This window comes from Streptomyces sp. DvalAA-43, assembly GCF_900091725.1.
GTDB classification, from domain to species: domain Bacteria; phylum Actinomycetota; class Actinomycetes; order Streptomycetales; family Streptomycetaceae; genus Streptomyces; species Streptomyces pulveraceus.
Window position 1 is genome coordinate 56,759 of record NZ_FMBW01000074.1, and the last position, 166,113, is coordinate 222,871.

Annotated in this window: 138 protein-coding genes, 1 tRNA gene and 6 pseudogenes (1 of these 145 running past the window's edge); 74 read left to right on the forward strand and 71 right to left on the reverse strand. The window is 70.9% G+C overall.

Going from position 1 to position 166,113, the window contains the following annotated elements; all coding sequences use genetic code 11:
- Both GA0115234_RS31495 and GA0115234_RS31500 read right to left on the reverse strand, forming a co-directional pair.
- Positions 1 to 1,898: the 5' portion of an ATP-binding protein gene (locus GA0115234_RS31495; protein WP_176729329.1), read on the reverse strand. The gene continues 193 nt to the left of window position 1, outside the view; 1,898 of the gene's 2,091 nt are visible here — the first part of the coding sequence; it begins with the start codon at positions 1,896 to 1,898; its stop codon lies off the left edge, out of view.
- A gap of 7 nt (positions 1,899 to 1,905) precedes the next feature.
- Positions 1,906 to 3,513, reverse strand: a complete 1,608-nt coding sequence (locus GA0115234_RS31500) for a carboxyl transferase domain-containing protein (RefSeq protein ID WP_093548526.1) — start codon at positions 3,511 to 3,513, stop codon at positions 1,906 to 1,908.
- 244 nt (positions 3,514 to 3,757) lie between these two features.
- On the opposite strand from GA0115234_RS31500, the gene GA0115234_RS31505 reads away from it, so the two are divergent.
- From GA0115234_RS31505 to GA0115234_RS31525, 5 genes are all read left to right on the forward strand, one after another.
- Positions 3,758 to 4,978 carry a DUF418 domain-containing protein gene (locus tag GA0115234_RS31505; RefSeq protein ID WP_093548528.1) on the forward strand — a complete coding sequence of 407 codons (1,221 nt, stop codon included), beginning with the start codon at positions 3,758 to 3,760 and terminating at the stop codon, positions 4,976 to 4,978.
- Positions 4,979 to 5,011: 33 nt separating this feature from the next.
- On the forward strand, positions 5,012 to 5,617 hold the full coding sequence (locus GA0115234_RS31510; RefSeq protein ID WP_093548530.1) for an SACE_7040 family transcriptional regulator: 606 nt from the start codon (positions 5,012 to 5,014) through the stop codon (positions 5,615 to 5,617).
- A 228-nt stretch (positions 5,618 to 5,845) separates the two neighbouring features.
- Positions 5,846 to 7,393, forward strand: coding sequence for a glycosyltransferase (locus GA0115234_RS31515; protein WP_093548532.1), 1,548 nt, complete (start codon positions 5,846 to 5,848; stop codon positions 7,391 to 7,393).
- Positions 7,390 to 8,898 carry a DUF6056 family protein gene (locus GA0115234_RS31520; protein ID WP_093548534.1) on the forward strand — a complete coding sequence of 503 codons (1,509 nt, stop codon included), beginning with the start codon at positions 7,390 to 7,392 and terminating at the stop codon, positions 8,896 to 8,898. Before GA0115234_RS31515 ends, GA0115234_RS31520 begins: the two co-directional genes overlap by 4 nt.
- Before the next feature lie 75 nt (positions 8,899 to 8,973).
- Positions 8,974 to 9,759, forward strand: a complete 786-nt coding sequence (locus GA0115234_RS31525; RefSeq protein ID WP_093548536.1) for a phosphatase — start codon at positions 8,974 to 8,976, stop codon at positions 9,757 to 9,759.
- Positions 9,760 to 9,819: 60 nt separating this feature from the next.
- Here the strand turns inward: GA0115234_RS31525 and GA0115234_RS31530 are convergent, their stop codons facing one another.
- The 4 genes from GA0115234_RS31530 to GA0115234_RS31545 all read right to left on the reverse strand — a co-directional run bounded on the left by GA0115234_RS31530 (position 9,820) and on the right by GA0115234_RS31545 (position 13,543).
- Positions 9,820 to 10,794, reverse strand: coding sequence for a cation diffusion facilitator family transporter (locus GA0115234_RS31530; RefSeq protein ID WP_093548538.1), 975 nt, complete (start codon positions 10,792 to 10,794; stop codon positions 9,820 to 9,822).
- Between the two features lie 104 nt (positions 10,795 to 10,898).
- Positions 10,899 to 11,774, reverse strand: a complete 876-nt coding sequence (locus tag GA0115234_RS31535) for an acyl-CoA thioesterase (RefSeq protein ID WP_093548540.1) — start codon at positions 11,772 to 11,774, stop codon at positions 10,899 to 10,901.
- Between the two features lie 19 nt (positions 11,775 to 11,793).
- The gene (locus tag GA0115234_RS31540; protein WP_093548542.1) at positions 11,794 to 12,951 is read right to left on the reverse strand and encodes an acyl-CoA dehydrogenase family protein; all 1,158 of its coding nucleotides are present in this window, start codon (positions 12,949 to 12,951) and stop codon (positions 11,794 to 11,796) included.
- Positions 12,952 to 13,153: 202 nt separating this feature from the next.
- Positions 13,154 to 13,543 carry a peptidase inhibitor family I36 protein gene (locus GA0115234_RS31545; RefSeq protein ID WP_093548545.1) on the reverse strand — a complete coding sequence of 130 codons (390 nt, stop codon included), beginning with the start codon at positions 13,541 to 13,543 and terminating at the stop codon, positions 13,154 to 13,156.
- A 695-nt stretch (positions 13,544 to 14,238) separates the two neighbouring features.
- Between GA0115234_RS31545 and GA0115234_RS31550 the strand changes: the two genes are divergently transcribed.
- The 4 genes from GA0115234_RS31550 to GA0115234_RS31560 all read left to right on the forward strand — a co-directional run bounded on the left by GA0115234_RS31550 (position 14,239) and on the right by GA0115234_RS31560 (position 19,209).
- On the forward strand, positions 14,239 to 15,069 hold the full coding sequence (locus tag GA0115234_RS31550) for a thiopeptide-type bacteriocin biosynthesis protein (protein WP_093548547.1): 831 nt from the start codon (positions 14,239 to 14,241) through the stop codon (positions 15,067 to 15,069).
- 1 nt (position 15,070) lies between these two features.
- Positions 15,071 to 17,713 (forward strand): lantibiotic dehydratase, encoded by a 2,643-nt coding sequence (locus tag GA0115234_RS31555; protein WP_093548549.1) that lies wholly within the window; start codon positions 15,071 to 15,073, stop codon positions 17,711 to 17,713.
- Positions 17,714 to 17,742: 29 nt separating this feature from the next.
- Positions 17,743 to 17,907: a hypothetical protein gene (locus GA0115234_RS42585; protein WP_176729330.1), complete on the forward strand. Its 165-nt coding sequence runs from the start codon at positions 17,743 to 17,745 to the stop codon at positions 17,905 to 17,907.
- Between the two features lie 90 nt (positions 17,908 to 17,997).
- Positions 17,998 to 19,209: a lanthionine synthetase LanC family protein gene (locus GA0115234_RS31560; RefSeq protein ID WP_093548551.1), complete on the forward strand. Its 1,212-nt coding sequence runs from the start codon at positions 17,998 to 18,000 to the stop codon at positions 19,207 to 19,209.
- A 72-nt stretch (positions 19,210 to 19,281) separates the two neighbouring features.
- On the opposite strand, the gene GA0115234_RS31565 is transcribed toward GA0115234_RS31560, so the two are convergent.
- From GA0115234_RS31565 to GA0115234_RS31575, 3 genes are read right to left on the reverse strand one after another with little or no spacing between them, the layout of a single operon-like run.
- Positions 19,282 to 19,503, reverse strand: a complete 222-nt coding sequence (locus GA0115234_RS31565) for a DUF397 domain-containing protein (protein WP_093548553.1) — start codon at positions 19,501 to 19,503, stop codon at positions 19,282 to 19,284.
- On the reverse strand, positions 19,500 to 19,721 hold the full coding sequence (locus tag GA0115234_RS31570) for a DUF397 domain-containing protein (RefSeq protein WP_093548555.1): 222 nt from the start codon (positions 19,719 to 19,721) through the stop codon (positions 19,500 to 19,502). Before GA0115234_RS31570 ends, GA0115234_RS31565 begins: the two co-directional genes overlap by 4 nt.
- Positions 19,714 to 20,511: a helix-turn-helix domain-containing protein gene (locus GA0115234_RS31575; RefSeq protein WP_093548556.1), complete on the reverse strand. Its 798-nt coding sequence runs from the start codon at positions 20,509 to 20,511 to the stop codon at positions 19,714 to 19,716. The genes GA0115234_RS31570 and GA0115234_RS31575 overlap by 8 nt, the downstream gene beginning before the upstream one ends.
- Before the next feature lie 287 nt (positions 20,512 to 20,798).
- On the opposite strand from GA0115234_RS31575, the gene GA0115234_RS31580 reads away from it, so the two are divergent.
- Entirely contained in the window at positions 20,799 to 21,128 is a 330-nt protein-coding gene (locus GA0115234_RS31580) for a hypothetical protein (protein WP_093548558.1), read from the forward strand.
- A 48-nt stretch (positions 21,129 to 21,176) separates the two neighbouring features.
- Here GA0115234_RS31580 and GA0115234_RS31585 read toward each other — a convergent pair.
- Positions 21,177 to 21,347, reverse strand: a pseudogene (locus tag GA0115234_RS31585) (helix-turn-helix domain-containing protein); the annotation flags it as partial.
- Between the two features lie 1,147 nt (positions 21,348 to 22,494).
- On the opposite strand from GA0115234_RS31585, the pseudogene GA0115234_RS31595 reads away from it, so the two are divergent.
- From GA0115234_RS31595 to GA0115234_RS31610, 5 genes and pseudogenes are all read left to right on the forward strand, one after another.
- Positions 22,495 to 23,247: pseudogene (locus tag GA0115234_RS31595) on the forward strand (transposase family protein).
- Between the two features lie 27 nt (positions 23,248 to 23,274).
- Positions 23,275 to 23,943: a hypothetical protein gene (locus GA0115234_RS41955; RefSeq protein ID WP_141718508.1), complete on the forward strand. Its 669-nt coding sequence runs from the start codon at positions 23,275 to 23,277 to the stop codon at positions 23,941 to 23,943.
- Between the two features lie 497 nt (positions 23,944 to 24,440).
- On the forward strand, positions 24,441 to 24,980 hold the full coding sequence (locus tag GA0115234_RS42590; protein WP_161275701.1) for a hypothetical protein: 540 nt from the start codon (positions 24,441 to 24,443) through the stop codon (positions 24,978 to 24,980).
- 31 nt (positions 24,981 to 25,011) lie between these two features.
- Positions 25,012 to 25,560, forward strand: coding sequence for a SigE family RNA polymerase sigma factor (locus tag GA0115234_RS31605; protein WP_093548562.1), 549 nt, complete (start codon positions 25,012 to 25,014; stop codon positions 25,558 to 25,560).
- Positions 25,557 to 26,135, forward strand: a complete 579-nt coding sequence (locus tag GA0115234_RS31610) for a PASTA domain-containing protein (protein ID WP_093548563.1) — start codon at positions 25,557 to 25,559, stop codon at positions 26,133 to 26,135. The genes GA0115234_RS31605 and GA0115234_RS31610 overlap by 4 nt, the downstream gene beginning before the upstream one ends.
- 352 nt (positions 26,136 to 26,487) lie before the next feature.
- Here the strand turns inward: GA0115234_RS31610 and GA0115234_RS41960 are convergent, their stop codons facing one another.
- The 5 genes and pseudogenes from GA0115234_RS41960 to GA0115234_RS31630 all read right to left on the reverse strand — a co-directional run bounded on the left by GA0115234_RS41960 (position 26,488) and on the right by GA0115234_RS31630 (position 31,758).
- Positions 26,488 to 27,039 carry a hypothetical protein gene (locus GA0115234_RS41960; protein ID WP_141718509.1) on the reverse strand — a complete coding sequence of 184 codons (552 nt, stop codon included), beginning with the start codon at positions 27,037 to 27,039 and terminating at the stop codon, positions 26,488 to 26,490.
- Positions 27,040 to 27,589: 550 nt separating this feature from the next.
- A pseudogene (locus GA0115234_RS31615) lies at positions 27,590 to 28,669 on the reverse strand (DUF4158 domain-containing protein); the annotation flags it as partial.
- Between the two features lie 682 nt (positions 28,670 to 29,351).
- Positions 29,352 to 29,813: a sulfurtransferase TusA family protein gene (locus GA0115234_RS31620; protein ID WP_093548565.1), complete on the reverse strand. Its 462-nt coding sequence runs from the start codon at positions 29,811 to 29,813 to the stop codon at positions 29,352 to 29,354.
- Complete coding sequence (locus GA0115234_RS31625; protein ID WP_237541889.1) at positions 29,810 to 30,166, reverse strand: hypothetical protein; 357 nt, start codon at positions 30,164 to 30,166, stop codon at positions 29,810 to 29,812. The genes GA0115234_RS31620 and GA0115234_RS31625 overlap by 4 nt, the downstream gene beginning before the upstream one ends.
- A 116-nt stretch (positions 30,167 to 30,282) precedes the next feature.
- Positions 30,283 to 31,758 (reverse strand): PucR family transcriptional regulator ligand-binding domain-containing protein, encoded by a 1,476-nt coding sequence (locus tag GA0115234_RS31630; protein WP_370804624.1) that lies wholly within the window; start codon positions 31,756 to 31,758, stop codon positions 30,283 to 30,285.
- A 108-nt stretch (positions 31,759 to 31,866) separates the two neighbouring features.
- On the opposite strand from GA0115234_RS31630, the gene GA0115234_RS31635 reads away from it, so the two are divergent.
- The 5 genes from GA0115234_RS31635 (at position 31,867) to GA0115234_RS31655 (ending at position 41,148) form a co-directional block, all read left to right on the forward strand.
- On the forward strand, positions 31,867 to 33,339 hold the full coding sequence (locus tag GA0115234_RS31635; protein WP_093548569.1) for a sodium:solute symporter: 1,473 nt from the start codon (positions 31,867 to 31,869) through the stop codon (positions 33,337 to 33,339).
- A gap of 64 nt (positions 33,340 to 33,403) precedes the next feature.
- Positions 33,404 to 34,372: an agmatinase gene (speB, locus tag GA0115234_RS31640; protein WP_093548571.1), complete on the forward strand. Its 969-nt coding sequence runs from the start codon at positions 33,404 to 33,406 to the stop codon at positions 34,370 to 34,372.
- The gene (locus tag GA0115234_RS31645; protein WP_093548573.1) at positions 34,369 to 36,054 is read left to right on the forward strand and encodes a thiamine pyrophosphate-binding protein; all 1,686 of its coding nucleotides are present in this window, start codon (positions 34,369 to 34,371) and stop codon (positions 36,052 to 36,054) included. Before speB ends, GA0115234_RS31645 begins: the two co-directional genes overlap by 4 nt.
- Positions 36,055 to 36,257: 203 nt before the next feature.
- Positions 36,258 to 37,232 carry a serine hydrolase gene (locus GA0115234_RS31650; RefSeq protein WP_093548575.1) on the forward strand — a complete coding sequence of 325 codons (975 nt, stop codon included), beginning with the start codon at positions 36,258 to 36,260 and terminating at the stop codon, positions 37,230 to 37,232.
- Between the two features lie 160 nt (positions 37,233 to 37,392).
- A complete protein-coding gene (locus tag GA0115234_RS31655) occupies positions 37,393 to 41,148 on the forward strand; it encodes an ABC transporter ATP-binding protein (RefSeq protein WP_093548577.1) in 3,756 nt (1,251 codons plus the stop codon).
- A 21-nt stretch (positions 41,149 to 41,169) separates the two neighbouring features.
- Here the strand turns inward: GA0115234_RS31655 and GA0115234_RS31660 are convergent, their stop codons facing one another.
- Positions 41,170 to 41,667: a hypothetical protein gene (locus GA0115234_RS31660; protein WP_093548579.1), complete on the reverse strand. Its 498-nt coding sequence runs from the start codon at positions 41,665 to 41,667 to the stop codon at positions 41,170 to 41,172.
- Between the two features lie 327 nt (positions 41,668 to 41,994).
- Between GA0115234_RS31660 and GA0115234_RS31665 the strand changes: the two genes are divergently transcribed.
- Together GA0115234_RS31665 and GA0115234_RS31670 are read left to right on the forward strand one after the other, a co-directional pair.
- Positions 41,995 to 42,366 carry a hypothetical protein gene (locus tag GA0115234_RS31665; protein ID WP_093548581.1) on the forward strand — a complete coding sequence of 124 codons (372 nt, stop codon included), beginning with the start codon at positions 41,995 to 41,997 and terminating at the stop codon, positions 42,364 to 42,366.
- A gap of 122 nt (positions 42,367 to 42,488) precedes the next feature.
- Complete coding sequence (locus GA0115234_RS31670) at positions 42,489 to 43,964, forward strand: S28 family serine protease (RefSeq protein WP_093548583.1); 1,476 nt, start codon at positions 42,489 to 42,491, stop codon at positions 43,962 to 43,964.
- Between the two features lie 147 nt (positions 43,965 to 44,111).
- On the opposite strand, the gene GA0115234_RS31675 is transcribed toward GA0115234_RS31670, so the two are convergent.
- Both GA0115234_RS31675 and GA0115234_RS43895 read right to left on the reverse strand, forming a co-directional pair.
- The gene (locus GA0115234_RS31675; protein ID WP_093548585.1) at positions 44,112 to 45,509 is read right to left on the reverse strand and encodes a choice-of-anchor A family protein; all 1,398 of its coding nucleotides are present in this window, start codon (positions 45,507 to 45,509) and stop codon (positions 44,112 to 44,114) included.
- 131 nt (positions 45,510 to 45,640) lie between these two features.
- On the reverse strand, positions 45,641 to 46,027 hold the full coding sequence (locus GA0115234_RS43895; RefSeq protein ID WP_093548587.1) for a peptidoglycan-binding domain-containing protein: 387 nt from the start codon (positions 46,025 to 46,027) through the stop codon (positions 45,641 to 45,643).
- Here GA0115234_RS43895 and GA0115234_RS43900 point away from each other — a divergent pair.
- Positions 45,978 to 46,445, forward strand: coding sequence for a hypothetical protein (locus tag GA0115234_RS43900; RefSeq protein WP_256088877.1), 468 nt, complete (start codon positions 45,978 to 45,980; stop codon positions 46,443 to 46,445). The two genes, GA0115234_RS43895 and GA0115234_RS43900, sit on opposite strands and share 50 nt — an antisense overlap.
- 497 nt (positions 46,446 to 46,942) lie before the next feature.
- Here the strand turns inward: GA0115234_RS43900 and GA0115234_RS31690 are convergent, their stop codons facing one another.
- On the reverse strand, positions 46,943 to 48,808 hold the full coding sequence (locus tag GA0115234_RS31690; protein ID WP_093548591.1) for a glycoside hydrolase family 3 protein: 1,866 nt from the start codon (positions 48,806 to 48,808) through the stop codon (positions 46,943 to 46,945).
- A gap of 316 nt (positions 48,809 to 49,124) precedes the next feature.
- Entirely contained in the window at positions 49,125 to 50,048 is a 924-nt protein-coding gene (locus GA0115234_RS31695; protein ID WP_093548592.1) for a LysR family transcriptional regulator, read from the reverse strand.
- A gap of 161 nt (positions 50,049 to 50,209) precedes the next feature.
- Here GA0115234_RS31695 and GA0115234_RS31700 point away from each other — a divergent pair, with 161 nt between their 5' ends.
- Positions 50,210 to 51,166, forward strand: coding sequence for an EamA family transporter (locus GA0115234_RS31700; RefSeq protein WP_237541891.1), 957 nt, complete (start codon positions 50,210 to 50,212; stop codon positions 51,164 to 51,166).
- 129 nt (positions 51,167 to 51,295) lie between these two features.
- On the opposite strand, the gene GA0115234_RS31705 is transcribed toward GA0115234_RS31700, so the two are convergent.
- On the reverse strand, positions 51,296 to 52,024 hold the full coding sequence (locus GA0115234_RS31705; protein WP_370804626.1) for an MgtC/SapB family protein: 729 nt from the start codon (positions 52,022 to 52,024) through the stop codon (positions 51,296 to 51,298).
- Positions 52,025 to 52,317: 293 nt separating this feature from the next.
- On the opposite strand from GA0115234_RS31705, the gene GA0115234_RS31710 reads away from it, so the two are divergent.
- Positions 52,318 to 52,845 carry a DinB family protein gene (locus GA0115234_RS31710; RefSeq protein ID WP_093548596.1) on the forward strand — a complete coding sequence of 176 codons (528 nt, stop codon included), beginning with the start codon at positions 52,318 to 52,320 and terminating at the stop codon, positions 52,843 to 52,845.
- A gap of 160 nt (positions 52,846 to 53,005) precedes the next feature.
- Here the strand turns inward: GA0115234_RS31710 and GA0115234_RS31715 are convergent, their stop codons facing one another.
- The 7 genes from GA0115234_RS31715 to GA0115234_RS31745 all read right to left on the reverse strand — a co-directional run bounded on the left by GA0115234_RS31715 (position 53,006) and on the right by GA0115234_RS31745 (position 61,013).
- Positions 53,006 to 53,794: a sugar phosphate isomerase/epimerase family protein gene (locus GA0115234_RS31715; protein WP_093548598.1), complete on the reverse strand. Its 789-nt coding sequence runs from the start codon at positions 53,792 to 53,794 to the stop codon at positions 53,006 to 53,008.
- 46 nt (positions 53,795 to 53,840) lie between these two features.
- Positions 53,841 to 54,446 (reverse strand): GAF domain-containing protein, encoded by a 606-nt coding sequence (locus GA0115234_RS31720; protein WP_093548601.1) that lies wholly within the window; start codon positions 54,444 to 54,446, stop codon positions 53,841 to 53,843.
- A complete protein-coding gene (locus GA0115234_RS31725) occupies positions 54,430 to 55,308 on the reverse strand; it encodes a S8 family peptidase (RefSeq protein WP_093548603.1) in 879 nt (292 codons plus the stop codon). The genes GA0115234_RS31720 and GA0115234_RS31725 overlap by 17 nt, the downstream gene beginning before the upstream one ends.
- A gap of 3 nt (positions 55,309 to 55,311) precedes the next feature.
- Complete coding sequence (locus GA0115234_RS31730) at positions 55,312 to 58,647, reverse strand: adenylate/guanylate cyclase domain-containing protein (protein WP_093548605.1); 3,336 nt, start codon at positions 58,645 to 58,647, stop codon at positions 55,312 to 55,314.
- Positions 58,648 to 58,861: 214 nt separating this feature from the next.
- Positions 58,862 to 59,062, reverse strand: coding sequence for an aroma-sacti cluster domain-containing protein (locus tag GA0115234_RS31735; protein ID WP_093548607.1), 201 nt, complete (start codon positions 59,060 to 59,062; stop codon positions 58,862 to 58,864).
- The gene (locus GA0115234_RS31740; protein WP_093548609.1) at positions 59,059 to 59,910 is read right to left on the reverse strand and encodes an iron-containing redox enzyme family protein; all 852 of its coding nucleotides are present in this window, start codon (positions 59,908 to 59,910) and stop codon (positions 59,059 to 59,061) included. Before GA0115234_RS31740 ends, GA0115234_RS31735 begins: the two co-directional genes overlap by 4 nt.
- On the reverse strand, positions 59,907 to 61,013 hold the full coding sequence (locus GA0115234_RS31745) for a radical SAM protein (RefSeq protein ID WP_093548611.1): 1,107 nt from the start codon (positions 61,011 to 61,013) through the stop codon (positions 59,907 to 59,909). The genes GA0115234_RS31740 and GA0115234_RS31745 overlap by 4 nt, the downstream gene beginning before the upstream one ends.
- 388 nt (positions 61,014 to 61,401) lie before the next feature.
- Here GA0115234_RS31745 and GA0115234_RS42595 point away from each other — a divergent pair, with 388 nt between their 5' ends.
- From GA0115234_RS42595 to lanKC, 3 genes are all read left to right on the forward strand, one after another.
- Positions 61,402 to 61,557 (forward strand): hypothetical protein, encoded by a 156-nt coding sequence (locus GA0115234_RS42595; protein WP_176729324.1) that lies wholly within the window; start codon positions 61,402 to 61,404, stop codon positions 61,555 to 61,557.
- A gap of 434 nt (positions 61,558 to 61,991) precedes the next feature.
- The gene (locus GA0115234_RS31750; RefSeq protein WP_093548613.1) at positions 61,992 to 63,392 is read left to right on the forward strand and encodes an MFS transporter; all 1,401 of its coding nucleotides are present in this window, start codon (positions 61,992 to 61,994) and stop codon (positions 63,390 to 63,392) included.
- 23 nt (positions 63,393 to 63,415) lie between these two features.
- Positions 63,416 to 65,989 carry a class III lanthionine synthetase LanKC gene (gene lanKC, locus GA0115234_RS31755; protein WP_093548615.1) on the forward strand — a complete coding sequence of 858 codons (2,574 nt, stop codon included), beginning with the start codon at positions 63,416 to 63,418 and terminating at the stop codon, positions 65,987 to 65,989.
- Between the two features lie 112 nt (positions 65,990 to 66,101).
- Here lanKC and GA0115234_RS31760 read toward each other — a convergent pair whose 3' ends face one another.
- The 6 genes from GA0115234_RS31760 to GA0115234_RS31785 all read right to left on the reverse strand — a co-directional run bounded on the left by GA0115234_RS31760 (position 66,102) and on the right by GA0115234_RS31785 (position 76,773).
- Complete coding sequence (locus GA0115234_RS31760; protein WP_161275703.1) at positions 66,102 to 66,866, reverse strand: aminoglycoside adenylyltransferase domain-containing protein; 765 nt, start codon at positions 66,864 to 66,866, stop codon at positions 66,102 to 66,104.
- A gap of 101 nt (positions 66,867 to 66,967) precedes the next feature.
- Positions 66,968 to 68,848, reverse strand: a complete 1,881-nt coding sequence (locus GA0115234_RS31765) for an AfsR/SARP family transcriptional regulator (protein ID WP_093548619.1) — start codon at positions 68,846 to 68,848, stop codon at positions 66,968 to 66,970.
- Positions 68,849 to 69,081: 233 nt separating this feature from the next.
- Positions 69,082 to 72,000: an ATP-binding protein gene (locus GA0115234_RS31770; RefSeq protein ID WP_093548621.1), complete on the reverse strand. Its 2,919-nt coding sequence runs from the start codon at positions 71,998 to 72,000 to the stop codon at positions 69,082 to 69,084.
- Between the two features lie 71 nt (positions 72,001 to 72,071).
- Positions 72,072 to 72,260: a hypothetical protein gene (locus GA0115234_RS31775; protein ID WP_093548623.1), complete on the reverse strand. Its 189-nt coding sequence runs from the start codon at positions 72,258 to 72,260 to the stop codon at positions 72,072 to 72,074.
- A 181-nt stretch (positions 72,261 to 72,441) separates the two neighbouring features.
- Positions 72,442 to 75,501: a type 2 lanthipeptide synthetase LanM family protein gene (locus GA0115234_RS31780; protein ID WP_093548625.1), complete on the reverse strand. Its 3,060-nt coding sequence runs from the start codon at positions 75,499 to 75,501 to the stop codon at positions 72,442 to 72,444.
- Between the two features lie 204 nt (positions 75,502 to 75,705).
- Entirely contained in the window at positions 75,706 to 76,773 is a 1,068-nt protein-coding gene (locus GA0115234_RS31785; RefSeq protein ID WP_093548627.1) for a LacI family DNA-binding transcriptional regulator, read from the reverse strand.
- A 109-nt stretch (positions 76,774 to 76,882) separates the two neighbouring features.
- On the opposite strand from GA0115234_RS31785, the gene GA0115234_RS31790 reads away from it, so the two are divergent.
- The 8 genes from GA0115234_RS31790 to GA0115234_RS31825 all read left to right on the forward strand — a co-directional run bounded on the left by GA0115234_RS31790 (position 76,883) and on the right by GA0115234_RS31825 (position 89,190).
- Positions 76,883 to 78,034, forward strand: coding sequence for a Gfo/Idh/MocA family protein (locus tag GA0115234_RS31790; RefSeq protein WP_093548629.1), 1,152 nt, complete (start codon positions 76,883 to 76,885; stop codon positions 78,032 to 78,034).
- Positions 78,035 to 78,071: 37 nt separating this feature from the next.
- Positions 78,072 to 79,214, forward strand: a complete 1,143-nt coding sequence (locus GA0115234_RS31795; RefSeq protein WP_093548631.1) for a dihydrodipicolinate synthase family protein — start codon at positions 78,072 to 78,074, stop codon at positions 79,212 to 79,214.
- On the forward strand, positions 79,211 to 80,038 hold the full coding sequence (locus GA0115234_RS31800) for a sugar phosphate isomerase/epimerase family protein (RefSeq protein WP_093548633.1): 828 nt from the start codon (positions 79,211 to 79,213) through the stop codon (positions 80,036 to 80,038). The genes GA0115234_RS31795 and GA0115234_RS31800 overlap by 4 nt, the downstream gene beginning before the upstream one ends.
- A gap of 300 nt (positions 80,039 to 80,338) precedes the next feature.
- Positions 80,339 to 83,923 carry a DEAD/DEAH box helicase family protein gene (locus GA0115234_RS31805; protein ID WP_093548635.1) on the forward strand — a complete coding sequence of 1,195 codons (3,585 nt, stop codon included), beginning with the start codon at positions 80,339 to 80,341 and terminating at the stop codon, positions 83,921 to 83,923.
- On the forward strand, positions 83,920 to 85,410 hold the full coding sequence (locus GA0115234_RS31810; RefSeq protein ID WP_093548637.1) for a restriction endonuclease subunit S: 1,491 nt from the start codon (positions 83,920 to 83,922) through the stop codon (positions 85,408 to 85,410). The genes GA0115234_RS31805 and GA0115234_RS31810 overlap by 4 nt, the downstream gene beginning before the upstream one ends.
- Before the next feature lie 53 nt (positions 85,411 to 85,463).
- Positions 85,464 to 87,008: a type I restriction-modification system subunit M gene (locus tag GA0115234_RS31815; protein ID WP_176729333.1), complete on the forward strand. Its 1,545-nt coding sequence runs from the start codon at positions 85,464 to 85,466 to the stop codon at positions 87,006 to 87,008.
- A 32-nt stretch (positions 87,009 to 87,040) separates the two neighbouring features.
- The gene (locus tag GA0115234_RS31820) at positions 87,041 to 88,435 is read left to right on the forward strand and encodes an AAA family ATPase (RefSeq protein ID WP_093548639.1); all 1,395 of its coding nucleotides are present in this window, start codon (positions 87,041 to 87,043) and stop codon (positions 88,433 to 88,435) included.
- 173 nt (positions 88,436 to 88,608) lie between these two features.
- On the forward strand, positions 88,609 to 89,190 hold the full coding sequence (locus GA0115234_RS31825; RefSeq protein ID WP_093548776.1) for an HNH endonuclease: 582 nt from the start codon (positions 88,609 to 88,611) through the stop codon (positions 89,188 to 89,190).
- A 57-nt stretch (positions 89,191 to 89,247) separates the two neighbouring features.
- Here GA0115234_RS31825 and GA0115234_RS31830 read toward each other — a convergent pair whose 3' ends face one another.
- Both GA0115234_RS31830 and GA0115234_RS31835 read right to left on the reverse strand, forming a co-directional pair.
- Positions 89,248 to 89,472, reverse strand: coding sequence for a DUF397 domain-containing protein (locus GA0115234_RS31830; protein WP_093548641.1), 225 nt, complete (start codon positions 89,470 to 89,472; stop codon positions 89,248 to 89,250).
- Positions 89,459 to 90,283, reverse strand: coding sequence for a helix-turn-helix domain-containing protein (locus GA0115234_RS31835; protein ID WP_093548643.1), 825 nt, complete (start codon positions 90,281 to 90,283; stop codon positions 89,459 to 89,461). Before GA0115234_RS31835 ends, GA0115234_RS31830 begins: the two co-directional genes overlap by 14 nt.
- 180 nt (positions 90,284 to 90,463) lie before the next feature.
- Here GA0115234_RS31835 and GA0115234_RS31840 point away from each other — a divergent pair, with 180 nt between their 5' ends.
- From GA0115234_RS31840 to GA0115234_RS31850, 3 genes are all read left to right on the forward strand, one after another.
- The gene (locus GA0115234_RS31840) at positions 90,464 to 90,814 is read left to right on the forward strand and encodes a hypothetical protein (RefSeq protein ID WP_093548645.1); all 351 of its coding nucleotides are present in this window, start codon (positions 90,464 to 90,466) and stop codon (positions 90,812 to 90,814) included.
- Between the two features lie 35 nt (positions 90,815 to 90,849).
- Positions 90,850 to 91,173: a hypothetical protein gene (locus GA0115234_RS31845; protein ID WP_093548778.1), complete on the forward strand. Its 324-nt coding sequence runs from the start codon at positions 90,850 to 90,852 to the stop codon at positions 91,171 to 91,173.
- A 93-nt stretch (positions 91,174 to 91,266) separates the two neighbouring features.
- Complete coding sequence (locus GA0115234_RS31850; protein ID WP_093548647.1) at positions 91,267 to 91,920, forward strand: hypothetical protein; 654 nt, start codon at positions 91,267 to 91,269, stop codon at positions 91,918 to 91,920.
- 34 nt (positions 91,921 to 91,954) lie between these two features.
- Here the strand turns inward: GA0115234_RS31850 and GA0115234_RS31855 are convergent, their stop codons facing one another.
- Positions 91,955 to 92,314: a winged helix-turn-helix transcriptional regulator gene (locus tag GA0115234_RS31855; RefSeq protein ID WP_370804622.1), complete on the reverse strand. Its 360-nt coding sequence runs from the start codon at positions 92,312 to 92,314 to the stop codon at positions 91,955 to 91,957.
- Positions 92,315 to 92,414: 100 nt separating this feature from the next.
- Between GA0115234_RS31855 and GA0115234_RS31860 the strand changes: the two genes are divergently transcribed.
- The 3 genes from GA0115234_RS31860 to GA0115234_RS31870 all read left to right on the forward strand — a co-directional run bounded on the left by GA0115234_RS31860 (position 92,415) and on the right by GA0115234_RS31870 (position 96,845).
- Positions 92,415 to 93,071, forward strand: coding sequence for an NAD(P)-dependent oxidoreductase (locus GA0115234_RS31860; protein ID WP_093548649.1), 657 nt, complete (start codon positions 92,415 to 92,417; stop codon positions 93,069 to 93,071).
- A 54-nt stretch (positions 93,072 to 93,125) separates the two neighbouring features.
- On the forward strand, positions 93,126 to 95,426 hold the full coding sequence (locus GA0115234_RS31865) for an SF1B family DNA helicase RecD2 (RefSeq protein ID WP_093548782.1): 2,301 nt from the start codon (positions 93,126 to 93,128) through the stop codon (positions 95,424 to 95,426).
- 129 nt (positions 95,427 to 95,555) lie between these two features.
- Entirely contained in the window at positions 95,556 to 96,845 is a 1,290-nt protein-coding gene (locus tag GA0115234_RS31870) for a citrate synthase (protein WP_093548651.1), read from the forward strand.
- A 502-nt stretch (positions 96,846 to 97,347) separates the two neighbouring features.
- Here the strand turns inward: GA0115234_RS31870 and GA0115234_RS31875 are convergent.
- The 5 genes from GA0115234_RS31875 to GA0115234_RS31895 form a co-directional block, all read right to left on the reverse strand.
- Positions 97,348 to 99,684 carry a heavy metal translocating P-type ATPase gene (locus GA0115234_RS31875; protein WP_093548653.1) on the reverse strand — a complete coding sequence of 779 codons (2,337 nt, stop codon included), beginning with the start codon at positions 99,682 to 99,684 and terminating at the stop codon, positions 97,348 to 97,350.
- Between the two features lie 139 nt (positions 99,685 to 99,823).
- Positions 99,824 to 100,132: a heavy-metal-associated domain-containing protein gene (locus GA0115234_RS31880; protein WP_093548784.1), complete on the reverse strand. Its 309-nt coding sequence runs from the start codon at positions 100,130 to 100,132 to the stop codon at positions 99,824 to 99,826.
- 106 nt (positions 100,133 to 100,238) lie between these two features.
- On the reverse strand, positions 100,239 to 101,243 hold the full coding sequence (locus GA0115234_RS31885) for a PrsW family intramembrane metalloprotease (protein WP_093548655.1): 1,005 nt from the start codon (positions 101,241 to 101,243) through the stop codon (positions 100,239 to 100,241).
- Positions 101,244 to 101,381: 138 nt separating this feature from the next.
- The gene (locus tag GA0115234_RS31890) at positions 101,382 to 101,798 is read right to left on the reverse strand and encodes a peptidoglycan-binding domain-containing protein (RefSeq protein ID WP_093548657.1); all 417 of its coding nucleotides are present in this window, start codon (positions 101,796 to 101,798) and stop codon (positions 101,382 to 101,384) included.
- Positions 101,799 to 101,923: 125 nt separating this feature from the next.
- The gene (locus tag GA0115234_RS31895; protein WP_093548659.1) at positions 101,924 to 102,859 is read right to left on the reverse strand and encodes a sugar phosphate isomerase/epimerase family protein; all 936 of its coding nucleotides are present in this window, start codon (positions 102,857 to 102,859) and stop codon (positions 101,924 to 101,926) included.
- Positions 102,860 to 102,993: 134 nt separating this feature from the next.
- On the opposite strand from GA0115234_RS31895, the gene iolC reads away from it, so the two are divergent.
- The 5 genes from iolC to mmsA are packed head-to-tail and all read left to right on the forward strand — an operon-like array spanning position 102,994 to position 109,212.
- On the forward strand, positions 102,994 to 103,989 hold the full coding sequence (gene iolC, locus GA0115234_RS31900; protein WP_093548661.1) for a 5-dehydro-2-deoxygluconokinase: 996 nt from the start codon (positions 102,994 to 102,996) through the stop codon (positions 103,987 to 103,989).
- A complete protein-coding gene (locus GA0115234_RS31905; RefSeq protein WP_237541892.1) occupies positions 103,986 to 104,942 on the forward strand; it encodes a Cgl0159 family (beta/alpha)8-fold protein in 957 nt (318 codons plus the stop codon). The genes iolC and GA0115234_RS31905 overlap by 4 nt, the downstream gene beginning before the upstream one ends.
- Positions 104,939 to 105,823 (forward strand): 5-deoxy-glucuronate isomerase, encoded by an 885-nt coding sequence (iolB, locus tag GA0115234_RS31910; RefSeq protein ID WP_093548663.1) that lies wholly within the window; start codon positions 104,939 to 104,941, stop codon positions 105,821 to 105,823. The genes GA0115234_RS31905 and iolB overlap by 4 nt, the downstream gene beginning before the upstream one ends.
- Complete coding sequence (gene iolD / locus GA0115234_RS31915; RefSeq protein WP_093548665.1) at positions 105,820 to 107,700, forward strand: 3D-(3,5/4)-trihydroxycyclohexane-1,2-dione acylhydrolase (decyclizing); 1,881 nt, start codon at positions 105,820 to 105,822, stop codon at positions 107,698 to 107,700. Before iolB ends, iolD begins: the two co-directional genes overlap by 4 nt.
- A gap of 12 nt (positions 107,701 to 107,712) precedes the next feature.
- Positions 107,713 to 109,212, forward strand: coding sequence for a CoA-acylating methylmalonate-semialdehyde dehydrogenase (gene mmsA / locus GA0115234_RS31920; protein WP_093548667.1), 1,500 nt, complete (start codon positions 107,713 to 107,715; stop codon positions 109,210 to 109,212).
- Between the two features lie 70 nt (positions 109,213 to 109,282).
- Here mmsA and GA0115234_RS31925 read toward each other — a convergent pair whose 3' ends face one another.
- Together GA0115234_RS31925 and GA0115234_RS31930 are read right to left on the reverse strand one after the other, a co-directional pair.
- A complete protein-coding gene (locus GA0115234_RS31925; RefSeq protein WP_093548669.1) occupies positions 109,283 to 109,705 on the reverse strand; it encodes a hypothetical protein in 423 nt (140 codons plus the stop codon).
- A gap of 236 nt (positions 109,706 to 109,941) precedes the next feature.
- On the reverse strand, positions 109,942 to 110,670 hold the full coding sequence (locus GA0115234_RS31930) for a VC0807 family protein (RefSeq protein WP_093548671.1): 729 nt from the start codon (positions 110,668 to 110,670) through the stop codon (positions 109,942 to 109,944).
- Between the two features lie 248 nt (positions 110,671 to 110,918).
- Between GA0115234_RS31930 and GA0115234_RS31935 the strand changes: the two are divergent.
- A pseudogene (locus GA0115234_RS31935) lies at positions 110,919 to 111,074 on the forward strand (DUF4291 family protein); the annotation flags it as partial.
- Positions 111,075 to 111,100: 26 nt separating this feature from the next.
- On the opposite strand, the gene GA0115234_RS31940 reads toward GA0115234_RS31935, so the two are convergent.
- Together GA0115234_RS31940 and GA0115234_RS44505 are read right to left on the reverse strand one after the other, a co-directional pair.
- Positions 111,101 to 112,255: a methyltransferase domain-containing protein gene (locus GA0115234_RS31940; RefSeq protein WP_093548673.1), complete on the reverse strand. Its 1,155-nt coding sequence runs from the start codon at positions 112,253 to 112,255 to the stop codon at positions 111,101 to 111,103.
- A gap of 13 nt (positions 112,256 to 112,268) precedes the next feature.
- Positions 112,269 to 112,811, reverse strand: coding sequence for an SPASM domain-containing protein (locus GA0115234_RS44505; RefSeq protein ID WP_343335962.1), 543 nt, complete (start codon positions 112,809 to 112,811; stop codon positions 112,269 to 112,271).
- Positions 112,812 to 112,841: 30 nt separating this feature from the next.
- Between GA0115234_RS44505 and GA0115234_RS31950 the strand changes: the two genes are divergently transcribed.
- Complete coding sequence (locus tag GA0115234_RS31950; protein WP_093548675.1) at positions 112,842 to 113,219, forward strand: hypothetical protein; 378 nt, start codon at positions 112,842 to 112,844, stop codon at positions 113,217 to 113,219.
- A 65-nt stretch (positions 113,220 to 113,284) separates the two neighbouring features.
- Here GA0115234_RS31950 and GA0115234_RS31955 read toward each other — a convergent pair whose 3' ends face one another.
- Positions 113,285 to 113,794, reverse strand: a complete 510-nt coding sequence (locus tag GA0115234_RS31955; RefSeq protein WP_093548677.1) for a TRADD-N-associated membrane domain-containing protein — start codon at positions 113,792 to 113,794, stop codon at positions 113,285 to 113,287.
- A gap of 307 nt (positions 113,795 to 114,101) precedes the next feature.
- Between GA0115234_RS31955 and GA0115234_RS31960 the strand changes: the two genes are divergently transcribed.
- The 3 genes from GA0115234_RS31960 to GA0115234_RS31970 all read left to right on the forward strand — a co-directional run bounded on the left by GA0115234_RS31960 (position 114,102) and on the right by GA0115234_RS31970 (position 115,549).
- Positions 114,102 to 114,368, forward strand: a complete 267-nt coding sequence (locus GA0115234_RS31960) for a hypothetical protein (protein ID WP_093548679.1) — start codon at positions 114,102 to 114,104, stop codon at positions 114,366 to 114,368.
- A complete protein-coding gene (locus GA0115234_RS31965; protein WP_093548681.1) occupies positions 114,365 to 114,667 on the forward strand; it encodes an HNH endonuclease in 303 nt (100 codons plus the stop codon). The genes GA0115234_RS31960 and GA0115234_RS31965 overlap by 4 nt, the downstream gene beginning before the upstream one ends.
- Positions 114,668 to 115,009: 342 nt before the next feature.
- Complete coding sequence (locus tag GA0115234_RS31970; RefSeq protein WP_343335963.1) at positions 115,010 to 115,549, forward strand: bifunctional DNA primase/polymerase; 540 nt, start codon at positions 115,010 to 115,012, stop codon at positions 115,547 to 115,549.
- On the opposite strand, the gene GA0115234_RS41975 is transcribed toward GA0115234_RS31970, so the two are convergent.
- Positions 115,546 to 116,304: a hypothetical protein gene (locus tag GA0115234_RS41975; RefSeq protein ID WP_141718513.1), complete on the reverse strand. Its 759-nt coding sequence runs from the start codon at positions 116,302 to 116,304 to the stop codon at positions 115,546 to 115,548. The two genes, GA0115234_RS31970 and GA0115234_RS41975, sit on opposite strands and share 4 nt — an antisense overlap.
- A gap of 72 nt (positions 116,305 to 116,376) precedes the next feature.
- Between GA0115234_RS41975 and GA0115234_RS31975 the strand changes: the two genes are divergently transcribed.
- From GA0115234_RS31975 to GA0115234_RS31995, 5 genes and pseudogenes are all read left to right on the forward strand, one after another.
- Complete coding sequence (locus GA0115234_RS31975; RefSeq protein ID WP_256088874.1) at positions 116,377 to 116,868, forward strand: phage terminase small subunit; 492 nt, start codon at positions 116,377 to 116,379, stop codon at positions 116,866 to 116,868.
- A 74-nt stretch (positions 116,869 to 116,942) separates the two neighbouring features.
- Complete coding sequence (locus GA0115234_RS31980; protein ID WP_237541893.1) at positions 116,943 to 118,535, forward strand: terminase; 1,593 nt, start codon at positions 116,943 to 116,945, stop codon at positions 118,533 to 118,535.
- Positions 118,516 to 118,698, forward strand: a complete 183-nt coding sequence (locus tag GA0115234_RS31985) for a hypothetical protein (RefSeq protein WP_141718514.1) — start codon at positions 118,516 to 118,518, stop codon at positions 118,696 to 118,698. Before GA0115234_RS31980 ends, GA0115234_RS31985 begins: the two co-directional genes overlap by 20 nt.
- A 303-nt stretch (positions 118,699 to 119,001) precedes the next feature.
- A pseudogene (locus tag GA0115234_RS31990) lies at positions 119,002 to 119,487 on the forward strand (DUF4291 family protein); the annotation flags it as partial.
- 191 nt (positions 119,488 to 119,678) lie between these two features.
- Positions 119,679 to 120,120: pseudogene (locus GA0115234_RS31995) on the forward strand (transposase); the annotation flags it as partial.
- 88 nt (positions 120,121 to 120,208) lie between these two features.
- Here GA0115234_RS31995 and GA0115234_RS32000 read toward each other — a convergent pair.
- Together GA0115234_RS32000 and GA0115234_RS32005 are read right to left on the reverse strand one after the other, a co-directional pair.
- Positions 120,209 to 120,598: a hypothetical protein gene (locus GA0115234_RS32000; RefSeq protein WP_093548786.1), complete on the reverse strand. Its 390-nt coding sequence runs from the start codon at positions 120,596 to 120,598 to the stop codon at positions 120,209 to 120,211.
- Positions 120,599 to 120,703: 105 nt separating this feature from the next.
- Complete coding sequence (locus tag GA0115234_RS32005) at positions 120,704 to 125,164, reverse strand: RICIN domain-containing protein (RefSeq protein ID WP_093548689.1); 4,461 nt, start codon at positions 125,162 to 125,164, stop codon at positions 120,704 to 120,706.
- A gap of 774 nt (positions 125,165 to 125,938) precedes the next feature.
- Here GA0115234_RS32005 and GA0115234_RS32010 point away from each other — a divergent pair.
- The 4 genes from GA0115234_RS32010 (at position 125,939) to GA0115234_RS32025 (ending at position 131,665) form a co-directional block, all read left to right on the forward strand.
- Complete coding sequence (locus tag GA0115234_RS32010) at positions 125,939 to 128,509, forward strand: alpha/beta fold hydrolase (protein WP_370804627.1); 2,571 nt, start codon at positions 125,939 to 125,941, stop codon at positions 128,507 to 128,509.
- On the forward strand, positions 128,506 to 129,384 hold the full coding sequence (locus GA0115234_RS32015) for an ABC transporter permease (protein WP_093548693.1): 879 nt from the start codon (positions 128,506 to 128,508) through the stop codon (positions 129,382 to 129,384). The genes GA0115234_RS32010 and GA0115234_RS32015 overlap by 4 nt, the downstream gene beginning before the upstream one ends.
- Positions 129,385 to 129,516: 132 nt before the next feature.
- Positions 129,517 to 131,115, forward strand: coding sequence for a vWA domain-containing protein (locus tag GA0115234_RS32020; RefSeq protein WP_093548695.1), 1,599 nt, complete (start codon positions 129,517 to 129,519; stop codon positions 131,113 to 131,115).
- Positions 131,116 to 131,197: 82 nt separating this feature from the next.
- Positions 131,198 to 131,665, forward strand: coding sequence for an anthrone oxygenase family protein (locus GA0115234_RS32025; protein ID WP_370804628.1), 468 nt, complete (start codon positions 131,198 to 131,200; stop codon positions 131,663 to 131,665).
- Positions 131,666 to 131,739: 74 nt separating this feature from the next.
- Here GA0115234_RS32025 and rhaS read toward each other — a convergent pair whose 3' ends face one another.
- From rhaS to GA0115234_RS32050, 5 genes are all read right to left on the reverse strand, one after another.
- Positions 131,740 to 132,807 carry a rhamnose ABC transporter substrate-binding protein gene (gene rhaS / locus GA0115234_RS32030; RefSeq protein WP_093548697.1) on the reverse strand — a complete coding sequence of 356 codons (1,068 nt, stop codon included), beginning with the start codon at positions 132,805 to 132,807 and terminating at the stop codon, positions 131,740 to 131,742.
- A 44-nt stretch (positions 132,808 to 132,851) separates the two neighbouring features.
- Positions 132,852 to 133,892, reverse strand: coding sequence for an ABC transporter permease (locus GA0115234_RS32035; protein WP_093548699.1), 1,041 nt, complete (start codon positions 133,890 to 133,892; stop codon positions 132,852 to 132,854).
- Entirely contained in the window at positions 133,876 to 134,931 is a 1,056-nt protein-coding gene (locus tag GA0115234_RS32040; protein WP_093548701.1) for an ABC transporter permease, read from the reverse strand. Before GA0115234_RS32040 ends, GA0115234_RS32035 begins: the two co-directional genes overlap by 17 nt.
- On the reverse strand, positions 134,928 to 136,472 hold the full coding sequence (locus GA0115234_RS32045) for a sugar ABC transporter ATP-binding protein (RefSeq protein ID WP_093548703.1): 1,545 nt from the start codon (positions 136,470 to 136,472) through the stop codon (positions 134,928 to 134,930). Before GA0115234_RS32045 ends, GA0115234_RS32040 begins: the two co-directional genes overlap by 4 nt.
- 215 nt (positions 136,473 to 136,687) lie before the next feature.
- Positions 136,688 to 137,455: a nucleotidyltransferase domain-containing protein gene (locus GA0115234_RS32050; protein ID WP_093548790.1), complete on the reverse strand. Its 768-nt coding sequence runs from the start codon at positions 137,453 to 137,455 to the stop codon at positions 136,688 to 136,690.
- Between the two features lie 284 nt (positions 137,456 to 137,739).
- On the opposite strand from GA0115234_RS32050, the gene GA0115234_RS32055 reads away from it, so the two are divergent.
- Positions 137,740 to 139,251 carry an FG-GAP and VCBS repeat-containing protein gene (locus tag GA0115234_RS32055; protein WP_093548705.1) on the forward strand — a complete coding sequence of 504 codons (1,512 nt, stop codon included), beginning with the start codon at positions 137,740 to 137,742 and terminating at the stop codon, positions 139,249 to 139,251.
- A 194-nt stretch (positions 139,252 to 139,445) separates the two neighbouring features.
- Here the strand turns inward: GA0115234_RS32055 and GA0115234_RS32060 are convergent.
- Positions 139,446 to 139,518, reverse strand: a tRNA-Arg gene (locus GA0115234_RS32060).
- Between the two features lie 328 nt (positions 139,519 to 139,846).
- Here GA0115234_RS32060 and GA0115234_RS32065 point away from each other — a divergent pair.
- From GA0115234_RS32065 to GA0115234_RS32085, 5 genes are all read left to right on the forward strand, one after another.
- Positions 139,847 to 141,508 (forward strand): dynamin family protein, encoded by a 1,662-nt coding sequence (locus GA0115234_RS32065; protein WP_093548707.1) that lies wholly within the window; start codon positions 139,847 to 139,849, stop codon positions 141,506 to 141,508.
- On the forward strand, positions 141,505 to 143,388 hold the full coding sequence (locus GA0115234_RS32070; protein ID WP_093548709.1) for a YfjP family GTPase: 1,884 nt from the start codon (positions 141,505 to 141,507) through the stop codon (positions 143,386 to 143,388). Before GA0115234_RS32065 ends, GA0115234_RS32070 begins: the two co-directional genes overlap by 4 nt.
- A 99-nt stretch (positions 143,389 to 143,487) precedes the next feature.
- A complete protein-coding gene (locus tag GA0115234_RS32075) occupies positions 143,488 to 144,042 on the forward strand; it encodes a single-stranded DNA-binding protein (RefSeq protein WP_093548711.1) in 555 nt (184 codons plus the stop codon).
- A 272-nt stretch (positions 144,043 to 144,314) separates the two neighbouring features.
- Entirely contained in the window at positions 144,315 to 145,769 is a 1,455-nt protein-coding gene (locus tag GA0115234_RS32080) for an LAETG motif-containing sortase-dependent surface protein (protein ID WP_256088875.1), read from the forward strand.
- Between the two features lie 335 nt (positions 145,770 to 146,104).
- Entirely contained in the window at positions 146,105 to 147,295 is a 1,191-nt protein-coding gene (locus tag GA0115234_RS32085; RefSeq protein ID WP_256088876.1) for an outer membrane protein assembly factor BamB family protein, read from the forward strand.
- A gap of 208 nt (positions 147,296 to 147,503) precedes the next feature.
- On the opposite strand, the gene GA0115234_RS32090 is transcribed toward GA0115234_RS32085, so the two are convergent.
- From GA0115234_RS32090 to GA0115234_RS32145, 12 genes are all read right to left on the reverse strand, one after another.
- Positions 147,504 to 148,766, reverse strand: a complete 1,263-nt coding sequence (locus GA0115234_RS32090) for a tyrosine-type recombinase/integrase (RefSeq protein WP_093548715.1) — start codon at positions 148,764 to 148,766, stop codon at positions 147,504 to 147,506.
- The gene (locus GA0115234_RS32095; RefSeq protein WP_093548794.1) at positions 148,766 to 148,966 is read right to left on the reverse strand and encodes a helix-turn-helix domain-containing protein; all 201 of its coding nucleotides are present in this window, start codon (positions 148,964 to 148,966) and stop codon (positions 148,766 to 148,768) included. The genes GA0115234_RS32090 and GA0115234_RS32095 overlap by 1 nt, the downstream gene beginning before the upstream one ends.
- A 2-nt stretch (positions 148,967 to 148,968) precedes the next feature.
- Positions 148,969 to 150,342: a replication initiator protein RepSA gene (repSA, locus tag GA0115234_RS32100; RefSeq protein ID WP_093548717.1), complete on the reverse strand. Its 1,374-nt coding sequence runs from the start codon at positions 150,340 to 150,342 to the stop codon at positions 148,969 to 148,971.
- Positions 150,335 to 150,523, reverse strand: a complete 189-nt coding sequence (locus GA0115234_RS32105; protein ID WP_093548720.1) for a hypothetical protein — start codon at positions 150,521 to 150,523, stop codon at positions 150,335 to 150,337. The genes repSA and GA0115234_RS32105 overlap by 8 nt, the downstream gene beginning before the upstream one ends.
- 86 nt (positions 150,524 to 150,609) lie before the next feature.
- A complete protein-coding gene (locus GA0115234_RS32110; RefSeq protein WP_093548721.1) occupies positions 150,610 to 150,924 on the reverse strand; it encodes a SpdD-like protein in 315 nt (104 codons plus the stop codon).
- 23 nt (positions 150,925 to 150,947) lie between these two features.
- On the reverse strand, positions 150,948 to 151,103 hold the full coding sequence (locus GA0115234_RS32115; protein ID WP_093548723.1) for a hypothetical protein: 156 nt from the start codon (positions 151,101 to 151,103) through the stop codon (positions 150,948 to 150,950).
- Between the two features lie 11 nt (positions 151,104 to 151,114).
- A complete protein-coding gene (locus GA0115234_RS32120; protein WP_093548725.1) occupies positions 151,115 to 151,306 on the reverse strand; it encodes a mobile element transfer protein in 192 nt (63 codons plus the stop codon).
- A gap of 21 nt (positions 151,307 to 151,327) precedes the next feature.
- A complete protein-coding gene (locus GA0115234_RS32125) occupies positions 151,328 to 151,981 on the reverse strand; it encodes a DUF2637 domain-containing protein (RefSeq protein WP_093548796.1) in 654 nt (217 codons plus the stop codon).
- Positions 151,981 to 152,184: a hypothetical protein gene (locus GA0115234_RS32130; protein ID WP_093548727.1), complete on the reverse strand. Its 204-nt coding sequence runs from the start codon at positions 152,182 to 152,184 to the stop codon at positions 151,981 to 151,983. The genes GA0115234_RS32125 and GA0115234_RS32130 overlap by 1 nt, the downstream gene beginning before the upstream one ends.
- A gap of 79 nt (positions 152,185 to 152,263) precedes the next feature.
- Positions 152,264 to 153,619, reverse strand: coding sequence for an FtsK/SpoIIIE domain-containing protein (locus GA0115234_RS32135; protein WP_093548729.1), 1,356 nt, complete (start codon positions 153,617 to 153,619; stop codon positions 152,264 to 152,266).
- A 2-nt stretch (positions 153,620 to 153,621) separates the two neighbouring features.
- A complete protein-coding gene (locus GA0115234_RS32140) occupies positions 153,622 to 153,969 on the reverse strand; it encodes an SCO3933 family regulatory protein (protein WP_093548730.1) in 348 nt (115 codons plus the stop codon).
- 139 nt (positions 153,970 to 154,108) lie between these two features.
- Positions 154,109 to 154,888, reverse strand: coding sequence for a GntR family transcriptional regulator (locus GA0115234_RS32145; protein WP_093548732.1), 780 nt, complete (start codon positions 154,886 to 154,888; stop codon positions 154,109 to 154,111).
- Positions 154,889 to 154,906: 18 nt separating this feature from the next.
- On the opposite strand from GA0115234_RS32145, the gene GA0115234_RS32150 reads away from it, so the two are divergent.
- The 3 genes from GA0115234_RS32150 (at position 154,907) to GA0115234_RS41980 (ending at position 159,845) form a co-directional block, all read left to right on the forward strand.
- Positions 154,907 to 155,371, forward strand: a complete 465-nt coding sequence (locus tag GA0115234_RS32150) for an NUDIX hydrolase (RefSeq protein WP_093548734.1) — start codon at positions 154,907 to 154,909, stop codon at positions 155,369 to 155,371.
- Between the two features lie 535 nt (positions 155,372 to 155,906).
- Positions 155,907 to 156,350: a hypothetical protein gene (locus tag GA0115234_RS32160; protein WP_093548736.1), complete on the forward strand. Its 444-nt coding sequence runs from the start codon at positions 155,907 to 155,909 to the stop codon at positions 156,348 to 156,350.
- A gap of 165 nt (positions 156,351 to 156,515) precedes the next feature.
- On the forward strand, positions 156,516 to 159,845 hold the full coding sequence (locus tag GA0115234_RS41980) for a hypothetical protein (RefSeq protein ID WP_141718515.1): 3,330 nt from the start codon (positions 156,516 to 156,518) through the stop codon (positions 159,843 to 159,845).
- Positions 159,846 to 160,155: 310 nt separating this feature from the next.
- On the opposite strand, the gene GA0115234_RS32170 is transcribed toward GA0115234_RS41980, so the two are convergent.
- The 3 genes from GA0115234_RS32170 to GA0115234_RS32195 form a co-directional block, all read right to left on the reverse strand.
- Positions 160,156 to 160,503: a hypothetical protein gene (locus tag GA0115234_RS32170; protein ID WP_093548740.1), complete on the reverse strand. Its 348-nt coding sequence runs from the start codon at positions 160,501 to 160,503 to the stop codon at positions 160,156 to 160,158.
- Complete coding sequence (locus GA0115234_RS32175) at positions 160,500 to 161,231, reverse strand: GntR family transcriptional regulator (protein ID WP_093548742.1); 732 nt, start codon at positions 161,229 to 161,231, stop codon at positions 160,500 to 160,502. Before GA0115234_RS32175 ends, GA0115234_RS32170 begins: the two co-directional genes overlap by 4 nt.
- 729 nt (positions 161,232 to 161,960) lie before the next feature.
- The gene (locus GA0115234_RS32195) at positions 161,961 to 162,239 is read right to left on the reverse strand and encodes a hypothetical protein (protein WP_093548750.1); all 279 of its coding nucleotides are present in this window, start codon (positions 162,237 to 162,239) and stop codon (positions 161,961 to 161,963) included.
- A gap of 77 nt (positions 162,240 to 162,316) precedes the next feature.
- On the opposite strand from GA0115234_RS32195, the gene GA0115234_RS32200 reads away from it, so the two are divergent.
- From GA0115234_RS32200 to GA0115234_RS32215, 4 genes are all read left to right on the forward strand, one after another.
- Entirely contained in the window at positions 162,317 to 163,072 is a 756-nt protein-coding gene (locus GA0115234_RS32200) for a GntR family transcriptional regulator (protein ID WP_093548752.1), read from the forward strand.
- A gap of 244 nt (positions 163,073 to 163,316) precedes the next feature.
- Entirely contained in the window at positions 163,317 to 164,981 is a 1,665-nt protein-coding gene (gene ettA, locus GA0115234_RS32205; protein ID WP_093548753.1) for an energy-dependent translational throttle protein EttA, read from the forward strand.
- 5 nt (positions 164,982 to 164,986) lie between these two features.
- Positions 164,987 to 165,409 carry an acyl-CoA thioesterase gene (locus GA0115234_RS32210; RefSeq protein WP_329198570.1) on the forward strand — a complete coding sequence of 141 codons (423 nt, stop codon included), beginning with the start codon at positions 164,987 to 164,989 and terminating at the stop codon, positions 165,407 to 165,409.
- Complete coding sequence (locus GA0115234_RS32215; RefSeq protein ID WP_093548757.1) at positions 165,406 to 166,086, forward strand: hypothetical protein; 681 nt, start codon at positions 165,406 to 165,408, stop codon at positions 166,084 to 166,086. The genes GA0115234_RS32210 and GA0115234_RS32215 overlap by 4 nt, the downstream gene beginning before the upstream one ends.
- Positions 166,087 to 166,113: the final 27 nt, after the last annotated feature.

The following is a 166,113-nucleotide window of genomic DNA, read 5'->3' on the forward strand; positions in this document are numbered from 1 at the left end:
TTCACGACGGTGACCGTCCCGGGCATGGGCGCGGCGAGGGTGTCCGCACCGGACCGGCCCGCGCCGGCCAGCGACGCCGCCACCGGGTCGTGGTCCTGTACGTACCAGCTGTCGCCGTCCCGGCCGAGCCACACCCCGTCCGGGGTGGTGGCGTGGGTGAACGTGTGGGTGACACCGGCGAGTTCGATGGTGAGGCGGGGCCCGGAGACCTCGACCGGTCTGGCCGTCTCCCTGCCGCCCGGCAGCGGGGCCAGCGGCCCGCAGGCCCCCGTCACCGGCTGCGGCGGCTGCGCGCCCTCCCCGACGTGGCCGAAGGTCAGCTCCGTACCGGCCGGGCAGGAGCGCATCGAGACCTGCACCGGGTCGTGGCCCGGCAGCCGGAAGTCGAGGACCGTGCGGGCCGGGGTGCCGCCGAGGCGCCAGCCGCTGGTCGCCGAGAACGGGTCGGCCCAGCCGGTGGAGGCGTCGGCGGGGGAGGTGGCGGCGGACTGCCGCAGGAGTGCCGCTGCCGCGTACACCTCCTCGGGGACGCCCTCCGGGACCAGGCCGGCCGCCTCGCGCTCCACGAGTCCCGTGTCCAGGTCGCCCGCCACCACCGCCGGGTGGGCGAGCAGGCGGCGCAGGAATCCGGCGTTGGTCGGGACGCCGAGGATCACCGTGTCCGCGAGCGCCGCGCGCAGTCGGCGCAGGGCGGTGGCGCGGTCGGGGCCGTACGCGATGACCTTGGACAGCATCGGGTCGTACAGGCTGCCGACCTCGCCGCCCTCGGCGAGCCCTGAGTCCGTCCGTGCCCCGTTGCCCTGCGGCTCGCTCAGGGCGAGGACCGTGCCGCCCGAGGGCAGGAAGCCGCGCGCCGGGTCCTCGGCGCAGATCCGGGCCTCGATGGCATGGCCGGTGAGGGTGATGTCCTGCTGGCCGTACGGCAGTCGCTCGCCCGCCGCTACCCGCAGCTGCCACTCCACCAGGTCCAGGCCGGTGATCAGCTCGGTGACCGGGTGCTCGACCTGGAGGCGGGTGTTCATCTCCATGAAGAAGTACGAGGCGGGGTCGTTGCCCGGGACGATGAACTCCACCGTGCCCGCGCCGACATAGCCGCAGGAGCGGGCCGCCTGGACGGCCGCCTCGCCCATCGCGGCCCGGGTCCCCTCGTCGAGCAGGACCGAGGGCGCCTCCTCGATGATCTTCTGGTGGCGGCGCTGGAGCGAGCACTCGCGCTCGCCGAGGTGGACCACGTTGCCGTGGGCGTCGGCCAGCACCTGGATCTCGATGTGCCGGGGGCGGTCGATCCACCGCTCCACCAGCAGGGTGTCGTCGCCGAAGGAGGCCCGTGCCTCGCGCCGGGCGGCCGCGATCTCGTCCCCGAGCAGGGCCTCGTCGCGGACCAGCCGCATGCCCTTGCCGCCGCCGCCCGCCGAGGGCTTCAGCAGCACCGGCATCCCGATCCCTCGGGCCGCGTCGACCAGCTGGGCGTCAGTGAGCCCGCTCCCGGACGAGCCGGGCACCACCGGGACCCCGGCCGCCGCGACCGTCTCCTTGGCCCGGATCTTGTCGCCCATCAGCGTGATGGCGGAGGCGGGCGGGCCGATGAAGACCAGCCCCGCCTCGGCGCACGCCCGCGCGAAGCCCGCGTTCTCGGCGAGGAATCCGTAGCCCGGGTGGACGGCCTGCGCGCCGGTGCGCCGGGCCGCGTCCAGCAGCGCGGGCACGCTCAGATAGCTCTGGGCGGCGGGGGCGGGCCCGATCCGTACCGCGGTGTCGGCCTCCCGGACGTGCCGGGCGTCCGCGTCCGCGTCGCTGAAGACGGCGACCGAGCCGACGCCCAGCTCCCGCAGCGTACGGATGACACGTACCGCGATCTCGCCGCGGTTGGCGACCAGGACCGTGTCGAACATCGTCATCTGTTCCTCACATCCGGAAGACGCCGAAGCCGGGTTCACCCAGCGGGGCGTTGGCGCAGGCGGTCAGGGCCAGCCCCAGCACCTGCCGGGTCTCCATCGGGTCGATCACACCGTCGTCCCAGAGCCGGGCCGTGGCGTAGTAGGCATTGCCCTGGGTCTCGTACTGCTCGCGGATCGGGGCCTTGAAGGCCTCCTCGTCCGCCGCGCTCCAGCCGTCGCCCAGCTGGTCGCGCTTGACCGTCGCGAGGACGGACGCGGCCTGCTCGCCGCCCATGACGGAGATCTTGGCGTTGGGCCACATCCACAGGAAGCGGGGGGAGTAGGCCCGGCCGCACATGGAGTAGTTGCCCGCGCCGTACGAACCGCCGACGACCACGGTCAGCTTCGGCACGCGGGTGCAGGCGACCGCCGTCACCATCTTGGCGCCGTGCTTGGCGATGCCGCCCGCCTCGTAGTCCCGGCCCACCATGAAGCCCGAGATGTTCTGCAGGAAGACCAGCGGGATGCCGCGCTGGTCGCACAGCTCGATGAAGTGGGCGCCCTTCTGGGCGGACTCGGAGAACAGGATGCCGTTGTTGGCGACGATGCCCACCGGGTGGCCGTGGATGTGCGCGAAGCCGGTGATCAGCGTCGTGCCGTACTCGGCCTTGAACTCGGCGAACCGGGAGCCGTCGACGACCCGGGCGATCACCTCCCGTACGTCGTACGGCGTGCGCGAATCGACCGGGACGGCGCCGTACAGACCCGCGGGGTCGACCTTCGGCTCGTCGACGGGGCGCACGGACCACGGCAGCGCGCCCCGGTCCGGCAGGGTGGCCACGATGTTCCGCACGATCCGCAGCGCGTGCGCGTCGTCCTCGGCGAGATGGTCGGTCACCCCCGACGTGCGGGAGTGCACCTCGCCGCCGCCCAGCTCCTCGGCCGTCACGACCTCGCCGGTCGCGGCCTTCACCAGCGGGGGGCCGCCCAGGAAGATGGTGCCCTGATTGCGGACGATCACGGCCTCGTCGCTCATCGCGGGGACGTACGCCCCGCCCGCCGTGCACGAGCCCAGCACCGCCGCGATCTGCGGAATCCCGGCCCCGGACATCCGGGCCTGGTTGTAGAAGATCCGCCCGAAGTGCTCCCGGTCCGGGAAGACCTCGTCCTGCATCGGCAGGAACGCACCGCCCGAGTCGACGAGATAGAGGCAGGGGAGACGGTTCTCCAGCGCCACTTCCTGGGCGCGCAGATGCTTCTTCACCGTCATCGGGTAGTACGTGCCGCCCTTGACGGTCGCGTCATTGGCGACGATCACGCACTCCCGGCCGCTGACCCGGCCGATCCCGGCGATCACCCCGGCCGCCGGGGCGGCGCCCCCGTACAGCCCCTCGGCCGCCAGCGGGGCCAGCTCCAGGAACGGGGAACCCGGATCGAGCAGGGTGTCCACCCGGTCCCTGGGCAGCAGCTTGCCGCGCGCCACATGCCGGGCGCGGGCCCTCTCACCCCCGCCGAGCCTGGCCGTGGCGAGCCGCTCGCGCAGCTCGTCGGCGAGCGCGTGATGCGCCGCCTCGTTGGCCTTCCAGGCCTCGGAGGCGGGATCGGCCGCGCTCGCCAGCACCGGTGCCTGCTGCATCGTGTCGAGCCCCCTTGCCCGTACCGCAGTAGTTAGTGACCGTTAACGTCCTTCTTAGGTTAACGAGCGCTAACAGCCTTGTCCAGGGCGCTCGGCCGGTGCCCCCGGTGCGCCCGGCGGGCAATCCGGTCGGCACGGGACATGTGCCACCCGCGGGCGGCAGGCCGCGCGGACCAGCCGGAATAATGGCCCGTGCCGCTCCCTGACCCGGATCGGCACGGGCTTCGGGCGGGGGGAACAGCGGATGACGCGGCAGACGTGGACGGTGCCGGGCACGGGTGCGGCCGGAGGAACGGCCGAGGGGGTGGCGGGGAGGTCCCGCATCCTCGAAGTGGACGCCCTGCGCGGATTCGCGCTCGTCGGCATCCTGGCCGTGAATCTTCTGACGACCGCCGGGCCGCCCGGCGCCAGGGGCGGGCTCGCGGCGGTGCACGCGGCGGACGGGGCCGTGGTGTGGGCGGTCGACCTTCTCGCGCAGTCGAAGTTCTACCTGCTCTTCTCCTTCCTCTTCGGGTACAGCTTCACTCTCCAGATGGACTCGGCCGCCCGCGCCGGGGCGTCCTTCGTCCCCCGGATGTCACGGCGGCTGGCCGGGCTGCTCGTGCTCGGGTTCGCCCACGCGGTGCTGCTGTACAGCGGCGACATCCTCATGATGTACGCCCTGTTCGGACTGGTCCTGCTGGCCGCCCGGAACGCCGGGGCGGTCAGTGCCTGGCGGGCGGCGCTATGGGTGTTCGGCGCGGCCGGGGGCCTCCTGCTGCTGACGGGGCTGGCGGCATCGCTGCTCGACCCCGGCGAACTGGCCGGGTCCGCCACGGAGAAGGCCGAGCTGACCGCCGCCTACCGGGGCGGGTTCGCCGATGTCGTCGGGGCGAACCTCCGGGCGCTGCCCGATCTGCTGGCGGCCGTTCCGCTGATGGGCGGGTTCGTCGTCGCCGCCTTTCTCGTGGGCTTCACGGCCGGCCGGCGGCAGTGGCTCGGCGCGGCCGCGCTCGCCGACCGGGCGCGGCTGCGCCGGATCTTCCTGACGGGGCTCGCCGTCGGCGTCCCCGGGGCGCTCTTCTCCGCCGCGGGGCTGGCGGGACCGCTGTCGGAGCGCTGGACGCTGCTGGGCCTTGCGGTCGGCATGGTGACGGCCCCGGCGCTCTCGGCCGCGTACGCCGCCGGGCTGCTGCTGTGGTTCGGCACGCGGCGCGGTGCCGCGGCGGCCCGGGTCCTCGCGCCCGCCGGACGGATGGCGCTGACCAACTATCTGACCCAGTCCCTCGTCATGGCGCTCGTCTTCTCCGGGTACGGCCTCGGACTGTACGGCCGTACGGGCGCCGCCGCGGCGGTCGGTGGGGCGCTGGTGCTCTACGCCGGCCAGCTCGCCCTGAGCGGATGGCTGATGCGGCGGTACCGGCTGGGGCCGGTGGAGTGGCTGTTGCGCACGGTGACGCTGGGTGTGCGGCCCGGCTCCAGTTAACGTTCGCTAACCCGACTGTCTAGAATCGAAACCATGACCACGAGGACCGACGCCCCCACCCGCCGCGAGCAGATCCTCAAGGAGGCCGCCCGCCTCTTCGCCGAGCGCGGCTTCCACGGCGTCGGCGTCGACGAGATAGGCGCCGCCGTCGGCATCAGCGGCCCCGGGCTCTACCGGCACTTCCCCGGCAAGGACGCGATGCTCGCCGAGCTGCTGGTCGGCATCAGCGAGCGGCTGCTGGCGGGCGGGCGGCTGCGCGTCTCGGAGGACGCCGCGTGCGAGGGCGGCTCCCCGCAGGCCCTCCTCGACGCGCTCATCGAGGGACACATCGACTTCGCCCTCGACGACCGCCCCCTGATCACCCTCCACGACCGTGAGCTGGACCGGCTCCGGGACGCCGACCGCAAGCGGGTCCGCCAGCTCCAGCGGCAGTACGTCGAGGTGTGGGTGGAGGTGGTCCGCGAGATGTACCCGGACCTGCCCGAGCACGAGGCCCGCGCCGCCGTCCACGCCGTCTTCGGCCTGCTGAACTCGACCCCGCACCTGGGCCGCCCCGACGCCCGGCCGGACCGCGCGGACACGGCGGCGCTGCTGCACCGGCTGGCGCGCGGGGCGTTCGAGGCGGCGGCCCGCGCGTAGGGCCGCGGCCGCGGCCGCATGCGACTACGTCTGCGCCTATGTCTACGTCTGCGCTTGCGCTTGCGTGATTTCCCGCCGGGCTTCGACTATATGAATTGATACGCAAGGGGAGAAGATTCGCTCAAATTCTCCCCCATTTCCTTTGCGCGGCTCCGTCCGTCGGAGTGTCGCGGCGATCCACAGGCATATGGTTTGAGTCGTCTCGCCCACGCCTGCTGGGGAATTTAAATGAAAACATGTCAGGTCTCGGTCGTGGTCCCCTGTTTCAACGAGGACGAGGTGATCGAGGCATTCCACCGCGAGCTGGTCTCCGCTCTCGAACCGACGCGGCAGACGTTCGAGATCTGTTATGTCGACGACGGAAGCAGCGACCGGACACGAGCCCGGATCGGCTCGCTCGCCACCGCGGACCGGCGGGTCCGCTTCACCTCCTTCAGCCGCAATTTCGGCAAGGAGGCCGCCATGCTCGCCGGGCTGCGCATGTCCCGCGGCGACGCCGTCGTCCTCATGGACGCCGACCTCCAGCACCCGCCGGAACTGCTGCCCCGCATGCTGGAGCTGCGCCGCCACGGCTACGACCAGGTCGTCGCCCGACGGGACCGGACCGGCGAGGGCGCCCTGCGCACGCTGCTCAGCAGCGCCTACTACCGCGCCATGGGCCGGTGCATGGACGTGTCCGTCGTCGACGGCGAGGGCGACTTCAGGCTGTTGTCGCGCACCGCCGTGGACGCCGTGCTCGCACTGCCCGAGACCAACCGGTTCTCCAAGGGGATCTTCTCCTGGATCGGCTTCGACACCACCGCCTTCACCTACCGGAACGTCCGGCGGGCGGCGGGGAGTTCGAAATGGGGCGGCAGGCATCTGCTCAACTACGGGATCGACGGACTGATCTCCTTCAACAGCCGCCCGCTGCGCCTGGCCATCCACGCCGGTCTCGCCCTCGCGCTGGCGGCGCTGGGGTACGCCCTGTGGATCATCGCCGGTGTCGCACTGCACGGGGTCGGCGTACCCGGCTACACCACCCTGCTGACCGCCGTCGTGGCGCTCGGCGGAATCCAGCTCGCCACCCTGGGCGTCATCGGTGAATACGTGGGACGCATCTACTGCGAATCCAAACGGCGGCCGCATTATGTGGTGCGGGAGACGAGCGAATCCCCGATGGTTTCCCTGAACGTGCCCCCGAATGTGCCCTTGGATGTTCCCCCGAATGTCTCCCCGGCTGTTCCCTCGGTTCTTCCTCCGGCGGGCACCGTTCCGGCGAATCCAATTCCGGAAGAGGAGGCCGTGCCGGTGGATGTCGTTCCGGTGGGTGCTGTTCCGGCGGGCGCCCGCGCCGGGGCGACCGCGCTCGGTGCCGCCAGGTCCCGTACCGCGCGGCAGTTCCTCACGTTCGCGTCGATCGGAATCGCCAACACGGCGGTGTATCTGGCGGTGTACGCCTCGCTCAACACCCGGATCCCCTATCTCGCCGCCCATGTCCTCGGGTACGCGGTCAGTGTCGTGGGGTCCTTCCTGCTCAACTCGTACCTCACCTGCCGTACGCGGCCGACCTGGCAGGCATTCCTCCGGTATCCCCTGTCGAGCGCGGCCAACCTCGTCCTCACCGGCGTCCTGCTCTCCCTCGCGGTGAGCGGGCTGGGCCTGGACAAGAACCTCGCCGCCGTGGCCGCGGGGCTCCTCGCCACACCGTTCTCGTTCCTGCTCGCCCGCTGGGCCATCGATTCCGGTGCGTCCCTGGCCGGCAGGCGTCCCTACGAAGGGCAGCACTGCGCATGACCGTGGACACGTCGAGGACCGCCGACGTACGGGAGGAGCGGGAGGGCGGGGTGTCCCCGTCGCCGGAGGAGCGGCCGGGAGCCGTGCGGCGGTGGCAGACGAGCCTGCCGGCGGCCCTCGCCCTGTTCCCGCTCGCCCTGCTCGGCGCGGCCTTCTGGATCGGCCGGCTGGTCCGCCCGGGAGCGGACGACTGGTGCTTCCTCCCGGTGGTGCGGGACGAGGGCGCCTCCGGGATGGTCGCGAAGTTCTACCTCCACGACAACGGACGCGTGGCCAACGCCCTGCTGGTCGTCGCGTACGGGGTGTTCGGCGTCCCGGGCCAGCAGTGGTTCGCGCTGGTCAGCGGGGTGCTCATGGTCGGCATCCTCTGGGCGCTGACCGCCGCCGTGCTCGGCCGGGCCGGGCTGACCGCGCCGCGCGGGGTGGCGCTGCTGGTGGCCGCGGGGTGCGGGGCGGTCTTCTTCCTCGCGACGCCCGACACGTACAAGGCCTTCTACTGGCCCGCCAACTCCGTCTCGCACGCCGTCTCGCCGGTGCTGGCCTGCGCCGCCGTGATCCCGCTGCTGCGCGCGCGGACCCGCCGGGGGCAGATCTTCGCGGTGGCCGTCGCCCTCGTCGCCGGGGTCTTCATCGGAACGCTGTCCGAGGAGACGGCGGTCGTCGCGTGCGTGCTGCTCTGCACCACGCTGCTGCTGGGCCTGCGGGCCCTCCCCGGCCCCGGCAGGACCCTGGCGCGCCGCTGGTGCGCGGTCGCCCTCGCCGGGGTCCTGGCCGGGGCGGCCGTCCTGTACTTCTCACCCGGCGCGCACGCCCGGCGTGCACGGTTCGGCACCGACGCGGGCGCCGTGTTCGGCGCACAGGAACTGAACGCGGCGCTGCGGGCGTTCGGCGAGATCCTGGGGACGGTCCTCACGACCTGGCAGTACCTGGGGGCGCTCGCCGTCGGCGTGCTGCTCGGACTGGCGGTGCGCGGGGGCGGGCGCGCGCCGGAGGGATCCCTGCGGCGCAGGCCGGTGCTCCTGGTCCTCACCGGCCTCCTCGTCTTCCTGGTCTCCGGTTTCCTCTGCACCGTCATCACCTACCCGGCCTTCGGGACGGGCGTGGTGACCGCGGCCCGGGTCTGGGGCGACTTCCTCCTGGTGTACGTGCTGCTGCTGGCGGGCATCGGCGCCCTGCTGGGGCGGGGGCTGCGCGCCCGTCGGCGGGGGACCCGTACGGCGACGGCGGTGGCCGCCGCCGTATGCGCCCTGGCCTGCGTCGGCCTCGCCGTCCCGCTGTTCCGGCTGGGCACGCAGATGGAGGTGCGCGCCCAGCGCTGGGACCACCAGGACCGCTTCCTGAGGGAGGGGGCGGCGCGCGGCGCCCAGGTCCTCCCGTACACCCCCGTGTCGGTCAGCAGGATGCTGGAGCCGTTCGGGAACCACGGGCGACGGCCCTGGCCGGCGCAGTGCGTCGCCAGGTACTACCGCCTGGAGAAGGTCACGTACGCGCCCCGGCCTCGCTGACCGGCGAGCCCGCCCGACCGGGCGGTCGGGCCATACACCCGGCACACTGCGCACATCTGACGGCACAATGGGTTCATGCCGATACCCAGCCGTGCCGCCCTCGTCGAACACCTCGTCCGTACGCGTATAGCCGGAGACGTCGCCACACCGCGCGACAACAACCTCTCCCACTACCGCAAGCTCGCCAACGGCGACCGCCACTACTGGCTGGGGCTGGAGCTCGGGGACCGGTGGTGCGACGAGCAGGACGTACTGGCGGTGATGGCCGAGCGCTGCGGGGTCAGCGACGACCCGGAGCACCGGTTCGGGCAGGACACCATCGACCCGGAGCTGACCGTCGACGCCCTGGAGCGGATGGCGGCGCGGCTGCGGAAGGCGGTGGCGGGCGCGGAGCGGGTGCTGTTCGCGACCGGGCACCCGGGCGGGCTCCTCGATGTGCACCGGCAGACCGCGGCCGCGCTGCGGGCCGCCGGATGCGAGATCGTGGTGATTCCCTCGGGGCTGGTCGCCGACGAGGGCATGGTGTTCCAGTTCGCGGACGTCGCGGTGCAGGAGCGCGGCGCGACCCTCTGGCACACGCACTCGCCCGCCCCGATGGCCGCGATCCTGGACGGCCTGGAGCGCGAGGGCCGCCCGCTGCCGGACCTGGTCGTCGCCGACCACGGCTGGGCGGGGTGCGCGGCGCAGCGCGGTCTTGACGCGGTGGGGTACGCGGACTGCAACGACCCGGCGCTCTTCCTCGGCGAGGCGGAGGGGACGCTCCAGGTGGCCGTCCCGCTGGACGACCACGTACTGGACCCGCGGTTCTACGACCCGATGACGGAGTACCTGCTGGACGCGGCGGGGCTGACCCAGGGCTGATCCGGGCCGTGCGGTGCGGTCCGGTCCGGTCCGGTGCGGTCCGGTCCGGTCCGGCCCGGATCAGGCCGGGCCGCGCCGCCGCTGCCGCAGGCCCGGGGTCGGGTCCAGGTACACCCGGCGGACCGACGGATAGCGCTCCCGCAGCTGCTCCTCCGCCTCCTCGCACGCCCACTCGATCTGGTCGGCGGTCGAGGCGTCCCGGAAGTCGATCTTCGCGGCGATCAGGATCTCGGACGGGCCCTGGATGAGCGTGGTGAGTTCCAGTACGTCGATGATGTGCGGGACCGAGAGCAGTTCCTCGCGGATGCCGGCCCGCATCGGCTCCGGCACCGGACGGCCGATCAGCAGCTGGGCGTTGGACCGGCCCAGCACCCAGGCGACGTACACCAGCAGCAGACCGATCAGGATCGACGCGATGCCGTCCCAGACCCCCGAGCCGGTCAGCTGGCCGCCGAGCAGTCCGCCCGCGGCGAGCAGCAGACCCGCCAGCGCCGCCGAGTCCTCCATCACCACGGCCTTGACCGCGGTGTCGGGGGTGTGGCGGAAGTAGTGCCCGACGGGCGCCCGCAGCCGCGCGGCCTCGCCGCGGACCTGCCGGAGCCCGGTCCGCAGCGAGTAGCCCTCCAGCAGGAAGGCGACCGCGAGCACGAGGTAGGAGACGAGCGGATCGCCGAGCTCCTCGCCCGCCGCGAGGGTGTGGACGCCGTCGTAGACGGAGAAGACCGCGCCGCCGACGAACGTGGCCACGGAGGCGAGCATCGCCCAGATGTAGCGCTCGGGGCCGTAGCCCAGCGGGTGTTCCTCGTCCGCGGGCTTCCCGCTGCGTCTCAGCGCGGTGAGCAGCAGCAGTTCGGTGACCGTGTCGGCGACCGAGTGCGCCGCCTCGGAGAGCATCGCGCTCGATCCGCTGATCAGCCCGGCGACGGCCTTCGCCACGGCGATGCCGAGATTGGCGGCCGCCGCGACGATCACCGTGAACGTGGACTCCCCACCACCGGTCGCACCGGTCGCGTCGCTCGTCGTCTCGTCGCTCATGGTGGGGAGTATGTCCGAACCGGCGCCGAGCGGCCCGTCGGCGCGGGGCGCGTCGGTCCCGGGTACGGGGCGCGTCGGTCCCGGGTACGGGCCGCGACGCGCGGTCAGTCCCGGGGGACGCGGACCACGCCCTCCTGGATGACGGTGATCGCCAGCCGGCCGTCCTGGGTGTGGATCCGGGCCTGGCCGAGCCCGCGCCCACCGGAGGCGGACGGCGACTCCTGGTCGTACAGCAGCCATTCGTCGGCCCGGAACGGCCGGTGGAACCACATCGCGTGGTCCAGGCTCGCGCCGACCACGTCGCCGACCGCCCAGCCCCCGCGCCCGTGGGCGAGGAGCACCGAGTCCAGCAGCGTCATGTCGGAGACGTACGTCGCCATGCAGACATGGAGCAGCGGATCGTCCGCGAGCTTGCCGTTGGTGCGGAACCACACCTGGGAGCGGGGCTCGCGCGGTTCGCCGACGCTGGCGAAGGGCGGGGCGTCCACGTACCGCAGGTCGACCGCGGCCCGCGCCTCGATCAGCCGGTCCACGACCCCCGGCTCGCTGAAGCGGTCCGCGTACCGGGGCAGCAGCTGCGCCGCCGTGGGCAGCGTCTCCGGGTCCGGGGCGGGCGGCATGGCCGCCTGGTGCTCCAGGCCCTCCTCGTACGTCTGGAACGAGGCCGAGAGGTGGAAGATCGGCTGGCCGTGCTGGACGGCGACGACCCGGCGGGTGGTGAAGGAGCGGCCGTCGCGGATGCGGTCGACGCTGTAGACGATCGGCGCGCCCGGATCGCCCATCCGCAGGAAGTACGAATGCAGCGAGTGTGCGGTCCGGTCGGCGGGGACGGTGCGGCCCGCGGCGACCAGGGCCTGGGCCGCGACCTGGCCGCCGAAGACGCGGGGCACGAGGGCCGAACGGCTGGTGCCCCGGAAGATGTCCCGCTCGATCTGCTCCAGGTCGAGCAGATCGAGCAGGGAGTCGAGTGCTGCGCTCATGGGACGAACGTAGCCGCTCTCACAGGCCCATGGACTTGGCGATGATCGACTTCATGACCTCGCTGGTGCCGCCGTAGATGCGGTTGACCCGGTTGTCCGCGTACAGGCGGGCGATCGGGTACTCGTTCATGTAGCCGTAGCCGCCGTGCAGCTGGAGGCAGCGGTCGATGACGCGGTGCGCGACCTCGGTGCAGAACAGCTTCGCGGAGGCGGCCTCGGCGGCGGTCAGCTCACCGGCGTCATGGGCCTCGATGGCGCGGTCGCAGACGGCCTCGGCGGCGTCCACCTCGGCCTGGCAGGCGGCCAGCTCGAACTTGGTGTTCTGGAAGGACGCGACGGTCTTGCCGAAGACGGTGCGCTCGCTCACGTACTGCTGGGCGAACCGGACGGCCGCCTTGGCCTGGGCGTACGCGCCGACGGCGATGCCGAGGCGCTCCTGCGGGAGGTTCTGGCCGAGGTAGGAGAAGCCCTTGTTCTCCTCGCCGAGGAGGTCCTCGACCGGCACCTTGACGTCGACGAAGGCCAGCTCGGCGGTGTCGGAGGTGCGCAGGCCCAGCTTGTCGAGCTTGCGGCCGACCGAGTAGCCCTCGGCCTTGGTGTCGACGACGAGCAGCGAGATGCCGTGCCGGCGGTCGTCCGCCCTGGGCGCGTCGGTGCGGGCGCAGACGATGACCCGGTCGGCGTGGACGCCACCGGTGATGAAGGTCTTGGCGCCGTTGAGGACGTAGTGCGTGCCGTCCTCGGAGAGCTTGGCGGTGGTCTTCATGCCGGCCAGGTCGGAACCGGTGCCCGGCTCGGTCATGGCGATGGCGTACATCGACTTGCCGGTGACGAAGTCCGGCAGCCAGCGCTTCTTCTGCTCCTCGGTGGCATACGCCTTGATGTACGGCAGGCAGAGCAGCACATGGACGCCGGAGCCGCCGAAGTTGACGGCCGCGCGGGCGCACTCCTCGGAGATGATCGCCTCGAACTTGAAGGACTCGACCCCGGCGCCGCCGTACTCCTCCGGCACCTCGATGCCGAATATGCCCAGCTCGGCGAGCTTGTAGTAGAAGTCGCGGGGGACCTGGCCGGCCGCGAACCACTCGTCGTAGACGGGGGCGACCTCGGCCTCGATGAAGGCGCGGATGGTCTCCCGGAACGCCTCGTGGTCCTCGTTGAATACCGTACGGCGCACGGGATGCCTCCTTGGTCGGCTTCGGGCGAGTTCTCGGCCGGACTGGCTAAGCGCTTGCTCAGATGTGTTCCGAAGTTACCCGGGGGTCACCGGCGCTGTCCAGGGTGATGCGCAGCACGCCCGCGCGGCCTACGGGAGCGGACGCGCGAAAGTCCTCCCCGGCCACCGGCCGGGGAGGACTCTCGGGTGTGCGGCCCGCCGCCTACTGCGGCTTGAAGGAGCGGATCTGGTAGTCGCCCTGGAGGTTGCCGCCGTTTCCGGCGGCGGTGGATCCGACCCGGGAGTTGTAGTTGGTCTTGGTGTAGTACTGCACGCGGTGCCCGGTCGCGTTCCACACGGAGCGGACGTTCTGGCCGCGCTGGATGAACGAGCAGTCGTCGGCGGTATTCGCCCGCTGCTTGTCCGACCACTGGCAGCGGGTGCCACCTCCGTTCCAGTCGCTGTAGATACAGAAATATCCGGGGCTGCAGCTGTAGGAAGCCCTGGCGCTCCCGACGGCGGCGTTCTCGGCGGACGCGGCGGCGACGGGCCCGGCTCCGAGCCCCAGGGCCAAGGCGATCGAGGTGACGGTGAGCGCGCTGATGCGGTGCATGGCGAAAACCTCTTCTCCTGACGGTGACCAGGGCCCCGCGCCCTGGTCATCAGCAGCGTGGCACGGCCGCGACCTGCGCAGACAGGCGGAATCAGGGGCGCTCGAAGCCTGCTTCCGAGGTCGCGGCACTCCTGTGCGCACCGGCGCGAACGCCCGTACCGCGTGATCGGTGCCGGAAGCCCCGCGCCGGGTGCCGAGGTGCGTCGACAGGAGCGCATCGCCAGGGCCGGGTCACCCGTGGCGCCTCGCCCGGAGCCTTCCGCACGCGGCGCCCCGCACGCTGTTCGCGCAGGTCACGCGGCGGTCGCACGGGGGAGCGGTGACGACCCGTGAACTGTGCGACGGCGCGGCCGACCGCGCGTGTGCCACAGGGATCACGCCAAGCGCACACCCATCCATCATATGACTAATGGTCATTTTTCTTTCAGCTGGTGTTGCTGCGGGAAATGAGCTGGATGAAGGGCCTGAGCAGGCCGACACAGGCGAGAAGGACGGTTCCGCATCCGTCCGGCGCATCCGGTCCGACCGCGAGTTCCGCGAGCACCGCGCGCCACATCACATGAATCTGCGGACCACACCGAACGAACCAGGGCCACTCCCGACACCCGGGCCGGTCCGCGGCACCGACTCCGCGGACCCATCGGTCGATCCGTGAGCTGCCCCACCGTGCCGGAACCACGACACACGGAGGTCCCATGCTGGGGGTGACGCACCCGGAGGCGAGCTGGGTTCAGATGAACCTGGCCCCGCAACCGCTTGCCTGGCCGCGCCTGTACGAATGGCTCGCGGCCACCGCGCACGACCTCCTCGACGCACGCACCGCGCGTGCCTTCTTCTTCATGCACAAGCCCCCCGGCCTGCGGATGCGCTTCCAGGCGTACGGAGCCGACGGCACGGTCCCGCTCCGGGCCGAACTCCTGGAACGCCTGCGGGAGTTCGACGGCCTGGCCGGACCGCCGGTGTGCGCGGTCTACGAGCCGGAGTCCTATCTCTTCGGCGGCCCCGGCTCCATGCCCTGGGTGCACGAGCTGTTCACCGCGGACTCCCTGGCCTGGCTCGACCACCACACCCGGCGCCCCGCGGACGGGGACGCCGCGGCCGACTGGCGGCTCTCCCTGTTCCTGCTCCGCGAGATGCTCGACGGCCTGCACATCGTCGGCTGGGAACACCGGGGCGTCTGGGACGCGGTGCGCACCGACACCGGCCGCCGCCTCCCCGAAGGCACGCAGGACGCCGCGCTCCGCCGGGCGGCCCAGGGCATCCGCGCCTACTGGGAACTGCCCCGCGCCCAGCAGCTCGCCGGGCTGCCCGAGGCGTGGCGCGCGGACCAGGAGCGCCACGGCGAGGCGGTGCACCGGGCCGCGGACCACTGGCACGCCGGCTACTTCGAGTCCGGTGACGCGGTGCGCGGCCCGCGCCGCGCCGCCGCCTATGCCGTGGTCTTCCACTGGAACCGGGGCCGGTTCTCGTACGCCCGGCAGAGCCTGGTCACCGAGGCCCTGGCCGACGACGGGGCGGTGGACTGACATGACCGGACTTCCCACCGCCTCCCCGGCACCCGCCCCTCCCGGCACCGCCGGAAGCCGGTACCTGGGCGCCACCGCGCTGGTGCGCGCCTCCGGGATTCCAAGCTCGATGTGGACGGCCGCAGGCGATTCCGGGCTGTTCGGCCGGGTCGCCGAGCACGCCGACACCGTCGAGCGGCAGTCCGCGCGCGCCCGTGACCTGGCCGAGGACCTGAGCCGCGTCGTCCCCGATCCCCGTCTGACGGACACCGAGCGCCGCGCCGTGCTCGCGCTGCGGCGGCGCCTGCACGCGGGCTCCGCGCCGACCCCGGCCGACTGCGGATTCCTGGAGGCGCTGGCCGCCGTGCCCGAACGGCTCGTACGGGAGGCCGGGGCGCTGCGCGACGCCACCGGTCCGGCGCTCCGGACCCGGGCGGAGCTGGAGCGGGCGATCGTCGACGAGCGCGAACGGGTGGGCGCGCTGGCCTGGTCGCTGGTGTCGGCCGGCCCGGTCCTGCGGGAGTTCCTGGAGACCGCGAGCCCCGGCCTGGCCGACGAGATGGCCGCCCGTCTCGCCGACGGCGCCTCATGGGGCGGCAAACGGCTGCGCAAGCGCTCCGCCTATCTGTGGCGGGTCGTGGGCCGGGCGGCGATGAAGACCACACCACGCGGCTGGGTGGGCCAGGTCGCCCCGGTCCCGGTCGGCGGCACGGCGGACGGGGCGGCCCTCCGGCTCCTCACCCCCGGCGCCGAACTGGCCGCCCTGGCCGCCACCGCCGTGGAGAACGTGCACGCCGTCCGCACCCGGGCCAGTACGCGGGACCTGCGCACCGCCGACCCCACGGCCGCGCTCGCGCCCGCCCCGCTGTACCTCACCGAAGGCGGCGGCGCCGAAGACCGTACGGGCGGAACGCTGCGCTGCTACGCGATCGACCCGGACGATCCGAGGCGGCTGCGGCAGACCGCGGTCCGGCGCACCGCGCTGCTGGACCTGCTGCTCGGGCTGTTCGCCGAAGGCCCACGCACCCTCGCGGAACTGGAACGCGCGCTGCCGGTCGCCGCCCCCGCCGTACTGCGCGGCTTCCTCACCCACCTCATGGGGCTGGGCGTGCTCCAGCTCTGCGCGGCCCCGCGCCAACGCCGCGCCGCCTGGTCCCCGGCCGCCAGGGTCGCCGGATCCGGCGAACTGCCCCGGCCGGGCACCCGCCCCGGGGACCCGGGGCCGGGCGGCTGGTTCCTCGACTCCTACCGGGGCCTGGACGCCCGCGTGCCCGACCGGGCCGCCGCCCGCGTCCAGCGCGCGGTGCGCACCGCCCACCGCCTGGCCGCGCTGCGCCGGGCCGACCGGGAGACGGGCGCCGACGCGCCACCGCCCGTACCGGGCACCGAGCGGCTGGACGAGCACCCGCGTCCGCTCGGCGAGATCCTGGTCGACCTGCTCGCCTCCGACGAACGGCCGTCCCCCGGACCGGACCGCGGCCGCCCTCAGGGGTGGCACCCGGCACACGACCCGGAATCCGGCTACGCCCGGCTCCTCGCCCACCTCGCCGCCCACCGCGACGCGGCACAGGTGGACATCGACGACGACCTCCTGGACGCCTTCGGGGCACCGCCCGCCGAGGACGTGGTGCCGCCCTGGCCGCTGGACTGCCTGCTGCGCCCCCTCTCCGGCCCGGGGCCGCTCGCGGTGCTGGAGACGGCCTCGCCCGCCGGAATCATCGACGCCCGGTTCGTCGAGGCGCTCCAGGACCTGAACGGCGGCTACGACAACGTCGAGGCCTACCGCGACTTCCTGGCCGCCGTGGAGCGCCGGTCCGGTGTGCGCTTCGTCGAGCTGCTGGTCCCGCCGGTCACGGAGCACGCCGCGAACACGGTCCGACGGCCCGTCATCACCCGCTGGTGGACCGGCGATCCCAACCCGTCCGCGTATTTCGGACCCGGCGGCCCCGAGCAGCGCTACCTGCCGCTGGACCGCATCACCCTGCGGCGGTCGGGCCGGAGCGTCGTCGCCGAGGTGGACGGCGAGCGCGTCGTACCCGTCCACCACGCCACCCGCAATCCGATGCCGCCGTACGACCGGCTGGTACGGCTGCTGCTGTCCGCCGGGCACCCCTGGTCGGGGACGGTTCTCGGCCTGGACGGCCTCGCCGCGGCCTTCCCCGCCGACCCGGCCGTCACCCGGACGCCGAGGGTGACGGCCGGCGGGGACCTCGTCGTCTCCCCGGCCACCTGGCGGGTGCCGCGTGCCCGCCTGTGGCGTCGGGAGGACACGGACTTCGACCGGGTGCGGGCGCTCGCCACGCTCAGGCGCTCCGCCGGTCTGCCGCGATTCGTCTTCGTGCGGCCCGCGTTCGGGGGCAAGCCGGTACCGGCCGACCTCGAAGCGCTGACCGCGCTCAACGTCATCGAGCGGACATGTGCCGCACTGCCCGGTGACGAACTGGTCCTGGAGGAGATGCTGCCCGGCCCCGTGGCCGGACCGCGGGGACCGGTGCTGCGCGACGCGCTGCACCGGGGCGAACCGGTGGCCGCCGGGTTGCTGCTCAGGCTCCCCTTCGACCGGACCGCCGATGAGCTGGCGGCGTCCGCCGCCGCGCTCATCCACGACGTCCCCGGCCCGTCCGCACCTGGTGCGGCGGCTGCCGGGGCGGCCAACACCCCATAGGGAACACCAAGGAAAAAGGAGGAAACCCCATGTCCGTCATGGAGATCACCGACCTCGACACCCTGATCGACGAGCTGGACGAGAGGATCACCAGCTCCGACCTGCCCGCCGTGGAGGCCAGCGACAGTCTGCTGTGCGCCACCGTCCTGATCTGCGGCGGCTCGACCATCTGTGGATCCGCCATCAACTGCTGACGGCCCCCCACCCGGACACCCTGTGTCCACCGTCGAGATGAACGGAGCCACCCGGACCGGTCCGGGTGGCTCCCCCCACGAGGAGCTCCGATGCACCCAGCCCACCAGGCTCCGCCGCCCCCGGCCCACCAGGCTCCGCCGCACGACGCGGTTCTCGGCCTCGCCGTCCGGCTGCTCGACGACTTCGCCACGGGCGGGTACGCGACGTCCGACCCCGGCATTCCGGTCCTGGCCTCCCTGGCCGCGCAGACGCCCGACCCGAAGGCTACGGCGAGCGCCCGGCGCGCGGTGGCGGCCTGGGCCCGGACCGTCGGCCGGGGCCCCTCCCACGACGGCCTGTACGACGGCGGCCTGGCCGGAACCCTCGTCGGCCTGCGCATGGCCGCCCGGATCCACCCACCGCTGCACCGCGCCGCCGACCGGCTGCGCGACCACCTCCTGAACCGGGCCTCGGCGCACCCCTGGCGGACGGCGGACGTCGGCCTGCCCGACTACGACCTCATCGGCGGCCCGTCCGGCACCCTGCTCGCACTCTGCGCCGGGACCAGGCCCCCGAGCCGCCAACTCCTCCCTTTCGCGGACCACTTGGCCGCCCTCTGCGACAGCGACGACCTGCCCCGACTGCACATCGGCCGGTACGCGGGACATCCGCGCCTGGGCTGGCTCCAGGGCCGGGTGAACACCGGCATGGGCCACGGCGTGGCCGGACTCACCGCCGCGCTCACCGCGACGCTCCGCCGCACCGGACCACGCCCCCCGCTGACGGAGGCACTGCACCGCGCCACCCACTGGCTGGTACGGCAGTCCTTCGACGACGCCCGCTCCGTCCGCAGCTGGGACGGCACCGGACTCGACGGCCCGCCACCCGCCGGGGCACGCGCCCGGCAGGCCTGGTGTTACGGGACCCCCGGCGTCGCCTGGGCGCTCTGGGACGCCTCCGACGCACTGGGCGACCGGGCGACGGCCGACTGGGCGGCGGCCGCCTTCACCACCCTCGCGGAGCGGTACGACGAGGCGTTCCACCTCTACGGCGAACCCCTGACGGACCGCCTCGCGCTCTGCCACGGCGCGGCGGGCGTGCTGGCCGTGGCGGACGCCTTCCACCGATGGGCCGGACTCCCGGCCGCCGCCGCACTCGCCACCCGGCTCACCGAGCACCTGACGACTCGGCTCCCGACGGCCCTCGCCCCCGGCCGCCCGGCAACCGCCCTCCTCGACGGCGCCCCGGGCGCACTCAGCGCCCTGCTCACCGCCACCCACGACACCTCACGCGACTGGCTGCCCTGCCTCGGGCTGCGGTAGTCCGTCTCTCTCGGACCACGCGACGACGGCCCCTTCCGAGGAAGGGGCCGTCGTCGCGTGCTGCTGAGGCGTTCAGCGCGGGAAGGTTCCGCCCTTGACGGAGGTGACGAAGGCGGTCCAGCTGGTTGTGGGGATGACCAGTGCGGGTCCGTGGGGGTTCTTGGAGTCGCGGACGGGGACGCCTGAGGGGTGGTTGTCCAACACCTCGACGCAGCTGCCGGATTCGTTGCCGCTGTGGGACGACTTGCGCCATCCGCTCAGCGTGGATGCGTTTGGCAGGGTGAGATCAGTCATTGTCCGAAAGCTCCGCTTCCGATGGAGGTGACGAAGGCGGTCCAGCTGGTTGTGGGGATGACCAGTGCGGGTCCGTGGGGGTTCTTGGAGTCGCGGACGGGGACGCCTGAGGGGTGGCCGTCCAACACCTCGACGCAGCTGTCGTTCGAGCTTGAGCTGTACGACGACTTGCGCCAGCCACTCAACGCGGATGCGTCCAGGATGACGTGGTCAGTCATGGTGTCCGTACTCCTTCGCGGTCGCCCTCAGCAGTGCCTGCGACTCCTTCAGTGGCAGGGCATCGCTCAAGGCGAGATCGTAGCGGCTCTGCAACTTCCATACTGTGGACGGAGAATCCTGCACCTTTCCCATGGACAGGCCCTCGCTGTATGCCATTGGCGGTTGGTCGTCGAACCACATCAGCGTGAGCATGCCGTCCATGAGGGGGTGAAGGCCCAGCGCGAACGGCATCACATGCACACGGATGCGCTCGGTCTTGGCCAAGCGAACGATGTGCATGAGCTGTTCCGCCATGACATCCGGTCCGCCCACCGGGCGACGCAGCACTCCCTCATCCAGCAGCACCCAGACTACGGGCGTCACCGGGTCGTCGAGGATCTTGGCTCGTTCAAGCCGCGTGACGACGTTCTTGTCACGCTCCTCGTCGCTCGTGGGCGGGAACGCCGAGCCGAGCACCGCGCGAGCGTATCGCTCGGTCTGGAGGAGGCCGGGCACGAAGTTCAGGGCGAACTCCCTGATCATCGTGGCCTGTTTTTCGAGTGGACGTACGGGCTCGAAATGGTTGGCAACGGTGCCATCATTCTTGCCCGGCAGAAAGCTGCTCAGTACGTTCCCGGTGTTCAGGGCCTGGTCCAGGCGCCGCGCGTCCTCCTCGGACGGGATGCGCCGCCCCGCCTCGATGTGTGAGATGTGCGATCGCGTCATGATCGCCGCGGCGGCCAGCTCCTGCTGCGTCAGGCCCGCCGCCTCGCGCTGCGCCTTCAACCAATCGCCATAGGTATTACTCATGGTCAACTCCCGTGCGACAACGGTTCCGTCACCGGCAACCCCCTGGCGAGCCTAGCCGGGGCCGTCTCACTCTGTGAGTGGATCGCTACACAGAGGTGGATGCCGAGATTCAGATCCAGGCATCGACCGCTCTCGTCGCGATGGGGCCGGCCCCTGGGGGTCGGCCGCGCACGCGCAGTACCCCCCCGGACCGTCCTGAAATGGTCCGGGGCATGGCCTTCACCCTTCTACCTCAACGGAGTTGACGACGTGCTGCACCGCAACGCCCGCATCATCGAGGGGCCCGCATGATCTCCCGGACCCCCGACGCCTCGGCACGACTGCTTCCCTGGGCCGGTTCGGGGGGCAAGCCCTGTTACGTCATCGGGGACGGCACCGGATACGTCTCCCACGTGGCCGACAACGTCGAGAGCGTGCAGCTCGGCATGGCTCTCGAACTGCTCGACCACGCCGACGACATGCTCGACGACCGCCAGGTCACTTCGGCGCAGCTCCGCTACGTCGTGGCCCGCATGGCCGAGTCCCTGCGCGATGTGCACCGGATCGCCCGGAGCCGTGGCGAACGGCTCGCCGCCGCAATGTGCGAGGGGAGCAGCTCGCCCCGGTCGCGGGGCTGAACCGGGCAGGGGGCGGGGGCAGGGGGACCGACCGCCCCGGCGCCCCGTTCACCGCACCCGCAGCGCGAACCACAGCTCCGTCCGGACGTCCATGTCGTCCAGGTCCGCGTCCAGCAGGGCCGCGCAGCGGGCGATGCGCTGGCGGACCGTGTTGCGGTGGATGCGCAGGGCCGTGGCCGTGCGGTCCCAGCTGCCGTGGAGGCTAGTTCGCACCGTCTCACTCTGTGAGTGGATCGCCACACAGCGGCGGCTCGCCCGGACGTCGGCCGCCGCCGTCACGCGCCCCGGACGCCGGCCCGTGCCCTTCGGAGTCCTGAACCACCCTGAATCCACCATGTCCGGCCCAGTGACGCCCCTCGCGTCCTGGGTCGGAGGCGGCTGCGAAGCCATGGAAGATCCGTGGTGACGAAATGGGCGAGCGGGCCCGGTCGCACGTGACGGTCTCACCGGGGAGTCGACCGTGAGCACCGATCCGCGCCGGTGACGCGATGCGTGGAGCGCGCCGCGCAGCCGTCCACGCCGTGATCTTCCACTGGAACCGGGGACGGCTGTCGTACGCCCGGCAAGCCTGCGCGCCGAGGCCCTGGCCGACGATGGGGCGGTGGGCTGACATGACCGAAGCCCGAAGCCACCCCCCCCGTCACGCCGCGACCGAGGGGCGGCTCTTCGGTATCTCGAATGATTGGCGCGTCCTGCGCTTGGGTGCCCCAGTTGTCACGGGGGGCAGGTTTTTACATGTTCATTCATGCGCCATGTAAATCCTTGACGATCAAGTCTGCCCCGCGCCTACCGTCCGCGAGCAGCCTTTACTAGAAGGTCATGAACGTGACGGGTCTGGGGAGACCCTGTATCGGGGCGGGGGAGAGTTTTGTCTGTCAGTAGACGGAGGGCTGGGCGGGTGTTGGGTCCAGTTCTTGACCTTGCGCTCATGGCCGGTGCGGCTCCTGCCTATGCGGCCGGTGCCGGTGCTGTGGTCAAGGCGACTGCCAACGCCGATGGCTTGGTTGGGGGAGCAGACGGCGCTGGCGCAGGCTGCAGAGACCGGGGAGCCGGTTGAGATCACCGCGGCGCGCACCGAGTATGCGACGACCGAGGCGAACCCCGACGGCTCGTTCACGCTGACCCAGTCGACGGCGCCGCGGCGTGTGCGGGCAAGTGACGGTTCGTGGCAAAGCGTGGACACAACCCTGGTGCACCGTTCCGACGGTTCTGTGGGACCGAAGGCCGCTGTGGTGGATCTGGCGTTCACTGAGCCGATTCCAACCTGCTGGCCTCGTATGTCAGTTGGGCGGCTCTGCAACGCGATGTAGCTTCTGGTAGGAGGGTGTCACGACCAAGATCCACCGTGCCCCACCAGGAGCTTCGCGTGCTTGTCTACCCGTCGTCGATTGATCTGTCCAGCCGCACCCTGCGCTGTCTGAGCGCTCGGCGGCCTGCCCGGCGGCGGGAGATCGGGACGCGCTAACGGCGTCTGCCCGTAGGCCGACAGGCCCTGTTGGCCTTGGCGCACCTGCCGTGCGGCGATACCTATGCCCAGCTCGCCGGGTTCCGCATCGGCATCGCAACCGTCTACCGCTGCATACGCGAGGCTATCGACGTTCTGGCCGCCCTCACCCCAACCCTGACCGAGGCGATGAAGACCATCCGGACCAAGGCGTTCGTGATCCTGGACGGTACCCTCCTGCCGATCGACCGGATCGCCGCCGACACCCCGTACTACTCCGGGAAACACAAGCGCCACGGCATGAACGTCCAGGTTCTCAGCGATCCGTTCGGGCGGCTGTTGTGGGCGTCCCCCGCCCTGCCGGGGTCCGTCCACGACCTGACCGCCGCACGGACCCATGGGATCATCGACGCGCTCGCCGCAGCCGAACTGAAGTGCTGGGCGGACAAGGCGTACCAGGGAGCCGGCCACCCCGTACGCGTCCCGTTCCGAGGCCGCCGACTCAAGCGATGGCAGCGTCGACACAACAGCACGCACGCCAAGATCCGCTGCCTCGACGAACAGGCCATGGCTACCCTCAAGGGCTGGCGCCTCCTACGGAAACTCCGCTGCAGCACCAACCGCATCACCGCGATCGTCCAAGCCGTACTTGTCCTCCATCACGCATCAACGTGAGATTGGAAAAGGCTCAATAATGGCGGCATGATTGAACCTGACTCCATTGATTTGTTCAGGTTCGTATCTGACTGGCATGGACTGCCAGATTTGCCGCCGAGCGCGCTGCCGGCTGGGTGTGACTGGCTTCCAGCACCACTTAGAGAGTGGCATATCCTTGCCTCTCAATGGAGTAAACCGCTGATGCGGCTTAATCAAATGGTCGAGCCGGGCGATATTGAAGTAGTTGAAGGGAAATCCGTATTCCTGGAGGACGCGGCTTGTGACTGGAGATCGGCATTCGATGTCGAGTGTCCGAGTGTTGTTTATGAAAGTGAACTAGAGGAGGATTGGGTGGTGAGTTCCGAGACGTTGCAGGAGACATTGATACATAGTGCGCTACTGGAAGCTGCGAGCGCAGGGCAGTATCAGCGCTTTTGTGGGCGGGTCAGGGATGCTCGCCTTCCGGAAGTGCTCGGATCTCTAGTGAAGGTTAATTTGGGTGGATGGCAGTGGTACAACAATCCGAACTGCCTTATCTATATGAGTGAAAAAATCGTCGCTTCTGTAGAGCCTAACATTGATATTCGCGACTCGCGATTCAATACTCCCGAGTATGTAGATGTGCAGATCGCGAGCAATGACTCGCAGGCGCTAGCCTATTTGGATGAGATTCCAGGGATTGGGTGGCGGGTGACGAATCCCGGGCTGAATTGATGCGCGGGCTGAAGAATCATCGATAGTTGTAGTCGCCTGCCTATTCGGTGAGCAGGCGGATTCGTCGGAAGAGCTCTGGCAGTGCCGCAGTTTTAGTGCCGTGATCTCTCCGTGAGTCAGCAGAGGGATTACGTTCTCAAGGGGGAAATGAAGCCCCGCCAGGTGCGTCCTGGCGGGGCTTCTGTGTGGGGTGACGGAACATATATCAGACGATTCTGAACAGGCCGAAACCGTGAATCCACACGTTCGACAACTTGCGCAACTGATTGCACCTCCGGATCCCCATCCCTCGCACAAGGACTGGGGCACGGTGGAGAGTGAGCTTGGGATCGAACTTCCGGAAGACTACATGGAATTGATCGATACCTATGGTGGCGGACGGTTTGATGGGTATCTCTGGGTCCTCGGTCGCGAGTAGCAGCGGTACAGCGGTTAGCGCTAAGGAATGATCTTCGCTGCCGGGGGCGGCCCGGCCAGAACGGGCGCACGCTGGAGGTGTGGCTGAGGACCGGAACGCCGAGCTTGCCGCTCTCGCCCGCCAGGCCGTGGCAGCCGCGGGCGGCCTGCGGCTGCTGGTCGAGCGGATGGGCGATCTCGGCTGGCGGATGCAGGACTACAGCGACGAGGACCTGCTGAACGTCGCCTCCGCCCTGCGCGGCACCGCGATCCTGATCGCCCTCGACACCGAGGACATGGACCTGCACGAGGAAGTCACCGGGCGCCGGGTGCACGAGGTGCACGATGTCGCCGAGTGGCTCCGAGAGCACGGCGAAGGCGACGGCCGGCCGTTACCCTGCCGACCCGGGCCGGTTGTCCCGGCCGCCGGGGATGACCCGCAGGACGGGGCCGGCGGGGGCGAACTCGCCGAGGTCGAGAGCGGCGTCGCGTCCGCCCGCGCGGGACGCCGGGCGCCGCCCCCACCCCGGGCGGCAGCGGCGCGAGGTCCTGGGACACCCTTCCGTCCCAGCTGTGATTCACGTCACTGCCGGCGGCTCGGTGCAGCACCCGGCCCCGTTCCGCCGTCATGGGGGCAGTGATCGGGACGGGACGAGGAGAGGAGGTCGGCGGGTGAGGTTTCGCAGGAGCGGTCCGGGCAACGGATTCACGGAGTTCGTCGCACAGCGGTCGGGAGCGTTGTTCCGCACCGCGTATGCGCTGACCGGTGACGTGCACGTGGCCGAGGATCTGGTGCAGGAGGCGCTGGAGCGGGCGTGCCGACACTGGCGGAAGGTCGAGGTGGCGGACTCGCCGGAGGCGTACGTGCGCAAAGTGCTGGTCAACCTGGCCAACGACCGCTGGCGGCGGCTGTCGCGCCTGGGCGAGCGCCCCGGGCTGTCGGGGGTGCCCGAGACGGCCGACCCCCGGGACCGGTTCGGGCAGGTGGATCTGCGCGCGGAACTGATCGAGGCACTGCTCGGGCTGCCGATGGGCATGCGCAGCGTGGTGGTCCTGTACTACCTGCACGATCTGGACGCCGGGCAGGTCGCCGGCATCCTGGACATCTCTTCGAGTGCGGTGAGGTCCCAGCTCGCCCGCGGCCTGGCCAAGCTGCGCGATTCCGTATCGGGCGCCCAGGCGCCGCACACCCCGTCGGCCGCTTTCGGAGGTACGAAGTGAGGAACACGTCGTCCGGACCCGCCCCGTTCGAGCCGGGCCTCGAAGCCGAGCTGCGTGCCGCGGTGGCCTCCTTCGCCGACGGGCCGACGGCGCCGGTCGTCGACGCGGCCGCGATCGAGCGAGTCGTCAGCCGCAGCCGCACCCGCCGGGCGCTCCTCGGCACCGCTGCGGCGTGCTGCGTGCTGGCGTGCGCCACGGTGGGGTTCTTCGCGCTGAAGCCCGTGCCGCCCGCGCCCGGCGCCTCCCCGTCCCTGTCCACACCGGCGAACGGGGCGTGCACCCCGCTCGCCACCGGCACCCCCAAGAGCGGAAGCGCCGATGCGACTCCGACACAGGAGCAGGAGCAGACCGCGGGAGCGGGCATCGCGCTGCCGGACCTGGCCGGCATGCCGGTCGAACAGGCCGGAAGCCTGCTGCGCGGACTCGGACTGAGCTGCACGATCATGCGGCACACGGACTGGAACGCTCCCGCCGGGCAGGTGATCAGCAGTGACCCCCGGGGCGGCGCAGAACCGGTGGCACCGGGCTCGTCCGTCCTCCTGCTGGTCTCGACGGGCAAACCCGGCAGAACCTGAGCGACCGGGCCCTTCGGCCCGCGCACCGGCAGGACGGCGCCCCGTCCTGCCGGGCAGGGGAGCCACCCGGAGCGGGGGAACGGCTGCGGGTGGCGGGCTCCGATGCCGTCAGCCGCGCAGCTCGCTCGGCATCGTCTTTGGGTTGCGGAGGTCCTGCCCGAGGCGGCGGCCCCGACCGGCGCGGACGCGGGCCCGGCGCGCCGCGTCCGCGCAGGTCGTACCGGACGCCGGTCGACCGGCGTCCGGTGGTGCTGACGCCCTATAGAAAGAACCGGGTAAAAGAACCCGCCCTCCCTCCCGGAGCGGGAAGGGAGGGCGGGTGGGGGCGTTGCCCCGAGGACGGCGTCGGGGATCAGCGGAACCGTGGTTGGCGCTGAGGTTGATCATGAAGGGTTTCCCCTCTACCGCGGGCGAGGGTGACTATCGCATCATGCGAAGGGCGATCGGCCGGGACACGGCCGGGTACACGTAGTCCGCCAGCTGGTTCGCGGAGTGCGCGCCGACTGCTCGCGCGGCCCGGAGGGCGTCCGCGAGCTCCTGGTCGGCGAGCAGGCCGAGCAGGCGCAGGTACAGCTTGCGCTCGCGGGCGGCCTCCAGCGCGGATATCTCGGGCGCCGGGGGGGGCGAGCTGGTCGCACTCCACGATGGCGGCGACGTCGCTGTCGCTGTTGCTGGCGAACGCGTCCGGGTCGTCGGCGAAGGCCACGCGTACGCGGAGCAGGGGCCTGCCGTCCTCGTCGGTGATGCCTGCCGCGTCGGTGTCGTAGATCCACGCGGCGAGCACGTCGCGGCCGTAGTCGGCGGCGGTGCCGTCGTGCTCCTCCGGCTCGTCGGCCAGGGCCACCGCCTGCCACGCAGGGAAATCCGCAGCCTCGGTGGTCTCGATGCTGTGCAGGTAGCGCATACCCACTCCTTGTCCGGTAAAGGCATTGACCACCTTAGCGGTAAACGCCTTTACCGGTCAATGCATTGACCGGTCGCCTGTCCGGCATGATCAATCTCAGCGCCAACCACGGTTCCGCTGATCCCCGACGTCGAGGTACCCCTTGAGCTCGGCGACCAGCATCACGAGGCACCGCCGGCGGTGAAGGTGGCCGGCACGGACGGCACCGCCTGGGCAGGCACGGGCGAGCCGGCGGGGGCATCGTCCGGGCCCATGACGTCCTCGCCGTGGTTGCAGCAGGCCCCGCACAGCAGGCGCCAGCCGCCGGGCCTTCTCGGGATGTTGTAGGCCACGTGGTCGTCATCGCCGTCGTTCTTGCGCAGGTCTCAACCGCACTCGGCGCACAACAGGCCCATCCGGGCGGCCTGCTTCTCGCTCCACCACGGCCAGGCCGCCGCCATGTTCGTGCGGATGCAGAGCCCCATCTGCCCGGGGGGAGGGCTGGAAGTACACGAAGCCCCAGCCGGGCGCCTCCTCGGGCATCGGGGTGCGACGCTCCTTGAGGGAGGGCATCCACACCTCCAGCGCCCTCGTCGGTCAGCTCCAGCTCGCGGATCAGCACCCGGGCCGCCTTCGCCACCGTGCGCGACGCCTTCTCCAGGTGCGGCAACATCACCAGCCGCTCCCGGTCGGAGACCCGCCGGGCCGGGTTGATCAGCCGGGTGGCCATCAGCAGCGCGAACAGGTCCAGCGCGTCGTCGATCGCCGCCGCCTCCAGGCTGCGGACCACCGCGGTCAGCAGCGCGGTGCGCTTCGGCTCCGCCGACCGCTCCAGCGTCTGGGCCTTCGAGGCGAGCCCGTACCGGGCCAGGGTGGTCAGCCGGTTCACCGGCACCCGGGTCAGGTTCACCCGGCCCAGCTGGAACGCCGAGATCTCGTTCACCCGGTCCAGCGCCCGCGCCATCGCGGTGCCGGTCGTGCGGGTCGGCGGCCGGCGCAGCCGCTCCAGCTCGGAGACCCGGGCGCCGTCAGGCACCTCCAGCAGCCGCACCAACTCCCCCGGCAGCGCGGCGTCCGCGCGGTGCGCGGCCCGGGCCACCGTGGCGTGCAGCCGCTTCTCCGCCACCGCCCGCACCTCCGACACCTGCCGGGCCAGCACCGAGACGCCCGGCAGCAGCACCCGGTGCCGGCGCAGCCACGCCACCGCGTGGTCGAACAGCGCCACCGGCCCCTCGGCGTGCGTCCAGGCCCGGCCATGCAGGAAGGTGCGGAACCGCCGGCCCCACCCCGCGTCCTCGAAGTCCCGGTAGCCGTAGGCGTCCCGGATCTCCCAGGCGTGCTCGTACGGCGTCATCTGCCGCTCGGTGTACCGCTTCACGCACGAGGCGTCCTCGACGCCCAGCTGCTCGGCCAGGTAGTCCACCACCGCCCACGGCACGTCCAGCGGGTCCGCCAGGAACAGCCCCACGTACCGGACGGTGCAGATCTGCAGGGCGAAGCCGAGGCGGTTGTGGTCCCCGCGCCGTTTCGCGATCAGCAGGCGGTCCTCGTCATCGAGGAAGAAGAATCGCTCCAGCTCAGGGCGGGTCGGCACCTCTTTGAAGGAGCCGTAGGACGCGGCCTGATCATCAGTTAAGAACTCAACCGGCACGGGCCGGAGGGTAGCCGGGCCGCCGCTGGCTCAGTTAGCCGTCACTCGAACCCCTGCGCGGAAGATCCCTTCCGTGATATCGGGCCCCCGAGCGTGATCACCCTCAGCGCCAATCACGGCCGCTGACCTGCCCCGGAGGCTTAGCGCTAACCGCTGTACCGCTGCTACTCACGACCGGTCCTCGAGCCTGGGTGCGTGAACCGTTATTGTGACCTGGAGCGTTCCAAGTGCGAGCGCGATGAGGCTTTTCAGACGCTGTGGGAATTCGGTGAACCCAAGCCGGAGCTGTTGGAAGTTTCTGGAAGTCGACTTGTCCCTTGGGCCTCGACGGACAACGGAGAGTTTCTTTACTGGCTCATTCGTCCAGGAATCGATCCGAGTGGTTGGACGATTATGGTGAACGAGGCTCGAGGGGATTGGTGGGAACATTTCGAGCTAAGGGCTGTCCCGTAATCCCTGGTGGATCAGCGTGTGGCGTCGGGCGCGGTGCATCGCAAGGCGGAGGGACGCCCGAATACTGGATGTATTCGGGCGTTCCGACAACGCGGCGAGGTGCCGTGGCCGTCGTCGCACGCCCACCAGGGATTACGGGACAGCCCTTAGGGTGCTCTGAACTCCTGGTGAGTCTGCTCGCGGGAGAAATTCGTTCGGAAATCCTCTCCACTTCGTTCCCAACCAGGATTCACGAGTTTAGATCGTCGGCAAGTTTCTGATCGGGATCGACGGGAGGGAGTGTGAGGGCGTCTACCACATTCGCCCTCTGGCCGTTCCCGCCCGGCCGTTTCACGGGACCGATCGCCACATCCACATGACGAAGAGCCTCCCGACCTGCGAAGAAGTCGGTGGCCATGCCGGGTCGGGCAGGGTGCCAGGGTGTGTCAGGGAGGGTGGGACGGGCGTCTGCGGTCAACCGGAGCGCGTACACCAGGCGTTCGCCGGGCACCGGGCCCAGGTAGTTGTGGCCGACCACGTGGCACCAGGCCGGCAGGTCGAGGGGTGCGGCCGGATCCGTCGCGATCACATGCACCACGGCGCCCGGCGGCGTCCCCTCGATCCGCTTGCGGAGACGCAGCAGGAGCGTGACGCACAGCAGTCCGGTGCCATCAACGGTGATGTCCGCCGGGGGCGTCAGGTCGGAGTTCACCGGTCCGGGTGACGCGCCACGGGCTCGCCCCGGAGGGCGTGGGCCAGGGCTCCGCGCAGTTGGTTGGCCGTCGGTACGCCGGACAGGCCTTCCGGGGTCCGGTACATGCGGCAGGTCAGTCCCGGGGCCCGGCCGGGCTCGGCGAAGGGGTCGCTTCCGTCGATCAGGATCGTCGGCGAGCCGGTGAAGTGTGCGGCCTCCGCCTCGGCCTGGCTGGTGATGGTGCGGGTCCGGAACGTCACATCGTGCAGGTCCAGTCTGTCGAGCTCCTGGTGGAGATGGTCGGCGGCGGTCCGGGTGTTCGGACAGTCGGGCACGACCAGCAGCTCGATGTTCATGGCGTTGTTGTGCATGTTGTGCTCCCGTATGGCTCAGGTGCGGCAGCCGCCTCCGGGGCGGCAGCCTCGCGGTTCGGCCTCCGAAGCGGCGGCCGGTGTCGTGGTGTCGGTACGTCAGGAGTGCCGACGGCTCACCGCACCCGCAGCGCGAACCACAGCTCCGTCCGGACGTCCATGTCGTCCAGGTCCGCGTCCAGCAGGGCCGCGCAGCGGGCGATGCGCTGGCGGACCGTGTTGCGGTGGATGCGCAGGGCCGTGGCCGTGCGGTCCCAGCTGCCGTGGAGGCTCAGCCAGCAGCTCAGGGTCTCCCGCAGCGGCTCGGTGAGCGGGGCGAGCAGGGCGCGGGCGTGCGCCTCGGCGCGGTCGGGCGGGATCAGGGCGGCCAGACCGGCGCCGCCGCCGTTGTGGTGGTGGGCCAGCGGGGTGCGGGTGGCGACGGCCCGGCCCAGGGCGCGGGCGGCCTGGTCGTCGGCGAGGTCGAGGGCGGTGATGGGGGCGGGGGCGGAGGCGCCCAGCGTCCAGCCGGGCTGCGGGGTGATCCGGTCGGCGCCGGGGACCAGCACCCGTACGGCGTCGCCGCCCCGGCCCGCGTCGACCAGGGCCGAGCCGAGGGCGGCACCCAGCGCCCCGGTGGTGAGCGGGTCGACCGGGCCGTCGCCGCTGCGGCGCGCGTGCACCACCGTCCACTCCTCGGCGCCGCCGAGCAGCGGTGCGACGTCCTGCGGGTCCGCGCCCAGCAGCATCCGTACGAGGGCGGCGGACCGGCCCGTGGCGTCGGCGCCCTGGTGCGGGGCGGCCAGCAGGGAGAGCAGGACGACCGCGACCCCGGCGATGGTGTGGTCCCCGGCCTCGCGCCGGTCCGTCGCCAGCGCCAGGACGAGCCCCTGCCCGCCGCCCAGCGCGTACGCGGACAGATGGGTGTCCCGCAAGGTGTCGGTGGCGGACGTCGGGGCGGGGCGTGCCCCGGCGGAGACCACCCGGGTGAGCCTGGCGAGCGCCGCCCCGACGTCGGGGGCCGGGCGGCGGCCCGAGGCGTGCAGCTCCTCGCCGTCGGCGGCGAGCAGTGCCGCCCGGCCCTCCAGCTGGGCCGCCAACTGGTGCAGCACCGCCGGGACCGGGTCCGGCCGGGCCGCCGCCGTGGCCAGGGCCTGCTGGGCGCGCGTCACCCGGCGCAGCTCGCGGTGGCGGGCCTCGGCCATCAGCCGCCACACCGCACGGGCGATCGCGGTGAACGGGGTCTCGGGCGGCACCTCCAGCAGCGGCAGGCCGTGCCGGTCGCACGCCTCGATCAACGCCTGCGGCACCGTGTCGAACACCGGCGTCACCCCGAAACCGAGCGCCGCCGCCCCCGCCTCCACCAGCCGGGCCACGTACGCGTCCGGGTCCTTCAGCAGCACCCCCGCGCTCAGCAGCAGCTCACCGCCGAGCAGATACGGGTACGGGTCGGCCATCTCGGAGGTGTGCACCCACAGCAGATCCGCCTCGGCCGGACCCGCGATCCGGTGGAGGCCGAGCTCCTCGTGGGCCAGCAGCTCGGCGAGCGGGATCGGGGGAGTGGGGGGCGGGGTCACCCCGCCCAGGGTTTCCGGCATGGACGGTCCATCCATCAGAGACATCAATTATGGATGAAACGTACTCTTCAGCGTCGCCTTCGAGCCACCTACCGTCTTCTTCACGTAAGACATGTGCACTTGTGACGGAAACGGAGGAAGCCCATGGCCGTCGACTACGCGGTGATCATCATTTATCTGGCCGGCATGCTCGCCATGGGCTGGTGGGGCATGCGCCGCGCCAAGTCCAAGAGCGAATTCCTGGTGGCGGGCCGCAGGCTCGGCCCCGGGATGTACTCCGGCACGATGGCCGCCATCGTGCTGGGCGGCGCCTCCACCATCGGCGGCGTCGGGCTCGGCTACCAGTACGGACTCTCCGGCGCCTGGATGGTCTTCACCATCGGCCTCGGACTGCTCGCCCTGTCCGTCTTCTTCTCCGCGCGGATCGCCCGGCTGAAGGTCTACACCGTCTCCGAGATGCTCGACCTGCGCTACGGCGGCCGGGCCGGGATCATCTCCGGCGTCGTGATGTGGGCGTACACGCTGATGCTCGCGGTCACCTCGACCATCGCGTACGCCACCATCTTCGACGTCCTCTTCGACCTGAACCGGACGATCGCGATCATCCTCGGCGGCGCCATCGTCGTCGCGTACTCCACGCTCGGCGGCATGTGGTCGATCACGCTCACCGACATGGTGCAGTTCGTCGTCAAGACCATCGGGGTGCTGCTGCTCCTGCTGCCCATCGCGGTGATCAAGGCGGGCGGCTTCAGCGAGATGAAGGCGAAGCTGCCCACCGAGTACTTCGACCCGCTCGGCATCGGCGGCGAGACGATCTTCACCTATGTGCTGATCTACACCTTCGGCATGCTGATCGGCCAGGACATCTGGCAGCGGGTGTTCACCGCCCGCAGCGACAAGGTCGCCCGCATCGGCGGCACCGTCGCCGGTACCTACTGCCTCGTCTACGCCATCGCCGGCGCCGTCATCGGCACCGCCGCGAAGGTCATGTACCCGACGCTTCCCAGCGCCGACTCCGCGTTCGCGACCATCGTCAAGGACGAGCTGCCCATCGGCGTGCGCGGGCTGGTGCTGGCCGCCGCGCTGGCCGCCGTGATGTCCACCTCCTCCGGCGCGCTGATCGCCTGCGCCACCGTCGCCAACAACGACATCTGGTCCCGGCTGCGGGGTGTGGTCTCCCGGGGCGGCGGGGGCGAGGAACACGACGAGGTGAAGGGCAACCGGGTCTTCATCCTCATCATGGGCGTCGCCGTCATCCTGATCGCCATCGCGCTCAACGACGTCGTCGAGGCCCTGACCGTCGCGTACAACCTGCTCGTCGGCGGCCTGCTGGTGCCGATCCTCGGAGGTCTGCTGTGGCGCCGGGGCACCGCGGCGGGCGCGCTGGCCGCCGTGTCGGTCGGCGGCCTCGCGGTGATCGGCCTGATGGCGGCGTACGGAATCCTCGCCAACGAACCGGTCTACTACGGTCTGCTGGCCTCGCTCGCGGTGTATGTGATCGTCTCCCTGGCGACGAAGCCGACCGACGCGGCCGTCCTGGCGGCCTGGCGCGAACGGCTCGCCGGACGGGGCGCGGAGACCGAGGAGCCGGCGAGCGAGACGGTCACCCGCGCGTAGGGTCTGCCCGGCTCTCCCCCCACCCCACCGAACAACGTATGAAACCCGAAGGAAGGCACTTCACATGAGCAGCAACGAAACGCCGCGCGGCCCCGTCGACTCCTCCCGCGTCCCGCGGTACGCCGGACCCGCGACCTTCGCCCGGCTGCCCCGTCTCGACGAGGTCGGCACCACCGATGTCGCCGTCGTCGGCGTGCCCTTCGACACCGGTGTCTCCTACCGCCCCGGCGCCCGCTTCGGCGGCAACGCGATCCGTGAGGCCTCGCGCCTGCTGCGCCCGTACAACCCGGCGCAGGACGCCTCGCCGTTCGCGCTCGCACAGGTCGCCGACGCCGGTGACATCGCCGCGAACCCGTTCAACATCAACGAGGCCGTCGAGACGATCGAGGCCGCCGCCGACGACCTGCTCGGCACCGGCGCCCGCCTGATGACGCTCGGCGGCGACCACACCATCGCGCTGCCGCTGCTGCGTTCCGTCGCCAAGAAGCACGGCCCGGTCGCGCTGCTCCACTTCGACGCGCACCTGGACACCTGGGACACCTACTTCGGCGCCGAGTACACCCACGGCACCCCGTTCCGCCGCGCCGTCGAGGAGGGCATCCTCGACACCTCCGCGCTCTCCCACGTCGGCACCCGCGGCCCGCTCTACGGCAAGCAGGACCTGGACGACGACGCGAAGATGGGCTTCGGCATCGTCACCTCCGCCGACGTCATGCGGCGCGGCGTCGACGAGGTCGCCGACCAGCTGCGCCAGCGCATCGGCGACCGGCCGCTGTACATCTCCATCGACATCGACGTCCTGGACCCGGCCCACGCACCCGGCACCGGCACCCCCGAGGCCGGCGGCCTGACCTCCCGCGAGCTCCTCGAAATCGTCCGCGGACTCTCCTCCTGCAACCTGGTCTCCGCCGACCTGGTCGAGGTGGCCCCCGCGTACGACCACGCCGAGATCACCTCCGTCGCCGCCTCCCACACGGCGTACGAGCTGACCACGATCATGTCCCGCCAGATCGCAGAGGCCCGTACGAAGTGAGCCACGACCACCACGACGAGCGGCCGCGGCTCACCCCCGAGCAGATCGCGGACGCACTGAACCCCCCGGCCGGACGCAACGGCGGCGACCTCGTCGTCGAGACCCTCCAGGGCCTCGGCGCGACCACCGTCTTCGGCCTGCCCGGCCAGCACGCGCTCGGCATGTTCGACGCGCTGCGCCGCTCCTCGCTGACGTACATCGGCCTGCGGGTCGAGAACAACGCCGGTTTCGCCGCCGACGCCTACGGCCGCATCACCGGAGAGGTGGCGCCGCTGCTGCTCTCCACCGGGCCGGGCGCCCTCACCTCCCTCGCCGCGCTCCAGGAGGCGGCGGCGGCCTCCGCGCCCGTACTGGCGATCTCCAGCCAGATCCCGACCGCGGGCCTGGGCGGCGGCCGCCACGGCTATCTGCACGAGCTGCGCGACCAGAAGGCCTCGTTCCGCGATGTCGTGAAGTCGGTCCACACCGTCCGCACCGCCTCCCAGATCCCGTCGGCGATCGCCGCCGCCTGGGAGTCCGCGCTGACCGCCCCGCACGGCCCGGTCTGGATCGAGATCCCGCAGGACGTACTGCTGGCGCAGACCACGCTGCCGGTCGTCACGGCGATGGACGCCACCCCGCGCGAACTGCACGCCCGCCCCGAGCTGACCGCCGTGGCGGCCGACCTGCTGTCGAAGGCCGAGCGCCCGGCGATCATCGCGGGCGGCGGAGTCGTACGCTCCGACGCCTCCGGCAAGCTGCTGGCGCTCGCCGAGAAGCTCGACGCACCCGTCGTCACCACCTTCGGCGGCAAGGGCGCCTTCCCCTGGGAGCACCCGCTTTCTCTCCAGTCCTGGCTGGAGGACCGGTACACCACGGAGTTCCTGGAATCCGCCGACGTACTGCTGGTCGTCGGCTCCGGACTCGGTGAGCTCTCCTCGAACTACCACACGTTCGCCCCGCGCGGCCGTGTCGTCCAGATCGAGGCGGACGCCGGGAAGCTGGAGTCCAACCACCCCGCGCTCGGCATCCACGCCGACGCCCGCGAGGCGTTGTCCGACCTCCTCGAAGCGGTCGACCGCCGCGAGGACCCCTCGGCGCCGGACCGGGTCCGTACGGTGCTCGACGCGGTACGGGACCGGATCGCCGCCCAGGAGCTCACCCTGGAGCAGCGGCTCATCGCCTCGGTCCGCGAGGCGCTGCCCGACACGTCCCCGAGCTTCTGGGACATGACGATCCTCGCCTACTGGGCCTGGTCCGCCTTCGACGCCCGCCGCCCGAACACCATGCACTCCGCCCAGGGCGCGGGCGGCCTCGGCTACGGCTTCCCGGCCGCCCTCGGCGCCGCGGCGGCCGACCGTACGCGGCCGGTCCTCGCGGTCTCCGGCGACGGCGGCGCGATGTACTCGATCGCGGAGCTGGCCACGGCCCGCCAGTACGACCTCCCGGTCACCTGGCTGATCGTCGACGACGGCGGCTACGGCATCCTGCGCGAATACATGACGGGCGCCTTCGGCGAGGCCACGGCGACGGAGCTCTCCCGCCCCGACTTCGTCGCCCTCGCCGAGTCGTTCGGCGTCCCGGCGGTCCGCACGACCCCCGAGACGCTCGCCGCCGACCTGGCGGAGTCCCTCGCCCGGCCCGGCCCCTCGGTGGTCGTCCTCCCGGCCCTGCTGAGGATGTTCGAGCCGACGCATCTGTAGAAGGCCGGCCGGCGAACCCGCCCGCGCACCCCGCTCCGGGGGCGCGGGCGGGCCCGTTCCACGGGCGGGGCCGCAGAGAAGCGCGGCGGTTCCGAGAGATACGCCACGGCCCGGCTCGCACAACTTTTCGGCCGTTCGGAAGTCGTTACTGGCAGGCGTGCCGGGGGGCGCGCCGTATGGATCCACTCAGGGGGAGACACCACATGAAGGACCAGCCCCGTATATCCCGCCGCGCACGCGGCGCGCTGTCCGTCGCGCTCGCCGCGGGCGTGCTCGCGCCCGTGGCGCTCGGTGCCGCGCCCGCCACGGCGGCGACGACGCCGAAGGTGAGCTGCACGTCCGCCAAGGCCGGGCTCGCCGCCAAGCTGACGAAGGACATCACCGCCGCCCTCAAGGACCGGAAGTCGACGACGGCCGTGGCGCTCTACGACCGCCCGACCAAGACCAGCTGCACCCTGCGGGCGACCACGAAGTACGACTCCGCCAGTGTCGTGAAGGCGACCGTGCTGGCGACGCTGCTCTGGGACAACAAGAAGCACAACCGCTATCTCACCCAGCGCGAGATCAACCTCACCACCGCCATGATCACCAAGTCCGACAACAACGCGACCACCACCCTGTGGAAGCAGCTCGGCGCGACCAAGGTCAAGGCGTTCCTCAAGGCCGCCGGGATGACCCACACCGTGCCCGGCTCCGGCGGCTACTGGGGGCTGACCCAGATCACCGCCCAGGACGAACTGCGGCTGCTCACGCTGCTGACCGCCAAGAACTCCGTGCTCAGCGACAACGCGCGCTCCTACGAACTGGGCCTGATGCGCAAGGTCGTCTCCTCGCAGCGCTGGGGCACGCCCGCCGGAGCCCCGTCCGGGACCACCGTCCAGGTCAAGAACGGCTGGCTGCCGCGCGCCACCCACGGCTGGCGGGTCCACAGCATCGGCGCCTTCACCGGCAAGGGGCACGACTACGGGATCACCGTGCTCACCCATGACAACAAGACGATGAACGACGGCATCAACACCATCCAGGCCGTCGCCCGCGCCGTCCACAAGGACCTCGACCCGGCCGTAGCCGCGAAGAAGACCACCACCATCGCCCCGCCCGCCGCCCCGCAGGAGGCGGTACCCGCGGTGCCGGAGGCCCCGGCGGTACGCATGCTCACCGCGACCCCGCGGGTGTAACGCCGTCCGACGGGCCGGGGCCGTACCGGCCCCGGCCCGGTCCTACGCCGATCGACGTACCGCCCTGCGCCGAAAGGCCCGTCTTTGTAACGGCGGGATGAAATCCGCAGCCCACCGCGTTGGTGCCTTCCGGTAGAGCAGGCGGAACGGGGAGGCACCGGTGACGGACGCACAGGACGTACAGGGCGCGGCACAGGCCCCGGGCTGGGCCAGGCGGCTCTGCGGCTACGCATGGCGCTACCGGCGCAACGTACTGCTGGCGCTCGGCTCCTCGCTCGCGGGCATGGCGGTGATGGCCCTCGTCCCGCTGATCACCAAGGTGATCATCGACGATGTCGTCGTCGGCCACACCCGGTCCCTCGCCGTCTGGACCGGACTCCTCATAGCCGCCGCCGCGCTGGTGTACATATCCACGTACATCCGCCGGTACTACGGCGGCCGCCTCGCCCTCGACGTACAGCACGACCTGCGCACCGAGATGTACGGGACGATCACCCGCCTCGACGGCAGACGCCAGGACGAACTGTCCACCGGCCAGGTCGTCGGGCGCGCCACCAGCGACCTCCAGCTGATCCAGGGACTCCTGTTCATGCTCCCGATGACCATCGGGAACGTCCTGCTCTTCCTCCTCTCCCTGGTGATCATGGCGTGGCTGTCGCCGCTGCTCACCCTGGTCGCGATCGCCGTCGCCCCCGCCCTCTGGTTCATCGCCCGCCGCTCCCGCACCCGCCTCTTCCCCGCCACCTGGTACGCCCAGGGCCAGGCCGCCGCCGTCGCCGGAGTCGTCGACGGGGCCGTCTCCGGGGTCCGGGTCGTCAAGGGGTTCGGGCAGGAGGAGCAGGAGACCGGCAAGCTGCGCGAGGTCGGGCGGAAGCTGTTCGCCGGGCGGCTGCGGACCATCCGGCTGAACTCCCGCTACACCCCCGCCCTCCAGGCCGTCCCCGCGCTCGGCCAGGTCGCGATGCTGGCCCTCGGCGGCTGGCTCGCCACCCGAGGCGAGATCACCCTCGGCACGTTCGTCGCGTTCTCCACCTACCTCGCCCAGCTCGTCGGCCCGGTCCGGATGCTCGCCATGGTCCTCACCGTCGGACAGCAGGCCAGGGCCGGTGTCGAACGCGTACTGGAACTGATCGACACCGAGCCGACCATGAAGGACGGCACCAGGGAACTCCCGGCCGACGCCCCCGCGAGCGTCGAGTTCGACGACGTACGGTTCGGCTACGCCGACGACCGCCCCGTCCTCGACGGCTTCTCGCTCACCATCGAGCCCGGTGAGACCGTCGCCGTCGTCGGAGCCTCCGGCAGCGGGAAGTCCACCGTCTCGCTGCTGCTGCCCCGCTTCTACGACGTGACCCACGGCGCCGTCCTGGTCGGCGGCCACGACGTCCGCGAACTGACCCACGCCTCCCTGCGCGCCGCCATCGGCCTCGTACCGGAGGACAGCTTCCTGTTCTCCGACACCGTCCGCGCCAACATCGCCTACGGCGTCCCGGACGCCACCCAGGAGCAGATCGAGGAGGCCGCCCGCGCCGCCCAGGCCGACCGGTTCATCGCCGAGCTCCCCGAGGGCTACGACACCAAGGTCGGCGAGCACGGACTCACCCTCTCCGGCGGCCAGCGCCAGCGCGTCGCACTCGCCCGCGCCATCCTCACCGACCCCCGGCTCCTCCTCCTCGACGACGCCACCTCCGCCGTCGACGCCCGCGTCGAGCACGAGATCCACGAGGCGCTGCGCCAGGTGATGGCCGGGCGGACCACCCTGCTGATCGCCCACCGCCGCTCCACCCTCGGCCTCGCCGACCGGATCGCCGTCCTGGAACACGGCCGCCTCGCCGACATCGGAACCCACGAGGAGCTGGAGCGCCGCTCCCCGCTCTACCGGCGGCTGCTCACCGACCCGGACGAGCTGGGCGGCACCTCGCCCGGACACCACCACCTGACCCCCGCCGCCGGTACGACCCCCGAGGACGAGCGCGCGCTCCAGGAGGAGCTGGACACCGAGTTCGACGCCGAGCGCGGCATCAGCCCCCGCCTCTGGGTCCGCGAGGAGCAGCCGCGCGACACCGGCGCGGCCGGCATGCCCGCCACCCCCGAGCTGCTCGCCCAGGTCGAGGCGCTGCCGCCCGCCACCGACACCCCCGACATCGACGAGGCGCGGGCCGTCCGCGCCGAGGAGTCGTACGGCCTGCGCCGGCTGCTGCGCGGCTTCGGGCTGCCGCTGCTGGTGAGCCTGCTGCTGGTCGCGGTCGACGCGGGGGCCGGTCTCCTGCTGCCCGTACTGATCCGGCACGGCATCGACCAGGGCGTCTCGCAGCTCGCACTCGGCGCGGTGTGGGCGGCGTCCGCCCTGGCCCTGGTGGTCGTCCTGGTGCAGTGGGCCGCCCAGATCGGCGAGACCCGGATGACCGGCCGCACCGGCGAGCGGGTGCTGTACTCACTGCGGCTGAAGATCTTCGCGCAGCTCCAGCGGCTCGGCCTGGACTACTACGAGCGCGAGCTGACCGGCCGCATCATGACCCGGATGACGACGGACGTGGACGCGCTGTCGACGTTCCTCCAGACCGGACTGGTCACGGCCTTCGTCTCCGTCGTCACCTTCTTCGGCATCATGGTCGCGCTGCTGGTCCTCGACGTGCAGCTGGCCCTCGTCGTCTTCGCGACACTGCCGGTGCTGGTCGTCGGCACGTTCTTCTTCCGCCGCAAGAGCGTCAAGGCGTACGAGCTGGCCCGCGAACGCATCAGCGTCGTCAACGCCGACCTCCAGGAGTCCGTCTCCGGGCTGCGGATCGTGCAGGCCTTCCGCCGCGAGGGCGACGGCGCCGCCCGGTTCGCGGGGCGCAGCGACCACTACCGCGAGGCCAGGGTCCGCGGCCAGTGGCTGATCTCGGTCTACTTCCCGTTCGTGCAGCTGCTGTCCTCGGTGGCCGCGGCCGCCGTCCTGATCGTCGGCGCGGGCCGGGTCGACCACGGCACGCTCACCACCGGTGCACTGGTCGCGTACCTGCTCTATATCGATCTGTTCTTCGCCCCGGTGCAGCAGCTCTCCCAGGTCTTCGACGGCTACCAGCAGGCCACCGTCTCGCTGGGCCGCATCCAGGAACTGCTGCGCGAGCCGACCTCCACCGACGCCGTGGACGAGCCGCTGGACGTGCTGTCGCTGCGGGGCGAGATCGCCTTCGAGGACGTGTCCTTCGCGTACGGCTCCGGCGACGACGCCGAGGAGGCCCTCGCAGGCGTCGACCTGCGGATACCGGCCGGGCAGACGGTCGCGTTCGTCGGCGAGACCGGCGCCGGGAAGTCCACCCTCGTCAAGCTCGTCGCCCGGTTCTACGACCCGACGGGCGGCCGGGTCACGGCGGACGGCACCGATCTGCGCGACCTCGACCTCACCGCGTACCGGCACCGGCTCGGAGTCGTCCCGCAGGAGGCGTACCTCTTCGCGGGCACGGTCCGTGATGCCATCGCCTACGGGCGGCCCGAGGCCACCGACGCCGAGGTGGAGGCGGCGGCGCGGGCGGTCGGCGCCCACGACATGATCGCCACCCTGGACGGCGGCTATCTGCACGAGGTCGCCGAGCGGGGCCGCAACCTCTCGGCCGGTCAGCGCCAGCTGATCGCGCTGGCCCGCGCCGAACTCGTCGACCCGGACGTCCTGCTGCTCGACGAGGCGACCGCCTCCCTCGACCTGGCCAGCGAGGCCCTCGTCAACCAGGCGACCGACCGCCTCACCGGCCGCCGCACCACCCTGGTCGTCGCCCACCGGCTGACCACGGCCGCCCGCGCGGACCGGGTCGTGGTGATGGACCACGGCCGGGTCGTCGAGGACGGCACGCATGACGAACTCCTCGCCAGGGACGGGCACTACGCCGTGCTGTGGCGCACCTTCATCGGGGAGGACGAGCCCGCGGCGGTGTGAGTGGCGGGCCCGTCCACCGGGTCACTCGCCGATGCCGGAGATCTTCCCGGTCCGCAGGTCCGAGCGCACGGTCAGGTACGAGTACGTGGGGTGCTTGCCGCCGCTCCAGGTGAGCCGCACCGTCGACCAGGTGTGCCCGGCGGCGCTGTCGTCCGGGGTGACCCGGAAGGCGATCGGGGTGTTCTGGGCGCGGAGCACACCGTCGGCGTGGTTGCGCTGCTCCCAGGTCTTCAGCTGGGAGCGCAGGCCGGGCGTCAGGTAGAACGTCCGCAGGGCGGTGGCGAGCTTGCCGCCGCCCTCGGCGGAGACGGCATCGATGTAGGCGCCGTAGAAGTGGGCGACCTGCTGGTGCGCGGAGGTGCTGGTCTCGTTGCGTACCGACGCCGGGGCGTGCGCCGCCTGCGGGGTGGCAGCGACCGCGGGGACCGCGGCGACGGCGGTGAGGAGAGCGGAGGCGAGCAGCGTCCGGCCGATGCGGCGCCGGTTGCGGGAGGCCTGTGCGTTGCGGAGTGGGAGCATGACGGTTCCTGCCTTTCGTGTGGCTCTGTCCAGTGGGAGTCATGCTGTGACGATTCGGTTGCGCCCGGTGCGGAGCGCGCCGAACGCAACCTTCGGATGGGCTCCTGCGTCGTACGCATGTATGCGTATGCGCCGAGCAAGGGTGTAAGCGTTCGACTGGTGATGGGGTTGCGGGTGAGCAGAAGGACGGCAAGGTCCGGGAGGGCCGGAGTGTCCGACGAGGGTGGGGGCAGTGGCGGAGACGGCGGTGGAGACAGGGGCGTGAGCGGCCGTCGTGGCGGCTGTCGTCGTGTCGGCGGTCTTCGTGGACGCCGTCTCGGACGCCGGATGCGGGTGTTCTCGGTCGTCCTGCCGCTGCTGGCCGCCCTGGGCCTGGTGCTCGGCGGTCCCGCGGCCGGCCACGCCGACGCCGCGACGGTCTGCGCCGGGCGCCCCGCGAAGACGGTCCCGTTCAAGACCGGCGAGCTGCGCGTCTACAAGAGCCGCTCCTACGCCTGCGCGTTGGCGGTCGCCAAGACGTCCGGCCCGCGCCGTGCGATGTCCGTGACGATCCAGGCGCGCGGCGGCAACCCGGTCGTCGACAGCGGCAAGTACACCAAGCAGGCCGGGCCGGTGACGGTCCACGCGCTCAACCGGTGCGTCAGGGCCTCGGCCCGGATCTCGGGGAAGTCGGGCTCCACGGGCTGGATCCTCTGCTGACCAACTAGCCAACTGACTGACTGACCGGCACGGACACGTGGTTCCTCCGTGCCGACGGGTCTGGCGGCGCGGGTGCCGCCCCGCTAGGTTCACGACGAATGTTGTGAGTCCTGGGAGGGCGTATGCGCAAGGCGTTCAGAGGGTTCCTGTCGCTCGCGGTGCTCATCGGCACCATGGGGGCGACGGGTGCCTCCGCCGGGGCGGCCACCGCCGCGGAACCGGCCGCGTTCCGGAGCACGGCCGGTGCGAGCGGTACGAGCGGGGTGAGCACGGACATCAAGGACCGTATCCTGGCCATCCCCGGGATGAGTCTCATCGAGGAGAAGCCCTACGCGGGCTACCGCTACTTCGTCCTCGGCTACACCCAGCCGGTCGACCACCGGCACCCGTCCAAGGGCACCTTCCAGCAGCGCATCACCCTGCTGCACAAGGACACGTCCCGCCCGACGGTCTTCTACACCAGCGGATACAACGTCTCCACCAGCCCCGGCCGCGCCGAGCCGACCCGGATCGTCGACGGCAACCAGGTCTCCCTGGAGTACCGCTACTTCACGCCCTCCCGCCCGGCGCCCGCCGACTGGTCCAAGCTCGACATCCGGCAGGCCGCCGACGACCAGCACCGCGTCTTCACCGCGCTGAAGAAGATCTACACCAAGAACTGGCTGACCACCGGCGGCTCCAAGGGCGGCATGACGGCCACCTACTACGAGCGCTTCCACCCGAAGGACATGGACGGCGTCGTCGCGTACGTCGCGCCCAACGACGTGGTCGACAAGGAGGATTCGGCCTACGACCGGTTCTTCGCCAGGGTGGGCACCAAGGAGTGCCGCGACCGGGTGAACGCCGTCCAGCGCGAGGCACTGGTCCGCCGGGAGCCGCTGGAGGAGAAGTACCGGGAGTACGCCGCCGCCAACGGCTACACCTTCGACACCACCGGTTCGCTCGACAAGGCGTACGAGGCCGTCGTCATGGACTACGTCTGGGCGTTCTGGCAGTACAGCCTGCTCTCCGACTGCGGCACGATCCCGGTCGACGCCGCATCCGCCCCCGACCAGGCGATCTGGGACTCCGTCGACGCGATCTCCGGCTTCTCCACCTACACCGACCAGGGCCTGGAGAAGTACACCCCGTACTACTACCAGGCGGGCACCCAGCTCGGTTCGCCCGACATCCGCCAGCCGTGGCTCGGCGGCCTCAGCCGGTACGGGTACCAGCCGCCGCGCACCTTCGTGCCGCGCTCCATCCCGATGAAGTTCCAGCCGTCGGTGATGCGTGACGTCGACACCTGGGTGAAGCGGCACGCCGACCGGATGCTGTACGTCTACGGGGAGAACGACCCGTGGGGCGCGGAGCGCTTCCGGCTCGGCGCGGGCTCCCGCGACAGCTATGTCATGACCGTGCCCGGCGGCAACCACGGCGCCGCCGTGGCCGGGCTCGCCGAGGACGACCGGGCGAAGGCCACCGCGGCCATCCTGCGCTGGGCGGGCGTCGCCCCGGCCGCGGTGCGGGACGACCCGGCGAAGGCCGAGCCGCTCGCGAAGTTCGACGCACGGCTCGACAAGCACGACGTGATGGACCGGCGCGGCTCGCGGCCGTAGCCGGTCCCCGGACCGCTCCCGGCAACGGACTTCGGGCCGGGTCGTACGCGGGCGCTCGACTTCGCGCGCACGTACGGCCCGGCCCTGTTCCTTGTCCCGGCTCTGTTCCCTGTCCCCGGCCCCGTTCCCTGTCCCCGGCCCTGTTCCTTATCCCCGGATCTGGCCGCGCCGGCGGCGCGTGAACATGAGCAGGCCCGCGCCGAGCCCGCCGAGGACGCCCGCCGCGGTCGCGTACATGCCGACCTGCGCACCGGTACTGGCCAGGAAGCCGCCGTCGTCCTTCGGCTCCGAGGAGGGCGCGGACGGGGCGGGAACCGGCTGCGAGGACTTCTCGGCCCCGGTCGGCGTCGGGGCCGGGGTGGCGGGCCGGGAGCCCGAGGGGGCCGGGGTACCGGGCTCGGCCGGCGGCTGCGACGGCTGCTCGGGCTCGGGCGGGTTCGGCGTCGGGGTGCCGGGCTTGGACGGCTCGGGCTTGCAGGTGAAGGCCGGGGAGCCGGTCCACGGGTAGTTGTGGCTCTCGTTGCCCGTGCCATGGGTCTTCATGTCCCCGCCGACGTACACCCGGCCGTTGGTGCTCGCGGTGAAGTCCGCGGAGGCCTTGGGGGCGAGGATCGAGCCCATGAAGTTCCCGCCGCCGCCGAGGGTGAGCGAGGGGGAGTCCTCGAAGTTGTACAGGATCCGCGAGGCGGCCTCGCCGAAGCGGGCCGAGCTGTAGACGTCGACGCGGTCGTCGTTGAAGCCCACGGACATCGGCGCCATCGACACCGCGTGGGAGCCCGTCACGTTGACCACGACGGAGTCCCCGTCGGGGATGGACTCGAACACGAACGACGAGGCGCCGTCGAGCTCGGCGGCCGGGACCTCGAAGACCTGGAGCTTGCCGTTGCCCGCGCCGGTGCTCCTGAACGTGACCGTGCCGCCCGCGCGCACGCTCGTGCCGGTGGCCTTCAGCTTCCCGAGGGAGGACGACTCGTCGCCGATGGTCCTGTCGAACGACTGGTAGGGGCTGAGGGCGCGTTCGGCACCCAGACCGGCCGAGCGGGCTCCGCCGTTCGTCGTCAGCTCGCCCTTCTCGTCGATCTGCTTCCCGACCCGGACGGCACCGCCGTAGCCGGATCTGGACGTGACGCCGAAGCCGACGTCCACCTTGGTGCCCTTGGCGACCGTCAGCTTGCCGCCGACCGCGAGCATCGGCTCGCCCGCGTCCGGCAGGATGCCCGAACCTGCCCCGACCCGGCCGATGTTGAAGACGCCGCCCGGGTCCTTGGCGAGCGTCGCGTCGCCCTTGATGACGAGCAGCCCCTCCGCCTCCGCCGCCGAGCCGTCGACGGTGTAGTCGCCCCCGGCGAAGAGAGCCACGTTGCCGTCGATGAACTGCGGGCTGTGGCCGATGCCCGGAAGCCTTCCGGAGGACGGGCAGTACGTCGGTCCGCTGTCGGAGCCGGAGGGGGTCGCGAAGGCGCTGCCGGTGCCGAGCAGCCCGAGGGAGAGGAGCACGGCGAGTGCGCTGCCGGTCCGCCCGGCAGTTCTTCCGGTGACGTGCATGAGCTTGATCCTTGTCTTTTCTTCGGGAGGGATGCGGCCGGGCACGGCGAAGAACTCGTCGGCGCGGCGCGGGAATGGGGAGGAGAGGTCTGCTGCGAAACTCCCTCTCCCTACTGGTGCGACGAAACTCCCTACCGGTACGAATCCCCGTACTGGTCCGAATCTCCGTACCGGTGGGAATTCCGGTCGGTCGATTCGGTCTCCGACCGCAGGGCCGCGCGGGTCATCGGCCCGTAGACGCCCGGCTCCTCGGGGATGTTCCGGGCCTTCTGATAACGGCTCAGCGCGACTTCCACGTCCACCGTGAAATTCCCGTCGTCGCTGCCCAGGTACAGGTGGAGTTGTTGCAGTCTTCGCTGGAGGTCCTCGACGTCGCGGCCCGTGCTTCCCAGGGCGAGGCCCGGACGGTCCGTCGAGCGGGGCCGATCCCGTGGGGGTGACGGGCGGCCCGCCGGCGGACCGGCCGGAGTGGAGGGGGCTCCGGAGTGCGGCGCGGACGGCGTCGCGAGCGGCGGCACGGACGACGGCGATCCGGCCGTGGTGGGCGTGACCCGGGCGGGGGCCGCTTCCCGGGCCGGACGCGCCGGAGCGGGGGACGAAGCGGAGGGGGAAGGTGTGGCGGAGTCCCGGGCGGAGAGGGTGGAGGAGGCCGGAGTGCTGAATTCGGAATGCCGCGCGGTGAACGCGTCACAGACCAGGGAGATCGATATCGCGGTGCCGATCCCCACGGTCACCGTGCCGATGAGCAGCGCGGGGGACTGCTTCCGCCTCCTGGAGGAACGCCGGGCGGACCTGCGGTCGGCCGGAGCCGGCCGGGACGGGGGCGGGGGCGGCGAAGGAGGTGAGGACGACGAAGAGAGCGAGGACGGCGAAGGAACTCCCGGCAGGGGAGCGTTCTCCTCGAAGAGTTCGATATCGGCCGGGCGGGCGCCCTGACCGTCCCGACGGGAAGCGGACACCTTTCCGAAAACACGGTCCTCGCCGGAAGGCGCCCGGTCGTGTGCCGACTGCGGGGCGCATTCCCTTTCCGGTGTGCGCGACGTGAATTGCTGAAAGCCCACGTGCTCCGAGCTCCTTGTCCGGGCAGTTTGAAAAAGTTGATCGACATGCGGGGGTTCGGGGTCGTCTCGCGCGCCCGAACGACGAATGCGCGCAGGCGGGAAGAGGATCGCGCGGCACATCGAGAACTCCGGGTTGTGACGGAATCGAGGATGCGGGGAGGGGGTTCCGTGACCTTCGCGCACAACGTGAGCAGGCGTCAACTTTGAGCAAAACGCGCCAAGGCGGCAGTGATCGGACATGCCGCCTTAATTGGAAATTAAAGCGTGACGCACATCACATGATCGTGCTCGGCGGACATGAAGAGGGGCGGTACGCGGGACCATCTGGTCCCGCGTACCGCCCCTCTTCCGCTTCCGCCCGGTGACGCTTTCTCAGTACTTCAGGCCGTACCCCACCGGGTGCAGCACCCGGGCCGGGTCGTCCGCGCGCTGCACCGGGACCGGCAGGGTGCCCCGCGGCTCGGCGCGGCCCGCGATCACCCGGGCGGCGGCCCGCAGTTCGACATCGGTCCAGGAGTACGTGGCCAGGTTCGCCGTGAACCCGGTCCCGGCCAGCTGGGCGACGTCGTACGGATTGCGGATCGCCACCGTGATCACCGGGATGCCGGTCGCCGCCAGGGCGCTCACCAGGGTGCGCTGCGAGCTGGTCGCCGAGACGTTGTACGTCGCCACGATCACCGCGTCCTTGCCCTGCGCGGCCGCCACCGCCTCCTCGATCTTCGCCTTGGTGGGGGCGGTGCCGGTGGACAGTGCGGTCGCCGCGTACCCCAGTTCACCGAAGGCGGTGGCCAGGGTGGTGGTCGGCGGTCCAGTGGTGCCGGAGGGGGAGGCGGGATCGGCACCGACCACGAGCAGGTTCCGGTGGGAGCGGCGGGAAAGCGGCAGCACCGCACCGTCGTTGGCGAGCAGGGTGGTGGTGCGCTCCGCGATCCGGTCGGCGGCGGCGAGGTGCGACCGGGTGCCGACGGTGCGGTCCACCCCCGAGTGGCTGACGAACGGGTGGTCGAAGAGCCCGAGCTTCGCCTTCAGCCGCAGAATGCGCAGGATCGATTCATCGATCCTGGCCTCGCTGATCTCACCGCTCTTCACGGCCTCCAGGACGGCGTTCCAGGAGACGTCCAGGCTCGGCGGGTTGAGCAGCTGGTCGACGCCCGCCTTGAGGGCGAGGACCGGCACGCGGTCGTCGCCGTACTTGGTCCGCACCCCTTCCATGCCGAGCGCGTCGGTCACCACGACACCGTCGTAACCGAGTTCCTGGCGCAGGATGCCGGTGAGGATCGGGTGGGACAGCGTCGCCGGGTCCCCGGCCGGGTCCAGGGCCGGGACCACGATGTGCGCGGTCATGATCGAGTCGATGCCCGCGGCGATCGCGGCCCGGAACGGCGGCTTGTCCAGCTCGGCCCACTGCTCCCGGGTGTGGGTGATGACGGGCAGGCCGGTGTGGCTGTCGGTGCTGGTGTCGCCGTGGCCCGGGAAGTGCTTGGCCGTCGAGGCGATATTGCTGCTCTGATACCCCTTCACCTGCGCGGCGACCAGGCCGGCCACGGACTGCGGGTCGGAGCCGAAGGACCGTACGCCGATCACCGGGTTGGCCGGGTTGACGTTGACGTCGGCGTCCGGGGCGTAGTTCTGGTTGATGCCGATCGCGGCCAGCTCGGCGCCCGCGATCTGCCCGGCCCGGCGTGCGTCGGAGCGCGAGCCGCCCGCGCCCAGCGCCATCGCACCGGGCATCAGGGTGGCGGGCTCGCCGACCCGGCAGACGATGCCGTGTTCCTGGTCGGTGGAGACGAGGAGCGGCAGCGGGGTGGGCCCGGCGAGACCGGCGCGCTGGATGCCGTTGGAGAGGTCGGCGATCTGGTGCGGGTCGCGGGTGTTGTGGGCCCAGGCGAAGTAGATGATCCCGCCGACGTGGTACTTGCCGATCATCTCGGCGGCCGTGCGGACCCCGATCTCGGCCAGGTTGGCGTCGATGTCGGCCTGGTCGGGGTCGGTGGCGGAGTGCCCGTACACCCGCATCACGAAGAGCTGCCCGACCTTCTCCTCCAGGGTCATCCCGGAGATGATCCGCCGGAGGCGCTTGGTGGTGGCGGCTGAATGGTGCTGTCCGCCGCTGTGTCCGCTGCTCGGGGACCGCTGGGCGGCGACCGCGCCGGGGGCGAGGCCCGTGCCGGTGACGGCGGCGACTGCCGTCGCGGCGGTGGCGGTGAGGAGGGTGCGTCTGGAGGTGCGGTGGTGCACGTGAGCTCCTTCGGCCGTACTCGGGGACGAGGGGTGGTGAAAGAAACTGCCAAGGAGCACGGATATCCAGAAAATAACTTCCGGTCAAGGGTCCGGACCGTTTCGGTCCCGTGCGGCGTGCTGGGCGGCGCGGGCCTTGCGACGCGGTCGGGCGGAGCGGCTGAGGGCTGCGGGCCGCGGACCGGGCGGGACGTCACGGGCGTGCGGGCGTACGGGCGTACGGGCGGCGTGGCCAGGTGGCGTGGATCGGGCGGGACATCCCGGGGCACACGGGCACACGGGCAGCGCGGCCAGGCAGCACGGGCCGGGCGGGACGTCACGGACACGCGGACGGCGTCAGCCCCACCGCGGCCCCGTGCGCCCGCAGCGCGGACACCGCCGCCGTGATCGCGGGCCGCCGGGCCGCCTCCGTACGCCACAGCGCGTACAGCCGTCGCGCCGGTACGGGATCGAGCGGCACCGCCACCACCCCCGGCGGCAGTTGCCCCCGCCCCAGGCGCGGGATCATCGCGACCCCGAGTCCGGCGGCGAGCAGGGCCAGCTGGGTGTGGTTCTCCTCCGCCTGGTGCCGGATGTCCGGCTCGTAACCCGCCGCCCGCAGTGTCCGTACCAGCCAGTCGTGGCAGACGGTCCCCGGCGGCTGGCAGATCCACCGCTCCTTCGCCAGCTCCTCGCGCCGCACCGCTTCCCGCCCGGCGAGACGGTGCCCCTCCGGCACCAGCAGATCGCAGTGGTCGTCCCCGATCACCGCCTGCGCCACGCCCTCCGGGGCGGGCAGCGGGGCGATGTCCCAGTCGTGGGCGACCGCCAGATCGATCACCCCCTTGGCCACCAGATCGACGGAGAGATGCGGATCGACCTCGGTCATCCGGACGTCCAGGGCCGGGTGGTCCCGGTCCAGCCCCGCCAGCACCCCGGGCAGCAGCCCGCGCGCCGCGGACGCGAACGCGCCGATCGACAGCCGTCCGGTCGGCAGCCCCCTGCGCTCCTCCAGCGAGGTCTCGGCACGCTCCACGATCGCCAGCAACTGCTGGGCGGTCTCGGCGAGATGGAGCGCCTCCTCGGTCAGTGCGACCCCGCGCCCGCGCCGTTCGAGCAGCGTCGTACGGGTCTCCCGCTCCAGCTTGGTGATCTGCTGCGAGACCGCCGACGGGGTGTAGCCGAGCGCGGCGGCGGCGCCCGCGACGGAGCCGTGGACGGAGACCGCGTGCAGCGCACGCAGCCGGGCGAGATCGAGCACCGGACCTCCCGGACCTCGGTGATGTGCCGGCCGGCGCACCGGCTGATCAGTGATCACTGATCCCCTCGGCCGACCCTCACATGATTCATTAGCAACACTCAATTTCACCATGAAGAAATCCGCGCTGGTGCTACATGGTCGGTGCGGGTGATCCTCGGGGCATGCGTCCCCTCCACATCGCCCTGGCCGCCCTGGTGGCCGCCGTCTGGGGTGTCAATTTCGTCGTCATCGAGCTCGGCCTCGCACACTTCCCGCCGCTGCTCTTCTCCGCCCTGCGCTTCCTGGTCGCCGCGCTGCCCGCGGTCTTCTTCGTCGGCCGGCCCAAGGTCGCGTGGAAGTGGATCGTGGGTGTCGGGCTGGCCCTCGGAGTGGCGAAGTTCGGACTGCTCTTCATCGGCATGGACCGGGGGATGCCCGCCGGTCTCTCCTCCCTCGTGCTCCAGGTCCAGGCGGTCTTCACGGCCCTCTTCGCCGCCGTGGCCCTCGGCGAACGGCCGGGAAGGGTACGGGTGCTGGGGATGGGCGTGGCCCTCGCCGGTATCGGGGTCGCGGCGGTCGACGAGGGCGCGGGCGGGCCCATGCTCGCCTTCGTCCTGGTGATCGTGGCGGCGGCCTGCTGGGGCGTGTCCAACGTACTCACCCGCAAGGCCGCCCCGCCCGACTCGCTCAACTTCATGGTGTGGGTCTCGACCGTGCCCGTACTCCCCCTGCTCGGCCTCTCCCTCCTCTTCGAGGGCTGGGACCGCGACGCGGAGGCGCTGGCCGCACTGGACTGGAGCGGCGCCGGGATCATCGTCTACGTCGCCTGGATCACCACCGTCTTCGGCTTCGGCGCCTGGGGCTTCCTGCTGCGCCACCACCCGGCCTCCTCGGTGGCCCCCTTCACCCTGCTCGTCCCGGTCTTCGGGATGTCCTCGGCCGCCCTGCTGCTGGACGAGTCGGTGAGCCCGCTGCGGTGGTGCGCGGCGGCGCTGCTGGTGGGGGGAGTGGCGCTGACGTCCTTGGCGGGGGCGCGGCGGATCGGGGCGGGGGCGGGGGCGGTCGGCCCCGCCCGGGTTCCCCGTATCCCCGCGACTCGTACGGCCGGTGGACCTTCCCGGCACCGGCCGCCTTGTTGACCACGAGGGTGTCGAACGGCTCGCCGCGGGCGGTGGGCAGGGCGTCGTGGGGGCGGCGGGCCGTGCCGGTCTTCCGCCGGTGCGGCGGGGGCTACGGGCCGTTGCCGCACCGGAGGCCGGGGCGGCCGGTCACTCCTCGTCCGGGCGGCTGCGGCTGCACGCGAGCACGCCGGGCACGGCGGCCAGCCGGGCGGTGAGCCCGGCGGCGTCGCCGTGACCCTGGAGCGCCAGGGCGATCTCCACCGTCCGCCCGTCGGACTCCACGCCCGGCGTCGTCGGGTCGGTGACCGTGCGCAGTTCGCACACGGAGAACCCGGCCCGTGTGCACTGGTCCAGGAGTTCCCGCAGCAGTCCGGTGCCCTGGAGGTAGACGATGCGGAATCCGGTCGGCGCCTCGTGCCCCGAGGACAGGCGGCGCAGCAGCGGCCGTACCCCGTAGGAGACTCCGAAGTAGCCGGCGACGGCCAGCACCGCGAGCAGGGGCAGGCCGGCGGCGGCGGCCGAGCCCACCGCCGCGGTCAGCCAGACCGTGGCCGCCGTGGTCAGCCCCTGCACCGAGCCGCGGTTCACGAAGATCACACCGGCGCCGATGAAGCCCAGCCCCGACACGATCTGCGCCGCCATCCGGGAGGGGTCCAGCACCACCGTGCCCGTGTGCAGCACATCGGTGAATCCGTACTTGCTCACCAGCGTGAACAGGGCCGCGCCCGCACCGACCGTGGTGTAGGTCCGCAGCCCCGCCGCCTTCTGCCGGACCTGCCGCTCCACCCCGATCACCCCCGACAGCAGGAGCGCCACCAGGAACTCCACGACCTGGGCCCAACCCTGCCCGACCGGTTCGCCCGGCCACACCGCCAACGTCATGTGCCAACCTCCTGTCCTTGAGGGCAACACCTGACGCTATCGCCTCAATTGTCCCTACCCGGAAGGGCGGACGGCACGCACGCCGGTCGCGCCGCTTCCCGCTCACCACGCGCACGGGCCGACGCCGGTGGTGGCGGCGGAGTCGCCGTCCCGGGCGCGGAAGAGGAGGCCGTGCGCATCGATGGGAAGCGGCGGGAGCGAGGCGGCCGGCGACCGAACCACCTGTTGAGCCCGGCGGGATGGGCTTGAGGACACCTGCTGGCCTAAATGCCTCCTACGGTCGGTCCATGACCACTTCGTCGAAGAGTCCAGCCCCGTTCCTTCCGGGCGAGCGCGGTGAGCTGCTGCACGCACTCGCGGAGCAGAGGGCGTTTCTGCTGATCACCACGCGCGCCATCACCGACGCCCAGGCCGCCGAGCGCACGACCGTGAGCGGGCTCACCCTGGGCGGGATCGTCAAGCACCTCACCCGGGGCGAGCAGGTGTGGACGCAGATCATGGCCAAGGGGGACGGTGAACTGCCGGAGGGCATGCTCGACCTGGAGCAGTACCGCATGGTCGAAGGCGAGACGCTCGCCGGGCTGCTCCAGCAGTACGCCGCCGCCGCTCACCGGACCGAGGAGTCCGTGGCTGCCCTGCCGGACCTCGACCGGAGCGTGCCCCTTCCCAGGACTCCGTGGTCGCCGCCGGAAACCGTCCACTGGTCCGCACGCCGGATCCTGCTGCACCTGATCAGGGAGACGGCCCAGCACGCCGGACACGCGGACATCATCCGGGAAGCACTCGACGGGGCGAGCACCACCGCTCAACGGTGATCGCCCGCGGCCGGGGAGCTTCGAGGAGTCCCCGCACAACAACCGGCACCCTGCCGACGACCGCCCCGCCGGACTTCGGCACCGGGCCGGACCCGGTGCCCCCGGCCCGCCCTGCGGCCACGCTCAACAACGCCTCCGGACACGCCCCGGACGCGCGGCCCTACCGCCCTGCCGCGCCCACCCGCAGCAAGTACTCCCGCCCCTCGGCCAGCAGGCCCGGCAGTTCCGCCGCGTGCGGGTGCCAGCGCTTTTCGTACTCCCAGCAGACCCAGCTCTCCGGATCCAGCGTGGACAGGCAGGTCTCCAGGGGCAGTACCCCGGCGCCCAGGGGCAACGGCTCGGTGTTCTCGGCCGAGGCGATGTCCTTCACCTGTACGTAGCCCAGGTGCGGGGCCAGTACCGCATGGCTCGCGGGCGGTTCCTCGCCGGACAGCCAGGTGTGCATGATGTCCCACAGTGCGCCGACCTGACCGTGGCCGACCGTTCCGACGACCCGGGCCACGTCGACACCGGCCCGGTGCGAGTCGTGGGTTTCCAGCAGGATGCGTACGTCCTGGTCGGCGGCGTGCGGGGCGGCGGCGGCCAGGCGGCGGGCGGCGGTCGCGTCGGCCACGGCGGGGTCCTGGCCGCCGCCGCCCGGGAAGACCCGGACGTTCTGTGCGCCCAGGTCGTGCGCCAGGTCCACCAGTTCGGCGAGCTCCGCCAGTACGGGGGCGTCGTCGCCCTCGGCGGCGGCCCGGACGTAGCCGGCGACGGTCAGGATCTCGATGCCGTTGTCCTTGAACTCCTGGACCACGGCGGCCCGTTCGGGCGCGGAGAGGCCCGGGTGCACCGGCTCCTCGGGGTGGGCGCGCAGTTCCACTCCCTGGTAGCCGTGTCCGGCGGCGAGCCGGACGACATCGGCGACCGGCATTCCCGGGACTCCGAGGGTCGAGAAAGCGAGCTTCACGTGGGTGGTCCTTCCGTCGTCGTCCGGCCGCCCTTCCGGCCCGGCCTCAGCAGGGCTCCCGGAGCAGCTGTCCCAGACTATCCAGCAGCCTCAGCGCGTCCGCCCGTTGCCGGGGCCCGAGCCGCCCGCACGGTTCCGGCGCACCGGCACCGGCCGCTGCGTACGCCGCCACCCGCAACGCCGCGGCGGCCTGCCGGGCGAACATGGCGAGCAGGTCCAGTTCCCGGATGTCCGTGCGGGCGCGGGGGGACGGGTCGAGCACCTCCAGCACACCGAGCACCCGGCCGTCGCTGATCAGCGGGGCCGCCATCAGGGCGCTCGGCACGAACTCGGTGGACTCGGCGAGCGCGCGGTCGAACGAGGAGTCCGTGGTGAGGTCGTCCACCACCATCGGCTCGCCGGACGTCGCCACCCAGCCCGCTATCCCGCGACCGGCCGGGAACCGGCGGCCCACCAGGAACTCCTCGCCCTGGCCGGAGACCGCCTGGAAGACCAGCTCGTCCGCCTCCTCGTCCAGCAGGAAGACCGAGCTGGCCGCCGCGCCGAAGATCGCGCGGGCCACGTCGACGACGGACTGGAGGAGCTCGCGCCGGTGCGGATCGGCCGGCGGCACCGTGCCCGCGGTGGGCACTGATTCAGTTCTCGGAGTCATCACAGACCTCTTCTGCCGGGGTGGAAGGCCGCGGACCGAACCGCACGTTGGCCGCGGAGAGATAGAGGGCGTTCTTGAGCTGGAAGGCCGTCATCCTGGGATGGGCCGAGAGCAGACGGGCGCACAGCCCGCTGATGTACGGGGTCGCGAAGCTGTTCCCGGTGGTACGGATCGAGGTACCGCCCAGCCACGGCACCGTCACGTTCTGGCCGGGGGCGAAGAACTCCACCGGCGGGTCGGGGTTGTAGAGGTGCAGGTCCGGGTCCGCCTCCTGGTGGCTGCCCACGGAGATCACCGAGGCGAACCGCCACGGATAGCTCTCCACCGGGGAGTTGTGCGCCGAGGCGACGACGACCGTGCGGTTGAAGTAGGCGTGGTCGGCCAGCGCGTGCAGCTCCTCGGCGAACCGTGCGCGGGTGGTGGACAACGACAGGTTCACCACGTCGAACCCCTGCTCCACCGCCCAGCGCAGCCCGGCCAGCAGCACGTCCCCGGTGCCGGAGAACCGCTCGCCCAGCACCCGTACGCTGTGCAGTTCGCACTCCGGGGCGGTCCGCCGGATGATGCCCGCGCACGCGGTGCCGTGTCCGCAGGAGTCCCCGGTGTCGGTCGGCCGCACCTCGGTCCCGCCCGTCTCCGGGTCCTTGATCACCACCCATGAGCCGTCGACCGGGCCGACGCCCGGATGGTCGCGCTCGACGCCCGAGTCCACCACGCAGACCCGTACACCCCGCCCGGTGCCCGGTACAGCCCCGGCACCGTGCCCGGGGCCCGGGTCCGCGAGGACCGGCACGTCATCGGGTCCGCGTCCGCGCAGACTCCAGGTCAGTCCCGGCCCCGGTGCCGTGTCCGTGGTCGTCATCGCTCAGCTCCTCTCCGTCGTGGCCGCCGCCGATTCCGCGGCGAGCCGCGCGGCCCACCGCTCGCCCGGCAGATGTCCCTTCTCCGCGAACCCCTCCCGGGCCTCCCGCGCCGCGCCTGCCGCGCCCGTCGCGTCGCCCAGCAGCGACAGCGTCCGCGCCCGGTCCAGCGACGCGGTGGCCCGCACCAGCGGGGAGTCGGTCAGCAGGGAGTCCCGCACGGCACGGTCCGCGAGGCGCAGGGCCGTCGCCGCGTCCCCTGACCCCGCCGCCAGCCGGGCCCGCAGCCCCGTCAGGTCCACCCGGTCCGCGTGCGGCAGCGACCGCGGGGCCCCGGCCCCTTCGAGCCACGGACCGGCTTCGTCCGGCCGGTCGTCGTCGAGGAGCAGCCGCGCCGCCTCCAGCGCGATGGCCGGGCGCATGGACCGGGCCCCGCCGCGCGCCGCCGCACGGTCCGCCCGGACGAGCAGCTCCAGGGCCGGGCCGGTCCGCCCGAGCAGTGCCTCCACCGTCGCCCGGAACACCGGCAGGAAGACCTCCGCCTCCGCGTACCCCAGCTCGTCGGCCAGCCGTTCCGCCTCGGCCAGGCACTCCCGGGCCCGGTCCGCCCGGCCGTGCAGCGCGTGGAGCACGGCCAGCGGACAGTTCAGCGTGGTCCGTACGGCGGGGCGGCCCGCGCCGTGCGCGGTGAGCAGGTCACGGCAGCGGGCCACCGCGACCGGTACCGGCTCCGGGCCGCGCCACAGGGAGATCCCGATGGCCCCGAGCGCGGCCGCCCGCTCCGGCTCGGCCTCGGCCCGCGCCGCGTGGTCCAGGGCCAGGGTCAGATCGCGGTCGGCCTCCTCGTGCCGGCCGGCCAGCTGGAGGCGCTGGGCGAGCCGCAGCCGGGCCCGTGCCTGCCCGACCCAGTCCCCGGCGGACTCGAAGAGCGGCAGCACCGACCGGGCGGTGGCCGACACGCTCACCGAGGCCGGGTCCAGCACCGCCAGCGCCAGCCGGGCGTGCGCGGCCTCCACCGGCGCGGTCCCGATGGCCAGCACCTGCCGCAGCAGCCGTTCCCCCTCATCGGTACGGCCGAGGGCGAGGCGCACCTCGCCGAGCCGCCGCAGCACCGGCGCCGCCGCCGGGTCACCGGCCGGGTGCAGCCCCGCGGCACGCTCCAACAGGCCCTGGGCCCAGTGCAGATCGGAACGGGCCAGGGCCTGCGCACCGGCCGAGGCGAGCGCGGCGGCGGCCCGGACCCGCAGGGCGGCGGCCCGGTCGTCGGCCAGGCCGAGCTCGGTGCGGTACCGGTACGCCCGCTCCAGATGTCCGCCGACCGCCGCCTCGCCCGCCGCCGTCACGCTGGGCAGCTCGGACGCCCAGGTGTGCCGCTCGGCCTTGGCCCGCTTCGACAGGGACGCGTACGCCACCTCCTGGACCAGACCGCTGCTGAACCGGTGCCGTCCGGCGCCCGGTTCGCCGCCGGGCGCGCTCTCGACCAGCCGGCGTCCGCGCAGCCGGGCCAGCGCGCGGGCGACCAGGCCGCGGTCGTCCTCCGGTGCGGGCACATCGGTGGGGGCGGCCGGGGCGTTCCGTACCGCGCCCTCCGTCTCGCGGGCCGCCCGGGTCAGCCGGACGAGTTCCGGCGCGGTGAAGTCCCGGCCGACGACCGCGGCCAGGTCCAGCGTGGTGCGCTCGGCACGCTCCAGCGCGCCGATCCGGGCACCGAGCAGCGCCTGGAGGGTCGGCGGCAGCGCCGAGCCCGGTATGTTCCGCGCGCCCTCCGGCGCCGGGCCCGTGGGGACGAGGAGCTGTTCCAGGTAGAGCGGGTTGCCCTCGGCCCGGACGTACAGATCACGGTCGTACGCGTCCGGATCACGGTCGTGCGCCTCCCGGTCACGGTCGTGCGCGTCCAGACCATGGGCGTATGCGTCCGGATCACGGTCGTGCGCGTCGGGGGCGGCCGGGGCAGCGGTGGTGTCCGGGGAGGCGTTGCCCGATGAGGCCCCCGTGCCCGGTCCGGTCAGTTCGCGGGCCAGCAGGGCGGCCTCGTCGGGCGGCAGCCCGGTGAGCGGCAGGAGCTGCGCCGGACACGCGGCCGGGTCGGCGGCGGCCGGGGGCCCGTCCGGGCGGCCCGGACACACGATGAGTCCGCCCGCCCGGCCGAGCGGCCCGGCCAGCCGGTGCACCGCCCGTACCAGCAGCGGCTCGGCCCAGTGCCAGTCGTCGAGCACCAGCAGGACCGGCCGCCGTTCCGCGGTCCGGGACAGTACGGTGATCAGCGCGGCGCACATGTCCTCGAACGGGGCGTTGGGCGTGCCGTCGTGCAGCAGGCCGCCGCGCAGCAGCGCCCGCGCGTCCGCCACGGATGCCCCGGACCGCCCGGACGCCCCGTCCAGGGCCTCCTGGGCGACGGGTGAGCCGAGCACCTCCCGTACCGCGTCGGCCAGCGGTGCCAGGGTGCCGTGGTCGCCGTAGCTGCGGCAGCGGCCGGTGCCGCTGACCGGCCGCCCGGGACCGCCGAGGCCGGTCAGCCACTCGCGCGCCAGCCGGGTCTTGCCGGTCCCCGCGTCACCGACGAGACGGACCAGCCCCGGGCCCGCCCCGCGCGCCGTACGGGCCAACGCCTCGTCCAGCGCCGCCCGTTCCGCGGTACGGCCGATGAACGGCACGTCGAAGCGGCGCAGCAGCTCCGGGTCGTCGGCGCCGAGCGCGATCAGCCGGTACGCGTGCACGCTGTCGGTCTTGCCCTTGAGCCGCAGCGGGCCCTTCTCCCGCACGACCACGGTCGGACCGGCGGCCTCCAGGGTCTGCGGGCCGATCAGGATCTCGCCGGCCGCCGCGTTCTGCTCCAGCCGGGCCGCCACGTTCACCGTCTCGCCCGAGATCAGTGCCTGCCGGGTGCTGGCATCGGAACTCGCCACCACCAGACCGGTGTTGACGCCGATCCGGATGTCGAGCCGGATGCCCAGGGTGGCTTCCAGGTCGGTGTTCAGCTCCGCCAGCGCCTCGCGCATGCCGAGCGCCGCGGCGAGCGCCCGCCGTGCGTCGTCCTCACGCATCACCGGCACCCCGAACACCGCCATCACGGCGTCGCCGATGAACTTCTCCGGAGTGCCGCCGTGTGCCTCGATCCGCTCGCTCATCACCGCGAAGTAGCGCAGCGTCACGGTGCGCAGGGTCTCCGGGTCCAGCACTCCGGACAGCGCCGTGGAGCCCACCAGATCGCAGAAGACCGCGGTGACCAGCTTGCGTTCGTCCTCCGGTGCCGCGGCGACGGGGGAGGGGCACGGGGTGCCGCAGGACGGGCAGAACCGTGCGGCGGCGGGCAGTTCGTGCCGGCACGAGGTGCAGTTCATCAGGGTTCCTCTCTGCTTGGTCCGGCCGGAGCGGCGGGCCGGGTCACGGGAACCGGCCCGCCGCACGGTGACGGGGCCTGACGGGCCCTGACGGGCCCTGAGCCCTGGCGGGTTCTGACGGGTTCTGACGGGGCAGGACCCGGACAGCGTCCGGACAGGACCCGTCAGGACCCGGACAGCGCCCGGGAGCCGGTCGGCCTCGGTCCGGTCGGCCTCAGAAAAGGGCGCCGCCCGCGATCTCGCTGTGCGCCTGCACCTCGGGCGCCACGGCGTCGAGCCTGGTCTTGATGTCGAGCAGCACGGTGAGTTCCTCCGGTGCGAGGTCGGTGAGCACCTGCCGCTGTTCGTCGGTGAGCAGGTCGACGGCGAAGCCGGCGCCGTACAGCACGGCGAGCCGGTCCGGTGGTTCGGTCATGTCTGGCCTTCCCTCGGGACGGACCGCCCGGCTCCCCGCACCGGCGGCGCCGGTCCGGTGCGCCCGAGCCGGACGAACAACTGGGTGAGCGCGTCCGTGGTGTGCAGGGCGCTGACGGCGACGGCCGTCTCCTGGCCCCGCGACAGCGGCAACCGGTCGAGCAGTGCGTACAGTTCGCCGGCGTGGCCGTCGTCCAGCCGCGCGTGCTCGTGCACGGTGCGGAAGGCCGGGGCGGGCAGCCCGGTCGCGCGGGCCAGCCGGGGCGCGAGACCGGCGGCCGGGGCGTGCCCCTCCAGCACCGCGATGTAGCCGAGCAGCGCCACCGGGTGGTGGTGCTCGATCCAGTAGTACTGGGCCCCCGCCAGGGAGGCGACGAGCGGGGAGGGGACCGGTTCCAGCGCGGCCCGGGGCCCGCTGCCCGCCGCCGTCAGGTCCTCCAGCAGCCAGGTGTCGTGCTCCGCCTCCTCCCGGATGTGCCCGGCCAGGTAGGCGGCCAGCGGCGCCCCCAGCGGATCGCCGCGCCGGGCCAGCGACTCGGCCCGTTCGGCGGCGCGTTCCATCAGCGGCACGGAGGCCCGGATGACCGTGTGCATCGCGCACAGGTACGCCCGGTAGCGGGGCAGCAGCCCCTCGGGCCGCCACAGTGCGGCCGTCGAGGCGCGCAACGCCGGTTCGGCGAAGGCGAGTTTGACCCGCAGCCGCTCGGAGGGCGGCAGCCCGCGCCCGCCGCCGCGCGCCCTCGGGACGCGCGCGGCGGCCTCCCGGGCGGGCCGTCCGGGAGCCGGTGCCGGGCGCGGAGCCCCGGTCACTTCCCGGGTACGTTCCGGTGTCCCTCCGGCCGGGCTCATGAGCCGGCGCCTTCCGTCGCCGGACGCGGGTCCCGCCCGCCGCCCGGAGCCGCCACCAGACCGGCGTACGCGGCGCAGCCGTGGCGACGTACCAGCGCCACCGGGCCCTGGCCGTGCTGACGGCGGGCGGCGGTCAGATCGAGCAGCGCGCCGGCGGCGCCCGAGGCCAGCGAGTCGGCCGCCGCGACCACCTCCGGCAGCCCGGCCAGGAGCCGGCAGTCCCCGCAGTAGGAACCGGCCGGTGTGCCGGGCGACCAGCGTTGCCGCAGGTGGGCCGGGCCGACCGTGCGGACGAGACGCAGCAGCGGCGACCCGAGGCTCCTCGCCCGTACGGCGGACCAGTCGTCCTCGGCGACATGGCCGAGGAGCAGATGGGGCGGTACGGGGCGGCGGTCCACGGTGTCCTGGTTGCAGCAGGCCAGGACCGTGCCGTCGAAGGCGACCACCGGCCAGGCGGCCATCGCGCACGGCAGCGCGCCCTCGCCGTCCGGCACGGTCCTGGCAGGACGGGCCCAGGACGCCGCCCGGCCGAACGGCCGCACCTCGTTGACCAGGGACGGCACCGTGCCGCCGAAGCTCCGGTCGATGTCCGCGGTGACGTCCGCGAGATACGCGTCGTCCTCGCCGGTCCCGGTGAGGTGGAAGCTGACCGCCACCCCCAGCTCGCGGATCTCGCGCACCGCGCGGAACACCGCGGCCCGGGGTACCTCCCGCTCGTGCGGCAGGTCGAGGCTGGCGGAGAAGTGGTCGAGCGTACGCACCGCCCGCCGCACCGGGGCCGGGAGCCCGCAGGACCGGGCGAAGAACATGCCGCTGACCAGCGCGGTCCGGGTTCCGGCGGCCCGCGCGGAGCGGGCGAGCGAGGCCACCAGACCCGGCCGGAGCAGGGGTTCGCCGCCGGTCAGCATCATCACCTCGGGCCGGTCGGCGGCGGTGAACGAGGAGACGAACCGTTCCAGCGCGGCCGCCTCCGGCTCCTCGCGCACCAGGGGCCCGGAGCCGGTGGAGCAGTGGCTGCAGCGCAGCGGACAGCGGCGGGTGAGGGTGACCAGCACTCCACCGGCCGGGACCGGCCGCAGTCCGATGAGTTCGGCGAGCTCCATCCGGCCGTCTCCTTCGGGGCGTAGGGGCGTAGGGGCGTGGGGCGTACGGCGTAGGGGGTGCGGCGCGCGGCCGCCGTGCGCGGGTGCGGGGTACAGCGTCCTGCCGGAGGGTTCGGCACCGGTCCGGAACCGGTTCGGGGCCGGTATGGCCGCAGGCCGGACGGGGTCCGCCGGCCCGCCACCGGACCCGGCGGCCGCCCGCGCGTCCCCGTCCACCCCCGGTGAACTGCCGTGATACCGCCGCCATACCGGCGCCGAGCCGTTTGCCAGGCCGGGGCTCCTAACTTTCTGGTCAGCGGAAGGCACCCGCCGGCCGCTACCGGAAGAACCGGGGCACGCCCCCGGGACGACCGGAGACCGTGAGTCATACGAGTGGATGGAGACCACCATGGCCGAGAACACCAAGCCCGCCGGTGACGACAACGAGACCCCCGAGGTCGAGGCGCACTCCGTGCTGGACCTCCAGGAGACCGCCGGTGTCCACGAGCGCGAGCTCGACGGCAACTGCGTCAGCACCGTGAGCCTCGTCCTGTCGGAGCAGTAGGGCTGATGACCGGGCCGCGGCGCCACGCCGGGGAGGGAACCTTCCCCGTGGCGCCCGGCCGGCCGGAACGGGGCGGCTCCGTGATGCGACACGGAGACCGCCCCGCCTCGATTTCCCTTGCCGGGCCGCAGTGTTCGCCGGGCCCAACCCCCTTGCCGGGCGGCCTCGTTCACCGGTCCCGGTTCCCGTGACGGGCGCCGGGTGTTCGCCGGGCCCAACACCCATGCCGGACCCTCGCGTGCGCCGGGGCCTACCTCCTCGCCGGGCCCTTGGCGTCTACCGGGCCCAACCCCTTTGCTGGGAACCCGCGTTCACCGGGCCCAACACCCTTGCCGGGCACCCGCGTTCACCGGACCCAGCCCCCGCGCCGGGCCGTCGCCTTCGCCGGGCCTCCGGCCGAGCCCTGTCCCCGAATCACCGACCGGGAGCCGACGATGGCCGCCTCGCTACGAAACAACCGGGACTTCCGACTGCTCTGGATGAGCGGCCTGTTCGCCGTTCTCGGCACCCAGATGACCGCACTGGCCCTCCCGCTCCTCGTGCTCCGCGAGACCGGATCGCCCGTGCAGGCCGGTGCGATCAGCACGGTGTCCGTCACCGCGGTCCTGATCACCATGCTCCCCGGCGGTGTGATGGCCGACCGGGTGGAGCGCCGCAGACTGATGCGCCTGTGCGACCTGGGCAGTTTCTGTGCCGTCGGCGCCCTCGTCGTGGCGGTGTGGAGCGGACACGTCCCGTTGCCACTGGTGCTGCTGGTCGCGGGCGCGGGCGCCGTCATCGGCAGCCTCTACGGGCCCGCCGCCTTCGGGCTGATGCGCAGCGTCGTACCCCCCGACGACATGGGGACCGCGACCGCCCGGCTCCAGGCCCGCACCTCCACCGCGCGACTGGTGGGGCCGGTCATCGGGGGCGCCCTGTTCGGGCTGCACCCCGTCCTGCCGTTCCTCGCCGAGGCCGTCGGGCTGCTGCTGTCCACGATCTGCGTGGCCCTGGTACGTACCCGGTCCAGGTCCGAGGCCAGGGCCGGATCGGCCTTCAGCAAGACCGAGTTGACCGCCGGGCTCTCGTTCCTGTGGCGGCTGCCCTATCTGCGGACCGTGCTCCTCGTCTTCGGGCTCGGCATGAACTTCGCCTTCGGCGCCCTGACGTTCACCGCGCTGACCGTCTTCTCGGGCGGCGGGAGGTCCGGGCTCGGCGGCGGCACCGTCGTCACCTTCATCTCGGTCGGGGCCCTCACCGGCGCGCTCCTCGCCCCCCGGCTGCGTCCCGAACGCCACACCTGGGCGCTGATCACCGCCACCTGCTGGTTCTGTGTGGCGAGCGCCCTCGCCATGGCCTGGGTCCGGGTCCCGCTGTTCGCCGGGCTGCTCTGCGCCGCCTGCATGTGCCTGTCCACCGTGGCCAGCATCGGCTTCCTCTCCACCCTGCTGACCGTCACCCCCGGCGACCGGGTGGGCAGGGTGCAGAGCGCCGCCGGGTTCCTCTCCTCGCTGGTCCAGCCGTTCGGGCCGCTGGCCGGGGGCGTGCTCCTCACGGCCTACGGCAGCCGGACGACGTTCGGGGCGATCGCCGGGGTCCTCGCGGTGTCCGCGGCCATCGTCACCTTCGCCCCGTCCGCCCGGCCGGGTCCGGCAGCACCCGAAGAACCGCCCGCGTCGGACGGCATCCCGTCCGGCCCGGAGGCGGCGGACGCGGCGGCCGCACGGCCCGTACCAGCGGCACAGCCCGTACCGGATGCGACGCCGGCACAGCCCGTACCGGACGCACCGCCCGCATCCGCCACGGCCGGGGGGATCCCCACGGACCGCACCGGGGCCGGCAGCCCCCGCCCCTGACCACGAACCACAGGAGGTATGCCGTGCCCGGCATCCAGGAGACCCAGTTGTACTGCCTCGCCGACCGCCGCTACTACGAGACCCCGGGCCGGCTGCCCGACGAGGACACCCGCTACCCGCTGGACCGCGCCGAACCGCCCACCGGCTGGCGGCGCGGCACCGGCGGCCTGTGGACCGCGCTGCACCCCGCGTCCGCCGAACTCCCCGAGCAGGGCTGGAAGATCCACATCTCCACCGTCCCGGAGGAGGCCGGGCGCACCCTCGCCGACACCGCGCGCATCTGCCTGGAGCAGGGCGTGGCGTTCAAGTTCCTGCGCAGCACCCGGGCCCTGCGGCTGATGTCGTCGAAGTACATGAACCGGTCCGGCGCCGGGAAGTTCATCACCCTCTACCCCGAGGACGAACCCGCGCTGCTCAAGCTCCTCGACGCCCTCGGCGAGGCCCTGGACGGGCGCAGCGGACCGTACATCCTCAGCGACCTGCGGATCGGGAACGCCCCCGTGCACGTCCGCTACGGCGCGTTCGCCGAGCTCTGGTGCCGGGACGCCGACGGCGGACGGGTCCGCGCGATGCGCCACCCCTCCGGCGAACTCGTCCCCGACACCCGGGGCGTGGTCTTCCGGATCCCGGAGTGGGTCACCGTCCCCGAGCCGCTGCGCCCCCATCTCGCGGCCCGTGCCGCCGCCCGCGACGACAGCTTCCCGTACGTGGTCACCGAGGCGCTCCAGTTCTCCAACGCGGGCGGCATCTACCTGGCCGAGCACCGCACCACCAAGCAACGGGTGGTGCTGCGCGAGGCCCGCCCGCACTGCGGACTCGACCCCGCCGGGCACGACGCCGTCACCCGGCTGCACCGCGAGCACCGGGCCCTGACCCGGCTCGCCGGACTCGACTGCGTGCCCGAGGTGTACGGCGTCCGCACCGTCTGGGAACACCACTTCCTGATCGAGGAGCACATCGAGGGCACCACCCTCTTCGACGAGATCGTGGAACGGTTCCCACTGGTGCGCGGCGAACGCACCCGCGCCGAACTCGACGCCTACGCCCGCTGGGCGCGATCCGTCACGGACGGGCTCGCCGCAGCCCTCGACCGCATCCACGCCCGCGGGCTGCGGTTCGCGGACGTGCACCCCGCCAACGTCATCATCCGCCCCGACGGCCGTGTGGTCCTGATCGATTTCGAGTACGCCACCGACCTCGACGACCGGGACACCCCGCTGGCGGGCGCCCCCGGGCTCCAGGCACCACCGGGCCCCGGCACGAGCGGAGCCGAGGCGGACGCCTACGCGCTCTGGGCGCTCTGGCTGCACATCCTGATGCCGCTGATGGAGGTGACCGACCACGACCGGGGCAAGGCCCTCACCATCGAACGCTGGGCCCGCGCCCGGTACGGTCTGGGCGCCGACGCGGGACCGCCGCGACCGGCCGCCCTCGCCCACGGCCTCCCGGCCGGCAGCGGCGAATCGACGGTGGACGCGCTGCTGCGCGGCCCGGAGCCGGACTGGCCCGGCATCCGCGAACGGCTCCTCGCGGGCATTCACGCCGGGGCCACCCCGGACCGCACCGACCGGCTCTTCCCCGGCGATCCGGCGGGCTTCGCCACCGGTGGCGTCTGCGCCGCGAACGGGGCCGCCGGAGTGCTGTACGCCCTGGACCGGGCCGGCGCCCCGGTACCCGGCGAGTACGTCGACTGGCTGGCCCGTACCGCAGCGCTCCGCGCCCCGGACAACCCCGGCGGGCTCTTCGACGGGCTGCCCGGCGTCGCGCTGGTCCTGGCCCGGCTCGGCCGCCGCGAGGAGGGCCGTGAACTCCTCGACCGGGCGCTGCGGGCCCCCGCCCCCTCGTCGGCCGACCTGCGCACCGGTACGGCGGGAACGGCGCTGGCGGCCCTGCGGTTCGCCTCGGACGGAGTAGGCGCACCCGACGCGGAACTCCTGGACCGGGCCCTGCGGACCGCCTGGGAACTCGACTCGCTGGTCCGCGACGGGGCCACCGCGGACGGCCCGTCGGCCCCGCACTCGGCGGGTCTGCTCAGCGGGCTCTGCGGGGCCGCGCTGCTCCACCTCGAACTGCACGCGCACACCGGCGAGGAGTGGCTGCTGAACGCCGCCGGGGCGGCACTCACCCGGGAGGCCGGGCACTGCGTGACCATGCCGGGCGGCAGCGTGCAGGTGAAGGACGGCATACGCCATCTGCTCTACCTGGACCAGGGCAGCGGCGGCGTGGCCCTGGTCGCACAGCGCTATCTCGCCCACCGCGAGGACCCGGCGCTCGCCGCGCTGCTGCCCGGCGTCGGGCAGGGCTGCGTCCTGGAGTTCATCCGCGAACCGGGACTCTTCCGGGGCCGCACCGGACTGGTGGCCACCGCCCACCAGCTCTCCGGCGGCGAGCCGCGGCCCGAGGTGCTGGACTCGGTGCGGAACCTCTCGTGGCACCTGGTCGCCGAACAGGACCGGCTGCTGGTGCCGGGTTCCCGCCTGCGCCGCTTCTCCGCCGATCTCGCGACCGGCGCGGCGGGGGTACTGCTCGGCCTGCACACGGTGTTCACCACGCCGGACGAACGGCCCGACCTGCTGGACGTGCTGACGCTGAGGTGACGGGGCCATCGCCCGGTCCGGTCCGGTGCTGCCGGCCGGGCCGGGCGATGGACCGGCGCTCCGGCTGTCGGTCTGTGCCGCGTCGCGCAGCGCGGGGTCCTGCAGAAGACGTTCACAGTCGCCGTGGAGGTCGACCGGGCAACTCCAGCCGACCGCATGCCGCCGCCACGAATGCGGCGGCAACGGGCTTCGCCGGCCCTGTCCGTCCGTCGCGTTGTCGGGCGATGGCCGCGGCGACGACCTCGTCGTCCCCGTGGCGGTCCAGGTACCAACGGCCGCCTTCGAGCTTGGAACACAGCTGTCCGTCATCGGCGAATCGCAGCGCACGGCAGGCGTTGAGGACGGCATACGCCGCGGTCGCGTGGTCCACCGCCCACCGCAGTTCGCCGACCATCGCGGCGCCGATACGGTCGGCGGGAACCGGGCCGAAGACCTCGGCGGCCGGTGGACCGCTGACAGCGAGGGCATGCTCCCGGCACACGGCGCAGTGCAGGACCAGGTCGGCGTCACCGGCACGACCGGCTCCGGGGATGACGACGGTCTCGGTCGCGCCGGTACGAATGTGGACCTCGAACGGGCAGGAACCGAGATCGGCCGCGGTCGCCGCGGTGATGACGCTCATCTCCAGACCCGTGCCAGGGCACCGCGCCGCGGTCTCTGCCACCGCCTCGCCCATGGCCCGCTGGCCGGCCTCGGTGCCGGACCCGGCGACGACGGCCAGCACATCCACGTCACTGCGTGCGGCTCGGAATCCCCCCAGCACGGCGGAGCCGTGCACGTAGACCCCGACCAGGTCGGGGCCCGCACCGGCGAGCACGGCCGAGACCTCGGCGACATAACGGACGACGTCGGAGGGAACAAGAACGTCGGTAGCCACGAAGCCGAGCATATGGCCGAGCACATGGGCGACTCATCGAACGCGGCGGGCACCACCAGGAGCCCCCACCAGCCGGCCCGACGCCATGTGCGGGACACCCTTCAGAGGCGGTGGGCCCCCGCCGGTTCCGGGACAGGAACCGGCTCCGGGGCAGTGTCGCGTTCGCGGGCGTACAGGCCCGTCAGGCGCGGCAGTTCGTACAGCACGCAGTGGGCGGTGACCTCGCCGCTGGGGGAGGACACCGCCCCGGCGTCGATCAGTGACTCCACCGCCCGCAGTGCCTGCCGTTCACCGCAGCCGAGCGCCGTCATCGCCTCCGGGAGCGTGAACGGACCCTCGCCGACCGCGGCGGCCAGCAGGGCCAGCGCCTGACCGCTCCCGGGCGACAGGTCCTGCCAGCCGGAAGCCAGCCGGGCGCGCACCGAGATGTCACCGGCCACCAGTTCGTCCAGCGCCCCGGCCGGATCGGCCAGGCGGTCCGCGTACTCCGCCAGCGGCAGATGGCGCAGCACCGCCAGCCGCATCCCGCTCACCCGTACCGCCAGCGGAAGCAGCCCGCAGGCCTCGGCTATGCGCAGCGCGGCGGCCCGGTCCAGCCCCACCCGCCCCGGCCCGGCCAGCCGGCCCAGCAGGGCCAGCGCCTCGGCCGGGGCCAGCGGCGGCAGTGCGATCCGGTGCACCGGTGCGAGCCCGGCCAGCTGGCCGCGCGCGGTCAGGACGAACGAACTGCCCCCGGTTCCCGGCAGCAGGGCCCGTACCGCCGCCTCGTCCGGTACGTCGTCGAGCACGACCAGTGCGCGGTGCGCGGCCAGCCAGTGCCGCCAGTGTTCCGCGTCCGTCATCGGCTCCGCCGGATGCGGGCCGCCGGTCAGCCGGGCCAGCTCGCCGACGACCGCGGCGGTGGGGCGCACCGCGCCCTGTTCGTCGCGGACCCGGATGTGGATCCGGCCGTCCGGGAACCGGTCCGCCAGCAGATGGGCCGCCCGCACCGCGAGTGCCGTCTTCCCGGTACCGGTGGCTCCGGTGACCGCCACCACCCGGCCGCCCTCCTCGCCCAGGACGTCCAGCAGTTCCCGCAGTTGCTCGCCCCGGCCGGTGAAATCGGGTACCTCGGCGGGCAGTACCGCCCGCAGCGCGGGGGCCCGCCGCGCCGGAGCCGCGCCCCTCGGCCGGTCCGCGGTGTCCCGGCCGGTCAGCATCGCGCGGTGCCGGGCGGCGATGGCCGCCCCCGGCTCCAGCCCCAACTCCCGTGCCAGCAGCTGGCGGTAGTCGTCGTACACGGCGAGCGCCTCGGCCCGGCGGCCGGTCCGGTGCAGGGCGTCCATCCACGCCGCGCGGATGCGCTCGCGCGAGGGATGCCGTTCGGTGAGGTCCCGCAGTCCGTCCACCACGGCGGGCGCCCGCCCCAGTGCGATCTCCGTCTCGGCCCAGTCCTCGTGCACGGTCAGGCACCGGGCCTCCAGCCGCTCCGCCTCGGCGGCCACCTCCGGCGAGTCGCGCAGATCGTGCAGCGGCGGACCCTGCCACAGGTCCAGCGCCCGGCGCAGCAGACCGGCGGCGGCGCGCTGATCGCCGTCGTCGGCGGCCCGGCGGCCGGCCGCGGCCAGTGACCGGAAGCGCAGGGAGTCCAGTTCGTCCTCGCCGACGCGCAGTAGATAGCCGCCGCAGGAGTGCGCCAGCCGTTCCCCGCCACCGCCGTCCGGCCCGTCGGGACATCGTGCGCCGAGCAGTGTCCGAGCCGAACTGATGTACACCTGGAGGTTCTTGCGTGCCGTGCGGGGCGGCGCGTCCGGCCACACCGCGTCGGTGAGCACGTCCACCGGTACCGGAGTGTTGGGCCGGCTGAGCAGCATCGCCAGGACCAGCCGCTGTTTGCGCGGCCCGAGAAGCAGTGGCCGCCCGTCCAGCCGTCCGGAGAGCGGGCCGAGGACCGAGAGGTTCAGCGCACCGGACGACGGGGCGCGGGTGGGGAGTCGGGTCATGGACGGGCCTCCGAGGAACCGGGGGACGGGGGCGGCGGGCTGCCGGTCGCACCCCTGGATGGTCCGCCTGCGGCGGCGCCCCCCACATCGGTGCCGGACCCGCATGTTCCGTCCCGGCACCCGACCAAATCCGCCCCGGGCCCCCATGTTGGGGCCGCACACCCGTCACCCGGCCTCCCCGTGCCGCCGCAACCGCCCTGCTGACCCCCGCACCGCCGCAACCACCCCCCGCGTCAGTCGCGTTCGGCCGCGCACTCGGCGGAGAACTCGCAGAGTGCCGCGCGGTCGGCGCGCCCCGTCTTGTTCAGCAGGCTCGCCATGTGCTTCTCCACCGTGCGCGGCGAGATGGACAGCCGCCGGGCGATCTGCTGGTTGCCCGGCCGCTCCGCCAGCAGCACGAAGACCTCGTACTCGCGCGGCGTCACCCCGCTCGTCCGCAGCGGGGCCGGGATGCGGTCCCAGCCGCCCCGGTGCTGGCCGACGCTGGCCCCCGCCTGCCGCAGCGCCGCCCGGCACGCGGCGGCGACCGGCTGGATGCCCGCCCCGTAGAAGTACTCCTCCGACGTCCGCAGCCAGCTCACCGGCTCGCCCCACCCCTCGGCGAGCGCCGCGCCGGCGACCAGCCGCAGTCCCAGATGGCGGGCGAGCGGGAAGGCGTCGGCGTCGGCGACGGCTGCCGCGACCGACCGGACGGCCCGGTCCGTATCGCCCGCGCGGCCGTGCAGGACGCCCTCGGCCAGGCGCAGGAACAGCTGGTTCCAGGCCAGGTCCGCGCCGGGGCTCTCCAGCGTCGCGTCGAGCTCCGCCCGGTCGCCCGGGCCGTCGAGGATCCGTAACAGCGGACGCAGACCGTAGCGCCCGCTCAGATAGAAGAAACTGGGGTGCTCGCGCTCCCAGGCCAGCGAGGCGTCCAGGTCGGCCAGCGCGCCCGCGCGGTCCTCCTCCAGCAGCGCGGCGAAGGCACGGCACAGCCCCAGTTGCAGCGGAACGAGCAAGGACTCCTCACCGCCCGCCCGGCGGAACCGGACCATGGCCCGGTCCAGGTCCCGTCTTCGGCCGCGGTGCGCGGCGAGCGCCGCCGAGGCCAGCAGCAGATAGCGGTGCGCCCCCAGATTGCGGACCCGCGCGCTGGCGGCCACCGACCGCTCGATGATCTCGTGCGCCCCGTCCCACTCGCCCCGCATCACCGCGTTCATGGCGAGCAGTCCGTCCACGGTCTGCGTCGGTACCAGCGCGCCCAGCGACTGGGCCGCGGTCCGCGCCGTCTCCAGCCGGGCCGGGTCACCGGTACGCATGAACGTGTTGGCGCCGAGCCGGACCAGCGCCTCCACCCGCCACACCGGCAGGGCGTGCTGCTCGGAGACCGCGAGCATCCGCTCCAGGCACGCGTCGGCCTCGTCGAAGCCGCGCTCCCGGGAGAGCAGCGCCAGCAACTGCCAGGCCTGGCAGGCGACCACGGGAAGGCTCCGCTCCTCCGCGACGGCGGCGGCCCGGCGCGCGGCGTCCTGCGCGCGCTCCTGCCGGCCGTGGCCCGCATGACCGGGCAGCAGGGCCAGATGGCCGTCCACCACGTCGAGCGCCGCCTCCAGCTCCGGGCGGACGGCCGTACCGAGCATGCTCCGCGCGGTCCGGATCTGCCCGGCCGCCTCCTCCACCCGCTCCGCCATCACGGCCGCCCAGGCGATCCGGATATGGGCCTCACCGCGCTGCTCGGCGGCGTCGGAGCGCGGCGGCACCGGGGGAAGCTCCGCGGTCAGGGCCAGGGCCGCGTCCAGCTCACCGGCCTCGGCGTGGGAGACGGCGAGTGACTCCGTGATGCCCCGCAGATCGCTCTCGTGGGCGAGCGAGCGGGCCCGTTCCAGCAGGGTGACGGCGGAACCGGAGGCGCCCGCGGCCAGCATCCGGCGGCCGACACCGGCGAACTGCCGTGCGGCCCCGTGCCGGTCGCCCCCGGCCAGTTGCAGTGTGGCCATCAACTGCCGTTGCTCGTCGCCGAGTTCGTGCTCGGCCGCCGCCAGGGACAGGGCCGCGCGGCGGGCCGTCGCGGCCCGCTCCGCCGGTGCCAGCGAGGCCACCAGGGCCTCGGCGGTCAGCGCGTGCCGGAAGGTGTAGCGGTCGGGGTCCGCCCCGTCGGGGGCGATGATGTTCGCCTCCACGGCGGAGCGCAGATGGCTGAAGAGCGTACGGTCGTCGAACCCGGTGACGGTCTGGAGCACGGTGACCGAGAACCGGCTGCCCAGCGTGGCCGCGCACAGGAGCAGCTCGCGCACCGGTTCGTCGAACCGGTCGAGCCGCCGCGACCAGCTGCGCACCACCCCGGTCGGCACCGACGCGTCCGGGTTGGCGTGCTCCTCCCACCGGTCTCCGGACCGGCGCAGCTGGCCGGAGTCGAGCAGATCGGCGAGCAGTACCTCGACCAGGTACGGATTGCCGCCCGCCCGGCCGGCCAGCCGTTCGTGGGTGGCCTGCGGCACCTCGTCCGGGGCGGCCTCCAGGCACGAGGCGGTCATCTCCCGTACATCCGCGTCACCGAGCGGCGCCAGCTCGCGCACGGTGGCGACCTGCCGCCGTTCCGCCGAGCGCACCAGGTCGAGCGCGACACCGGGCTCCGGGCGCAGCGTCCCCAGCAGCAGCACCGGCAGGTCCGCCACGTTGTCGATGACGTACTCCACCACCGCGATCGTCTCGGTGTCGGAGTCGTGCAGATCCTCCAGCAGGATCACACAGCCGCGCTCCTGGCCGAGCACCGACAGCAGCCGCAGCAGCGCCTCGGCCAGCTCGATCACCGTCTCCGGATAGCCGGGGGAGGAGCCCTGGCGCCACTCCGGCACCAGTCGGGCCAGCGCCGGGCGGTACGGGTCCAGCTCCGGGTCGGTGGGCGTCCCGGCCGCCCGGAACCGCGAGGACAGCGCCTCGATCAGCGGGCGGAACGGCACCACGAGCCCGGTCGACGTGGCCCTGCCGCGCAGCACCGGCATGCCCCGTTCGTACGCCCGGTAGGCGCACTCGCCGGCCAGCCTGGATTTTCCGATGCCCGCGTCCCCGACGAAGAAGACCGCACGCCCCGAACACCGCGACGCGGCGTCCAGGGCGTTGCTCAGCAGGCCGGTCTCAGCGAAACGCCCGACAATCACCGACGAAGTGGCACGCATGGACGCAGGCTACTTGAGCCACCGCCCACCGGTCAGTGCGGCAAATCGCTGGATTCGAGAAGGAATTGACCTCAGACCCAGGTCATGGTGGTCCACGGCAGGTCCGAAGTGCAGTCGGAGCCGATGTCCGTGGCGCCGAGGATTCTGCTGCGCAGGCCGAGTCTGCCGCTCGCACCCAGGGCGATCCGGCCCACGGGGTGCTCGTCGACGGCGTCGTCGAACGCGTCGGCGCGGAAGGCGGGAGCTTCGGTGGTCTGCATGGTCTGCCTCTTCTCGTGGGAGGTGGTCGTTGCGTGAGCGGTACGACGAGACGTGCACGAAGCGGTGGTGCGTCGGTGGTGCGGGGTGCGGGGTGCGGGGTGCGGGGTGCGGGGTGCGGGCTGTGGTGCGGGTGGTACGTGGCGCGGGGGTACGGAGACGCGGACGGCGCGGACGGCGGGCTCAGCCGGGCGCGACCGGCGCAGCGGGCGCGTCGAGCAGCAGTACCGACGGCACCCGGTCCGGGAACCCGGCCCGCAGCAGCCCGTGCCCGATCCCCGCGAGCCCGGTCAGCAGCCCCGGGTGCGACACCTGGCCGGGTGTTCCGCAGCGCGGCTTCGCCCGGTCGGCCGCCGCGAGCAGCGCCCCGGCCCGCTCCACCCAGCGGGTGCGGGCCCCCGACGGCTCGCCGCGGCGCAGCAGTTCGAGGACGCCGAGCTCGCCGTGGCACAGACTGTCGTCCGGCGGAGGTCCGGCCTCCGCGATGTCCGCCGTCGCCTCGCGCGCCCAGGCGGAGAGCAACGTGTCGGCCTGCGCCGCCGCACTGTCCAGCACGGCCAGCGCCACGCCCGTCCGGCCCCGGCACCAGGAGATGTCGCCGTCCACGGCGCCGGTCGCGGCCCGCAGCGCGGCGAGCCCCGAGGCGCGGTACGGCTCGCCGCCGCCCGCCTCGGCGAAGCGCAGCAGTGCCCAGCCGATCCCGGCCGACCCGTCGGCGAACCCCGGTGTGTCCGGCAGCGGTGCCTCGCGCAGCAGCCCGGCGCAGCGCTCCGCCGCCCGCCACACATCGGCCCGTCCGGTGACCCGGTACCCGGCGAGCAGACCGGCCAGCCCGCCGGCCGTGCCCCCGCGCACCCCGTACTCGCTCTCGGAGACGGCCGCCGCGCCGGCCAACCGCAGCGCGGGCAGCACCAGTTGGCCGAGGCGCGGGTCGTCCAGCGCGTCCGATACCTGGAGCAGCGCGTACGCGATCCCGCCGAGCCCGGCGAACGCACCCGAGCCCACCGGACCCAGATCGTCCGGGCGCGCGTGCAGCACGTCCAGCAGCCCGGCCAGCGGCGCCAGCGCGTCCCGGGCGGCCGTGGCGTACCGGTCCGCGCCGGTGAGCGCGGCGAGCTGGGCCAGGAAGCACGCCGTGCCGGTGTAGCCGCCCGCCAGGTCGGCGGCCATCGGCCCCAGCCGCCAGTAACGCTCGTCGAGCAGCTCCAGGCCGATCCAGTTCAGCCGGGTGGGCCCGGAGTAGGCCTGGGACACCAGCTGGTCGCCGACCGACCGGGCCGCCGCGAGCAGGTGCTCCGGCTCCGGCGCGGTCGCGGCCGTACGGACCCGGCGCGGGCCGGGCCGGGGCTCGTGGGCGGGCTCGCGCGAGGTGGTCACCATCGCGGCGCGGATGATCCGTTCCTGGTCCTGGCGGTCCACCGTGTCCATCGCCGCCAGCTTCGCCCGGACCAGGGACAGCCCCGTCCGGCCGAGCGTGCCGGGCAGTAGCCGGCCGGTCCCGCTCCACAGGTCGGTGCGATCGGGCAGGGCGGTGAACAGGGGCACGTCGCCCGACCAGAGCTGGGCGATCTCCTCGTCCAGGAGGCCGGGCAGCGTGGCGGACCCCAGGGTGTCGGTGCCCAGCAGTCCCAGCACCTCCTGCCGTTCGGCGGCGTCCTTCATCAGGTCCGGGTGCGTGGACTCGTCCAGGAGCGAGGCGTAGACCCAGGTGGGCCGCGCCACCACCCGCACCTCGTCGTGCGCGAACCGGTCCAAGAGGCCTCCAGGGCGCAGGAGTTCCGCGCGGGCATCCTTGATCGCGGTGTATCCGGCGCGGAATCCGGCGCACAGCGCACGGGTGAAGGCGGACGGGTCGGCGGGCGTACCGGTCAGCCGGGGCCGGTTCGCCGACCCGCCGAACCGGGCCGTCCGGCGCACCAGCCGCATCCGGTCGGTCCCCGCGCCGGCCCAGTCGGCGCTGCGCACCGGGGAGTCGGCCGCCTGTCCGCCGCCGATGCCGGACATGTCGAGCGCCGTCTCGTCCCCGACGAGCAGCTGCGGCAGCAGCCCCACCCGGTGCACCGAGTCGTGCAGGGCGCGGGCCGCCGGATCGTCCGAACCCGCGGTGGGCAACGGCGGGTGGAACAGCGTCTCGACATCGACGAGTACCGGGTACTCCCCGTCCGCGATCAGGTTCTCGTGGTGCAGATCGGTGCCGTCCAGCGTGTGCAGCAGGGCCAGCAGCGCGCCCTGGCGCCGGTAGAAGGTCTCGACCTGACGGGCCGACCGGCACGGCCGTTCCGCGACGAACTCCACCCAGCCGTACGGGCCCCGGTCCAGCAGGGCGAGCGTACGGAGCCCGGGGGTGCCGGGCAGCGAGTCGAACCACTGGACCAGCTCGTTGAAGTGCCGGTGCGCGGCGAGCGGACGCGGCTTGTAGACCAGCCGGGCACCGCCCTCGAAGCGGAGCAGCATCACGGTCCGCCCGCCCCGGTGGCCGTCCCCGGCACCGGGCTCGACCCCGACCAGCCGGCCGTCCCCGACCTCGTCGCCGCCCGGCAGCACCGGCCGGTCCACGGCGTATCTGACCAGCATCTCGCCCAGCGCGGCGGCGGCGTCGAGCGCGGCACGCGCCAGGATCCGGGCCAGTACGGGGTACGTGGTGCAGAGCGCGGTCAGTCCGGACCGGGCACCGGTCCGCCGCAGGAAGTCGGTGAACCGGTCCTCGGGGCCGCCCCCGGCCAGCCGCCCGTCCTGCCGCGCCCTGTGCAGCTCCAGGACCAGGGTCCGGGCGGCGAGCCGGGCGAGCCGCCGGGACAGGTGGCGCTCGAAGTCCTCGCGTACGGCGTCCAGATCGACGTACCGGCTCAGCCGCCGTGGGAGACCGTCCTGCATCCGCCGCGCCGCGCAGGCGGTGAACGGGGCGAGGACGCGCTCGAAGCCACGCAGCCCCGGCCAGTGCTCCCGGTCGCCGATCGCCACCCGCTCGGGCGCGGAGGCGATCGCGTCCTGGGTGAACACCGCCCAGTCCGGGGCCTGTTCGGGTAATGCGTCACGGGTTGCGTCACCGGCTGCGCCACTGGTCACGTCACCGGTCAGCGCAGGCCGCCACCACGAACCGTCGGCCCAGGAAGCCTCGTACGCCACCGGCCGCTCGGCTTCCAGCAGACCGACCGCGTCGGCGGAGGAACCCGCTGCCACGGCCGGACGTGACGCGGAAGGGACGTCCAGCCGTTCGCCGCCGCCCGCATGGATCTCCGCCATCGCACCTCCTCGGTCCGGCGCCGGCACCACCGGTCCGCCACGGCCCATACTTCCGGCGACGCGCGCGGAGGGCATGGGGGCAACGCCCCCATCTTTCTGCCCGCGGCGGGAACGGGAGCAGGAACGGGAACGGGAGCAGGAACGGGAGCAGGAACGGGAGCAGGAACGGGAACGGGCGCGAGCCCCGTCCAGGTTTCCCCGCCCCTACTGCCCCCGCGGCGGTGCCGTCGACCCCCGGACCATCAGCTCCGCCGCGATCGTCGCGATACCCCCGGGCGGCGGTGTCTCCTTGCCCATCGCCAGGCGGCCCGCCCGCGCGCCCGCCTCGAAGAGCGGCAGCCGTACGGTCGTCAGCGCCGGGACGGCGTCCACCGAGAACGGCAGATCGTCGAAGCCCGCCACCGAGATGTCCTCGGGGATGCGCAGCCCCCGGTCCCGGATCGCCGCGCTCGCGCCCAGCGCCACCGTGTCGTTGGCGGCGACGACCGCCGTCACCTCCGGTTCGCGGCGCAGGAGTTCGAGCGTGGCGTCGTAGCCGGAGCGGCGGTCGTAGGGGCCGTGGACGGTGAGGCGTTCCTCGTCGCCGACGAGCCCCGCCGCCCGCAGCGCGTCGCGGTGGCCCTCCAGCCGGTGGCGGGTCGTCGTCCGCTCCAGCGGGCCCGCGACATAGCCGATCCGCCGGTGACCGAGCGAGAGCAGGTGCTCGGTGAGGCGCCGCCCACCGCCCCGGTTGTCGAAGGCGAGCGCGGCCACGACCGCCTCGCCGTCCGGCAGCGGGGGCCGCCCGCACAGCACCACCCGGGTGCCCGCGTCCGCGAGTTTCGTCAGCTTGGCGGAGACCGCGGCCTGGTGCGCAGGGTCCTCCACGGCGCCGCCGGTCAGGACGACGGCCGCGGCGCGCTGGCGCTGGAGCAGGGTGAGATAGGTGAGCTCGCGCTCGGGGGAGCCGCCGGTGTTGCAGACGACCGCGAGCTTCTCGCCCCCCGCCCGGCCCGAACCGTCCCCGGGCCCGCCGATCTCGGTCTGCGCCGCCCCCGCCATGATCCCGAAGAACGGGTCGGCGATGTCGTTGACCAGGATGCCGACCAGGTCGGAGGTGGCCGCCGCGAGCGAACTCGCCGGCCCGTTGAGCACGTAGTCCAGATCGTCCACCGCACGCAGGACCCGTTCGCGGGTGGACGCGGCCACCGGGTAGTTGCCGTTCAGCACGCGGGAGACGGTGGCCGGCGACACCCGGGCGCGAGCCGCCACATCCGCCAGGGTGACTGTCATCGCTTTCCTCCGAGGGTTTCGGGCCGGGCCCTCTTGTCCGGGCCGCTGTCGGCAGGCTAGCGTCATCACCGATAGAAAGCGCTTGCTACGGCTGTATGGAGGAAGTTTCGTGACACGCAGGACAGTGCGCATCGCCATGAACGGCGTCACGGGTCGCATGGGGTACCGGCAGCACCTGGTGCGCTCGATCCTCGCGATCCGCGAGCAGGGCGGCCTCGACCTCGGCAACGGCGACGTGCTGTGGCCCGAGCCGGTCCTCGTCGGCCGCCGCGCCCACGCGCTGGAGGCACTCGCCGAGAAGCACGGCCTGACCGAGTGGTCGACCGACCTCGACGCGGTCCTCGCCGACGACACCATCGACATCTACTTCGACGCCCAGGTCACCTCGGCCCGCGTGGAGGCGATCAAGAAGGCGATCGCCGCGGGCAAGCACATCTACACCGAGAAGCCCACCGCCACGGACGTGGAGGGCGCCCTGGAGCTGGCCCGCATCGCCCGTGACGCGGGCATCAAGCACGGCGTCGTCCAGGACAAGATCTTCCTGCCGGGCCTGCTGAAGCTGAAGCGCCTCATCGACGGCGGCTTCTTCGGCGAGATCCTCTCCGTGCGCGGCGAGTTCGGCTACTGGGTCTTCGAGGGCGACTGGCAGGAGGCCCAGCGCCCGTCGTGGAACTACCGCGCCGAGGACGGCGGCGGCATCGTCGTCGACATGTTCCCGCACTGGGAGTACGTGCTCCACGAGCTGTTCGGCCGGGTCTCCACCGTCCAGGCACACGTCCAGACGCACATCCCGCAGCGCTGGGACGAGCAGGGCAAGCCGTACGCCGCCACCGCCGACGACTCCGCGTACGGCATCTTCCAGCTGGAGAGCGGCGCCGTCGCGCAGATCAACTCCTCCTGGACGGTCCGCGTCAACCGCGACGAGCTCGTCGAGTTCCAGGTCGACGGAACGCACGGCTCCGCCGTCGCGGGCCTGCGCAACTGCCGCGTCCAGCACCGCTCGGCCACCCCCAAGCCGGTCTGGAACCCCGACCTCCCGGTCACCGAGCCGTTCCGCGACCAGTGGCAGGAAGTCCCCGACAACGCGGTCTTCGACAACGGCTTCAAGGCCCAGTGGGAGCTGTTCCTGCGCCACATCGTCCTCGACGAGCCGTACACCTGGGACCTGATGGCCGGCGCCCGCGGCGTGCAGCTCGCCGAGCTGGGCCTGAAGTCCCACGCGGAGGGCCGCCGCCTCGACGTCCCGGAGCTGTCGCTGTGACGATCCGCCCCGCACACGGCACCCTGGAGCCGACCTCATGACCATCCACCTCCCGCAGGGGCCCTACGAACCCCGCACCACCCCGCTCGACCTGGCCCCCGGCACCGGCCCGCTCTCCTCGCGCACGGTCTTCTCCGCCGCCCATGTCGTCGCCGACCCGTACGCCGACATCAGCCCCGACTCGCCGGCCGCCGTCGACTGGGACGCCACCCTCGCCTTCCGCCGCCACCTCTGGTCGCACGGCCTGGGCGTCGCCGAGGCGATGGACACCGCCCAGCGCGGCATGGGCCTGGACTGGGCGGGCGCGTCCGAGCTGATCCGCCGCTCCGCCGCCGAGGCGAAGGCGGTCGGCGGCCGCATCGCCTGCGGCGTCGGCACCGACCAGCTCACCGGCCCCGCCACCCTCGCCGAGGTGCGCTCCGCCTACGAGGAGCAGCTCGCCCTCGTCGAGGAGAGCGGTGCCCAGGCCATCCTGATGGCCTCCCGCGCGCTCGCCGCGGTGGCGAAGGGGCCCGAGGACTACCTGGAGACGTACGCCCACCTGCTGCGCCAGGCGTCGGAACCGGTCGTCCTGCACTGGCTGGGCCCGATGTTCGACCCCGCGCTGGACGGCTACTGGGGCTCCTCGGACCTCGACACCGCCACCGACACGTTCCTGAAGGTCATCGCCGAACACCCGGACAAGGTCGACGGCATCAAGATCTCGCTGCTGGACGCCGCACGCGAGATCGATGTCCGCCGCCGCCTCCCGGGCGGGGTCCGCTGCTACACCGGGGACGACTTCAACTACCCCGAGCTGATCGCGGGCGACGACCGGGGCTTCAGCCACGCCCTGCTCGGCATCTTCGACCCGCTGGGCCCGCTGGCCGCCCACGCGGTACGGGTGCTGGACACCGGCGACGTCCAGGGCTTCCGGGACCTCCTCGACCCCACTGTCGAGCTGTCCCGGCACCTCTTCCAGACCCCCACCCGCTTCTACAAGACGGGCGTGGTCCTCCTCGCCTGGCTGGCCGGCCACCAGGACCACTTCACGATGGTCGGCGGCCTCCAGTCCGCGCGCTCGCTGCCGCACCTGGCGAAGGCGTACGAACTCGCCGACCGGCTGGGCCTGTTCCCGGACCCGGAACTGGCCGAGTCCCGCATGCGTACTCTCCTCGCGGTCAACGGAGGCACCCGATGAGCGACGGCCGTCTCTCCATCAACCAGGAGACCATCAAGCAGTGGTCGCTGCCCGAGCTGGCCGAGGGCTGCGCCAAGGCGGGCATCGACAAGGTCGGCCTCTGGCGGGCCCCCGTCCAGGGGTACGGCGTCGAGCGCACGGCCGCACTCCTCGCCGATCACGGCCTCTCCGTCACCAGCCTCTGCCGCGGCGGCTTCTTCACCGCCCTGGACCCGGCGGAACGGTCCCGCGCGCTGGACGACAACCGCGCCGCGCTCGACGAGGCGGCGGCCCTGTCCACCGACACCCTGGTCCTGGTCTCCGGCGGCCTGCCCGAGGGCAGCAAGGACCTGCACGGCGCCCGTGAACGCATCGCGGACGCCCTGGGCGAACTGGCCCCGTACGCGGCCGAACGCGGCGTACGCCTGGCCATCGAACCGCTGCACCCGATGTTCGCCTCGGACCGCTGCGTGGTCTCCACGCTCTCCCAGGCCCTGGACCTCGCGGAACGCTTCCCCGCCGACCGGGTCGGGGTGGTCGTCGACACGTACCACATCTGGTGGGACGACCAGGCGCCCGCGCAGATCGCCCGCGCGGGTGCGGGCGGCCGCATCCACTCCTTCCAGCTGGCCGACTGGATCACCCCGCTCCCGGCGGGCGTCCTGCTCGGCCGGGGCCAACTGGGCGACGGGTCCGTGGACTTCCGCGCCTTCCGCACCCTGGTCGAGGCCACCGGCTTCGACGGCCCGGTCGAGGTGGAGATCTTCAACGAGGGCCTCTGGGCCCGCGACGGCGCCGAAGTCCTCGCGGAGGTCGCGTCCCGCTACTCCGAGCACGCCTGCTGACAAGGCGCTTTGCCCTCAAGGCAAAGAGATCGTCAAGGCATGCAACCGTTTGGCACCCGACCGAGTCGTATCTGACGTCGGGTGCTTCCGGGGAGGGATCTGGGGGGATCGGGAAGCCTTGACGGTGGGGGAAAGCGAGGGGGGTCCGGTCAGTCGACCGGGCCCCGTTTCGTTTTTCCGGCCCACCGGGCCTGCGCCAGTCTGCCTGGGAAATGAACGCGGCAAAACTCTGGAGCCAGGCCACCCCGCCCCTCGTAGAATCGATCACCCTGATGGACGTACCAGTGGGGTGGGAACAGCGTGGACGACCGGCTTCGGGACCTGGCCAAGGCATCTCCGAACTTCGGAGTGCTCTATCAGCATCAGCCGCTCCTGGCCCTGTACGGTGCTCAGGCCGAACTCAATGTCTTCAGCAACCCGAATGCTGCCCAGGTCCAGGCCGGCCAGTTCGGAGAAGTCCTGGCCGAGGACCTCGTCACGCGGACGGGCATCCGGGTAGCCGGTACCCACCAGATCGACCGGCTGCGAGCCCTCACGGACATCGGCGCGCTCACTCCGGCCGTACACGACGCCTTCGACCGGCTTCGCCGTGACCGCAACGAGGCCGCCCACGCGCACCTCTTCGACACCACCCGCGCCCTGGAGGCCGTACGGCTCTGCTACGAGCTCGGCGTCTTCTACCACCGCGCCCTGACCGGCAAGCGCACGGTCACCGCCTTCGTACCGCCCGCCCTGCCGGTGCTCACGGACCCGGCCGAGGTCGCCGAGCTGCGCCAGGCACTCGACGGCCACCGCGAGGCACTCGCACAGTCCCGCGTCAAACTGAGCGAGTCCACCGACCGCCTCGCGGCCGAGCGCCGGGCCCGCGCCGAGGCCGAAGCTCTGATGGCCAGCGCCCAGCAGGCGAAACAGGACCTGGCCGCCCGCCTCGTGGACATGGAAGCGGAGATCGTCAGTCTGCGGACCGCGCAGCAGACGCAGTACGAGTCCGACCGCAAGCAGCCGCGTCGGGTGAACGCCGCCGCCCGTGACGCCATCGTGCACCGCGCCCAGCGCCCGGCCCCGCTCAACGAGGTCCAGGCCCGGCAGAAGATCGATGCCATGCTCGCCGAGGCCGGCTGGCTCGTCCAGGACCGTGCCGACCTCAACCCCCTCGCCGGGCAAGGAGTCGCCGTAAGGGAGTTCACGCTCGCGACGGGTCGCGCGGACTACGTCCTCTACGTCGACGGCAAGATCGTCGGAGTCATCGAGGCCAAGCGCGAGGGGGACCACCTCTCCAGCGCCCTCGCCCAGAACGAGCGCTACGCCAAGGGAGTCCTGAAGGAGCACAGCCTTGCCGTCTGGCGGGAGTCGGAGCCCTTCGCCTTCCGTTACGCCACCACCGGCACCGAGACCTACTTCGTCAACCGTCTGGACCCCGAGCCCCGGTCCCGCGAGGTGTTCTCCTTCCACCGCCCCGAGACCGTCGCCGCCTGGATGGAGCGTGCACGGGACCGCCGCGCCCCGACCTTCCGGGCCGGTCTGCGCCGGATGCCGAAGCTGGAGCCGTACGGTTTGCGGCTGGCCCAGATCGACGCGATCAGCGGCCTGGAGCAGTCCCTCGCCCAGGACAAGCCCCGCGCGCTGATCCAGATGGCGACCGGTGCGGGAAAGACCTTCACGGCGGTCACCGAGACATACCGCCTGCTGCGGCACACAGGAGCCCGCCGCGTTCTTTTCCTCGTCGACCGCAACAACCTCAGCCGCCAGGCGCTGTCGGAGTTCCGCAACTACACGACCCCCGACGACGGCCGGAAGTTCGCCGACCTCTACAACGTCGACCGGCTGGGCGCGGCCGGTCTCCAGGAGACCTCGTCCGTCGTCATCTGCACCATCCAGAAGATGTACTCCTTGCTCAAGGGCGAGCAGCTGACGGACGACGACGCCCGCGACGATGAGAAGGACGCCGAGGCCCAGGCCGCCGTGCCCGTCGACGGTACGGCGGACGACCCCGAGATGAACTACGCCACCGACCTCCCCATCGAGGTCGCGTACCAGCCGGACGTCCCTCCGGAGTCCTTCGACCTGATCGTCGTGGACGAGTGCCACCGTTCCATCTACGGGCTGTGGCGGGGCGTTCTGGAGTACTTCGACGCCCATCTCGTCGGCCTCACCGCCACCCCGACCGCGCAGACCCGTGGCTTCTTCGACCAGAACACGGTCTCCGAGTACACGTACGAACAGGCCGTCGCCGACGGGGTCAACGTCGACTTCGACATCGTCCGCGTCAACAGCGACCTGCGCGAGCAGGGTGGCGCGAAGATCGAGGCCGGTACGACGGTCCGGATCAAGGACCGCAAGACCAGGGCTCAGCGGTACGTGGAACTCGACGACGACCTCACGTACACCACCAATCAGATCGGCCGGTCGGTGATCACCGTCGATGAGATCCGTGCGGTGCTCACGACGTACAAGAACAACTGGCAGCGCTGGTTCCCAGGGCGAAAGGACCTGCCCAAGACGCTCATCTTCGCGGTCGGCGAGGACCACGCCGAGGACGTGCTCAAGCAGGTCAAGGAGGTCTTCGGTCGGGGCGACGACTTCGCAAAGAAGATCACCTACAAGAGCCGGCAGAACGGCGACAACCCCGACGAGCTGATCAACGACCTCCGTAACTCGCCCCGGATGCGGGTCGCCGTCACGGTCGAAATGATCGCCACGGGCACGGACGTCCGGGCCCTGGAGTGCGTGATCTTCCTGCGGTCGGTCCGTAGCGCGGTGCTCTTCGAGCAGATGAAGGGACGCGGGGCGCGCACCATCGATGCCACCGAGTTGCGCGAGGTCACCCCGGACGCGGACGACGACGTGACCAAGGACCGCTTCGTCCTGATCGACGCGGCGGGCGTGACGACCTCCCCGCTCGTCGACGCCCGCCCCATGATCCCGGCGACCGGCAAGCAGGTGTCGCTGGCCAAGCTGCTCGACAAGACCGGCACGAAGGCGATCAGCGCGGAGGAGGCGGAGGTCCTTCAGCGTCGCCTGTCGCGACTGAACCAGCAGCTCAAGGACGAGGAGCGCGACCTCCTGACGAACACGGCGGGCGGTGTCACGCTCTCCGAGATCGCGCGCGGCATCGTTGACGCGGTGGACGTCGACGCGCAGGACCAGGCGAGGCAGCAGGGCGGCGCGGGAGCGGCGCGCAGGCTGGTCGAGGACGCGGTTGCCGTCCTCACGAGCAACCCTGAGCTGCGCCGCCAGATCCTGGAGATCCGCCGGGACAAGGACCTGACGTACGACGAGACGACGGCCGTGACGGTGACCGAGGTGGAGGAGGTCCCGCGCGAGAAGCGGGCCCGCGAGAACCTGGACGAGTGGGGCGACCTGCTGGAGAAGCAGCGCGACCGCAACGCGGCGATCCAGGTTGCCCTGGGCAGCGGAAGTCCGCTCTCGCCGGGGGAGGCCCGTGCCGCGCTGAAGGAACTGGCGGCAACGATCCGGGCCTCCAGGCGGGCGTGGACGCCGCCAGTCCTCTGGGGCTTCCACGAGGAACTGAACCAGGCGGTGGCTCACCCCGGACGAGATGCCGGCATCCCGGACCTGATCAGCCTGATCCGTTACGAGCTGGGCGCGGACAGTGAGCTTCGCCCGTACCGTACGGTGGTCGAGGAGCGCTTCGAGGGCTGGCTGCTGCGGCAGCGACAGGCGGGCGTCGTATTCACGGACGAGCAGCTGTGGTGGCTGGAGAAGATCCGGGACGTCGTCGCCAGCGATGTCGGCATAGAGCCGGCAGAGCTTGCCCACGAGCCGTTCACGGAGCGCGGCAAGGGGCGCGGCTTCATGATGGCGTTCGGCGGGAAAGAGCCGGCGCTGGATCTGTTGACTGAGCTGAATCGGGAACTGGCTTGAGCGAGAAGGAAATTCCGGCGGGGTGGGCGATCACGACCCTTGAACAGGTCGCTGCTTGGGGGAGCGGGGGGACTCCGAAAGCTGGGACGCCAGCCTATTACGGTGGAGATATCCCCTGGGCAGTCATCGGTGACCTTACGGATGGTCCGCTGAGCGAAACGTCTTCGACCGTCACAGAAGCCGGACTCGCGAACAGTTCGGCTAAGTGGGTCCCTGAGGGGGCAGTCTTGGTCGCAATGTATGGATCGATCGGGAAACTCGGAATCGCCAAGCGAAGTGTTACGACGAATCAGGCGATTGCGTTCGCGATTCCGGACTATCGCTTGATGGACTCGAAGTTCGTTTTCTGGTACCTCCGCTCACAGAGGGCAGAGCTGCTCCGGGCGGGCAAAGGAGGAACTCAGCAGAACATCAGTCAGACCGTTCTCAAGGCGTGGCCTGTCCCTGTGCCCCCGCTCAGAGAGCAGCACCGCATCGTGGAGGCCCTCGAAGGCCACCTTTCCCGCCTGGACGAGGCGGAGGCCCTTGTCGGCCGAGTGGCGGAGCGTGTCGTTCACCTTCATGCATCCGTAACGGATATCACCCTGCAGCACGCCATTCCTGGAAATGTCGAAGGGGCTCCGCCTCCGCCGCCGGCGGGTTCGGACGATGGCCCTTTGCCGACGCTCCCACCGAACTGGCAGTGGGAGCGTCTTGGTGATCTGGCGGAGGTCGTGGGGGGAGTGACCAAGGACCAGAAGAAGCAGTCCGATCCGGAAGTCCCGGAAGTTCCGTATCTGCGGGTGGCGAACGTTCAGCGTGGCAAGCTGGACCTGGATCACGTCACGTACATCAGAGTCCCTGCCAAAAAGGCGGAAAAACTCAAGCTGCTCCCTGGGGATGTTCTGCTGAATGAGGGAGGTGACCGTAATAAGCTCGGTCGTGGCTGGATCTGGGATGGTCAGATTGAAGGCGCTATTCATCAGAACCACGTATTCCGTGCTCGAATTCGTGATGGCCGACTTTATCCCAAGCTCTTGTCCTGGCATGCAAACAGATCGGGCAAGTGGTTCGAGGATAATGGCAAGCAGAGTGTGAACCTCGCCTCAATCAGCCTCTCGAAGATCAAAACATTTCCGGTGCCGGTTCCGCCGCCAGAGGTGCAGGACCAGATTTTGGATCGAATCGAGAGACAGGTTTCACTCATTGAGAACGCCGAGGTTCTCACGGCTCAGGCACTGTCACGCGCAGCCGTTCTTCGTCGCGCGATCCTGAATAGAGCCTTTTCCGGCGCCCTCGTTTCCCAAGACCCCGCCGACGAGCCCGCCTCCGTCCTCCTCGCCCGCATCCAGGCCGAGCGTGACGCGCAGCCCAAGGCCAAGCGCACCCGCCGCACCGCCGCCGCGCCCCGCAAGTCGAAGGCCCCCACAACCGCGCCCCCCACCAAACCTGCGCCGTCACCCACCCTCGTCCCCGCCCACGCCGTACAGCAGGAGTTCGACCTGTGACCGTGCCCGTCACCACCCCTGACCAGGCCCCCGCCCCCGTCGAGGACAACATCGTGCTCGCCCCGCAGGCCGCCGCCCAGACCAACAGCCTCGTCGCCAAGCTCTGGAACTACTGCAACGTCCTGCGCGACAACGGCCTCTCCACCATCGAGTACGTCGAGCAGCTCTCGTATCTGCTCTTCCTCAAGATGGTCGACGAGATTAACGACGACCCCTTCTCGGAAGCCGACGCCGCCGAGATCGTGCCGACGGAGTACGACTGGAAGTCCCTCGCCAAGAAGAAGGGCCAGGCGCTCGAACTCCACTACCGCAACATCCTCGACGCCCTCGGCACCCGCCCCGGCACCACCCTCGGCACCATCTTCACCAAGGCCCAGAACCGCATCACCGAGCCCGCCCTCCTCGAAAAGCTCGTCGTCGACCTCATCGGCAAGCAGGACTGGACGGTCGGAGACGCGGACCTCAAGGGCGATGCGTACGAGGGACTGCTCGCCAAGGGGGCCGAGGACACCAAAACCGGCGCCGGCCAGTACTTCACGCCCCGCCCGTTGATCGATGCGATCGTCGAGGTGATGCGCCCCCGCCCCGAGGACACCATCACCGACCCCGCCTGCGGAACCGGCGGATTCCTCATCGCCGCGCACTCCTACATCCGCAAGCACCACATGAAGGACCTCACCCGCGAACAGCGCCTCGCGCTCGGTGAGGGCAAGATCTGGGGCAACGAACTCGTCCCCGGCACCGCCCGCCTCGCGGCGATGAACCTCCTGCTCCACGGCATCGGCAGCAGCGAGGGCAAGAGCCTGATCGATGTCGGCGACGCGCTGGCCACCAAGCCGGGCGCCAAGCATGCCTCGCTCGTCCTCGCCAACCCGCCTTTCGGTAAGAAGTCCGCGATCACCATCATCGGTTCGGAAGGCAAGGCCGAGAAGGAGGACATCTCCTACGACCGCGACGACTTCCGCGCCACCACCACCAACAAGCAGCTCAACTTCCTTCAGCACATCATGTCGCTGACTGCCATCGACGGTAGGGCAGCCGTCGTCCTCCCCGACAACGTCCTCTTCGAGGGCGGCGCGGGCGAGAAGATCCGCCGACGGCTGCTGGACGAGTTCAACTTGCACACGATCCTGCGCCTGCCCACCGGCATCTTCTACGCGGGCGGCGTGAAGGCCAACGTCCTCTTCTTCGACAAGAAGACTCCCCGCGCCGACGGCAAGCCGCACACCACCAAGGTCTGGGTCTACGACCTCCGCACCGCCAAGCACTTCACACTCAAGCAGCGCCCGCTGACCCGAGCGGACCTGGAGGAGTTCGTGCAGGCGTACGGCGAGAAGCCGGCGGACCGCGTGGACACCTCCGCCGAGGACGGGGGCCGGTTCAAGGCGTACACGTACGACGAACTGGTCAAGCGCGACAAGGTCAACCTCGACCTCACCTGGATGAAGGACCCGGCCCTGGAGGACGCGGACAGCCTGCTGCCGCCCGAGGTGATCGCCGCCGAGATCGTGCAGGACCTTCAGGCCGCACTCAGCGAGTTCGCCGCTATCGCCGAGGCCCTGGGCGGCGAGGTCCCGGCCGACGCGGAACCGGAATAGCCCCCCTCCCACACCGGACGGAACCGTCACTCATGTACGTCTCCCGCGTGATCGTCGACAACATCAAGTCGTTCCACGGTCCTCGCACCGTTGACCTCAGACTGACCCGTCCGGACGGCTCACACGCCGGATGGACCGTGCTCGCCGGACGCAACGGCTCGGGAAAGACGACATTGCTCCGTGCGTTGGCCCTGGCTCTGGGCGGCCCGGTGGCGGCGCGCGGGTTGGTCCAGGGGTTCGAGAACTGGATGGCGCGCGGCGAGGCCGTCGGTACCGCGCACGCGAAGATCGTCAGGGATCCGACTTTCGACAAGTTCACCGCGTCCGGGCGCACCACAACCAACTTCTGGGCAGGCTTGCGATGGACGGCCCCGGCCGACGGCGGGAGCGGTCGCAAGGGTGCCCAGCCGGCGCTGGAAGGCATCAGGGAGAACCCCAACGCCAAGAGCGCCACTCCCGCCCAGCGTGGCCCCTGGGCCGACAACCCGGTGGGCTGGTTCTGCGCCGCCTACGGGCCTTTCCGGCGTATGGCCGGGGGTTCGGGCGAGGTGCAGCGGCTGATGCTGGCCTCGGGCCCGGTGGCGCGGCAGGCGAGCCTGTTCCACGAGGACGCCTCGCTGGCCGAAGGCGTCGCCTGGCTGATCGAGCAGCATCTACGTGCACTTGAGGGCCGAGAAGGTGCTGCAGGACTCAAGAGGGCGGCCCTTTCCGTTCTTGGTGACGGGCTACTGCCTGACGGCTACCGGGTGGAGGACGTCGACTCCGAGGGGTTGTGGGTCACGCGTGACGGACACCGGTTCCCGTTGCGGGAGATGAGCGACGGATTCCGTACGGTGGCCGCGCTGGTCGTGGACCTGCTGAAGCAGATCCACGACTCCTTCGGCGACGAGCCGTTCGGTGCGGAAGAGGACCGACCCAGCCCTCTCCAAGTCCCTGGCGTCGTGATCATCGACGAGATTGACGCGCATCTCCACGTCTCCTGGCAGCGCCGAATCGGCCCCTGGCTTACCTCGCACTTCCCTAACATTCAGTTCATCGTCACGACTCACAGTCCGTACATCTGCCAGGCCGCCGACCCCGGCGGGCTGATCCGCTTGCCGGGGTCGGCGGAGGACGCCGCGCCCGAGGTCGTACCGGAGGACCTGTACGAGCGGGTCGTCTACGGCAGCGGGGACGACGCGGTCCTGTCCGACCTCTTCGGCCTCGATACCCCGTACTCCGAGCGGGCCGAGCACACCCGCGCCGAGTTCGTCGCGCTGGAGACCAAGGTGTACGAGGGGGACACGTCACCGGACACGGTCGAGCGATACCAGGAGCTCAAGCATCTGCTCAGCAGCTCCCCGGCGGCGCGTGTCCAGGAGATGTCCGCCCGACTTCACCGCATCGCCGAGGAGATCGAGGACGGAGAGAGGGGGAAAGCGGAGTGATCCGGCTGGAACGCGCTGCCCTGCCCCTGGACACGGCGGCGCGGCTGAAGGTGTATACCCGGGACATTGAGCAGGCTGCCGAGCCGAGTCGGCCAGACCTGGCCGCACATCTGTGGTCTCATTCGACCGTACGGCGGCGCGTCCGCGACGGTCTCCTCGCCACCCTTGCCGACATGGCGCCCGGGCACCAGCGTTGCATGTACTGCGGCGACGGGCAGGGTACGGACATCGACCACTTCGAGCCGAAGAGCCTCGCTCCACTGCGCACCTTCGACTGGCTCAACCATCTGCTCGCCTGCTCGTACTGCAACAGTAACCAGAAGCGGAATAGGTTTCCGCGCGCCGAGGAGGGCGGTGGTCCGCTCCTCCTCGACCCCACACTCCAGGACCCTTTGAACCATCTTCGGTTGGTACTTCCGCTCTGCACGTACAAGGGGCTGACGCCCCAAGGCGAGGCGTGCATAGACGTGTTCGGACTCAACTCACGTGGTGTCCTCGTCAACGGGCGACGAACGGCCTACGGGACCGCCAAGCAGTCGATCGAGCTGTGGCGCATCGCCACGGACCGGGGGCAGCACAGCAAGGCGGCGGAGGTCGTCCGGGTGGCCTGGGACCGCCCACTCGCAGACGTCCTGGTCGGGATGTTTCACCAATCCGGCCACCCGGCTGCGGAGCTGCTGTTCAGCGGTGAGGAGGAGACACTTGGGTTCCTCCGGGATCAGGAATTGCGGGAGGCGTTTCTGTCCCGCACGTGACATCACCCCGGCGAACCTGGCTGCAGTGAGGCCGAGTTCGCCGGGGTGCGGTGTTGGTCAGGCGCTGAGCCGGCCGTCCTTGATCGCCTCGACGAACGACGACCAGCCGACTGGGGAGAAGACGACGGCGGGGCCGGTGGGGGCCTTGCTGTCGCGGACGGGGACGGAGGGGTATCCGTCAGCGACCTCAATGCACTCCCCTTGACCGCCGCCGCTGTAGCTGGACTTGAACCAACCGGTGAGGGTGGACGAGTCCGCGACACTCCGCCTACTGCTGACCATGTTCGTGTTCCTCTGCTGCCGCCCGCACAAGGGCCAGTGATTCCTGGTGCGACAACGCGTCGCTCAGGGCGAGATCGTAGGCCGTGCGACTGGTCGCCACCAGGCCGGGATCATCCATCAAGTTTCCTGTCTGGAAGCCCTCAACGTACGCCACCGGCGCCGAGTCAGCGAAGCTCATCAGCGTCAGCAGGCTTTCCTGGAGCGAGTGGGCCCCCACCTCGAACGGCAACACGTGCAGACGTAGCCGTCCGCTCTCCGCCATGTCCGCGATTTTGTTCAACTGCTCTGCCATGACCTGCGGCCCACCAACGCGCCGCCGAAGTACTGCCTCATCGAGCATCGTCCAGAGAACGGGGCGCAGCGGCCCGTCGAGGACACGGGCACGCTCTGTTCGGATGACGACGTCCTTGTCAACCTCTTCCCGGCAGTGGTTGGGTCGGTAGGACCGGAACAGTGCACGTGCATAGCCCTCCGTCTGGAGCAGCCCCGGCACGAGCGAGAGCGCGAACTGCTGGATGAGCGTCGCCTGCGTCTCCAACTCTGCCACGGACGCGAAGTGGTCGGCGTACTTCGAGTCCAGATCCTCCAGCCACCGGGCGAAGAACCCATCCGTGCCCAGAGCGCGGTCGATCCGCTGCGCGTCCTCCGGGCTCGGCAGCCGCCGCCCCGCCTCGTAGTGGCTGATGAGTGTGGGCGAACAGACCACCATCTCGCCCAGGACTTCCTGCGTCAGCCCCACCGCGATACGCCGTAGCTTCAGCTCCTCGCCGTACTTCTCCCGAGGTGTACGCGGCCTTCGTTTCGTCCCCATGTGGTCCAACTCCCCGTCTTGACGGACGCGCTGTCATCCCCGACCCCCTGGCAGCGTAGCGACCCGTGACCCCACTCTGTGATGAGTTCGCTACAGAAAGCAGTGGACGCGCACTGCAGAAACCCCCGCGACCGCCGTCAACGGCCCGGGGGCGTGGCCACCCTGAGAAAGCAGGCTGACGTGAAGCACGCTATCGCCCGACTCTTCGAGCCGCTGCTGCGGTTCCTGATCACCGGTTCCAGGCAGCGACATCCACAGGAATGGGACGCCACCCCGTACGCATACCCGTACTCCTGCGACTACGTAGCCGGTCCGACCGCCTACCGCACCGGCGAGCGGCCCCCACGCGGCGAGGACAGCCCGCTCGTCCGGCCGTACCTGATCGCGCACGAGCGGCAACTGGCGGAGGAAGTAGCCCGGGTGGCCGCCGAGGAGCGGCGTCAGCGCGCCCGCCGCCGCACGCTCCGGCTCGCCGTGCACGGAGTGGACGTAGGGCCCCGTCATATCCACGGAGTCGAGGTCGCCGCGTGAACGGCAAGGAACGAGAGGAAAACGGACCCGACGTGATGAGGCTGCTGCCGTGGACCGGGCCGGAGGGCAAGCCGTGTTACGTCCTCGGGGACGGCAACGGCTACGTGTCACGCATGGCGGACGACATCGAGAGCATCCAGCTCGGCATGGCGGGAGACCTGCTCGGCCACGCCGCCGGCCTCCTGGCGGACCGGAAGGTCACCGGCGCAGAAATCCACTTCCTCGCCAGCCGGTTGACCGAGTCGCTGCGGGAGGTCAAGCGAGTCGCGGAAAGCCGGGGTGCGCGGCTGGGTGCGGCTGCGCTCGATCCGGACAGGAATCGGCCGCAGCGCCGAGAACCGGACATCGGCAACCGCTGAGTCGGCCAAGCGCTTGACGAGCCCCCTGACTGTCACGAAACCTGTTCACGCAGCTCAGCTCAGCGAACATGTGACAGTACGGGGGCTCAACGGATGGCCATTCCCAGGCCGAACACCAGCCAGTTCGAGGCGTTCACCACGAACCTCGCCTATGCCCGCAAGATGGTGGACGCGGGACGGTACCTGGCTCCGTTCCAGCCGGGGACGGTCGATGTTGATGACTTCTACCGTGCCGCCTGGGTGCAGGCCGTGGCGGCCATCGACCACTGGTTCCATGAGGAGCTCTTCCGCCGTGTGGCCGAACTGGCGGCCAAGGACAGCCCCGAGATGCCGCTCCAGCTACGCAATTACGAGATCCCTCTGCACCGGGTCGAGGCCGTGCAGCGTGGTGACGTCACGCTGGCCGAGGTGGTCGTCGAGCACGTCAAGGAGAGGTGGGGCAGCGCCTCACTCCAGAATCCGCGCGCCATCTCCGATGTGCTGAGGCTGGTCACGGAGAAGAACATCTGGCAGGGCGCGGCCGCGCAGATCAACACCTGGCAGGGCGGCCGGACAGCGTACACGGACAAGACGCTGAAGGCGCAGTTCATGAGCATCACCACCCGCCGCAACAAGATCGCGCACGACGCGGATCTCGTGGCCGGAGACCTCAAGCAGAGGCGCCCCATCACCGAGCCCGACGTGACCGATGCGATCAACTGGATCGACCGCATCGCCCTGGCCGTGGCGCACGTACTCGACGAGTAGGCCGATCAGTGCCCAAGCGTGCCCGATGCGGGGGCTAGTCCCCGTAGGCCTCCCTCGCGTCCAGCAGTTCCGGCAGATGCGCCGCCGCCCATGCGCAGCAGGCGGCCATCGGGGCGAGCAAGGTGCGGCCCAGAGTGCTCAGTTCGTACTCCACCCGTGGCGGGACACCGCCATGGTCGGTGCGGGTGACGAGGCCGTTCCGCTCCATCGACCGGAGCGTCTCCGTCAGCACCTTCGGTGTGATGCCGCGCAGCGGGACCTCCAGTTCGCTGAAGCGCCGGGGTCCGGACTCCAGGCACCGGATGATCCTCGGGGTCCACTTGCCGCCGATCCGGAACAGCGCGGGAGGGTGGTCGCAGCCGGTGAACATGTCGGGATCGAGAGGTTCGCTCACCCGGCGAGCGTACGTAACTATCGTTGCGGAAACCATGGGTCGCGGGTCTAGCGTCCGTCGCATCGGCCCGCGGAGTACGGGCCTCGGCGAGGGGACTCCCATGAGCAGCAGGATCGTTGTCTTCGGGGCCGGCGGGCGGGCCGGGCGGCGCGCGGTCGCCGAGGCGGTGGCCCGTGGACACCGGGTCACCGCGGTGGTGCGGGACACGGACAAGTACCGGGATCTGGCCGGTGACGGCGTGAGCGTGGTGGCCGGTGACATGACCCGGGCGGACAGTGTCGCGGAGGTCGCGGCGGGACACGACGCGGCGATCGGCGCGGCGGCCCGGGTCGACATGCCCTCGGAGGAGTTCTACGTGGGCGCGGCCCACGCGCTGCTGGACGGCCTGGCCAGGGCCGGGGTCGGGCGACTGGTCTTCCTCGGGATCGGTTCCACACTGGAGACCGCCCCCGGGGTGGCGGTCCACGACGCCCCCGGCACCCCGGAGGAGCACCGGGCCTTCTCGCTGGGCCACGCCGCGGCGCTCGACGTGCTGCGCGCCGCCGCGACGGACATCGACTGGCTCGTCGTCGCCCCGCCGCCCGTCTTCCTCGACGACGACGCGCCCCGCACGGGCAGATACCGGACGGGGGACCACCGGGTGCTGCCGGACACCGGCGGCGCGTCCGGCTTCTCCTACGCGGACCTGGCGGTGGCACTGATCGACGAGATCGAGAGCCCGAAGCACCACCGCTCGCTGACCGCGGTGGCGGCCTGACCGCCCCCGGCAGGGGCTGTCGTAGCCACCCGGTACCGTCGGGCCATGTCCACCATGCCGAACCTGGCCGTCCTCGAAGGTGTGCTGGAGCGCATCACGTACGCCAACGAGGAGAACGGATACACGGTCGCGCGCGTCGACACCGGGCGCGGGGCGAACGATCTGCTGACCGTGGTCGGTTCGCTGCTCGGGGCGCAGCCCGGGGAGTCGCTGCGGATGGAGGGGCGCTGGGGCTCGCACTCCCAGTACGGCAAGCAGTTCACCGTCGAGAACTACACGACGATCCTGCCCGCCACCATCCAGGGCATCCGCCGCTACCTCGGCTCCGGGCTGATCAAGGGCATCGGCCCGGTGATGGCCGACCGGATCACCACCCACTTCGGCGTCGACACCCTCGACATCATCGAGAACGAACCGAAGCGGCTCGTCGAGGTCCCCGGCCTCGGGCCGAAGCGGACGAAGATGATCGCCGCTGCGTGGGAGGAGCAGAAGGCGATCAAGGAGGTGATGGTCTTCCTCCAGGGTGTCGGCGTCTCCACCTCCATCGCCGTCCGCATCTACAAGAAGTACGAGGACGCCTCGATCTCCGTCGTGAAGAACCAGCCCTACCGGCTGGCCGCCGACGTCTGGGGCATCGGCTTCCTCACCGCCGACAAGATCGCGCAGGCGGTCGGTATCCCGCACGACAGCCCGGAGCGGGTCAAGGCGGGTTTGCAGTACGCGCTGTCGCAGTCCACCGACCAGGGGCACTGCTTCCTCCCCGAGGAGCGGCTGATCGCGGACGGGGTGAAGCTGCTCCAGGTGGACACGGGCCTGGTCATCGAGTGCCTCGCCGAGCTGGCCGAGGACCCGGAGGGCGTCGTACGGGAGAAGGTGCCGTCGCCCGAGGGCGGCGAGATGGTCACGGCCATCTACCTGGTGCCCTTTTACCGTGCCGAGGTCGCCCTCGCCTCCCAGGTGCAACGGCTGCTGCGGACCCCCGAGGAGCGGATGCCGGCCTTCGCGGACGTGGACTGGGACAAGGCGCTGGCCTGGCTCGCCACGCGTACGGGGGCGAATCTGGCGCCCGAGCAGAAGGCGGCGGTCCGGCTCGCGCTCAGCCGGAAGGTCGCGGTGCTGACCGGCGGGCCCGGCTGCGGGAAGTCGTTCACCGTCCGGTCGGTCGTGGAGCTGGCGCGGGCCAAGAAGGCCAAGGTGGTGCTGGCCGCGCCGACCGGGCGGGCGGCCAAGCGGCTCTCCGAGCTGACCGGGGCCGAGGCCTCCACCGTGCACCGGCTGCTGGAGCTGAAGCCGGGCGGCGACGCCGCGTACGACCGGGACCGTCCGCTCGACGCCGATCTGGTCGTCGTCGACGAGGCGTCGATGCTGGATCTGCTGCTCGCCAACAAGCTGCTGAAGGCGGTGGCGCCCGGTGCCCATCTGCTGCTCGTCGGGGACGTCGACCAGCTGCCCTCGGTCGGTGCGGGGGAGGTGCTGCGCGATCTGCTCGCCGAGGGCAGCCCCGTTCCCGCCGTCCGGCTCACCACGATCTTCCGCCAGGCCCAGCAGTCCGGCGTCGTCACCAACGCCCACCGGATCAACTCCGGGGTGCCCCCCCTCACCCAGGGCCTCAACGACTTCTTCCTCTTCGTGGAGGACGAGACGGAGGACGCCGGTGTGCTCGCGGTGGATGTCGCGGCCCGTCGTATTCCGGCCAAGTTCGGGCTGGACGCGCGCCGGGACGTACAGGTCCTCGCCCCGATGCACCGGGGCCCGGCCGGCGCGGGCACGCTCAACGGACTCCTCCAGCAGGCCATCACCCCGGCCCGCCCGAACCTCCCCGAGAAGCGGTTCGGCGGCCGGGTCTTCCGGGTCGGCGACAAGGTCACCCAGATCCGCAACAACTACGACAAGGGGGAGAACGGCGTCTTCAACGGCACGGTCGGCGTCGTCACCGCCCTCGACCTGGACGAACAGACGCTGACGGTGCTCACCGACGAGGACGAGGAGATCGGCTACGACTTCGACGAGCTGGACGAGCTGGCCCACGCGTACGCCATGACGATCCACCGCTCCCAGGGCAGCGAGTACCCCGCCGTCGTCATCCCCGTCACCAGAAGTGCCTGGATGATGCTCCAGCGGAACCTGCTCTACACCGCCGTGACCAGGGCCAAGAAGCTCGTCGTGCTGGTCGGCTCACGGCAGGCGATCGGGCAGGCGGTCCGCACGGTTTCCGCAGGCAGGCGCTGTACGGCGCTGGATTACCGGCTGTCGGGGGGCTCGGGCGGAGGATCGGCGGAAAAAATGATCGATCAAATCGGTGGGAAACATCACGCAGCCCTTCCGGAACCGGAACCGAGGGGGCAGGATGAGTAAGTTCGCGGCACTCAGTGCCGCGAGTAGGTCCAATGGACGACCCCGAGTGCACTCTCCTGAGCCAAATGGGGGAGGGTGGAGACAGTCAGGGAACCTCGAAGAAGAGGCACTACGTCGGTGAGGGATGACGTGAGCGACAACTCTGTAGTACTGCGGTACGGCGATGGCGAGTACACCTACCCGGTGATCGACAGCACCGTCGGCGACAAGGGCTTCGACATCGGGAAGCTCCGGGCCAATACCGGTCTGGTGACGCTGGACAGCGGATACGGCAACACCGCAGCGTATAAATCCGCCATCACCTACCTCGACGGTGAGCAGGGCATTCTCCGCTACCGCGGCTACCCCATCGAGCAGCTCGCCGAGCGCTCGACGTTCCTGGAGGTCGCGTACACGCTCATCAACGGTGAGCTTCCCAAGGTCGACGAGCTGTCGACCTTCAAGAACGAGATCACCCAGCACACGCTGCTGCACGAAGACGTCAAGCGCTTCTTCGACGGCTTCCCGCGCGACGCCCACCCGATGGCCATGCTGTCCTCGGTCGTCAGCGCGCTGTCCACGTTCTACCAGGACAGCCACAACCCGTTCGACGAGGAGCAGCGTCACCTCTCGACGATCCGGCTGCTGGCCAAGCTGCCGACGATCGCCGCGTACGCGTACAAGAAGTCGATCGGCCACCCCTTCGTCTACCCGCGCAACGACCTCGGGTACGTCGAGAACTTCCTGCGCATGACCTTCTCGGTCCCCGCCCAGGAGTACGACCTGGACCCGGTCGTCGTCTCCGCGCTCGACAAGCTGCTCATCCTGCACGCGGACCACGAGCAGAACTGTTCGACCTCCACCGTGCGTCTGGTCGGCTCCTCGCAGGCGAACATGTTCGCCTCGATCTCCGCCGGTATCTCGGCGCTCTGGGGCCCGCTGCACGGTGGCGCCAACCAGTCGGTGCTGGAGATGCTCGAAGGCATCCAGGCCAACGGCGGCGATGTCGACTCCTTCATCCGCAAGGTGAAGAACAAGGAGGACGGCGTCCGGCTGATGGGCTTCGGCCACCGCGTCTACAAGTCCTTCGACCCGCGCGCCAAGATCATCAAGGCCGCCGCCCACGACGTGCTGTCCGCGCTCGGCAAGTCCGACGAGCTGCTCGACATCGCGCTGAAGCTGGAGGAGCACGCGCTCTCCGACGAGTACTTCGTCTCGCGCAACCTCTACCCGAACGTGGACTTCTACACGGGTCTGATCTACCGGGCCATGGGCTTCCCGACCGAGATGTTCACCGTGCTCTTCGCGATCGGCCGCCTTCCCGGCTGGATCGCCCAGTGGCACGAGATGATCAAGGAGCCGGGTTCCCGCATCGGCCGCCCGCGCCAGATCTACACCGGCGAGGTCCTGCGCGACTTCGTCCCGGTCGAGGGCCGCTGAAACGTAACACCCCCGCATGACCCCGGCCGCCGAGGCCGGTCGACTTCGCCCCGCGTACCGCGCTTTCGCACAGAGCGCGGTGTCCGGGGCGATTTGCGTGCCCGTCGGCGCCGTGTGCGCCCGGCGGGCAGCGAGAAGCGCCCCGCCATCGATCCCCCCACGGGCCGACAGCGAGGCGCTTCCCATGTCCCGGAGCGGATTCCCCCCACGGGATCCGGCCGGGCGTCTGATGGGGGCCAAGGCCCCTGCGTTCCTCAGCTACTGAGAACTGCGCGCTGCGCTCTTCACTTGTACTTCCTGTGCGGTCTGCCGGGGTACGTACGCACGGGAGGGCCGCTCAAAGCTCCCCGGTGCACGTGCCCCGGCCAACGCTTGCCCGCAGCGTCCCCCAAGACGCTCCGACGGACGTCCCCCAAGACATCCTTGGCATCGCACTCTTAGACTCACGAACCCGCCGGATGGTTACCCCGAAATCCATGTGATCTGGATCTCTTTGTGGAAGTTACGTGAAGGCGCGCAACCGCAGGCTGTTCGTCACGACGAAGACCGAGGAGAAGGCCATCGCCGCTCCCGCAATCATAGGGTTGAGCAGGCCAAATGCCGCAAGGGGCAGGGCGGCTGAGTTATAGCCGAATGCCCAGAACAAGTTGCCCCTGATGGTGGCCAGGGTGCGCCTGGACAGCCGGATCGCGTCGGCGGCCACCTTGAGATCTCCACGAACCAGGGTGAGATCGCTCGCCTCGATCGCGGCGTCCGTGCCGGTCCCCATCGCCAGACCGAGGTCGGCGGTGGCCAGGGCGGCCGCGTCGTTGACCCCGTCACCGACCATGGCGACCGACCGGCCCTCGGCCCGCAGCCGCTCGATGACGTGCACTTTCTCCTCGGGCAGCACCTCGGCGTGGACCTCGTCGATCCCGACCGCGCGGGCCACGGCATCGGCCGCGGCCCGGTTGTCGCCGGTCAGCAGAACGGGGTGGAGGCCGAGGGCGCGCAGCTCGGCGACGGCCTCCGCGCTGCTGTCCTTGATCGTGTCGGCCACCGTGAGGACGCCGCGCGCCCGCCCGTCCCAGGCGACCACGACCGCGGTGCCGCCCTCGGCCGCCGCGTCCGCGACGGCACCGGACAGGGCGTCGGGGAGGCCGATGCCCGCGTCGGCCAGCAGCCGCGGACGGCCGACCAGCACCCGGTGCCCGTCGACGGTGCCCTGCACGCCGAGGCCGGGGATGTTGGTGAAGTCCTCGGGGGTGGGGAGGGGTGCGCCGGTGCGTTCGGCGGCTCCGGCGGCGACGGCCTGGGCGATGGGGTGCTCGGAGGAGTGCTCCAGTGCGCCCGCGAGCCGGAGTGCGTCGGTTTCGGTGGTGTGGTCGGCGGTGTGGACGTCGAGGAGGGTCATGCGGCCGGTGGTGACGGTGCCGGTCTTGTCGAGGACGATCGTGTCGACGCGGCGGGTGGTCTCCAGGACCTCCGGGCCCTTGATCAGGATGCCGAGCTGGGCGCCGCGTCCCGTACCGACCATGAGGGCGGTGGGGGTGGCCAGGCCCAGGGCGCAGGGGCAGGCGATGATCAGTACGGCCACGGCGGCGGTGAACGCGGCGGTCACGTCGTCCGTGACGAGCAGCCACGCGACCAGGGTGACGAGCGCGATCACCAGCACCACGGGGACGAAGACGGCGGAGATCCGGTCCGCGAGGCGCTGCACCTCGGCCTTGCCGTTCTGGGCCTCCTCGACGAGCTCGGCCATCCGGGCCAGCCGGGTGTCGGCGCCGATCCTGGTCGCCTCGACGACGAGCCGGCCGGAGGTGTTCACGGTGGCGCCGGTCACGGGATCGCCGACACCGGCCTCGACGGGCACGGACTCGCCGGTCAGCATCGAGGCGTCCACGGCCGAGGCGCCTTCGACGACGGTGCCGTCCGTGGCGATCTTCTCGCCGGGGCGGACGACGAAGCGGTCGCCCACGGCGAGCCGGGCGACGGGGACACGTACCTCCGTGCCGTCCCGGAGGACGGAGACGTCCTTCGCGCCCAGGTGCATCAGCGCGCGCAGGGCGGAACCGGCCTTCCGCTTGGACCGCGCCTCCAGATACCGGCCCAGCAGGATGAAGGTGACGACCCCGGCCGCGACCTCCAGATAGAGGGTGGACGTGTCACCGCCGTGCGAGACGGTGAGGTCGAAGCCGTGCCGCATCCCGGGCATGCCCGCGTCGCCGAAGAAGAGCGCCCACAGGGACCAGCCGAAGGCGGCCAGGGTGCCGATCGAGACCAGGGTGTCCATGGTGGCCGCGCCGTGCCGGGCGCTGGCCCAGGCCGCGCGGTGGAAGGGCAGTCCGCCCCAGACGACGACGGGGGCGGCGAGGGTGAGCGAGAGCCACTGCCAGTTGTCGAACTGGAGGGCCGGGACCATCGCCAGCAGGACGACGGGGGCGGCGAGGACGGCCGAGACGATCAGGCGCTGCCGCAGCGGATCGGGAGCCCGGCCGTCGGAGCCACCGGACTCGTCGGGGCTGCCGTACCCGGTCTCGTCCCCGGCCTCGGCCCGGGTTCCGGCCGGGTACGGGGTGGGCGGGGGCGGTTCGGGGCGGGGCGGTTCGGGAGGGTGTACCGGCTGCGCCGTGTACCCGGTCTTCTCGACCGTGGCGATCAGATCCGCGAGCCCGGTCTCCGGGCCGAAGGCGACCTTGGCCTTCTCGGTCGCGTAATTGACGGTGGCGGTGACGCCGTCCATCCGGTTGAGCTTCTTCTCGACGCGGGCCGCGCAGGAGGCGCAGGTCATCCCGCCGATCGTGAGTTCAGCGGTCGAGCCCTCCGCGGTCCGGGCCCCGGCCTCCGTTGCGCTGTGCATGTCCGAGCTCCTGAAATGCCGACCGGGCCGTGTCCCACCAGTATCTGCTGGTCGGTCCGGCCCGGCGGCAAAGAGGGTGATGCGGGCGCATCCGGCGTAGCGGGTGCATCCGGCGGTATCGGGCAGTGCCCGACGGTGCTCAGGCCCGGCCGACGAGCTCGTAGCCCGCCTCGTCGACCGCGGCGCGCACGGCGTCGTCGGCCAGCGGGGCCGCGGAGATGACGGTCACCTGGCCCGTGGAGGCCACGGCCTTCACCGAGGTGACACCCTCGATGCCGGAGATCTCCTCGGAGACGGCGCCCTCGCAGTGCCCGCAGGTCATGCCGGACACCTGGTAGACGGTGGTCACCCCGCCCGCCGCGGCACCGGCGTCCGCACTGTCGTGGCAGGAGCCGCTGGGCGAGCAGCAGGAGCCGTTGGCCTGGGGGAGCTGGGTCTCGGCGGTCATGGTGTTCTCCTCTTCGACGGGCACAAGGGTTCGGTGAACGCAAAGGTGTGCGACGTCAGGGGCCCCAGGAGGCCCGGTGCGCCCCGACGCTTTTCACTCTATACCCCTAGGGGGTATGAATGCGAGCGCCCTGCCGCCCCTCCGCCCCGGTGTCCCGCGCACGGTGTGCCAGCGACCGCAGCCAGGCCAGCGCGACGAGCGTGATCACGACCATGCCGCCGACCGAGAAGAGGGTGAACAGATGCTGCTGCTGGTCGGTGGGGGTCACGATGTAGCCCTGTGCGAAGAGCTCGCGTCTCAGGCCCGTGTCGGTGATCTCGGCGACCAGCCAGATCGCGATGCCGTGCATCGAGTCCCAGAGCGAGTGCAGCACGGCGACGCCGATGTAGGTGCCGATCACGGGCGCGGCGAGGCGGAAACGCCCGTTCGGCTTCCGGAACGAGAGGAGCACGCCGCCGGCGATCGCGGTCCAGAGCCCGTGCCCGAACGGTGCGAGCACTCCGCGCAGCACCTCGGTCTCCAGCAGGGCGCGCAGATCGATGCCCTTCATCGTGACGGCGGCGTTGAAGGCGTACCCCGCGCTCTCGAAGGCGGCGAACCCGAATCCGACCGTCGCGCCGAGCACCAGCCCGGCCCGCATGCCGTGGATGCCGGGGTGGCGGCGGAGCACGAACATCAGGGCCAGGAGCTTGGCGGCCTCCTCGATCAGGCCGACGCCCAGGAACATCCAGAGGGACGGATGCAGCAGATAGGACTCCATGACGGAGGCGCCGAGCACGCCCAGGATCCCGCCCGTCAGGAAGCAGCCGAGGATGGTGGTCGCGCCGAGGTCGCGGCCGTGCCGCTCGTACGCCCACAGGACGAAGACGGCCGGGACCAGGAAGCTGCCGAGCAGGATCAGCGTCGGCAGCAGGTTGGAGTTCCGGGTGGTGTACGTGACGATCGCGGTCAGCAGCCAGAGGGCGATCCCGCCCCACAGGCACCGCTTCCAGAGTCCGGGGCGCGGCTGCGGCGGAGCCGGTGGGCCCTGAGGGCTCGGCGAAGCGGGCGGTGACTGCCGGGCGGACGGGGCAGCGGATGACGGGTTGCCGGGATCGCTGTGCCAGTTCACACGGACTCCCTCTGTCTATACCTCGTACATATCTCCTAATTTGTCCGCATCCTATGGGGTGTGGCGCTGTACGGCATTCGGGCGAGGGGCGTCCCGTACGGGGTGCTCGCCCCGTACGGGACCGGAGTGAGGGGCGGGTTACGGGAAGGGCAGCGGGGTCACGCGGTTCGGCCCCGCGTGCCAGAGCGCCGACCAGGTGGCCGGGGTGACCCGGCCGTCCGGCACCAGCGGCGGATGGTCCGCCTGGAAGCGCTGCACGGCGACGAGCGTCTCGGGCCCGAACGTCCCGTCCACATCGGACCACCGCAGATAGTGGCGGTTGGCGAGCAGACACTGTGCCTGGGAGACCCGTTCGCCCCGCTCGCCGAGGGAGGTCGGCCGGTCGCCGTCGTAGAAGGCGCAGGCCGGGCCGGAGCCGGCCGGCGGCGCCTGGCGGCTCTCGTCGGCCGAGGCGCCCGGCGCCGAGGCGAGGGCGGCGAGCAGGGAGGCCGTGGCCAGGGCGGCGGCGGCCAGTGCCGGGGCCGTCCTGCGGGACGGCGGTGTCCTTCGGATCATGGTGGGCAGCTCCTTGTGCGGTGGTGTGGTGTGCGGCGGGGCGCGACCGGGGCCGCGCCCCGGCCTCTCGCCAGGGACAACACCGCACACCGCCGCCACGTCACTTCCGGGAGCCGCCCGGTGTGTCAGGGTGCCTGCCGCGCCGGGGAGTTCCCGCCGCAGGAGCGGAGGAACTCCCGGGTGCGGCGGGCGATGGGGAGGGGCTTGTCGGGCGGGCACGGGTACATGTCCTGCTCGACGATGGCGAACAGATCGACGTCCAGCGCGCGGGCGGCGGCCAGCACGGGCTCCAGCGCGGGCACCCCGCCCGGCGGTTCGCACATCACGCCGCGCGCCACGGCCGGACCGAACGGCACCCCGTCCGCCACGACGTGGGCCAGGATCTCCGGGTCGACCTGCTTGAGGTGCAGATAGCCGATCCGTTCGCCGTAGGTCTCGATCAGCTCGACGCTGTCGCCGCCGCAGTAGGCGTAGTGCCCGGTGTCGAGGCAGAGCGAGACGAGTTCGGGGTCGGTGGCGTCGAGGAAGCGGGCGACGTTCTCCTCGGTGTCGATATGGGTGTCGGCATGCGGATGGACGGCGATGCGCAGCCCGAAACGGTCCCGCACCTCGCGGCCCAGCCGCTCCGTCTGGGTGGTGAGGTGGCGCCACTGCCCGGCCGTGAGATCGCGGTCCTCCAGGACCTCGCCCGTCCGGTCGTCGCGCCAGAACGAGGGGATGACCACCAGATGCCCGGCGCCCATCGCCCGGGTGAGTGCCGCGATGCCGGCGACATGCTCCCAGGTCCGGTCCCAGACGTCCGGCCCGTGGTGCAATCCGGTGAAGACCGTCCCGGCCGAGACCGAGAGCCCGCGGCGGCTGGTCTCGTCGGCCAGGCGGGCCGGATCGGTCGGGAGGTAGCCGTACGGGCCGAGCTCGATCCACTCGTAACCCGCCTCGGACACCTCGTCGAGGAAGCGCTGCCAGGGCACTTGGCGCGGATCGTCGGGGAACCAGACCCCCCACGAGTCGGGTGCCGAACCGATGCGGATACGGGACGGGGCCACTGCGGAGGACGTCATGCCGTCCAGACTTCCGGCCGGGGGAGCGGGTGTCAATCATTCGTCCGTATGTCCGGACAAAGCATTGACAGGGTTCCGGGGGAGGGTTAGACCTGGGGGCAGTCACCCCCCGGACGCCGGTCGAAGGGATGGTTATGCCTGAGCGGTACGACGTCATCACCATGGGCCGCATCGGTGTGGATCTCTACCCCCTGCAGACCGGTCTGCCACTCGCCCGCGTCGACACCTTCGGGAAGTTCCTCGGCGGCTCGCCGTCCAACGTCGCCGTCGCGGCGGCCCGGCTCGGCCGGCGGACGGCGGTGGTGACGCGCACCGGCCGGGACGCCTTCGGGGAGTATCTCCACCACCAGCTGCGGGAGTTCGGGGTGGACGACCGGTGGGTGACGCCCGTCGACGCGTATCCGACACCGGTCACCTTCTGCGAGATCTTCCCGCCCGACGACTTCCCGCTCTACTTCTACCGGCAGCCCAAGGCCCCCGATCTGGAGATCCACGCCTCGGAACTGGACCTCGAAGCGGTCATGTCCGCCCGGGTCTTCTGGATGACGGGCACCGGGCTGTGCGCCGAACCGAGCCGTACCGCGACCCTCGCCGCACTCCGCGCCCGCGACCGCTCCGGCATCACCGTCTTCGACCTCGACTGGCGCCCGATGTTCTGGGACACCCGGAACGACGCGCCGACCGAAGCCCCCGCCGCCCGCTACCGCGAGGCCCTCGCCCTCGCCACCGTCGCCGTCGGCAACCTCGACGAGTGCGAGATCGCGACCGGTGAGCGCGCACCGCACGCGGCCGCCCGCGCCCTGATCCGCGCGGGCGTCGAACTCGCCGTCGTGAAACAGGGCCCCGAGGGCGTACTCGCCGTCCACCGCGACGGCACGGTGGCCGAGGTGCCGCCGCTGCCCGTCGACGTCGTCAACGGCCTCGGCGCCGGGGACGCCTTCGGCGGGGCGCTCTGCCACGGGCTCCTCGCGGGCTGGGGGATCACGCGCGTCATGCGGTACGCCAACGCCGCCGGGGCCATCGTCGCCTCCCGGCTCGCCTGCTCGTCCGCCATGCCGTTCCCGTACGAAGTCGAAGCGGCCCTGACCGAAGGCGCCGTCACCTCCCGCCCCACCGGAGCCACCCCATGACGCCCCCGGCCTCCTCCGTCTCCGAACTCGTCCAGGTGCGCATGCGCCACCCCGAGGCCGTCGCCGAAGCCGCCGCGCGCCGCCGCAGACGCCCCCTCGTCGGCAGCGGCGGACGGCTGATGATCATCGCGGCCGACCATCCGGCCCGCGGCTCCCTCGCCGTGGGCGACCGCGCACTGGCCATGGCCAACCGCTTCGATCTGCTCGAACGGCTCCGGCTCGCCCTCTCCCGCCCCGGCGTCGACGGAGTGCTCGCCACCGCCGACATCCTCGACGACCTGCTGCTCCTCGGCGCGCTGGAGGACAAGGTCGTCATCGGCTCGATGAACCGGGGCGGACTCGCCGGCGCCGCCTTCGAGCTCGACGACCGGTTCACCGGCCACCGCCCCGAGGACCTCGCCCGCCTCCGCTTCGACGCGGGCAAGCTGCTGCTCCGCATCGACTACGACGACCCCGGCTCGCTCGACACCCTGCACGCCACCGCCCGCGCCGTCGACGCCATGGCCGCGCACCGGCTGCCGGTCTTCGTCGAGCCGTTCCTCTGCCGCCGCACCGACGGGCAGGTCCGCAACGACCTCGGCGCGGAGGCGGTCACCACCTCGATCGCCATCGCCTCCGGGCTGGCCGGGACGTCCGCGTACACCTGGCTCAAGGTCCCGGTCACCGAGGACCCCGAGGACATGGCCCGGGTGATGGAGACCTCGACGCTGCCCGCGGTGCTGGGCGGGGAGGTGGGCGACGACCTGGACGGGGCGTTCGAGAAGTGGCGCACGGCGCTGCGGCTGCCGACCGTCCAGGGCCTGGTGGTGGGGCGTTCGCTGCTCTATCCGGCCGACGGGGAGGTGGCCGCGGCCGTCGACACGGCGGTCTCGCTGCTGGAGCCGAGGGACATGGAACCGGCACGGACACAACCGGCGCAGACGGAACCGGGAGAAGAGGAGCCGAGAACATGACGACGGACGACCACGAACCGCGCCGCCACCTGGAGGCCGGGAGCACGGCGAGCGGCCCCTACAACCTCGACATCGATCCGGAACGGGCCGGCTGGGACCGGTCGAGCCTGCGGGTCCTGGAGCTCGGACCCGGCGGAGTTCACACACTCGTCACCGGGGAGAGCGAGTGGATCGTGTTGCCGTTGACCGGTGGCTGTACGGTGCACTCCTCAGGTGAGATCTTTGAACTGCTGGGCCGGGAAAGCGTGTTCAGCGGGGTATCCGACTTCGCGTACGTCCCGCGTGACGCCCATGCGCAGATCGCCTCCGGCGCAGGAGGCCGCTTCGCCCTGGCAGGAGCGAAGTGCGAGCGACGACTCCCCGCTCGCTACGGCCCCGCGCCGGAGGTACCCGTCGAGCTGCGCGGCTCCGGGAACTGCTCCCGCCAGGTCAACAACTTCGCCGCCGCCGACACCTTCGCGTGCGACCGGCTGATCGCCGTCGAGGTCCTCACCCCGGGCGGCAACTGGTCGTCGTACCCACCGCACAAGCACGACGAGCACCGCCCCGGCGCCGAGTCCGTGCTGGAGGAGATCTACTACTTCGAGGTGGAGCGCGACGGCCTCGGCTACCACCGGGTGTCCCCGTCCCGCGCCGGCGGCACGGACGTCCTCGCCGAGGTCCGCAGCGGCGACGCGGTCCTGATCCCCGACGGCTGGCACGGCCCCTCCATCGCCTCCCCGGGCCGCACCCTCTACTACCTCAACGTGATGGCGGGCCCGGGGGAACAGCGGGAGTGGCTGATCAGCGACCACCCGGACCACGGCTGGATCCGCGACACCTGGCCCTCGCAGCCGGTGGATCCCAGACTCCCCTTCTACGGGACGGAGGCACGCCCATGAGTACCCGTCGGCTCACCACGGCGCAGGCCCTGGTGACCTTCCTGTCCCGCCAGTACACCGAGCGCGACGGCCGCCGACAGCGCCTGATCAGCGCCACCTGGGGCATCTTCGGCCATGGCAACGTCGCCGGGGTCGGCCAGGCGCTCGTCGAGTCCGGCCGCGCCATGCCCTACCTCCAGGGCCGCAACGAACAGGCCATGGTGCACGCCGCCGTCGGTTACGCCCGCCAGTCGGGGCGGCTCTCCGCGCAGGCCGTCACCACCTCCATCGGCCCCGGCGCCACCAACCTCGTCACCGGCGCCGCCCTCGCCACCGTCAACCACCTCCCCGTCCTCCTGCTCCCCGGGGACACCTTCGCGACCCGGCCCGCCGACCCCGTGCTCCAGCAGCTGGAGGTCCCGGCCGCGGGCGACGTCTCCGTCAACGACTGCCTGCGCCCTGTCTCCCGCTACTTCGACCGGATCACCCGCCCCGAGGCCCTGGTCCCGGCCGCCCTCCAGGCCGTGCGGACCCTGACCGACCCGGCGGAGACCGGCGCGGTGACGCTGGCGCTGCCGCAGGACGTGCAGGCCGAGGCGTACGACTGGCCGGAGGAGTTCTTCGCCGAGCGCGTCTGGTACGTACGCCGCCCCGCCCCCGATCCGGACGAACTCGACCGGGCCGTACGGGCGGTGCGCACCGCCCGCCGGCCGCTGATCGTGGCGGGCGGCGGGGTCCACCACAGCGCGGCCGAGGAGACCCTGGCCGCCTTCGCCGCCGCCACCCGCATCCCCGTCGCCGCCACCCAGGCGGGCAAGGGCTCGCTGCGCCACGACCACCCCGCCGACGTGGGCTCCATCGGCCACACCGGCACCGCGACCGCCGACGACCTGGCCCGCACCGCCGACCTGGTCATCGGCATCGGCACCCGCTACTCCGACTTCACCACCGCCTCCGGCACGCTCTTCGCGGACCCGGCGGTCCGCTTCCTCAACATCAACCTCACCGGCTTCGACGCCCACAAGCTCGGCGCCCTCCCGCTCGTCGCCGACGCCCGCACCGCCCTCGAAGCGCTCACCACCGCGCTCGCCGCCCGCAACCACCGCGTCGACCCCGCCTACGAGACGGAGTACACCGACGCCAAGGAGCGGTGGGAGCAGCGCGTCACCGCCGCGTTCACGGCCGACGACCCGCACGCCCGCCCCACCCAGGCCCAGGTCCTCGGCCTGCTCGACGCCCTCGTCACCGAGGACGACATCCTGATCAACGCGGCCGGTTCGCTCCCCGGCGACCTGCACAAGCTCTGGCGGGCCCGCTCCCCGCACCAGTACCACGTGGAGTACGGCTACTCCTGCATGGGCTACGAGATCCCGGCCGCGATCGGGGTCCAGCTGGCCGCCCCCGGCCGCCCCGTCTGGGCGCTGGTCGGCGACGGCACGTATCTGATGAATCCCACCGAGATCGTCACCGCCGTGCAGCAGCGGCTCCCCGTGAAGCTGGTCATCCTCCAGAACCACGGCTACGCGTCCATCGGCGGCCTCTCCGAGCAGGTCGGCGCCGAGCGCCTCGGCACCGCCTACCGGCACCGCGCCGCGGACGGCACGTTCACCGGCCCGCCGCTCCCCGTCGATCTCGCGGCCAACGCGGGCTCGCTCGGGATGCGGGTGCTGCGGGCCAAGACCGTGCGTGACCTGCGCGAAGCCCTCGCCGAGGCGCGGGCCGCGGACCGTCCCACTTGTGTCTACGTCGAGACCGAAACGGCAGACACAGTGTCGGGCCCCCCTCCGGCACAGGCGTGGTGGGATGTTCCCGTAGCCGAAACGGCCACCCGGCCGTCGGCCGTGAAAGCCCGGGAAGAGTACGACCGTCACGTCGCCGACCGACGCCACCACCTCTGAAGGAGTTCCGTCATGAAGACCGTCAACCACTGGATCGGTGGCAAGACCGTCGAGGGCGCGTCGGGCAACTACGGCCCGGTCACCGACCCGGCCACCGGCGCCGTCACCACCCAGGTCGCGCTCGCCTCCCTCGAAGAGGTCGACGCCGCGGTCGCCGCCGCCAAGGACGCCTACGCGACCTGGGGCACCTCCTCGCTGGCCGCCCGCACCGCGGTGCTCTTCCGCTACCGGGCGCTGCTCGACGCCCGCCGTGACGACATCGCCGCGCTGATCACCGCCGAGCACGGCAAGGTGCACTCGGACGCGCTGGGCGAGGTCGCCCGCGGTCTGGAGATCGTCGAGCTGGCCTGCGGCATCACCACCCAGCTCAAGGGCGAGCTGTCCACCCAGGTCTCCAGCCGGGTCGACGTCGCCTCGATCCGCCAGTCGCTCGGCGTCGTCGCGGGCATCACCCCGTTCAACTTCCCGGCCATGGTGCCGATGTGGATGTTCCCGCTCGCCATCGCCTGCGGGAACACCTTCGTCCTCAAGCCCAGCGAGAAGGACCCCTCGGCCGCCATCCTGCTGGCCGAGCTGGCCGCCGAGGCCGGTCTGCCGGACGGTGTGCTCAACGTCCTGCACGGTGACAAGGTCGCCGTCGACGGGCTGCTGAACCACCCGGACGTCGCCGCGGTCTCCTTCGTGGGCTCCACCCCGATCGCCCGCTACATCCACGCCACCGCCTCCGCCAACGGCAAGCGCGTCCAGGCGCTCGGCGGCGCGAAGAACCACATGCTGGTGCTGCCGGACGCGGACCTCGACGCCGCGGCCGACGCCGCCGTCTCCGCCGCGTACGGCTCCGCGGGTGAGCGCTGCATGGCGATCTCCGCGGTCGTCGCGGTCGGCTCCATCGCCGACGAGCTGGTCGCGAAGATCAAGGAGCGCGCCGAGAAGATCAAGATCGGCCCCGGCAACGACCCGGCCTCCGAGATGGGCCCGCTGATCACCGCCGCCCACCGCGACAAGGTCGCCTCCTACGTCACGGGCGCCGCGGCCCAGGGCGCCGATGTCGTCCTGGACGGCACCGGCTTCACCGTCGAGGGCTTCGAGGACGGCCACTGGATCGGCCTCTCCCTCCTCGACAACGTCTCCACCGACTCGGACGCGTACAAGGACGAGATCTTCGGCCCGGTCCTGTGCGTCCTGCGCACCGAGACCTACGAGGAGGGCGTCGCCCTCATGAACGCTTCGCCGTTCGGCAACGGCACCGCGATCTTCACCCGCGACGGCGGCGCCGCCCGCCGCTTCCAGCTGGAGATCGAGGCCGGCATGGTCGGCGTCAACGTGCCGATCCCGGTGCCGGTGGGCTACCACTCCTTCGGTGGCTGGAAGGACTCGCTCTTCGGCGACCACCACATCTACGGCAACGACGGCGTGCACTTCTACACCCGTGGCAAGGTCGTCACCACCCGCTGGCCGGACCCGGCCGACGCCCCGGCCGGTGTGGACCTGGGCTTCCCCCGCAACCACTGACCGACACGGCCCGCCCCGACGGCCCGTACGGACGCAGCGCGCGTCCGTACGGGCCGTTTCCCATACCCCCTCACAACCGCCGCAGGCCCGCGTACTGGAGCGCGCCCATCGCCGCCACCACCAGGCCCTGGAACACGATCCAGCCGTTGCCGACGCCCGTGGCGGTCAGCGCGTCCACGACGACGGCCACCACGCTCGCCACGGCCCACGCCGTGTTCAGGGCGATGATCACGGCGACCGCGCCGCGGCCGATGTTCTCCTGCCGGGCGACGGTCAGCACCCACAGGGCATACACCGTGAGGAACACCCCCACCGGGTACTGCACCGAACGGGGCACACCGAGGAACGAGTCCAGGAGCGTGGCGAGCACCAGATAGCCGATGCCGTTCGCCCCGGTGAGGACCACGTCCGCGACGAGGGCCGTCCGGAGCAGCCGGTCGGGACGGGCCGTGCCCGCCGACCGGACCGCACTCGCGTTCTGGGACGACATCATGGGGGTCTTCCTTCCGTTGACGCGCGATCGCGCGGGGCAGGCAACGCATGCCGGTACGGCAACTGACGCATGCCGGTACGGGAACGGTAGGGACGGTCCCGGGGCCGGCTCAATTACCTCCGGGGTAATCGCGGGTGCTATCTCCCGGGCAATCACCGGCGCACGGAAAGGGGCCGGAGGGGAGCCATGAGCAGCTCCTCCTCCGGCCCCGTCCCCCGTCCCCCGGACCAGGTCGGTCAGCGCGCGGTGTCCCCCGCCTTCCCGGCCCCGACCTCCTCGGCGATCATCCGCTCCATCGGGACCGCGCCCACCCGGCCCGAGACCAGGAAGGCGAGCACCAGCGTCGCCACCATGATCACCGTGCCGAGCCACACCATCGTCTCCACCGGCACCGTGTACGCGCCCACGGCCCGCACCACGCACTCGCCCAGCAGCGCCGCACCCCATACCGCCGAGAACCGGATCTCCGCCCGCCGGAACGCCGCCGACCCGGCCGAGAGCCGCTGCCAGGCGGTGTCCTTGGCCGCGTCGCCCTTGACCAGCATCGGCCGCACCCCCGCGCTCATCATCGGCTGCCCCTTCAGCGCGGTCACCAGGACGACGAGCCCGATGACGCTGCTCACCCCGCTGTCCTTGGCGAGCATCAGCCGGGGGTCCCCGACGACCAGGCTCGTCACCAGGCTGACCACGTTGACCGTCACCATCAGCGCCGCCAGCCCGTTGAGCTGCCGCTTGCGCACCACGCCCCACACGGTGCGCACGGCCGGCAGCACACTGCTCCAGGCCAGCGCGGCGAAGGTGCTCAGACCCGCCGCCTTCAGCGCGTAGTACGAGACGAGCGGCACGCCCACGTCCACGAGGAGCGGCATCAGGCTGTCCAGCAGCGCCTCGCGCGGCGCGAACGGGGCGGTGGCGGCCGGAGCATCTGCGACAGGGGCGGTGACGGTGGCTGCCGGGCTGCTCATGACGGGGTCCTCTCCCGTGTCGGCGGTGCCTTCGCGGCCCCGCTCTCGATACGTACAGACTGGCCTCCGGGGCCCGGTGCCCGGCAGAGCCGCATGTACCGAGCTCCGTATGACGAATGTCAGCACCCGTCGATGACACCTCCGCCCGCCACCCGTCGGAACCCTGAACTCCGGTGGGCCCGTTCGCCGTTAACCGTTCGCTGTTAAACCGTTCGCCGCGCCGCGCGGACCGGTGTTCTGATGGGGCCATGACCGCCCCGACCAGGCCCCAGTACGGGATCCGCGCCCAGCACACCGACACCACCGTCACCGTGTACCAGGCGTACACCCCCGCCATCGGCCTGCCCGCCGCCCGTGACGGGCGCTTCCCCGACGTCTGGAAGCGCGACCGTATGACCTGGCTGATCAGCGCCAAACGAGCAGCCCGGAGCTACCCGTCATCCCCAAGGGACGCGCTCCATCCACCACGGGAGAGGCGGCACACCCCATCCGGCGTGATGCGAACCTGTGCGCCGAGCAGAGGCAGCGAGCCCTCCACGTTGAGGCGGTTGCGGATGCGTTCCAGGGCGGTCCACAGCTTCTGGGGCCCGCTCTGGTGCACTTCCGGCGGGTCGGTCCACTCTGCGGATGCTCGCGCCCATGACCCGTCCGGGTGGACAAGGCAGGCAGTCCGGGTCTGGTCGTCGCGTTCTTCGTAGGCGACCTCCACACCGGGCACGGTGATTTCCAGCATGGAGCGCAGCTCCCACGCATTCGCCACGTCGACCACGGGATAGCGGCCCGTACTGACCTTTTCTCCCTCTGCGCTCCGCGCGGCGGTGAGCAGGGCGGTGTGCTCCGGCGGGTAGTCGTCCCCGGAGCGGGTGACCATGAAACCGGCCATGTCGCTCTCCACTCGCCCGACCACGTCACCGTTGGCCTGCTTCCATCCGGTGACGATCAGGCATGTTCGCCCGAGTGTCGTGGCGATGCGGCCACCAGGTGCCAGCGCAGCCAGCACCGGCCGCAGTCCCGGACCGGCGGGAAGGCCGACCGTCGAGACAATCCGCTCGTACGTACCGGGTACATGCTCCGTCGCGTCGGCCGTGATGAAGTGGGGGAAGATCCCGAGCCGGGCCAGTCGGTCACCGGCCGCACGGGTCAGGTGGGGGTCCACATCCAGGCTGGTCACGTGCTGGTCCCCGATGCGACGGGCCGCATAGGCGGTGAGCCCGCCGCTCCCGGTCCCCAGGTCCAGGACCGAAAGCCCGTCTCCCAGCCGCCCATGGCGGAGCATGCGCACCACGAGACTCGGCATCGTGGCCGACGACGTGGGCCGACCGTGCGCCCGGTCCCCGATCCGGGCATGGTCGGCGTGCAAGGCGCCGACCCTGGTGATCAGCGACCGGTCCGAGTAGGCCGCTCGCATCCACGCCACCGGATCGCTGGAACCGTCGTGCAGCGCCCAGCCCGAGCCGTCCGCGTCCCTATCCCACCATCGTGGGACCAGTTCGTGACGGGGTACGTGGGTCACCGTCGACAACCACCGGGAATCGGGTTCCGTCACCTGATCTGCGAGCCGTTCCGCAGGTCCGTGCCAATCCATGCTGCCCAACCTCTCAGTACTTGGGTCCGCAGGCGGTAGTGCTCGCCGGATTGCAGTCGCTGCTGTCGTCCGGCGGACAGCCATTCCGGACGGGCAGCGGAATCCGCGCCGCAAGGTCCGCCCAAGCCTCTCCACCGAGCAGTTCTCCTAACCGGGTCTCGCGTACGTTCCCCACAGGGAAGTCCCGCGCCAGTACACACCCCGCGAGATCTCCGTTCGGAAGGACGGCGGCGCGCCCACGCGTGCACCTCCCGCACATCTCGTCCAGCGTCGGAGACTGCCCCGGCAGCCTGGCCCGCCCGACCGCCCGCGCCCGGTCCATCGTGATCCGGGTAACGCCCATGGATTGCAGTTCGGCACGGGCTTCGTCGACACGTTGCCCCGGCAGGACTTCCACGACTCCGGCCCGGATCGGCACGCCCGCTTGACGCCACACGATCACGTGTCGCAAGATTGGCCGCAGTTCCGCATGCCCGGAAACAAAAACCACCCGACAGCCCCCGCCCACACCGCGGGGGCTGTTCGCTTCCCACACGGCCACCACACACGCCACCATGGAGCCTCACCCGGAACCTTGGGGGGTTCGATGTTTGGCAGCAAGAAGACCGAAGAAGAGAAAGCCGCCGCCAAGCACCTCGGGCGTGTACGCGTCGCCGCGGCCGCAGCCGGCGTAACCGTGATCGGTAGCAAGTTCCATCAGGCCGGACAGCAATCGATCCCCGTCGAGGGATCACGCGTCACGATCGAGCTCGGCGAGGTCGCCCGCAAACGCATCACCGCGACCCGGGTCGCCCTTACCGGGATCTTCGCGCTGTGGCTCAAGAAGGACGAGAGCAAGCTGTACATCACGGTCGAGCACCCTGACGGCGTGATCCTGTACCCCGTCGCTGCGAAGAAGGAAGCGCAGGCCCGAGTGTTCGCCACACTCGTCAACGGCGAGGCGACCGGCATCACCGCCGAGTAACGCCGCACAACGGCCCCCGACTCGCTCAGCCGAGGGCCGTTTCCGTGCTCCCTACGCTCAACGAGCTACTGCTCGTGATTCGACGATTCCTTGTGGTCCCGGGGCCCTGGCAGTACCTGAGCATTGCGAATAGCCGGCATCTCCGAGCCCGCGAACCTCATGATCAGACCAGCCTGCAACCGCGCCTTGATCTCAGGATCCTCAACCTCGGCAAGAAGCAAGATCGCTTGCTCTGCAGACCGCTCGGCGCGCATGTCATCCCGCAACGCATCCGTCTCCGACGCCATGTGCTTCAAAGCCTTATCCGACTCACGATGAAACAGACGCCCGATCACCGTCGTCACGATCCCTGCAGTCGTCGTCACCATGGATGCGTACAGATCACCGCTCGTCTCGGCTCGCCAAATCGCTAGCCCGACCCCAGTCAGCAGCACACCACCGCCGAGCACCGAGAAGACCTGACTTGTAAGGAAGCTGCGTTGCGACTGCGTTAGGCCGTATGCGTAACGCTGCACGAGCAGCTCGGCAAAACGATCATCGTCAACTCGCTGTTGAGCCGCCAACGGCTGATACATCGCAGGACCAGGGGGAGGGGGCGGCTGAGGACCGGGCTGCGACTCGACATCCAGCTGACTGTCAAGGCGAAATAGGTCCGAGCGGAGGAGGGAACCACGGAGATCCGTTGCCACCTTCTGCCTGTCGCGCTCCAAACCCCTTCGGTTTGCCCACAAGGCCGCGAACGTCGTAAGTACCCCAGCGACCGCACCCGTGATCCCGAACCAATCTGCGTGCACCTGTCCCACCCCATAAGTTCGCGAGGGTGGCACAGTACCGCCCCACCCCTGTGCACCCCCCCACCCGGCCGAGAGGGGTACCCCCGCCATGCGCGTACGCGTCACGGACGGGACACGCGAGGTCGAGATCAGGACCGACCCCGACGAGCAGCATCCAACGCTCGACCAAGTCGAAGCCACAGCCGTACGACTGCTCAACGCACTCGACCAACAGCCAGCCGACGAACCGAACCGCACACCGATCGGGTTCGCCGCGCAGTACGACCTCGACCGCGTCTCACTCGACTCGACAACCGAACGAGGCGACCAGACCGAGCCCGAGCACTACGACGAACCCGAGGACAACACACCATGAGCGGGCAGTGGGCAGACAGCACACGGCGCGACGAACTGCCGGCCGACTGGTACACCGTCATCCGCCTATACGTCCTGCACCGTGACGAACACCGATGCAGGTGGCGCGAGGGACACATCGTGTGCGGTCACCATGCCAACCAGGTCGACCACATCGTGCCCGGCAACGACCACCGGTACGAGAACCTGCAGGCTCTGTGCGAACACCACCATGCCGTCAAGAGCAGCCGCGAGGGCAACGCCGCCCGATGGCGAGAACGAGCTCGTCGACCGCCCGAGCGACATCCCGGTCTGATCTGAAACCGAACAGCCCGACCCGAAGATCTGAACCCCGCCCCCCTGGGGGGTGACTCCCCCTCCCCGCCCCTCACGGCGCTCGGGAGGTGCTGCGGCTCGGATTCTGTACGGGTCTGGCGAAAACGGCCACGTGTGGGGCGTGAGCGGCTCGCTGACGGGCGAGCAGCGGGGCGGCAGGGTGATTGGATGGCGCGCGGTCGAGGGCCCGCAGATCGCCTCCCACCCTGCCGCCCCCACTGAGTGAACAGTAAATACACAGGTCAGGGCCTTAAAAGCGTGACACTCGGGTACACTGGACGCATGATGAACCGGACGTGCGAGCAGTGCGGCGGCCCCATGCCGATCATGGCTCGGGCCCACGCAGTGACGTGCTCGCCACGGTGCCGCAAGGCTCGGTCACGCAAGCACCGCACCGTTCCGGCCGAGCTCACGCAGCGCCCGCGGTGGGTACGCCGCACCTCACGGAAAGTGCCGATCACCATTGGCGGCGCGGTCTCGTCCAGTACCGATCCGACGACGTGGTCGACGTACCGGGCCGCAGCCGACTCGGCGGCCGGCGTCGGGCTCGGGTTCGTCCTCAACGGCGACGGCATCGTGTGCCTCGACCTCGACCACGCCCTCGACGACCAGGGCGCTCCACTGCTGTGGGCTCAGCGCATCCTCAACGCCGCCGCCGGTACGTGGGTTGAGCGGTCGGTGTCCGGTGAGGGGCTGCACGTGTGGGGCACGGGCAAGTTGCCGCGCGGGCGCCGCATCACGGTTGACGGCGGCGGCTCGGTCGAGGTGTACGGCGACGGCCGGTACATCGCAGTCACCGGGCGGACGTTCGGCAGCGCGCCTTGCAAGCTAGGTGACCTGCAAGATGTTGTTGACTCGTTCAGCTAACGCGGCTCCGGGCTCTTTGATGAGCTTGGCGAGGGGCCTGCCTGTCCGGCCGACTCTCGTTCAGCGTCCCGCTTGCCCTTCTCGTACCACTTCTGCCGATCCTCTTGGATGGTCTGCCTCAGATCCTCTTTTGATGTTTCTTCGCTGACAGTGAAAGCCTGGATTGCCGGGATCAACGTAACGACCGATACCACGAGCGTAGCTATTGCCGCCCCCAAGCCGATGTAGCCTGCCCGCTTGGCTCGCACGTCCTCTTTGAATCGCGCACTCACGGAGTGCCGCAGTGAGAGTCGGGGATCGCCACCGTCAAGAAGGAGCTTGTATGTGATCTCCTGCCCCTTGTGGATGACATACGGGTCGATCTGTAACGCATTGCCGTGGATGGTGGCGGGTGGTACACGTCGGCTGTCGGTACTTGCCGAGGTCAGAACAGACACGACGCGGGCATTCATCCTGAACTCGGTCGATTCGCCATTGAAGTTGGCAGCCTCGATTTCCCTATTGCCCAGGTTCGTCAACTTGAGGGTGGCTGTTTGTGGCTGTGCGATGCGCTCGGAACTGAGGCTCACCGTTAGTCCGCTGTGCGAAGAGGACAGGAGAGGGGTGAACTCGATCGAGTACGCCATTTTGCGATGCGGGACGGCTGCACGCCAAGCCCAGTATCCGACGAGCAACGTCGCCAGGATGGCTAACGGCGCCATGACCGCGCTTAGGACTTCTGCCCAGTTGGGGCCTGCGAGGGTAACAGATGGCATGCGGCGGTTATAGCAGACACCCGACTGGCGTTGGGAGTTGAAGCAACCTGACAGGGAGGAACCATGGCAGGTATGGGCCCTGCGCCGAAGGATCCGAGCCGTCGGGCCCGGCGCAACAAGGACACCATCCCGCAGACGGTCTTGCGGTGGGAGCAGGCCGAGGCGCCCGAGCTTCCCGATTTCCGCGTCGAACGTGACGGACAGCTCGTTGAGTTCGTGTGGCCGGAGCGCACCCGCGAATGGTGGCAGACGTGGATCGACAGCCCGCAGGCCGAGCACTTCGGTACGTCCGACTGGCAGTACCTCCTCGACACCGCCCTGATTCACGCCCGGCTGTGGCGCGGCGATCTATCGGCCGCGGGCGAACTGCGGCTGAGAGTTGCGGCGTTCGGGGCGACCCCGGCGGACCGGGCCCGGCTGCGCATGGTGTTCGCCGAGGCGGACGGCGCCGACCAAGGGCGCGGTAGTTCGGGTGGCCCGTCCGCGCGCGAGCGGTACGGGGCGGCGAAGCTGCGTTCGCTTCCGGGCGGGAAGTCCGGGAAGTCCTCGACTGGCGACGAGTAGGGGGCGGTATGCCGTGGCGTGGCCCTGAGTTCGAGGGCGAGCGCCCCACGCTGGGTTGGTACGTCCTCGATTGGATGATCGAGAATCTCGCGCAGCCTGGACGTGACGACGGCGAGCCGTTCGTGCCGACGCAGGAACAGGCAGAGTTCCTGTGCGGGTACTACGAGCTGCACCCGGTGACCGGGAAGCGGATCATTCACCGGGCGCTGCTCAGCCGGCCGCGAGGGTGGGGGAAGAGTCCGTTCGTCGGCGCGATCGCACTCGCCGAGGCGTGCGCCGACGTCGTGCCGGACGGATGGGACGCGTACGGCGAGCCGATCGGCCGGCCGTGGCACTCGATCCGTACGCCGCTCGTGCGCATCGCCGCGGTGACCGAGCAGCAGACCGACAACACATGGGTGCCGCTGCTGGAGATGGCGCGGGGCGGGTCACTGTCGACCGACTACGGGCTCGACGTCCTCGACACCGTGATCTACCTGCCACGCGGCGAGATCTCCCCAATCACGTCGTCGGCAACGAGCGTCAAGGGTGACCCCGCACGCTTCGCGTCGCTCGATCAGACGGAGGAGTGGAAGGAGTCGAACGGCGGGCTGAAGCTCGCGAAGACTCTGCGGTTCAACGCGACCAAGCTCGGCGGCAGCATCATCGAGACGCCGAACGCGTACACGCCGGGCGAGGGCAGCGTCGCGGAGAACTCGGCGGCGGACTATCAGGCGATTCTCGACGGCCGGTCGCGGGCGCGCGGCATCCTGGTCGACCACCGGGAGGCGCCGCCCGAGACGGACATGACCGACGAGCAGTCGCTCGTCGCCGGGCTGCGGTACGCGTACGGCGACAGCAGCGACCACCCCGACGGGTGCGTGCTGCACGACCCGCCGTGCCCGCCCGGGTGGTCCCCGATCGAAGGGATCACCGGCGCGTTCTGGGACACGTCGAACGAGCCGCAGGATCTGCGCGCCGACTTCCTGAACCAGATCACCCACGCCGCCGACGCGTGGCTGTCGCAGCCGGAGGTGCGCGCGGCGACGGACCTCGACCGGGCGGCCGAGGTAGGCGACCGGATCGTGCTCGGGTTCGACGGCTCGCGGAAGCGCTCGCGCGGGGTGACCGACGCGACGGCGCTGATCGGCTGCCGGCTCAGCGACGGGCACCTGTTCACGCTCGGCGTGTGGGAGCAGCCGAAAGGGTGGAAGCCGCCCCCGGGCGAGCCCGGCGAGGGTTGGCAGGTGCCGGTCGTCGAGGTGCTCGCGAAGGTGCACGAGACGTTCGACCGGTACGACGTGATCGGGTTCTACGCCGACCCGGCGAAATGGGAATCGCACGTTGCGGACTGGGAGGCGGCGTACGGGCCGCGGCTCAAGGTGCAGTCGACCCGGAATCACCCGGTCGAATGCCGGGCCGCAGTCCATGCCAGGCGTGGCCAAGAAAGGCAACACTATGCGCACCCGAATCCTCGCCCTCGTCGCCGCCGCAGTGGCGTCGGTGCCGGTTCTGACCGTGACCGCTTCGGCGGCCCCGGCAGACCTGAACGCGCCTTACGCCCGTGCCGCTGCCAAGGTGGGCGCGGACGGAACGCTCCTGGCGACCAAGCACGTCTCGTCGGCGGAGCGGCTGAACGGTCGTCCTGCGGGCTACTACTGCGTGGCGGTGTCCGACCCCACCATTGACCTGCGCAACGCGGCAGTGGTCGCCACGGTGAACAACAACCGGTCAATGATCACCGCCATTCCGAACAGCAACTGCAACGGTAAGACCCGCACCATCACGGTCGTGACGAGCAACTACAACAACGACGCGGCTGACGTCCCATTCACCGTCGCCGTCCTGTAGCAGGTAATCCGAGAGAGGTATCCGGCCAGGTGCGCCAGCTCACTGGCACGGCATGACCGATGGTGACGAGCGCCCCCCGGCACACCCTGACCTCGCTATCTGACACACACTAGGTCAGGGGCCGAGACTGCCGAGACCTATTGAGGGACCGGGCAGGCAGGCACGCCTCGAAACGCAGTCTCCGATCAGCGGGAAGGTGCCCGTCGGCCAAAAGCAGGCAGGCGGGCACTCACCGCCGCTGGAGCGGAACCGGCTCGTCAGCGAGTGGCACCGCTGGGCATTTTTAAAGGCTATGAACGCGGCTTGACATGGATCAAGCCGAGCTTCCTGTGGATGATGTACCGCTGCGGCTGGGCGACGAAGGAGGGCCAGGAAAGTTCCGGCCGTCGGGATCACTCGCGAGGGCTTCGACTGGGCCCTGGACCACGCCGAACTCTCCCACCACGTCAGGGGAGTCCACCCGGACCGCACTACCTGTAAACACCGCCTCCGCGACGCCCCGGCCCGCGTCCAGCGGGGCCCGAACGTGACCTCCGCCTGGATCGGCTTCCGTACCGCTCCCTCCAACTCGGGCACTCCGGCGAGGCGTCGCGACGGTACGCGGACGAGTGGATGGTCTCCATCCGCCACGTCACCCCGCTCGCCCGACAGGTCCACGCACTGGTGACGGCCGGAAGCCTCGACGCCGCGACGAAGCTGCTGCCTCAGGAGACCCCGTACCCACCGGCCGACGCCCCGATGACGTCGGGAGCGCTTGAGAGGCAGTCCACTGCGGCGACTTCAGCCTGATGATGCTCCCGCACGGTACGGGCATAGCCAACGGCCTCGCCCGCCGAGCTGCCGCCCCTCACCCACTTCGTACCGAGCGAGGCGCTGTGCCCGGCGACCTGTACTCGGATGGGCGACAGGTCCCTTCTCGGGTTGAAGTCGATGCCCTCACCGCCCCGCTGGGCCTGCCCGAGGCATCAGGCCACCAGCGTGTCCGCAAGGAAAGGCCGCACCCCGGGGCTCAGTTGCGCTTCACCGACGCCGACGGGCTACGGCTCACCGCGTTCGCCACCAACACCACCAGCTACCCCGGTCGCCGCACTCGAACTCCGCCACCGGCAGCGGGACCGAGCCGAGGCGCCCGTGCCACCGGCCTGCGCGACCTGCTCCTGCACGACACCGCGCAGAACCAGATCTGGCGGGAGACTGTCCAGATCGCCCTGGAACTGCTGACCTGGATGGCGATCCTCGCTCCGACCCGGTGAAACCTGCAGGTGGGAGCCCCGGCGTCCTCGGTCCCGCCTCTTCTCCGCCGCGGCCCGGGTCGTTACGGCCGCCCGCCGTCGGCACCTGAGATTCACAGACCACCGGCCCCGGACCGACGTCGTCGCGACCGCGACTGAGCGCCTCGATGCCTTCCCGAAATCTGGCTGACCAGCAAATTCACCAGTCCTGCCGATGCTGCCCTCGTGCGCTGCGGTGACCACTGCGAGACCGGCCAGTCTCTCCCCCCCTGCGTAGATCAGCCTTCAATACGGATCAGGTAAGGACTCATGTCGTCATTGGCATCTCCAGCCTGAAAGCCCGCGGATCCGAGAATTGCGATCAACGTCGCGTACATGTGCTCGGTCACGAAGCTGAAATACCGGAATGCCGACGACTGGGTCTCGCCCTTCAGCGCACTTTCCGCTGCAGTGTCATTGAGGGATGAACTGGTCGACCACTGGACGAAGACTCCTCCCCTGGAGTCGTCTGCCGGGTCCACCCAGACCAGCACGCCCAGCGAATCGGACGCCTGGTTGACGTCCTGATGCACGGTAAACCCGGCCTTCGTCAATGCTTCGGCCGTTTTGTCGGCCAGATCGTTCCGTTCGGCGATCTCTGTCTCGCTCGCCTTTTTGATTTCGAACATCACTACCTGCTGTCATGTCGTCATGAGGCCAGGAAAGGGGGTGGGTGACCCGCCAGGTGACCCACCCCCTCGCATCTTACGAGGCTAGCCGGTTGATACCAGGAGCTAGGGGCGCCCTTGTTCCTGGATCAGGCGCGCCAGAACCTTCTCGAACGACCGGTTGATCGGTCCGATCGATCCCCACTGCACGGACCACGTGATCTCTGTGCCCTCCTTGAGGAGGTTCTCCAGATTGGGTCCGCACACGGGGCACGGTTGCCGCTCGGTATAGAGCGCGTTGATCTGTTTCGGCGAGACATCCTTCGCGGCCAGCTGAGCGAGGATGTCGTCCTCCGAGTGGAACCCGCCCCCCTTACTGAAACCGATGACGAGGTCACCGGTCTTTGGGTCATTCCAGCCCGGCACCCTCGCGACGGCCACATTTCTGTTACCGAAGACGCCGAAACCCGACTCGATTCTGGCCCGATAGGCCATGTTGGAGAGTTCGGTGCTGTTGTACGCGATCAGCCCGACGCAGGAATACTCGGGAACCGGGCTCCCGATGGTGCCCATCGGCGCGACAGTCGCGACGCGCGACTTCGGTGCGACGGAGGCGACCCGCGACACCTTTCGGCAGGCGGCGTAGAACTTCTCCGCCATCTTCCCGGCGATTCCGGCCATAGCGGCGTCAGAAAGCCTGAGGGCACTCAGCGCCTTCCACGCGTCGATGAATCCGATTCCGGTCCTGGCGGCACCGTCCATCGCCCGGACGGCGTCCGCGATAGGGCGGATGATCTTGCCGGCGAACAGCGTCGCCACGTCCACCACGGCCCAGGCGCAACCGCCCCAGCTTCCGTTCTCACCACCGGGGGTGAGTTTCTGGGCGCACCGGATCCAGCTGCCGAAGAGGATGTCGACGGGGTCGATGCCTGCCTGGTACTCCCCGATCGTGATGGTGTGCGTGACCTCGTTGTACAGCGTTTCCGTCTTGTACTCGCCCAGGTACAGGGTGTCCGCGGAGGGGCACGTGTTCGCCCATACCTCAGTGGTGCACATGTACAGGTCGAGGTCGGCCTTGTATCCGATCTTCTGGGTCATCGTGCAGTCGCCGTCATAGGCGAGCTGGTCCCACCAGCCGTCGCAGCCCTCGGTCTTCTTCAGGACCTGCGGTTCGCCGACCTGCTCGATGTGGTCGACGACGTAGAACACGCCACCGATGGGCCCGCCGGCCCCGTCAGGAACCGTCCCGGTCTCGATCTGCCCGGTGTTCCCCCTGTTCTCGGCCTGTTTCGCGGCTTCCTGGGCGGATTCGGCGTAGGCCTGGGCGTCCTTGGCGGCTTCCTCCGCTGCTGTCGCGGCGGTGTCGGCCCGCTCGGCGGCGGCTCTGGCCTGGCTGGCGGACTCCTTCGCCTGCGTGGCGGCCGCGCGGGCGGCGACCGCGTCGAGGGCGGCCGCGTCGGCGGAGTTGCGGGCGGCTTCGGCGTAGCCTTCGGCACGGCCTGCGGCCTTGTCGGCGGCCACTGCGTCGGCGGTGGCCTGGGCCTGGTAGCCGATGGTGCGGGCCAGCGACTGCTGCGCCTTCGCCGCTGCGGTCGCCGCTGCGGCCGCGTAGGTCAGTGCCTCCTTGGAGTAGCCGCGGGCGTCCGCGGCGTGCTTGGCGGCGTTCGCCGCGTGCTGGTAGGCGACCTTGGCGTCGCCCTGTGCCTGGTCGGCGATGGTCTGAGCGGCAGCCGCTTCCTCGGCCGCGTTGGTGGCATGGGCGGCCGCGACGGCCTTCTGCTGCTCGGCGATGGTCTTCGCCGCCTGGCCGGACAGGACTACCAGAGAGGCTGCCGAGTCCCTGGTGACGTACGGCGAGCCGAGCTGGATCGCGTCGTTCGCGGGAGCTGCGACCTGCGCGGCCGAGTTCCCGGCGTCCACCGCCGCCTGCGCGGTGACATAGGCGAACCCCGCCGCCTTCGCCGCGGCGACGGTGGCCTTGTTGGCCTCGGCCTGCGCCGCGTCCGCCTCGGTCTTGGCCGTCTTCGCCTGCGCCTCGGCTTCGTTGGCTGCCTTGACCGACAACGCGGCCTCGGCCGAGGCGTGCTCGGAAGCGTCGATGGCGTCGGCGGCGGCGCTGGTCGCGGTGCGTACCGCGGCGTCCGCTTGCAGCTTCGCCGCCTGCGCGTCCTCTGCGGCTGCCCGGGAGCGCTTGGCTGCGGCCTCCGCGCGGGTCGCTGCCGCGTCCGCGTCCGCTGCCGCCTGGGTGGCAGCGGCGGCCGCGGTTCGGGCCCGGCCGGCCGCTGTCTCGGCGTCGTCCGCGTGCCGGTCGGCCTCATTGGCTGCCGCCCGCGCGGCATCCGCCGCATCCCCCGCTTCCAGAGATTCGGCGTAGGCCTCCTTGGCGTCGGCCTTGGCGCGTGCCGCGTCCGCCTTCTGTTCGGCATCCCACGCGTCGTCGCGCAGTTCCCCTGCACGATCCCGGGCGGTCTCGGCGTCCTTCCTCCGGGCCACCGCCGTGGCCTCCGACGTCTCGGCCCTGCCCTTGGCGGTCTGGGCGTTGACCGCTTCGGTCTCTGCGGTCTGCCGGTGCAGGGCGGCCTCCGACTTCTTGAGGTCGGCGGTCTCCTTCTCCTTCTTCGCCGTGGCCTCTTCGGCCTCGGCTTTCAGCCGCTTGGCATGCGCCTCGGCCGCCGCCGCCTTCGCGTCCGCCTCCGCGCCCAGGGACTCGGTGAGCTTGGTCTCGGCCAGCTCCTTGTCCTTCTTGGCGTTGTCACGGTGCAGCTTGGCCGCGTCCGCGGCTGCCTTGGCCTGCAGTTCGGCCCGGTAGGCCGCCTCCTTGCGGAACTCAGCCTTGGACTGCGCGGTCTGCGCCAGCGCCCGCTGGGCGATCGTGGCGCTGTCAGCCGCCGCCGCCCTGGTGGCCGCCTCGGCGGTCTCGCCGGCCTTCAGCAGCGCCGCGACCGCGGCCGCCGCGCCCTGCGTGACCTGTGCCTTCTGCTGGCCTACCAGCAGACCGCGGCCCCGCGGCGCCCCGTTGGCGTCCGCGATCGCGTACGCCGCCTGCTCGGCGGTGGTACTGGCGGTCTGGGCGATCTTCGCGGCCGTCGCCTGGCGCTTGAGCTCGGCCAGCTCGAACTTCGCTCCCGCACGCGCGGCGCCCAGTCGCTGCGTCGCCGTGGTGAACTGTGACGACGGCGGAACGCTGCCGTTGTGCTCGGAGACCTTGAACAGCACCTTCTGCGTGGCAGCGGTGCCGCAGACGGCCGCGAGCGCGTCCTGTCCGGCGGTGTACGTGGGGAAGTTAAGGCACTTGTTCGCCCCCAGGTTCTCCAGGGTGGTGCCGGCCCGGATGCTGAACTTCCACGCCTGCATGGGCGTGCCGTTGCAGGTCCAGATCTGGATCTTCGTCTGGTCGGTGGCAACGTCGAGGCATTTCTGCGAGTTCACGTTCTGCAGGCTGTAGCCCTCGCCGTAGTCCCCGTTGATCCTCCACTGCTGGGCGGCCGCCGTGGAGCAGGTGACGACCTCGACGGCCGTGCCGTTCGCGGTGCCGGAACCCTGCACGCCCAGGCACTTGCCGGTCGCGCCCGGGATCTCGACGGCCATCGGGGAGGTGCCGGTCCAGCCGATACCGCCCGAGGACCAGTAGTCCTGCCAGCGGGTGATGTGGTCGGCGACCCACGAGTAGCCGAGCATCTTGCCCATCGACTCGGAGGCCACGGCCAGTGCCTGGACGGCGTTCTTGTTCGCGGCCAGGATGTCGTTGCGCTTGGTGGCCTGCGAGCTGATCTCCTGCTGCCATTCCGCCGCGGCGGTCGCGGAGACCTCGCCCAGGACTTTCCCCGGGTCGATGGGATCACGCCACGCACAGGCGGCGAAGCGGGACTTGAGGTCCTCGACCGCGATTCGGTGCTCGGCGGTACCCGGCACCGGCGCCTTGTTCGGGAAGCCGCCCGAGCTCAGGAAGAGGCGGGCGTTGTCCGCGCCGGTCGGCTCCAGGCTCCCGTTCGTCAGGTGCTTGTAGGCGTCCCGCAGGGACGGGTCGGAGGTGCTGCCGTACAGCGGCTGTCCCAGAGCCTTGACCGCCTCGACGGTCTGCTTGTCGGCCGGCGGAGTCGCGTCCTCGTAGAAGTCGCTGTCGTTCTTCCAGAACTGGTCGGCGATCCACCCCGTGAGGCCGGTCTGGGAATAGAAGTCCTCACCGTCGTCTCCGCTGGTCCCGGGCGGCCATTCGAAGTCGGCGGAAGAACCAAAGCCGCCCGGCGTCTCAAGCCCGGTTATCTTCCAGCTGTTGTGGAGCGCGTCGAGCCGGTCCAGCTCAGCAAGCGCGGCATCCCGGTCCGACTGGTACGCGGTGGCGAGCGGCGTGTCTTCCCAGTAGTCCCGGTCTGCCAGCTCTCGCAGCCGCTCCGGACTCTGATTGAGCCCGTCCTTCGCGCTGGTGGCCATGGCCGGTCCGCCCAGCCGCAGTACGTCGCTCATCAGGCACTGGTCCTGCCGCAACAGCTCGGCGGGGGTGTCCTCGTACCAGTCGTAGTCGCTGGCCAACTCGGTCGGCGGTGCCGTGTACCCATCGCTCACACCCGCCCCGGCCAGTAGGGCCATGGCAAGCAACGGCGGGAGCAGACGACCGGTCAAGCGGGTGTGTCGAAGCAGGGGTCTGGAAGACCCCGAGGGTCTGGAACGCAATGGAAGGCCACTTCTCTGATCAGGGAGCCGACCGAAGGATGCGGCGCGGCCGGCATGACTCAGCGGCCTTGCGCCCTCAAACCTGACGGCCACTCAAGAGGTGGGTCCGAACATGGAACAAGAGTTCGGGTGTGGGGCAGGATGGTACCCAGACGGCGGCAGACTTGGGTAGAGAGCGATCTTTCCCGGCAGGAGAGTTGAGAAGCTGTTGTCTTCTGGGTGTGGTCGCCGAGTTTCCGCTGGTCGGGGCCTCCCGGCCGACCAGCAGGGGCACGGTCTGACCACAGAGCCCGGATGGCTCAGGCGTGGAGAGTGCTCACCTGCTGGCGGCTACGGACCGTGGCCCCTCTCACGGCTCGATGAATCCCGCCAGGAGTGAAGTCGCCCTTCCTGTCGCGTAGATGACGCACCTTTTTCTCCCTGCTGCGGAGGTGCTGGATGTCGCCGGTGATGAGGTTGCTCGATGAACAGGAGGTCGCTGCCCCGGGGCCGTCGCATACCGCGCATGGAGTAAGGGGGACGGCTGCCGTACACCATAGGGAGGCCGGAGACCTCCCCCTGGCGGCGAGCGGTGCGGAACGGTGGTCCGTCTAGGGTCGGAGCATGGAGATCCCCGATGCGAGTACGCCCCGGTGGCGGCGGCTGCCCCGCAGACGTGGCCGGTGGGCCGCGGGCCTCGCGGCGCTCGCCGTGCTGGCCGGTGCGGGCGCCTGGAACGCCGCGGCCGACGACGGCGGGCCCGCCGTGCACCGCCAGGACCGGATGATGAGGACGGACGGGGTGTCCCTCGACACCTCGTACTTCACCGCCGGGGGCACCGGGCGCCGGCCCGCCGTGCTGATCGCGCACGGCTTCGGCGGCAGCAAGGACGATGTGCGGGCGCAGGCCGAGCAACTGGCCCGTTCCGGATACGCCGTGCTGACCTGGTCCGCCCGCGGGTTCGGGAAGTCGGGCGGCGACATCGCGCTCAACGACCCCGACCGTGAGATCGAGGACGTGTCCCGGCTGATCGACTGGCTGGCGGACCGGCCCGAGGTGCGGCTCGACGCGAAGGGCGACCCCCGTGTCGGGATCACCGGGGCCTCCTACGGCGGAGCCGCCGCGCTCCTCGCCGCCGGGTACGACAAGCGCGTCGACGCCATCGCCCCGCGGATCACGTACTGGAACCTCGCCGACGCGCTCTTCCCCGACGGGGTCTTCAAGAAGCTCTGGGCCGGAATCTTCGTCACCACCGGCGGCGGCTGCCAGAAGTTCGAGAAGCGGCTCTGCGCGATGTACGAACGGGTCGCCGTCAGCGGAAAGCCGGACGCCGCCGCGCGGGCGCTGCTGACCGAACGCTCGCCGAGCGCCGTCGCCGACCGCATCGAGGTGCCCGCGCTCATCGTGCAGGGACAGTCCGACTCCCTCTTCCCGCTCGGCCAGGCCGACGCCATGGCCAGGGCCATCAGCGGCAACGGCGCACCGGTCGCCGTCGACTGGACCGCCGGCGGGCACGACGGCGGCGACCTGGAGACCGACCGGGTCCAGCACCGGATCGGCGACTGGTTCGACCGGTACCTCAAGGACGACAAGAACGCCGACACCGGACCCGCCTTCCGCGTCACCCGCACCGGAGGCGTCGACTCCACCGACGGGGCCGCCCTCACCCGCGGGGCGAGCAGCGATACGTACCCGGGGCTGAGCAGCGGCGCGCGGAGCATCGAGCTGGGCCGCCGCACGGAAACGTTCCGCAACCCCGCAGGGGCGGGCCCGCCCGCCATCTCCGCCGTTCCCGGAGTCGGCGGCGGACTCGCGCGGCTCTCGTCCCTCGGTGTCGGGCTCTCGGTCGACTTCCCCGGGCAGTACGCCCGCTTCGAGTCGGCCCCGCTGGACAAGCCGCTGAGCGTCACCGGCTCGCCGACCGTCGAGGTCGACGTCAAGGCCGGGCGCGGCGACGCGGTCCTGTTCGGCAAGGTGTACGACGTGTCGCCGGACGGCAAGCAGCAGGTGCTGCCCTCCCAGCTGGTCGACCCCTTCCGGATCACCCCGGCCCAGCAGGGCAGGCCGGTCCTGCTGACCCTCCCCGCCATCGACCACCGGTTCGACGCGGGCCACCGGCTCCGCCTCGTCCTCTCCGCCACCGACCTCGGCTACGCCTCACCGGCCGAGCCGACGACGTACACCGTGACCCCCACCGGCCCGCTGGCCGTACCCACCGCCCCCGGCCTGAGGACCGCGGCCACCGCCCTGCCCTGGTGGATCTGGGGCCTCCCGGCCGCCGCCGCGGTGATCGCCGCCCTGCTGCTGCTCACCGCCCGCCGCCGCACCGCGACACCCGCACCCGATCCGGCACTCGCCGACGTACCCCTCCAGATCACCGGCCTGTCGAAGAAGTACGCCGGGGCCGGCGACCGGTACGCCGTGAAGGAGCTGTCCTTCCGGGTCGAGAAGGGGCAGGTCCTCGGCCTCCTCGGGCCCAACGGCGCGGGCAAGACCACGACGCTGCGCATGCTCATGGGCCTGATCACCCCCGACGACGGCGGGATCCGGGTCTTCGGGCACGCCATCCGGCCCGGCGCGCCCGTGCTGTCCCGGGTCGGCTCCTTCGTCGAGGGCGCCGGCTTCCTGCCGCACCTGTCCGGCCGCGCCAACCTGGAGCTGTACTGGCAGGCCACCGGGCGCCCCGCCGAGGACGCGCACCTGGAGGAGGCCCTGGAGATCGCCGGGCTCGGCGACGCCCTGGCCCGCGCCGTCCGCACCTACTCGCAGGGCATGCGGCAGCGGCTCGCCATCGCCCAGGCCATGCTCGGCCTGCCGGACCTGCTCATCCTCGACGAACCGACCAACGGCCTCGACCCGCCCCAGATCCGCGAGATGCGTGACGTGATGATCCGTTACGCGGCCGGAGGCCGGACCGTCATCGTCTCCAGCCATCTGCTCTCCGAGGTCGAACAGTCCTGCACCCACCTCGTGGTCATGGACCGGGGCCGGCTCGTCCAGGCGGGCCCGGTCGCCGAGATCACCGGCTCCGGCGACATGCTGCTCGTCACCACCGCCCGGGAGGTCGCCGAACCGCTGGTGGAGAAGATCGCCGCACTGGCCGGGATCGGCTCGGCGGTCCGCACCGGCGACGGGCGCGGACTGCTGGTCCGGCTCGACGGCGCCACCCCGTCCGGACTGATCGCCGAACTGGTCAGGCTGGACGTGCCGTTGACCGGTGTCGGACCGCACCGCCGCCTGGAGGACGCGTTCCTCACCCTGATCTCCGGAGGCTCCGCATGAGTGCCGCAGTCGATCTCACCGGGAGCGCCGAAGCCTCCGGCTACCGGGCCCGGCGCACCCTGCCGCTGCGCGTGGAGGCGGTGCGCCAGCTGCGCAGACGCCGCACCCTGCTCATGGGCGGGGTGCTGGGCGTGCTGCCGTTCGTCCTGATCGCCGCCTTCGCGATCGGCGGCACCCCGGGTTCGCGGGGCGGTGGCAGCGACCGGATCACGCTGATGGACACGGCGACCGCGTCCGCCGCGAATTTCGCCGCGACCTGCCTGTTCGTCTCCGCCGGGTTCCTGCTGGTGGTCCCGGTCGCGCTGTTCTGCGGGGACACCGTCGCCTCCGAGGCGAGCTGGTCGTCGCTGCGCTATCTGCTGGCGGCGCCCGTGCCACGGGCCAGGCTGCTGTGGAGCAAGCTCGTCGTGGCGCTCGGCTTCAGCCTGGCCGCGATGGTCCTGCTGCCCCTGGTCGCGCTGGGCGCGGGAGCCGTCGCGTACGGCTGGGGGCCGCTCGAACTGCCCACCGGGGGAGCGCTCGCCGCCTCGGTGGCCGTGCCCCGCCTCGCGCTCGTCGTCGCGTTCGTCTTCGTGTCCCAGCTCGTCACCGCCGGGCTGGCGTTCTGGCTCTCCACGAAGACCGACGCCCCGCTGGGCGCGGTCGGCGGCGCGGTCGGACTGACCATCGTCGGCAATGTGCTGGACGCCGTCACCGCGCTCGGCTCCTGGCGCGAATTCCTGCCCGCGCACTGGCAGTTCGCCTGGGCGGACGCGCTTCAGCCCGGCATCGAGTGGGGTGGCATGGCCAAGGGGGCGGCGATCTCGGTGAGCTATGCGCTGATCCTGTTCGCCTTCGCCTTCCGGGGGTTCAGTCGTAAGGACATCGTGTCCTGAGCTTGACGTTCCGCCGGATTCCCCGCCCCCGTTGCCGCATCGAGACCATTCCGCAACGACTTCGTCCGCTCCCCGGCGCCGCCGCGCACGTCACATTCACAAGTGCTGACACGACGACACCGGGGGCTGACGATGGAACGCCGGACAGGCAAGTACACGAAGAAGTACGTGCGGACGTGGCAGGGGGCACTCGGGGTGCTGCTGGCGGGCGGGGTACTGCTCACCGGCTGCTCCGGGACGTCCACCGGCAACAAGTCGACCGCCGACCGCCGGGGCGGAGCGCTTCCCGCACCCGGCCCCGCCGCCCCGGGCGGTGCCGCCGACCGCGACGGCGCGGAGAAGCCGGACGGGCTGCGGGAGTCCGCGCCGCCCGACTACCTCTCCACCTTCGCCCTGGACGTCGACACCGCCTCGTACGGCTACGCCCGCCGCACCCTCGCCGACGGCGGCCTGCCGGAGCCGTCCACCGTGCGGCCCGAGGAGTTCGTCAACAGCTTCCGCCAGGGCTACCGGCGCCCGGACGGCAACGGTTTCACCGTGAACGTCGACGGGGCCCGCGCCGGGGACAAGGGCGACGACTGGTCGCTGGTGCGGGTGGGGCTGGCCACCCGGGCCGCCCCCGCCCGTGACGAACGCCCGCCCGCCGCGCTCACCTTCGTCGTCGACATCTCCGGCTCGATGGCCGAGGAGGGCCGCCTCGACCTGGTGAAGAAGTCCCTGGACCTCCTCACCGACGAACTCCGCGACGACGACTCGGTCTCCCTGGTCACCTTCAGCGACGAGGCGGAGACCCTGCTGCCGATGACCCGGCTGCGCGACCACCGCGGCCGGATCCGCGACCGGGTCGACGCCATGGAACCCACCGACTCCACCAACGTCGAAGCCGGCGTCCGCCGAGGGTACGAGGAGGCGGTCGACGGCCACGTCGAGGGCGCCAACAACCGGGTCGTGCTGCTCTCCGACGCCCTCGCCAACACCGGCGAGACCGACGCCGACGCCATCCTGGAGCGCATCGGCTCCGCCCGCCGCGACCACGGCATCACCCTCTTCGGGGTCGGCGTCGGCAGCGACTACGGCGACGCGCTGATGGAACGGCTCACCGACAAGGGCGACGGCCACACCACGTACATCGCCGACGAGGAGCAGGCCCGCAAGGTCTTCGTCGACCAGCTGCCCGCCCACCTCGAACTGACGGCGCGCGACGCCAAGGCCCAGGTCGCCTTCGACCGGAAGACCGTCGAACAGTTCAGGCTTGTCGGGTACGAGGACCGCAAGGTCGCCGACGAGGACTTCCGCGACGACCGCGTGGACGGCGGCGAGGTCGGCCCCGGCCACACGGTGACCGCGCTCTACGCCGTACGCCTGCGGCCGGGTGCCTCGGGCCACGTGGCGACCGCCACCGTGCGCTGGCTGGACCCCCGGACCAGGGCCCCGCACGAGCAGCGGGGCACCGTCGGGACCGGCGCGATCGACGGCCCGCTGTGGGACGGTGGCAGCAAGCGCCTCCAAGTGACCGCCGTCGCCGCCTACTTCGCCGAGGCGCTGCGCGGCGAACGGCTGCCGGACGCGCCCGGACTCGGTGAACTCGCCTCGCGGGCCCGGAAACTGGCGTCCGCGACCGAGGACGACTCGGTGCGGAAGCTGGCGGCCATGATCGGACAGGCCGAGCGGCTCAAGGGCGGCTCGGGAGACGGCGGTTCCGGGGAAGCGCCGGAGGGCGAACTGGACTGACCGGGGGAGCGGGGCAGGGAGGGCCGGACGGTCCACGGCTTCCTGCGGAAGTCGGATGTGCCGCCCGTCCGCCGAGGACATGATGGCCACCATGTCCTCCTCCCTGTTCCTGGCGCTCGCCGTGCTCACGACGGGCCTCTACGCCGGATTCATGCTGACGTTCCTGACAGCGGTCATGCCGGGCATCGCGGCGCTGCCCGACGAACGGTTCACGGCTGCCATGCGCCGCTTCAACGAGAAGGTGCCGGGTCCGGCCTTCCTGGTCCTCTTCCTCGGGGTGATCGCCTTCCCGGCCGTCGTGGCCCTCGGCGGCGACGGCGGCTCGGACCGGGTGCTCGCCGTCGTGGCGCTGGTCTGCGCGGTGGCCGGCCACCTGATCACGATCGCCGGCAACATCCCGCTCAACAAGGCGCTCGCGGAGTCCGAGGGCGGCGACGACAGCGCGGCCCGCGCGGCCTTCGAGGCCCCCTGGAACCGGCTCCACCGGGTCCGGACCCTCCTGTCCCTCACCGCGTTCGCCCTGCTGGCCGTGGTCGGGGCGGATTTCTAGGAACGGCCCCGGGGCCGTTCCGGCGGGCCGGTTCTTTCCGTTCAGAAGTCCCTCCGTCCAGGAGTTCCCTTCTCTCAGAAGTCGAACGTGTCGATGTTGCCCCGGTCGAACACGGTCGGCTTGCCGAGGACGACCTCACCGTCCTTGCCGACCGTGTACGCACCGAGCCGGCCCGCCTCGAACGTCTCCCCCTCCGCACCCCTGATCCGCCCCGACGCCAGCGCGGCGGCGGCGTACGCGCCGAGGTAGCCCAGATCCTCCGGGTTCCACAGCGAGAACTGCCCGACGGTGCCGTCCTTGACGTACTTGCGCATCTGGTTCGGCGTACCCAGGCCGTTCAGCACGACCTTGCCCTTGTACGAGGAGTCGCTCAGATAGCGGGCGGCGGCGGCGATGCCGACGGTGGTGGGCGAGATGATGCCCTTGAGGTCCGGGTACGCCTGCAACAGGCCCTGCGTCTGCTGGAACGACTTCTGGTCCGCGTCGTCCCCGTACGCCACCTTCACCAGCTTCATGTCCTTGTACCTGGGCAGCTTCAACTCGTCCCGCATGAAGCCGATCCAGGTGTTCTGGTTGGTGGCGTTCTGGGTGGCCGAGAGGATCGCGATCTTCCCCCGGTAGCCGATCTGCTCACCGAGGTGGCGGACCAGACCGCGGCCGATCTCCTCGGAGCCCGCCTGGTTGATGAAGAGCTGCCGGCAGTCCTTGGCGGTGTCGGAGTCGTACGCGACGACCTTGATGTTCTTCCGCATGGCCTGCTTCAGCGGGCCGCACACCGCGTTGGGGTCGTTGGCCGCCACCAGGATCGCGTCCTGGCGCTGCTGGATCAATGTGTTGATGTAGCTGACCTGCGAGGAGGCACCGGCGTCGGACGGACCGACCTCCTTGCCCGTACCGCCGAACTCCCGGGCGGCCGCGATGCCAGCGTCGTCCACGATCTTCTCGTACGGATTGTTGATCTGCTTGGGCAGGAAGGCGAGCTTCAGGTCCTTCCTCAGCGGCGCGTCCGGATCGGCCTTCGCCGTCGTCCCGGTCTTCGCGGAGCCCCGGTCCGTGCTGTCCTTGGTGGTGCCGGAGCAGGCGCTCAGGGCGAGGGCGAGCGACACGGCGGTGGCGGCGGTCGCGACGGTGCGGAGCATCATGGCGGTGAGGTGCCTTTCGACAGGAGGCGGGAGACGGGGGCGGTTCAGGACGGGGAGTCCGCGGCGCGCCGGTGCCGTCGCTCGACGAAGGCGGCGATCACCCGGGGCGTGAGGACGGACGCCACGAGCAGCAGGCCGGTCACGATCACCTGCACCTCGTTGGCGATGTCGTTGAGCGTCAGGAGGTTCTTCAGCACCCCGATCAGCAGCACCCCGGCGACCGCGCCGAAGAGGGTGCCCTTCCCGCCGTCGAAGTCGATGCCGCCGAGCAGCACGGAGGCGATGACGAGCATCTCGAAGCCGAGTCCGTTGTCGGCGCGGGCACTGCCGTACCGCAGGGTGAACAGGACACCGGTGAACGAGGCGAACAGCCCCGTCACGACGAACAGCAGCAGCTTGATCCGCTTGACGCGGATCCCCGCGAAGTACGCCGCCTCCTCCTGGGCACCGATCGCGAACAGCGCACGGCCCAGGCCCGTGGCGTGCAGCACGATCGCGGTGAGCACCGCGAGGACGGCGAACAGCAGGACCGGGTACGTGAGGAAGGTGCCGGGCACGGTGGTGGTGTCGACGGCCCAGTCCGCGTACTTCTGCGGGAAGCCCGTCACCGCGTCGCTGCCCAGCGCCACCGAGGCCAGCCCGCGGTAGAGGGCCAGGGTGCCGATGGTGACGGCCAGTGACGGCAGCCCCACCCGGGTGACCAGCCAGCCGTTGAGCAGCCCGCCCGCCGCACCGGCCAGCAGCACCACCGGCACGATCGCCTCGAAGGCCCAGCCGGCGTTCCACAGCGCACCGGTCAGCGCGCTGCCCAGGCCCAGCATCGAGGCGACCGAGAGATCGACCTGCCCGGCGACGACGAGCAGTGTCATCGGCAGCGCGAGTACGGCGACCTCGACGATGTCGTCGAAGGCGAAGGCGAGGTTGTCGGCGGAGCCGAAGCCGTCCGTGGAGCCGAGGCCGATGGCGAAGACCGCCACCAGGAGCACCCCGACCGCGGTGTCCCAGCGCAGCGCCAGGCCCCGTACGAGGCTTCCCCTCGTCCGCGCGGCGTCCGCCGCCCCCCGGGTCTCAGACTCCGTTCCCATGCCGGGCGCTCCTCTTCCTCAGTGCGGCGGTCATCCGCAGGTTCACGACCCGGTCGACGCCGATGGCGAGCAGCAGCAGCGCACCGGTGAGGGCGCCCTGCCAGAAGGAGTCGACCTTCAGGACGACCAGGACGCTGCCGATGGTGGTGAGCAGCAGCGCGCCCAGGGCCGCGCCCCAGACCGTTCCCGTACCGCCGGTGATGGCGACGCCACCGACGACGACGGCGCTGACGACGGTCAGCTCCCAGCCGTGCGCGTTGTCCGCGACGACCGTGCCGAACCGGGCCAGCCACAGCGCCCCGGCGAAACCGGCGACGGCCCCGGAGAAGACGTACGCGGCGAGGATCCGGCGGCGGACCGGGATCCCGGCGAGCAGCGCGGCCTCCGGGTTCGAGCCGATCGCGTACAGCTCCCGGCCCGAGGCGCGGTCGCGCAGGAAGGACGCGGTCGCGGCGAGCACCACCAGGGCGATCAGCGGCAGATACGGCACGCCGAGGACGCTGCCGCTGCCGAGCCGCAGCACCGGGTCGGGCACCTCGGCGGCGCCGATCTGGTCGCCCCGCGCCCACCAGTAGTCGACGCCCTGGATGATGTAGAGCATGCCCAGCGTCACGACGAGCGCGGGGACCCCGCCGAAGCTGACCAGGGCGCCGGAGACGAGCCCGCAGACCACGCCGACGGCGGCGCCGAGCAGCAGCACGGCGAGCACGCCGTGGTCCGTCCCGGCGACGAACCTGCCGCAGGCGAAGGCGGCGAGACCGACCACGGAACCGACCGACAGGTCGATGTTGCGGGTGATCACGACGGCCGACTGGCCGACCGCGAGCAGCACCAGGATCGAGGCGTTGAGCAGCAGGTCCCGGACGCCCTGGCCGGACAGGAACCGCGGGTTGGCGAGGTACGTGCCGAGGATCAGCAGGGCCAGTGCCCCGGCGATGGAGATCTCACGGGCCCGGAACACCGCTTCCACCAGCGAGGAGGCGCCGCGCGCCGGAGCCCCGGCGCCGGTGTCCGGCGGACCGTCCACGGTGGTGGTCATGGCGCCGCCCTTCCGCCCACTCCGGCCGCCGCGGCCAGGACCGTCTCCTCGGTGGCGCTCCCGCGCGGGAGTTCGGCGACGAGCCGGCCCTCGCGCATGACGAGCACCCGGTCGGCCATCCCGATCACCTCGGGCAGATCGGAGGAGATCATCAGCACCGCGAGCCCGTCCGCCGCCGACGCGGAGAGCAGCCGGTGCACCTCGGCCTTGGTGCCGACATCGATGCCCCGGGTCGGTTCGTCGACGACGAGCACCGACGGTCCGGTCGCGAGCCACTTGGCGAGCACGACCTTCTGCTGGTTGCCGCCGGACAGCACGCCCACGGCGTCGGCCAGGCGGTGGTACGTGAGCCGGAGGCGCAGCGCCCAGTCGGCGGCCCGGTCGCGCTCCAGGGCGCGGCGGACGAGCCCGTGTCTGCGGAGCTCGCCGAGGCCGGTGAGCCCGATGTTGCGCTCGATGGACATCTCCATGACGAGCCCGCGCTGACGGCGGTCCTCCGGGACGAGCGCGAGCCCGGCGGCCATCGCGGCGGTCGGCGAGCCGGGGCGCAGCACGGTGCCGTCGACCCGGACCTCCCCGGCGTCCGCGCGGTCGACGCCGAAGACCGCCTGGGCGACCTCGGTCCGGCCGGCGCCGACGAGCCCGGCGAGCGCCACGATCTCCCCGCGCCGGACCTCGAAGGACACATCGCGGAAGGCGCCCTCGCGGGTCAGCCGGCGGACCGACAGGGCGACCTCGCCGACCGTCGCGTCCTGCTTCGGATAGAGGTCGTCCAGATCGCGGCCGACCATCCGGCGCACCAGAGCGTCCGCGGTCAGCCCGGCCAGCGGCTCGGACGCGATCAGGCGGCCGTCGCGCAGCGTCGTGACCCGCCCGCACAGCTCGAAGATCTCGTCGAGCCGGTGCGAGATGAACAGCACGGCCGCGCCCTCGTCGCGCAGCGTCCGCACCACGGAGAAGAGCCGGGCCGTCTCGGCGCCGGTGAGCGCGGCCGTCGGCTCGTCCATGATCAGGACCCGGGCGTCGAAGGAGAGCGCCTTGGCGATCTCGACGATCTGCTGGTCCGCGATGGAGAGCCCGCGGGCCGGCCGGTCGGGGGTCAGGCCGACCCCGAGCCGGCGCATCAGCGCCGCGGTGGCCCCGCGCACCGCGCGGTGGTCGATCCGGCCGAGGCGGCGCCGGGGCTGACGGCCCATGAAGATGTTCTCGGCGATCGACAGGTCGGGGAAGAGCGCCGGTTCCTGGTAGATGACGGCGATCCCGGCGTCGCGGGCGTCGGCGGGCCCGTGGAAGGCGACGGGCGCACCGTCGAGCAACAGCTGCCCGCCGTCCGGGCGGTGCACTCCGGCGAGCGTCTTGATGAGGGTGGACTTGCCCGCGCCGTTCTCCCCGGCGAGCGCGTGGACCTCGCCGGGACGCAGCGTCAGGGACACCTCGTGCAGGGCGCGTACGGCGCCGAAGGACTTGCTCACGTTCCTCAGCGCCAGGACCGGGGCGGCGGGGGCCGGGGCCGGCGGCGGGTCCTCGGCGGGCTGGTTCATGGGGCTCCTCGGCGGTGGCGGACGCGGGTGGAGCGCGGTGCCGGAGCACCGTGAAAGGTTTCAATGAGGTAGCTCGGAAGCTAGACGGGGAGCGCGGGCGCAGTCAATGGTGCGGTGGCGGCCCTGTTCCGCCCCGCATGTCAGGGGCCCGGACGCAGGCGCGCGTCAGGGACCTGGACGCAGGTATGCGTCAGGGGCCCGGACGCAGGTGCGCGTCAGGGGCTCGGTCGGGACGCCAGAGTGCGCTCGATGCCCGCCCGCACGTAGGTGCGCGCGAGCCGTCCGCGCCTGATGCGCCACGGCGGGGACACCTGGTGCGGCCCGGCCCCGTACCGGCGGCGGTGGATGTCGCGGACGACCTCGGCCGGCGCACCCCATGCGGTCAGCACCTCCAGCGCCTGCCCCTTGGTGATGAGCCGGCCCTCCCGCAGGGTGACCGAGGCCCGCGCGAGCGTCAGCAGACCGAGGTCCACCCAGATGTCCTCCAGCCAGAGCGCGGGCCGGGCGCTCGCCGGGTACCAGAAGTCCCTCAGGTCGCCCCGGACGAACTCCGCCAGTTCCTGGTCGGTCACCTCCGCGACGAGCCCGGCGGGCCCCGGACCGTACAGCGACAGCCCGCCCGTGGTCAGCTCCCGCCGGGTGACCGGTGTGACCGGCCGCTCGAACAGCCGGGACTGCGCCCAGGTCACATGGTCGCGTCCGGCGTCGGCCAGCCGCGCGCGCACCACGTAGGAGCAGTGCAGCCCGGCGGCCTCCGGCACGTCCGCGATCAGCGTGCGGTGCAGCTGTTCGAGCCGCTGCCGCTGCGGGGCGGTGACCGACGCGCCGACGAGGGCCACGAGGTCGAGGTCGCTGCGGCCGGGCCGGTAGTCGCCCAACGCCAGCGACCCGTGCGCCCAGAGGGCCTCCAGCGGAACGACACGGCCGGCTTCGGCGGTGAACCGTTCCAGCAGCCGGGTGGGCCGCGCCCCGGAAGCATCCATGGACCCGACCATGACACGGGACGGTCCGGGCCCGACAGCCCCCGGCGTCCCCGGAGCCGCCGCGGCGCGCGCCCCGCCGCCCGACTCCACTCGACTCGGCCCGCCGCGACCGTAGTTCCCCATCGGGATTTCGTCGGCCGTTCACGTAGTGGAGCTGTAACAGTCCTTGAGGTGGTGCAACTGCCGTACGCCGTCGCCGGTCTGAGTCTGCGCAGCGCCGGTGCTCCACCGGAGCACCGCGCTGTCCACGCAAACCTTTCCGAAACCCGAACGAAGGAGTCCACGTGGCATCCCGTGCCCTAGGAACCACCGTGGTCCTCGCCATCGCCGTGGCGACCGCCGTGACCACCTTCTCCACCGCCCAGGCATCGACGCCCGCCCGCGCCACCGCCTCGGCGCCGGCGTCCGCGAACGGCGCCGCGCCCGCACCGGCCCCCCGGCGCGACGACTTCAACGGGGACGGCTACCCGGACCTGGCCTTCGCCGCGCCCGGCGCCACCGTCGACGGCACGTCCGAGGCCGGGTACGTGGGTGTGGTGTACGGCTCCAAGAACGGGCTGCGGACCGCCACCAAGCAGGTCTTCACCCAGAACTCGCCCGGCATACCGGACTCCGCCGAGAGCGGCGACACGTTCGGCAGCTCGGTGGTCTCCGCCGACCTCGACAAGGACGGCTACACCGACCTCGTGGTCGGCGCGGGCAACGAGAAGATCGGTTCGTTCAAGGAGGCCGGTTCGCTCACCGTCATCTGGGGCGGCGCGAACGGGCTGTCCGGCGGCGCGACCCTCCTGACCGGCGATCACGAGTACGCCGGCATCGGCTCCAAGACCGTCGTCGGCGACTTCGACGGCGACGGCGCCCCGGACATCGCCACCCTCGAACTGGGTGACACCTACGTCCTGTCCGGCCCGTTCAAGCGCGACGGCAGCACCGCGGCCCCCGCCCGCCTGATCCCCGACATGGACGATCTGCGCTACATGGACGTCGCCGCGGGCGACTTCAACGGCGACGGCCGTGACGACCTGGCCTCCGTCGTCCACGACGGCGACGAGTACGACGCCCGCCGCATCCTCATCCGCAACGGCGGCGCCACCGGCCTCACCGAGAAGTACACCACCGTCAAGGCGTCCAACGGCTACAACCTCCAGGGCGGCGAGACCATCACGGCCGGCCACATCAACGGTGACAAGTACGCCGACCTCGTCGTGGGCCGCACGGTCGAGGGCTACGACAGCGATCTGAACTACCCGCTCGCCCTGGGCGGCATGATCACCTACGTACCGGGCAGCGCCACCGGCCCGCGCGGCGACCGCGCCAAGGTCTTCAACCAGGACACCGCCGGTGTCCCCGGTGCCGCCGAGGTGCACGACGAATTCGGCGGATCGCTCTCGATCGGCGACATGAACGGCGACGGCTACGGCGACCTCGCCGTCGGTGTCCCCGGCGAGGCCCTCGGCACGAAGAAGAAGGCGGGCTCGGTCCTGGTCCTCCCCGGCACCGCGTCCGGCCCGACCGGTACCGGCACGATCGGCTTCAACCAGGACACGCCCGACGTCCCCGGCGCGGCCGAGGCCGGTGACCTGTTCGGCGGCGCCGTCAAGCTGGTCGACGCCAACCACGACGGCCGCAGCGAACTGGCCGTCGGCGCCCCCGGCGAGAACACCGGCGCAGGCTCCCTGTGGGTCTTCCCGGCCACGGCGAAGGGCCTGACGGCCAAGGGTTCGTTCACCTTCGGCCACGGAACCCTGGGCACGGTGGCGAAGTCCGCAGCACTCGGCTCGTCCTTCAACCGCTGACCGCCCCGCCTCCCCCGCGAGCGGGTCGCTCCGGGGGAGAGCCACCCGTAGAGGGCACGCAAGCACCGGCCGCCCTCATGGCCACCCGAGGGCGGTCCGGTGCTTACACGCCCTCTACGGGCCACCCTTTAGTGTGCGTCCGACCATGGAAAAGGCCCTCCGGGGTGGAGGGCCTCACAATGGTGCGCGATGCGCGCCCCCGGCAGGACTCGAACCTGCGGCCAAGCGCTTAGAAGGCGCCTGCTCTATCCACTGAGCTACGGGGGCCGGGTGGTGGCCTCGGCGGCCTGGAGCCCTGGGGCCGGGCCGGTCGGTGACCTGCCGGGACAAGGATAGGGCTCCGATCGCCTCGTACTGGTTGCTTCACCTGCGTGGCACGATGTGGAGGTTCGGTGAAGCGAACCGATAATCGCAGGTAGGTGGGATTCGCGCAGCGCTTTTCACGCCTCGCGCCCCGGGTGTTGTGCACTCGTTATGCCTGCGCCCCACTCGTCCCGTCTGTCCTGACTTCGTTCCTGGGAGGGAACCGGCGCGCAGAGGTGGCTATACGCTTCAAAAAGGCGCCAAAATTGGGCATTCTTCGCATGTGGTGACCTTGGACGTACGGCCTCAGCTCATCGACGCACTTTCCGCCCTGCGCGACCGTGTCGCCGCCGTGCGTCTTCCGCTTCCGCTGCCGGGGGCCGCGCGCGCCCGGCGCACCCGGAGCGAGCTGCTCGCCCAGCTCGACGACTATCTGCTCCCCCGGCTCAGGGACCCCGAAGCACCGCTGCTCGCGGTCATCGGCGGGTCGACCGGGGCGGGGAAGTCGACGCTGGTCAACTCGCTGGTGGGACGACCGGTCAGCGAGGCCGGAGTGCTGCGGCCGACCACCCGGACCCCCGTGCTCGTCTGCCATCCGGATGATCACCACTGGTTCGCGGGGGTGCGCGTACTGCCGCAGCTGACCCGGATCTGGCTGCCGCCGGAGGAGTCCGGGGAGCCGGGCCGGTGCGGGGACCTCGACGGGCTGGACGGACTCCACGGCGGCGAGGAGGAGAACGGCACCGTGCTGCGGGTCGAGACCTCGCCCGGCCTGCCGCGCGGCCTCGCACTGCTCGACGCCCCCGACATCGACTCGCTCGTGGTGCGCAACCGGATGCTGGCCTCCGAGCTGATCTGCGCCGCCGACGTCTGGGTGATGGTGACCACGGCCTCCCGGTACGCGGACGCCGTGCCCTGGCACCTGCTGCGTACCGCCAAGCAGTACGACGCCTCGCTCGTCACCGTCCTCGACCGGGTGCCGCACCAGGTGATCGCCGAGGTCTCGCGGCAGTACGGGGCACTGCTCACCCGGGCGGGCCTCGGCGAGGTGCCGCGCTTCACCATCCCCGAGCTGCCCGAATCGGCCGGTGGCGGCAGCGGGCTGCTGCCCGTGACCGCCGTCGCCCCGCTGCGGGCCTGGCTCAGCCACCGCGCCCAGGACCCGGCGGCCCGTCAGCAGGCGGTCGGGCGCACGGCCGCCGGGGTCATCGACTCGCTGGACGTACGCATGCCCGAGCTGGCCGGGGCCGTCGCGGCGCAGTACGCGGCGGCCGTGCGGCTGACCGGCCTGGTCGAGGACGCGTACCGCGCCGAGGGCGCCCGGGTCCGGCGCAGGCTGCGCGGCGGCGGGGTGCTCGCCGGGGGCGCCCGGACCAGATGGCGCGGATACCCGCTGTACAGCACCTCCGGGGAACTCCTCGAAGCGCTGGTCGGGAGCCTCTCCGCACTCCTCCAGTGCGCCGTGGCCGCCGCCGACGAACAGATCCGTACGACCTGGCGGCGCGAACCCGCCGCCGGGGAGTTCGGCTTCGAGGACGTCGGCCGGGAAGCCGGGGGCTGGGGACCCGCCGAGGACATCCGGGGCCGGATCACCATGGCCGTACGGCGCTGGTGGCGGGTCCTGGAGGAGCTGGCCGAGGAGGAGGTGCGCCGCCTGGAACGCAACGCCGCGCCCGACGCCGAGACCGTGGCGGCGCTGCTGGCCGCCGCGCTGCTCGGCGGCCGCCGCACCCGGGGCGCCGGGGAACAGCTCGCCGAACGCATCGGCGCCCAGGGCGCACTGCGCCTGCGCGACAAGGGCGGGGCGCTGCTCACCGACTGCCTCGACCGGGTGATGAACGGCGAGCGCGACCGGCGGCTCGCACCGCTGGACGCGCTCGACGTGGCCCCCGAGCCGCAGGCCGAACTGATCGCCGCGCTGTCCGTACTGCAGAAGGAGAGGTGGCAGCGATGACTGCCGTCACTGACGAGGGGACCGGCCGGACCGGGAGCCCCGACGCGCAGGAGGAACGGGACACGGACGGGCGGGGCCGGATCCCGGAGGCGAGCCGGGACTGGAACGACGGGCTCATCGCCCGGCGGGCGGCGGCCAAGGCGGTGGACCCCGAACCCGAGACCGCCCCGGACGACGACGTACGGCCGCCGCTGGTCGAGGCCTATGTGCCCTCCGGCGGCCCGCTCCGGCCGCGGCTCGACGCGCTGCGCGAACTCGTCGGGCTGTCCCGGGCCCGGCTCGACGGGGCCACCCTCGCCGAAGCGGGACGGGTGCTCGACGAGGCGGCGGCCCGCCAGCGGCTCTCCTCCCGGCACACCGTCGTCGCCATCGCCGGGGCCACCGGCAGCGGCAAGTCGACGCTCTTCAACACCCTCGCGGGCGCCCAGATCTCCGACACCGGACTGCGCAGGCCGACCACCGCCGCTCCCCTCGCCTGCTCCTGGACCGACGGCGCCGCCGGGCTGCTGGACCGGCTCGCCATTCCCGGACGGCTCAGGCGCAGGCCGCAGCAGGGCGCCGCGGACACCGACGAGGCCCTCCAGGGACTCGTCCTCGTCGACCTGCCCGACCACGACTCGGCCGCGACCGAACACCGGGAGCAGGTCGACCGGGTGCTCGCGCTGGTCGACGCGGTGATCTGGGTCGTCGACCCGGAGAAGTACGCGGACGCGGCCCTGCACGAGCGCTATCTGCGGCCGCTCGCCGGGCACGCCGAGATCACCTTCGTCGTCCTCAACCAGATCGACCGGCTGCCCGGCGACGCCGCCGACCAGGTCCTCGACGATCTGCGCCGGCTGCTCGACGAGGACGGCATGGCCCTGGGCGAACACGGCGAACCCGGCGCCACCGTCATGTCCCTGTCCGCGCTCACCGGCGAGGGCGTCGACGAACTGCGCGAGGTGCTCGGCCGGTTCGTCCAGGAGCGCACCGCGGCGGCGCGCAGGCTCTCCGCGGACGTGGACGCCGCAGCGGCCAGGCTCCGCCCGGTGTACGTGGCCGAGGGCCGCCCCGGCCTCGGTGAACGGGCCCGCGAGGAGTTCGCCGACCGGCTGGCGGAGGCCGTCGGGGCGGCCGCGGCGGGCCAGGCGGCCGAGCGCGAGTGGCGCAGGAACGCCGGACGGGCATGCGGTACGCCCTGGCTGCGGCTGTGGCGCTGGTACGAGTCCACCCGGCGCCCCGGAAGCCTGGAGCGCCCGGCGCGGCCCGAGCCCCCCGAGGAGCAGCTCACCGCCCGTCAGCTGGTCGAGCAGGCGGTACGGACGCTGGCGGACGAGGCCGCCCACGGGCTGCCGGGCCCCTGGGCGCAGGCGGTCCGCGAGGCCGCGGTGCACGGTGCGGACGGGCTGCCGGAGGCGCTGGACACGCTGGCGCAGCGGGTCGGCGCCGAGCCCGCCCCCGGCGGTTCGGCGGTGGTGGCGACGGGCGTGGCCGGGGCCTCCGGTGTGGCGCACAGCGGCCGGGTGGGCGGGAAGCCGCCGCGGCCGAAGTGGTGGCCCGCCGCGGTGCTGACGCAGGCGTCGATGACGCTGCTGCAGATCTTCGGCGGCCTCTGGCTGGTCGGCCAGATCGTCGGCGTGTTCGAACCGGGTTACCTCACGCCCGCCCTGGTGATGCTGACCGGGGTCGTCGGCGGCCCGCTGGTGGAGTGGTCGTGCGCGGCCGCGGCGCGCGGGCCGGCGCGACGGTACGGGCAGGAGGCCGAACGGCAGTTGCGCGAGACGGCATCGGCCTGCGGCCGTGCCCGGGTGCTCGATCCGGTGGCCGCGGAACTCGTGCGGTACCGCGAGGTGCGGGAGAGGTTCGCGGCGGTGACGGAGATTTCCACAACCGGCGGGTAGTCCACAGGCGTCGGCAGGATTTCCGCCTCCTCGTCAACCTGGAACCAGTGACCGCGAGCACGCGATCGCTGATCCGAAGGTGGAAGGGGAGGCGGAGTCATGAACGACACCTTGGTGACCTTGGTGGGCAACGCGGCGACGGGTGTGGAGTTCCGGGAGACCGCGACGGGCGGAATGGCGCGCTTCCGGTTCGCGGTGACACCACGCCGCTGGGACCGCGAGAAACAGCTCTGGACGGACGGGCACACGAGCTTTTACACGGTGTGGGCCTGGCGGACCCTGGCGTTGAATCTCTCCGGTTCCGTTTCCGTGGGGGAACCCCTGGTGGTGCACGGCAGGCTGAAGGTGCGGGAGGAGGAACGGGAGGGGCAGCGCAGGACGTTCGTGGACATCGAGGCGGTCGCGGTGGGCCACGATCTGACGCGGGGGACCTCCGCGTTCCGGCGGGTGATGAGGGGTGAACCCGCGCTGACGGCGCGGGTGGGGAGCGCGGACAGGGCGGACGGGCCGGACGATCCGGACGGGCCGGACGGCCCTGGTGGGGACGGTGGTCCCGATGCGTCGGGTGGGTCCAGGGGAGGGGCGGAACGCTCCGGGAGCAGGAAGCCGACGGGGCGTCAGAAGGTGGCGCCGGAGCTGGTGTCGGCGCCGTGATGTACCCGTGACGGGCCCGGAGCGGGCCGGGGGAGGGGGTGGGAGGCGGCCTGGGCAGGCCGGAAGCGGGCGGGGAGCGGGCCGGGGAGGCGAACAGAAGTGATACCGGCGATAACGATTCCGATTCGGAATGGTTGTACGACGGTATGACGGGGGACTGTTCATCGGTTCGTCCTTAGGATTCCCATTACTCACGGGGCACTTGAGTCGACTGGCGGGGCAGTCCCCACACGCGCATCAGGCGCGGAGGGTCCCGCCCGGAGGGGAATTCTGTGTTTTCTGCTTCTTCAGCGACCGTTTCGTCGTCCTCGGTGACGACGGCCAATTCACCGAGGCGGCGCGGCATGGCCCGGCTGGCCGCATCGGTGGTGGCATCCGGTCTGGTCATGGCAGGCGCCCTCGCCGGCGCGGGAAGCGCGGTGGCCGACGAGACGCCGCAGCACCAGGGCGGCGCGGCCGCGGTGCTCGACGGGTTGAAGACCTTCGACCGCGCCGTGCTGCACACGAACGGCAGGGACCAGCAGCTGCCCGCCGGCCTCTTCGAGATGACCGTCGACGGCGGCGGCAAGCTCAAGACGTACTGCATCGACATCCACAACCCCACCCAGGACCAGGCGAAGTACCTGGAGACCCCCTGGAACCAGACCTCGCTCGGCGGGAACAAGAACGCCGGCAAGATCCGCTGGATCCTGGAGCACTCCTACCCGCAGGTCGACGACCTCGCGGCGCTCGCCAAGGAGGCCGGCACCGGCCCGCTCACCGAGAAGACCGCGGCGGCGGGCACCCAGGTCGCCATCTGGCGCTACTCGGACGACGCCGATATCGATGCGACCGACGCCCAGGCCGAGAAGCTCGCCGACTGGCTGGAGCACAGCGCCGTCGACCAGGCGGAGCCCAAGGCGTCCCTCGCCCTGGACCCGGCCGCGGTCTCCGGCAAGTCCGGTGAGCGGCTCGGCCCGATCACCGTCCACACCAACGCGGGTCAGGCCTCCGTGACCCCGCCCGCCGACGCCGCCAGCGGTGTCAAGGTCACCGACAAGGCCGGCAAGCCCGTCACCGCCGCGACCGACGGTGCCGAGCTCTACTTCGACGTGCCGGCCGGCGCCGCCGACGGCACCGCCTCGCTGACGGTCCAGGCCACCACCTCGGTGCCGGTCGGCCGGGCCTTCGCCGGTGTGACCAAGAGCCAGACCATGATCCTGGCCGGTTCCAGCGAGTCGACGGTCTCCGCGACCGCCACCGGCACCTGGGCCAAGAAGGGCGCGATCCCGGCCGTCTCGGCGAAGAAGAACTGCGCCAAGGGCGGCGTGGACGTCACCGCCTCCAACACGGGTGACGAGGCCTTCACCTTCGAGCTGGCCGGTGCGAAGCACACCGTCGAGGCAGGCAAGTCCGAGACGATCACCGTCCCGGTCGCCGAGGACCAGGCGTACGACTTCACGATCACCGGCCCCGGTGGCTTCACGAAGACCTTCAAGGGCGTCCTGGACTGCAAGACCAGCGGCAGCGCCACGGGCGGCACCGAGACCCAGACGGGCGGGGACAAGACCCCGGCCACGTCCGGCGGCAGCTCCACCGGCAGCACCACCGGCGGCTCGGGTGACCTCGCGGAGACCGGTGGCTCCAGCGCCACCCCGGTCATCGCGGGCGTCGCGATCGCCCTCGTCGTCGTCGGCGGCGGCGCGGTCTTCCTCCTCCGCAAGCGCAAGGCGCAGACCACCGCATAGTGACTCCCCGCCGTCGCCCCGCACACTGACCGCGGAGTGACGAACGGCGGGCGGACCTCCGTATCCGCCTGACGACGGCCCCGGTACGCAGACGCGTACCGGGGCCGTCGCATGCCCGGAGGCGGGTCCGGTGGAACACCGCGCCACGGACCCTGCTCCAGATCACCGGACGCGGCCGCAAGGCCGTTCAGTCGTAGTTCAACTGCCGGAAAATGAAAGGCGGTTGGGGTGCGGTCTGGGTGACCATGGGGCCTGGAGGCGGGCCACCGAACCCGGGGGGCCGGTCCGCCCTGCGCGCATCGCCGCGGCGATGCCGGATGATGAGGGATGCCCGAGTGAACCTTCGAAGAACCATCACCGTCCTGTCCGGTGCGGCCCTGTCGGTCGTCATGCTCGTGACGCCGGTCGGCGCCCAGCCGTCACGGACCGTCGGAGCCTCGACCACCTACCAGATCAACGCACGGCACGACGGCAGCCTCGTCGACACCGCCGTGGGCGCGCCGCCGCTCAGCCGGAAGTGGTCCCGCGACCTGGGCGGGAACGTCTCCTACCCCATCGTGGCCGGCGGCCGCGTCTTCGCCACCGCCGCCTCGCCCGACGGCTACGGCACCGTCCTCCACGCCATCGACGCGGCCACGGGCGAGAACGCCTGGGAGCCCGTCGACCTCGGCGGCAGCTACTGGTGGTCCGCGCTCGCCTACGGGGGCGGCCGGCTCTACGCCCAGAACAACGACGGCGTGCTGACCGCGTTCGACCCGGCCACCGGGGCGAAGGTCTGGACCGTCACGCTGCCGGGCCAGTACTCCTTCACCTCGCCGCCCACGTTCGCCGCCGGGGTGGTGTACACGGGCGGCGCGGGTTCGGGCGGCACCGTGTACGCGGTGGACGCGTCCAGCGGTGCGGTGCTCTGGACCCAGCCCGTCGAGAACGGGGACAACAGCTCGCCCGCCGTCACGGCCGACGGGGTCTACGTCTCGTACGCCTGCGAGCAGACGTACGCCTTCGCCCCCAAGTCGGGCGAGCCGGTCTGGCGCCACCGGACGGAGTGCTCCGGCGGAGGGGGCCGCACCCCCGTCGTCGCCGACGGCGGGGTCTGGGTCCGCGACGACGCCGGGATGGCCCCCTCCGTCCTCGACACCGCCGACGGGCAGCTCCGCGGCACCTACGAGGCCGACGGCTGGTCGCCCGCACCGGCCTTCGATGGCCGTCAGGGCTACTTCGTCGACGAAGGCGTCCTCCGGGAGCGGCACAGCCGCACCCTGGAGACCCGCTGGACGTTCGAGGGCGACGGCCGGATCAGCACGGCGCCGATCGTCGTCAACGGCTACGTCTACGTCGGCTCGCAGTCCGGCCGGCTGTGGGCGCTCAACGGCGCCACCGGCCAGTCCGTCTGGTCCACCGACGTCGGCGCGCCGATCGAAGAGCCCGACGAGCACAACGTGTCCGAGCCCCTGACCGGCCTCGGCGCGGGCGGCGGACTCGTGGTGGTCCCGGCCACTCACCTGCTGGTCGCGTACGGACAGTGAAGCGCACGTACGGGCAGTGAGTGGAGGGTGGTCGCCGGTCGTCCCGGCGGCCACCCTCCGGCCCGAACGGCGTACGGGCAGGTCACGGCCGCCCGGTGATACTGGTTTCCGTCAAGAGGCGGCCGTCAGGCAAGATGGGGTGTTACTTGCCGCACGAGGGCACAAAACAGCCCCTCACCAGCAGTTTTCCTGCCGATGAGGGGCCGTCTCAGGCAGCCTGGGCCGTCTCTGGGCCGTCATGAGCGCGACCGGCGGCCCGGTACATCGCGCTGATGGCCTTCCGGGTCCGCGTCTCGCTGCTCGGCATCAGGTGCGTGTACACCCGGAGCGTGAACCCGGGGTCGCTGTGGCCGAGGTAGAGACTCAGCGCCTTGATGTTCTCGCCGGCGTCCAGAAGGACCGAGGCGTAGAAGTGCCGCAAGGCATGCATGCCGTGCTCACGGGCCGCCGCGTAGCGCTGGCCCTTGTCCGGCACCGGGATGATGCCTGCGGCGGCGAGCGCGGGCTTCCACCGCTCGTCGTTGAAGCCGTTGCTCCACAGGGCGGTGCCGATGCTGCTTGTAAAGGCAAGCCGATGTGTGACCTTGGGCCCGGTGGGCGTCACCCAGGGCAAGGTCACGTCGACCGGCGGGAAGCGCTTCAGATGCTCGGTCAGGGCCACTGACACTTCGGGGTCCAGCGGAACGTCCCGGAGCTTGCCTCGCTTCGGCGGTGCGAAGACGAGAGAGCCGCGGACCTTCTTCACCTGCTGCCGGACGTAGAGCCAGCCGAGGTCTCCGATGTTGTCGACCGCGAGCCCGAAGATCTCGCCCTGGCGGAGGCCACAGCCGCCACCGACGTCGGTCATGGCCTGGTAGCGCTCGGGGAGTCCAGCCCGCACGGCGAAGACTTGCGAGGCCGACCACGGATGGACGCGAGAGGGTGCGGGACGAGGCGCCTTGACCGATCGGGCTCGGCAGGGATTTGAGGCCAGCAGACGGTCATCCACGGCCGCGGTGAGCACGGAGGAGACCGCATCGAAGATCAGACGCCGGTAGGAGGCTGACGCCACGGCACTTTCGAGCTGACGGTTCCAGTCGCGGATGTGCTCCGGCTGGAATGAGCCGATCGGACGCGTTCCGAGGTAAGGCAGGGCATGAAGGCGTAGCCGCCCCTCCACCGCGGCCCGGCTCGCGAGGTCGGTGGTCAGAGCCGCGATCCAGCGCTCGGTGTACTCACGGAAGGTGGTCCGCGCCGCTCGCGGGTCGATGTACTGGCCGCGTGCCATGTCGGCTTCGATGTTGGTCAGCCACACGTCGGCCAGGCGCTTCTGCTTGTCCGGGAAGCTCTTGGACTTCTCGGTGCCGTCCGGGCCGATGTAGCGGGCGCGGTAGCGGAGACCGAGGCCGTACCGATCGCTCTTCATCCTGCGGGTCTTGCCATCCGTGCCGATTTCGACCTTGTACCAGCGGTCTTGGACATGTCCGGCCATCAGGCGGCAGCCCCTTCCTGGAGACACTCGACCCAGGCGCGGACGTCATCCGGGTCGTACCGCAGGTGCCGGCCAACACGGAATCCGCGAGGACCAACCCGCTTGCGACGCCATTGGTAGACCGTTTCGACGCTGGGGAGGTCGAACATCTCCACCAGGTCGTCAGGCGTCAGGTAGCGGGCCGGGAGCCGCGTCGCCATGGTCACCACTCCCTCTCGTCAGAGGCTGACCGAAGTTCCTCGCGTGCGGTTTCTCGGTTGAGCTGGAGGTCGCGGGCGATGGTGGCGGCGAGGGCGGACTCGCCTGGTGTGTGGCCGTGGCCGGCGTACTGCCAGTCAGCGAGGACGAGGACGGTGTCCGGCTCGCGCTCCTCCAGGCCGAGGGCCTCACGTTCCTGTGCGGCGCGGAAATCGGCGCGGGCCTGGCGGAGTACGCCGAGGGTGGTCGAGTACCGGCGCGACTTGGAGGAGAAGTGGCCGCGGAAGCCGAGCATGTGCGCCCAGGCCCAGAGCCGACGTTCGGGGTAGAGCGGATCGAGCTGCTTGCAGGCCGCGATCAGGCGGCGGGTGTGGTCGGGGACCTGATGGCGGTCGAGTTTGGAGAGTTCACCGATCCGTCGATCGATGGTGCCGGTGCTCTCGGCAGCCTTGGTGGCGTACTTGGCGACGTAGGAGGCGACTGCCTGTTCAGTGATGTCGGAGCCGTCGCCGAACGCCTTCACGGGTCGGACATCAAGCTGTGTGCCCCAGCGGAAGGTACGGGCAGGCTGCTCCGCGGAGGCCGGGACGGAGACCGAGGTGTACGAGTGCGAGGCTGCGGCGCGGATCGCGTCCGTGAGTAGGCCGGAACTCGCCCAGGACGGGGGCGGAGTATCGGGCCCGTCCGGTCCGTCGAGGCGGATCACAGCATGGAAGTGCAGGGCGCCGCGCTTCTGGAACTCGGCGACCTTGCCGTAGGAAAGCCGGGCTGACTCCTTCAGTTCCCGCTGGCTGAGCCCGGCGCGGGCGGCAACCTCTCGGCGTAGCCGGTTGGTGAAGCGCTGCCAGAGGTCGCCTGCGTGGTTGTTGAAGAGGACAGCGCCCGCGTAGTCGTAGGTGGCCGGGTCGAGCGCCGTGCCGAGCGCCGGATCATCGGAGGCATGGCGAATGCCGCAGCGGCAGACGGCGCGCTCGGGCCGGTTGTGGACGGGGCCGAAGGACGGGGCGGTGAGGGTGGCGAAGACTCGGGGGTGATCGCGGACCGTGGATGGGATGTCGCGGCGGTCGTCTCCGGCCAGGCCCGCGCGGATGAGGTGGTAGGTGTCGCCCGCGTAGGTCCAGGCGCAGGAAGGACAGCGGGAGGCCCGCCGGTTGCCGCATGCGACCCGGAGCCGTCCGCCCGGCTCGTTCTCGGTCGAGTAGTGGTGGAGGGTCTCGGCGGTTGTCTTGTCCTTGGTGAGGGTCCAGCCGGTCAGGTGAATCGGATCGGCGCAGCCGCCGGTGCGGCGGATCTGGTCGTGCCAGCGGTCGAAGTCGTCGGCCGAAGCCACCCTCAGCAGGTCGCCGAGGGTGGTCGGGTCGAGGAGCGTGTCAGGCACGGGCGTCCTCCCGCAGACGAGCGAGGCGGTGGGCGGTGCCTGTGCCGTGGCAGGCCGGGCAGTGCGCGCTGATGGTGCGGAGGTGGCCGTGCCGGTCGCGACCGCCAAGAGTGACTGCGGCGGAGGCGAAGCCGTCGCAGTTCGGGCAGCTCCGGGACGGCGGGCGGGTGCGGTGGGTCATGCTGGGGTTTCCTTCCGGTTGCGAGATCGGACAGGGGACGGCTCCCGGGCGGCGGAGACTTGGCGGTTGAGGCCGCCCGGGGCCGGTCAGCGGCGCTTGTGCTCGGTGCTGACGAGCGAGCGGATGACCAGGGCGCAGATGGAAACGGATGCGCCAGCGATGGCGACCGTGAGAAGCATCGAGACCAGGACGGCACCGACGACCAGGACCACGGCCGTCCCACCGCCGACGAGCGCGATGACGCCGCCTGCGGAGAGCTGCACGGTCGGCCGGGCCGGAGCCGTCATGGGGGCGAGGGTTTCCGGGGCGTGGTGGATGACGGCGGTCGGCTCGACGACCACGGCGGGCGGGGCGAGGTTGCCCGTGGGCTGGGGCATGGTCGGGACCTTGGGGCGGAGCATGGTGGATCTCCCTTCGGCAGTGGCTACTTGATGGCGGTGTCGATGGCGGGGGAGAGCAGGCTGTCGGCGAGGAGGTAGCCGCCGAGGAGGAGGACGGCGACGAGCCACCAAGGCGGGCGGATGAGCTTGACGCCGAGCCAGCCGACGATGATCAGGGCGAGCCAGAGCGGGACGTCCACGGACGGTTCTCCTATCGGGCGGTGCAGCGGTGGGTGCGGGCGGCGAGCTGCGCGGCGGTCTGGCTGGAGTAGCCGGCGGACCAGCCGCAGCCGTCCTTGGTGCACACGGCTGCGTGTTCGGTGTGGCCGTGGCGGTCGCGGTGGGTGCCGATCTGCACGGGTCCGATCCGCATCAAGGAGTGGAAGTGGTCGCGGGCAGGCATGAGGGTGGTTCTCCCTTCAGGTCAGGTGAGTTGGGCGGCGATGGCGTTGGCCAGGTGGGGCGGGACGCCGAGGCGGGCACGCAGGGTGTCGGTGTCGATCCGGGCTCCGGTGCGGGCCTGGTGGTCGGCGGCGAGCTTTCGCGCGTGGTCGACCAGCGCGGCCGGAACCGACGGACCGGTCGGCGCCGAGGCAGCGGAGGCGAAAGCCGGGGTCTCCTCGGCCACGGGCAGCGGAGCCGGTACGGGCTGCGGATCGGGAGCGATGTCCGGCTCGGCTTTTGGCGCCGGCAGAACCGGTTCCTGGTCCTTGGAGACGTGCGAGTGGGCGAGGAGCGTGCCGCCGAGGAAGGCGAGGGCAGGCCATCCCGCGATGCCGAAGCGCAGCCAGGCCGGGGGATGGGCGAGGTCGAGGAAACCTGCGGTGGCCACGTTGGCGCCGAGCGAGGCGAACAGGGCGATCAGGAACCAGCACCACGCCAGCCGGGACGGCCCCTCACTGCGCAGCCGTCGCCAGGCAGCGACCAGAAGCAGGTCCACCGAGATCGGGTAGGCCCAGGCTTTCCAGCCGTCCTGTCCGACGGCATCGGCGAGGTCGTGCAGGTGGGCGAAGGACAGAGCCCCGGCGATGATGGCCTGGACGAGGACGGCGTCCACGCGGAATGCGGGGCGGGCCATCACGAGCCGCCGGGGTAGTCGGGGCCGTCGGCAGGGTCGTGGCCTGGCGGGAACGTACCGGGCGGCGGCTCCGGCAGGGACGCGGCGAGGGACGGGCCCACAGCCTCGACGAAGCTTTGGTCAGCGTCGAGTCCGTCGGCGTAGAGGGCGAGGTGGCCCAGCATGAGCACGGTGCGGGCGACGTCCTCGCAGTCGGGGCACATGACGTGTTCTCCCTTCAGCAGGCATGGGGCGGGTAGGGACCTGGCACGAGACGGTCGCGCCAACCGGGGAGCGAAAGGGTCAGACGGTCGCGGGGGCCGTCTTGGACAGCGGCACACGGTCCGAGGGCAGCGCGGCGGTGGCAGGCCGGAAGGGCGCGAGGGCCGGCAGTTCCGGGGTGCGGTCGGCGTGCTTGTTGCAGAGGTTCACGGCCTGGCGCAGCGAGGTGTGCGGTGCGCGGATGCGGGCCCAGCCGCCGGACGAGTCGCCGGTGACGGCGATGCCGGGGGTGTCGGTAGGAATCTGGATCGCGGCCAGGACCGCGTCCGGGAAGATGTCCCCGAAGGCCATGTTTGCCGAGGATTCGTCGTTGACGCGGTGGGCAGTGCGGCCGGTGAGCTGGGCGCGGAGCATGGTGATGCCCTTACCGAGCTCGGAGCCGAAGCGCTGCCCGCAGATCTCCAGATAGATGCCGGCAGCGCGGCCGAGCTGGGCCAGCCGCACGAGGGCGGTGATGATCCTGTCGCGCCGCTTCTCCTCGTCCTTGGACGCGAACAGGGCAAGTTCGGCGACCTCGTCCACGAGGACGACGATCGGCACCGGTCGCAGGTGCTCAGGCAGGTCCCAGATGTCGGCAGCGATCTCCGCGTCCGGCACGTTGACCGTCATCCGTTGCTCAGCGCGGATCAGTTGGTAGACGTCTGCCATGTGGGAGACGAGGGCTTCGAGGAGGTCGAGGGCGGTGTCCGGGGTGTCGGCGAGCGCGGAGAATCGGCGGGCCAGGGGGAAGAGTTCAACCCCCTGCTTGCAATCGATGCCGACCAGTGCAACATCCATGGGCGCGAGACCGGCGACCAGGTTGCGCTGGTAGACGGACTTCCCGGACTCCGTGGCGCCGAGGGTGAGGCCGTGCGGCACGGCGCGGTAGTCGCGGTAGTGAACCGCCCCGTCCTCCCGCAGGGCGACCGGAACCCGCATCGGAGCCTTGTCGGTCTTTACGGGCATGCGGACCCGCTTGAGCACGTCGTAGCCGGTCATCCGCACCTCGACCACACCCGAGCGGAGCTCCCGCGAAGTGACGCCGTACATGGCGAAGGAGTGCCGCAGCCGGTCTGAGGCGGCGGAGATGTCGAAGGCGTCCTGGCCGGGGCGAAGTTTGAGGCGGAGCAGCAGGCCGGTGCAAGTGGGGTGGACGCGCAGGATGCGCGGAGCGCGGGACTCAGGGACGGGCCGGTTGGCGATCCGAGCGAAGGCCAGGCGCCAGCGGGAGGGCGGGACTGTCAGCCCGCACGCATCCATTACGGAGGCGTAGCGGACCAGGACTCGCAGGGTGGCGTAGGCGGCGCCGAAGGCCATCCAGTACCAGGCGGGGCGCCGCCACCGCAGGATCACTGCGGCAGCGACGACCAGCACCAGGGCGACCGTTAACGCGGTCATGATCAGGCTGCCTTCGGAGCGGCGCCGGCGAGCGAGGTGACGGCTACCGCGCGGAACGCGATCCCGTGCCGCTTCTGGCCGTTGAACTCGTTCTCCCACGCCGAGGCGACCAGGCCCGTCAAGGCGACCGGGGCGCCCATGGCCAGGTCCTCGGAGACACCCGGCTGCGGAACGGTGAGCTTGAGGATCTCCACCTCGTCCGGCGTGGAGAACATGACCTCCACCGTCATCAGCGTGACGCCGTCCTTGTCGAGTGCGATCTCACCGGTGCGACGGTCCTTGACCTTGGGCTGGGGAGCCTTGGCGACCATCACGGTGGCGTTGGTGGTGTCGACGGGAATCTGACGCACAGCGATCACTCCTCTATAGGGGGATGGACTCCGTCACTCATGTACATGAGTGACATGAAGAAGAGTGCCCGACTCCTGTACATGAGTCAACCCGCCGCGGAGAGGAACTCGCGGCGGGTTGAGTGGAGTTGAGAGGGCGTCAGTCGGCGGCAGGGATCCGATACTCGAATACGAACTGGTCAGCGGCCATGAGGGTGTCGCAGACCTCGACCACGCGGCCCTCCGTCGTACGGGCCTCACGGACCAGGTGTATGACCGGAGCGCCGGGACTGAGGGCCAGCTCCGAGGACTCCGCCTTGGAGGCCGGACGCCCTTGGAGCGTCTCGACGAACTCGGCGAACTCATGCCCGTGGTCTTCGAGTCGGGCATAGATGCCGCCACCGCCGGGGTTCTCGGCGAACAGCTCAGGGATGTCCTTCACGACGTCCCACGGGAGATACGACGTCGCCGTCTCGACGGGCGTGCCGTTGCGGAAGTACAGGCGTCGCCTGGCGAGTACCTGGGTGCCGGCGGGGACCCCCAATCGCTGAGCGGCATCCTCCGGAGCTTCCATAGGCCCGATGTAGAGGACGCTCACCTTGGCCGCAGCGCCGGACTGCGCGGACTCGGCGAGATAAGCGGCCTTGCCGCCCTGCCGAAGCGAGCGCCGGAAGCGGTCCGAAGACCGGTGCCGCACGGGCGGACGATCCTTGACGATCGACCCCTTGCCGTGCCGGGTCTCGACCAGCCCGCTCGCACGCACCTCGACCATCGCCTTGCGGATCGTCCCGCCCGCGACGCCGTATCGCTCGACGAGTTCTGATTCGCTCGGCACCATGTCGCCAGGACCAAGGACCCCTGCCCGGATCTGCTGCACGATCTCGTCGGCGATCTGTACGTACCGAGGCACAGACCTCTCTCCTCCTACCGCGGTTCCCATAGTCCTTCCCTGCCTCCTATGCTCCTGTATATGAGTCAATCACAGGGGGCAACCTCGATGCCGCTGCACTCCGTATCTGTAGCCGGGGTAGTGGTGCGCGAAGACGGGCATCTCCTGGCGATCCGACGCGCCGACAACGGCACTTGGGAGCTGCCGGGCGGCGTACTCGAACTCGACGAGACTCCGGAGGCGGGCGTCGTGCGCGAGGTCCTGGAGGAGACGGGTATCCACGTCGAGGTGGACGAACTCACCGGGGTCTACAAGAACACGACCCGGGGCATCGTCGCCCTGGTCTTCCGGTGCAAGCCTTCTGGAGGCACTGAGCGCACGTCCGCGGAGTCCGTGGCAGTCGAGTGGCTCACCCGTGAGCAGATCACCGAGCGCATGTCCGAGGTCTACGCGATCCGCCTACTGGACGCCCTCGACGGAACCGGCCCCCACGTGCGAAGCCACGACGGCAAGCACCTGATCTCAGCGCGGTAGAACTTTCCCTACTTCATCAAGGCACCCGGCTGCGCTCCGCTCCGCCGGGCGCGCTTCCCGGCTCTGGCTGCGCCCGCGCTCCTGCCTTCGGCCCGCTCGGCGCTGCCGCCGCCGACGCGCGCCCGCAGTGGATAGGCCCGGAGGGCATGAGACGAGAACCAAGCCCGCGGCTCCAAGACGATGCCTCCGGCGGGGGCGCTCAGACTCCGGGATGGACGGGGCACCGTTCGCGAGTGCCGGCCGGAGCGTGGCGAGCGTCGTGGGGGCTCCCATCCCGACCACCTTCGACCCAGGCAGAGCCGAGCAGTCGCGGCCCAGGGCGTCAAGGTCGTTCGTACAGTGGCGCGCTCCACCTTGACGCCCTGAACCACGACCGCTCCACGACGTGTGGGTCGAAGGCGGACGGGATGGGAGCCGGTGTGAGTGGTGGGTTGAGGTGGGTGATCGGAGCGAGTTGAGAACTTCGACAAACCACCTTCATCGGCCTTCCTGGCCTGCGACGATGTGGGATGACCTTGTCGGAGGGGGCCTGGGGATGACTTCCCTCGTTTTATCCATTGCCAGTCTCATCGTCTCGATCGCGGCGGTCGCGATCAGCATGTCCCAAGCGCGCCTCGCCAAGCGTGAAATTGATAGATCCAGACCCAACGTGAAGTTGAGCGCGATCTTCACTGAGCACCTCGCGAGAGGCAGCGCCCATGAGACGGCGCGAGCCGTTCTCATCTCCGTCAGTAATACGGGACGAGAGGAGACAGAGCTTGCCTCTCTCTTCATCACCTCGGAGCGAGCGCTTCTCGTCGGTGCCAACAATCGTTTCCCTGATGGAGGGCCCGCACTCCCGTACCGCATCGCTGGCCACTCCCAGCAGCACTGGGAGATTGATGCGTCAGCCGTGGAGGACACGGCCACTGCCGTAACGATCACCGCCCGGTTCGGCCACGGGGAGCACCAGTCGCTTGTGGTCACGAAGGATCAGTGAGCCCCGAAGGCATGGACCTGGGCAACCGGGGCCTTGTCAAGTGGGGCACTGATGTCTGACATCAGCGACTGACACCAACAGGGGCGAACAACGGCAGCCGACGCCGGACCGTAGCGACTGAACGCTCCAGGGAGGAAACCGACTGATCCAGGATGCTGAGCCGCAGTGATCGACCTGATAGGGGCGAGGCCGGACATCAAAGCCCTTGCGCTGCCGTGGACTTGGCCGTCATCAGCATTACTCAGCCATGGAGAGTCCACCAACCCAGGCGATCTTTCGGCCCCAGCTGCACTCAAGCTAGCATCACCCCTCATGGGGACCCGGGAGAACTCGAACCGCCAATCCAACGCGCCGGCCGCTCTCAGGAATATTCCAAGGGATCGAAAAAACACGGCCCCCGAAACAAGGGCCAGGTTCGAGTACCAAGATGAGTGCATCGCCCTTTTCGTACTCGACCACCTCTCGGACGATTTAGAGGGTGTGCTAATTGAACACTCTACCGACGTGATAGTTCTACCAACCTCGGGAATGCCCGAACTCGTTTCAATCAAGCACAGAGAGGCAAATCGCTCAGGAGACGCCTCTTGGAGCTGGTCCGCACTAAGAAAGGACAGCGTTCTTAAAGATCTGTACGACGCATGGTGTGCGGCCGAACGGAGATGTACGGTCGCATTCTGGAGTAACTCTGGATTTACTGGAACAGCCCACGAGGTTTGGCGCGCCTGCACGGGGAAAACCACCCCGAACAGCGCTCTATTTTCGAAGGTTGCAAGCGCGCTTGGGGCGAGCATAGCTGAGAGCGAGGAGTTCCTTCGCCACTTCAATTTGCCAGAATCGCCACTCCCTCGCCGCAATGAGATTAGCGACGTCGGAATACGAAAAACGGGAAAGTTCCTGGAATCCAGAGGCCGCAGCTCCAGATTCTCCGAGCACAGTTACAAGGCTCTAATTAGGGCAATCGGCGAGGCTGGCACACAGGTGCCTGAATCCCGAAGTGGCACTTTCAGGGCTCTGAGCCCGACAATCCGAGATGACTTGAAGAACCGTCCCACCATGACGGGTTACATGTCTGCGGACTCGCTGCGGAACATAATTCTATTCGAAGCTGATCGGCAAGCGGCATCCAGCTTCAATCGAACACCCCTCCGCTCATTCCATGAAGACTCTCTATTCACTGGTCGATCTCGCGAACTGGGTCATATCCGCGAACTTCTGCGACCTGGTGACGCCGACGCCGTGGCCCCTGTCGTGATCCACGGTCTAACAGGAATCGGCAAGACTTCGCTTGCCTCACAATTTGCAGCCTCCGAACAGGATACCTTTCACCCGATATTCATGGACGGCAGTACGCGGGCAAGCCTGCTTGAGTCCCTTGCCGTGGTATCCGGAGCGCCAGCCGCCGCGTCGACGGGCGGAGAATTCGGCACCCCGAGCATCGAGATGCCGCCCATAATCGAGTCTTCGGCCACGCTTCTAATTATCGACGGCGTAACAGATCCGACAATAGTCCGGGGTCTCATACCCAGAAGATCACTAACTCGGATACTAATCACCAGCACCGCGCATCATATCGATGAGGGATTCGAGTATGTCGCACTAGAGGCATGGACAGACGAAGAATCGCAAGCATTCGTCGCAAAGTCTCTACATGAGGAACTCTCGGATAACGTCGGCGAGCTTGTAGGACATCTAGCTGGCCACCCTCTAGCTCTCAGCCAAGCAGTGAATTACTGTAATAGTTCACGCATCGCACTCAGTGAATATATGGACCGGCTAAAGTCTCGATCGCTAGAAGTACTGAGTCGAGGCGAGGCAAGCCGGCATCCAGTCAGCGTCGCAAAAGCAATCCTCCTGGCTTTGGACGCAGTTGATGCCTCAGGCGGACACGCAGGGAACCTCATTCGTACTCTCTCGTTCGTAGGTGCCGAACCGATCCCTGTGTCGCTCTTCGCCGAAGAGCCTATGCGCCCGTGGGTGACAAACGGACGCGAAAAGTTGCGGATCAAAAAATTCCCATGGCAAAAGACCAAACTTCCTCACTGGGGAGGATGCGCAGAGGACGAGTCTGGCTGGACTTCAAGGATTGCCCTCTGGGATGCCCTGCAGCGAGATGAAGCAGTCACCACGCTGAGCAACTACGCCCTTTGCAGGGTCGATGATGGTCACCTCATGGTTCATCCTCTAGTTCAGCTCATAGTGAGGGAAGCAACACAAGACAGAATTCCCTGGATTGAATCAGCAATCGGTCTATTGGCTGCCATGATTCCAATGGACAGGAGCACCGAAGCCGTTCCAATGTATCGCTATACGGGCCATATTAGGTCCGCGATTCGATTCGCCCTGGAGGAGGAACTCACAGGCCCTGGCGTCATTTTCTCAGCCGTATCTGTTTGCGATGAGCTGATCAACCTAGGGGATGTGGAAGGTGCAATTACCTTAGCTACCCAGATTCGTGAAATTTGTCGAGACCTCATACCTCTCGGCTTCGTCACTCCGCCTGCCTTCTTTAAGATATCTCAGACCCTTGGAAATGCGCTGGCGTATAAGGGGGAACGAGAAGAGGCTATCGATGTCGCGATGGAGAATCTGTCCATCGTGCTGCACCATTATCCGAACGACCTAACATCGGAGATGCGTGCTTTCTCGGACCTCGGACGGATAGCTTGTCGCCTGCACGACACCGGCCTGGCGCAAATGGCGCTCGATCGGCTCCCGGATCCAACCTCAGAAGAAGACCCGAGGATCGCAGAGGTCGAAACATGGACCCTGCTCCTGGCGGCTCATATCAAGTTTCGAATTCTTCTGCTCCTTAACAAGGAACAAGAGGCTTCCCAGATCAACCTGTGGTGCCTGGCGAAAATACCGGAGGCGGACTTCGATGGCGAGCTAAATTCTATTTCCGCTGCAATACATGGTGATGCCGCCGCCCTCGCGCTCCATCGCAACAGCCCGGCAGATCGCGTCCAATACCAAAAGAAGGTAGTGGAACAACTAGCGCATAAGCTCAGTCACAGCGTGCTCTACGCGGAAAACGTCCTCGAACTGGCTGATTCGCATCTCGATGAAGGAAATATCGTAGAGGCGAAACCGTTGATCGAAGAGGCAGCGCGATTTCTGGGCACAATACCCGAGGGGAGCGATCTACTGAGCTCGAAGTATCTCTCGTGCCGTGGGCGAATGCTCCTTCTCTCGTGCCAGCCAGGCGACACCCGTTTGGAGCACGCGAGGCAAGATATGGTTCAGGCCCTTGAGATGATGGAGGGGATTCCTAATGCCGTAGCGGCACCTGCAACTCTCTTGCATCTAGCTCGCACGTACTCTCTGATGGGCGATGAGAAGCAAGCTCTCGACATTGCAAATAGGGCACTCCAGCTGGATCTAGAGCGATACGGACCCGGCCATATCGAAACTCAGATTGATCAGCAGGTAATCTCTATTATTCCGGCCGAGGCTATGGCCGCGCGCAAGTTTATACGCATGAACCGCAAGAGATAACAGGCTGTGGGAACACCGGGACACAGCGTGACTCGGATGGTGATGATGAAACGCGCGCCCGCACGGGCCGTCTTGACCGCGAAGAACTCGTGGGCTCGAAGCCCGCCTCCAGAGCTGTGGACCATTCGTGGACCGGCCGCCAGCAACTGGCCCGGTATAGATCTCTGAACAGGCAAAACAGCTGAAGCGGCAGCGCCCTCCGGAGCTGTGTGTGCTGAGCATCAACACGGCGCATCAACGCGTTTGACCGGATGTCAGCAGAGGAGCCCCAGGCCCAGTCTGGAACTCCTCTGTCGTTGGATGTGATCTGCTAGCCGAAGGCAGCCTCCGTTAACCGAGCTCCCTCGTCGCCACCTTCACGAGCGGAGAGATCCGGTATCGGTAGGCGGTGGCCGCGGCTTGTTGCCACACGGAGCACGTTGTGGAGGGCTTCAGTCAGGTTCGTCGCCAGGTGTCGTAGCTCTTCCGGCTCGGTCTCCTCGTCTCCGAGTACTTCGGACGCGTGTTCCAGGAGCTCGGATACCATGCCGAGTTGTACCGCTTCGATGTTGTCTGCCAGGCGGGACAGGTGGCCGCTGTTGTCGTCGGTGCTCAGGAAGCACGGTTTACCTTCGGCGCCGGACCACGGGAGGAGTCGCATTTCGTTGTGGGTTGTCATCCTTCCGTCTCCCCTTCTTCGGTCATCGTGTGGTGGGTGAAGAGCGCGTCGGCGCGGTCGCCGGGAAGCACCAGGAGCGCTGCCTCCACGACGCGTCCAGTCGTGTCGGTCGCCACGCGTGTGATCGCGAGAACGGGCAAGGCCGAGCTGATCCGAAGCGTCGCCGCTTCCTCTGGTGTCGGGCAGCGTGCGCTGACCCGCTCCCGAACCTCGGCCAGCGGGGGACGGAGCTCGGTCAGCCTGACCAATGCCGCCTCGCAGCAGAGTGATTCGCTCGAACCATCGGCTGGCGCCAAGTCGCGGGGGACGTAGATACGAGCCAGGCTGTGCGGTGAATTCCCCTCGTGGCTGAGGCAGAGGAATTCGGTCAGCGGGCTGCTTGTCGACACCCTCAGCAGAGCGGTCAGATGCCCTCTCGCCGGGATATGAGTGGTGCGGACGGTCATGCGTAGAGCCGGATCGGGCGCGGTCTGAGTGAGGGGAGTGCGGCCACCGCCGACGTACGTGATTCTGCGGAGGGGGTGGCGGACGAAGTTCCCCTTGCCGTGAATCTTCTCGACGAGCCCTTCGCCTTGGAGTACTGCGAGGGCGCTCCGCAGCGTCGGCGTGCTGACCGCGTAGCGGGAGGCGAGCTGTGCCTCCGAAGGGAGACGTTCGCCAGTCTTGATGCAGCCGGTTGAGATCTGTGTCCGGAGGTCGTCGGCGATGACATCACGGCGAGGAGCCACGGATGGAATCACCTCCTTCTCAGCATTCGCAGGGCGACGAGGCGGGTCCGGGAGTGCATGGTCAGCAACTCTCCCGACTCGAAACGAAGCCGCTTTGCCGCACCTGCAAGCTGGAGGAGGTCGGCCACGCGACACGGCTGACCTCCGATCTGGATCACATCGCCTCGCTGCACGCTGGTCGCGGTGATCTCGACGGTGGCGCCAAGCGCACCGCTAGGCGTCCATCTCCTCACTGGGGCACCTCCCTTGAAGCGGAAGGGTGGCAGGGGCAGTTGCACGCTTCGTAGACCACGGGGACGCCGATCGGTGCCACGGTGGGGGAGGAATGCGCGCACTCACTGTGCGTACCAATCAGGCACGAGCTCGACCTGTAGGGAGTGGCTTCCGCCTTCGTCACGCCTGGTCGCTGATGAGAAGGCATCAGGTCGCCTCCGGCGGTGCGAACCAGGTTTGCGCGAAGGGAGTGTGAGCTACGGCCGTTGAGAGCCTCATCGCGCCTTCGCCGCTTGCCAGCACGTACGGGCGGACGAGCGCGATCTCGTCGTCTGCGAGAACATCCATGCCGTCTCGGAACCGCCCCATCTGCGGTGCGGGGGAGTTGGCGAGTCCGAGGTGAACGGCCTTCGAGTGGGCGGGTGTTAAGGGGCGGCGGTGCCGGCCCCTCGGGAAGTACCGCTCACTGGTGCGTGAGACGGCACCGCGGATACGGTTGAACATGCTGATCAGCTCCTATCGCTGATGGCCAGGTCCCCGGACATCGCCCGTCGCGGGGACCGCTTTGTGTACGGCGGCCCATAAGGCGCGGCCGTCCACGTTGCTCGCGAAGAGGCCGAATCGATCGGCTTCCGCCACTGCATCCAGGACCTCCCGCCATGAGTCGGCGGGGAAGTCGTCCGGCACCTCCGCTTCGATCGACGTGTGGTGGGCGTGTTGCATTACGCGTGTGGTCAGTCCGGCGGCGGACAACCGGGCGGCGATGTCCTCGACGCTCAGTTCGGAAGCAGGCACAGGTTTCTCCGTCGCCAGGTGATCACAGTACGTGAAGCTGGTTAACTAGATTAAGGCTAGTGGACTAGATTTTCCATATGCCTGAACAGCCGCCTTATCTCCGCATCGCGGACGTTCTCCGACAACGGATCGCGGAGCGTGAGTGGACACCGGGGCAGCGGCTGCCCTCACGTGCTCAGATCGCCCAGGAGTGCGGCGTCGGCGAGAACGTGGTCCGCCGGGCGCAGGAGCTGTTGATCTCTCAGGGGGTTCTCGAAGGCCGCGCGGGTTCCGGTACGTATGTCGCCGAGCCTCGTCGGCGTGTCCGGGTGGTCCGTTCCTCGGCACGCGAGCAGCGTGACGATTCCCCGTTCCGTGCGGACATGAAAGCCGTGGGCAAAAACGGGGACTGGGAGAGCCGGACCGAGGCCAAGGCCCCGGCACCGGCGGAGATCGCGGCGCGGCTCGGTGTCGCCGAAGGCGATCTGTGTGTGCGGACCGTGTACGAGTTCCTGGCCGACGGTAGGCCGGTGCAGTTGTCGACGAGCTGGGAGCCGTACGACCTCACCGCCGGCACACTCGTCGTCCTCCCCGAGGGAGGGCCACATGCCGGGGCGGGTGTCGTGAACCGTATGGCTGCGATCGGCATCACGGTCAGCCACGCTGTCGAGCAGCCGGAGCCGCGGCAGGCGACCGCCGAGGAGGCGTCGCTTCTTGGTATCCAGAAGGCCGCTCTCGTCACTCACATCAGGCGGACGTACTACAGCGACCAGGGCCGACCCGTGGAGACTGCGGACATCGTCGTGCCCGCCGCCTTGTGCGAGATCGTTTACGAGATTCCCACCGGGCGATGACCCAGGCGAAGGTCAGGCTCGACGCATGGACGACGTCTGCCGAGTGATCGTCTCCGGGCCGTCCCTGGGCCGTGCGAGGTCGCTCGGCAGCGATCGACGGCGACAACCAGTGACAGGTCGGCTACCAGTGCGCATGGCGAAAGGGCAGTTCACAGGGCCCTGATGAGACGGGTTTCCATCCCGGGATGGACGTCAGGCAAGATGGGGTGTATCTGCCCACACATCGATTGCCGGACGGTTTCTCTTGGCTGAGTACATCTACACGATGCGCAAGACGCGCAAGGCGCACGGCGACAAGGTGATCCTTGACGACGTCACGCTGAGCTTCCTGCCCGGGGCGAAGATCGGTGTGGTGGGCCCCAACGGCGCCGGTAAGTCCACGGTGCTGAAGATCATGGCGGGCCTGGAGCAGCCCTCCAACGGTGACGCGTTCCTGTCGCCCGGTTTCAGCGTCGGCATCCTCATGCAGGAGCCGCACCTCGACGAGACCAAGACGGTCCTGGAGAACGTCCAGGACGGCGCCGCCGAGGTCATGGGCAAGCTCAAGCGCTTCAACGAGGTCGCCGAGCTCATGGCGACCGACTACTCCGACGCGCTCATGGACGAGATGGGCAAGCTCCAGGAGGACCTGGACCACGCCAACGCCTGGGACCTGGACGCCCAGCTGGAGCAGGCCATGGACGCCCTGGGCTGCCCGCCCGGCGACTGGCCGGTCAACAACCTCTCCGGTGGCGAGAAGCGCCGTGTCGCGCTCTGCAAGCTGCTCATCGAGGCCCCCGACCTGCTCCTCCTCGACGAGCCCACCAACCACCTCGACGCCGAGTCGGTGAACTGGCTGGAGCAGCACCTCTCGAAGTACGCGGGCGCCGTCGTCGCCGTCACGCACGACCGGTACTTCCTGAACAACGTCGCCGAGTGGATCCTCGAACTCGACCGCGGCCGCGCCATCCCCTACGAGGGCAACTACTCCACGTACCTCGACAAGAAGGCGGCCCGCCTCAAGGTCGAGGGCCGCAAGGACGAGAAGCGCGCCAAGCGGCTCAAGGAAGAGCTGGAGTGGGTGCGGTCCAACGCCAAGGGCCGGCAGACCAAGTCCAAGGCCCGTCTCGCCCGTTACGAGGAGATGGCGGCCGAGGCCGACAAGATGCGGAAGCTGGACTTCGAGGAGATCCAGATCCCGCCGGGCCCGCGGCTCGGTTCCATCGTCGTCGAGGTCGAGAACCTCTCGAAGGCCTTCGGCGACAAGGTGCTCATCGACGACCTGTCGTTCACGCTGCCGCGCAACGGCATCGTCGGCGTCATCGGTCCGAACGGCGCGGGCAAGACCACGCTGTTCAAGATGATCCAGGGCCTGGAGACCCCGGACACCGGCTCCATCAAGGTCGGCGACACGGTCAAGATCTCCTACGTCGACCAGTCCCGCGCCAACATCGACCCGAAGAAGACCCTCTGGGCCGTCGTCTCGGACGAGCTGGACTACATCAACGTCGGCCAGGTCGAGATGCCCTCGCGGGCCTATGTCTCCGCGTTCGGCTTCAAGGGCCCGGACCAGCAGAAGCCGGCCGGTGTCCTGTCCGGTGGTGAGCGCAACCGCCTCAACCTGGCGCTGACGCTCAAGGAGGGCGGCAACCTGCTGCTCCTCGACGAGCCCACCAACGACCTCGACGTCGAGACCCTGTCCTCGCTGGAGAACGCCCTCCTGGAGTTCCCGGGCGCCGCGGTGGTCATCTCCCACGACCGCTGGTTCCTGGACCGAGTCGCCACGCACATCCTGGCGTACGAGGGCGACTCCAAGTGGTACTGGTTCGAGGGCAACTTCGAGTCGTACGAGAAGAACAAGGTCGAGCGCCTCGGCGCGGACGCGGCCCGTCCGCACCGTGCCACGTACAAGAAGCTCACGCGAGGCTGATCGTCTTGGCTCGTCACCTCTACGACTGCCCGCTGCGCTGGTCGGACATGGACGCCTTCGGCCATGTCAACAACGTGGTCTTCCTCCGCTATCTGGAGGAGGCGCGCATCGACTTCATGTTCCGGCTGGCGCCGGGGGACGGATCGCCGTCCTTCGCGGGCGGCTCCGTCGTGGCCCGGCACGAGATCGACTACGTGCGGCCGCTGGTCCACCGGCACGAGCCGGTGACCGTCGAGTCCTGGGTCACGAAGATCGGCGCCGCGTCCCTGACGATCGCGTACGAGATCAAGGACCCGGACCAGGTCTACGTACGGGCCTCGACCGTCGTCGTGCCGTACGACCTGGCCGAGGAGCGGCCCCGGCGGATCTCCGCCGAGGAGAAGCTCTTCCTCCAGCAGTACCTGGCCGAGGAGCCCGCCGCAGCATGACGGTGCCCGTACGGTCGCTGGAGTTCGCCGACACGAGGGAGGCCGCGGATCTCGCGGCCTTCCTCGGCCGGCTGCTCCACTACGACCGGGCCGCCGCCGTGCGGATGCAGGCGGGCGGCGGTGCGCTGGCCGTGTTCGGCAGGCCGCCGTCGTTCGAGGTCCTGGCGATCCGGACGGCCCGGCTGGCCGTGCCGGACGACTTCGACCTCACCGTGTCCGCGGGTGAACTCCTCGAATCGCTCGGGGAGTCCACCCACGCGGGCGCGATCCCGGCCCCCGTCACCGGGCCGCCGTGGACGGGTGTCCTCCCGCCGCGCGGCGGCTGGCGGGAAAGGCCGGGCCTGCCGGGGCCGGTCGCCCTGCGTACGGCGGTCACCGCCGCGGTGGCGGAGTTCCGCTCCCGCGACGAGGCCCTGCCCGAGGACCGCAGCACCAGGGCGGAGCGGGATCTGATCGGCCGCGAGATCTGGTCGCGGACGGTCGCCGGTACCGGACTTCCGCTGCGGGCCGTGCACGCCGCCCAGTCCCTCGGCTTCCTCCGCCCGGCACCGGACTTCCCGGTCGCCCTCCTCACGGCCGGATCCTGGCTGCGGCTGCGCACCCCGTTCGGCTCGATCGCCCTGCGCGGTCCGGGCAGCGGGCTCGGCACCCTCGCGGTGACGGTCGGCGCGGGCTGAGCGCCGGGCCTGATCCCAACGAAAAGT

Bases quoted from the DNA above. Each gene is read 5' to 3' on its own strand.
- GA0115234_RS31905 (WP_237541892.1), top strand. From the start codon at position 103,986: ATGACGCCCCCGGCCTCCTCCGTCTCCGAACTCGTCCAGGTGCGCATG.
- GA0115234_RS31875 (WP_093548653.1), bottom strand. From the start codon at position 99,684: ATGCACAGCGCAACGGAGGCCGGGGCCCGGACCGCGGAGGGCTCGACC.
- GA0115234_RS31925 (WP_093548669.1), bottom strand. From the start codon at position 109,705: ATGATGTCGTCCCAGAACGCGAGTGCGGTCCGGTCGGCGGGCACGGCC.
- GA0115234_RS32050 (WP_093548790.1), bottom strand. From the start codon at position 137,455: ATGGATGCTTCCGGGGCGCGGCCCACCCGGCTGCTGGAACGGTTCACC.
- iolC (WP_093548661.1), top strand. From the start codon at position 102,994: ATGCCTGAGCGGTACGACGTCATCACCATGGGCCGCATCGGTGTGGAT.
- GA0115234_RS31965 (WP_093548681.1), top strand. From the start codon at position 114,365: ATGAGCGGGCAGTGGGCAGACAGCACACGGCGCGACGAACTGCCGGCC.
- GA0115234_RS31735 (WP_093548607.1), bottom strand. From the start codon at position 59,062: ATGACCGAACCACCGGACCGGCTCGCCGTGCTGTACGGCGCCGGCTTC.
- GA0115234_RS31675 (WP_093548585.1), bottom strand. From the start codon at position 45,509: ATGCACGTCACCGGAAGAACTGCCGGGCGGACCGGCAGCGCACTCGCC.
- GA0115234_RS31525 (WP_093548536.1), top strand. From the start codon at position 8,974: ATGCCGATACCCAGCCGTGCCGCCCTCGTCGAACACCTCGTCCGTACG.
- GA0115234_RS31725 (WP_093548603.1), bottom strand. From the start codon at position 55,308: ATGACGACCACGGACACGGCACCGGGGCCGGGACTGACCTGGAGTCTG.
- GA0115234_RS31765 (WP_093548619.1), bottom strand. From the start codon at position 68,848: ATGACCCGACTCCCCACCCGCGCCCCGTCGTCCGGTGCGCTGAACCTC.
- GA0115234_RS31625 (WP_237541889.1), bottom strand. From the start codon at position 30,166: ATGCACAACAACGCCATGAACATCGAGCTGCTGGTCGTGCCCGACTGT.
- GA0115234_RS31575 (WP_093548556.1), bottom strand. From the start codon at position 20,511: ATGAGTAATACCTATGGCGATTGGTTGAAGGCGCAGCGCGAGGCGGCG.
- GA0115234_RS31550 (WP_093548547.1), top strand. From the start codon at position 14,239: ATGCTGGGGGTGACGCACCCGGAGGCGAGCTGGGTTCAGATGAACCTG.
- GA0115234_RS31835 (WP_093548643.1), bottom strand. From the start codon at position 90,283: ATGGGGACGAAACGAAGGCCGCGTACACCTCGGGAGAAGTACGGCGAG.
- GA0115234_RS32130 (WP_093548727.1), bottom strand. From the start codon at position 152,184: ATGTGCCCCGACTGCGAGGACGTCGCCCGCACCGTGCTCATGCTGGGC.
- GA0115234_RS31890 (WP_093548657.1), bottom strand. From the start codon at position 101,798: ATGATCCGAAGGACACCGCCGTCCCGCAGGACGGCCCCGGCACTGGCC.
- GA0115234_RS32045 (WP_093548703.1), bottom strand. From the start codon at position 136,472: ATGAACCAGCCCGCCGAGGACCCGCCGCCGGCCCCGGCCCCCGCCGCC.
- GA0115234_RS31570 (WP_093548555.1), bottom strand. From the start codon at position 19,721: ATGACTGACCACGTCATCCTGGACGCATCCGCGTTGAGTGGCTGGCGC.
- GA0115234_RS31630 (WP_370804624.1), bottom strand. From the start codon at position 31,758: ATGGATGGACCGTCCATGCCGGAAACCCTGGGCGGGGTGACCCCGCCC.
- GA0115234_RS32215 (WP_093548757.1), top strand. From the start codon at position 165,406: ATGACGGTGCCCGTACGGTCGCTGGAGTTCGCCGACACGAGGGAGGCC.
- rhaS (WP_093548697.1), bottom strand. From the start codon at position 132,807: ATGATGCTCCGCACCGTCGCGACCGCCGCCACCGCCGTGTCGCTCGCC.
- GA0115234_RS31670 (WP_093548583.1), top strand. From the start codon at position 42,489: ATGCGCAAGGCGTTCAGAGGGTTCCTGTCGCTCGCGGTGCTCATCGGC.
- GA0115234_RS41960 (WP_141718509.1), bottom strand. From the start codon at position 27,039: ATGCGCTACCTGCACAGCATCGAGACCACCGAGGCTGCGGATTTCCCT.
- GA0115234_RS31830 (WP_093548641.1), bottom strand. From the start codon at position 89,472: ATGGTCAGCAGTAGGCGGAGTGTCGCGGACTCGTCCACCCTCACCGGT.
- GA0115234_RS41955 (WP_141718508.1), top strand. From the start codon at position 23,275: ATGATTGAACCTGACTCCATTGATTTGTTCAGGTTCGTATCTGACTGG.
- GA0115234_RS32070 (WP_093548709.1), top strand. From the start codon at position 141,505: ATGACTGCCGTCACTGACGAGGGGACCGGCCGGACCGGGAGCCCCGAC.
- GA0115234_RS31950 (WP_093548675.1), top strand. From the start codon at position 112,842: ATGTTTGGCAGCAAGAAGACCGAAGAAGAGAAAGCCGCCGCCAAGCAC.
- mmsA (WP_093548667.1), top strand. From the start codon at position 107,713: ATGAAGACCGTCAACCACTGGATCGGTGGCAAGACCGTCGAGGGCGCG.
- GA0115234_RS31730 (WP_093548605.1), bottom strand. From the start codon at position 58,647: ATGAACTGCACCTCGTGCCGGCACGAACTGCCCGCCGCCGCACGGTTC.
- GA0115234_RS32005 (WP_093548689.1), bottom strand. From the start codon at position 125,164: ATGGCCCTACTGGCCGGGGCGGGTGTGAGCGATGGGTACACGGCACCG.
- GA0115234_RS31710 (WP_093548596.1), top strand. From the start codon at position 52,318: ATGACCACTTCGTCGAAGAGTCCAGCCCCGTTCCTTCCGGGCGAGCGC.
- GA0115234_RS31980 (WP_237541893.1), top strand. From the start codon at position 116,943: ATGATCGAGAATCTCGCGCAGCCTGGACGTGACGACGGCGAGCCGTTC.
- GA0115234_RS31505 (WP_093548528.1), top strand. From the start codon at position 3,758: ATGACGCGGCAGACGTGGACGGTGCCGGGCACGGGTGCGGCCGGAGGA.
- GA0115234_RS31745 (WP_093548611.1), bottom strand. From the start codon at position 61,013: ATGGAGCTCGCCGAACTCATCGGACTGCGGCCGGTCCCGGCCGGTGGA.
- GA0115234_RS31700 (WP_237541891.1), top strand. From the start codon at position 50,210: ATGCGTCCCCTCCACATCGCCCTGGCCGCCCTGGTGGCCGCCGTCTGG.
- GA0115234_RS31535 (WP_093548540.1), bottom strand. From the start codon at position 11,774: ATGAGCGCAGCACTCGACTCCCTGCTCGATCTGCTCGACCTGGAGCAG.
- GA0115234_RS31665 (WP_093548581.1), top strand. From the start codon at position 41,995: ATGCGGGTGTTCTCGGTCGTCCTGCCGCTGCTGGCCGCCCTGGGCCTG.
- GA0115234_RS31955 (WP_093548677.1), bottom strand. From the start codon at position 113,794: ATGTATCAGCCGTTGGCGGCTCAACAGCGAGTTGACGATGATCGTTTT.
- GA0115234_RS31500 (WP_093548526.1), bottom strand. From the start codon at position 3,513: ATGCAGCAGGCACCGGTGCTGGCGAGCGCGGCCGATCCCGCCTCCGAG.
- GA0115234_RS31780 (WP_093548625.1), bottom strand. From the start codon at position 75,501: ATGGCGGAGATCCATGCGGGCGGCGGCGAACGGCTGGACGTCCCTTCC.
- GA0115234_RS31750 (WP_093548613.1), top strand. From the start codon at position 61,992: ATGGCCGCCTCGCTACGAAACAACCGGGACTTCCGACTGCTCTGGATG.
- GA0115234_RS31880 (WP_093548784.1), bottom strand. From the start codon at position 100,132: ATGACCGCCGAGACCCAGCTCCCCCAGGCCAACGGCTCCTGCTGCTCG.
- GA0115234_RS31635 (WP_093548569.1), top strand. From the start codon at position 31,867: ATGGCCGTCGACTACGCGGTGATCATCATTTATCTGGCCGGCATGCTC.
- GA0115234_RS31555 (WP_093548549.1), top strand. From the start codon at position 15,071: ATGACCGGACTTCCCACCGCCTCCCCGGCACCCGCCCCTCCCGGCACC.
- GA0115234_RS31785 (WP_093548627.1), bottom strand. From the start codon at position 76,773: ATGACAGTCACCCTGGCGGATGTGGCGGCTCGCGCCCGGGTGTCGCCG.
- GA0115234_RS32040 (WP_093548701.1), bottom strand. From the start codon at position 134,931: ATGACCACCACCGTGGACGGTCCGCCGGACACCGGCGCCGGGGCTCCG.
- GA0115234_RS31970 (WP_343335963.1), top strand. From the start codon at position 115,010: ATGGCTCGGGCCCACGCAGTGACGTGCTCGCCACGGTGCCGCAAGGCT.
- GA0115234_RS32025 (WP_370804628.1), top strand. From the start codon at position 131,198: ATGGCCACCATGTCCTCCTCCCTGTTCCTGGCGCTCGCCGTGCTCACG.
- GA0115234_RS31930 (WP_093548671.1), bottom strand. From the start codon at position 110,670: ATGAGCAGCCCGGCAGCCACCGTCACCGCCCCTGTCGCAGATGCTCCG.
- iolB (WP_093548663.1), top strand. From the start codon at position 104,939: ATGACGACGGACGACCACGAACCGCGCCGCCACCTGGAGGCCGGGAGC.
- GA0115234_RS31820 (WP_093548639.1), top strand. From the start codon at position 87,041: ATGTACGTCTCCCGCGTGATCGTCGACAACATCAAGTCGTTCCACGGT.
- GA0115234_RS32110 (WP_093548721.1), bottom strand. From the start codon at position 150,924: ATGCTCCGCCCCAAGGTCCCGACCATGCCCCAGCCCACGGGCAACCTC.
- GA0115234_RS31770 (WP_093548621.1), bottom strand. From the start codon at position 72,000: ATGCGTGCCACTTCGTCGGTGATTGTCGGGCGTTTCGCTGAGACCGGC.
- GA0115234_RS42595 (WP_176729324.1), top strand. From the start codon at position 61,402: ATGGCCGAGAACACCAAGCCCGCCGGTGACGACAACGAGACCCCCGAG.
- GA0115234_RS31800 (WP_093548633.1), top strand. From the start codon at position 79,211: ATGAGCGACGGCCGTCTCTCCATCAACCAGGAGACCATCAAGCAGTGG.
- GA0115234_RS31940 (WP_093548673.1), bottom strand. From the start codon at position 112,255: ATGGATTGGCACGGACCTGCGGAACGGCTCGCAGATCAGGTGACGGAA.
- GA0115234_RS31845 (WP_093548778.1), top strand. From the start codon at position 90,850: ATGAGGCTGCTGCCGTGGACCGGGCCGGAGGGCAAGCCGTGTTACGTC.
- GA0115234_RS32135 (WP_093548729.1), bottom strand. From the start codon at position 153,619: ATGACCGCGTTAACGGTCGCCCTGGTGCTGGTCGTCGCTGCCGCAGTG.
- GA0115234_RS31740 (WP_093548609.1), bottom strand. From the start codon at position 59,910: ATGAGCCCGGCCGGAGGGACACCGGAACGTACCCGGGAAGTGACCGGG.
- GA0115234_RS31860 (WP_093548649.1), top strand. From the start codon at position 92,415: ATGAGCAGCAGGATCGTTGTCTTCGGGGCCGGCGGGCGGGCCGGGCGG.
- GA0115234_RS31520 (WP_093548534.1), top strand. From the start codon at position 7,390: ATGACCGTGGACACGTCGAGGACCGCCGACGTACGGGAGGAGCGGGAG.
- GA0115234_RS32125 (WP_093548796.1), bottom strand. From the start codon at position 151,981: ATGGCCCGCCCCGCATTCCGCGTGGACGCCGTCCTCGTCCAGGCCATC.
- GA0115234_RS32000 (WP_093548786.1), bottom strand. From the start codon at position 120,598: ATGTTCGAAATCAAAAAGGCGAGCGAGACAGAGATCGCCGAACGGAAC.
- GA0115234_RS31650 (WP_093548575.1), top strand. From the start codon at position 36,258: ATGAAGGACCAGCCCCGTATATCCCGCCGCGCACGCGGCGCGCTGTCC.
- GA0115234_RS32200 (WP_093548752.1), top strand. From the start codon at position 162,317: ATGCCTGAACAGCCGCCTTATCTCCGCATCGCGGACGTTCTCCGACAA.
- GA0115234_RS32120 (WP_093548725.1), bottom strand. From the start codon at position 151,306: ATGCCTGCCCGCGACCACTTCCACTCCTTGATGCGGATCGGACCCGTG.
- GA0115234_RS31515 (WP_093548532.1), top strand. From the start codon at position 5,846: ATGAAAACATGTCAGGTCTCGGTCGTGGTCCCCTGTTTCAACGAGGAC.
- GA0115234_RS32020 (WP_093548695.1), top strand. From the start codon at position 129,517: ATGGAACGCCGGACAGGCAAGTACACGAAGAAGTACGTGCGGACGTGG.
- GA0115234_RS31580 (WP_093548558.1), top strand. From the start codon at position 20,799: ATGATCTCCCGGACCCCCGACGCCTCGGCACGACTGCTTCCCTGGGCC.
- GA0115234_RS31545 (WP_093548545.1), bottom strand. From the start codon at position 13,543: ATGCACCGCATCAGCGCGCTCACCGTCACCTCGATCGCCTTGGCCCTG.
- GA0115234_RS41975 (WP_141718513.1), bottom strand. From the start codon at position 116,304: ATGCCATCTGTTACCCTCGCAGGCCCCAACTGGGCAGAAGTCCTAAGC.
- GA0115234_RS32150 (WP_093548734.1), top strand. From the start codon at position 154,907: ATGCTCCTGTATATGAGTCAATCACAGGGGGCAACCTCGATGCCGCTG.
- GA0115234_RS32095 (WP_093548794.1), bottom strand. From the start codon at position 148,966: ATGGCGACGCGGCTCCCGGCCCGCTACCTGACGCCTGACGACCTGGTG.
- GA0115234_RS31895 (WP_093548659.1), bottom strand. From the start codon at position 102,859: ATGACGTCCTCCGCAGTGGCCCCGTCCCGTATCCGCATCGGTTCGGCA.
- GA0115234_RS31660 (WP_093548579.1), bottom strand. From the start codon at position 41,667: ATGCTCCCACTCCGCAACGCACAGGCCTCCCGCAACCGGCGCCGCATC.
- GA0115234_RS31865 (WP_093548782.1), top strand. From the start codon at position 93,126: ATGCCGAACCTGGCCGTCCTCGAAGGTGTGCTGGAGCGCATCACGTAC.
- GA0115234_RS32015 (WP_093548693.1), top strand. From the start codon at position 128,506: ATGAGTGCCGCAGTCGATCTCACCGGGAGCGCCGAAGCCTCCGGCTAC.
- GA0115234_RS31775 (WP_093548623.1), bottom strand. From the start codon at position 72,260: ATGCAGACCACCGAAGCTCCCGCCTTCCGCGCCGACGCGTTCGACGAC.
- GA0115234_RS31510 (WP_093548530.1), top strand. From the start codon at position 5,012: ATGACCACGAGGACCGACGCCCCCACCCGCCGCGAGCAGATCCTCAAG.
- GA0115234_RS44505 (WP_343335962.1), bottom strand. From the start codon at position 112,811: ATGGTGGCGTGTGTGGTGGCCGTGTGGGAAGCGAACAGCCCCCGCGGT.
- GA0115234_RS31825 (WP_093548776.1), top strand. From the start codon at position 88,609: ATGGCGCCCGGGCACCAGCGTTGCATGTACTGCGGCGACGGGCAGGGT.
- GA0115234_RS31565 (WP_093548553.1), bottom strand. From the start codon at position 19,503: ATGACTGATCTCACCCTGCCAAACGCATCCACGCTGAGCGGATGGCGC.
- GA0115234_RS31795 (WP_093548631.1), top strand. From the start codon at position 78,072: ATGACCATCCACCTCCCGCAGGGGCCCTACGAACCCCGCACCACCCCG.
- GA0115234_RS32145 (WP_093548732.1), bottom strand. From the start codon at position 154,888: ATGGGAACCGCGGTAGGAGGAGAGAGGTCTGTGCCTCGGTACGTACAG.
- GA0115234_RS31530 (WP_093548538.1), bottom strand. From the start codon at position 10,794: ATGAGCGACGAGACGACGAGCGACGCGACCGGTGCGACCGGTGGTGGG.
- GA0115234_RS31975 (WP_256088874.1), top strand. From the start codon at position 116,377: ATGGGCCCTGCGCCGAAGGATCCGAGCCGTCGGGCCCGGCGCAACAAG.
- GA0115234_RS32090 (WP_093548715.1), bottom strand. From the start codon at position 148,766: ATGGCCGGACATGTCCAAGACCGCTGGTACAAGGTCGAAATCGGCACG.
- GA0115234_RS31720 (WP_093548601.1), bottom strand. From the start codon at position 54,446: ATGACTCCGAGAACTGAATCAGTGCCCACCGCGGGCACGGTGCCGCCG.
- GA0115234_RS42585 (WP_176729330.1), top strand. From the start codon at position 17,743: ATGTCCGTCATGGAGATCACCGACCTCGACACCCTGATCGACGAGCTG.
- GA0115234_RS32105 (WP_093548720.1), bottom strand. From the start codon at position 150,523: ATGACCCACCGCACCCGCCCGCCGTCCCGGAGCTGCCCGAACTGCGAC.
- GA0115234_RS32035 (WP_093548699.1), bottom strand. From the start codon at position 133,892: ATGGGAACGGAGTCTGAGACCCGGGGGGCGGCGGACGCCGCGCGGACG.
- GA0115234_RS31960 (WP_093548679.1), top strand. From the start codon at position 114,102: ATGCGCGTACGCGTCACGGACGGGACACGCGAGGTCGAGATCAGGACC.
- GA0115234_RS32075 (WP_093548711.1), top strand. From the start codon at position 143,488: ATGAACGACACCTTGGTGACCTTGGTGGGCAACGCGGCGACGGGTGTG.
- GA0115234_RS31560 (WP_093548551.1), top strand. From the start codon at position 17,998: ATGCACCCAGCCCACCAGGCTCCGCCGCCCCCGGCCCACCAGGCTCCG.
- GA0115234_RS31850 (WP_093548647.1), top strand. From the start codon at position 91,267: ATGGCCATTCCCAGGCCGAACACCAGCCAGTTCGAGGCGTTCACCACG.
- speB (WP_093548571.1), top strand. From the start codon at position 33,404: ATGAGCAGCAACGAAACGCCGCGCGGCCCCGTCGACTCCTCCCGCGTC.
- GA0115234_RS32170 (WP_093548740.1), bottom strand. From the start codon at position 160,503: ATGACAACCCACAACGAAATGCGACTCCTCCCGTGGTCCGGCGCCGAA.
- iolD (WP_093548665.1), top strand. From the start codon at position 105,820: ATGAGTACCCGTCGGCTCACCACGGCGCAGGCCCTGGTGACCTTCCTG.
- GA0115234_RS32160 (WP_093548736.1), top strand. From the start codon at position 155,907: ATGACTTCCCTCGTTTTATCCATTGCCAGTCTCATCGTCTCGATCGCG.